Annotated in this window: 215 protein-coding genes and 1 tRNA gene (2 of these 216 running past the window's edge); 42 read left to right on the forward strand and 174 right to left on the reverse strand. The window is 46.4% G+C overall.

What is annotated here, in order from left to right; genetic code table 11:
- The 24 genes from spoIVB to spoIIIAA form a co-directional block, all read right to left on the reverse strand.
- On the reverse strand, nucleotides 1-69 hold the beginning of the coding sequence (gene spoIVB, locus AC1S8V_RS19355; protein WP_482070374.1) for a SpoIVB peptidase. 1,260 nt of this gene lie to the left of the window's left edge; the window shows 69 of its 1,329 coding nt (coding positions 1-69); it begins with the start codon at nucleotides 67-69; its stop codon lies beyond the left edge, outside the window.
- Nucleotides 70-189: 120 nt separating this feature from the next.
- Nucleotides 190-1,908, reverse strand: coding sequence for a DNA repair protein RecN (gene recN, locus AC1S8V_RS19360; RefSeq protein ID WP_482070375.1), 1,719 nt, complete (start codon nucleotides 1,906-1,908; stop codon nucleotides 190-192).
- A 239-nt stretch (nucleotides 1,909-2,147) separates the two neighbouring features.
- Nucleotides 2,148-2,597, reverse strand: a complete 450-nt coding sequence (gene ahrC / locus AC1S8V_RS19365) for a transcriptional regulator AhrC/ArgR (RefSeq protein ID WP_017687604.1) — start codon at nucleotides 2,595-2,597, stop codon at nucleotides 2,148-2,150.
- An 84-nt stretch (nucleotides 2,598-2,681) separates the two neighbouring features.
- Nucleotides 2,682-3,167 carry a hypothetical protein gene (locus AC1S8V_RS19370; protein ID WP_482070376.1) on the reverse strand — a complete coding sequence of 162 codons (486 nt, stop codon included), beginning with the start codon at nucleotides 3,165-3,167 and terminating at the stop codon, nucleotides 2,682-2,684.
- Nucleotides 3,168-3,251: 84 nt separating this feature from the next.
- Nucleotides 3,252-4,097, reverse strand: a complete 846-nt coding sequence (locus AC1S8V_RS19375; RefSeq protein ID WP_482070377.1) for a TlyA family RNA methyltransferase — start codon at nucleotides 4,095-4,097, stop codon at nucleotides 3,252-3,254.
- 22 nt (nucleotides 4,098-4,119) lie between these two features.
- Entirely contained in the window at nucleotides 4,120-6,027 is a 1,908-nt protein-coding gene (gene dxs, locus AC1S8V_RS19380; protein ID WP_482070378.1) for a 1-deoxy-D-xylulose-5-phosphate synthase, read from the reverse strand.
- Between the two features lie 260 nt (nucleotides 6,028-6,287).
- Nucleotides 6,288-7,193, reverse strand: coding sequence for a polyprenyl synthetase family protein (locus AC1S8V_RS19385; protein ID WP_482070379.1), 906 nt, complete (start codon nucleotides 7,191-7,193; stop codon nucleotides 6,288-6,290).
- The gene (xseB, locus tag AC1S8V_RS19390; protein ID WP_017687599.1) at nucleotides 7,186-7,443 is read right to left on the reverse strand and encodes an exodeoxyribonuclease VII small subunit; all 258 of its coding nucleotides are present in this window, start codon (nucleotides 7,441-7,443) and stop codon (nucleotides 7,186-7,188) included. The genes AC1S8V_RS19385 and xseB overlap by 8 nt, the downstream gene beginning before the upstream one ends.
- Nucleotides 7,433-8,797, reverse strand: a complete 1,365-nt coding sequence (gene xseA, locus AC1S8V_RS19395) for an exodeoxyribonuclease VII large subunit (protein WP_482070380.1) — start codon at nucleotides 8,795-8,797, stop codon at nucleotides 7,433-7,435. The genes xseB and xseA overlap by 11 nt, the downstream gene beginning before the upstream one ends.
- 9 nt (nucleotides 8,798-8,806) lie before the next feature.
- Complete coding sequence (gene folD, locus AC1S8V_RS19400; protein WP_482070381.1) at nucleotides 8,807-9,664, reverse strand: bifunctional methylenetetrahydrofolate dehydrogenase/methenyltetrahydrofolate cyclohydrolase FolD; 858 nt, start codon at nucleotides 9,662-9,664, stop codon at nucleotides 8,807-8,809.
- Nucleotides 9,665-9,708: 44 nt separating this feature from the next.
- A complete protein-coding gene (nusB, locus tag AC1S8V_RS19405) occupies nucleotides 9,709-10,164 on the reverse strand; it encodes a transcription antitermination factor NusB (RefSeq protein WP_215075908.1) in 456 nt (151 codons plus the stop codon).
- Between the two features lie 221 nt (nucleotides 10,165-10,385).
- Nucleotides 10,386-10,619, reverse strand: a complete 234-nt coding sequence (locus AC1S8V_RS19410; protein WP_105409209.1) for a DUF2273 domain-containing protein — start codon at nucleotides 10,617-10,619, stop codon at nucleotides 10,386-10,388.
- 14 nt (nucleotides 10,620-10,633) lie between these two features.
- Nucleotides 10,634-11,173, reverse strand: coding sequence for an alkaline shock response membrane anchor protein AmaP (gene amaP / locus AC1S8V_RS19415; protein ID WP_482070382.1), 540 nt, complete (start codon nucleotides 11,171-11,173; stop codon nucleotides 10,634-10,636).
- Nucleotides 11,174-11,319: 146 nt separating this feature from the next.
- Entirely contained in the window at nucleotides 11,320-11,730 is a 411-nt protein-coding gene (locus tag AC1S8V_RS19420; RefSeq protein WP_017687593.1) for an Asp23/Gls24 family envelope stress response protein, read from the reverse strand.
- Nucleotides 11,731-11,947: 217 nt separating this feature from the next.
- Nucleotides 11,948-13,291: an acetyl-CoA carboxylase biotin carboxylase subunit gene (accC, locus tag AC1S8V_RS19425; protein WP_482070383.1), complete on the reverse strand. Its 1,344-nt coding sequence runs from the start codon at nucleotides 13,289-13,291 to the stop codon at nucleotides 11,948-11,950.
- 55 nt (nucleotides 13,292-13,346) lie between these two features.
- A complete protein-coding gene (gene accB / locus AC1S8V_RS19430; RefSeq protein WP_076251231.1) occupies nucleotides 13,347-13,811 on the reverse strand; it encodes an acetyl-CoA carboxylase biotin carboxyl carrier protein in 465 nt (154 codons plus the stop codon).
- Between the two features lie 139 nt (nucleotides 13,812-13,950).
- Complete coding sequence (locus tag AC1S8V_RS19435; protein ID WP_482070384.1) at nucleotides 13,951-14,781, reverse strand: SpoIIIAH-like family protein; 831 nt, start codon at nucleotides 14,779-14,781, stop codon at nucleotides 13,951-13,953.
- A gap of 66 nt (nucleotides 14,782-14,847) precedes the next feature.
- Entirely contained in the window at nucleotides 14,848-15,486 is a 639-nt protein-coding gene (gene spoIIIAG / locus AC1S8V_RS19440) for a stage III sporulation protein AG (protein WP_482070385.1), read from the reverse strand.
- Between the two features lie 15 nt (nucleotides 15,487-15,501).
- A complete protein-coding gene (gene spoIIIAF, locus AC1S8V_RS19445) occupies nucleotides 15,502-16,332 on the reverse strand; it encodes a stage III sporulation protein AF (protein WP_482070386.1) in 831 nt (276 codons plus the stop codon).
- A 30-nt stretch (nucleotides 16,333-16,362) separates the two neighbouring features.
- Nucleotides 16,363-17,553 carry a stage III sporulation protein AE gene (spoIIIAE, locus tag AC1S8V_RS19450; RefSeq protein ID WP_482070387.1) on the reverse strand — a complete coding sequence of 397 codons (1,191 nt, stop codon included), beginning with the start codon at nucleotides 17,551-17,553 and terminating at the stop codon, nucleotides 16,363-16,365.
- Between the two features lie 20 nt (nucleotides 17,554-17,573).
- Entirely contained in the window at nucleotides 17,574-17,963 is a 390-nt protein-coding gene (gene spoIIIAD, locus AC1S8V_RS19455; RefSeq protein ID WP_017687586.1) for a stage III sporulation protein AD, read from the reverse strand.
- Nucleotides 17,964-17,995: 32 nt separating this feature from the next.
- On the reverse strand, nucleotides 17,996-18,199 hold the full coding sequence (gene spoIIIAC / locus AC1S8V_RS19460) for a stage III sporulation protein AC (protein ID WP_017687585.1): 204 nt from the start codon (nucleotides 18,197-18,199) through the stop codon (nucleotides 17,996-17,998).
- A 29-nt stretch (nucleotides 18,200-18,228) separates the two neighbouring features.
- Nucleotides 18,229-18,747 carry a stage III sporulation protein SpoIIIAB gene (gene spoIIIAB / locus AC1S8V_RS19465; RefSeq protein ID WP_145322639.1) on the reverse strand — a complete coding sequence of 173 codons (519 nt, stop codon included), beginning with the start codon at nucleotides 18,745-18,747 and terminating at the stop codon, nucleotides 18,229-18,231.
- Entirely contained in the window at nucleotides 18,740-19,744 is a 1,005-nt protein-coding gene (gene spoIIIAA, locus AC1S8V_RS19470; protein ID WP_482070388.1) for a stage III sporulation protein AA, read from the reverse strand. Before spoIIIAA ends, spoIIIAB begins: the two co-directional genes overlap by 8 nt.
- Before the next feature lie 262 nt (nucleotides 19,745-20,006).
- Here spoIIIAA and AC1S8V_RS19475 point away from each other — a divergent pair, with 262 nt between their 5' ends.
- Complete coding sequence (locus tag AC1S8V_RS19475) at nucleotides 20,007-20,756, forward strand: 2-phosphosulfolactate phosphatase (protein WP_482070389.1); 750 nt, start codon at nucleotides 20,007-20,009, stop codon at nucleotides 20,754-20,756.
- Nucleotides 20,757-20,842: 86 nt separating this feature from the next.
- Here the strand turns inward: AC1S8V_RS19475 and AC1S8V_RS19480 are convergent, their stop codons facing one another.
- From AC1S8V_RS19480 to AC1S8V_RS19500, 5 genes are all read right to left on the reverse strand, one after another.
- The gene (locus AC1S8V_RS19480) at nucleotides 20,843-22,096 is read right to left on the reverse strand and encodes an aspartate kinase (protein ID WP_482070390.1); all 1,254 of its coding nucleotides are present in this window, start codon (nucleotides 22,094-22,096) and stop codon (nucleotides 20,843-20,845) included.
- Nucleotides 22,097-22,286: 190 nt separating this feature from the next.
- Entirely contained in the window at nucleotides 22,287-22,844 is a 558-nt protein-coding gene (efp, locus tag AC1S8V_RS19485; protein WP_307534644.1) for an elongation factor P, read from the reverse strand.
- Nucleotides 22,845-23,135: 291 nt separating this feature from the next.
- Nucleotides 23,136-24,209 (reverse strand): M24 family metallopeptidase, encoded by a 1,074-nt coding sequence (locus AC1S8V_RS19490; RefSeq protein WP_482070391.1) that lies wholly within the window; start codon nucleotides 24,207-24,209, stop codon nucleotides 23,136-23,138.
- Between the two features lie 39 nt (nucleotides 24,210-24,248).
- Nucleotides 24,249-24,692 (reverse strand): type II 3-dehydroquinate dehydratase, encoded by a 444-nt coding sequence (gene aroQ, locus AC1S8V_RS19495; protein WP_145322649.1) that lies wholly within the window; start codon nucleotides 24,690-24,692, stop codon nucleotides 24,249-24,251.
- Nucleotides 24,693-24,768: 76 nt separating this feature from the next.
- Entirely contained in the window at nucleotides 24,769-25,347 is a 579-nt protein-coding gene (locus AC1S8V_RS19500; protein WP_458460359.1) for a YqhR family membrane protein, read from the reverse strand.
- A gap of 213 nt (nucleotides 25,348-25,560) precedes the next feature.
- On the opposite strand from AC1S8V_RS19500, the gene AC1S8V_RS19505 reads away from it, so the two are divergent.
- Nucleotides 25,561-26,553: a DUF1385 domain-containing protein gene (locus AC1S8V_RS19505; RefSeq protein WP_145322653.1), complete on the forward strand. Its 993-nt coding sequence runs from the start codon at nucleotides 25,561-25,563 to the stop codon at nucleotides 26,551-26,553.
- 5 nt (nucleotides 26,554-26,558) lie between these two features.
- Nucleotides 26,559-26,891: a hypothetical protein gene (locus AC1S8V_RS19510; protein WP_482070392.1), complete on the forward strand. Its 333-nt coding sequence runs from the start codon at nucleotides 26,559-26,561 to the stop codon at nucleotides 26,889-26,891.
- 67 nt (nucleotides 26,892-26,958) lie between these two features.
- Here the strand turns inward: AC1S8V_RS19510 and AC1S8V_RS19515 are convergent, their stop codons facing one another.
- The 3 genes from AC1S8V_RS19515 to mntR all read right to left on the reverse strand — a co-directional run bounded on the left by AC1S8V_RS19515 (nucleotide 26,959) and on the right by mntR (nucleotide 30,296).
- On the reverse strand, nucleotides 26,959-27,960 hold the full coding sequence (locus AC1S8V_RS19515; RefSeq protein ID WP_482070393.1) for a patatin-like phospholipase family protein: 1,002 nt from the start codon (nucleotides 27,958-27,960) through the stop codon (nucleotides 26,959-26,961).
- An 89-nt stretch (nucleotides 27,961-28,049) separates the two neighbouring features.
- The gene (locus AC1S8V_RS19520; RefSeq protein ID WP_482070394.1) at nucleotides 28,050-29,660 is read right to left on the reverse strand and encodes a family 10 glycosylhydrolase; all 1,611 of its coding nucleotides are present in this window, start codon (nucleotides 29,658-29,660) and stop codon (nucleotides 28,050-28,052) included.
- A gap of 207 nt (nucleotides 29,661-29,867) precedes the next feature.
- Nucleotides 29,868-30,296, reverse strand: coding sequence for a transcriptional regulator MntR (gene mntR, locus AC1S8V_RS19525; protein WP_482070395.1), 429 nt, complete (start codon nucleotides 30,294-30,296; stop codon nucleotides 29,868-29,870).
- Between the two features lie 191 nt (nucleotides 30,297-30,487).
- Between mntR and splB the strand changes: the two genes are divergently transcribed.
- Nucleotides 30,488-31,558 (forward strand): spore photoproduct lyase, encoded by a 1,071-nt coding sequence (gene splB / locus AC1S8V_RS19530; protein WP_482070396.1) that lies wholly within the window; start codon nucleotides 30,488-30,490, stop codon nucleotides 31,556-31,558.
- A gap of 140 nt (nucleotides 31,559-31,698) precedes the next feature.
- On the opposite strand, the gene AC1S8V_RS19535 is transcribed toward splB, so the two are convergent.
- From AC1S8V_RS19535 to adhE, 17 genes are all read right to left on the reverse strand, one after another.
- Nucleotides 31,699-32,412, reverse strand: coding sequence for a cytochrome c biogenesis CcdA family protein (locus AC1S8V_RS19535; protein WP_017687570.1), 714 nt, complete (start codon nucleotides 32,410-32,412; stop codon nucleotides 31,699-31,701).
- Between the two features lie 48 nt (nucleotides 32,413-32,460).
- Nucleotides 32,461-33,264 (reverse strand): metal ABC transporter permease, encoded by an 804-nt coding sequence (locus AC1S8V_RS19540; protein ID WP_017687569.1) that lies wholly within the window; start codon nucleotides 33,262-33,264, stop codon nucleotides 32,461-32,463.
- Between the two features lie 52 nt (nucleotides 33,265-33,316).
- Nucleotides 33,317-34,075 carry a metal ABC transporter ATP-binding protein gene (locus tag AC1S8V_RS19545; RefSeq protein WP_278294254.1) on the reverse strand — a complete coding sequence of 253 codons (759 nt, stop codon included), beginning with the start codon at nucleotides 34,073-34,075 and terminating at the stop codon, nucleotides 33,317-33,319.
- 99 nt (nucleotides 34,076-34,174) lie between these two features.
- Nucleotides 34,175-35,245, reverse strand: coding sequence for a metal ABC transporter solute-binding protein, Zn/Mn family (locus AC1S8V_RS19550; protein ID WP_482070397.1), 1,071 nt, complete (start codon nucleotides 35,243-35,245; stop codon nucleotides 34,175-34,177).
- Between the two features lie 348 nt (nucleotides 35,246-35,593).
- Nucleotides 35,594-37,618, reverse strand: a complete 2,025-nt coding sequence (gene metG / locus AC1S8V_RS19555) for a methionine--tRNA ligase (protein WP_482070398.1) — start codon at nucleotides 37,616-37,618, stop codon at nucleotides 35,594-35,596.
- Nucleotides 37,619-38,121: 503 nt separating this feature from the next.
- Nucleotides 38,122-38,373, reverse strand: coding sequence for a membrane protein insertion efficiency factor YidD (gene yidD / locus AC1S8V_RS19560; RefSeq protein WP_017687565.1), 252 nt, complete (start codon nucleotides 38,371-38,373; stop codon nucleotides 38,122-38,124).
- Between the two features lie 2 nt (nucleotides 38,374-38,375).
- Entirely contained in the window at nucleotides 38,376-38,840 is a 465-nt protein-coding gene (locus AC1S8V_RS19565; RefSeq protein WP_150364551.1) for a Fur family transcriptional regulator, read from the reverse strand.
- 339 nt (nucleotides 38,841-39,179) lie between these two features.
- Nucleotides 39,180-41,426 (reverse strand): stalk domain-containing protein, encoded by a 2,247-nt coding sequence (locus AC1S8V_RS19570; protein ID WP_482070399.1) that lies wholly within the window; start codon nucleotides 41,424-41,426, stop codon nucleotides 39,180-39,182.
- 275 nt (nucleotides 41,427-41,701) lie between these two features.
- Complete coding sequence (gene nagZ / locus AC1S8V_RS19575; RefSeq protein ID WP_482070400.1) at nucleotides 41,702-43,339, reverse strand: beta-N-acetylhexosaminidase; 1,638 nt, start codon at nucleotides 43,337-43,339, stop codon at nucleotides 41,702-41,704.
- A gap of 30 nt (nucleotides 43,340-43,369) precedes the next feature.
- A complete protein-coding gene (locus tag AC1S8V_RS19580; protein WP_482070401.1) occupies nucleotides 43,370-45,001 on the reverse strand; it encodes a response regulator transcription factor in 1,632 nt (543 codons plus the stop codon).
- Complete coding sequence (locus AC1S8V_RS19585; protein ID WP_482070402.1) at nucleotides 44,998-46,833, reverse strand: cache domain-containing sensor histidine kinase; 1,836 nt, start codon at nucleotides 46,831-46,833, stop codon at nucleotides 44,998-45,000. The genes AC1S8V_RS19580 and AC1S8V_RS19585 overlap by 4 nt, the downstream gene beginning before the upstream one ends.
- Before the next feature lie 32 nt (nucleotides 46,834-46,865).
- On the reverse strand, nucleotides 46,866-47,696 hold the full coding sequence (locus AC1S8V_RS19590; RefSeq protein ID WP_076250993.1) for a carbohydrate ABC transporter permease: 831 nt from the start codon (nucleotides 47,694-47,696) through the stop codon (nucleotides 46,866-46,868).
- Nucleotides 47,696-48,580 (reverse strand): carbohydrate ABC transporter permease, encoded by an 885-nt coding sequence (locus tag AC1S8V_RS19595; RefSeq protein WP_482070403.1) that lies wholly within the window; start codon nucleotides 48,578-48,580, stop codon nucleotides 47,696-47,698. Before AC1S8V_RS19595 ends, AC1S8V_RS19590 begins: the two co-directional genes overlap by 1 nt.
- 51 nt (nucleotides 48,581-48,631) lie before the next feature.
- Nucleotides 48,632-49,999, reverse strand: coding sequence for an ABC transporter substrate-binding protein (locus AC1S8V_RS19600; RefSeq protein WP_482070404.1), 1,368 nt, complete (start codon nucleotides 49,997-49,999; stop codon nucleotides 48,632-48,634).
- Between the two features lie 412 nt (nucleotides 50,000-50,411).
- Nucleotides 50,412-51,164 carry a pyruvate formate-lyase-activating protein gene (gene pflA, locus AC1S8V_RS19605; RefSeq protein WP_482070405.1) on the reverse strand — a complete coding sequence of 251 codons (753 nt, stop codon included), beginning with the start codon at nucleotides 51,162-51,164 and terminating at the stop codon, nucleotides 50,412-50,414.
- Between the two features lie 89 nt (nucleotides 51,165-51,253).
- On the reverse strand, nucleotides 51,254-53,512 hold the full coding sequence (pflB, locus tag AC1S8V_RS19610) for a formate C-acetyltransferase (protein ID WP_482070406.1): 2,259 nt from the start codon (nucleotides 53,510-53,512) through the stop codon (nucleotides 51,254-51,256).
- Nucleotides 53,513-54,305: 793 nt separating this feature from the next.
- Nucleotides 54,306-56,918 carry a bifunctional acetaldehyde-CoA/alcohol dehydrogenase gene (adhE, locus tag AC1S8V_RS19615; protein WP_482070407.1) on the reverse strand — a complete coding sequence of 871 codons (2,613 nt, stop codon included), beginning with the start codon at nucleotides 56,916-56,918 and terminating at the stop codon, nucleotides 54,306-54,308.
- A 429-nt stretch (nucleotides 56,919-57,347) separates the two neighbouring features.
- On the opposite strand from adhE, the gene AC1S8V_RS19620 reads away from it, so the two are divergent.
- On the forward strand, nucleotides 57,348-58,064 hold the full coding sequence (locus AC1S8V_RS19620) for a Crp/Fnr family transcriptional regulator (RefSeq protein ID WP_482070408.1): 717 nt from the start codon (nucleotides 57,348-57,350) through the stop codon (nucleotides 58,062-58,064).
- An 88-nt stretch (nucleotides 58,065-58,152) separates the two neighbouring features.
- On the opposite strand, the gene AC1S8V_RS19625 is transcribed toward AC1S8V_RS19620, so the two are convergent.
- The 6 genes from AC1S8V_RS19625 to AC1S8V_RS19650 form a co-directional block, all read right to left on the reverse strand.
- On the reverse strand, nucleotides 58,153-58,866 hold the full coding sequence (locus AC1S8V_RS19625; protein ID WP_482070409.1) for a hypothetical protein: 714 nt from the start codon (nucleotides 58,864-58,866) through the stop codon (nucleotides 58,153-58,155).
- Between the two features lie 196 nt (nucleotides 58,867-59,062).
- On the reverse strand, nucleotides 59,063-59,794 hold the full coding sequence (locus tag AC1S8V_RS19630; RefSeq protein ID WP_482070410.1) for a hypothetical protein: 732 nt from the start codon (nucleotides 59,792-59,794) through the stop codon (nucleotides 59,063-59,065).
- A gap of 194 nt (nucleotides 59,795-59,988) precedes the next feature.
- Entirely contained in the window at nucleotides 59,989-60,312 is a 324-nt protein-coding gene (locus AC1S8V_RS19635; protein WP_482070411.1) for a winged helix-turn-helix transcriptional regulator, read from the reverse strand.
- Nucleotides 60,313-60,697: 385 nt separating this feature from the next.
- Nucleotides 60,698-61,426 (reverse strand): ThuA domain-containing protein, encoded by a 729-nt coding sequence (locus AC1S8V_RS19640; protein WP_017687549.1) that lies wholly within the window; start codon nucleotides 61,424-61,426, stop codon nucleotides 60,698-60,700.
- Between the two features lie 24 nt (nucleotides 61,427-61,450).
- Nucleotides 61,451-62,419 carry a sugar phosphate isomerase/epimerase family protein gene (locus AC1S8V_RS19645; protein ID WP_036674961.1) on the reverse strand — a complete coding sequence of 323 codons (969 nt, stop codon included), beginning with the start codon at nucleotides 62,417-62,419 and terminating at the stop codon, nucleotides 61,451-61,453.
- Between the two features lie 201 nt (nucleotides 62,420-62,620).
- Nucleotides 62,621-63,733: a Gfo/Idh/MocA family protein gene (locus AC1S8V_RS19650; RefSeq protein WP_482070412.1), complete on the reverse strand. Its 1,113-nt coding sequence runs from the start codon at nucleotides 63,731-63,733 to the stop codon at nucleotides 62,621-62,623.
- A 190-nt stretch (nucleotides 63,734-63,923) separates the two neighbouring features.
- Between AC1S8V_RS19650 and AC1S8V_RS19655 the strand changes: the two genes are divergently transcribed.
- On the forward strand, nucleotides 63,924-64,742 hold the full coding sequence (locus AC1S8V_RS19655) for an AraC family transcriptional regulator (RefSeq protein WP_482070413.1): 819 nt from the start codon (nucleotides 63,924-63,926) through the stop codon (nucleotides 64,740-64,742).
- 26 nt (nucleotides 64,743-64,768) lie between these two features.
- On the opposite strand, the gene AC1S8V_RS19660 is transcribed toward AC1S8V_RS19655, so the two are convergent.
- The gene (locus AC1S8V_RS19660; RefSeq protein WP_482070414.1) at nucleotides 64,769-65,083 is read right to left on the reverse strand and encodes a hypothetical protein; all 315 of its coding nucleotides are present in this window, start codon (nucleotides 65,081-65,083) and stop codon (nucleotides 64,769-64,771) included.
- Between the two features lie 32 nt (nucleotides 65,084-65,115).
- Entirely contained in the window at nucleotides 65,116-66,054 is a 939-nt protein-coding gene (locus AC1S8V_RS19665) for a Gfo/Idh/MocA family protein (RefSeq protein ID WP_482070415.1), read from the reverse strand.
- A gap of 112 nt (nucleotides 66,055-66,166) precedes the next feature.
- Between AC1S8V_RS19665 and AC1S8V_RS19670 the strand changes: the two genes are divergently transcribed.
- Both AC1S8V_RS19670 and msrA read left to right on the forward strand, forming a co-directional pair.
- Nucleotides 66,167-66,865: a TVP38/TMEM64 family protein gene (locus tag AC1S8V_RS19670; RefSeq protein ID WP_482070416.1), complete on the forward strand. Its 699-nt coding sequence runs from the start codon at nucleotides 66,167-66,169 to the stop codon at nucleotides 66,863-66,865.
- A 183-nt stretch (nucleotides 66,866-67,048) separates the two neighbouring features.
- Nucleotides 67,049-68,011, forward strand: coding sequence for a peptide-methionine (S)-S-oxide reductase MsrA (msrA, locus tag AC1S8V_RS19675; protein WP_482070417.1), 963 nt, complete (start codon nucleotides 67,049-67,051; stop codon nucleotides 68,009-68,011).
- A 102-nt stretch (nucleotides 68,012-68,113) separates the two neighbouring features.
- Here msrA and AC1S8V_RS19680 read toward each other — a convergent pair whose 3' ends face one another.
- The 3 genes from AC1S8V_RS19680 to AC1S8V_RS19690 all read right to left on the reverse strand — a co-directional run bounded on the left by AC1S8V_RS19680 (nucleotide 68,114) and on the right by AC1S8V_RS19690 (nucleotide 70,974).
- Nucleotides 68,114-69,349: an MFS transporter gene (locus AC1S8V_RS19680; protein ID WP_482070418.1), complete on the reverse strand. Its 1,236-nt coding sequence runs from the start codon at nucleotides 69,347-69,349 to the stop codon at nucleotides 68,114-68,116.
- Between the two features lie 78 nt (nucleotides 69,350-69,427).
- Nucleotides 69,428-70,036 (reverse strand): TetR/AcrR family transcriptional regulator, encoded by a 609-nt coding sequence (locus AC1S8V_RS19685; RefSeq protein ID WP_482070419.1) that lies wholly within the window; start codon nucleotides 70,034-70,036, stop codon nucleotides 69,428-69,430.
- 137 nt (nucleotides 70,037-70,173) lie between these two features.
- Nucleotides 70,174-70,974 (reverse strand): lipid II flippase Amj family protein, encoded by an 801-nt coding sequence (locus AC1S8V_RS19690; RefSeq protein ID WP_482070420.1) that lies wholly within the window; start codon nucleotides 70,972-70,974, stop codon nucleotides 70,174-70,176.
- Nucleotides 70,975-71,364: 390 nt separating this feature from the next.
- Between AC1S8V_RS19690 and AC1S8V_RS19695 the strand changes: the two genes are divergently transcribed.
- Entirely contained in the window at nucleotides 71,365-71,835 is a 471-nt protein-coding gene (locus AC1S8V_RS19695; protein ID WP_482070421.1) for a DUF2188 domain-containing protein, read from the forward strand.
- 202 nt (nucleotides 71,836-72,037) lie between these two features.
- Here the strand turns inward: AC1S8V_RS19695 and AC1S8V_RS19700 are convergent, their stop codons facing one another.
- A complete protein-coding gene (locus AC1S8V_RS19700; protein ID WP_482070422.1) occupies nucleotides 72,038-72,772 on the reverse strand; it encodes a YitT family protein in 735 nt (244 codons plus the stop codon).
- 920 nt (nucleotides 72,773-73,692) lie between these two features.
- Here AC1S8V_RS19700 and AC1S8V_RS19705 point away from each other — a divergent pair.
- The 4 genes from AC1S8V_RS19705 (at nucleotide 73,693) to cysK (ending at nucleotide 77,151) form a co-directional block, all read left to right on the forward strand.
- Nucleotides 73,693-74,730: a nucleotide-binding protein gene (locus AC1S8V_RS19705; RefSeq protein ID WP_051447360.1), complete on the forward strand. Its 1,038-nt coding sequence runs from the start codon at nucleotides 73,693-73,695 to the stop codon at nucleotides 74,728-74,730.
- Complete coding sequence (locus AC1S8V_RS19710; RefSeq protein WP_017687536.1) at nucleotides 74,727-74,960, forward strand: hypothetical protein; 234 nt, start codon at nucleotides 74,727-74,729, stop codon at nucleotides 74,958-74,960. The genes AC1S8V_RS19705 and AC1S8V_RS19710 overlap by 4 nt, the downstream gene beginning before the upstream one ends.
- A 467-nt stretch (nucleotides 74,961-75,427) precedes the next feature.
- Nucleotides 75,428-75,811: a YhjD family protein gene (locus tag AC1S8V_RS19715; protein WP_482070423.1), complete on the forward strand. Its 384-nt coding sequence runs from the start codon at nucleotides 75,428-75,430 to the stop codon at nucleotides 75,809-75,811.
- 383 nt (nucleotides 75,812-76,194) lie between these two features.
- Nucleotides 76,195-77,151: a cysteine synthase A gene (gene cysK, locus AC1S8V_RS19720; RefSeq protein ID WP_482070424.1), complete on the forward strand. Its 957-nt coding sequence runs from the start codon at nucleotides 76,195-76,197 to the stop codon at nucleotides 77,149-77,151.
- A 192-nt stretch (nucleotides 77,152-77,343) separates the two neighbouring features.
- Here cysK and AC1S8V_RS19725 read toward each other — a convergent pair whose 3' ends face one another.
- Nucleotides 77,344-79,308: an ATP-dependent DNA helicase gene (locus AC1S8V_RS19725; protein ID WP_482070425.1), complete on the reverse strand. Its 1,965-nt coding sequence runs from the start codon at nucleotides 79,306-79,308 to the stop codon at nucleotides 77,344-77,346.
- A gap of 209 nt (nucleotides 79,309-79,517) precedes the next feature.
- Between AC1S8V_RS19725 and AC1S8V_RS19730 the strand changes: the two genes are divergently transcribed.
- Together AC1S8V_RS19730 and AC1S8V_RS19735 are read left to right on the forward strand one after the other, a co-directional pair.
- The gene (locus tag AC1S8V_RS19730; RefSeq protein ID WP_482070426.1) at nucleotides 79,518-81,110 is read left to right on the forward strand and encodes a catalase; all 1,593 of its coding nucleotides are present in this window, start codon (nucleotides 79,518-79,520) and stop codon (nucleotides 81,108-81,110) included.
- A gap of 657 nt (nucleotides 81,111-81,767) precedes the next feature.
- Nucleotides 81,768-83,147, forward strand: a complete 1,380-nt coding sequence (locus AC1S8V_RS19735; protein ID WP_482070427.1) for a right-handed parallel beta-helix repeat-containing protein — start codon at nucleotides 81,768-81,770, stop codon at nucleotides 83,145-83,147.
- Nucleotides 83,148-83,285: 138 nt separating this feature from the next.
- On the opposite strand, the gene AC1S8V_RS19740 is transcribed toward AC1S8V_RS19735, so the two are convergent.
- The 3 genes from AC1S8V_RS19740 to AC1S8V_RS19750 form a co-directional block, all read right to left on the reverse strand.
- The gene (locus AC1S8V_RS19740) at nucleotides 83,286-83,567 is read right to left on the reverse strand and encodes a DUF6809 family protein (protein WP_482070428.1); all 282 of its coding nucleotides are present in this window, start codon (nucleotides 83,565-83,567) and stop codon (nucleotides 83,286-83,288) included.
- Between the two features lie 188 nt (nucleotides 83,568-83,755).
- A complete protein-coding gene (locus AC1S8V_RS19745) occupies nucleotides 83,756-84,631 on the reverse strand; it encodes a hypothetical protein (protein WP_482070429.1) in 876 nt (291 codons plus the stop codon).
- A 4-nt stretch (nucleotides 84,632-84,635) separates the two neighbouring features.
- Nucleotides 84,636-87,194: an N-6 DNA methylase gene (locus AC1S8V_RS19750; RefSeq protein WP_482070430.1), complete on the reverse strand. Its 2,559-nt coding sequence runs from the start codon at nucleotides 87,192-87,194 to the stop codon at nucleotides 84,636-84,638.
- 643 nt (nucleotides 87,195-87,837) lie between these two features.
- Here AC1S8V_RS19750 and AC1S8V_RS19755 point away from each other — a divergent pair.
- Nucleotides 87,838-88,359, forward strand: a complete 522-nt coding sequence (locus tag AC1S8V_RS19755; protein ID WP_482070431.1) for a GNAT family N-acetyltransferase — start codon at nucleotides 87,838-87,840, stop codon at nucleotides 88,357-88,359.
- A gap of 315 nt (nucleotides 88,360-88,674) precedes the next feature.
- Here AC1S8V_RS19755 and AC1S8V_RS19760 read toward each other — a convergent pair whose 3' ends face one another.
- The 3 genes from AC1S8V_RS19760 to AC1S8V_RS19770 all read right to left on the reverse strand — a co-directional run bounded on the left by AC1S8V_RS19760 (nucleotide 88,675) and on the right by AC1S8V_RS19770 (nucleotide 90,968).
- Nucleotides 88,675-88,953, reverse strand: coding sequence for a hypothetical protein (locus tag AC1S8V_RS19760; protein WP_482070432.1), 279 nt, complete (start codon nucleotides 88,951-88,953; stop codon nucleotides 88,675-88,677).
- Nucleotides 88,954-89,425: 472 nt separating this feature from the next.
- Nucleotides 89,426-89,755 (reverse strand): hypothetical protein, encoded by a 330-nt coding sequence (locus tag AC1S8V_RS19765; RefSeq protein ID WP_482070433.1) that lies wholly within the window; start codon nucleotides 89,753-89,755, stop codon nucleotides 89,426-89,428.
- A 4-nt stretch (nucleotides 89,756-89,759) separates the two neighbouring features.
- Nucleotides 89,760-90,968 (reverse strand): WXG100 family type VII secretion target, encoded by a 1,209-nt coding sequence (locus AC1S8V_RS19770; RefSeq protein ID WP_482070434.1) that lies wholly within the window; start codon nucleotides 90,966-90,968, stop codon nucleotides 89,760-89,762.
- A 651-nt stretch (nucleotides 90,969-91,619) separates the two neighbouring features.
- Here AC1S8V_RS19770 and AC1S8V_RS19775 point away from each other — a divergent pair.
- On the forward strand, nucleotides 91,620-92,183 hold the full coding sequence (locus AC1S8V_RS19775; protein ID WP_482070435.1) for a DUF4879 domain-containing protein: 564 nt from the start codon (nucleotides 91,620-91,622) through the stop codon (nucleotides 92,181-92,183).
- A gap of 203 nt (nucleotides 92,184-92,386) precedes the next feature.
- Here the strand turns inward: AC1S8V_RS19775 and yaaA (AC1S8V_RS19780) are convergent, their stop codons facing one another.
- The 3 genes from yaaA (AC1S8V_RS19780) to AC1S8V_RS30510 form a co-directional block, all read right to left on the reverse strand.
- Nucleotides 92,387-93,139 (reverse strand): peroxide stress protein YaaA, encoded by a 753-nt coding sequence (yaaA, locus tag AC1S8V_RS19780; protein ID WP_482070436.1) that lies wholly within the window; start codon nucleotides 93,137-93,139, stop codon nucleotides 92,387-92,389.
- Nucleotides 93,140-93,354: 215 nt separating this feature from the next.
- Nucleotides 93,355-94,233, reverse strand: a complete 879-nt coding sequence (locus AC1S8V_RS19785) for a prohibitin family protein (protein WP_482070437.1) — start codon at nucleotides 94,231-94,233, stop codon at nucleotides 93,355-93,357.
- On the reverse strand, nucleotides 94,211-94,369 hold the full coding sequence (locus AC1S8V_RS30510) for a hypothetical protein (protein WP_488656668.1): 159 nt from the start codon (nucleotides 94,367-94,369) through the stop codon (nucleotides 94,211-94,213). Before AC1S8V_RS30510 ends, AC1S8V_RS19785 begins: the two co-directional genes overlap by 23 nt.
- A 314-nt stretch (nucleotides 94,370-94,683) precedes the next feature.
- Here AC1S8V_RS30510 and AC1S8V_RS19790 point away from each other — a divergent pair, with 314 nt between their 5' ends.
- Nucleotides 94,684-94,878, forward strand: coding sequence for a hypothetical protein (locus tag AC1S8V_RS19790; RefSeq protein ID WP_482070438.1), 195 nt, complete (start codon nucleotides 94,684-94,686; stop codon nucleotides 94,876-94,878).
- Nucleotides 94,879-95,039: 161 nt separating this feature from the next.
- Here the strand turns inward: AC1S8V_RS19790 and yaaA (AC1S8V_RS19795) are convergent, their stop codons facing one another.
- From yaaA (AC1S8V_RS19795) to AC1S8V_RS19805, 3 genes are all read right to left on the reverse strand, one after another.
- Nucleotides 95,040-95,348: a peroxide stress protein YaaA gene (yaaA, locus tag AC1S8V_RS19795; RefSeq protein WP_482070439.1), complete on the reverse strand. Its 309-nt coding sequence runs from the start codon at nucleotides 95,346-95,348 to the stop codon at nucleotides 95,040-95,042.
- 185 nt (nucleotides 95,349-95,533) lie between these two features.
- Nucleotides 95,534-95,893 (reverse strand): hypothetical protein, encoded by a 360-nt coding sequence (locus AC1S8V_RS19800; RefSeq protein WP_482070440.1) that lies wholly within the window; start codon nucleotides 95,891-95,893, stop codon nucleotides 95,534-95,536.
- A gap of 383 nt (nucleotides 95,894-96,276) precedes the next feature.
- On the reverse strand, nucleotides 96,277-96,951 hold the full coding sequence (locus AC1S8V_RS19805) for a hypothetical protein (protein WP_482070441.1): 675 nt from the start codon (nucleotides 96,949-96,951) through the stop codon (nucleotides 96,277-96,279).
- Between the two features lie 397 nt (nucleotides 96,952-97,348).
- Between AC1S8V_RS19805 and AC1S8V_RS19810 the strand changes: the two genes are divergently transcribed.
- Complete coding sequence (locus AC1S8V_RS19810; protein WP_482070442.1) at nucleotides 97,349-98,113, forward strand: hypothetical protein; 765 nt, start codon at nucleotides 97,349-97,351, stop codon at nucleotides 98,111-98,113.
- Nucleotides 98,114-98,343: 230 nt separating this feature from the next.
- Here AC1S8V_RS19810 and AC1S8V_RS19815 read toward each other — a convergent pair whose 3' ends face one another.
- The 8 genes from AC1S8V_RS19815 to AC1S8V_RS19850 all read right to left on the reverse strand — a co-directional run bounded on the left by AC1S8V_RS19815 (nucleotide 98,344) and on the right by AC1S8V_RS19850 (nucleotide 106,734).
- Complete coding sequence (locus tag AC1S8V_RS19815) at nucleotides 98,344-99,105, reverse strand: DUF2935 domain-containing protein (RefSeq protein WP_240662101.1); 762 nt, start codon at nucleotides 99,103-99,105, stop codon at nucleotides 98,344-98,346.
- 274 nt (nucleotides 99,106-99,379) lie between these two features.
- Nucleotides 99,380-99,613 carry a DUF1259 domain-containing protein gene (locus AC1S8V_RS19820; protein WP_482070443.1) on the reverse strand — a complete coding sequence of 78 codons (234 nt, stop codon included), beginning with the start codon at nucleotides 99,611-99,613 and terminating at the stop codon, nucleotides 99,380-99,382.
- A 179-nt stretch (nucleotides 99,614-99,792) separates the two neighbouring features.
- Nucleotides 99,793-100,419 (reverse strand): cell wall hydrolase, encoded by a 627-nt coding sequence (locus tag AC1S8V_RS19825; RefSeq protein WP_482074527.1) that lies wholly within the window; start codon nucleotides 100,417-100,419, stop codon nucleotides 99,793-99,795.
- A 532-nt stretch (nucleotides 100,420-100,951) separates the two neighbouring features.
- The gene (locus AC1S8V_RS19830; RefSeq protein ID WP_482070444.1) at nucleotides 100,952-102,169 is read right to left on the reverse strand and encodes an MFS transporter; all 1,218 of its coding nucleotides are present in this window, start codon (nucleotides 102,167-102,169) and stop codon (nucleotides 100,952-100,954) included.
- Nucleotides 102,170-102,283: 114 nt separating this feature from the next.
- The gene (locus AC1S8V_RS19835) at nucleotides 102,284-103,099 is read right to left on the reverse strand and encodes a carbohydrate ABC transporter permease (protein ID WP_036674932.1); all 816 of its coding nucleotides are present in this window, start codon (nucleotides 103,097-103,099) and stop codon (nucleotides 102,284-102,286) included.
- A 49-nt stretch (nucleotides 103,100-103,148) separates the two neighbouring features.
- On the reverse strand, nucleotides 103,149-104,021 hold the full coding sequence (locus AC1S8V_RS19840; RefSeq protein WP_482070445.1) for a carbohydrate ABC transporter permease: 873 nt from the start codon (nucleotides 104,019-104,021) through the stop codon (nucleotides 103,149-103,151).
- A gap of 3 nt (nucleotides 104,022-104,024) precedes the next feature.
- On the reverse strand, nucleotides 104,025-105,299 hold the full coding sequence (locus AC1S8V_RS19845) for an ABC transporter substrate-binding protein (protein ID WP_482070446.1): 1,275 nt from the start codon (nucleotides 105,297-105,299) through the stop codon (nucleotides 104,025-104,027).
- A 250-nt stretch (nucleotides 105,300-105,549) separates the two neighbouring features.
- A complete protein-coding gene (locus AC1S8V_RS19850) occupies nucleotides 105,550-106,734 on the reverse strand; it encodes an LLM class flavin-dependent oxidoreductase (protein ID WP_482074528.1) in 1,185 nt (394 codons plus the stop codon).
- Nucleotides 106,735-107,243: 509 nt separating this feature from the next.
- Between AC1S8V_RS19850 and AC1S8V_RS19855 the strand changes: the two genes are divergently transcribed.
- The gene (locus AC1S8V_RS19855; protein ID WP_482070447.1) at nucleotides 107,244-108,116 is read left to right on the forward strand and encodes a helix-turn-helix transcriptional regulator; all 873 of its coding nucleotides are present in this window, start codon (nucleotides 107,244-107,246) and stop codon (nucleotides 108,114-108,116) included.
- A gap of 334 nt (nucleotides 108,117-108,450) precedes the next feature.
- Here the strand turns inward: AC1S8V_RS19855 and AC1S8V_RS19860 are convergent, their stop codons facing one another.
- From AC1S8V_RS19860 to AC1S8V_RS19885, 6 genes are all read right to left on the reverse strand, one after another.
- Nucleotides 108,451-109,374, reverse strand: a complete 924-nt coding sequence (locus tag AC1S8V_RS19860; protein ID WP_482070448.1) for a hypothetical protein — start codon at nucleotides 109,372-109,374, stop codon at nucleotides 108,451-108,453.
- An 8-nt stretch (nucleotides 109,375-109,382) separates the two neighbouring features.
- Entirely contained in the window at nucleotides 109,383-110,750 is a 1,368-nt protein-coding gene (locus AC1S8V_RS19865) for a nucleotide sugar dehydrogenase (protein WP_482070449.1), read from the reverse strand.
- An 82-nt stretch (nucleotides 110,751-110,832) separates the two neighbouring features.
- On the reverse strand, nucleotides 110,833-111,636 hold the full coding sequence (locus tag AC1S8V_RS19870) for a response regulator transcription factor (RefSeq protein ID WP_482070450.1): 804 nt from the start codon (nucleotides 111,634-111,636) through the stop codon (nucleotides 110,833-110,835).
- 144 nt (nucleotides 111,637-111,780) lie between these two features.
- On the reverse strand, nucleotides 111,781-113,181 hold the full coding sequence (locus AC1S8V_RS19875) for a glycosyltransferase family 2 protein (protein ID WP_482070451.1): 1,401 nt from the start codon (nucleotides 113,179-113,181) through the stop codon (nucleotides 111,781-111,783).
- 22 nt (nucleotides 113,182-113,203) lie between these two features.
- Nucleotides 113,204-114,412 carry a HEAT repeat domain-containing protein gene (locus AC1S8V_RS19880; RefSeq protein ID WP_482070452.1) on the reverse strand — a complete coding sequence of 403 codons (1,209 nt, stop codon included), beginning with the start codon at nucleotides 114,410-114,412 and terminating at the stop codon, nucleotides 113,204-113,206.
- Between the two features lie 26 nt (nucleotides 114,413-114,438).
- Nucleotides 114,439-116,664, reverse strand: coding sequence for a hypothetical protein (locus AC1S8V_RS19885; RefSeq protein WP_482070453.1), 2,226 nt, complete (start codon nucleotides 116,662-116,664; stop codon nucleotides 114,439-114,441).
- Nucleotides 116,665-117,519: 855 nt separating this feature from the next.
- Here AC1S8V_RS19885 and AC1S8V_RS19890 point away from each other — a divergent pair.
- Entirely contained in the window at nucleotides 117,520-118,764 is a 1,245-nt protein-coding gene (locus tag AC1S8V_RS19890; protein WP_336763622.1) for a DNA polymerase IV, read from the forward strand.
- On the forward strand, nucleotides 118,761-119,102 hold the full coding sequence (locus AC1S8V_RS19895) for a YolD-like family protein (protein ID WP_482070454.1): 342 nt from the start codon (nucleotides 118,761-118,763) through the stop codon (nucleotides 119,100-119,102). Before AC1S8V_RS19890 ends, AC1S8V_RS19895 begins: the two co-directional genes overlap by 4 nt.
- Before the next feature lie 212 nt (nucleotides 119,103-119,314).
- Here the strand turns inward: AC1S8V_RS19895 and glsA are convergent, their stop codons facing one another.
- From glsA to AC1S8V_RS19925, 6 genes are all read right to left on the reverse strand, one after another.
- Nucleotides 119,315-120,256, reverse strand: coding sequence for a glutaminase A (gene glsA / locus AC1S8V_RS19900; protein ID WP_482070455.1), 942 nt, complete (start codon nucleotides 120,254-120,256; stop codon nucleotides 119,315-119,317).
- 57 nt (nucleotides 120,257-120,313) lie between these two features.
- Nucleotides 120,314-120,796 (reverse strand): GNAT family N-acetyltransferase, encoded by a 483-nt coding sequence (locus tag AC1S8V_RS19905; protein ID WP_482070456.1) that lies wholly within the window; start codon nucleotides 120,794-120,796, stop codon nucleotides 120,314-120,316.
- A 250-nt stretch (nucleotides 120,797-121,046) separates the two neighbouring features.
- Nucleotides 121,047-122,282 carry an L-lactate MFS transporter gene (locus AC1S8V_RS19910; protein ID WP_482074529.1) on the reverse strand — a complete coding sequence of 412 codons (1,236 nt, stop codon included), beginning with the start codon at nucleotides 122,280-122,282 and terminating at the stop codon, nucleotides 121,047-121,049.
- A 180-nt stretch (nucleotides 122,283-122,462) separates the two neighbouring features.
- The gene (locus AC1S8V_RS19915) at nucleotides 122,463-123,257 is read right to left on the reverse strand and encodes a LytR/AlgR family response regulator transcription factor (protein ID WP_482070457.1); all 795 of its coding nucleotides are present in this window, start codon (nucleotides 123,255-123,257) and stop codon (nucleotides 122,463-122,465) included.
- A 10-nt stretch (nucleotides 123,258-123,267) separates the two neighbouring features.
- Nucleotides 123,268-124,920 (reverse strand): LytS/YhcK type 5TM receptor domain-containing protein, encoded by a 1,653-nt coding sequence (locus tag AC1S8V_RS19920; protein ID WP_482074530.1) that lies wholly within the window; start codon nucleotides 124,918-124,920, stop codon nucleotides 123,268-123,270.
- 588 nt (nucleotides 124,921-125,508) lie between these two features.
- On the reverse strand, nucleotides 125,509-125,958 hold the full coding sequence (locus AC1S8V_RS19925; protein WP_482070458.1) for a hypothetical protein: 450 nt from the start codon (nucleotides 125,956-125,958) through the stop codon (nucleotides 125,509-125,511).
- Between the two features lie 24 nt (nucleotides 125,959-125,982).
- On the opposite strand from AC1S8V_RS19925, the gene AC1S8V_RS19930 reads away from it, so the two are divergent.
- Entirely contained in the window at nucleotides 125,983-127,227 is a 1,245-nt protein-coding gene (locus AC1S8V_RS19930) for a helix-turn-helix domain-containing protein (RefSeq protein WP_482070459.1), read from the forward strand.
- A 298-nt stretch (nucleotides 127,228-127,525) separates the two neighbouring features.
- On the opposite strand, the gene AC1S8V_RS19935 is transcribed toward AC1S8V_RS19930, so the two are convergent.
- The 4 genes from AC1S8V_RS19935 to AC1S8V_RS19950 form a co-directional block, all read right to left on the reverse strand.
- A complete protein-coding gene (locus AC1S8V_RS19935) occupies nucleotides 127,526-127,813 on the reverse strand; it encodes a stage VI sporulation protein F (protein ID WP_433745176.1) in 288 nt (95 codons plus the stop codon).
- Between the two features lie 114 nt (nucleotides 127,814-127,927).
- Nucleotides 127,928-129,973, reverse strand: a complete 2,046-nt coding sequence (gene recG / locus AC1S8V_RS19940; RefSeq protein WP_482070460.1) for an ATP-dependent DNA helicase RecG — start codon at nucleotides 129,971-129,973, stop codon at nucleotides 127,928-127,930.
- 10 nt (nucleotides 129,974-129,983) lie between these two features.
- Complete coding sequence (locus AC1S8V_RS19945) at nucleotides 129,984-130,847, reverse strand: DegV family protein (RefSeq protein ID WP_278299014.1); 864 nt, start codon at nucleotides 130,845-130,847, stop codon at nucleotides 129,984-129,986.
- A gap of 76 nt (nucleotides 130,848-130,923) precedes the next feature.
- Nucleotides 130,924-132,732, reverse strand: a complete 1,809-nt coding sequence (locus AC1S8V_RS19950) for a DAK2 domain-containing protein (RefSeq protein ID WP_482070461.1) — start codon at nucleotides 132,730-132,732, stop codon at nucleotides 130,924-130,926.
- 637 nt (nucleotides 132,733-133,369) lie between these two features.
- Between AC1S8V_RS19950 and rpmB the strand changes: the two genes are divergently transcribed.
- Entirely contained in the window at nucleotides 133,370-133,558 is a 189-nt protein-coding gene (gene rpmB, locus AC1S8V_RS19955) for a 50S ribosomal protein L28 (protein WP_017687459.1), read from the forward strand.
- Nucleotides 133,559-133,752: 194 nt separating this feature from the next.
- Here the strand turns inward: rpmB and spoVM are convergent, their stop codons facing one another.
- The 19 genes from spoVM to AC1S8V_RS20050 form a co-directional block, all read right to left on the reverse strand.
- Nucleotides 133,753-133,833: a stage V sporulation protein SpoVM gene (gene spoVM, locus AC1S8V_RS19960; protein ID WP_019424875.1), complete on the reverse strand. Its 81-nt coding sequence runs from the start codon at nucleotides 133,831-133,833 to the stop codon at nucleotides 133,753-133,755.
- 167 nt (nucleotides 133,834-134,000) lie between these two features.
- Nucleotides 134,001-134,252 carry a hypothetical protein gene (locus tag AC1S8V_RS19965; RefSeq protein WP_482070462.1) on the reverse strand — a complete coding sequence of 84 codons (252 nt, stop codon included), beginning with the start codon at nucleotides 134,250-134,252 and terminating at the stop codon, nucleotides 134,001-134,003.
- A 3-nt stretch (nucleotides 134,253-134,255) separates the two neighbouring features.
- A complete protein-coding gene (gene rpe / locus AC1S8V_RS19970) occupies nucleotides 134,256-134,915 on the reverse strand; it encodes a ribulose-phosphate 3-epimerase (RefSeq protein WP_145322824.1) in 660 nt (219 codons plus the stop codon).
- Nucleotide 134,916: 1 nt separating this feature from the next.
- Entirely contained in the window at nucleotides 134,917-135,825 is a 909-nt protein-coding gene (gene rsgA, locus AC1S8V_RS19975; protein ID WP_482070463.1) for a ribosome small subunit-dependent GTPase A, read from the reverse strand.
- Between the two features lie 61 nt (nucleotides 135,826-135,886).
- Nucleotides 135,887-138,097 (reverse strand): Stk1 family PASTA domain-containing Ser/Thr kinase, encoded by a 2,211-nt coding sequence (pknB, locus tag AC1S8V_RS19980; protein WP_482070464.1) that lies wholly within the window; start codon nucleotides 138,095-138,097, stop codon nucleotides 135,887-135,889.
- A complete protein-coding gene (locus AC1S8V_RS19985) occupies nucleotides 138,094-138,870 on the reverse strand; it encodes a Stp1/IreP family PP2C-type Ser/Thr phosphatase (protein WP_145322830.1) in 777 nt (258 codons plus the stop codon). Before AC1S8V_RS19985 ends, pknB begins: the two co-directional genes overlap by 4 nt.
- A gap of 7 nt (nucleotides 138,871-138,877) precedes the next feature.
- Nucleotides 138,878-139,918 (reverse strand): dual-specificity RNA methyltransferase RlmN, encoded by a 1,041-nt coding sequence (rlmN, locus tag AC1S8V_RS19990; protein WP_062836114.1) that lies wholly within the window; start codon nucleotides 139,916-139,918, stop codon nucleotides 138,878-138,880.
- A gap of 253 nt (nucleotides 139,919-140,171) precedes the next feature.
- The gene (rsmB, locus tag AC1S8V_RS19995) at nucleotides 140,172-141,674 is read right to left on the reverse strand and encodes a 16S rRNA (cytosine(967)-C(5))-methyltransferase RsmB (protein WP_482070465.1); all 1,503 of its coding nucleotides are present in this window, start codon (nucleotides 141,672-141,674) and stop codon (nucleotides 140,172-140,174) included.
- Entirely contained in the window at nucleotides 141,671-142,624 is a 954-nt protein-coding gene (fmt, locus tag AC1S8V_RS20000; protein WP_482070466.1) for a methionyl-tRNA formyltransferase, read from the reverse strand. Before fmt ends, rsmB begins: the two co-directional genes overlap by 4 nt.
- Before the next feature lie 12 nt (nucleotides 142,625-142,636).
- Entirely contained in the window at nucleotides 142,637-143,125 is a 489-nt protein-coding gene (gene def, locus AC1S8V_RS20005; RefSeq protein ID WP_145322836.1) for a peptide deformylase, read from the reverse strand.
- A gap of 117 nt (nucleotides 143,126-143,242) precedes the next feature.
- Nucleotides 143,243-145,792, reverse strand: coding sequence for a primosomal protein N' (priA, locus tag AC1S8V_RS20010; protein ID WP_482070467.1), 2,550 nt, complete (start codon nucleotides 145,790-145,792; stop codon nucleotides 143,243-143,245).
- A gap of 3 nt (nucleotides 145,793-145,795) precedes the next feature.
- The gene (gene coaBC, locus AC1S8V_RS20015) at nucleotides 145,796-147,031 is read right to left on the reverse strand and encodes a bifunctional phosphopantothenoylcysteine decarboxylase/phosphopantothenate--cysteine ligase CoaBC (protein ID WP_482070468.1); all 1,236 of its coding nucleotides are present in this window, start codon (nucleotides 147,029-147,031) and stop codon (nucleotides 145,796-145,798) included.
- Nucleotides 147,032-147,169: 138 nt separating this feature from the next.
- Complete coding sequence (rpoZ, locus tag AC1S8V_RS20020) at nucleotides 147,170-147,382, reverse strand: DNA-directed RNA polymerase subunit omega (RefSeq protein WP_036614619.1); 213 nt, start codon at nucleotides 147,380-147,382, stop codon at nucleotides 147,170-147,172.
- 157 nt (nucleotides 147,383-147,539) lie between these two features.
- Nucleotides 147,540-148,112, reverse strand: a complete 573-nt coding sequence (gene gmk, locus AC1S8V_RS20025) for a guanylate kinase (RefSeq protein ID WP_017687445.1) — start codon at nucleotides 148,110-148,112, stop codon at nucleotides 147,540-147,542.
- 13 nt (nucleotides 148,113-148,125) lie between these two features.
- Nucleotides 148,126-148,386 carry an extracellular matrix/biofilm regulator RemA gene (remA, locus tag AC1S8V_RS20030; protein ID WP_006209218.1) on the reverse strand — a complete coding sequence of 87 codons (261 nt, stop codon included), beginning with the start codon at nucleotides 148,384-148,386 and terminating at the stop codon, nucleotides 148,126-148,128.
- 51 nt (nucleotides 148,387-148,437) lie between these two features.
- Nucleotides 148,438-149,337, reverse strand: coding sequence for a YicC/YloC family endoribonuclease (locus AC1S8V_RS20035; RefSeq protein ID WP_336763573.1), 900 nt, complete (start codon nucleotides 149,335-149,337; stop codon nucleotides 148,438-148,440).
- 19 nt (nucleotides 149,338-149,356) lie between these two features.
- Entirely contained in the window at nucleotides 149,357-151,246 is a 1,890-nt protein-coding gene (locus tag AC1S8V_RS20040) for a bifunctional homocysteine S-methyltransferase/methylenetetrahydrofolate reductase (protein WP_482070469.1), read from the reverse strand.
- Between the two features lie 214 nt (nucleotides 151,247-151,460).
- The gene (dapF, locus tag AC1S8V_RS20045; RefSeq protein ID WP_482070470.1) at nucleotides 151,461-152,294 is read right to left on the reverse strand and encodes a diaminopimelate epimerase; all 834 of its coding nucleotides are present in this window, start codon (nucleotides 152,292-152,294) and stop codon (nucleotides 151,461-151,463) included.
- Between the two features lie 182 nt (nucleotides 152,295-152,476).
- The gene (locus AC1S8V_RS20050) at nucleotides 152,477-155,335 is read right to left on the reverse strand and encodes a calcium-translocating P-type ATPase, SERCA-type (RefSeq protein ID WP_482070471.1); all 2,859 of its coding nucleotides are present in this window, start codon (nucleotides 155,333-155,335) and stop codon (nucleotides 152,477-152,479) included.
- A gap of 358 nt (nucleotides 155,336-155,693) precedes the next feature.
- Between AC1S8V_RS20050 and AC1S8V_RS20055 the strand changes: the two genes are divergently transcribed.
- Both AC1S8V_RS20055 and AC1S8V_RS20060 read left to right on the forward strand, forming a co-directional pair.
- Entirely contained in the window at nucleotides 155,694-157,466 is a 1,773-nt protein-coding gene (locus tag AC1S8V_RS20055; RefSeq protein WP_482070472.1) for an Rqc2 family fibronectin-binding protein, read from the forward strand.
- Nucleotides 157,467-157,663: 197 nt separating this feature from the next.
- Nucleotides 157,664-158,110, forward strand: coding sequence for an N-acetyltransferase family protein (locus AC1S8V_RS20060; protein WP_482070473.1), 447 nt, complete (start codon nucleotides 157,664-157,666; stop codon nucleotides 158,108-158,110).
- A gap of 140 nt (nucleotides 158,111-158,250) precedes the next feature.
- Here the strand turns inward: AC1S8V_RS20060 and AC1S8V_RS20065 are convergent, their stop codons facing one another.
- The 8 genes from AC1S8V_RS20065 to AC1S8V_RS20100 all read right to left on the reverse strand — a co-directional run bounded on the left by AC1S8V_RS20065 (nucleotide 158,251) and on the right by AC1S8V_RS20100 (nucleotide 166,770).
- On the reverse strand, nucleotides 158,251-159,120 hold the full coding sequence (locus AC1S8V_RS20065; RefSeq protein ID WP_482070474.1) for a PHP domain-containing protein: 870 nt from the start codon (nucleotides 159,118-159,120) through the stop codon (nucleotides 158,251-158,253).
- Between the two features lie 69 nt (nucleotides 159,121-159,189).
- Nucleotides 159,190-160,113, reverse strand: a complete 924-nt coding sequence (locus AC1S8V_RS20070; protein ID WP_482070475.1) for a selenium metabolism-associated LysR family transcriptional regulator — start codon at nucleotides 160,111-160,113, stop codon at nucleotides 159,190-159,192.
- Nucleotides 160,114-160,246: 133 nt separating this feature from the next.
- Nucleotides 160,247-160,684, reverse strand: a complete 438-nt coding sequence (locus tag AC1S8V_RS20075) for a hypothetical protein (protein WP_017687436.1) — start codon at nucleotides 160,682-160,684, stop codon at nucleotides 160,247-160,249.
- 165 nt (nucleotides 160,685-160,849) lie between these two features.
- Complete coding sequence (locus AC1S8V_RS20080; RefSeq protein WP_095290540.1) at nucleotides 160,850-161,113, reverse strand: YlbG family protein; 264 nt, start codon at nucleotides 161,111-161,113, stop codon at nucleotides 160,850-160,852.
- Nucleotides 161,114-161,247: 134 nt separating this feature from the next.
- Nucleotides 161,248-161,685: a YlbF/YmcA family competence regulator gene (locus AC1S8V_RS20085; protein WP_036614642.1), complete on the reverse strand. Its 438-nt coding sequence runs from the start codon at nucleotides 161,683-161,685 to the stop codon at nucleotides 161,248-161,250.
- A 152-nt stretch (nucleotides 161,686-161,837) separates the two neighbouring features.
- On the reverse strand, nucleotides 161,838-163,556 hold the full coding sequence (locus AC1S8V_RS20090; protein ID WP_482070476.1) for a helicase-associated domain-containing protein: 1,719 nt from the start codon (nucleotides 163,554-163,556) through the stop codon (nucleotides 161,838-161,840).
- 40 nt (nucleotides 163,557-163,596) lie between these two features.
- A complete protein-coding gene (locus tag AC1S8V_RS20095) occupies nucleotides 163,597-165,291 on the reverse strand; it encodes a DNA repair helicase XPB (RefSeq protein WP_482070477.1) in 1,695 nt (564 codons plus the stop codon).
- Nucleotides 165,292-165,600: 309 nt separating this feature from the next.
- The gene (locus AC1S8V_RS20100; RefSeq protein WP_482070478.1) at nucleotides 165,601-166,770 is read right to left on the reverse strand and encodes a M20 family metallopeptidase; all 1,170 of its coding nucleotides are present in this window, start codon (nucleotides 166,768-166,770) and stop codon (nucleotides 165,601-165,603) included.
- A gap of 210 nt (nucleotides 166,771-166,980) precedes the next feature.
- Between AC1S8V_RS20100 and AC1S8V_RS20105 the strand changes: the two genes are divergently transcribed.
- Together AC1S8V_RS20105 and ftsW are read left to right on the forward strand one after the other, a co-directional pair.
- Nucleotides 166,981-167,328: a YugN family protein gene (locus AC1S8V_RS20105; RefSeq protein ID WP_062835371.1), complete on the forward strand. Its 348-nt coding sequence runs from the start codon at nucleotides 166,981-166,983 to the stop codon at nucleotides 167,326-167,328.
- 13 nt (nucleotides 167,329-167,341) lie between these two features.
- Nucleotides 167,342-168,631 carry a putative lipid II flippase FtsW gene (gene ftsW, locus AC1S8V_RS20110; RefSeq protein WP_482070479.1) on the forward strand — a complete coding sequence of 430 codons (1,290 nt, stop codon included), beginning with the start codon at nucleotides 167,342-167,344 and terminating at the stop codon, nucleotides 168,629-168,631.
- 174 nt (nucleotides 168,632-168,805) lie between these two features.
- On the opposite strand, the gene AC1S8V_RS20115 is transcribed toward ftsW, so the two are convergent.
- Complete coding sequence (locus AC1S8V_RS20115; protein ID WP_017687428.1) at nucleotides 168,806-169,168, reverse strand: Asp23/Gls24 family envelope stress response protein; 363 nt, start codon at nucleotides 169,166-169,168, stop codon at nucleotides 168,806-168,808.
- 183 nt (nucleotides 169,169-169,351) lie between these two features.
- Between AC1S8V_RS20115 and cax the strand changes: the two genes are divergently transcribed.
- The gene (gene cax / locus AC1S8V_RS20120) at nucleotides 169,352-170,422 is read left to right on the forward strand and encodes a calcium/proton exchanger (protein WP_482070480.1); all 1,071 of its coding nucleotides are present in this window, start codon (nucleotides 169,352-169,354) and stop codon (nucleotides 170,420-170,422) included.
- Nucleotides 170,423-170,608: 186 nt separating this feature from the next.
- Here the strand turns inward: cax and AC1S8V_RS20125 are convergent, their stop codons facing one another.
- The 5 genes from AC1S8V_RS20125 to AC1S8V_RS20145 all read right to left on the reverse strand — a co-directional run bounded on the left by AC1S8V_RS20125 (nucleotide 170,609) and on the right by AC1S8V_RS20145 (nucleotide 175,685).
- Nucleotides 170,609-170,902 (reverse strand): Fpa/YlaN family protein, encoded by a 294-nt coding sequence (locus tag AC1S8V_RS20125; RefSeq protein ID WP_017687426.1) that lies wholly within the window; start codon nucleotides 170,900-170,902, stop codon nucleotides 170,609-170,611.
- A gap of 225 nt (nucleotides 170,903-171,127) precedes the next feature.
- A complete protein-coding gene (locus AC1S8V_RS20130) occupies nucleotides 171,128-171,373 on the reverse strand; it encodes an HPr family phosphocarrier protein (RefSeq protein ID WP_482070481.1) in 246 nt (81 codons plus the stop codon).
- Between the two features lie 95 nt (nucleotides 171,374-171,468).
- Nucleotides 171,469-172,584, reverse strand: a complete 1,116-nt coding sequence (locus AC1S8V_RS20135) for an aminopeptidase (protein WP_482070482.1) — start codon at nucleotides 172,582-172,584, stop codon at nucleotides 171,469-171,471.
- Nucleotides 172,585-172,694: 110 nt separating this feature from the next.
- Nucleotides 172,695-173,591: a hypothetical protein gene (locus AC1S8V_RS20140; protein WP_482070483.1), complete on the reverse strand. Its 897-nt coding sequence runs from the start codon at nucleotides 173,589-173,591 to the stop codon at nucleotides 172,695-172,697.
- 102 nt (nucleotides 173,592-173,693) lie between these two features.
- Nucleotides 173,694-175,685 carry a sensor domain-containing diguanylate cyclase gene (locus AC1S8V_RS20145; protein WP_482070484.1) on the reverse strand — a complete coding sequence of 664 codons (1,992 nt, stop codon included), beginning with the start codon at nucleotides 175,683-175,685 and terminating at the stop codon, nucleotides 173,694-173,696.
- A gap of 465 nt (nucleotides 175,686-176,150) precedes the next feature.
- On the opposite strand from AC1S8V_RS20145, the gene rpsD reads away from it, so the two are divergent.
- From rpsD to AC1S8V_RS20160, 3 genes are all read left to right on the forward strand, one after another.
- Nucleotides 176,151-176,750: a 30S ribosomal protein S4 gene (gene rpsD / locus AC1S8V_RS20150; RefSeq protein ID WP_076211410.1), complete on the forward strand. Its 600-nt coding sequence runs from the start codon at nucleotides 176,151-176,153 to the stop codon at nucleotides 176,748-176,750.
- Nucleotides 176,751-176,940: 190 nt separating this feature from the next.
- Entirely contained in the window at nucleotides 176,941-179,046 is a 2,106-nt protein-coding gene (locus AC1S8V_RS20155; protein WP_482070485.1) for a methyl-accepting chemotaxis protein, read from the forward strand.
- A 229-nt stretch (nucleotides 179,047-179,275) separates the two neighbouring features.
- A complete protein-coding gene (locus tag AC1S8V_RS20160) occupies nucleotides 179,276-182,374 on the forward strand; it encodes a transglycosylase domain-containing protein (RefSeq protein WP_482070486.1) in 3,099 nt (1,032 codons plus the stop codon).
- A 70-nt stretch (nucleotides 182,375-182,444) separates the two neighbouring features.
- On the opposite strand, the gene acsA is transcribed toward AC1S8V_RS20160, so the two are convergent.
- The gene (acsA, locus tag AC1S8V_RS20165) at nucleotides 182,445-184,169 is read right to left on the reverse strand and encodes an acetate--CoA ligase (RefSeq protein WP_482070487.1); all 1,725 of its coding nucleotides are present in this window, start codon (nucleotides 184,167-184,169) and stop codon (nucleotides 182,445-182,447) included.
- A gap of 492 nt (nucleotides 184,170-184,661) precedes the next feature.
- On the opposite strand from acsA, the gene AC1S8V_RS20170 reads away from it, so the two are divergent.
- Nucleotides 184,662-185,294, forward strand: a complete 633-nt coding sequence (locus AC1S8V_RS20170) for a GNAT family N-acetyltransferase (RefSeq protein ID WP_458123286.1) — start codon at nucleotides 184,662-184,664, stop codon at nucleotides 185,292-185,294.
- 137 nt (nucleotides 185,295-185,431) lie between these two features.
- Here AC1S8V_RS20170 and AC1S8V_RS20175 read toward each other — a convergent pair whose 3' ends face one another.
- The 4 genes from AC1S8V_RS20175 to AC1S8V_RS20190 all read right to left on the reverse strand — a co-directional run bounded on the left by AC1S8V_RS20175 (nucleotide 185,432) and on the right by AC1S8V_RS20190 (nucleotide 188,235).
- Complete coding sequence (locus AC1S8V_RS20175) at nucleotides 185,432-186,127, reverse strand: 5'-methylthioadenosine/adenosylhomocysteine nucleosidase (protein WP_482070488.1); 696 nt, start codon at nucleotides 186,125-186,127, stop codon at nucleotides 185,432-185,434.
- A 118-nt stretch (nucleotides 186,128-186,245) separates the two neighbouring features.
- Nucleotides 186,246-187,259, reverse strand: coding sequence for a catabolite control protein A (ccpA, locus tag AC1S8V_RS20180; protein ID WP_062835383.1), 1,014 nt, complete (start codon nucleotides 187,257-187,259; stop codon nucleotides 186,246-186,248).
- 92 nt (nucleotides 187,260-187,351) lie between these two features.
- Complete coding sequence (ytxJ, locus tag AC1S8V_RS20185) at nucleotides 187,352-187,699, reverse strand: bacillithiol system redox-active protein YtxJ (RefSeq protein WP_482070489.1); 348 nt, start codon at nucleotides 187,697-187,699, stop codon at nucleotides 187,352-187,354.
- Between the two features lie 122 nt (nucleotides 187,700-187,821).
- Entirely contained in the window at nucleotides 187,822-188,235 is a 414-nt protein-coding gene (locus tag AC1S8V_RS20190; RefSeq protein ID WP_440390694.1) for a hypothetical protein, read from the reverse strand.
- 276 nt (nucleotides 188,236-188,511) lie between these two features.
- On the opposite strand from AC1S8V_RS20190, the gene AC1S8V_RS20195 reads away from it, so the two are divergent.
- On the forward strand, nucleotides 188,512-189,036 hold the full coding sequence (locus tag AC1S8V_RS20195; RefSeq protein ID WP_036674874.1) for a type 1 glutamine amidotransferase domain-containing protein: 525 nt from the start codon (nucleotides 188,512-188,514) through the stop codon (nucleotides 189,034-189,036).
- Nucleotides 189,037-189,157: 121 nt separating this feature from the next.
- Here AC1S8V_RS20195 and ptsP read toward each other — a convergent pair whose 3' ends face one another.
- The 4 genes from ptsP to aroA form a co-directional block, all read right to left on the reverse strand.
- Nucleotides 189,158-190,918 (reverse strand): phosphoenolpyruvate--protein phosphotransferase, encoded by a 1,761-nt coding sequence (gene ptsP, locus AC1S8V_RS20200; RefSeq protein WP_482070490.1) that lies wholly within the window; start codon nucleotides 190,916-190,918, stop codon nucleotides 189,158-189,160.
- The gene (locus tag AC1S8V_RS20205) at nucleotides 190,915-192,795 is read right to left on the reverse strand and encodes a glucose PTS transporter subunit IIA (RefSeq protein WP_482070491.1); all 1,881 of its coding nucleotides are present in this window, start codon (nucleotides 192,793-192,795) and stop codon (nucleotides 190,915-190,917) included. The genes ptsP and AC1S8V_RS20205 overlap by 4 nt, the downstream gene beginning before the upstream one ends.
- Nucleotides 192,796-192,990: 195 nt before the next feature.
- On the reverse strand, nucleotides 192,991-193,425 hold the full coding sequence (locus tag AC1S8V_RS20210; RefSeq protein WP_482070492.1) for a CoA-binding protein: 435 nt from the start codon (nucleotides 193,423-193,425) through the stop codon (nucleotides 192,991-192,993).
- A gap of 60 nt (nucleotides 193,426-193,485) precedes the next feature.
- Nucleotides 193,486-194,781 (reverse strand): 3-phosphoshikimate 1-carboxyvinyltransferase, encoded by a 1,296-nt coding sequence (gene aroA, locus AC1S8V_RS20215; RefSeq protein ID WP_482070493.1) that lies wholly within the window; start codon nucleotides 194,779-194,781, stop codon nucleotides 193,486-193,488.
- A gap of 106 nt (nucleotides 194,782-194,887) precedes the next feature.
- Between aroA and AC1S8V_RS20220 the strand changes: the two genes are divergently transcribed.
- Nucleotides 194,888-195,193 carry a rhodanese-like domain-containing protein gene (locus tag AC1S8V_RS20220; RefSeq protein WP_482070494.1) on the forward strand — a complete coding sequence of 102 codons (306 nt, stop codon included), beginning with the start codon at nucleotides 194,888-194,890 and terminating at the stop codon, nucleotides 195,191-195,193.
- Between the two features lie 124 nt (nucleotides 195,194-195,317).
- On the opposite strand, the gene AC1S8V_RS20225 is transcribed toward AC1S8V_RS20220, so the two are convergent.
- The 4 genes from AC1S8V_RS20225 to AC1S8V_RS20240 all read right to left on the reverse strand — a co-directional run bounded on the left by AC1S8V_RS20225 (nucleotide 195,318) and on the right by AC1S8V_RS20240 (nucleotide 199,926).
- Nucleotides 195,318-195,827: a shikimate kinase gene (locus AC1S8V_RS20225; protein ID WP_260871033.1), complete on the reverse strand. Its 510-nt coding sequence runs from the start codon at nucleotides 195,825-195,827 to the stop codon at nucleotides 195,318-195,320.
- 371 nt (nucleotides 195,828-196,198) lie between these two features.
- The gene (gene gndA, locus AC1S8V_RS20230) at nucleotides 196,199-197,608 is read right to left on the reverse strand and encodes an NADP-dependent phosphogluconate dehydrogenase (RefSeq protein ID WP_145322900.1); all 1,410 of its coding nucleotides are present in this window, start codon (nucleotides 197,606-197,608) and stop codon (nucleotides 196,199-196,201) included.
- A 173-nt stretch (nucleotides 197,609-197,781) separates the two neighbouring features.
- Nucleotides 197,782-198,381 carry a hypothetical protein gene (locus AC1S8V_RS20235; RefSeq protein WP_482070495.1) on the reverse strand — a complete coding sequence of 200 codons (600 nt, stop codon included), beginning with the start codon at nucleotides 198,379-198,381 and terminating at the stop codon, nucleotides 197,782-197,784.
- Nucleotides 198,382-198,633: 252 nt separating this feature from the next.
- A complete protein-coding gene (locus AC1S8V_RS20240; RefSeq protein WP_482070496.1) occupies nucleotides 198,634-199,926 on the reverse strand; it encodes an MFS transporter in 1,293 nt (430 codons plus the stop codon).
- Between the two features lie 177 nt (nucleotides 199,927-200,103).
- Here AC1S8V_RS20240 and AC1S8V_RS20245 point away from each other — a divergent pair, with 177 nt between their 5' ends.
- A complete protein-coding gene (locus AC1S8V_RS20245) occupies nucleotides 200,104-201,579 on the forward strand; it encodes an aminotransferase class I/II-fold pyridoxal phosphate-dependent enzyme (protein WP_347399959.1) in 1,476 nt (491 codons plus the stop codon).
- A 205-nt stretch (nucleotides 201,580-201,784) separates the two neighbouring features.
- On the opposite strand, the gene AC1S8V_RS20250 is transcribed toward AC1S8V_RS20245, so the two are convergent.
- The 11 genes from AC1S8V_RS20250 to AC1S8V_RS20300 all read right to left on the reverse strand — a co-directional run bounded on the left by AC1S8V_RS20250 (nucleotide 201,785) and on the right by AC1S8V_RS20300 (nucleotide 209,628).
- A complete protein-coding gene (locus tag AC1S8V_RS20250; protein ID WP_036614722.1) occupies nucleotides 201,785-202,102 on the reverse strand; it encodes a DUF1292 domain-containing protein in 318 nt (105 codons plus the stop codon).
- Nucleotides 202,103-202,201: 99 nt separating this feature from the next.
- A complete protein-coding gene (locus tag AC1S8V_RS20255; protein ID WP_278298976.1) occupies nucleotides 202,202-202,756 on the reverse strand; it encodes a stalk domain-containing protein in 555 nt (184 codons plus the stop codon).
- A 199-nt stretch (nucleotides 202,757-202,955) separates the two neighbouring features.
- Nucleotides 202,956-203,156: a hypothetical protein gene (locus AC1S8V_RS20260; RefSeq protein ID WP_482070497.1), complete on the reverse strand. Its 201-nt coding sequence runs from the start codon at nucleotides 203,154-203,156 to the stop codon at nucleotides 202,956-202,958.
- Between the two features lie 74 nt (nucleotides 203,157-203,230).
- Nucleotides 203,231-203,410: a hypothetical protein gene (locus AC1S8V_RS20265; RefSeq protein WP_145322913.1), complete on the reverse strand. Its 180-nt coding sequence runs from the start codon at nucleotides 203,408-203,410 to the stop codon at nucleotides 203,231-203,233.
- 98 nt (nucleotides 203,411-203,508) lie between these two features.
- A complete protein-coding gene (locus AC1S8V_RS20270; RefSeq protein ID WP_482070498.1) occupies nucleotides 203,509-204,072 on the reverse strand; it encodes a YdhK family protein in 564 nt (187 codons plus the stop codon).
- A gap of 193 nt (nucleotides 204,073-204,265) precedes the next feature.
- A complete protein-coding gene (locus AC1S8V_RS20275) occupies nucleotides 204,266-204,685 on the reverse strand; it encodes an organic hydroperoxide resistance protein (RefSeq protein WP_482070499.1) in 420 nt (139 codons plus the stop codon).
- A 252-nt stretch (nucleotides 204,686-204,937) separates the two neighbouring features.
- Complete coding sequence (locus AC1S8V_RS20280; protein WP_482070500.1) at nucleotides 204,938-205,624, reverse strand: hypothetical protein; 687 nt, start codon at nucleotides 205,622-205,624, stop codon at nucleotides 204,938-204,940.
- 2 nt (nucleotides 205,625-205,626) lie between these two features.
- Complete coding sequence (locus AC1S8V_RS20285; protein ID WP_482070501.1) at nucleotides 205,627-206,625, reverse strand: hypothetical protein; 999 nt, start codon at nucleotides 206,623-206,625, stop codon at nucleotides 205,627-205,629.
- On the reverse strand, nucleotides 206,612-206,884 hold the full coding sequence (locus AC1S8V_RS20290) for a hypothetical protein (RefSeq protein ID WP_482070502.1): 273 nt from the start codon (nucleotides 206,882-206,884) through the stop codon (nucleotides 206,612-206,614). The genes AC1S8V_RS20285 and AC1S8V_RS20290 overlap by 14 nt, the downstream gene beginning before the upstream one ends.
- 219 nt (nucleotides 206,885-207,103) lie before the next feature.
- Complete coding sequence (locus AC1S8V_RS20295) at nucleotides 207,104-209,317, reverse strand: M1 family metallopeptidase (protein ID WP_482070503.1); 2,214 nt, start codon at nucleotides 209,315-209,317, stop codon at nucleotides 207,104-207,106.
- Nucleotides 209,318-209,556: 239 nt separating this feature from the next.
- Nucleotides 209,557-209,628: transfer RNA gene (locus AC1S8V_RS20300), tRNA-Val, on the reverse strand.
- 204 nt (nucleotides 209,629-209,832) lie between these two features.
- On the opposite strand from AC1S8V_RS20300, the gene AC1S8V_RS20305 reads away from it, so the two are divergent.
- The 3 genes from AC1S8V_RS20305 to AC1S8V_RS20315 all read left to right on the forward strand — a co-directional run bounded on the left by AC1S8V_RS20305 (nucleotide 209,833) and on the right by AC1S8V_RS20315 (nucleotide 211,122).
- Entirely contained in the window at nucleotides 209,833-210,090 is a 258-nt protein-coding gene (locus tag AC1S8V_RS20305; protein WP_482070504.1) for a hypothetical protein, read from the forward strand.
- A 238-nt stretch (nucleotides 210,091-210,328) separates the two neighbouring features.
- Nucleotides 210,329-210,772 (forward strand): GNAT family N-acetyltransferase, encoded by a 444-nt coding sequence (locus AC1S8V_RS20310; RefSeq protein ID WP_237175710.1) that lies wholly within the window; start codon nucleotides 210,329-210,331, stop codon nucleotides 210,770-210,772.
- A gap of 113 nt (nucleotides 210,773-210,885) precedes the next feature.
- Complete coding sequence (locus tag AC1S8V_RS20315; protein ID WP_482070505.1) at nucleotides 210,886-211,122, forward strand: DUF3892 domain-containing protein; 237 nt, start codon at nucleotides 210,886-210,888, stop codon at nucleotides 211,120-211,122.
- Nucleotides 211,123-211,193: 71 nt separating this feature from the next.
- Here the strand turns inward: AC1S8V_RS20315 and AC1S8V_RS20320 are convergent, their stop codons facing one another.
- The 4 genes from AC1S8V_RS20320 to AC1S8V_RS20335 all read right to left on the reverse strand — a co-directional run bounded on the left by AC1S8V_RS20320 (nucleotide 211,194) and on the right by AC1S8V_RS20335 (nucleotide 212,569).
- A complete protein-coding gene (locus AC1S8V_RS20320; RefSeq protein ID WP_482070506.1) occupies nucleotides 211,194-211,475 on the reverse strand; it encodes a hypothetical protein in 282 nt (93 codons plus the stop codon).
- On the reverse strand, nucleotides 211,459-211,680 hold the full coding sequence (locus AC1S8V_RS20325; protein ID WP_017687387.1) for a hypothetical protein: 222 nt from the start codon (nucleotides 211,678-211,680) through the stop codon (nucleotides 211,459-211,461). Before AC1S8V_RS20325 ends, AC1S8V_RS20320 begins: the two co-directional genes overlap by 17 nt.
- Nucleotides 211,681-211,875: 195 nt before the next feature.
- Nucleotides 211,876-212,196 (reverse strand): DUF3889 domain-containing protein, encoded by a 321-nt coding sequence (locus tag AC1S8V_RS20330; RefSeq protein ID WP_482074531.1) that lies wholly within the window; start codon nucleotides 212,194-212,196, stop codon nucleotides 211,876-211,878.
- Between the two features lie 64 nt (nucleotides 212,197-212,260).
- The gene (locus AC1S8V_RS20335; protein WP_482070507.1) at nucleotides 212,261-212,569 is read right to left on the reverse strand and encodes a hypothetical protein; all 309 of its coding nucleotides are present in this window, start codon (nucleotides 212,567-212,569) and stop codon (nucleotides 212,261-212,263) included.
- Nucleotides 212,570-212,827: 258 nt separating this feature from the next.
- Between AC1S8V_RS20335 and AC1S8V_RS20340 the strand changes: the two genes are divergently transcribed.
- A complete protein-coding gene (locus tag AC1S8V_RS20340; protein WP_482070508.1) occupies nucleotides 212,828-213,730 on the forward strand; it encodes a manganese catalase family protein in 903 nt (300 codons plus the stop codon).
- Nucleotides 213,731-213,952: 222 nt separating this feature from the next.
- Here AC1S8V_RS20340 and AC1S8V_RS20345 read toward each other — a convergent pair whose 3' ends face one another.
- The 9 genes from AC1S8V_RS20345 to AC1S8V_RS20385 all read right to left on the reverse strand — a co-directional run bounded on the left by AC1S8V_RS20345 (nucleotide 213,953) and on the right by AC1S8V_RS20385 (nucleotide 222,301).
- On the reverse strand, nucleotides 213,953-214,246 hold the full coding sequence (locus AC1S8V_RS20345) for a DUF6809 family protein (RefSeq protein WP_482070509.1): 294 nt from the start codon (nucleotides 214,244-214,246) through the stop codon (nucleotides 213,953-213,955).
- Between the two features lie 139 nt (nucleotides 214,247-214,385).
- The gene (locus tag AC1S8V_RS20350) at nucleotides 214,386-214,565 is read right to left on the reverse strand and encodes a ribbon-helix-helix domain-containing protein (RefSeq protein WP_017687382.1); all 180 of its coding nucleotides are present in this window, start codon (nucleotides 214,563-214,565) and stop codon (nucleotides 214,386-214,388) included.
- A gap of 295 nt (nucleotides 214,566-214,860) precedes the next feature.
- Nucleotides 214,861-215,943, reverse strand: coding sequence for a DUF3626 domain-containing protein (locus tag AC1S8V_RS20355; RefSeq protein ID WP_482070510.1), 1,083 nt, complete (start codon nucleotides 215,941-215,943; stop codon nucleotides 214,861-214,863).
- Between the two features lie 184 nt (nucleotides 215,944-216,127).
- On the reverse strand, nucleotides 216,128-216,694 hold the full coding sequence (locus AC1S8V_RS20360; protein ID WP_482070511.1) for a DUF3221 domain-containing protein: 567 nt from the start codon (nucleotides 216,692-216,694) through the stop codon (nucleotides 216,128-216,130).
- A gap of 125 nt (nucleotides 216,695-216,819) precedes the next feature.
- Nucleotides 216,820-217,134: a hypothetical protein gene (locus AC1S8V_RS20365; protein WP_482070512.1), complete on the reverse strand. Its 315-nt coding sequence runs from the start codon at nucleotides 217,132-217,134 to the stop codon at nucleotides 216,820-216,822.
- A gap of 306 nt (nucleotides 217,135-217,440) precedes the next feature.
- Complete coding sequence (locus tag AC1S8V_RS20370; protein WP_482070513.1) at nucleotides 217,441-219,156, reverse strand: ABC transporter ATP-binding protein; 1,716 nt, start codon at nucleotides 219,154-219,156, stop codon at nucleotides 217,441-217,443.
- Nucleotides 219,157-219,200: 44 nt separating this feature from the next.
- Nucleotides 219,201-220,232, reverse strand: coding sequence for a FecCD family ABC transporter permease (locus AC1S8V_RS20375; protein ID WP_482070514.1), 1,032 nt, complete (start codon nucleotides 220,230-220,232; stop codon nucleotides 219,201-219,203).
- A 2-nt stretch (nucleotides 220,233-220,234) separates the two neighbouring features.
- Nucleotides 220,235-221,290, reverse strand: coding sequence for a FecCD family ABC transporter permease (locus tag AC1S8V_RS20380; protein ID WP_145322955.1), 1,056 nt, complete (start codon nucleotides 221,288-221,290; stop codon nucleotides 220,235-220,237).
- Between the two features lie 273 nt (nucleotides 221,291-221,563).
- A complete protein-coding gene (locus tag AC1S8V_RS20385) occupies nucleotides 221,564-222,301 on the reverse strand; it encodes a glycerophosphodiester phosphodiesterase (protein WP_482070515.1) in 738 nt (245 codons plus the stop codon).
- A 231-nt stretch (nucleotides 222,302-222,532) separates the two neighbouring features.
- On the opposite strand from AC1S8V_RS20385, the gene AC1S8V_RS20390 reads away from it, so the two are divergent.
- The gene (locus AC1S8V_RS20390) at nucleotides 222,533-222,799 is read left to right on the forward strand and encodes a hypothetical protein (RefSeq protein ID WP_482070516.1); all 267 of its coding nucleotides are present in this window, start codon (nucleotides 222,533-222,535) and stop codon (nucleotides 222,797-222,799) included.
- Between the two features lie 221 nt (nucleotides 222,800-223,020).
- On the opposite strand, the gene AC1S8V_RS20395 is transcribed toward AC1S8V_RS20390, so the two are convergent.
- The 5 genes from AC1S8V_RS20395 to AC1S8V_RS20415 all read right to left on the reverse strand — a co-directional run bounded on the left by AC1S8V_RS20395 (nucleotide 223,021) and on the right by AC1S8V_RS20415 (nucleotide 226,937).
- Nucleotides 223,021-223,149, reverse strand: a complete 129-nt coding sequence (locus AC1S8V_RS20395) for a YjcZ family sporulation protein (RefSeq protein ID WP_482070517.1) — start codon at nucleotides 223,147-223,149, stop codon at nucleotides 223,021-223,023.
- 120 nt (nucleotides 223,150-223,269) lie between these two features.
- Nucleotides 223,270-223,854 (reverse strand): LOG family protein, encoded by a 585-nt coding sequence (locus AC1S8V_RS20400; RefSeq protein WP_482070518.1) that lies wholly within the window; start codon nucleotides 223,852-223,854, stop codon nucleotides 223,270-223,272.
- A 421-nt stretch (nucleotides 223,855-224,275) separates the two neighbouring features.
- Nucleotides 224,276-224,695: a hypothetical protein gene (locus AC1S8V_RS20405; protein WP_017687369.1), complete on the reverse strand. Its 420-nt coding sequence runs from the start codon at nucleotides 224,693-224,695 to the stop codon at nucleotides 224,276-224,278.
- Between the two features lie 105 nt (nucleotides 224,696-224,800).
- Nucleotides 224,801-225,478 carry a uracil-DNA glycosylase gene (gene ung / locus AC1S8V_RS20410; RefSeq protein WP_482070519.1) on the reverse strand — a complete coding sequence of 226 codons (678 nt, stop codon included), beginning with the start codon at nucleotides 225,476-225,478 and terminating at the stop codon, nucleotides 224,801-224,803.
- Between the two features lie 238 nt (nucleotides 225,479-225,716).
- On the reverse strand, nucleotides 225,717-226,937 hold the full coding sequence (locus AC1S8V_RS20415) for a MalY/PatB family protein (protein ID WP_482070520.1): 1,221 nt from the start codon (nucleotides 226,935-226,937) through the stop codon (nucleotides 225,717-225,719).
- 251 nt (nucleotides 226,938-227,188) lie between these two features.
- Here AC1S8V_RS20415 and AC1S8V_RS20420 point away from each other — a divergent pair, with 251 nt between their 5' ends.
- Nucleotides 227,189-227,896, forward strand: a complete 708-nt coding sequence (locus AC1S8V_RS20420) for a helix-turn-helix domain-containing protein (protein ID WP_017687366.1) — start codon at nucleotides 227,189-227,191, stop codon at nucleotides 227,894-227,896.
- 144 nt (nucleotides 227,897-228,040) lie between these two features.
- Here AC1S8V_RS20420 and AC1S8V_RS20425 read toward each other — a convergent pair whose 3' ends face one another.
- Nucleotides 228,041-230,686, reverse strand: partial view of an insulinase family protein gene (locus AC1S8V_RS20425; protein ID WP_482070521.1) — the 3' portion only. It continues 276 nt past the right edge of the window; 2,646 of the gene's 2,922 nt are visible here — the last part of the coding sequence; the start codon falls outside the window, past its right edge; its stop codon occupies nucleotides 228,041-228,043.

Consider the following 230,686-nt stretch of genomic DNA (forward strand, 5'->3'; position numbering starts at 1 on the left):
CTGGCTAATCACACAAAGAAAGAAGGCAAATAAAAGACCTAGCAATTTCTTCCTGAGGGGGGAATTCAATGGCTGTCACACTCCCTTTGCTTCTTTCGCTTGACGAAAGGTGGTCGCCAATTGCGTACCTTTAAGATAACCTCGCCCCCAGGCTTTTATTACTGTCAATCATTACGCCAGCCGTCCGTTTCACCCTTTTTTGGCTTCCGCCAAATTCAGCATTTCCTGTGCGTGATGCAGCGTTTTTTCTGTAATTTCCACGCCGCCCAGCATACGTGCCAATTCCTTCACTCTGCCTTCGTCTGACAGCGATTCCACCTGTGTCATCGTCCGTCCATCGTAGACATGTTTTTCAATGAGATACTGATGATCTGCCATACAAGCCACTTGTGGTAAGTGAGTTATTGAGAAAACCTGACAGGTCGAAGACAAGCGGAAAAGTTTTTCCGCAATGGATTGAGCAGCTCTACCGCTAACTCCGGTATCAACTTCATCAAAAATCAACACAGGTATCCGATCATGACGTGCAAAAATACTCTTCATCGCCAGCATCATTCTCGACAGCTCGCCACCTGAAGCAATCTTGCCCAATGGTCGAAGTGGCTCACCGGGGTTCGGTGAGATGAGGAATTCTGCATTGTCCGCACCCTGACGATTCAGACGAATACGACGTCCATTCCATTCAATGCCCTTCGGATCTTCGAATGGTGAAATCTGAACACGCAGTGATGTTCGCTCCATCTGCAGATCCTTAAGCTCACTTTCCACCTGTGCAGCAAGTTCCTCAGCACATTGCTTGCGAACCTTGCTGAGTTCCTCGGCAGACTCCATCACAAGGTTGAGCATCTTGTCACGTTCCGCTCGCAATTTCTCCAGCCGTTCGTCCTTGTTCTCCAATTGATCGGTTTCATGGCTAATCTGATCATAATAACTCAGAATAAGTTCCACGCTGTCCCCGTATTTCCGTCTGAGGCCAGAAATCAGATTCAGCCTTTGCTCCACTTCTTCCAGCCTTGCCGGATTGAACTCAATCTTCTCCCGGTAATCCCTTAACTGGAATGTCGCATCTTCCAATTGATAAAATGCCGATTGCAGCTGCTCTACAATGGGTTGCAGTCCTTTGCTATCGTATCCGGAAATATCTTCAATTCTTGAAAGAGCAATACTTACAGCTTCAAGCCCGCGTTGACCACTGAGCAGATCATATGCACCAGCAACACTGTCCATCATTTTCTCACTATGGGATAGTTTGACCCGTTCTTCCCCGAGTAATTCATCCTCACCTCGTGTAAGGCTTGCCGCTGCGATCTCCTCAAGCTGAAAGCGATACATATCCAAGAGTTGATATGCTCGCTGACTGGACTCCTGAAGCGCACGCAGTTCTTTTTCCGCCGTGATAAACTTGCTGTAGCGCTCCTGATACTTCGCTTTGATCGGTCCGATGACTTCCGAGCCATAGGTGTCGAGAAGCCCCAGATGGCTCTCTGCACGCAGCAAACTCTGATGTTCATGTTGACCATGGATATTGATCAGCTTCTCGCCTACTTCCCGCAGCATGGTCAGATTGACCAATTGCCCATTAATGCGGGACGTACTCTTCCCCTGCGTATTCAACTCACGCCGAATGACCAAATGTTCTTCTGGCTCACAGTGAATACCCAGCTTCTCCAATGTCTGCCATACCGGATGACTCTGCTCCATCTCGAACAAGGCTTCCATCTCTGCCTTATCACATCCGTACCGGATCAGATCTGCTGAACTACGTCCACCAGCAATTAAGCCAAGTGCATCTATAATAATCGACTTCCCTGCACCGGTCTCCCCAGAGAGTACATGGAATCCGGGGTGGAATACAACATCCACTTCTTCCACCACAGCCAGATTGCGAATCGATAAAGTAACTAACATCTGCAAAAACACCTCCGGATGACTACCTCAGAAATTATGTTTTTGAACCGTTGATTCAAGAGGTTGTTCAAAAAGTCCGCTTTTGATTACGAAGGATGCCTGGTGGCATCATCAGCATCGAATATGGAATTTAGCCGAAATGTCCGTTGCTCACGTAGTTTTCCCTACGCTCCGCTACTCCATTTCTAGCTTCATCCCATCCTCTCGGTACTGAAAACCGATCTTTTTGAACACGCACTTTAAGCAATATAACCCATGATCCGCTCAATAACGGTCACACTGTTACCTTCAGTCCGGCAAATAATCAGGATGGTGTCATCTCCACAGATCGTGCCCATGACTTCATTCCACTCAATATTATCAAGTAAAGCAGCAATGGAATTGGCTGTTCCTGGCAAACATTTCATCACAACCAGGTTGTTCGTGTGATCAATGTGCAGGAAGTTGTCAACGAGTGCACGCTTCAGCTTCTGAATCGGATTATATCGTTGATCTGTCGGCAAAGAATACTTGTACCGTCCGTCATCCATCGGAATCTTGATTAACAGAAGTTCCTTGATATCCCGGGATACCGTCGCTTGAGTCACCTGAAAACCTGATTTGCGCAGTGCTTCAACCAGATCATCCTGGGTCTCAATTTCATTTTGACTAATGATTTCACGAATCTTGATGTGTCTTTGTCCTTTCATACATGCCTCCAGTTAAATGTATTGCAATAAAGCAGCAAATGTAATTCGCCGCAGATTTTGCCCTGCAATGTTCATTCTTTTATATTAGTCCAGATCATCCCCATCATACACATCTTCCTGATAGTCCATGAGCCTGATTAACTTAATATCGGAATCCTCGACGTCAACATACAGCAGCCCTTCACAGCCAGGATATAACAACAGATAATTGAGGAAGCGATCCCTTAGCGCAGGTCCGGTCATTTCAAGTGGCTGTCTGCGACGAGACGTTTTCACCAGGTATCTGAGATCCTCACGTTCTGCAACATAGTCAATGAATAATCTGCTGTAATAAACGGATTCATTGGCCTCAAAAGCCAGAGGGACTTTCATTTTGCCACTGATGACTTCGTAACCCTGTGCTTCAAGCAAATCCAATGCCGGGGAATCCTGAATTTTCACGTTCAGTTGCATTCCAGACAAGCTTACCGGCATCGGTCGGTTCACCCAATTACGTAAGCCGAAGAACAGCCACAAGATCAAACAGACAGCAAGTACACCTATAACGATTGTGTCATATTGACCATCCATTATCGCTCACCTCGAAGACATATTCGAGGTTCAGTAACGATTTCCCTTTACACCAATCACCTTTCCAGCGAAAAGAAACCCATCTTATGATGAGTTTCCCGTAAATGTATGCGCCGCTTCCTTCGCAACTTGCTCCGCAAGTGCATCAAGTGAAGCTGGATCGTTCTCTGGTTGTGTTGCCTCTGGTGCTTCCAGACGCCAATGAGCGAGAAATTCTATATTACCTTCTCCACCGGTTATCGGTGAAAAAGTTAAACTCTGCAGATGCAAACCAAGTTGACTCGCAAAATGAAGCATAGTCTGCAATACATCCTTGTGTACCTTCGTATCACGTACCACACCGGACTTGCCTACTTTTTCACGCCCTGCCTCAAATTGAGGTTTAATCAATGCAACGATATCTGCAGGTTGTTTCAAAAGAGCCAGAAGTGGCGGCAATATGATTCGCAGTGAAATGAACGACACATCAATGCTCGCAAAGTTCGGCACAGGTCCCGTCAGATCTTCAGGAGTCACATAGCGAAAGTTGGTTCGTTCCATAACAATAACCCGCTCATCATTACGTAAAGACCAATCAAGCTGATTATAACCCACATCAATGGCATATACGTGAGATGCACCATGCTGTAGAGCACAATCCGTAAAACCACCGGTGGATGAACCGATGTCGAGCATGACAAGTCCATTCATATCAAGGCCGAAATGACGGATCGCTTTTTCGAGCTTCAATCCGCCTCTGCCAACATAGGGATGGACCGAACCTTTAACTTTAAGCTCGGCTTCACGTGGAATTTTCATGCCGGCCTTTTCAATCGGCTCATTGTTGGCATACACCAGTCCAGCCATGATGGCAGCTTTTGCCTTTTCACGACTTTCATAATAGCCCTGCTCAACCAGCAGCACATCAATTCGTTCTTTCGGGAGTGACATGTCTTTCTCCTATCATGTAAATTTACGAAGGAAAACGTGTTTTTGGTATGCCGTAAGATGATTGAACAGCCATGTTACGCAGTTCAGCACATACATTTTCAACGGTAAGACCTACTTCCTCACGTTGTTCCTTGATACTGCCATGCTCGATGAAGCGATCCGGAATCCCCATCAGTTGTACATGTACATCATGCAACCCCTCTTCTGCGTAGAACTCCAGAACTGCACTACCCATGCTGCCTGCTTGAGAGGCTTCTTCAAGTACAATCATTTTGGTGCCTCGAACAGCCAGATCACGCAGCATCTGCTCGTCCAGAGGTTTGAGGAAACGAGCGTTGATTACGCCTGCTGTAATACCTTCCCGTTTCACCATCTCCGCTGCTTCTTCTGCAAGCTGCACCATCGATCCTGAAGCGATGACGGCATATCCTTCCGAGGGACGCAGTTGCTCCCATGTTCCAATCGGAATTGAAACAAGCACATCATCCAGAGGTACCCCCACCACATTGTTACGTGGATAACGGTAAGCAATCGGACCTTCATTATAATCAAGCGCCGTTTTCATCATATGACGCAATTCATTTTCGTCTTTTGGCATCATCAGAACGATATTTGGAATATGGCGCATGAACGCCACATCGTATACCCCTTGATGTGTTTCCCCATCCGGACCAACAAACCCGGCACGGTCAATGGCAAACATCACGTTGGCGTTATGACGGCAAATATCATGTACAATCTGATCATATGCACGTTGCATAAACGTGGAATACACGGCAAAGACCGGCTTCAAGCCTTCCATAGCCAGTGCAGCACACATGGTCGCCGCATGCTGTTCAGCGATCCCCACGTCAATCATGCGATCGGGAAATTCCTTACTAAATGGAATGAGACCTGATCCCGTAGGCATTGCCGGAGTTACAGCTACGACCCGCTTATCCTGCTTCGCAAGATCAATCAGCGTTTGACCAAACACTTCAGTGTACATCGGTTTTCCCACAGCTTTGAGCACTTGCCCGGATTCAATTTTGTACGGAGAAATTCCGTGCCACTTGTGTGAATCGGCTTCTGCTGGCTGATAGCCTTTTCCTTTGGTTGTCAGCACATGAACGAGCACTGGACCATCCACGTTATCCGCCTGTTTAAAGGTTTCGATCAATTTGGGAATATCATGCCCATCAATCGGCCCCAAATACGTGAAGCCCAGTTCTTCAAAAAGAACCCCTGGTACCATCATATATTTGACACTGTCTTTGATCCAGCTGGCCGATTTGGCCAAACGATCCCCAATAGCAGGGATTTTTTTAAGCATTCCCTCGACATCATCTTTTGCTTTCAGATAATGGCGATCCGAACGAATCTTGCTCAAATATTTATGCATGGCCCCAACGTTTGGAGCAATGGACATTTCATTATCATTCAGAATAACCATCAGTTTTCTCTGTTCATGACCAATATGATTGAGGGCCTCAAAAGCCATACCACCTGTAAGCGCTCCATCACCAATCATCGCGATGACTTGATTGTCCTCACCCTTCAGATCACGTGCAAGGGCCATCCCCATCGCTGCGGACAATGAAGTACTGCTGTGTCCAGCTTCCCATACATCATGTTCACTTTCGTTGCGTTTGACAAACCCGCACAGGCCGTTATGTTGACGCAATGTATCAAAGCGATCCATACGCCCTGTCAGGACTTTATGCACATAAGCCTGATGCCCTACATCGAAAATCATTTTGTCTGCTGGACTGTTATAGCAGTAATGCAGGGCTACCGTGAGCTCAACCACGCCTAAGTTGGGTGCGAGATGCCCACCTGTAACGGACAGTTTCTCAATCAGAAACTGCCGGATCTCTGCCGACAAAAGCGCAAGATCATCCTGAGACATCGACTTTAGATCACTGGGTTGTTTAATTTGTGGAAGCAGCACGAGAATCTCCCCGCTTTCCTAGATTGTTTAGTTATTGTTATAAATCGATATATACATTATGAATCAAATGACATTAAATCATTATAACATAAAAGAACAAGAATCATAATTTACTGCACTATACTCCCGATAACGAGCATTCTCGCCAGCAAGTTATTTTAGAATTCTTCTCCATATGTATTCCCGCAGCCACTCGGAAAAAGAACATTACCTTTATTACACTGTTATACAGGTTATGAAACAGCGTGCTCTTTCCGAATCTAATGGTCTCGACTCATCAGATAATCTGCAATTTCCAGCAATCTGGATGCATCAGGTAACTCGGCTCTTTCAAGTGCATCTTTTGCAGAGTGGGTTAGGGATCTCACCTCATCTACAGAAGCCTCCATGCCAATAAAATAAGGATACGTAACCTTCTGCTGATTCACATCACTTTGTGTTTGCTTGCCCATCTTTTGCTCGTCGCCCGTCAGGTCGAGAATATCATCCTGAATCTGGAACGCCAGCCCCAGATCACGGCCAAACACACGCAAGGCTTCCAATTGTCCTTCCGTTGCTCCACCGATTCGTGCTCCAGCAATGAGGGAGAAAACAATCAGATCACCCGTTTTGTGCAAATGAATATATTGGAGCTGTGCAAGATCGGTCATCCCTTGTTCGCCTTCCATATCGGCAACTTGGCCGCCGACCATGCCTCTTGCTCCAGCAAGTTCGGACATGTCCTCTACGATGGACAGCAATGCATCTGCCGCCACACCACTACGGCGTCCAGCTTGAACAATACTATAAAAAGCATGGGTTAACAGCGCATCACCTGCCAATATGGCTGTTGCTTCACCATATACCTTATGATTCGTTAATTTTCCCCTGCGGTAATCATCATTATCCATTGCAGGCAGGTCGTCGTGGATCAGCGAATAGGTGTGAACCATCTCCACGGCGCAGGCTACCGGCATAGCAGCTTTACGCTGTGCACCGAAGGCTTCCGCCGCAGCAACGACCAGAAGAGGACGAAGGCGTTTGCCTCCGGCCATAAGTGAATACTGCATCGCATCCTTCAGCGATTGAGGTACATCCCAATGATCGGGAAGCGTGTGTTTCAACGCTTCTGTCACCTCAGCTGTGACTTCCTCAAGGTATGCTTGAAACGAAGGACGATTACTCATGGACTTCACCGCTCTCATCATCAGCAGTTCCGAATGGCTTCTTGCGAAGCTCTCCATCTTCTTCTACGATCATCTCGATCTTGCGTTCCACTTGTTCCAGCTTCAGACCGCAAAGTTGCGAAAGTTTCATCCCGCGCTGAAACAGATCGATGGCTTGTTCCAACGGAACATCACCATGCTCAAGCTGACCTACGATGTCTTCCAATGCCGCCATTGCTTCTTCAAAATTCAATTCCGGTTCATTCGCCATGGGTATTGTCGTCCTCCTTCATTCCCCAAACCTGACAGTCCAGCTGTCCGTCTGTTAATTTAATCTTAATCGAATCTCCAGGTTGTACATCCTTCATCGACTTGATCAATCGCTGTTCCTGCTCGTCATAGACGAGGCTATATCCACGTGACATGACTTTAAGCGGGCTAAGCGCATCCAGATGTCGCACAGATGACTTCCACTGTTGCTGCTTCGATCTGGTTATGGATCTGATCGCAAGTTCCAGTTGTCTGCGTGCTGCCGCGTTTTCACGGCGTGCTGCATTGACCTGATCACGAGGATTGAACCGTTGCAGCGCGGCCCGAAGACGTTCCTGCTTCTCTCCCGTCCATCTCATACGTGTATCCACTGTTCTCAAAAGCCGTTGATGCATCATATCCAGACGTTCCGTGTGCTGCATCAAGGTACGTCTTGGATGAACAAGCACCGGCGAACGTTGTAATCTCGCGAGCCGTTCACGATTATGTACAGCACGCTGACGCAAGCTGTGCTGTAACTGGCGCTGACGTTGTCCGATCTGATCGAGTAACTCAGCTCGATTAGGTACAGCCAGTTCAGCAGCTGCTGTAGGTGTAGCCGCACGCAAATCGGCCGCAAAATCGGCAATGGTAAAGTCCGTTTCGTGTCCAACCGCGGAAATGACAGGAATATCCGAAGCGACAATCGCTCTTGCCACAATCTCCTCATTAAAGGCCCACAACTCCTCCAGTGAACCGCCTCCGCGTCCAACAATAAGTACATCCGCTTCTCCCATGCGGTTCAGGTTACCAATCGCTTTAACAATGGAAGGTGCTGCACCTTTGCCCTGGACCAGAACAGGATATAAAACGACTTTGGCAGAAGGGTATCTGCGCTGGAGTGTGATCATAATGTCCCGCACCGCCGCTCCCGTCGGTGAAGTTACAACCCCGATCGTCTGTGGGTAACGAGGGATCTCTCTTTTTCGCGAAGGTGAAAACAATCCTTCTTCCTCCAGCTTTTTCTTCAGCTGTTCGTAAGCCAGATACAGACTTCCAATTCCGTCCGGTTGCATATGGGTAGCATAGAATTGATACTGCCCATCCCTTTCATACACCGAAACATTACCACGGGCAATAACCCTTGCACCCTCCTTCGGTACAAAGGGTAATCGCTGGTTATGGGACGCAAACATAATTGACTTAATCCGGCTGTCCTTGTCCTTCAATGTAAAATACATGTGGCCGCTGGAATGATGTGTGAAATTCGAAATCTCCCCGCGTAACCAGACGTCCGACAGGACCTGATCCGATTCCAGTTTCATTCGAATGTATCGGTTCAGATCTTTGATGGAGTAGATCTTTTGATCTGCCACAGACAGAACCTAGGCCAATCCGTGAGCGCGTTTGGCAGCGATCAATGTATTCTGCATCAGCATCGTAATTGTCATTGGACCAACACCACCAGGAACGGGTGTAATTGGACCAGATACTTCTTTCACGCTCTCGAAATCAACGTCTCCTGCCAGTTTGCCATTCTCCAAACGGTTCATGCCAACATCGATAACAACAGCACCTGGTTTCACAAAATCAGCATCCACAAAATTGGCACGGCCGATAGCTACAACCAAAATATCCGCCTGACGTGTAATTTCTTTCATGTTGGCGGTACGGGAATGACACATCGTTACCGTCGCATTCTCACGTTGGAGCAACAGCGATACCGGTTTGCCGACAATGTTGCTTCTTCCGATGACTACCGCATGTTTACCGGACATTTCCAATCCAGTACGCTTAATCAGTTCGATTACACCCGCAGGGGTACATGGAAGCAGACTATCGTCTCCAATTACGAGATTACCCACATTAACTGGATGGAATCCGTCTACGTCTTTATCCACGGCAATTGCATCAATGACCGCTTTCTCTTCGATATGTTTCGGCAGTGGGAGTTGAACCAAAATTCCGTTAATGGATTGCTGATTGTTCAGCTTGTCCACCAGCGCGAGCAGATCTTCTTGGGATGTGTCTGCATCCAAGCGATGCACTTCGGAGTAGAAACCGAGGTCGTGACATGCTTTTTCTTTATTACGCACATATACTTGGGATGCCGGATCTTCACCGACGAGCACAACAGCCAGACCAGGTACTACCCCCTGTTCGCTAAGCTGTTTTACTTCTGCTGTCATGCTTGCGCGGATCTCTTGGGATACTTCTTTACCGTTAATAATAGATGCTGTCATTGTACTCTCTCCCTTATGTGAATATAAATTAAATAACAAGCGAACTAAGAAGACAATTTTGCTTTAATGGCGTCAACTTCCTGAATCATGCGTCCAAGTACACCATTGACGAACTTGCCGGATTCTTCTGTACCAAAATATTTGGACAGTTCAATTGCTTCATTGACCGATACCTTGGCCGGAATGTCATCACGGAACACCATTTCATACGTAGATAGTCGTAGAATCTGGCGATCTACACGTGACAGACGGCTGATCTGCCAACCTTTCAAATAATCCACGAGCAAACCGTCAATCGCTTCCTTATTGTTCCAGGCTCCCTGTACCATCTCAGTAACATAGGTACGCATTACATCTGCATCGCGGATGACCACTTCGGTTTCATTATCTTCAGCGGCTTCATTGATCAACATGTTCACAGCTTCCGCTGCACCTACCTCATTCATTTCCATCTGATACAGACTTTGTACTGCAATTTCCCTTGCCAAACGTCTTTTCATGTCCTGCCTCCTGCAGCGCTCCGTCTGGAGCGTCATCATGCTTATTTTAAAATCATGCAAACATCTCATCATATCCTGTATCGGAAAGATGGATGGCTTCCATGGTATTGTTATTGTTATCCCTTTTCACAAAAAAACCTGCAATACGTTTCCTCCAAAAAACGGGCAACCTAAACTACAGCTCTATTTTCGGAAGAAACATATTGCAGGGTTCAGGCAGGTCACTTAAACGGACGCCAGCGATCGCCAAGCCATTGTCTCCACTCCCTCCAGGGAATGGACGAACCCAGCTTCGAATCGCTTCGTCTGCCTAACGTATAACCGATGAACACCAAGAGTGCAAAGAACAACATATCCCAAAAACCGATCCATACATAAAGAAATCCAAAAAAGATGCCGCCGATGATTCCGGTAATTCGGCCTCTGTGACTATCCCAAATCTCTTTCCACAGCATCAGTGAAACTCACCTCATTCCACTCGACTCTTGTAGTTAGGCGACTGGGTTACATTAGCGATATACACCGTGACAAAAGAAACCGGGATGCCCGTAATCTCTTGTACATGATCATGTATCGCCTTTTGCAGATCAGAAGTCAGCGCAGGAATAGGTGTCTCGCCATCCACTACCGCACGGATCATAATCTCCAGTCCTGACTCAACCACGCGTATGCGTGCCTTGACATCACGTACTCCCCGGAAGCGGGAAGTTGCCTTCAAACAGAGATTCTCAATCGTCTCCATCGAAATCTGTACATCACCAAACTCAGTACGTTGATCCACAGACGGCAACGATGCACGCTCACGCCGAACCGAGATGTAGAAAAATCGCAAACTCAGGATAAACAAAATCGCTGCTGCAACAACCGACGCAACAATAACGTTTTGTTCCTGCTGATAATTCAATTCGTAAGGCAGCACACCGCTGATCAGAAGAATGACAGCTGCCGATATTGCTCCAACGCTTATGCTGTATATAAACAACAGAAGCCGATCCAGTATTTTAGCCACGAACTGCACAGCCTCCCTTGCTCACTAACATTACTTAACCTGTCCACTAGCAAAAATCAGATCGTCATCTAGCTTTCGCTATAATGAAGACCTGTCCAAGACGGGGATAACCCCCGGCAGAAGATGCCGGGGGAATCTGTCTTCTTTTATTTTACGCGCTGACTGTTCAGGTCGATCTCTTCCACTTTCTCGGTGCTCTTGAACTGAACGTCATGAATGTGCACATTCACTTCATTCACATTCAAGCCTGTCATGTTCTCGATGGAACGTTTCACGTTCTGTTGAATCTCTGTAGCCACTTGTGGCAGACGGTATCCGTACTCGATAATTACGGAAACATCAACTGCAGCTTCACGTTGGCCCACTTCAACTTTAACGCCTTTGGAAAGGTTTTTGCGACCAAGCAATTCAGCAAATCCGCCAGCGAATCCGCCGCTCATGCCTGCAACACCTTTCACTTCAAGCGTTGCCAATCCAGCAATCACTTCAATAACTTCAGGTGCGATCTGGATTTCACCGATATCCGTTCGTTCAAATTCAGTCGGTAGTGTACTCATAACTGTTCAACACACCTTTCGCGAGATAAGTTTGCGGCCATCCGTCAGGGCGCTGGACTCAGGTTAATCAACCTTCAGAACCCTTCCGGTCCGGCTTTACCGGAACTCCTGCAAACATCCGCGAGATGCGGGCTTATCCTTTGCAGGAGACATGCGCTCTTATTATTCATACTATATCATTTGGGCTACATTATGACAAACAAGCCCAATATACCTTTTAAATCTCGTTTTCCTCAAGAAATTTGATATCAAAGTCACCACGAATGAACGTCGGGTGCTCCAGCAATTTCTGATGGAAAGGAATGGTTGTCGATATGCCTTCAATCGCAAATTCCCCAAGCGCACGTTTCATCTTGGCAATCGCCTCTTCACGATTCGCTCCCCACACAATCAATTTTGCGATCATGGAGTCATAGAAAGGTGAAATGGTATAACCCGGATAAGCAGCACTATCTACACGAACGCCAGGTCCTCCCGGTGCAAGGTAGAATCCGATTTTGCCTGGTGATGGCATAAAGTTACGGTCCGGATCTTCTGCATTGATACGACATTCAATGGACCAGCCATTGATAACCACGTCTTCCTGACGGAATGAAAGTGGGTTGCCTTCAGCTACCGAGATCATCTCACGGATCAGATCCACGCCAGTAACCATCTCAGTTACCGGGTGCTCTACCTGAATACGCGTATTCATCTCCATGAAATAGAACTCGCCATTCGGGCTGAGCAAGAACTCCAATGTACCCGCTCCCGAGTAATCCACAGCAAGGGCTGCCCGCACCGCAGCTTCACCCATCAGTGTACGCACATCTTCGGAGAGAATCGGACACGGAGCTTCTTCTACCAATTTCTGGCGACGACGCTGAACCGAGCAATCACGCTCTCCCAAATGTGCTGCATTTCCGTGTTTATCGGCGATGATCTGAATTTCCACGTGTTTCATGCCTGTCAGGAATTTCTCCAGATATACACCTGCATTGCCAAATGCCTTTTGTGCTTCCTGCTGAGCAGCTGTAATCTGCTTAATCAGCGTTTCTTCATCTTCGGCAATACGAATTCCCTTACCACCGCCACCAGCAGTAGCTTTGATAATGATAGGATATCCGATATCTCTAGCAATCATGATGGCTTCATCCATATTTTCAACGAGGCCGTCTGATCCAGGAATAACAGGCACTCCTGCATCCTTCATCGTCTGTTTGGCAACAGCCTTGTCCCCCATTTTGGTAATGGCTTCAGGTGAAGGCCCGATGAATGTAATGTTGCAGGAACCACAGATTTCTGCAAAATCAGCATTCTCCGCCAAAAAACCATATCCAGGGTGGATTGCATCACATTCTGTGAGCGTAGCTACACTCATCAGGTTCGTGAAGTTCAGGTAACTGTCCTTGGCCAGTGTCGGTCCGATGCAGTAAGCCTCATCTGCAAGACGAACATGCAGAGAATCCTTATCCGCTTCCGAATAGACGGCTACCGTTGAGATGCCGATTTCGCGGCAGGCACGAATAATTCGTACCGCAATCTCTCCTCGGTTCGCAATCAGTATTTTTTGAAATTTCATTTCGTTTTGTCCTCCTTCGAAGCTCATGCGGTTAGCTGTTAACCAGCTATAACGGTTATTCCGGTTTCACCAGGAAAAGGGGCTGCCCATACTCGACCAGCTGTCCGTTCTCAACCAGCACTTCAACGATTTCTCCCTTGATGTCAGCATCAAGCTCGTTCATCAGCTTCATCGCTTCGATGATACATACCGTTGTTTTTTCAACAACTTTATCACCAGCGCTTACAAAAGGACCCGCTTCCGGCGAGGAAGCTCTGTAAAAAGTACCTACCATCGGAGATACAATTTTATGTAAATGACTTGTAGTATCGACCTGCGGTGCAGCTTCACTTACCACTGCTGCCGGCTGTACTTGCGGAGCAGCAATCATTTGCGGTTGCACAGCAGTTGCCTGAACATACTCCGTTTTGCCCGGTTTACGGATCGATAACCGTGATCCTTCATTTTCAATTTCCAACTCTTGAACGGAACTTTCATCTACCAGTTTGATCAGTTCTTTGATCTCACTCAATTTAAACATTTCCATTATTCACTCCTTCGGCATCATGCCAGTCTCACTAGGACGGTCATATGGCTTTATGTATTATATCATAATCGTTAAAAATGGAAAGAGCCCGAGAGTACAACCAGCTCCCGGGACTGTATTTCCATGATTTGGATTACTGTTCTGTAACGTATTGCACGCTGATTTTGTTTTGGGATACAGCCAATTCTTTCATGACCAGATCCACAATGGATACCGCCTGTTTTACGTCCAGTTTGTCACTGAGGACTACGACTTTATACTTGTCGGCATCTTCTTGAACGATCGCATTGGCGAACTGCTGGGAAAGTGTCTCCTCAATGCCTGTAATTTTGGCTTCTTTTTCTTCCAGTGTACGGAGTTGCTCCGTTGCTTTGGCATTCTCCTCTGGCGTTTTGCTCAGATCACCTGCCACGGTCATCAGTTCCTCATACTTGCGATTGTTGCTTTCCTCACGCTGCCACTGGTAGTTCTGGAACTGGCTGCTCGCAGATGCTGTCGTATTCTGCTCTTCCATTTCCTTGAGAACTTCCTCATCTGTCTTCGTTGCAGTGCCTCCTGCCTGACCGTCTGTCTCCGGTGTGGTTGCTGCCCCTTTATCCGTTTCTTTGTCGGTTTCTTTGCCTGCTTCACCCTTATTCTCGCCTGGTTCGACAGCAGGTGTTTTCTCTGTATTTCCAGTTTCTTTACCTTCTGTAGCCACCGGATCTTCAGCCGTGCCAGCTGCACTTGGATCACTTTCAACTTCGCCGCTATTCACCACTTCATTTACAACCAAACCTTCTGTAGGATCAAGAATGCCTGCCGTCTCTTTCGCTTCCCCTTGCTTGATTCCATCGACTTGCTGACTGTCAGCCACCGGTGCATTGACTGGACCAGAATCCTCAGTGAACAGGTAATACGCGGACAAAATGACCATCAGACTCAGCATGGAAACGAGCCATACCGTTTGACGTTTGTTATTCATTAGATCTTCCTCCTCAAATTGGCTTCAATCTTATGAGAATTGAATCTTGCGATTCATCACACCAGATTAGTCTTGTTTGCGCGGTACAACCGAGATCCGGTAGGCGGCCACATTCAGTCCTTTTTCCACAGCATCGGTTATCAGGTCCTTCACAACCTTGTTCTCTGCCCCCCTCGCAACCACAAGCACACCACGGATCTGCGGTTTGAGCTTTTTGGTCACTATCGGTGTCTGATCCCCTGATATTTCGTACGTAATAATCTCGCCATCGCGGGTATATTGCGTCATATGTCGCTTGCCCCCGTTAGCATCGGTTTCTTCGGTAAGTTGCTGAGAATCCTTCACGTTCCGCTGAACGACCAGTTCTTCTGTGGAATCCACGGTAACCATCACATCAACCGTTCCCACACCAACAATATTCTCCAGCACACCTTTGATTTTGTCTTCAAATGCAATTTCAATCGCCTGAAAAGGATTCTGTTCCGACGGATCACTCTGTATGGATGCCATGGATGTTGTCGGGTCCGGTGGTTCCCGACCGATATTTTCGGAATCAATTTTTTTGACATTGACGAAGGAATTGAACAGCATGATTCCCACCCCGATCAAACCCAGGATAATCAGCCAGCGGAAGGTTTGGCTCCGCCTTGCCCCACCCTCTCCGCCACCCATCCAGGTTTCCATCTTTTTGAACCATTGTTTCATCGGACACCCTCCTCCTCAGAGAACTTCAGCACTTTTCGGCTCTTTCACTTGGACTTTGTTCGCATCAACATCCCACTTTTCAGTCAACAATGTAATAATCTGCACCGCATGTTCGGACTTTGTGGATGTCTCACCTTGCTGCTTCGTCTCATCTGCCTGATCACGTATAACAGGATCGGAAGACGTTTCATTTCCATCACGCTGCCCTTTACTCACATCAATCTGTACATCAGGCACTTCAATCTGACCAATCTGGATGGGCTGCTGTATTGGAGATGATTCATCCTTCCGGGATTCTGTGTCTGTTCCGAATATGGGTTGTGTATTTGCAGCGACTTCTTGCTGCCTTACCTTCACTTCTCCTCCTGCATCCTCTCCTGCCATCTCGACCAACACACGCTGAATTACAGGCAGTTCGACAGATGAGGCAGCTTCCATCTCGGTTTCATATTTACTCATTGCCAGCTGTACCTCTACGGATCGAACTCTCGCTCCTGTTGTTTCTTCAATCTGGCCCTTCATGACATTAGCCAGTTCTTTCGCTGTCCATTGCAAGGATTGTTCCTGTTCGTTTGATTGCAGCCGCTTGCCCTGAGCCAAAATCTGTTCGAGTGTTGCATTCCCATCCGATGGAGCATCCATTGCCGACATTGCCCGTTTCAGTTCGCCAACCGGATCACTTTTGAGGAGCTTGGTTATGGGTGATAAAAGGGTCAGCAGGATGAGAAGGCTCAGCACAAGCTTGACATAACGTTCCATAGATCGATTGGGCAACAGCATATCCACAAAAGTCGCCAACAGAACGATCATAATCAATTCCTGGAGCCAGTTGCTCAGCCACCCCATCCTTTCCATCCCCTTTCTTGCCACATACATTCAGCGCATCATGACAGTCAGATTCCCTGCGGTCAGCAGGATGGTGATTGCCAGGAAAAACATCAACCCGACGGCTGCCAGTGCCGCAAATACGTATATCATGCTCTTGCCGATGGCCTGCAGGCATCCTACAATCGGGGTGTCTCCTAGCGGTTGCATAATGGCACCGGTAACGTTGTATATCAAGGCAAGAGCCAGGATCTTGAGTGCCGGAAAGGCACATAGAAACAGAATGATGATAACTCCAGTGAGTCCAATTGCATTTTTGACAAGTAAAGAAGCTGTAATTACCGTATCCGTCGCATCCGCAAATGTTCTGCCCACAACAGGCACAAAGTTGCCTGCGATGTATTTGGCGGCCTTCAAGCTGACTCCATCCGCTACGGAGCCCGATGCTCCCTGAACCGAAATTACGCCCAGAAACATCGTAAGCAGGATACCTAGCAGCGCCACACTAATATTGCGCAGGAGGTCTGCCAGATGCGTCAGCTTGTACTTGTCAGACAATGAACTGACGAGATGCAGAACAGCTGAGAAGAAGAGTAACGGGAATACTAGCATGTGAATCAATGTACTCACCAGATGGATCATGAAAATGATGAGTGGATGGGTCACGGAGACGGTGATGACGTTACCCATGGACGCGAGCAGTGTGAATAACAACGGAACCATCGCCATCATGAAGTTGATCATGCCGGTTATGGCATCCTTGGCGTATCCAATTGCCACACTGAAGCTATTGATCGCAATGATGATGATGACCATATAACAGATGGAATAGGCGATTTTGCTAATGTTACTTTTTTCAAAAGCGGTCTGAAGGGTCTCCAGAATCATGCTGAGTACGCTTAACATCACAATCGTGACCAGAAGCTTGCCATTATATAAAACTTCATGAAGCATGAAGGTTCCTATGGCTACAAACACCGATTTCAGGCTGAACCCTTCATTGCCGGGGATTAACATATCCATGAAGGAAGGGGTTTTCCCATCCGGGAAAAAACCACCGTATTGTTGCATCAGTTGATCCCAGTATTCCTCCACCTGATCCTTGGGAAGCTGATCGGCCTGCTGCTCCATCCACTCGCCGGAAGGCGAGCTTGCAGTAACCTGTCCCAGGATACCGAACAAAAAACAGAGGATCAGCACAACCGTAAGGCGCCACTGCGGCTTATGATGCATTGATTTCATATGAAGTCCGCACGCCCCTTCTACACCGGCATCAGCTTCATGACGGTTTCGATAATAATGCTGATGATCGGTATAGCAAGTACGAGGATCAATACCTTACCAGCCAGTTCGATCTTGGATGCAATGCTCTCCTGGCCTGCATCCCTGACAATCTGTGCGCCAAACTCAGCAATGTACGCTATGCCAATAATTTTCAGCACCGTTTTCAGATAAATACTTTCCATGCCTGAATTCTCGGCAAGCCGCTTCAACACTTCGATGACTGCACCGATCTTGCCAATCAACAACATGAAAATAACAATGCCGGTCGCGGCAGCAATCAGAAAGGCAAACATCGGTTTCTGTTCCTTAATGACCAGAATGAGTACTGTCGCGATGAGCGCCAAACCTACAACTTGGATAATTTCCACAGGTCACCACCATCCGGCTTCATGACCGTTTTTCATTGAAAAAGAAATATCGATTTGATCTCTTGTAGCAGGCTGTCCAGCATACGGACCACCATGAACAATACAACGACAAATCCGATTACGGTCACCCAGTGAGCCATATCTTCCTTTCCCATTTGTTTCAGTACCGTGTGAATCATGGCAATAATGATTCCGATACCCGCAATTTGAAAGATTGCGTTCACTTCTAGATTCATGACCTTGGCACCTCACTATCCCGGCTATTTCAGAAGATCAGAATGACGATTAACGCTCCGACAAGCATCCCGAGGCTTCGGCTCATTCGTTCATATTTCATTTGATCGGCCTGGGCACGGGATTCCTCATGCATTAGTTGTTGAATGGCTAACGATATATGTTTGGTCTGATCCTGACGGTCACTTGTGCCAAGGCTGAAGCTTAATTGCAGCATGACTTCCCGCTCGTCAGCCTTCATGGCCGATCTTCCCCACGCCAGATCCACGCCTGACTGAAGACTTTCCCGGGCAGTGAGTCCATGAGGAGGTTCCATCTGTGTGGCTGCATGAAGGAACAGCGTCTTTACAGGTTCTTTGGTCTGGGCTCCCATCTTGCCCATGGCATCGGGAAGGGGAGTGAGCCCATAGTTAATCTCCGTCATTAGTCGCTGGAGGGCTGCAATGAGTTCTCGCAATTGTCTCGGTCTTAATGCATACTGTCTGGCCTTGTAAAAGCCGGCGAGGGTGCTGGCTAACAGAATGATTACTGCACCAAGCATGTTAACCAAAGGCTTCACCTCCTGCCCCGGTCTGCTGCAACCCACGCATTTTGCCATCAGCCAGCCGAAATGTCATGCCCCGGCTCGTCCGTTGCAGCTGGACATAACGTTGAAACATCTGCTCCGTAATTAAGGTTCTGAGCGCGGGTCTGGCTGACAGCTCCGACAGTTCACGGCCATGAGCTGTCGCGATCACAGAGACTCCTGCATGCAGGGCTTCCATCACCGCCTCAGCATCCTCCGGACGACCGATTTCGTCCACAATCAGGACATCGGGCGACATGGAGCGAAGCATCATCATCATGCCCTCAGCCTTCGGACAACCGTCCATCACATCTGTTCGGGGACCTACGTCGAATCCAGGTACCCCTTTGTAACTACCAGCGATTTCGGACCTCTCATCCACAATGCCCACTTTCAGGCGCGGACGTATTCCCTGTACCAGTTCACTGCCCCCCGTAAGCTTTGTTCCGCTGCTAATTTGTCTTGCCAGATCTCGCAGCAACGTCGTTTTTCCTTGTTGAGGCGGTGAAAGGATCAACGTATGCAAGACCTGTCCGCTCTTCATATCGAGAAGATAAGGAAGGATACGGTCAGCCACTCCATGTACCTCACGTGCTACCCGAACGTTAAACCCGTTGATGTCACGCAGGTATTCGACACGTCCACCGCTTAGTACGGTTCGGCCAGCAAGTCCGATTCGATGTCCCCCAGGTATGGTGATGAACCCTTTGCGCAGTTCCTCTTCCAATGTATAAAGTGAATGGTTACTGATCAGGTCCAGCAGCCTGTGAGTCACCTCTTTCTGAGGAATATAAGCTTCATCAGGTTTTCCTGTCGGAACTCCTTGAGGTGTCAGGAAATGGTATGTGTTGCCTGCATTTATCTCCAGGGGTCTGCCTTCACGAATACGTACTTCCTCCACTTGTTCCAATAGAGCGGGTGGCATTCTTCCGAGAATGGTTCGGATCGGTTCCGGAAAAAGTTCCTTCCAGTTCACCTTCATGAGTAGGCTCCTCCAACCTTGAGATCATATGGTTCACGCTTCTGGCGCTTGTTCATATCTCAAGTTTATGCCTGTACATTTAATTTATGACGCTGAAATCTATCATTTCTTCAGAATACGGTTGAGAGTTGAAACCATAGATCAACCTGCTGCTCTAGGCACCCGTCTAGATGCGCATGCATATGGTAATTGCAGATAGGTAAGTTCCATTCCAGTTCAAATAGGACTACCGATCCCCAGATACAGAAAGGAGTTGTGGGGAGTGCGAGTTGATGTAGTAGGCAATGTGAATGAGTTACGCACCATTGATGTTGCAGGGCGTAGTGCGGTTGTCATTGATGTATTGTGTACGACCAGTACGATTGTTACAGCCCTGGCGTATGACGCTGCGGCTGTGATTGCTGTAGAGACGGTTCCACAAGCCAAACAAATGGAAATGAAAGATTGCATTCGGGGTGGGGAGCGTTTTGACAAAAAAATTACCGGATTCGAGGTGGGTAATTCCCCCTATGAATATATGACTGAAGGCGTTGCAGATAAAACCATCATATTAACTACAACCGATGGGACCCGGGCCTTGATCAAAGCTTCCAAGGCGAAACATGTACTCGCTGGATCATTACTCAATGTGCAGGCTGTCGCAGCAGTTCTATGTGAACTGCAAAGAGATGTATTGTTGCTATGTGCGGGGACACAAGATGAATTTGCACTGGAGGATGGTTTGTGTGCTGGATGTATTATCGAAGAGTTACACCGACAATCGTATTCTCCCATTCAATTGAACGATCTCGGTATAGTACTTCATCAGGCGGTTTCCCAATGTCGGGACAGCATCCCGGATATGATGAGAATATCGTCTGGCGGGCGAAGGCTTGAAAAGTTAGGCAGGGTTCATGATATTTCGTATTGCTCTCAATTAAACCTGCTGGATTGTGTTCCGGAGATGGGGGAGGGGAACCGTATGGCGCCTTATCGGGGGGTACGCGGGGAGAAGATATTCAAGTTACTGTGAGAATTGCTGTGAGAAAAACCAAAAGGTGTACTGCTGCCCGTTGGCAACAGTACACCTTTTTTATGTTTACAAGTTGTAGAAACGATTTATCTGCGATCTTGAGGTCCGCCAATAACGGCTTGCTCGGCAGTGTCGAGATCATATGCTGTATGCAATGCCTTAATGACGTCATGCAGCTTCTCTCCATCAATGACACAAGATACTTTGATCTCGGAAGTACTCACCATCTTGATGCTCACGCCTTCAGCAGAAATGACCTTGAACATCTTGGCAGCTACACCCGGGTGACTGACCATCCCAGCGCCAACAATGGAGATTTTAACGAGGTTCTCTTCAGATGTGACTTCACGGTAAGGCAAGCGGCTGTGAAGGCCTTCAATGACACGCAATGCGTTCTCACGATCAGATAGCGCAACAGAGAACGAGAAGTCCGCTTTGCCATCCATCACTCCGCTCTGAACGATAATGTCCACATCCAGCTGATTGGATGCAAGCGCACCAAATACTTCAGCCAGAACTCCTGGTACATCCGGCACACCCAGAATACTGATGCGAGCCACGTTTTTGTCATAGGCAATACCACTAACCACTACACCTTGTTCCATTGCTGCTTCCTCCTTCACAACCGTTCCTTCATTATGATTAAAGCTGGATCTTACAATCAAAGGCACACCGGAATGCTTCGCGTACTCTACTGCACGCGGATGCAGCACCGCTGCTCCCAAATTAGCGAGTTCCAGCATTTCGTCATACGATATTTCCTTCAGCTTGCGCGCAACCTTAACGATCCGCGGGTCCGTAGAATAGATTCCGTCTACATCCGTATAGATCTCGCACGCATCAGCCTTAATGGCTGCAGCCAGCGCTACAGCTGTTGTATCCGAACCACCACGACCCAGTGTTGTGATCTCGCCGTCTTCCGTCATGCCCTGGAAGCCTGCAACAATAACAATGTTGCCTTCAGCAAGCGCTGCAATCACACGGTCGGGATGAATATCATGAATACGTGCTTTTCCGTGAACCGGCTCTGTGCGGAATCCCGCTTGCCAGCCTGTAAACGATACTGCCTTGCGTCCAAGCGCTTGAATAGCCATCGATAACAAGGAGATCGAAATCTGTTCTCCTGTCGTTAAGAGCATATCCATCTCACGAGCAGGCAGATCGCTATTCAATTGTTTTGCCTGATCAATCAAATCATCTGTTGTATCCCCCATGGCCGAAACCACGACTACACACCGATGTCCTTCATCCGCTTTTTCTACAACACGTCCGGCTACACGCTTCATGCGCTCTGTATCTCCGACCGAGCTGCCCCCAAATTTCATGACGTACAATGACAAAGCAAATCCACTCCCTACCTTGTGCAGTATGCATAATTGATGTCCATCGTCATTATTCTCTACGAGAAATGACTTTAACCCAGTATATTACGAAAGCGACTGATAGGCTAATCTTTTTTCGAAAAAACCCTCTGCCAAAGGAATGGCAAAGGGTTGTTAATAACCTTTTTTAGCTTACAGGCTGTGAAAGTTACGCACGGGAAGAGTATTTACCTTCACGTGTATCGATCAGGAGAACGTCACCTTCGTTGATGAACAAAGGAACCTGTACGTTCAAACCTGTTTCCACTTTTGCATTTTTGGTAGCACCTTGTGCAGTGTTACCTTTAACGCTTGGCTCAGTCTCGATAACTTTCAACTCAACGCTTGTTGGCAAGTCGATTCCGAGAATTTCACCTTGGTAGCTAACGATCTTAACGATCATATTTTCTTTCAGGAAGTTCAATTCCCATTCCAGTTGATCACTAGTCAATGTGAACTGATCATATGTTTCATTATCCATGAACGTGTGCTCTGTACCACTTGCATACAGGTAGGATACGCCACGGTTTTCGATGATGGCACGACCAATGGTTTCGCCTGCACGGAATGTTTTTTCAACGGTGTTACCATTACGCAGGTTTTTCAATTTGGAACGTACGAAGGCAGCGCCTTTACCTGGTTTAACGTGTTGGAAATCAAGCACGGTATAGATATCGTTATCTACTTGCACGGTCAAGCCTGTTTTAAAATCGTTTACTGAAATCACAAAAAATCCCTCCTGATATGGTTGAAAAGTAGGTGATATAGGACGATGGGTTAATGTTATATGTAAAATGAGTCCAAGAAAGGCCACCTCGTTCACTTCGATTGCAGTACCATCCTCCGATCGCTGTTATCCCCAGATTTTTTTGATCCCATTATCAATGGGAAAATCCGGTGATAAAGGCGAATGCTTCGCTTCTTCAGATTGGTTCTGCACTCTCCGTTATGGTGAAATTTCTTATTTTCAATTTAAATAACACATTAAAAATCGTCTTATATCCCTGGTGGCTGTAATTTAGCCGATTACGGTGAACTTCTTGTCCGACTTCGTGAGAATATGAATACCCGTCTCGGTAATCACCACGTCATCCTCGATACGCACGCCGCCAAGCCCGTCAATATATATACCCGGTTCAACGGTAACAACCATACCCGGTTTCAATACATCGTCGCTAAGCTTGGACAAGCGAGGAGCTTCGTGAACTTCCATACCCAGACCGTGGCCTGTGCTGTGTCCGAATTGATCTCCATATCCGTGACCTGCAATGATATCACGAGCCAGTGCATCTGCTTCCCGTCCGGTCATACCCGGTTTCAGGTTCTCCAGCGTATGTAACTGAGCTTCCAGTACAATGTCATAAATTTTGCGCAGTTCAGGTACAGGTGTGCCTGTTGCAATGGTACGTGTCAGATCTGAACAGTATCCGTCCAAAAGTGCACCAAAGTCAAATGTAATTAACTCATTTTGACCGATGACCTTGCTGCTCGCTACACCGTGAGGCATAGCAGAACGTTCACCCGATGCTACAATCGTGTCGAACGAAGAGGACGTTGCTCCATGTTTACGCATGAAAAACTCCATCTCCAGATCCACTTCACGCTCCGTCATGCCTGGTTTTGCAAACTGCAAAACGTGGCTGAACGTGGCATCCGCCAGATCTGCTGCTCTCTGCATAACCGCAATCTCGTCTTGATCCTTGAACATGCGAAGTTGTTCCACAATCCCGGATACAGCCTTCAGTTCAATAGACTGCAGTGCTTCAGCATAAGCGGAGTGCGTGCCAAATGTAACACTATCCTGCTCGAAGCCCACTTCTTTGATATTCGCGGATGCCAGTAATTCGCGCACCGTATCCATCGGCTTGGCTCCATGCTCCACAACGGTAAATCCTTTGGCTTGCTGAGGCGCTTGTGACATATAACGGAAATCAGTCAGCAAATATGCATCCTGTTCCGTAATCAGCACATATCCCGCCGAGCCTGTAAAGCCCGTCATATAACGACGGTTAATCGGGTTTGTAATCAGCATTGCTGTGAGTTCACGCTCACGCATGGCTTCACGCAACTTATTTACTCGTTTGTTTTCCATCGGTAACCCTTCTTTCTCTCACATTCCCGGGTTCCCGGCTCAGGTTTGTTTGTCCAGATGACGCACAAGAGCCAGCAATCCCAGTTCATAGCTTACTTCGCCAAATCCGGCAATCTGCCCGATGGTTTCCGCTGCAATCACTGAATGATGTCTGAACGCTTCGCGTGCATGAATGTTGGATAGATGTACTTCCACTGTAGGGACTTTTACAGCATTGATTGCATCACGTATAGCATAGCTATAATGGGTAAATGCTCCGGCATTCAATATCAGTCCGTCTGCTTCACCTAATGCTGCATGAATGCGGTCAATGATGTCCCCTTCATGGTTCGATTGATAAAAAGCGATGGAGACGCCAAGTTCATCAGCCTGTCTGCGAATTTTGTCCTCAATATCCTTCAGACTAAGCGTTCCATAGATGCCCGGTTCACGTACACCAAGCATGTTCAGGTTCGGACCATTGATCACAATAATTCGTTTCATCGCTGCTCCACCCTCTCTGCAAATAACCATCTGCTATTTTAACACAGCCATTGCCGGATTGAGAAGCTTTTTTGCGCTATGCCCCCGCTTGCTCCGGCTCGCGTTTACGTTCATCCGTGTACTCCATAGCTACCGTGTAACCAATAAATAGCCCCCACAGCAAAAAGAAACAGAGTTCCGTGATGATCGAATCCCATGTTAAACCGTTCAAAGGCTTCATCATCCCCAGTTTCGGTCCTACCAGGACAAAGAGAATCAGCCACCAGACGATTCCATACACCATGCCGGGTAACGGCCCTTTCAGTTTTCTAATCGTGAATGTGTAGAGTAAGGAAGCCAAGATGGAAAAGACGATAAAAAACAGCCAGCCTGTCAAATGCCCTGCTGCGGTATATATATATTCATGTTTGAAAAAAGGCTCGGCCAGAAATCCTAAAGGTACAATCGTAAAATGCAGCAGATAGAATAGCCAATGTAGCCCTCCCCAGATAAAACCGGCAAAGAATCCAAGCTCTAATGCAAAGGAAAATGGCTTGGTATAGTAGTGCGCTTGACCTTGCCTCTGAGTAGGGCGCCTGCCCTTGTCTTTTTGCTGCCGCTCATTCGGTCGTTGACCTTCATCATGTGATGTATCTTCATGCTTACGCTCTGTCATCGATATTCTCCTTCATTCAGTTGATAATCCCGTACTATGCCTCGAATTTTCTGCCTGATTCTACGAGGTAGTATGTTCAAAACAGGACAATCTTAACAACATCCTTCAAGGTTTGACTCCCAAACTAGAAATTGCTCTTAAAATTCGATACAATAGGGTTATTAAACTGCCTTTGATCGCGAAGGCCTAGAACAGAATAGGAAGGTGAATAATTTGCCTCAACAATCCAAGCCTGTCAGCTATGGGGGGCAAGCTGTCATTGAAGGCGTAATGTTCGGTGGGAAACATGTCAACGTTACAGCTGTTCGCAGAAAAGACGGCGAAATTACGTATCTGGAAGTTCCCAAGCAAGACAAGTCCTGGGTCACGAAATTGCGGCGGATTCCTTTATTACGCGGAATTGTCAGCATTATAGATTCGAGTGTCAAAGGTAGCAGACATCTCAATTATTCTGCTGACGCCTATGCTGATGATGAACTGGAACCGGAAGAGAAAGCCAAGCAAAAAGAGAAAGAAGGTTCGGGCTGGAGCCTTAGCATGATCATTGGTGTGACTGCGGTAGCCATCCTTTCATTCCTTTTCGGTAAAGTTGTGCTTACATTGCTTCCTGTTGTTATCGAGAATTTTCTATTCAAAAATGCATTCGACAATCAATTTTTGCATAATTTACTGGAAGGCGGCATCAAGCTGATCCTGTTGCTCGCCTACTTGTGGTTAATCTCACAGACACCAATGATCAAACGTCTCTTCCAGTATCATGGAGCGGAACACAAAGTAATCAGCGCACATGAAGCTGGTGAAGAATTGACACCGGAGAACGTGCAAAAATACAGCCGACTGCACTACCGCTGCGGAAGCAGCTTTATTATGTTGACTGTCATTATTGGAGTGTTTCTGTACTCCCTGTTCACGTACGATAACCTCTGGGAACGGATGGGTCAGCGTCTGCTGTTGTTGCCTGTTGTATTGGGTATTTCTTTTGAGCTGTTAAAGCTTACGAACTCGGTACGTGATATTCCTGTACTGCGTTATCTCGGATACCCGGGATTATGGTTGCAATTGCTGACAACAAAAGAACCGACCAACGAACAGGTCGAAGTATCGATTGCTTCGTTTAACCGTATGCGTGAGTTGGATGCCAAGCTCGCCAATGTCTCCGCTAGATCAGAAGTACCTGTTGCAACACTCGATCCTGTGAAAGGGTGAATGATATGAACAAGCAGGCAATCTTATTTTGGACGTTCATCGCACTAGCTGCTGTTGGGGTTTTGACTTGGCTGGGGAGCGCCAGCCCATCCAGAATCATCATCCCTCTGGTCGTGTTCGGAGCTGTATTCCTGCTGTATAAGTATCCGCCTCGTCGCTGGGCACAAAAAAACAAATCACCAAAGATTAAGCCATCCGCACGAACCATGGCGAAAGTCAATGCACAGTCCAGTGCCAGAAAGAGCAGCGGCTCTTCGAAGAAACGCAAGGATTATCCTTTCCAAGTAATTCAAGGACAAAAAGGGAAAAGCGATGAAGATATACCGAAATTTCACTAAAAGGTACTGAACATGAACATACAAAAAAGCAGTTCTCCCAACATGCGGAGAATTGCTTTTTTCACGTTTATACAGGAATCAGAGGTGGAGCTTCTGCCTGTTTCTTGCGCAATTCTTTTCTTTGTTTGTCCAGTTGTTCATCATACATTTTCATATTCCATCCGTTGAAAAATTCGCTCCCTGCGGTAGCGCCTGATCGATATAAGGCTGTGCTGTCCTGTAACGATAAATGAAATTGCGTCGGTTTAATCCCAAGCGTTGGTATCTTCACTGTACGAAACCGGTTAATCTGTTCGATGTAGCGCTCATCATGTGCTGTGAGCATCGTCTCCACAAGGGCCTGAAGCATGCTTAGCGGTCCTTTAATCCGGGCAGGTTCCACTTCCGTCTTACCCACCATTTTAAATCCGACAACCGGAATCATGTCTCCCCCTCGTTCCGAACGATCACCATCGAAGAGCCACAGCGGAAAATTGCTAAGCAATCCACCATCCACTACATATACGAACTGATCTTGAAAAGGTAGGCCTTTGGAGAATACTGGCGATTTGCGTATGACTACCGGATCGAAAAAATATGGAATACTGCAACTCATACGTACCGCTTTCGCAACATCCAGCTTGGCAGGATCAATTCCGAACCGCCGAATATCATCTGGCAGCACCAGAATGGTCCCATTGGATATATCTGATGCCGTAATGAGCAGCTTGCCTTGCGGCAAGTCAGCAAAAGTGCGAATCCCTTTCTGCTCCAGCATCTTGCGAATCCATGATTCCAGCGCTTCTCCCGAATACAGTCCTTTCTTCAAGAATAGCCTTGCTGCGGGTCCGATCCATCGGGTATTAAATATGGGGGAACGACGCAGCAATGAAGCAAACGGTGTATTCTCAATAATGACTTTCATCTCTTCGGCCCGGTAACCCGCCGCTAGCAGAGCAGCTACAATGGAACCGGATGACGTGCCAGCCACTCGATTAAACTGAATGCCGCAGTCTTGAGCACCCTGCACAGCACCCGCAAGCGAAATTCCCTTGACGCCTCCACCTTCAAACACTGCGTTAATTAACACAACAAAACCCCCGTTCTCCAGGCAGCCACGTTTCTACTGCCACTCTATGAGAACAAGGGTTTGTCTTATCACTGTATTGTTAAAATGTTTTATAGACCATAGTAGGCTTTCAATTTGGCAATCAGGCCGAGAGGGTTCTTCGTCAGGTACTGTGAACTAAAGAAAATATCCCCTTTAACCGAAGCATACTTCTTGTTATAGTTCAGCTGATCGATGATCTCCTGTGATGTCTGCCAGCCAATCTCCGGCGTACCTAACTTATAAGGAGAGTGGCCGATATACAATTTCACATTCGTGTTAGCCACTTCATTCGCCCACCAGTCCACGACTTTGTCATATCGGGCTACGCTCAGTGTCATACTCCAATACACCTGAGGGGCAACATAGTCGATCCACTCCTGGTTAATCCATGTCCGCACATCTGCATTCATGCTGTCATACGCGGTTACTCCTGCTTTGGTATCAGAGCCGGTCAGATCAACGGATTTGTTACGCCATACACCAAATGGACTAATTCCATATTCAACGTTAGCTTTCACGCTGTGAATGCTCTGTCCGAGCTGCTTGACGAACTGATTGATATTGTCCCGACGCCATTCAGCACGGTCTTTGGTATTCAATTTGTTATAGGTTTTGAAGGCTGCATCATCATTAAAGGTCACATTGGATGGATAGAAATAATCATCCAGATGTACACCATCAATATCATACTGATTGACCACTTCCATGATCGTATCGATAATATGCTGTCTGGCTTCCGGGATACCCGGATTAATGTACATTTTGCCGGATGCATTCACAATCCAGTCGGGATGAAGCTTGGAGATGTGGTTTGCAGCCAAGTTCGATGTACTCGCTGAGTTCGTTGCTCTAAACGGATTGAACCAGGCGTGGAACTCCAGACCTCGTTTGTGTGCCTCCTCAACCATAAACGCGAGGGGATCATAGCCTGGATCTTTACCCTGTGTCCCTGTCAGCACACTGTTCCAAGGTACCAGACCTGAAGGATAGATGGCATCCCCGTTGGCTCTCACTTGGACAAATACGGCGTTAATGCCCATACCTTGTAGAGTATCAAGCTGTTTCGTGTATTCCTGCTTTTGCTTCTCTACATTTCCCTTGGCCCCGGATGAAGGCCAGTCTCCATTCACAGTGGAGATCCAGGCTCCCCGCATCTCTTCAGAAGCTGGTACAGTACCCGTGCCTCCAGGCTCTGCTGGGGTTGCCGGTGTTGGTTCAGGGGTTGGTACTGATTCATCTCCTGTGTACAGATCAATGGTCTGGGCTGCCTGATTCCAGTTCACTCGAATGCCAAGGTTCTCACTGACGAATCGAATGGGTACCATGACCCGACCTTGCTTTAATTCTACCGATGCATCCAGACCGACTACAGTGTTATCCACGGTTGCCTGCTGGCGTCCGCTCGTCATGGTGATGACCGAATCGGATTTCTGGATAGTTACGGTACGTGTAGCCTGAGACCATAGAACAGACGCACCCAGTCCTTCACTAATAACACGCAGAGGTACCATCGTTACATTTACTTTGGGCAGGATGTAAGGTGATACATCCGATTCCAAACGGTTGCCATCCAGAAAAATAGCGATTTCCTTCTGCCCAGCTGCTTGTGCTGTCATAACTGCTGTCTGTAATCCAAGTACAAAAATGAGCAGCAGCATCAATCCTTTACGAACGTTCATCAGTGCAATCCTCCAAAATCATTATAATTTGCGGTAAATTCTACTAGTTTAATAGACGCTCCTAACGGTTGTTTAGTTGCGAATATCACCAAATTATGGTGTGAATACACAAAAAAAATGCTTCCTGCCATTGAAACGGCAAGAAGCATCCTTTGATCACAGGATACGATTCATTGTATATCACCATGTTTATTCCACTGCTGAAACTTAAGACTCCGTATTACTCATGATGTCCTGAAGATTTTTGAGGTCACGTAACCGGCTCTCATCCTGACGGAAGTATTCAACCAAGGACTCAATGCAAGTAATGGAGTCCCAGCTCAGGTGATGTTCAATGCCTTCAACATCATTGTAGATATTTTCTTCCTGAACACCAATCGTTGTCAAAAATTGTTCAAGCAGATGATGGCGCTCCATCAAACGTTTGCCCATCTTTTTGCCTTTTGGCGTAAGCACCAGTCCGCGGTACTTCTCATAGATCAGGTACTCGTCTTTGTCCAGCTTTTGGATCATCTTCGTCACCGATGAAGGATGTACTTCCAGTCCTTCAGCTATATCAGACACACGAGCATAGCCCTTTTCATCAATTAATTTGTATATACGCTCCAAATAATCTTCCATACTGGGCGTTGGCATCTGCTTCCCTCTTTTCTCTCTGACCGGCCCTATTCGTGCCTGGTCCCTATCTTATAATGATACATGTTATCAATACGCATTGGCAAGTCCTGCACAATTCAGAGCGCACTGTTACACAAGTAATTGGCAGGCGTGACTTTTTACCGAACGAGGCAAACTAAGCTAAGTCCCGCATCGAAAGGAATGATTTCGTGAGTACAAGTGTAGCCTCACCGCCATCTCGTAAAGCAAAAGGTACTAAACCCTTTATTCCCGATTTGGTGTACTTTGAACCCGGCGCGCTGGAATATGATAAAGGCAAACGTATTATGGAGTGGGTCACATCCAAAAACATACCTTATCAGATGACCACATCGCATAACCGGATCACGAATTTGCCGGGTGAAACCGAACAAGAAAAGTACCGGATGGCGAAGCGTACTCTGGTCGTTGGTGTGCGCAAAACACTCAAGTTCGATCAGTCGAAACCTTCAGCGGAATATGCCATTCCCATCTCTACAGGCTGCATGGGGCACTGCCATTATTGTTATCTTCAAACTACTCTTGGTGCCAAACCTTATGTTCGTGTCTATGTTAATACCGAGGAGATCATTCAGGCTGCGAAAGGATACATCGAAGAACGCGCGCCTGAAATCACGCGATTTGAAGCCGCCTGTACTTCTGATCCCGTAGGACTGGAGCATATCACGGAGAATTTAAGTGACTTGATCCGTTTTATGGCGGAAGAAGAATATGGACGCTTGCGGTTCGTAACTAAATATCATCACGTTGATCCGTTGCTGAACATTAAGCATAACGGCCACACCCGTATCCGGTTTAGTGTCAATTCGGATTATGTCATCAAAAACTTTGAACCGGCTACCTCCAGATTTGCAGAACGCATTGAAGCTGCTGGCAAAATTGCACACGCCGGTTATCCTCTGGGTTTCATTATCGCTCCTATTATGTGGTATGAAGGTTGGGAAGAAGGATACTCGGAGCTGTTGCAGAAGCTGGCAGATACACTGCCAGAGGAAGCAACCACGGATCTTACGTTTGAGATGATCCAGCACCGTTTCACCAAAACGGCCAAAGCAACCATTGAGAAGCGTTATCCCAAGACCAAGCTCGAGATGGATATCGAGAAACGCAAGATGAAATGGGGCCGCTGGGGCCAGTACAAGTATGTGTATAAGGATGACCAGCAGGATGCGCTGCGGGAGTTCATTACGGAGCGGATTTTTGAACATTTTCCATTAGCCAATATTGATTACTTCACCTAAACGGAAAACAGCCCAAATCATATGCTGATATTAGTATTCCTGACAAACGATTAAAAAGCAGGTTACATGACCAGAATAACTCTGGTTTTATGCAGCCCGCTTTGCCATACTTTTTTTAAATTAAGATTCAGTTCATGCGCTTAAATAATCATCCAGTCTGGTGTAATCTGCTGCAACCAGATGGTAATCTTCGTCATCTGATCAGTAAAAAGTAATACGCCAAGGAACAACATCAATGCTCCTCCAACCTTCATCATGACATTGGAATACCGTAAGATCCAGCGTGTCGAACCGATGAAGAAAGCCAAAATAAAGAAAGGTATTGCAAACCCTGCAGTATAGCCTGTAATCAGCGCCAGCCATGTTGTGGGCTCACTCGCAGCCATCGCAATGATTGTTGCCAGAATGGGGCCAATACAGGGCGACCAGCCTGCTGAGAAACCGATGCCAAAAATAAAAGAGCCCAAATATCCTGCAGGTTTCCATTTCATATCCAACTTGCGTTCCTTCATCAGAAACTGCGGCTTGAACACACCAAGCAAAAACAATCCCATAAGCATAATCAGAATCGCAGACAATTGACGAATCAGTTCGCGGTTATCATTGAAAAATTGGCCAAACAATCCGGCACCCAGGCCAAGCGAATAAAATACAGCCGAGAAGCCTAAAATAAACGCCAGCGTGTGCGTCATGGTCTTAAAACGGACTTCTCGCTGATTGCGGTCATCCTTCAATTGCTGCACCGTCATACCTGTGATATAGGAAAGGTATGATGGATACAGCGGAAGACAACATGGTGATATAAATGAGACCAAACCTGCTACAAAAGCCATCCATACATTAACATCAGGCATGAAGCGGATGTCTCCCTTCCTTGGGCTCTCGTGCTTGCTCGTTCAGCGTCAGGCTCGGAACCCTTTTTTTCCAATCATCGTCAGAATCAGCATCATGATCAGCAATAATACGATCGTTGCTCCAGGTGCGAGGTTCCAGATGCCTGCTACGACCAGTCCAAGGACTACGGCAATTTCGCCGATAACCACGGACAGAATAATGGCGGATTTGAAACTTCGGGCCATTAATAGGCTGACCGCTACCGGAATGGTCAGTAGCGCTGATACCAGAAGCGCACCGACAATCTTAATTGCCGTGCTAATGACGAGTGCGGTCATCACAGTGATTAACATGTTCAGAATTCTCACAGGCAACCCTGTAACCGCCGCTGCATCTTCCTCAAAGCTAAGCAGGAAAAATTCCTTATGTAACAACGCCACCACGATCACCACGATCAGCGTAACCACACCTACCAGCTTCAGATCTGTAGCGTCTAATGTATATATACTGCCGAACAAATAACTCATGACATCTGCATTATATCCTTTGCCCAGCGTGAAGAACAATGAAGCAAGCGCCACGCCTCCGGACATGATAATGGCAATCGATAATTCGGCATAACTCTTGTACGCTTTGCGTAATTTCTCTATCGCAAATGAAGCAAGTACGGCAAATATCAAACCTACCGCAATGGGATATACTTCAATCAGGAATCCGAGTGCAACGCCGGCGATGGTCACATGAGACAAGGTGTCTCCGATCATGGATAACCGCCGTAACACCAGGAACAGTCCGATCAGCGGAGCGGTGATGCCAATTAACAATCCACCCGCCAGCGCACGCTGAAAAAAATCACTCATTAATATTTCCAAAACAAACACGACTCCTTCGGCCTTGCTCTAATCTAATGGGCCATAAACACGGCTAGCGTACCTGTGCAGTAGTATGTTGCAGATTGGTCTCGGCACAATCTTGCAACTCATGCGAATGACGGACATGGAAATTAATTTTGCCATTCGTTACCGCAGCTTCGGAACCCAGATAACTCTCCATCCGGTCCATATCATGAGACACCATCAGAAAAGTCATCCGGTGATGTTCATGCATATGCGTAATCAGTTCAAAGAAACTGGCTTGTGATTCAGCATCAATACCTACCGTTGGTTCATCCAAAATCAGCAGATCCGGGTGATTGATAAGCGCTCGTGCCAAAAATACACGCTGCTGCTGACCGCCGGACAACTGACCAATACGTTTGTTCGCCAGATCCTCGATCCGCATGACCTGCATTGCATCTGTACACTGTTGCTGACATTTGCGAGACATACGACGGAACATGTTTTTGTTATTGTACAAGCCGGACATGACCACTTCACGAACCGTCGCAGGGAACAACGGGTTAAATGCATTCTTTTGTGGCACATACCCGATTCGGTCCCAATCTTTGAACCTGCGGATCGATTGTCCAAATAGTTTGATATCTCCCTGCGCAGGAGGTAACAGTCCTACCAGCATGCGCAGCAATGTCGTTTTACCCGCCCCATTGGAACCGATAATCCCGACAAAGTCCCGCTCCTGGACCATAAAATCGAGATTCTCAATCACTCGCTGGTCCCCATAGGAAAATGATAGTTTCTCGATCTCTATAATTGGATCATGACATAATGGCATGATTTGCTGCATGGCAAAGCCGCCCTTCATTATATATAAGGATCTCATAGCGTCCTAAGAGCCTTCACCGCGAACGGTAAAGACTCTTATGTCTGAATCCTTCATTCTATCTTATTTTAATGCGATCAGCAGATTTTGCAAATTTTTCTCCATCAGGGTGAAATAATCATCCCCGTTTGTTGCTTGCTCTTTGGTCAATCCCTCAACCGGATTAAGGACCATAGTCTCCACGCCTGCTTCGCTTGCCAATGTTTTCGCCAATTTGTCAGATACCAGCTCTTCGAAGAAGATGTATTTGATACCTTCATCTTTAACGAGTTTCGCAAGCTTCACAATATCCTGTCCTGTCGGTTCAGCATCCGGGGAAAGTCCCATAATGGCATGTTGGGTTAATCCATAATCACGCGCAAGGTAGCCAAACGCTTGGTGCGAGACAACAATTTCATTGTTCGGTACCGTAGCCAGTTCATCTGTAAAACGCTGATCCAGCGTCTCAAGCTTCGTACGAAGCGCTTCATACCGTTGTTCGTAACCTGCTTTGTGATCAGGATCTGCTTCGACCAGACTATTTTTAATGTTTTCAGCCATGATCATGGCTGATTTCGGACTAACCCACGTATGTGGATCAGTATGATGATCAGCTACATCTTCACTGCCCGCCTCATCTGCGTGCTCGTCTGCGTGTTCATCTGCATGCTCGTCTTCATGCTCTTCGCCGTGACCATGCCCATCATCACCCTCAGTGGTTAACAGCTTAACGCCTTCACTGACGGCAACAGACTTCACCTGTGTATCACTGTTCAGCGACTTCAAGAAATTCGGTACCCATCCTTCCAGTCCAGCTCCATTATAGAAAAACAGCTGTGCCTTTGACGTATTGACAATATCCTGACTCTTCGGAGTCCAGTCATGTGGCTCTACTCCCGTTGGCAGCAGGTTAATGACATTGGCATCTTCTCCACCAATTGCAGCCGTAAAAGCATATACAGGATAAAATGTCGTCACGACGTTTACCTTACCTTCCACCATCTTGGCACTATCGGAACTATTCTGCCCACACGCAGATAATACCAGCAAAGTGAGAATAAGCAAACCCGTCCACAGTAACTTCATGTTGCCTCTTTTGCTCGTCTTCCCAGTCCGGTTAGCCTGAACTTGATGTTGCACTTTATAAAATGTCATTATGATTCACTCCGCATCTCTTAATCGTAAACATTACTGAAAGAATTATAGGTAACCTGAACCTACTTGTCAAGCTATCTCGTCCTATTCATTCTCTCCCGAAGTACGAAGTTCATAACAGTATATGCTTGTTCTCCTCCCTTAAGATGCGAATGATATCAACAAAAAAAGGGGCCCGAATTACATCGGGCCACCTTGTGTCATTTTTATGACAGGATTTGAATCAAATTCATAACTCAATAAACATTGATTTTTGTAACTAGATATAGACAAATTGAACCGTTTTGATCTATATCTAGCCTTGATTGAAGCAGCTAAAGGTATTATGAAATTGATTCATTTATATTCTTATTTCACTTGTGCGCCATTAGGCATGTTCTCTGGTACTGTAGCAAGTGTAAGCTGGTCACCATGGGACGCTGCAAGAATCATGCCCTGGGACAGTTCACCACGAAGTTTAACTGGTTTGAGGTTCGTTACACAGATGACTTTGCGTCCAACCATCTCTTCTGGCGAATAGAACTTTGCGATTCCCGATACAACCTGGCGCTGCTCATATCCCAGATCCAGCTGCAATTTCAGCAACTTATCTGCTTTTTTGACCGGTTCGCAGGCAATGACTTGCGCGACACGCAGTTCAACTTTGGCAAAATCGTCAATACCGATCTCTTCCGTGCCCTCAGGTGTAGTCACCGGTTCAACAACTGCCGGAGCTCCAGCTTCTGCTTGACTTGCTTCAGGCTGTGCCGCTTTTTGACCGCCAGTCATTGCTTCTGAGATATAAGCAATTTCCTGTTCAGAATCCAGGCGAGGGAAGATTGGGTCCCCTTTTTGCAAGGCATTTCCAGCTGGAACCAGACCCCATTGCTTGGCTGAATCCCAAGCCGTGAGTTCACCTTCCTGAATACCGAGCTGTGCCCAGATTTTATGAGGAGCACGTGTCAGAAACGGTTGCAACAGAATGGAAGCAATCCGCAAGCTTTCGATCAGGTGAGACATAACGGATGCCAATTCATCGCGTTTCGCTTCATCACGAGCCAGCGCCCAAGGCTGCGTCTCATCAATGTATTTGTTGGTGCGACTGACAAACTGGCTGATCGCCGTCAGTGCTACGGAAAACTGCAGGTTTTCCATCGCCTGTTCCACTTTTTCCACCGTAGCATGGCCTGCTTCTTCCAGCGAAGCATCAAATTCCGTTACATTCGAAGCAAACGCAGGGGCTTTGCCTTCAAAATATTTGTCTACCATCGCAACTGTACGGTTCAACAGGTTACCCAGATCGTTCGCGAGGTCGGAGTTGACACGTTCTACGAAGCTCTCCGGTGTAAACGTACCATCAGAACCAAATGGCACTTCACGCAGCAGGTAGTAACGCAATGCATCCAGACCGTAGCGGTCGATCAGGGTCACTGGATCAACGACATTGCCTTTTGATTTGGACATCTTGCCGTCCTTCATCAACAACCAGCCATGTGCGAAAACTTTCTTTGGCAAAGGCAGATCCAACGCCATTAACATGATTGGCCAGTAAATCGTATGGAAACGAACAATTTCTTTACCTACCAGATGTACATCCGCAGGCCAGAACTTGTTATACAGAGATGCATCGGATGAACCGTAGCCCAGAGCTGTAATATAGTTGGACAACGCATCAATCCACACGTAAACCACGTGTTTTGGATCGCCTTTAACTTTGACGCCCCATTCAAATGTAGTCCGCGATACGGCCAAATCTTCAAGACCTGGCTTGATGAAGTTGTTGATCATCTCGTTCTTACGGGATTCCGGCTGAATAAAGCCCGGGTTCTCTTCATAATATTTCAACAAACGATCTGCATATTTGCTCATACGGAAGAAGTATGATTCTTCTTTGACCAATTCAACCGGATGTCCGCTATCTGGGCTCTTGGCCGAGATAATCTCACCCTTCTCATTTTTCTCTACATCCACCAGTTGAGTCTCCGTGTAATACGTCTCATCGGGAATGCTGTACCAGCCTTCGTACTCACCTTTGTAGATATCTCCCTGTTTCAGCAAACGGTCAAAGATATCCTGAACAATGGTTTTGTGACGCTCTTCGGTTGTACGGATAAAGTCGTCATTGGAAATGTCCAACTTGTTCCACAGTTCCTTGATCCCCACAACGATATCGTCGATAAAAGCTTGCGGTGTCTGTCCTTTCTCTTGTGCCTTGCGCTCAATCTTCTGGCCATGTTCATCGGTTCCAGTCAGATAATGAGCATCGTAACCGCGTAGACGCTTGTAACGAACCATCGCATCTCCTGCCACCGTTGTATACGCATGCCCAATATGCAATTTGTCACTCGGATAATAAATCGGGGTTGTCAGATAAAATGTTTTTTGGTCAGCCATGAATGACTTCTCCTCCTTCAAATGTTCCTGCTTCATGTGATCCCTTCGTCCAAAACAACTAAAAAAGAACACAAAAAACTCCCGCCCCTATGGGACGAGAGTTGCTCTCACGTGTTACCACCCAAATTCCCCATGTTTTTCGCAAAACACAGGCTCTGTCGGTCCTTCGACCGCCCATTAACGCTGGATCACGCCTCAGCCTTACGACAGCAGCTCTGAAATCACTGTCTGCACGCTCGAAAGAGGTTCCTCCGGGACCATGTTCCATCCTCCTCCCAGACCGGTTCTCAGCTCATCCGGCTCTCTGCACTGGGGGTGTGTCTGTACTTATCCCTTCACTGGAAAATCATATAGAAGTTGTTCAAAAAGTAAAACCAGACTTTTTGAACCCGCATATATAGGAAAAATATACTGAAATGCGGCCCCCTTTGTCAAGTGGACAGCTTACTCAACTTCAATCCTGGCCTGCTTTCAGGCTACCCGAATACTTCCAACTATATCGGTTACTCCGATACCATCATAGACTTCTCCGCCTTCGGCGGTACCAGATCCACTCCACCTGGATGAAACGGGTGACATTTGGCAATGCGTTTTGCTGTTAGCAACGAGCCCTTGAGCGCACCGTGTACTTCAATCGCCTCCATGGCGTAAGCCGAACAGCTCGGATAGAACCGACAAGTTGGCGGCGTTAATGGAGAGATATAGTTGCGGTACACCCGAATGGGTGCCTGAGCAATTCTGCGCGATAACTTCATGGTCAGTGCTTCCCGTGAGCGTGTTGATGTCCGGACGCCGCTTTGGCCGGAGCATGCTCAGCACAGTCCTTGCAATATCCAAATACCTCGAACTTGTGATCTACAACCTGAAATTGCTCAGGCGCATCCGCAAGCTGCATCGGGCAAAAAACAATCGGATATGTCTTCTGACACTTCAGACAGATCATATGATGGTGATGATGATCTTCACTACAGTGTGCTTTGAATTTAACGCCATCTTCGAAGATGACCTGTTCCAGTACACCCAGTTCCTGCATCACCCGCAAATTCCGATATACTGTGTCAAAACTCAGTCCGCTGTAAGTCTTACCCATATATTCATAGACGTCCTTGGGTGTAAGATACCCGGGAGACTCGGCAAATAACCGGGCCAGTGTTTTCCGCTGATCGGTAATGCGAAGCCCCTGTGAGGACATGGTCGAAATAATCTGTTCTGTCGACAGCATGATCTAAAGCACCTCCTGTCATACGAGCATTTTGCATCATTCATAGAGCGACAGTTTATTCGGCAAAAGGGAAAACTTTTGCTTTCTTGTATACCTCTAATAATGCATCAATTTACGATTAGAGTCAACGAAGACACCGTGTTAGGTCATTCCAACAACACATAAAAAGGACTCCATACTCATGCATTGCCATTACGTTTAGCTTGGAGCTAATGACATTGCATTTGATGAAGTCCCTTCATGACGGTTCAGATGATCAATCGTTCGGGCGACTTTTGGGGTGAACGGGTATATATGATATAAGCTTTCACTCCAAACCGTCCGTGCATGTTCATGATATTACTTTTCAGCTGGAAGCGGCGTGAACAGCAGGTTAACAGGCAAGTTACTACCTGGTGCAGCCGAGAAGAGAATGATTACACTCTCGCCGTACGAACCTGTACGATACATAACGCTTTGCTCATTAGGTGCAGTTACAGATTTACCTGTGGAAATCTGAACGACCTGTCCATTCACAAGTGCCACACCTGAGTATCTGCCCCCACGAGGGTTGAATGAAATCAACGTGCGCGGAGCAACGTTATTCAATGTAATTTTGTACAATACACCGAAGTTACCTGCGTTGGAAGCTGCTGTGTACGCCATAGGATCCGTTCCTACAAGGTTTGGATCACTTGCATTATCTCCAAGTGGAAGACGTGCAGGCTTCGACCCTACTTCTTGATCATACGTAATAATCCGTGTTGCATTCGGGTATGTTCCGCGGTTGTGGACCCCATCACGATCCAGAACTGGCAGACTCGACAACACTTCCATCGGGTCCTTGTTTTCTTCGATCATGATAATGTTATAATCCAGTTCATAATCACTGAATACATCCGAATACAAGGAGATGACTTGTCCCTGTTTCATCGGAAGAACGCTCAGATCATTGAGAATCAGCTTGCTTTCTCCTGGCTGGATGTACACTTTCTTTTGTCCGGTTCCATTCTGTATGGACTGGAACCAACGGTCAATTGACAATTTCCCAGCTACCGTTGCAAAAGGAGACGGTCCTGCAAAGCCCATGTTTTGCTGCTCAATGGACGCCGTGTAGGCATTGTTGTTTGTGGCTACAACGTACATTTTCACGTTTTTGCCCGTGTTGTTCACATGGTGAATCATGAAGCGCGTCTGTCCGAAGGAAGATTCCTTGTAGACAATACCTTCCGTATTTACGGTTTCCGGGCTGTTACTGCGGATCAGCAGACTTGGTTCGTCATAATACGTGAAAGGAACTTTCTCCAATGCCGGTACTCCTCCACCGTCGAAGGTGAACTTCTCACCGACTGGAGTGAACAATTGGTTGAAGTCGGACAAACTGTATAGCGTTTCGCCCGTAACATTAATGGTCTTGGTATAGCTGTCGCTAGCACCATGTTTATCGGTAACTGTAATCGTTACGGTCTTCGGTCCTGGAACAAAGAATGCAAGTGCATTGTTTTCCCATTCTGTTTTTACAATCGCATTTTCATCATCTGTGCTTTGATCAATATAGGTGATTTTCTCACCCATTTTGTATTCTTCCTTATCTGTCGTAAACATCGCTACAGGTGGCAGATTCGGTCTTTCAACCTTAATCGTAACCGAATACGGATCACTCCATTGGCCACTTGAATCCTGGACCGCATAGGTTACCGTATATATACCTGGTTGGTCGAATGAATCCTGACGGCCAGTCCAACGCTCATCAACAATGCTGAGTCCCTTGGGTGAACTGGATCTGGTTGTGTAGGTTACCTGGTCTCCAGCAAAAACTTCTTTTTGTACCGTGAAGCTGGCTACCGGTTTGGTACTCAGATTCAATACAACCGTTTTGGCTGGCTGATTTACTTTATATGTGATGTTCAGGGCCTGTGTAATCGACGTCAGTGGCACCATGAACGTATTCTTTTGTTGATAAGCAGGACCCTTCATCGATCTGGATACACCATTAACGGTATAGATTGTGCTGTTTGTTTTGAAACGCAGCTCATCTTCCCCACTAATAATGATCGTTTCTTTGGTTGTGTTATCGTATTTAACATCATAGCCGACCCGATCTACCAGGGCACGGATGGCTACATAGGATACACCGTTTTTAACAGCCATTGGCTGTCCGGCAAGATATGTTTTGCCATCTTGCATCATTTTGTCGCTGTTCATATACAGCGTTAGGTCTCCGCCCCCGCCTCCAGCGACAGATGAATTCCCTGCAGACGGTTGCTCCACTTCTACTGGTGCAGGTGTTTCCTCAGCTGTACCTTCTTCGTCCTTAGGTTCCGTTACCGGCTCAACAGGAGTCACGTCTGTTCCTGTAGGAACATCTGTATCAGGATTCACTTCTTCAGTTGTTTCATTATTTGATGTTGGAGTGTCTGTTCCGGATTTCACTTCGGATTCCGCGATGGTTTGTTCTTTCTTCACAACCTCCACGGATTTAACTTTGGCTGTATTCACTGGTGTAGTATCGCTCTGATCAGCTGATTGTGCATTAGCAGGGATCACTGCAAACGCCTGAAAAACAGCAAAAGCGGTAAGTATGGACAATTTCTTCTTCAAATTCATTCTTTGTCTTTGGCTCCTTCTGCTCCCATTTTATAAATATCCCCCTCAAAAAGTCATATTATTAGACGCTTGGGACCGGGAAAAGTTGCTAAAAATTTAACAGGAGAATTGTAAACTCTTAATAGAAGGAAAATACTATGAAAATAATGATCTATCAATAATCTTTTTTAGCATCTACTCCCAAATTAACCCAATAGCAAATCCCAACAAAAAAATCTCTCCAGGAGATGGTCGATTAGCACCATGCCTTAGAGAGATAGAAAGACTGAATATGTCTAACGTAAACGGACAGGCAGACTTCCTGTTGGCTGTAGCCCACCGGTTAACACATGGGACAATGCCCGGACGACTGTAGGCGTATTTTCATAGGTACACACATAACTTCCGGGCATCGAAATTTCCAGCAGATCATATGGATTACGTAGAGCAATTACAATTAGCGAATGATTTTCACTAAGCTTTTCAACTAAATACCGTTGCCCTTTGGGAAGGTGACCTGCAGAGGTGTAAGTACATACGATGACCTGCTCAGCATCCGACACATCCTTCAATATCTGATCTGCTTCATCATATGATGGCTGAGTTGTTATTTTACGCTCACGAACTCTGCCTCGCAGCTGCGATAACGCCACGCCAAGGGAATCTGTATGGGACCATGGTTCATCCACTTCTGTCCGTTGCACAACCTCAGGCCAGATGACATACACGTCCTGCTCTGGATTCAGCGGCAGCAGACCATCATTATGAACGATGGTAATACTGCTTGAAGCAATCTTGAACAGCGTCGATTCGTTTGGATCACTAGGATCACTGGGTTCAGTGCAATCAACAGGTTCAACATCTGCTGCTTCGACCGTTTCACTCGCTTTCGGCGAAACAGGAGAATCATTCTGATGCCCGCAGCGCTTTCTTTTCCATGTAATAATGCGTTCCAACGCCTGATGAATAACCTCTTCCGATATTCGCCCTGTTCGAACTGCTTCGACGATTGCGTCCACTGAAGCAACCTGATCTTGCAAGGTATGACTCACCAGAATCAGATCTGCTCCTGCCTCCACAGCACGAATGGCAGCCTCAGCTACCCCATATGGCTTGGATATCGCATGCATTTCAAGACAGTCAGTAATAATAATGCCCTCAAAGCCCATTTCTTCGCGCAACAGCCCGGTTAACACTTTACGTGATAATGTTGCCGGAATAGGCTCCGTTTCAATCGCCGGAAAGATAACATGAGCCGTCATGATAGCATCGACTCCTGCCTCAATAGCTTGGCGGAACGGTAGCAATTCTATCTGTTCCAACCTTTTTCGATCATGAGGCACTGTGACCAAACCGAGGTGAGAATCTACCGTGGTATCACCATGCCCCGGAAAATGTTTCGCTGTTGCAGCTATGCCCTGTGATTGATAACCGGTAATAGCCGCTGCTCCATGCTCAGCTACCCTCTCGGCATTTTCACCATATGACCGTACGCCAATCACCGGGTTAAGAGCATTGTTATTCACGTCCACCACTGGCGCAAGGTTCATATCAATACCGATGCTTTTCAACTCACGACCCAGAATTCGGGCACATTCAAAGGTATATTCCGGATTACCTGTCGCACCTAGCGCCATGTTACCTGGCACTTGGGTCACTCCATCTTTGTCGATCCGTGCGACCATGCCACCTTCCTGATCCACCGAAATCATGAGTGGCAATTCCCCCACTTCAGCAGCAATACCTTGCAGTTCAGCGGACAGTCGCGTCAATTGATTTACACTTTCTACATTACGCCGGAAATAGATGACGCCCCCAACGTGATATTCACGGATCAAGCGAGTAATCTGTTCATCTGCGTGCTGACCGTGAAATCCACACATGAACAATTGGCCTACCTTTTGCTCCAACGTCAAATTATTCAATGGTTTCATGCAATCTCTCCCTCCGTTTCCCCTTGGAGACTACGAACCCAGCCGTTTGCTCTGCCTATACTCCGATGGTTTCATATGAAAGTGTTTATGAAACACTTTGGAGAAATAACGGCGCTCCTTGAATCCCGTTGCTTCTCCGATCGCTGTAATGCTCCATTCGGTTGTACTCAATAACAAGGCGGCATTTTCCATACGTCTCTGAGTCATATATTCAACAAAAGTTATCCCCATATGGGTTTTGAATAGCTGGCAAAAGTAACCCGGGCTGATTCCCAGCCAATCCGAGACTTCATCTATACCCAAGTCCTGTTGCAGTCTGGCGTTCATGTAATCACATGCAGATCGAATTAGTTCTGCTATTGGAGGACGCGGCTGAGTTTGTTTAGCCTGACAGGCATGGATAATGACCTCTGCAAGTTCAATCAGTTCTCTCATGGACACAGCCTCTTGCAGAGCATTCCAGAAATTCACTTCGTCCTGTTCGGCCACGACATTGACTTCGCGCAGTTCCCGAAGCATGTGTACAAGCATATAGCGAACATGGGTTTCATCCATGCTGCCTAATGATTGCTCAGCAATCCTCATTCGCTGTTTAAGCGTATCTATTACATCGAGTAATCCCTGCTTATTCCATTGCCGAATGAAGCGTGTGACAAGCTCCAGATCTTCTCTTGTTATCCATGTGCCCGCCTTTATGGAAGTCTCATTACCATATGATAAAGAAGATGAAGAGAATCCCGGTTTCAGCACGCTGTCTGCACTTTCCGGATGTGTCATTAGAATTCGTTGACAATGCTGATACCGAGCATGGATTTGCTGTTCCAGTTTCACGGATACATCATCCTGAACAACCCTTGCGCTTACGTTTGAATCCATGGACAATATCGCATTCAATTCAAACAAAAGCTGATGTGCCAATTCTTCTGACTGAAGTTTCCACTCACCCGATGCCTCGAGCAAGATGCACCACTCTCCTTTGCGGGGACGCAGAACCTCGCAGCCATTAGAGATTCTGTCCGTAACTTCCCTAAGCCTGGAACTCATCGCCTCATGCCATCTTTGGTGCTGGCTCTCGGACCAACCAATGGAATGCCGAAAATAACCGACTGCATCTACCAGCAGTAATGTATAGCCTACAGAAGGAAGCATGAATTGAGGCACAGAGACAGGATCAGAAATCTTCAACGGTGCTTCTCCTCGCAACAGGTCAATCAACTGTTTTTGTCTGATCCAACTTGCCATCTCCATATTTTGATATCGCTCCGACTCGTTCTCCTGACGTCTCTTCTGGATCTGCTCTGCAAGCTCACGCAGTTTAAGTTCCAGATTCAGATAATCAATTGGCTTGCATATGTATTCATGTACGTTATATCGGATAGCGGTCCGAGCATACTCAAACTGCTGGTATCCCGTCAGTAGAATAATTTCACACGTTTCACCCTGCTCTCGCAGCAATCGAATAAGTTCCAATCCATCCATCGACGGCATCCGAATATCGCATAAGATAATGTCTGGATGACTTTCAGTCACTTTATCCAGCGCTTCTGCACCACTTCTTGCTGTACCCGTTATTTCAATCCCCATCTCTTCCCAGGGTAGAATATAACTGAGATTCTCCAAAATCGGCAGCTCATCGTCAACCAGCAACGCAGTCAGATTCATCCGGCTTCCTCCTGCTCATATAATGGAATGATACATTGAATAACTGTGCCATACCCCGGTGCTGAACATATAAATATGCCATATCCGGCCCCATATTGAATACGAATGCGATCTGCCACACTTCTCAATCCCAACCCTCGGCGTTCCGTAATGGCGGACAATGATTCCCTTTCTTCAGTTAGCATATATTCCGGCGGGTCTGCTGCCATATACTCAAAGCGCGCGAGCATTTCCTGGGGAATACCGATCCCATTATCCTTCACACACAGCACCAGATGATCCCGCTCTTCATAGGCGCTTATCCGCAGCACACCTGGATATGTGATCCCTTCAAACCCATGTTGAATGCTATTTTCCACCAGTGGCTGAAGTGTGAGCTTAAGCACGATTGAGGTATATAGATCAGGTGGAATGTCAATTTCATACCTAAACAAATCACTGAACCTGTACTGTTGAATCTCCAGATAACTCTGCAAATGCCTTACCTCCTCACCCAGCGGAATCTCCTCCTGATCCTGAATGCTAATGCGAAGCATATTGCCAAGTCTGGTGACCATCTCGCTTACTTTGCGGCCCTCGCCACGTAGTGCCAACCCATTAATGGATTCCAGGGTATTGAACAGAAAATGGGGTTTGATCTGGGCTTGCAGTACACGTAGTTCCGCTTGAGCCTTCTGCTGTTGCTCGGCCCGAACACGACGGAATAATCCGCCAATACGGTCCAACAGTTCATTGAACCCCTGCGCAAGCAGCTGCATCTCGTCAAATCCTTTTCCTTCCACCCTCGCATTAAAATCTCCATCATCCACACGACGCATAAACCTTACAAGTACAGCAATGTTGCCCGTAATACGATTCATGAAAAAAAGATTAAAGATCATGGCGGCGAACAAGCATAACAGAATAATGATGACCGACCAACCTGCAAAGGCATTTGTTTCAGCAGATAAGGCTTCCCATGAAGTGACACTGACGAGACTCCAGTTATAATTCTTCAGGTGATATTGTGAGATAATGCTCTCCGTGCCGTCAAAGACCGTTCTGACGCTGTTAAAGCCGGGACCATAACCGCCGGATTTCGATCCCAAATTTTCCATGTTCTTACCATTGTAACGTCCGGAGGGGTCATAGACGATCAGTCCTTCCTCATTTATTAAAAGGAATGACGTATCCTGTGCTGAATCGCTGATTTGCAGATGGCGGAAGATTCGGTCAATCTCTCCTTTTTTGATCTGAACAACAAGCACGCCGATATTTTGAAAATAACTGAGTTCTTTGACCAGCCTGATCTGGGTGAAGACAGGTTCTACACCCGTTAATTCGGGATATTCCAAAGGTGCGAGCCATTTGGGCACGCCATTGAGTTGCTGAATTTCGTTGAATAAGGGATGCACTTTGAATTGCTGAAAAGGAAGGGCTTGAAAATTTTCTTTGGTGAAAATGGAGACAATCTGGTTGTTCTCGGAAGAACGCAAATCATATAAAAAGGCATAACTGATGAACGGATAATTATATAGAAGGGAACGGAAATTGCGCTGGCTGGCATTCAGGGATAACTGATTACCGGTTCCCAGATCCTGCTTGGTCGGATCTTTGGCGTTCAGCGCCATTTGAAAAACCGATGTCGCTATCCCGTTGTCGGTAACATTATTAATCTGCTGAAATACATTCTCGATATTGTAGCTAATGGCCTGAAGCGCATATTCGGCCTGTTGATTGTACTTTTTCTCAATCGTATGTGATGTGACCAGAAACATGCCAATGCCCAGCGCACACATCGGTACAATAATCAGCAGCAGAAATGCCAAGGCCAGCTTCATTCGCAAGTTCATATCCCGTTCTCCCTATCAACTGGTTCATGGTATTAACCTTTGACACCACCTGCAGTTACTCCTTCTATAATTTTCTCCTGGAGTATAGCGTAGATCACAAGTACAGGTACAACACTGTATACAATACCTGCCGACATCTGGGCATAGTTCATCTGATATTGATCCCGAAACTGGACCATGCCCACTGGCAGCGTACGCAATTTATCGGTGGATAAGAAATAGTTGGCGAGTAAAAATTCGTTCCAGTTGCCGAGGAAATTAACGATAAAAACGGTAACAATAGCCGGAACGGTAAGAGGTATCACTATTTTAGCAAAGATACCCGGGGCCCTCAAGCCGTCCATGACCGCCGCTTCCTCAATTTCTCCAGGCAGAGAACGCATAAAAGCCGCCAGTATAATAATTGTAAACGGGATCGCATTGGCCACATAGGGCACGATCAACGCCAGATGCGTATCCAATATGCCCATTTTGCGAACAAGCAGATAGATCGGCAGCATAAGTGCATTGTTGGGAATAAGCATACCCGCCAGAATCAGACTGTACAGAAACAGACTCCATCTCCGGTGTCTCATTCGGGTTACGGCAAAAGCAAACATGGCACCCAGCACAATCGTACACGCCGACGATAGAACCGAAATGTACAGGCTGTTCCAGAAATACGTGCCAATCTTGGCATTCACCCAGGCCTCCACGTAATTGTTAAACTCCCATGTTGTAGGCAGACCGAATGGATTCAAGGCGATTTCATTGTTATCCTGCTTAAATGAAGAGAAGATTACAAATAAAAAGGGAAACAAAATCGCGATTAAATACAACATTAACAACACATGAGGTATACTGCTTTTTAAGCTTTTTGCCATCAATATTCCACCTTCTCGCCCCGCCTCGCTACCAGCAGTTGATACACCGCAGTGAGCACAAGCGTCAGAGCAAAAATCAGCACTGCAATGGTATTGCCATAGCCATATTTGAAGTTGGTAATCGCGTATTTGATCATGTAAGTCGCCAGAACCTCAGTGGACCCAGCGGGCCCACCTTTGGTCATGACAATTACGATGTCGGCTGCTTTCATGGCACCTGCGATGGACAACATGATCACCACTGAAATGATCGGCCGGATCAGCGGCAACGTAATTCGCATTGCACGTTGTACCGCCGTTGCACCATCGATTGCGGCCGCTTCATCCAGATCACGGGGAATCGCCAGTATGGCCGCCAGCACCATGACAATGTAAAATCCCGTCCACTGCCAGGCATTGGTCACCAAAATGGACAACATGGCAAATCGGTTATCCGATAACCAGTAGATTGGATCGATGCCCAGCACATGAAGCATTTTGTTTAACAGTCCAATATTGGGCTCATAGATGAACCCCCATAAAATACCGATAACGGCTGTCGACATGATGGATGGTAAAAAAACAGCTGTTTTATACAGACCTTTTAGCCTTTTCACATTGGCAATCAGAAGCGAAAACAAGACGATCAGGGGTACTTGAATCAGTACCGAAAATCCGATAAAAAAGCCGTTATTCCGTGTGGAGATCCAAAACCGTTCATCGGTCAGTGCCTTCATATAGTTGGATAAGCCCACAAAACGTGGCTCAGCCGACACCCCATTCCAACTCGTCAGACTGTAATACAGGGAACTGCCAATAGGGTATAGAAAGAACATCACAAACAGGATTAGGGCTGGCATTACAAACAACGTATAGATTAACGGGCTGCGGAGTGAAGTATTCATGGTCAGCCTCCTTCAGTCACTTCAACGATCGCAGTTTCAACTTGAATTGGTCTATTCCACTGAGGCGTTTGCTTCCTCCTGCACTTTTTGCAGCTCTTCTGCCATTTTCTCTGGTGTGGTCTGCCCACCAATCAACTTCTGAATCTGCAGATTGCTGATCTCTGTCGTCACATCGGCCTGAACGAGTGCATCAAATGCCGGGAACGACGTCTTGGACGCATTAAGCACGGCCACAATTTCTTTCATCAGATCATCCGTGATACTATCGGTCAGCACTTTCTCATCCAGCCTCATGGCAGGCAATACCCCATCTTCCACAAGGCCACGGATCTGCATATCTTCATTGTAGAAATTTTTGATAAAAGCTTTCACTGCTTCCAGCTTCTGCGGATCGTCTGCCACGGATGCGGAGAAACCGTATCCATTGTTCACATCACGCATCAAAGACGTCTGATCGCCTGCTCCGTTCTCTACCGGAGGCATATTGAAGAATCCAACCTTGCCAATGAGTGATTCACCGCTCTGGCCTTCTTTGAATACAGATGATTTCCATGTTCCGTCATACATCAACACCGCTTCTCCGCTCGTAAATTGCGTGGTATATTCGGCATACTCGAAGCCCAGCTCGCCTTTTTTGAAGTAACCCTTATCGACCCATTCCTTATGCTTGGCAAAACCTTGCACAACACCCGGGTCGGTCCATTTCGCTTCACCTGTTGCAAACTTTGCGGTAATCTCCGGCCCGGCATATCGGGACCATAGATGATTGGTTAACATGAGCGGTACCCAGCCTGCCTTGGATGCAGAAGCAAGCGGCACTTTGCCATCGGCCTTGATCTCGGCGAGAATATGGTCCAGCTCAGCCATGGTGGTAGGGGCTTTCCATCCTTTTTGTTCAAAGTACTCTTTATTGTAGAAAAAACCTTCGCCCGAACCGCCAATCGGCAGTCCATATACTTGGCCTTCATACGTAAATGGTTCAAGAGATGTGAACTGGTCTTGTATGCCCAGCTGTTGCAAAATTGGAGTCAGATCAAGCAGCATGCCTTCCTTGGCATAGACTTTGGAATCCGGACTGCCGAACAGTTCAAATATATCCGGCGGGTTGCCTGCCGCCATCTCCCCGCGTAGCTTCTCCTTGCGATTCACATCGGATTCGACGCCATCCAGCGTAAAGGTCAGATTGGGTATCTCACCCTCAACTTTGTCCACAACATCCTGCAGAATGGCCAATCGTTTCTGTTTGTCAGCCCCCACCTGAGTGTGGCGGAGAAGCATCTCAACCGGTTCCTTACTTGTCTCTGCCGCAGGTGTATTGCCTGCGCCTTGCTGTGGCTCGTTACTTGAGCTTGCACATCCCGCCAAAGTCCATGAAGTGATAAGCAATAATGAAAGCAGTAATGTCATTCTTTTTTTCATCTGGTTGACCCTCCTCAAGATATTGAGCATTTGGCTTTACACTCTGATTATAAAAAGCCGGAGCTTACATCGTAAGGATGACAATTCATCAATGGAGGGATAAAATCCTTCACTGGACCAATAATCCACCTTGCCATATGTTGAGGAGAAACAAAAACAGTCCCTGCGAAGTAGGTTCGCAAGGACTGCTTTGGTTGGAATATAAGTTGAACTTAAAAATATTTACACTTGCCACTCCGATGACAGAACAACCTTCCGATCGCTGTTATCCCCAGATTATTTTTAATTCACTTTTACAAAGGTGAAAATCTGGGGATAAAGGCGAACGCTCCGCTTCTCCAGCTTATTTCTGTCCTCTACGTTCTCGTGTAAATAGTTAGTTCAAATTATAAGGTCCTGTATATAACGGTAGTTACTTACCTGAACAAGCCACGCCAGCCGTTTCCTGGCGACCTTGTTCGATCAGGCGATACGCCCGCTCCACTTCTTCTTCACTTGGCGAAGGAACACCATCCAGTGGATATACTTTGCCGAGCGCTTCCCATTTGTAGATCCCCATCTGATGGTATGGAAGAATTTCGAACTTCTCGACGCCATTTAATGTTCCAATAAACCGTCCGAGGTTCAACAGATCCTCTTCCTCGTTATGAATGCCAGGCACATACACGTGGCGTATCCACATTTTCCGTCCTTGCTCCGATAGCCATTTGGCTGTTTTCAACGTTCTCTCGTTGGATTTGCCTGTCAGCTTGATATGTTTCTCGTCATCCATATGCTTGAGGTCCAGCAGAACCAAGTCTGTATTATCCAGCAGATCGTGAATCCGCTCCGGTTCGTTAAACCCGTTGCTGTCCAGCGTCGTATGCAATCCCCAGCGAAGCTTCACTTCCTTGAAGATTTCGGCTACAAAGTGAGCTTGTAACGTTGGTTCTCCCCCAGATATCGTGAGCCCGCCTCCGGAGCTGCGGTAGTAGGATAGATACGGCTCAATTTCAGCCAGTACCTCCTCTAGCGTCATTTCTTTTCCGCCATCCAGCGCCCATGTATCAGGGTTGTGGCAATATTGACACTTGAGTAGACATCCTTGCATAAAAAGCACAAAGCGGATGCCTGGGCCGTCAACCGTCCCGAAAGTTTCGAGTGAATGAATATGTCCATTAACCATGCTGCCTCTTCCTTTCTGTATCCGCATCCGCTGTGCGTTTAATATGATTTGGAATGCCTTGCTCTAGCGGTCTCCTACTTGCAGTTCACTTACATGGAGCCATGGAACGTACGGTTGATTACATCCAACTGTTGTTCACGAGTCAGTTTAATGAAGTTAACAGCATATCCGGATACCCGAACAGTCAGTTGCGGATAGTTTTCCGGGTGATCCATCGCATCAATTAATTGCTGACGATCAAATACGTTAACGTTCAGGTGATGAGCGTTTTGACCGAAGTAACCATCCATCATCGCAGTCAGATTGGATTTACGTGTAGTCTCCTCTTTACCCAAAGCTTTTGGCACAATGGAGAAGGTATTGGAAATACCGTCAAGACTGTGTTCATAAGGCAATTTGGCTACAGAGCCAAGGGATGCCAGAGCACCTTTTTTGTCACGACCATGCATTGGGTTCGCACCTGGAGCAAATGGTTCACCTGCTTTACGACCATCCGGTGTAGTCCCTGTTTTCTTACCGTATACCACATTGGAAGTGATCGTCAGAACGGATTGTGTTGGGACTGCGTTACGGTAAGCTTTATGCTTGCGGATCATACCCATGAAGCTCTCGACCAGTTCAACAGCGATGCTGTCTACACTGTCTTCATTGTTACCGTAACAAGGGAAGTCTCCTTCGATTTCGAAATCAACAGCGATGCCTTGTTCGTTACGAATTGGTTTTACTTTGGCATATTTGATTGCACTCAGTGAATCTGCTGTAACCGACAGACCAGCGATACCACAAGCCATCGTACGTACAATGTCACGGTCATGCAATGCCATTTCGATGCGCTCATAGCTGTATTTATCGTGCATGTAGTGAATGACGTTGAGGGTGTTCATGTACAGCTTCGCCAGCCACTCCATCATTGGTTTGAAGCGTTTCATAACCTCATTGTAATCCAGTACTTCGCTAGTGATGGCAGGATACTCAGGTCCAACTTGTGCTCCGGATTTCTCGTCACGACCACCGTTGATCGCATACAGGAGAGCTTTAGCCAAATTGGCACGAGCGCCGAAGAATTGCATTTGTTTCCCGATCTTCATAGCCGATACACAGCAAGCAATACCGTAATCGTCACCGTAGATTGGACGCATCAGATCATCATTTTCATACTGAATTGAACTTGTTTCAATGGATACTTTACTGCAATAATCTTTGAAAGCTTCGGGAAGCTTCGTGGACCAGAGAACAGTCAAGTTCGGTTCTGGTGCAGGACCCAAGTTGTGCAGCGTATGCAGGAAACGGAAGCTGTTTTTGGTTACGCGTGTTTCACCATTCACTGACATACCGCCAATGGACTCGGTTACCCATGTTGGATCTCCACTGAACAGTTCGTTGTAGTCCGGTGTACGCAGGAATTTGACAATCCGCAGTTTCATGACGAAATGGTCAACCAATTCCTGAGCCTGTTCTTCGGACAGAATGCCTTCTTGCAGGTCACGCTCAATGTAGATATCCAGGAAAGAAGATACACGTCCCAGGGACATCGCAGCACCGTTCTGTTCTTTGATCGCAGCGAGATAACCGAAGTACAACCATTGGAACGCTTCTTTCGCTGTTGTCGCTGGCAAGGAAATATCGAATCCGTGCATATCGCCCAATTGCTTCAATTCTTGCAATGCACGAATCTGTTCAGACAATTCTTCCCGCAGACGAATGACATCTTCATCAATGACATCAACTTCGAGTGCATTCAGTTCACCTTTTTTGTTACGAATCAGGAAGTCTACCCCGTACAAAGCTACACGACGATAGTCACCGATGATCCGGCCACGGCCATAAGCATCTGGGAGACCTGTAATAATCCCTGCTTTACGCGCTGCACGCATGTCGGAAGTATAAGCATCGAATACACCTTGGTTATGTGTTTTGCGAATGTTCGTAAATATATCAATGACGCCTTGAGGCAATTCGAAGCCGTATGCTTCACATGCATCAATCATCATCCGGATTCCGCCTGTTGGTTGAATGGAACGTTTGAACGGAGCATCGGTCTGAACGCCGACAATCTGCTCTTTGGATTGATCCAGATAACCTGGTTGGTGAGAAATAATAGTACCTGGTGTGTTCACATCAACGTCAAGGACACCGCCGTTATCCCGTTCTTTTTTGGTCAGATCAGATACGATATCCCACAATTCTTTGGTATTCTGGGTTGCACCTGCGAGAAATGCTTCATCACCGTAATACGGAGACAAGTTGTGTGCCAGAAAATCATTCACATCTACGGATTTGGTCCATGTTCCTTTGGTAAAGTTTCTCCAGCCTGTTTGTTGTTTGACATCTTTTTCAATCACCGACATCTTAATCCCTCCACTAATTTGGATTTCTGGACACATAACATCTTGCTTCATTCGTAGCATTGTGTGCCCAGAGCCGCGATTAATGTGAATTGTTTCACATAAACCGGAACATGTTCTCTCTACTTGGGAACCGGAACCGCGGGATGAATGTTTTTCTTACATTTTCAGTATACGTCTTGGGGCTTTCATCATCTGTGATTTTTGTCACAAAGGCGGTGAACTAACTCACTCCACCTGCGCTGTGTCCCATTGAACCCTCTTTAGATTCACACTTAGCCACTGCGCGGGCAGAACAACTTCCGATCGCTGTTATCCCCGGATTTTTTCAATTTTATATTTCAAAAGGGTAAAATCCGGGGATAAAGGCGAACGCTCCGCTTCTTCAGTTTTTTCTGCCCTCTCCGTTATTGTGTGAACATCTGGTTCAAACAGCCACATCACGAATTCCGTGTAACCTCTTTAAGAACCCTTTGCTCCTCTATGCTCGGAGCAAACCAAATTTTAAAATACTCCTGAAAAACAGAGGCTTCGCTCTTCTGTTTTTCTGCCCTCTTCGGTATGGTGTGACCACCTGGCTCAAACAGCCATATCACGGATTCCGTGTAACCTCTCTAGAACCCTTTGGCTCCTCTAGGCTCGGAGCAAATCAAATCTTAGAATAAATCCTGAAAAACAGATGCTCGCTCTTCTGTTTTTCTGCCCTTTTCTTTTTTGTGTGAAAGACGGCAATCGGGGCTCCCCTCTCGGGGAACCCTGATCTTCTTGCCGTAAGGCACGCTTCATTCTAGATTTATTATTCAAACTTTCCGTAGAAAGCGTTGCGGTACACATCAGCCAGTTCAGTTACCAGCGGCAACTTCGGATTGGCGGTTGTGCATTGATCTTCGAAGGCACGGTCAGCCAGATAATCTACATGTGCTTCAAAGTCTTTTGCATCAAATCCGATTTCCTGGAACGATTCTTCAATACCCAGTGTTTTGTTCAGGTTACGAATCGCATTGATGAGACTGGTTACCCCTTCTTCTGTTGTACGTGCAGGCAATCCCAGAATCCGGGCAATTTCGGCATAACGCTCATCCGCTACAAAGTGCGAATATTTTGGGAACGCTGCGAATTTGGTCGGTTTTTTCGCGTTGTAACGAATGACGTGTGGCATCAGGATCGCATTGGTGCGTCCATGTGCTGTGTGATACTGACCGCCCCATTTATGCGCCAAGCTGTGGTTAATACCCAGGAACGCGTTGGCAAATGCCATACCGGCAATCGTGGAAGCATTATGCATTTTCTCACGTGCCAGTTTATCTCCTTGCAGTGCCGATTGCTCCAGGTATTGGAACACCAGTTGAATGGCTTTGATCGCAAGTCCATCCGTGTAATCATTTGCCATGACAGACACATAAGCTTCAATCGCATGAGTCAGTACATCCATACCTGTATCTGCAACCGCTGTTCTAGGCAGGGAGTATACGAACTCCGGATCAACAATCGCTACGTCTGGAGTCAGCTCATAGTCAGCCAATGGATATTTGGTGTTACCCTGTTCTTTGTCTGTAATAACCGCGAACGATGTAACTTCAGAACCTGTACCTGAAGTTGTCGGGATCGCTACGAATTTCGCTTTGATACCGAGACGTGGATATTTATAGATCCGTTTGCGGATATCCATGAATTTTTGTTTCAGGTTGTTAAAGTCTGTGTCTGGATATTCGTAGAACAACCACATGGCTTTGGCAGCATCCATCGGTGATCCCCCGCCGAGTGCGATAATGCAGTCCGGTTGGAAGCGGCGCATCATTTCAGTTCCGCGATCTACCGTTGTAGTCGATGGATCAGGCTCCACATCAGAGAATACTTCAATCGCTACCGGCATTTGGCGTTGACGCAGATAGTGCTCTACTTTTTCCACATAACCGAGTTTCACCATCATGGCATCCGTAATAATGGCTACGCGAGTGATGTCCGGCATTTTGGCAAGGTACTGTGTTGACCCTTTTTCGAAGTAAACTTTGTTCGGCACTTTGAACCATTGCATATTCACGGTACGACGAGCCACCCTTTTCACGTTAATTAAGTTCACAGCGGTTACGTTGGAAGAAGTCGAGTTACGTCCGTATGATCCGCAGCCCAGTGTCAGTGACGGCATGTTGGTGTTGTAGATGTCACCGATGGCGCCGTGTGTGGATGGTGAGTTCACGATAATCCGTCCGGTTTGCAGGCGATCTGCAAATTTGTTGATCACTTCTTCATTGTTCGAGTGAATAACCGAGGAGTGACCCATGCCGCCAAAAGCAACCACTTCGGCTGCACGCTCAATACCGTCTGCTGCGGTTTTCACTTTGTAACAAGCGAGTACCGGACTTAATTTCTCAGCGGACAACGGGAACTTTGTGCCCACTCCTTCAATTTCTGCTACAAGGATTTTGGTACCCGCTGGAACTTCGATACCGCACATTTTAGCGATAGTCACAGCAGACTGACCTACAATTGCCGGGTTTACTGCACATTTCTCTGCATTGATTGCGCCTGCAGTCAATTTCGCTGCCTCATCCTTGTTCACGAAGTAGCAACCATTTGCAATCATTTTCTTTTTCACTTGATCGAAGATCGGCTCTTCGATGATTACCGCTTGCTCGGAAGCACAGATCATGCCGTTATCGAACGACTTGGACAAGATCAGGTCTGTTACGGCCTGGTTGATATCTGCACTTTTTTCAATAAAGCAAGGTACGTTACCTGGTCCTACACCCAACGCCGGTTTACCACAGCTATATGCTGCACGTACCATGGCTGATCCGCCTGTTGCCAGAATGAGCGCCACATCCGGATGATTCATCAGCGCGTTGGTACGATCCATGGAAGGATCATCAATCCACTGAATACAATCTGCTGGTGCACCATGTTTCACAGCTGCTTCAAGCAAGATTTTAGCAGCTTCACGGCTACAGTTCTGTGCAGATGGATGGAAACCGAAGATAATCGGGTTACGCGTTTTAATGGAGATCAGCGCTTTGAACATCGTGGTGGACGTCGGGTTCGTTACAGGTGTAATCCCCATGATCGTGCCGACCGGCTCCGCAATTTTCTGGAAGCTTTCGTAATCATTATCTTCAATAACTCCTACTGTTTTTTCGTATTTGATGCTATTATAGACATATTCGGTTGCAAAAATGTTTTTGGTGATTTTATCCTCATACACACCACGGCCCGTTTCTTCAACAGCCATTTTGGCGAGCATCATGTGTTTATCCAGACCTGCCAGCGCCATGGCTTGCACAATGCGGTCAATCTGCTTCTGGTCCATCTTCATGAATGCTGCGTGTGCTTTGTTCGCTTTGTCGATCAATGTCTGAATATACTGACCTGCTGTCGGTTCTTTTGCTGGGGCGACCTCGTTCTTTACAGCCATCTCCCTCATCCTCCTAAAGGTTCGTATTAGTTTGTCTCTCTTCTTTACATTCACATCGTAACATGGGAAAAAGTATAATTATGTGATTTTTTTCACAAAGTATAACAAATTTAATTTAAGTTTTGTAGTGTCCTTCATACAACCATTTTCACTTCCTATTTAAATATAGGGCTGTACAATTCATCCTCTCCATCAAAAGTGAATTTAATCACAATGTTTGAAATTTCGTCATTTTTGCCCCCTTTCCTTCCCCCTCAAACGGCAAGATTAGGTATATACTGAACTTAAAAATTGAACCACCGCAATTTGTACCGTCCTTCCTCCCGGCCGAGATGACCCTGATCAGGACGGCAACGGTTTGCGGCGAACCTCGGAGGCTACTGCAAGCTACAGAAGGTCGTCCGATGGACACAAAGGGGAGATAGACTTATGAGAGAACTAACAACTGTACTGGAAAAACGCGGCAATACGAATTGTTTCTCGGAAGTGAATTTCAACCATCTGCTGGTTACAATGAAAGATAGAACTTATCCGGAAGGTACACATCTGTACTGGGAAGGAGACGTCTCTGACAAACTTTATTATATGAAACGGGGGCGTGCCCAGATCACCAAATCCACGGATGAAGGCAAGGAACTGATCATGTACATGTATCAATCCGGTGATATGATTGGCCAGGCCGATCCCTTCTTTGGCTCTAAACATAGCTTTTCAGCGGAAGTATTAGAGGACAGTGAGATCGGTGTACTGGAGCATAAAGACCTGGAGATGCTGATCTGCCAGCATTGTGACTTTGCGATAGACTTTATGAAATGGATGGGCATCCATCACCGGTTGACACAGACCAAGTTCCGGGACCTCATGTTATATGGCAAACCGGGTGCACTCTGCTCCACCCTCATTCGGTTGTCGAATTCGTATGGTGAGCCTCATGGAGAGCATGTCATTATTCACAAAAAAATTACCCACACGGACCTGTCCAACATGATTGGAGCCACTCGTGAAAGTGTAAACCGCATGTTAAGCGATCTGCGTAAGAAAGATGCGATTGAATATGACAATGGCATGATCGTCATCAAAGATCTGAAGATGCTGCAGGGGATCTGTCACTGTGAACTTTGCCCGAACGAGATCTGTCGTATTTAATGTTTGACTATGCTAATCGGATGTTGCTTATATATTTCAATGAAAAAAAGCCCAGTTCTCTAAATAGAGATTGGGCTTTTTTGTATGCTTAGGATGCATTGGTCAATTCAAGCTTTACCGCATCACGTGGATTCAATTTCATGTCCAAACCATTTTCCATTAATTCTTTGTCATTCACCATAATGACCCACCGCTCATTCATGCGGGGTGTGACATTCTCGACCGAAACGACGAATTTGTTATTCTCCGACATTCTTACAGTTCCGCTGGACTTCAACACATCGCGAACTGTGCACTCTTGAACGTAGACTCCGGCATATTGACGATTGAGGGTTGGCATAATATTTCCACCGCTAACATTGAGTAACGTTGTCTGATATGCAACGCCATCCCCCCCACTGTCAGCGGCTTTCACGTAAATGATGACTTCATCTTTGGCATGAAGCTCCATGTCCCAATCTTCCTGTTCAATATCCTTGCCATTTAATTTGACAGCCCAGCTCAGCGAAGAATCCAGAGAAACTTCACCGACGGATTGAATCCGTTTGCCATCTGCCGTAAAATCAACCAGTCCGCTATTGAGTAATGCTTTTTTGAGTGTCAAACCCTCACTAAAATCTCGCTTAATGGACTTCGTTGCATCAGGCAAAAACGTACTGCCATCTACAGCCACTGTGATCGTATTCACTGTTTCTGTCTCTTTGACAATTGGCTGCTCGGAAGGCTGTGTCTCACTACAACCAGCCAAAATCGCCAGTAGGAGCAAACATACACCTATGTAACCGGGGATTTTCTTCATCATGTAGGTAACACCACCCTGCGTAAAATCATTCACCCTGTTGTCCATAACCTCTATTATGGCACAACACTCAATAAAAAAAAGTGTCAAAGCCGTTACTTTTATGACGCGTACCTCCAGAGAGGGCTTGTACAGCAAAGAGAGCCTGCGTGCAGGCTCCCCAATCTTAATCATTTTTCTGTTCTCATTGGTTACCCTGTTACTGGACACAAGCCTGCATGTATGTCCGTCCTCCATCTCCATCTTTCAGATATGGATTGAGCCCGAAGAACTGCTCCTCAGATACATATACACCTGTCAGCAATCGCCCTTCAAGCAATCCGCCGTCCACCTGCACGCAGCAAGAAGGTGCATCTACATACTCCTGATAAAGCGGAATCTGACCATACTGTTGATGTACCTTGAATACCTTCCCTTGCTCATGCAAAGGCCGTTCTGAGAAATAGGTAGGCACGATATACCGGGCAATGACATCCAGTTCCTGAACGCTATAAAAGGGTTCATCACCAAGCCATGGTGCAAACATTCGAATCTTCTCATATTGAGACCAGACAACCGCCTGGATCAGCATTTCTGCCTGAACGAAACGACCTTCTCCCACATCCTGAACCAAACGCTTTCCGTGGATTGTTTCCTCCATCTGAGACATCGTCGAATCAGGTTGTCTCAATTCACATCCGATACACTTCCAGCCCCTGGACGTTTGAATCCATTTTTGCAGTACCGCCGGAGCTAATCTCGGACCATCGCTGTTCACAGAATGCGTATTCACTTCGGCAAGATCATCCTTAACCGAACGCGAATATGCTGTGCGCTTGAATAACTCTGCAGCTTTTTTGTAGATTAGATGGACCTGAATGGATGCGCTCTCAAGTTCTGCAATATCTTTCTTGCCGTAGCGTACTTCACGGGATAAGCTTTCTTCTCTCATGACAAGTGGGCCTCCTTCGCTCCGGCCGTCTGTGGCCATTTTCTATAGATTATACTACAACTCATGACAACATGTGCACAGCCCAAGAGAAAAACGCCGAATCACGTTATATCTAAGACAAAAACCCCTGATTTCCACAGAAATCAGGAGTCTATGTCATTCCTGCAACGAAAGTGGGTGATGTTGCTTATACGTTAGTCAACCCACTTCTCAGCCCAGTCCTGAATTTGATTCATGACAGGCTGGAGCGCTCTACCTTTATCCGTCAGTTCATATTCAATACGAACCGGCGTCTCGGGATAGACGTGACGTACCAGAATACCTTCACTTTCAAGATCCTTCATCCGTTCGGATAACATCTTGTCACTCATAGACGGAATCAGATTGGAGATATCCTTGAATCGCTTCGAACCACTCATCAACGTTTGAATAATTAAACCATTCCAGCGCTTGCCCAAAAAAGAAAACGCCGTCTCAAAACGCGGACACATCCGCAAGTCTTGACCTTCCACATTCATCACCTCTTTAGAGATCACTCAACTTACATTTTGTTAGTATATTTCATAATAACATATTTAAGCTTTAAAGAAAACGTCTGCCCCTAAAAAGTTTAAATTTTAGAAGCATAACATCCAAAATGGATCATACATCCCAGTATACATTACACGCTGCGTCGTAACCATGGGAAATATCGTATAACTTCCCCATAGTACTAGCTTACCCAAAAAGAACCCAACTGCCACAGTCATTATCGACTTGCAGAAGGGTTCCTTCGTATACATTATCAGTATAAGTTTAACTAAAGAATATTTTACACTAGCACTCCAACGTCAGAACAACTTTCCGATCGCTGTTATCCCCAGATTTTTTTGATTCCTTTCTAGGGATAAAGCAAATTATGAATTAAACCAGCACGCCACCAAATGGTCTTACAGGCTCGCTCTTGCCGAATTCCGGCTTAAAGCTGCGGGCAGGATATGCCCATTTCACTGCGTTACTGATCACTCTCAATATTTCCGGTTTGTAATAGGTCGGATACGTCTCATGACCTGGTCGGAAGTAAAAGATTTTACCTTCACCACGCCGGAACGTGCATCCGCTTCGGAATACTTCTCCACCCTGGAAGTTGCTCACAAACACCAGTTCATCCGGTACTGGAATATCGAAGAATTCGCCATACATCTCTTCTTTTTCCAATACAATCTTGCCTTCGATGCCATCCGCAATGGGATGGGATGGATTCACACACCATACAATTTCCTGTTCGTCAGCTACACGCCACTTCAGATCGCAGCTTGTTCCCATCAGCGCTTTGAATGGTTTGGAGAAATGACCTGAATGGAGCACAATCATTCCCATACCGTTCAGCACTCGCTGCGCGACCTTCTGTGAGATCTCATCGCTTACGCGATCATGTGCCATATGTCCCCACCATATAAGCACATCCGTGGAATTCAACACTTCATCACTTAATCCATGTTCAGGCTGATCCAGTGTAGCCGTACGAATAGCAAAGCCTTCGCCGCCAAGTCCGTCAGCCAGTGCTCGATGCAGACCATCCGGGTAGACTTCCCTTACTTCATCGTGAATTTTCTCATGGACAAATTCATTCCAAATGGTGACGTTGATCATATTCAATTTCCCCCTAGTGTAGCTCTAAACCCACCACATATCGCCCAGCGGCTCTTCAATCAATACTTGCTGGAGATTTTGTACGGCTTTAGAGAATCCTTCTTCAACCGACATCAGACCGTCTTCGTGTTCAATACTTACTACATAATCATATCCGACCAGACGCAAGGCACTCATAATATCTGCCCAAGTCTTGTTATCATGTCCATAACCGACCGAGCGGAACTGCCAAGCCCGATCCAGCATATTTGTATAATCTTGCATATCCGTTACACCGTGTTTGTTCACGTTTACCGGATCAATCGTTGTATCTTTGGCATGGAAGTGATGGATTGCTCCTTCACGTCCCAAGATGTGAATTGCCTGAACCGGATCAATACCTTGCCACCACATGTGACTTGGGTCGAGATTGGCTCCGATCACTTCACCTGCTGCTTCACGCAGTCTCAGCAAGGTTGCAGGTGTATGAACCGAGAATCCACCATGCAACTCCAATCCAACTTTTACGTTACGATCTGCTGCAAATTTACCCCACTCTGTCCAATACGGGATAACTTTGTTCTCCCACTGCCACTTCAGGATTTCCTGAAAGTCATTCGGCCATGGTGCAACAGGCCAGTTCGGATATTTCGCATCCTCATGGTCTCCTGGACAACCGGAGAATGTATTCACTACAGGTACTTCCAGCTTCTCAGCCAGTTCTACCGTTTTGACAAAATCATCGTGAAATCCTTTGGCAATATCCTTTTGCGGATGCAGCGGGTTACCGTGACAGCTAAGTGCACTGATCGTCAAACCGCGTGATTCCACTGCATTTTTAAAGTTTTTCAGTGCTGTAGGATTGCTTAACAATTCATCCGGCTTACAGTGTGCATTGCCTGGATGTCCGCCTGTTCCGATCTCTACCGCTTTTAATCCCTTGGATGCTACATAATCAAGAGCATCCTCCAATTTACGTCCTCCGAATAGTACCAAAAATACGCCGAGTTTCAAGTGCGATTCCTCCCTGGATTAGATATCGTATGATTGCTGAATTCATGAATATTGAACTGTATACAATTACCGTTCAGATCACATGCCTGTTTGATTAGTGTGGAAAATCGAGAGTGTTTCTATCCTGAAATTGAACGTAAGAATACTGGTTATTTTCCACCACTCGAAGAGCATCAAGCTTCAAACACTTGGTACTCCATTCTAGTGTGATTCCACGGTTTCAATCTCAGTTTGAACTGTGCGAGTTACTGCAAAAGAGTCATAGCTGCTCTCCAGATGTATGTGCTTGCCCTCAAGTGAAGAACGCTGGAATGAATGCATGGCTTCCAGTACGTGATAAGCAAGCTTGCCACTGGCTTTGTGTTCGCAGCCGGCACGAATGGATTCGACCATTTCCGTTACGCCGATGCCTCGTTCGTTTTGTCCACTTTCGAAGACTGGTTTGACCGTCTCCCAAGTGTCTTGACCGTATCTGCGAACCTTCACTTCCCCGTTAAAATAATTGGGGTCCGGTACACTAAGCGTACCTTCTGTACCATAGATTTCAATACGTGGCAGATCCGAAGCTCCGCGAATATCGAAACTGGTAATCATCGTTGCAATCGCACCTTCTGCAAAATCGATGGTTCCTGCCAAGTGGGTAGGCGTCTCTACTTGCAGCGATGTCCCTTCCTTCGGCCCAGAGCCAATCTTGCGATCCGCAATCTGTATTCCAGCCGAGGCGCTGATTCTGCGTATCGGTCCAAGCAGCGTGATCAGCGCGGTCAAGTAGTACGGTCCCATATCAAACATGGGTCCTCCGCCTGCGACATAAAAGAACTCCGGATTAGGATGCCAAGCTTCTGGTCCTCCGCCCATAAAGAATGAAGTCGCTGCAATCGGCTTGCCAATCAGTCCATCCTCAATGGCTTTCCGAGCAGTCTGAATTCCTGAGCCAAGGAAGGTGTCCGGTGCAGAACCAACATACAATCCCTTTTCCTCAGCCAGCTCAACAACCTTGCGACCATCCTCAAGCGAAATTGCCAGCGGCTTCTCGGCATACACATGTTTGCCTGCTTCGAGTGCAGCCAGATCGGTCATGGCATGACTGCCAGGAACCGTAAGGTTCAACACAAGTTCAATTTCGTTATTTTGCAGCAACTCATCTACATTGTAAACGTTTGCGATATTAAATTCATCTGCCCGTTCCTGAGCGCGTTCACGAATCAAATCCGCAACAGCCACGACTTCAATGATCGGGTTGTTTTTGAGGTTTTCCAGGTAGATGGCGCTGATGTTACCACACCCGATGATGCCTGCTTTCATTTTTTCCACTGTGACGTTCATCTCCTTACGCATGGTGAAAATCTGCGTTTGAATGGTTAAGATACATATGTTTAGTTAGATGTTTCCTGTTCCTTAAATCTAATACTATGGTATTCCGTTTCAGCTTCAATTAAAATGAATAATATGATTGAAACATGAACTATCTGGTCATAATTTTCAAATTGCAAGGAGTATGCCCATGCCGACAGATCATTCCTGCCAAGTTCTTACAGCAGGCTTTTCATTTCATCGTAAACCCTACGCTATGGTGCAGCCTGAAGGGGTGAAGAACTACCTGTTAAGACTGCAAACAGACGGACGTTGCCGTGCACGTATTGACGGGGACATGTCCCTGGTGGATGCGGGCGATCTGCTTCTTTTTGACCCTGACGAGCCCTATGAGCTGAGAATAGACAATGAAACCAATCCGATGGGAGAACGACTGGTGGAGAGTGGCGACTATCACATCTTCTTCAATGGTTCCTGGGTGGATGAGTGGTGGAAGCGTCACAAACGGCCAACCCGGATCAAAGTCGAACTGACGGAAAGCCTCCTGGTCCTGTTTCGACAGCTCGTGTTGGAGCAACGCCGCATCTCCAATCCTTATCCGGAAATTTCAAGTTATTACATGCGGATTTTATGTCTCGAAGTGGATCGTCTGCTCTCGGAGCATCCAACGATAACCAACACCAATTATGTCGCATATGAGATCAAGAACTATATTGAAGAAAACGCTTCCTCTTTGTTCAAGTTGGATGATGTGGCAACACATATTGGCATCAGTGTCTCACGGGGTGTTCATCTCTTCAAAGAAGCGTTTGGCAAAAGCATCATGCAATACACGCTTGACGTACGGCTGAACATGGCCAGGGAACGGATAATTTTCAGTCCAATGACCCTGGAGCAAGTGTCTGAGTCTTCCGGCTTTAACAACTATACCTATTTCCATCGGGTATTCCGTTCCCGGTTCGGCATGTCCCCGAAGGAATTCCGCGTCATTCACCGGGAACAGATGTAATCATATTTAGTATACGTAAGTTGAACTTATTTGCGCGCGGCTATGGCCTCGGATACAACCATCGCCAGATCTTCATTGCCAAACATGGACAACACGCCAATTACTGTATCATCCGGGATTTCACCGGCTTCCTCCTTGGATACAATCAGCTTCTGCACCTGCTGCAAACGCTCGTTGCTCTGCTGATTCGGGTAGGCTTGCCGGTACATCTCTTCCGGGTCCAATCCATGATTAACACACCACTGGGCAAATACGAGGATCATCATCTCTTCTTCCTGTTTATAGGTTTCGATGACAGCTTCCTCGATCTGTTTATTACGTTCCTTTTCATATTCATCCATGACGTGTATTCCTCCGTATGTGTATTCTGCAATTATTTGCGAATCAACTGTTCAGCCAGTTCATGACTGTCCATGACATGACTTGCACTGATCAGGCAATCATCAGGCGAGTCCAGACACGCCAGGAAATGATCGACGGCTCCGCTAAAACCTCTGCGTGCTAATACGGTATCCCAGCTCCCGAACGTTTCTTGGGTTTCCAGACTCCCCTGTTCCATGTAGCTGATCGTGTCCATGTTCACGACTTCAACAGATCGTCCACCACCATGCAATTCGATCTTCTCCAGATCTGCCCCAGCTTCACGCACCATATCGAATCGACCGCAGGCTTTTCGGCCCAGCTTGGCCGTTCCGGTCGCATGCAGCAGTCTGTCCAGATCATTCTTCCGAATCCATTGATGAAGCAACTCCACATTATGATCCGAGTACCACATCATCAGATCCAGCATATGGATGAGATCATCATAGATGGTTTCTGCCGCAGGACGATCCTGAATGCCTGTACGATGTTTGGTCACTGTCAGGGACTCAAAACCTTTTCCACCCTGCATCCACTCTTTCGCTTTTTGGTACATCGGAGCGAATCTGCGGTTGAAGCCTACCGCAAGCAACAGACCTTGCGCCTCGGCAAAAGCCGTCATCTCTTCCGACTCCCGAAGTGTATAGGATAACGGCTTGTCTACGTACACGGCTAATCCTTGTTCCAGACATTGCATGACAATGTCAAAGTGCGCTTCCGTTGCTGTATGTACAAACACCGCATCCAGATCCCAGGACAACAGTTCTTTCAGATCCGTTGTTCCCCGTTCTAATCGATATGCCTCCTGAATGGCTTTGACCGGCTCCGGAGATCGGTTCATAATGCCTACAATCTCCACGTTCGGATGAGCTGTTAACAGCGGCAAATATACTTTACGTGCAATATCGCCGAGGCCGATAATTGCAACTCGTTTACGTTGGGTTGTTTCCATGATGATCATTCCACCTTCAGTTCGGTTCTATATTTCCACGTCCTATAGTGTAACCCTTCGGACAGCAACTTGCCAGTGATTGCAGCAGACTTTGGCGAGAATTGTTCAGACAATGGGCGAACGTGGTAAACTTATGAGGAACAGCAGTACAGATCGGACACGACCAGACCTGCCTGATCTGAAAGGAGCGTTTGGAATTTTGCGAAAATGGTTATGGCTCCTGTTATATGTTTTACTTGCAGGAGTGACGTTTATTTACAGATATGAACTGCTGGCCTGGACCGATCTCCATCAGTCCATCCCGCTGTTACTCGCCATGGCAACATTGTTTGCTCTTGTGCCTGTAATTCCTTATAAGTTTGTCATCATCGCCTTTGGTTACAGTTACGGTACCACCACGGCAGCCTGGATATGCTGGCTTGGCACCACACTTGCAGCCATGCTCGTTTATGGCGGAGCAAGAACCATCTTCAGACATCAGGCGAGATCGTACCTCGAACGTATTCGGGGTCTGAACCGTTTTACCACATGGATGGAAGCACATCCGTTCATGGGTGTCATGTCGATGCGGCTGCTTCCGATCGTGCCTCAGATGGCCGTTAATATCTACGCAGGTATAACGTACACGCCATTCTGGGTCTTCATGGTTGCCACGGCCATTGGGAAAATACCAGCGATTTTTGTATTTGCCTATGCAGGTGCACAGGCTGAAACCTCCATCTGGCTGAGCCTGGGAATCCTTGCCGGATATCTGGTGTTCATGGCCATTGTATTGCTCTTATTTCGCTTTCGGTCACGCAACAAAGCCTGAATTCAGAATTCGCAAACCGTTCAGATTCAGCTTGTTTTCATTCCGGCTTGGTTGGCTTGCCAATTCAGGATATAATAGAAGAGCAAGCCTAATGCTTGTGTTAACAGGTTTCAATAAAAACGATAGATTGCTGGAGCTCGAACCCGAGCGCTAAATCTTCATCAGAAATGGAGTGACTATAGCATGGAACAACATTCAAGTGAGTTAGCAACTTTTGCAGGCGGATGCTTCTGGTGTATGGTATCCCCCTTTGAAGAACTGCCCGGTATTCATAAGATCGTATCGGGTTATACAGGTGGACATACCGAGAATCCAACATATGAAGAGGTCTGCTCAGAGACAACAGGACATGTAGAGGCTGTGCAGATTACGTTCGACCCTGCCATCTTCCCTTATAAGAAACTGGTTGAACTGTTCTGGCAGCAGATTGATCCTACGGATACAGGCGGGCAATTCCATGACCGCGGATCTTCCTATCAGACGGCCATCTTCTATCACAGCGAGGAACAGCGCCAGATTGCGGAAGCCTCCAAAGCGGAGCTGGGACAAAGCGGACGTTTTGACAAACCAATCTTCACACCCATTTTGCCAGCCAAACCGTTCTATGAAGCGGAAGAACATCACCAAAATTATCACCGGAAGAACCCTGCCCATTACAAACGCTACAGCAAAGGTTCTGGACGTGTAGATTTCATCGAACGCAACTGGACCGGTAACGTGGATAAAGACGGGCTGAAAGAGCGTTTGACGCCGCTTCAATATGAAGTTACGCAGAACAGCGCAACCGAGCCTGCATTCCATAACGAATTCTGGGATCACCACGGTGATGGTATCTATGTGGACATCGTATCTGGCGAGCCATTGTTCAGTTCTACCGACAAATACGACTCCGGCTGCGGCTGGCCGAGCTTCACACGTCCATTGCGTGACCACAACGTGAAGGAAAAAACCGATCTCAGCCATTTCATGATTCGTACCGAAGTGAGAAGTCGTGAGGGTGATTCCCATCTGGGTCACCTGTTCAACGATGGTCCTGCCGAAGCAGGTGGAATGCGTTATTGCATCAACTCTGCGGCACTTCGTTTTGTACCCAAAGAAGACTTGCAAAAAGAAGGATACGGTGAGTACACCGTTCTTTTCCAATAAGTTTTAATACAAATACAAAAAAGCAGTGGGATGATCCCGCTGCTTTTTTGTTGTACGTTCTTGTTTTAATAGACGAACTATTGTTGCACCAGAATGCATTGATTAGGTTTGGCTCGAAGAGATTTCCGAATTCAATTGACTGGCAGGAGCCGTCTGATCATTATGAAATTGAATTCTCATCGCTGGAACGATACCCAGGATCATCACCGTAACCGAAATGGCGTAGACGATAAAAATGGATGTGCTGTTCATTAGTACACCTGCCATGGAAGATCCAAGAAGCATGGTTCCTATGAATAAAGGTGTGATGGTGCCATTCACTCTCCCGATCAAGTGCTCATCAATCCGGGTGACCAAATACGTGGAGATGATGACGTTGATAAATGCCAAACTGATTGAACTCAAGAAGCTGATGACAAGAGTCAGCCAGAACCAACTGGATAACACTTCCCCCAGCGTGGTTACAGCCAGACACAGCACACCTACAAGCAGAGTTAAGGTCTGGTTCAACTTGGCACTTACAGCAGCCGCAATACCTCCTCCAATCAATAAACCTAATCCGGATGCTCCAGACAGGAACTGTAACGATGTTGCTTCAAGTCCCAGACGTTCAGTGATCAGAAATATTCCAAGTGGGCTGATGAGACCCGCAGAAAGCCCTATACAGATGAATACCAAACTAAGCATTCTTAAAGAGCGGGATTGCCCAACATATTGCCAGCCCTCCTTGATATCCGCCAGTAAAGAGGTGTCCGTTTCCCGCTGGGCGGAATCCTTCGGCAGAAATGTAAGTAAAACCGCAGAGATGAGGAACAGAATGAGTAATGCGTACATGGATGCCTGAATTCCCATTGCAGTGTATATAAACGTTCCGACGATCGGTCCGAGAATTAAAAACAAGGATTGACCACTCTGGGTAATAGCAATGGCAGATTGCAAATGTTCTCCTTTTACATTTCTCTTCACAATCTTTAGAGAGGATGGCTGAGAAAACTGGCTAACGATAGAGGATACAAACGTGGCAACGTATAGAATCTGCCAATAACCGGAAGATAAAACGGCAATAATCATGACAATAGACAACGCACTCAGAATATCCCCCAGTATCATCGTACGTTTGGGATTCCAGCGATCAGCAAGCGCACCGCCAATGATGGAGAAAACGAAAATCGGAGCATATTCAAGTACGGTAATCATCGAGACGGCTACTGGACTTCCCTGAGTACGTTCCATCACATAATAGAGGATTGCCATATTCCGGATCCATATCGCCAGATTTTGCAGCAGATCAGACCCTGTAACGATTAAAAAAGCATTGTTCCTGAACAATGTGTTCATTCTCCATCTCCTTTTAAACCGACTGTCCGGTTTATTAATATCCAAAAGAAAAACTGACGTTACATCAGCTTTTCATGGTTAATGTTGTTGAATGCCTGCTAGCAGACTGGCCATGCCTTTGTGGTAAATACGACGAATATCCGTCAGATCCTTCTCATAATAGAGTGTAGTCAATCCGCTAAACAGACCGTAGATAATGTGCATTACATCCTGTGGGTCATCCGGTTTTAACTCCCCGTCCTCCATGCCTTTAGCAATAATGGACTCATATGTCGCATATGGAATGCGGATCAGGGAAAGCATCTCATCGAGCATCTCCTGACTGACGACCTGACCCGAGACAAACTCGTTAATAGCGTGATTCAGCGGGTTAGCCAAATCATCCACATAATGATCAGCAAGTCCGTACAGTTTGTCTATGGCAGTCTTATACCCGGATTCTTTGTCCAGCCAAGCATCCATCCAATCTTCATTATTAAGCTTGATTAGATACATGAATAACTCTTCTTTGCTTTTGAAATGATAATAGATGCTGCCTTTACTCCGATTGTTAATCGTACATATGTCTTCCATGGAAGTTGCACTATACCCCTTTTGGGCAAACAGTTCCTTGGTATTACGCGCAATGTCTTTCTTAATCTGGGCAACATCTTTTCTTCGTTTGACTTCGATTGGAAAAACCTCCATAAAATAAACCGACTATTCGGTCTAATAGTATCACAGCTAAAATACTCCGTCAATTCAAATGTGCACAGGCACCCTCTTATTTGCTGCTTCAGAAGATGTACAAGAGAGTGCCTGGCTACAATTCAGGAAAGAAGTCGTCACATCATACTTACAATCCATCCGATCCAGTACGCAAATGGAATTAATAACAACTGTGCCAACAGAGTACCGAATAAACGGGATACGAGCATGCAACCATAAATCTGATTCATGCGATCCAAACGAATCTCGCCACGTAATGATCGGTCACTGAGCAGGGAAATTCTTGGATCAATCAGGATGGTCAGCAAAATAGTTGCTATTCCGTTAATTAACCCGGTCGATTGGGATGCAGCTACAGCCTGCCCTGGATAAAGGTACGCTGCGTACAAGCTGGACAGGACACCTGTGGTGTAGATTGCGGTTACCGCTACATTCAGCATCATCAACCGTCTTGGCATCCCATGCTGTACCAATCGTTTGGCCATCTTCCAGGATGGCGGGGTGATGTAATACGTTGCATTTCTAATCTTGCTTCGCTTCAGCATACCGCGAACCATCGTAGGGATGGAACCGGCTGCTTCAAAATGTACAACCATTCTTGATGAGAGCTTCACCATGGTTGGAAAACACAATATGGCTAATGCCGTTCCAATCGTTGCCGCACCCATTAACCAGTGTAGTTGCGCTGCAAAGTGTGGATTGGCTCCACGGGTTGCGGTGTCCACCAGATTACCTACCATTGGGCCCTGGGCCATATTCGAGGTTCGAGAAACCAGCAGCAAGATACCCGCCAAAGAAATGGCTAGCGCAATTCTGCGAGTGCGTAGCCCACCAAGGCGCAGCGCATATGACAAGCTGTCTGCAGCATGAATCAGCATGGTGAACAGCATAGGGATTGCCAGGCTAAGACTAAACATATGTATGTACTCCTTTATTTTCCTGATATTGAACTTATTTCTTTCATGGACAGCATTATACTCCTCTGGCTTGCAAAAGTATAGGAACGAGATCCTTCTGGATAAGTTGAAATAAAGAATATTTACACTGGACACTCCGATGACAGAACAACCTTCCGATCGCTGTTATCCCCAGATTTTTTGATTCCTTTTAGAAAGGGGTAAATCCGGGGATAAAGGCGAACACTTCGCTTCTTCAGGTTTTTTCTGTCCTCTCCGTTTCGTGTAAATGTTTATTTCAATTTATATAGATCATCGGTAAATGCACTTACGACCTCGGATGTTCATCGTTTATCTCTCCCCTCACAGGGTAATATACAACTAATCCACTATTGTACAGGAGGGGTTCACATGCCTTGGAACAAACAGGATTATCCGGTATCCATGAAGAACTTGGAACCACGTGTCAGACACAAAGCAATTGAAATCGCAAATGCTCTGCTCGATGATGGATATGAGGAAGGACGCTCGATTGCCATAGCGACAGCTAAGGCTGAAGAATGGGATGAAAATCATCCCGTGCCGGAAAGTTCGAAATCGGACTCCACATCTTCTTCCGATAATTCCAACCCTAAAAAGTCGTCTTCCACGGATCGTCGTCATTCTGAGCCCGTTTCTTCGTCCAAAAGTCATGACAACATCCATGTAGTACCTACCGACTCTGGCTGGGCGATCAAGGAAGAAGGAAAGTCTACCTATCTGTCCACCTTTGATACTAAGGCAGAAGCTGTGGATAAGGCCAAAAAACTCAGTAGCAAACAAAATATTCGAGCCATTATCCATAATCAGGATGGTCAGATCGCTTCTTCGATCAAGTCTTGAATGAATCGGATGACATCGGAAAATAGCTGTATTCACCGTGGGCTGTCATTCCACAGTTCAGCGAATAAATCACTATTACGTGAGCGAAAACAACAAAATCCCTTTTGCTGCTGAAGAGCAGTCAAAAGGGATTTTGTATGAACGTTAACGATCAAGACCTGAATATGATGCATACAGGTTATAGTTGTTCTGAAACGTATGGTCAATGGGATACCCCTCTAGCCACCGTAGTCCGTTGTGATACAGCAGCTGCGTTAACTGCCTTGGCTGCAGCCGATGGCATCGGCAATTTCACAGCTGAAGTCGTAGCCACGGTTCCGCGAGCCGGAACACTAACGACGTACGTGATGACTTTGCTGGCGATCCATACGGCCAGAATCGTATATAAAGTTTCTTTTACCGGAAGAAAGAATAGCGACAATCCCAATACAAAAGCATCACTGACAAAGAAAACGGTTCCCAGCTTCCATCCCTTCCAGCGGCTAACCAGTACGGCGAGAATATCGTCTCCGCCTGTCGCTCCGCCGAATCGAAGCACGATCCCCGCGCCTACCCCTGTCAATACACCGGATAGAACTGCCGGAATCCACAGATTTCCGTTAAACGACAATACCAGTGTGGAGTATCGTTCAAAGCCGTCATAGAATAGGGAAAATGCACCGACGCCAAGCAATGCCTGAATCATGAATTTCCAGCCTTTGAGGAACCAGGCCAGGATCATGACCGGAATGTCCAGTAACAACATACCGATGGCAGGTGATAAACCTGTTGCGTATTTTCCGAGCAGGGCCAGACCAACAAATCCGCCCTCCGATAAATGATTCTGAAAGTTAATGTGATAGTAGGCAAAAGCTAAAATAAATGTACCAAGCAGCATAATGGCGAATTTGATCGCCTCTGTTTTAACGTGTTGTAAGGTTAACGATGTTCTCTTCATTCAGGTTCCCTCGCAGTTTGTAGGTTGGTTTTTTAGACCGACCGTACCCTGCAAAAGGTAAGCCTGGAAGAAATCATCGTGTACGTCCTTCGAATATTCATTCCAATCCCCTCTTTCGCAGAGTCAGCCGTTTTTTTGAACCGGTTGGTGTACTCTACAAGGGGCGCTATGTGTATGAGAGATCGTAACGTTTCCAGATCGTCCTTGGGGAGATTGTCCTTCGGGAACTCATGGTATCCTGATCCTTTCTGTTCTGTTGTGGTTAGCTGTGCTTGGTTAAACGAATTGAAATATTACACTGTGCACAAAGTCGAACGTCTGATATCACACTTAACCCACTTCGATTGCAGTACCCTCTTTTGATCGCTGTTATCCACGAATTTTTCTGATCCCATATTTCAAATGGGAAAATTCGTTGATAAAGGCGAGCGCTTCGCTTCTACAGACGGGTTCTGCACTCTACGTTCCTGTGTGAATGTAAGTTCAGCATGATTTATAACATGTAATCGTTCATTCAGTTTAAACACCAAAGCTAACTTGCTTGTTCTTCTATTATATAACACCAACGTGACCGGGTCTAAACAGCAGACCCCTCAAAAATAGGCATAAAGCAGCCTTTGGACTGCTCCAGCAGTCATACGGCAACACCAGGATAAGCAATGCTTGCTAATGGTGCAACCTGCTCCTTTATTCTATGACCAAAGCTTCCAAAAATAACTGTCAGTCACCCAACTGTGACAAATTGGGGCCTTTTTTTATTTTCTTGCGCTTTTTAAAGGAATCATTTTCCTTTCATACATACACTATAGCAAACGTAATCGGCTTATTCTTTGTCCAGTTCAGACGTTTCCAGACTTACTCTGCTGTTTATGGTATAATATAACAATTGAATCCCACTACCGTTTAAGCGAGGCGGATTGATGAAAACGTTAAAGCCAAGAGTCTTTATTGGCTGCTCGCTGGAAGCGAAGCCGATTGCAGCCGCAGTACACGAAAACTTACGTTTTTCAGCCGAAGTTACCCCTTGGTATTCCGGGGTTTTTAATCCAAGCAGCTATACCATGGACGATCTGGAAGTAGAGGTCCGTACGACTGACTTTGCCATTTTTATTTTTCATCCGGATGATATATCCAAAATTCGCGGGAAGTACTACGCGTCGGTCCGGGATAATACAATGCTGGAAATGGGTCTGTTTATGGGTCGTCTGGGACGAAAACGTATTTTTTTCATTCTTCCTGAGGATATTACAGACATCAAGGACACAACCAAGGTCGAAGGATTGCGTATGCCCACAGATCTGCTGGGGTTAAATCCACTCGTATATGAAATCCGTTCTGACGGAAAGTGGGCACCAGCCGTGTCCGTGGCATGTTCCAAAATCGCAGACAGTATTGAGGAGCAAGGACGCTGGAGTGATCCAGAATTGGAGAACATCATTGAGAAGCATAAACGCACTGAGGGAGAAGCAAGGTTACAACTGCTTAAGTTGCTGCGGTTCTTTAGGGAATTGCTGCGTACCCGCAAAGCAGATGCCAAGATGCTGGAGCGAATGAGCGATGCCCTGCGTACTGCCTTTGTCTCTCATCCTCCATTCGCTGTACGTGGCACAGCCATATACCGTACAGATGACAGTGGTTATATTGAGCAATTATGTGGTAATGTTGGAGAACCGGGAAGAAAGTATGACTTGTCCGCTAACGACGACAAACAACCGGATGATCCCAAGCGCATCCTGGTGATTGATTCTTACCGGGAGAATAAAATCAAGATCAACCTGTATGATGATTACCTTGAGAAAGAGTATCTGCTATGCTATCCTGTAGCCAAGAGGTATGTAATCACCGTTCACATTATTGGACATATTGAAGCGGATGAGGCGGTATTTCAGCAGATTGACCTACAGAATCGTCAACTGTTCAACGCCATCAACGATTTGTTAGGAGGCGAACCGGAATGAAACCGGAAACGAAAAAAATAAGCAAGCGCTGGGGCAGCGAAAAAAAGGTACGCCTCAGTTCTGCGCCCGAATCATCACGACCGGTTCCGGAACCCAAGGAAGAAGATCGTTTCCACAAGCCGGCCGTACCGCTAACGACCATTGGGCCCTCCCTGAAGGGCAAGGAAAGACCGTATAAGGTCATCCTTGAAAAAGAGGCGTTCTACGAAAAACCTCAATATCTTGCTTAATTTCTGAACACATTATCAAACCTGCCGCTGAATCGGCAGTATTCCATAGGCCCCGCCGCCCAAGGCAGGGGCTTTTTTGTTGCTCATTTTTGCCAAAATAAAACTGCTTCTTCTCGTTGGCCTGGCGTTATCGTGTTAAGGCAAGACATCCTTGAATCATTATTGCACTTCATTGCTTTAATTCATTGCTTGTAATCACTTCTGTAGCAGACTGCACTGCATAAGGCTCATTTGGTTTATGCCCTTAGGTTTCCTGCAAAACCCATAAATTATACCTTATTTTGGAGCAGGCTTGTCCTTAAATCCTTAGCCTCATTCACGATCTGTATCTTTAGGAACATGCGTTAGAGCTTGCTTCCAATATTTCTCGGTTGTATTGTGTATCTCGATTACATATATTGATTATAATATAGGAACACATGTTCTGTAAATATAAAATTCCAATTAAAGGTTAAGGAAGTGAACATATGACATCCTCAACTTCCGCCCCATCCCCTGCAGATGAAGATCATCGTCTGATTAAAGGTCTGGTTGTGCGCACCCTATTGCTGGATGTACTTGAACGAGATATTCGAACTTTGGATACGCTGCTGCTTAAGATGCCCGAAGTCTACATTCTGTCGCTGACCCGCATTCAAAACAATGTGCTCAAGGAGATGTTGGTCCTTCGTAAACAGATGAGAACCCGTGGTGTCAAAGTACTGAAAGAGAAACGTGAGGCCGATGGTATCGAAACTCTGTATATGTGCAGGGGGTATTGGCAACGGTTCTATATGCTGTGGACGTTCGCACGAAACGAAGTCAAAAAAGAACTCAGTCGGCATCTGCAGATGGACCTGGCGCAGAGTTGATGCAACCCTGACAACATTGAACCTGGGCACACGCCCCCCTTCTATTGTTCATCTCAACCAGATGGATCTGATCAACCTGCTCACCAGCCAAGGTTACGCTTGAATCCACTACCAAACGTCACTACCACTAATTGTTGATGTTCATTACTGCTTCAAGTGTCAGCCTCAGAATATCCCCCCCAGCAAAACAAGTTGACCAAGGCAGGTTATGTTCATTAAGATGGAATTAGAGAATATCCAACCTTTCCAATAAGGAATGAATCGAATTCAATTCTTATAACAAAACAAGCCTACTTGCCATCAATGGCGAATAGACTGGTTAAGTGGACTTGATTTCAACCGGATATGCTCTCAACGTCTTATCAATCAAGGAGCTGTACTTCATGGATTTGAATACACATTCGACTAAGCTAACACCCGCACATAGAGGCATTGCCGCAGATGTGACCGAACTGATCGGCCAGACACCTGCCGTTAAACTGAACCGACTTACAGGCAGCGAATCCGCTGACGTATACGTCAAACTGGAATACTTCAACCCAAGTGGCAGTGTCAAAGACCGTGCCGCCTACAACCTGATCGTTCAGGCTGAACGGGCAGGACTGCTGACCCCCGGAGCAACCATTATCGAACCAACCAGCGGCAATACCGGCATCGGTCTGGCCATGAACGCCGCTGCCAAAGGATATAAAGCCATTCTGATCATGCCGGACAACATGTCCAAGGAACGCATCAATATCCTGAAAGCCTATGGTGCAGATGTCGTACTCACCCCCGCTGCCGAGCGGATGCCAGGTGCGATTCGCAAAGCGAAAGAGCTTCAGGCAGATATTCCGGGGAGTTTCATTCCACAGCAATTCGAGAATCAGGCGAATCCGGACATTCACCGGATCACCACGGCTCCCGAAATTATGCAGCAGATGGATGGCAAGCTGAACGCCTTCATCGCGACCGCGGGAACGGGCGGAACCATTACGGGCACCGGGGAAGAACTGCGCAAGCAGTTACCCGATATCCGCATCTATGCGGTGGAGCCAAAAGGTTCTCCGGTGCTGTCCGGTGGCGAGCCCGGACCACACAAGCTCGTCGGTACAAGTCCGGGGTTCATTCCGGACATTCTGAATACCGACGTGTGGGATGCCATCATCCAGGTGTCCGATGAGGACGCACTGGATACGATGCGGCAGCTTGCTGCCCGGGAAGGGCTGTTGCTCGGCCCTTCCTCTGGCGCTTCGGTGTGGGCCTCCCTTCGCATCGCGAAGGAACTGGGGCCGGGGCACCGGGTGCTCTGCATTGCGCCGGATACCGGGGAACGGTATCTGAGCATGGGTATTTTTTAACAAACAGGCACTAGGAATTCAACAAAACGAAACATGTAAAAGAACCAAAAAAGCCTGAACAACGCAAAAAGCCCTTGCTCCCCTAAGAATGTTAATCCGCAGAGAACAAGGACTTTATGAAGGTAAATATTACTTTTAACAAAATGTGAACACATTAAAGATGTATATTCACTCTATAACATTTAACAGTAATTAGTGTGTCAGGGTTGTCCATTCCACACCTTCGGGGAGCAGGGCCGCAATGCGGTCTTTGGCTTCCTTTTTCGTATACAGTGATTCATCAAGAATAACCGCAGAACCGGAATCCGTGCTTGTCCGAATCAGACGTCCGAGACCTTGCTTCACACGCAGAAGCATATACGGAAGGTCGATCTCTTCGTAAGGTGCTGCCGACGCACTTCGTTTCGCATTGAAGACAGGGTCCTGTGGTGGGTACGGAAGCGACCAGATCATGACATTGGATAATGACGGACCCGGAACGTCCAGTCCTTCCCACAGATTAACGGAGCACAGCACACTCTCCTCATCCTGCTGGAACGCCGCGATCAGATCACTAATCTCCCGGTCGCCCTCATACATAAAGCGCAAACCTTCTGCTTCAGGTACATGAACGATGTCCTGCTTGAACGCGCGTAGTTCTTCCATAGTACGGAACAGAATCAGCGCACGTCCTCCACTCTCCTGGAGCATGGACACCGCGTCCCGCATACGATTTTCGTTCTCCGGGTGACCCGGCACAGCTTCGTCTGTAATCTTCATCTTCATTTTGTCCGCATAATCATATGGGGAAGCCACCGAGAATGATACAAAATCATCAATGCCCAAGCTGTCCGCCACATAACGGAATGAACTGTCCACAGATAACGTGGCAGAGGAGAACACGATGGGAATACCTGTGTTGAACACACGCTCGTTCAGCATCTCCTTCACGGTACGCGGCATGATCGATAAGGTCGTCTCATCCTCGCTCTCTTCCGCCCAACAGATGTAACCATCTTCCTTGCGGAACAAGGCAAGCGCAGACTGAATCATATCGAGATGTTCTTCCACGACACGCATCTGGTAACCATCCAGTGAGAACAATCCGCTCTCAAATACCAATTCTTCGCCGATTGCATCCAGCACACTCGTCAGACGTTCAATCTCACGCAGCAGTGGCGGCTCTACCCGAACTTCTTTCCGTTCCGAACCAGGGATCGCCACCGTATACGTATCCAGCAACGCAAACAGTCGCTCACTGCTCTCAATCGCTTCATCCACACACTCCGCGAGGGATTCACGAATCTCTCCTTCTAACAGGCGAGTGACGAGTTCCTCAAAGATACGGTGTTTCAGCTTGTAGCTCAGTGCGTTCAGGGCTGCTTCTTCCAGCAAATGTCCTTCATCAAATACAACTGAGCTGTGGTCAGGCAGCAGGGGCAATTGTCCCTCGCGTTTGCGCGCATCATAGGTCCACACATGCTCCATGTAGTAATCATGGGAACAGATGATGATGTCTTTGGAACGACGGTAATGGTCACGCGACAGCGTCAGGCCGCAACGTTGTCTTTTGGGACAAACAAAACAATCCTGGAACGGGTCCCAGTTGATTTTGTTCCACTGACGATCGTTCAGATGTGGATACTGCTTGCGGTCACCATACGGATGGAAAGCCTGAAGTGTACCTGGCGTGTTCACGAAATCCGGCAGGCTCTCATGCACTTCTTCAATAACAGGCGCATCCTCATCCGCAAATCGCACCGCACTTAATTTGTTCAGGCAGACGTATTGGTCCGGTGACTTGCCCAGACGTGCGTCCACTTCCAAGTCCAGATGTGCAGCCAGCTTCGCAATATCTCCGCCGGGCTTCACGAGCTGTTCAATCAAAGACTCATCGGCACAGGCGATCACTGCCGGTTTGCCCGTATAACGTGCATAACAGACCGCGTAGAGCAGATAGACTAACGTCTTGCCTGTTCCGACACCGGCCTCCGCCATAATGGTCTTTTTATCTCCATAGGCCCGTTCGAGCTGGTACGCCATAAAAATCTGTTCATCCCGTACCTCGAAGCCGGACTCTGGCAAAATATCGTAAAAAACATCGGCAACCCATTCCCCGAGACGGGATACAAAAGGTTCAGCCGGATCATATGCAAAAGGATAACGTTGTGTAGACAATCCTGGGTCAGCCTCCATTCTTAGACAAAGCGGTCCAATTTCAATTTCCCGTTCAAAAAAGGCCGCTGGGCAAAAGTTAATTATCTCACGTCATGAGGCGGGTGACAAGCTTTTTTTGCTAGGTTATTTATGAGGTTCAATGTATAGAACCAATTTTCAGGGAAAATATATACAGGAATCCACTTTAAGGAAAGGCGGTGCTCTACTCCATGAATCATCAGTCTTCTCAACCTGAGCATTCTTCAGACAAGACAAGCGAGACATTAACGGATCGACAAGGTCATCCCATCACGGACAATCAGAATGTGCGGACCGTTGGCAGTCGGGGACCGACTACACTGGAGAATTATCACTTTCTCGAGAAGATCACTCACTTCGACCGCGAGCGCATTCCGGAACGGGTAGTGCATGCCCGTGGTGCTGGCGCTCATGGCGTATTTGAAGCGTATGGTACAGCCGGAGATGAACCGGTATCCAAGTACACACGTGCACGTCTTTTTCAGGAAAAAGGTAAACAAACGCCCGTGTTCGTTCGCTTCTCGACCGTTATTCACGGTGGGCATTCACCGGAGACCCTGCGGGACCCGCGCGGGTTTGCTGTAAAATTCTATACCGAAGATGGCAACTGGGATCTGGTGGGTAACAATCTGAAAATCTTTTTCATTCGCGACCCGCTCAAATTCCCGGATATGGTACATGCCTTCAAGCCCGACCCGCTAACCAACGCACAGGATATGGAGCGGTTTTTCGATTTTGTCTCGCTCAGTCCCGAAGCGACGCATATGGTGACATTCCTCTTCTCCCCTTGGGGCATTCCGGCGAATTATCGCCAGATGCAGGGGTCCGGTGTCAATACATACAAATGGGTGAACCAGGACGGCAAAGGCGTGCTCATCAAATACCACTGGGAACCGCTGACACAAGGCATACGCAACCTGATGCAAAAAGACGCCAGCGAGATTCAGGGCCTGAATTTCAACCATGCGACGTTGGATCTGTATCACGCGATTGAACAAGGAGATTACCCCGAATGGGAGCTGTGCGTTCAGGTCATGGAGGATGGCGAGCATCCGGAGCTGGACTTCGACCCGCTGGACCCGACCAAGCTATGGCCGCAGGAGCAGTTTCCTTTTCTACCTGTGGGTAAAATGACATTGAATCGTAATCCCGAGGATTATTTCAATGAAGTAGAGCAAGTGGCATTTGGCACTGGTGTATTGGTGGACGGGCTGGATTTCTCAGATGACAAGCTGCTTCAAGGACGCACCTTCTCTTATTCGGATACCCAGCGTCACCGGGTGGGTGCGAACTATCTGCAATTGCCTGTGAATGCGCCGAAGAACCGGGTGGCAACCAATCAGAGCGGCGGTCAGATGCAGTATCAGGTGGATCGTGCACCAGGTCAGAATCCGCATGTGAATTACGAACCTTCGTCGCTTGGTGGCTTAAAGGAAGCAGCCCCACGTGGCAAGGATCATGAACCACTGGTGGAAGGCCGACTTGTCCGCGAGAAGCTTGAGCGTACGAATGACTTCGGACAAGCGGGTGATACGTACCGGGCGTTCGAGGATTGGGAGCGGGATGAGCTGATCTGCAACATGGTCGAGGCTTTGGCGCAATGCAAACCGGATATCCGGGAGCGCATGATCTCTCATTTTACCCAAGCTGATGCCGATTACGGTCGGCGCGTCTCTGAAGGGCTGGCCTCAGTGCCAACCGATGATAGTACAACGGTGCAACCGAAGCATGAACCAAGCGTGGAGCAAGCGGAGAAACGCAGCCGTGAGACGGACGGTTATTAAGGTAGATGGACAGCGTTTGGATCGCTGAGCCAAGGCTCAGGTATAAATGCATGACAGTGTTTGGATCGATAAGTCCCGGCGTTTGGTTAATGGGGGACAGTTCTTGATTTGATGAGTCTTGCAATGAAGGACAGTTCTTAAATGCTCGGAGAACATCACATTGAACATCGCCCCAATAGCCTGGTTACCTCTGGCAGCCGCTATGGGGCTTTTCCATTTTTCGACGATTTCCCATCATTTCGTTGAATGGTAGGGATCATACTCCCTCATTGGATGCGTTTTGCTCATTTTTTGAATATGCCGAAGTTCATTTGGGTGGATTAGGGGTGAGTCTCGTGCCTTGGGGGTTGCAAAAGCGTGCTTCTCTACGTTCATTTCAGATGATTCATCGTTAAATCAGGTCTATCAGCCAATGTCAGGATTACATGTAACCTGTGAAATCACAGGTATTGGGAGCGACCACGCCTGACCTGCCTATATATAGATCCATCTGATCAAATGATTATTGATGATAACGTTTACAACATTTACCATGAATCTGAGCCATATGGATTGTATCAAGCCAGACGTGATCACTTATCCATTTTATTAACTGTCTGGCACACGGCTACCACTCACGCTTCATTCTATTCCCAATTAACCAAGGAGGTCTACGTAATGAAATTATTCCCATCCACATCTACTCATGTATCTGCACGATCTGCACGTTCTCTGAAGGAACGCTCCCTCAAATCCAAAATGGCCCATATCTGTCTGAGCGCCGCGTTCCCTCTATTATTGATTGGTGGTGGGTCGGTTAGTGCGGCGGAACTGATCGAGAGTAGCTTGCAAAATAATCCTTCAGAAGCCGCCGCTGCCTCAAGTGTGACACTTGCTGCGGGTGATCTCTATGTCGCGCCTAACGGCTCAGCCAGCAATCCGGGAACCCTCAACAGTCCAACGTCACTGGCTAACGCATTGACCCAGATCGCCCCAGGCAAAACCATCTATCTGCGCGGCGGCACCTATAACTTCTCCCAAACGATTACCATTGAACGTGGCAACAGCGGCACATCGAGCCAACGCAAAAACCTGGTGGCGTATGGATCGGAAAAACCGGTCTTTGATTTCTCGGCCCAAGCCTTCGCTTCCACCAATCGTGGGCTGCAAATGTTCGGAGACTACTGGTTCGTTAAAGGACTTGAGGTGAAGGGTGCAGGAGATAACGGCATCTTCATCGGGGGCAGCTACAACCGCCTGGAGCAGATCGAGGCCCATCACAACCGGGATACGGGTATTCAAATGGGACGTTATGCTTCCACAGCCGCCAAGAGTGAATGGCCTGCTTATAATGAAGTGATTCGTTCATACTCCCACAACAACTATGACCCGGATGACGGCGAGGATGCAGACGGTTTTGCAGCCAAACTGACCGTAGGCCCAGGCAATGTCTTCGACGGCTGTATCGCGGCCTACAACGTGGACGATGGCTGGGATCTGTATAGCAAAACGGACACAGGCGCCATCGGCGCGGTCACCATCCGCAACAGCATCGCCTACGCGAACGGTGCAACATCAGACGGCACCTCTACCTCCAACAGCGATGGCAACGGCTTCAAGCTCGGCGGTGAGAAAATTGCGGTAAATCATATCGTTGAGAACAACATTGCATTTAATAATAAAAAACACGGCTTCACCTACAACAGCAATCCCGGTTCGATCCAGATGAAAAATAACACCTCCTGGAACAACGGGCAAAGCAACTTTGCCTTTGATAAAGGCACTCACATCTTCACCAACAACCTGTCCTTCCAAGGCGGCGCCAGTGACAAAACAAGCGGAACCGACGTCAGCAGCACTAACGTCTGGTGGAAAAACAAAAAAAGCGAGAACGCCAAAGGCCTGCTCGCCAGCGCAGCCGACTTTGTCTCCCTCGTGCCTTCGGTAACGCGTAGCGCGGACGGAACGCCTGTCCTGGGCAATTTCCTCAAGCTTGCGGGTGGCAGTGATCTGATTGGCTCGGGTACGCCATCGGGTACGAATATTGGAGCGCGGTAGGTGGTAGGTAATATGATAAAAGAATAATTTAATAGCAAAGTCCCCTCTCCCATTCCAGCCTGATCGGTGGTAATGGAGGAGGGGATTTTTGAATTGCTTTGTATTGTCAGCTGGCTTATGAGGTAGATAGATAAATACTTATGTTTTGGCTAAAACCTCAATCATCAGTCTACCGCCTGTACGAAAACCTTGCTCAAACGCCGCTTCCACATACATGGATGTGGACTGTCCAATCAAGTCGATCAGTTGCTCCAAAGCATCGTATTCGTTCTCGGTAAGCTGTGTTTTGTAGTCCTGCATGAGATCTGATATCTGGCGATTGATCTCCTGATACTCTTCTTGCTCAGGATGAATCGACTCGTCCAAACGCAGGTTCCCATGAAACAAATCTTCGATCAGGTTTGACATGTTATCCTTCATGGTAAAGTCACCTCAGGAAGATTGTAACTCAAGGAATGTGGTGAGGCGCGGATTTAGCGGGAAATCCGCTAAGATCTAATTAGATTTCAAAAGAAAAAAAAGAATAAAAACTAATGTAGAAAACCAAAGTACAGTTTCAGGTCTAAATAACCTTCATTTTCAGCTGAGTAATTCATAAAATCAACCACTTATGTAAAAATTGTTTTAAACCATTTAATAAAATCAAATAGTGCGAATAAAGCATTTATAACGGTATACTGAGATGGCTTTAATGAAGAAGCTACACTAATATTTGTAGTATGTACACCATACTCACAAGAAACTTTATATGTAGATATTGCAATTTCACTAACATACTTTGGAAATTCAATGCCGTTCCTATATGAGTTATTTCGTAAATACCTATGCGAGCTCGTAAAAGATATTTCACCACGTTGGTTAAACGCATACTGATCAGGAAGATATGTTTTATTTAAAGCATTAATTTTAGACAGTATTTCTTCTTGTATATCACGTATCCTGCCTAAAGAATTCTTTATTGTTATTGAATCAGTTTTCTCCATATTTTTAACTAGTTGAACGAGTTCGGCCTTTCGAGATAAGGGCAATAGTTGTTTATCAAACACATCAAAAACGTCCTCATACTTTTTTATAATCTGAATTTCATCTAAATTTTCATGAATCTCTTTTATTAAAATAAACATTTCTTTTTCCGATTCGTTACCTTTCCTATAAACCTTCTCATTTTTTCTATACCGCTTAACATATTTATAACCTTCAACATCACCAGTTAATACAATTCTAGGCTTAGTATTATATTCTTTATCTAAAAAAGTAATTGCCGATGCCAAAAAATTTTCATCGTCAAATTTATCATTGAGATTGATTAGACCTTTAATATCTAGGATAATCGCAGTTAGACCACTGTGAATTTTTGGTAAAAATGTTTTCATTTCATCTAATGATCTAACATGATACATTTCAATTCCTTCATTCTTGGAAAATGATTGCAGAGATTTTGCATACTGTATATCGTCATCTACTAATAGTACATAAATCGGCATATTATTACTTCCCCATTCCCTTGAATTTAAATATAAACTTTACCCCTTGATCCGGATATCCTATTTCGAAATTCCCATTATGAGATGTGATTACTCTATTTAAATAAGCGCCTCCAAGTCCACTCCCTGTACTATCTGTACTCCTTCTTCCTGCTAAGATAAACTCCTCTTTACTCAATTCAAATTTTGAACCATTGTTGTAATACTCTATAATAATATCTTCATTTAATTTAATAACTTTGAATTCTATTCTATATCTTTCTATTCCCCCTTCGCTTTTAAAAGCATGTTCTTCGGCATTGTTAATTAACAAATGAATCATTTCTTTAAAACTTTGCTTATTTATATATAACTCAACTTCTTCTCCTGTTACCTCCAATAAATATGGTATTGGTTGATTCACCCCCCTATCTTTCTTTATTTCTTCTAAAAGTGATTTTATCTCGATATTTTCAAAATCCTTATCTTCTAAACTTAAGTTTATTGATTTTTGAGTATCTGAGAAAGTTTTCTCTATCAACTCCAATCTCTCTTTGGTAATATTAATAATATCTCCTATCTTAATCAATTCTGTTCTTTCTCTTAAGCCATTCCTAACTTCTGGAGAATTATTATGAAGCTGTGTCTCAGCTTCCGCATAAACGGAACTCTGTAAATTTTGCTCATACAGAAACCTTTCTAATTTTAGAATATCATGACCTACGACCGATACATGTTTACTAACATTGTGAATCAACATATTTACAACTTTATTCTCTGCTGCTATCCTTTCTTGTTCCAAGTTAATTAGTGTTTCTTCATACATTTTTTTGTATTTTTCTAATTCTCTTAACGGTTGCTCTTGATATTTAGTAATTTGATTTTGTTTTTCGTATTCAGGCTTAGGTATCACAACATCTAAAAGGTCTTTATAAGGAATTCTTTGTATAATTCCTCCTCTTTTAAATGCTTCAACTTGTCTTATTACGTTAGGATTATAAAAATTGAAGTATAGATCTTCTATTGAAAATGAATTTTGAAATTTTTCTTTAATAATCAAAGCTACACAATGATTGGTCAATACAACTTCATTATACTTCGTATACTGTGGATCAAATATTGTTGGCCTAAGATCTTTACCTTGAATACATAAAATTAATGCTTTCTGATTTAGGAGGTTTTTGTATTTTACAAATTCAATATTATAATCTGGACCTTCTCTACTGTTAAGATCTAAATACATCTCATCCAAATTTCTATTTAGATTACTGATTCTCACTACTGGAATCCCAGATTCCACTTCAAGGTTTCTATTGATATTCATAGGTTTAACAACTTCTACAATATCACACAATTTTTGTCCAGTTCTGTAATGTAACATTAACTTAACTTCATCGAATATTGGATCAAATGAATTAAATCTCAAATTAAAATTCCTTTTTGAAATTCTATCATAGTCAATTATTCTACTATTGTAACCTTCTTCATATTTTTCTATTGAGTAAGATATTTCATCATAATCTTTTTTATGAAATTCTATAACCTGAATTTTATTTTTTTTAAAGTACTCCTTTTTTTTGTTTATTATTAATATAGCGAAATTAACTGTATTTTTCCGAGATAAATTTCCAGAAAATTCAATTACTGTTTCGATTAAATCTTGATTAATTAGCTGCTCACGAATTTTTTTTTCTTTTGACTCACTAAAAAGAAAAGTGCTAGGAACAATAATATATGCCTGCCCTTGGGGAGTAAGTTGAGACAATACCAAACTAAGTAAGTAATCATAAGAAGTATATTCTGACCTCACCGACCTAGTTAAATGTAAATTTATTTTAGGTAACTGAGTGACAATCTTGTCATATTTTCGGATCGTCATATCGGATTTCATTAAGGAATCCTCATGTTTTAAAAAAAGTTTTTTAGTCCCAAATAGATCAAATTGAAGTCTACATATTTCAAGTGAAAGTGCATTAATATCTTGGCCTTCAATCATAACTTCATTTGGATTTGAATCTGATAATACTTTATAAAGAAGTCCACCAGCACCAATAAAAGGATCATAAATAATCTCTTTCTTACTAATTGTTATTATTTTTTGAATTATTGTCGAAAACATCTCTTCATTTTCGAATCCCGAAAAAAAAGTATTGTATTTTGTAGAAAACAATTTAGAGTTGAACTTATAGAATAATTCTGCTGCAACTTTTTGTGTGAAATATATATTATCAAATAAGTTAAAATCAATATTATAAATAAATTCGCGCAAAACTGAGCTACTATATCTGTTCGAAAAAAATATATCTCTAGATTCTTCAAAATTAATAATATGAACAATTCTATTCATGTATTCTTCTCTATCGCATCCCCCGCTTGAATACATTTCGTTAGTTCTTGATATTTCATACCAAGCCGAATTATCATCAAGCTGTGATTTAAGCTTATAATATACTATTTTTGCAATCATTATTAAACCGATATCATTTTTAAGAAAAAAATAGTCTCCTCGAAGTACCTCAAGCGAATAATAAAAACGATTCTCAATTAATTCCAGATAATCTTCATTAATTTTGTCGTTTTCCATTTATTTTCACCACTTTTCGTTTTATTACTACATCGCTAATGAAAGATTTATCTAACTGTCAACTTCGCTATACTCCTTACTCAATTTACATTTTTTAGACTGATAAAGACATGGAGCCTCTGCGGGCAAGAGTACTCGCGGAAGCCGCGAAGAATGAGAAGTTCGCGTTGCTGACACGCTTATCATTCCAGCATTTCTATATAAAATCGCAGTCTCTGTACCCCATTCGATCTAGCGAAGAAGCAACAGAGTTATTCACTAATTTCATTAAATGCCGTTGCTTAATCATCAAGTCTGAGACCCTCTAACATCATTCACGTAACATTGTCCTAACACTATAGTACTAGGTAATTATAGGAAAACACAAGAATAACGATTGGCAAGTATTTGTCTCGAACGTACATTTTAAAATCTCAAATGTACTAGGGCTTCGAATATCCATTAATCACTGATAATGTTAAATAACGAAATAGGAATGTTATACTTGCTTTACAGAAACTTAATTGCATTGAGTTCAATATTTTTCAACCTATTCAAAAAGAAAAAAGAGGAATTAGAACAAAATGAAATCGTCGTGCAGATTATAGTTTACAGAAATAGATTCGTAGTATCTTGCATTAAAGTTGATTGGAGGAAAAGATTCATGAATATAGTAATTAAGAAGTTAAAATACACAGATATTGAAAGCTTGTATGAATTCGAAATTGAAAACAGAACTTTTTTCGAAGAAATGATACCGTCTCGAGGAGATGATTATTACATACCTGAGGTTTTTAAAGTAAGGAATGCATCTCTGCTTGATGAACAAGTCAAAGGACTCTCCTTATTTTATTTAATAAAAGACGAAAATAACTCGATTCTTGGAAGAATAAATTTAGTTGATATTGATGATTCCGATAAAATAGGATTTCTCGGCTATAGAGTGGGACAAATCCACACTGGAAAAGGTGTTGCTAAAAAAGCATTAAAATTATTACTCAATACAATAGTTGATTTAGATATAAAAGAAGTTAAGGCAAAAACAACCACCAAAAATATAGCATCTCAAAAAGTTTTAGAGCAAAACGGATTCGAGCATATTGAAACTAGTGATAAAGAATTTGAAATGAATGGGCAAATGTTAAAATTCATTACTTATAAATGGACAAATAAATCATTATTCTAATCACCAATCGGACGCGGCTGTTTAAGCTGAAGATCATAAGCCAAATTCCTCGTTCAAGATACTGAGGGGTTAGGCTTTTTTGTCTTTTAAGGTTCCTTATATTTTGAATTTCGCGCTCTTGATGTTATTCCTTTGGAAAACTCATTGAGTATTGCAGATGAATTGGTTCTTACGCGCATTTAGTGAAACAAACTAGGTATATGTAATAGATCTATTAATTACTTTCTTGATATAGTAATAACCGTTGAATCGCACACGTTTTTCCGAATTCACTATACTGCAGTAACTTCTGAATAATGAAAAATTTCACTTTCATCAGAAAAATATTACAAATTTATTGTTGATACGCTCGATCTTTTGACCAAAAACGAAAACCTCAATATATTTTTCGTTTACCCACTCTAATGCTAATTCCGATTCTTCTTTCAAGATAACACCTCGCCGGCTTTTATACTGAAATTTCTCTTTTGCCCATAACAGTAGTATCTTTCCATATTCTAACGTCTCAATTTCACATGTACTGTCCTCTTCATCTTCTTCTACAAAGATATCTTCAAAAGTTGTAAAAGACTTGTCAGATTTTATTAAGTTCACATTCCCTCCACCCTCATATTAACGTTATTTTCCCTTTCAGTAATGCGATTAAGTTTCCGATTTCTTCCTGTATCGCGACGAAATCTCCAAATATATCCGATCCCAAAGAATTACTAATCAGATAACCATTCTTTAACGATGAATCGATGCCTAAGTCCACGATAACTTCGTTGAAATCTTCTTTATATTCAATGGTATACCTATATTTAATCATGTTCGTATCTCCAATCAGTTGTTTCCAAGTCATTTCTTAAAAAACGCAGAAGAACCAAGGGAACAAAAAACAGATCAATCATAGTGATCGACCTGTTCGATGTAACAGAGTAACATTAATTAGGGATGAACCCAAAGCCTTTTCCTGCGTACAACTCAATTGATGATGTCTTTATACAGAGCTTATGTTATTGATTGAATGATGGATTCACTCTGCCCTGGGTAGTCCCATCAAACTGTAACATGACGAATAACCTATCTATCCTATAAAAACAACAGCATCTTTGCGTTGAAATGCTAGGGGCAATTTATTTTGAAGAATTGTTATTCTTTCAAACATTTTATCCCTTTTTTCCTCAGTTAAGTTTTTTACCGCCCAATCTTTGATTTGAATTAGTTCCTCAATAATTGACGGTATATCTTCCTCCTCTACATCAACACCTGATGAAAACAGGTCTGTCCATTGTAACCCCAGTGCTTCAATCGCAGGTTGCCAACATTCTTTAAAAAACGATTCTGTAGCAATGGGAACAAAGAAACTCTGTTCAAAATCATTTTGCGGCTCATATATTACAGCACTGATTGACATGCACTTATTCACCTCCAAAAGTAGCACTAAATTTGTAGTCAGGAAACTCTTCTTTTAGTTTATTAATGCTTTTGTTAACAGCTTGCCTCAATTTAGGTGTATCACCGTCTAGTCTAAAAACAAACTCTTTAATGCCTTTTATTTCTTGAAGTGCCGGTATTTCCTGCGACCCATTCACAGTTGTTCTTGTCGATGTGGCGTTCTCTAGAGCGAAAATCCGATTTCGCGTTTTGGTAAGTATTTGTTTGTCCGCGAATTCTTGCGGTGTTTGTGCAGGTAGTCCTGTTTTAGGATTAACTTTATTAAGACCTTGAGCAGACTTATCTTCATAGAAGACGCCTTTTTTCAAGTCAATTTCATCAAATTCACCAAGAGATTCTCCCCTTTTATTAATAATCTCAACCTCTTTTGCACTCTTAACCCCTGAAACATCACCCGTCCCCTTAATCTTACTACCTTTCCTAGCCTCAGCCGCTTCCAAATTCTTTTTAATCTTCGCCACAGCTGGATGAGAAGAAGGCAAGCGAAACGGACCTTTGCCACCCGGCATACTCCCGCGAACCATCTGAAATGCCATAAATAGCTGGCTGAACTTCAGAGAAGTCAACATCATCTGAGCATACTTATCGGATACAGGCTCGCCTGTGAAGGGATGAATTCCATTTTCAAAGGCTTTGATCTGCATCGCATAAATATCTTCCCCTGGCGCTTCAGCATTCGTAGCTTGCATCCGATTGATATCCAAATGCCCCTGATCCTTCTTATACGCCTGCAGAGCTGCCTGATCCGTAACACCATTCTCGTTCACAGGCATCCACATCAGCTTCCCATACACATTGACTTGTGCCATCCGATAGCCCTTATCATCCAAACCCGCATCATTTCCCAAGGTCTTCATCATTGCTCCCGCACCTACAGTGCCAACAGCATTGCCAAGACTCACTTTTTCAGCATCGACATTCTCAAATCGCGTGGCAATATCCTTCAGTTCCTTAGAGATGTTCACCATACTTTCCAGCGCCTTCTGCAATACAGGACGTGACCGTGCAAACTCATCATAAAAACGCTCCTGCGTCACACCCAGCCACATCTGCTGAAGGAACATGATCTGTCTTGTGAGATCCTCCCGTATATGCTCCAATTGTTGTCTCGCCTGATCCACTTGATTCGATACGTGATGTAACTGTTCAGGGGTAACTTTAATGGTATTCATCCATTTTCACCGCTCATCTAAGATATGATAGGACTATGTTAGCAGAAGTTTAATGGCAATTACATCCGGCTAACCTCCTGATTTCACTGCATGAATCCACGCTCAGAATGATTTATATCCGTCCTTCAGCCCCATAAGATCTCTCTGCATGTGTATACATGTTCCTGAGGGTTGTCCTTCAATTTGATGACTACAGGATACTGCGGCATTTTACTGCGATTAACAGCAGACTTTAACAATTCATAGCATTAATGAATAAACTTGACTTGTGCCGATGATTAGGTGTACTATATGTTTGTATAAATGGAATATATTACAATTTAAATATTTATTTTGGAATCTTATATTTTCAAGATGTGTGTCAGGACCTACCATAGCTAAGATATCAATGCGTATAAATGAGTTTTACATTTTGTCTGCAACACATAATCATTGGCAGGCATTCATTTTACATATACATTCCTACTTCATAGAGTTTTCTAGCCTGTAGAGTTCTACCTCCTTAATTTCTTTTTCAGTAAAGAAAAAAGGGGAAGAACCATCTTTAAAAGAGAGGAGGGCCAGAGGCTTTAAGCTGCAAGCAGGTCTATTTGTCGAACCGCATGTTTTTGTAAAAGAATACCCATAACAAGAAAGGTGGAATTTATTGCTATGAGAAAATTGATTAGTTTAGCTCTTATTCTTGTTCTAGTGCTTTCATTTAATGTAGCTGTCTATGCAGACGGTGATGTGACTCAAGCCAAACCTATGACAAAGGAAGAAATTATTAATTCCAAAGAATTCCGTGAAGCTGTGAAAGCGGCTAAGGCTGAATTTGAAGCGAAGAAGGCTGATAATGCGGGTGGCCCAGTTCTGTTTGCGCCTGCTCCGAAAGTATCTCACATTAATGTATACGGTGTCGTATCTCCTAATGGCGGTCAAGAAATTTACGGCTTCAATAACAACCCGCTCTCCACGACCAATGATCACGGTGGGGCTTGGATTCAGTGTATTACTTTCCAGATCGGTTATGACAGCAGTCACTACGGCACACTCGCCGGCAATACAATGACAAACAACTGGTCTGAAGCTATTGATTTGGACGGTGATCGTGTCGTAGATGCTTGGGCCCATTCTTGGGTTTATGAAGCGCCTAGTACAGGGGGACAATTTGTAGGTACGGTCTATTCCATTAATATTCCAACACAGTGGACCGCTTGGATTAATGTCCGTTAACAGGAAGGATGTAATATGAATATTGGAGGAATTGGCTATCCTGGTTCTATCATGAGGAATACGGGAAGTAAGCCCAAAAGCTCATCAGCTTTGGACATGGATTTGATTCTTGATCAGGCGCAGGGATATACATCCCCTGCGTCTTTTCTCATTGTTACATTAAAGGGCGCGACTTTGTATAGGAACCCAAGTTGTATAGTAGGCTAGTGTCCCTCTGCTTGTATGAAAACAAACGTACTCTCGTCGGATCGTTCTTCTGAAAAAGCGAAGTTCAACCGATCAAAGTTTCTTACATCCCTCACATCTGTAATCTTATGCTCTGCCATATAACGTACCATTTCACCTCTGGCCATTTTAGCCCAGGTTGCCTTTTCAACAAGCTTCCCATTGACCATTTGTCCGAATACACAAGTAATGAACCGGGTTTCCTCATTCAGAAAAGGCAGAATATTTTTGCTATACTCTTTGGAAGCTAGATTTAGGATGTAGTTGCTTTCTGATTGAAGCTGATCTGCGAGTTTGCTACCCCAGAATTGATAGAGCGTTTTGAAGCCCGGACCTTGCAACTTGCCCTGCATCTCCAACCGATAAGGTGTAACCCCATCCAAAGGCCGCAACATGCCATAAAAACCGGATAATATGCGTAAATGCTGCTGAAGATACGCCAGTTCCTCATTTTGAAAAACACCCGGAGCCATATATTGATACTGAATGCCCTCATAGGCATATATTGCTGGTGTCAGATTTGCTTTTATATTCATATTCTGAATCCGCTCCACGTTCTGTTCGGCGATTGCATCGTTACACTTCCACATCGTTTTGAGTTCGTCATAGGATAACTCTTGAAGCAGACTCAATAGCTGTTCTGACTCATTAATAAACTGCGGCATCTGCGCAATAGCCATAAGATCGGTATCAATCTTCATCTTTTTAGCTGGTGATATGATAATTCTCATCGTGCTGATCCATCCTTAATCTACCGTTGTTTTTGTCGTTATCCATTGTACAGGATTGGACAGGCGAATCCAATGCCAAGGCTTAACTAAATCCCTCATGGTACCTTTGAAGAGACTCAAAAATGAACAAGTCAGCCCACGATTGGACCGGCTTGTTCATTAGAATCAACACATTAATTTAGTGAGAAAGCAAGGCGTGCATTTCAAACCGCTAATTAGGGAGATACGCTCCCCGCGCTGCTATTTTGCTCTGTTTTTGTAGTCGGCAATTGAATCATTGGCGTATTTGATCCACTTACATACGGAAGTGCCCCATCCCATTTCTTGATGGTCTCATATTGAACAAGTTGGCTTGATAAGGATTGTTGAAGTTCTTTATTTGCTTTAGCTTGACCTTCTGCTTCGATCAATAGTTTGTCTGCATTACCTTGTGCTTCCACACGCTTACGATCTGCTTCTTTCTTGGCGATCTCAAGTTCAGTCGTTTTACGTTCCAGTTCTTGAGAAGCTTCAACACGCTTATCGATTGCTTCCTGAGTCTTAGCGTCAGGTTGAGGAACACCTACAGTAACGTTTGATACAATAAAACCTAACTCTTTAACGTCATCAGAAAAACGTTGTTGGACGTCCACTCCTGCTTCGGATGACTTTTCACCATACACATCAATGACTGTAAACTTGGAGATACCTTTACGAGCTGCGTCACGGAAACGTGTTTTGAGATATGTATCCTCAATTTCTTGAATGCTAATTGGCCCAAATGTATTGAATATAGAAGATACTTTACTTGGTTCTACTTGGTAGTTGTAGGCAAAATCGATTGTGATATTTTTCCCGTCAGAAGTAGCAATCTGAATATCTCTGTATTCCACCGTTTGAATTCGGATAGGATATTTCGTCACTTTATCAAACGCTCCAACGAGTTTCCACCCTTGACTCAGTGTACTGTCTTTTACGCCTCCATTTGGTGAATAAACGACCCCAACATATCCATTAGGAATTCGTGTTAAAAAGAAGGTCACCAGTACCACTCCCATAATAATAACTAATGCAACCGCAGTAGCCCCTACTTTAAACGTCTTTGAATTTTTCATCACCATTCTCCTCTTGTTTGAATTTATTGTATTTCTTCAACACTCTACTACCTATTTTATTGAATAGCGGGAACATTAATGACCATAGAATAAACGCCAGGATAAAGATTAAAATGATTCCCCCAATAAACGGCATATTTGTCCTCCTCTCTATGGATGTAACCGAGCAAAAACCTCATCTGGGTGAAGGTATCCACATAGTTAATTTAAATCTCATCTACGCTTAATCGCATCCCATGCGAAACCCTCGTAGCCAAATTCAACTTCGCAAACTGCTGTAGCTCCATCTACATCTGTTTAAATGTAACTTCTCCGTTCATCCAAATCTATAATTAATAATTTATATCCTCCTTTATATATACTTTGTAAATTCGATTCGGTTTCAATGATATCCAGCGCCGCTTCTTGTAGCCCTAGAATTTCTACATCGAAAAGGATATGCGGTCCGTCTTGTTTACCGCTTGTGAGCATCCCAAAAACGAACCACTATTAGGTAAAGTAGCGAAGAAAATGGTGAGTGAGGGACGTCCAGTACTCGGTGATTCCTATCCAGAAAGTGGCGTACGTGTGGCCGATGCTGCCCTACTGTCACAAAAAAAAAGAGCCATCACATTGTTTGATGGCTTTTTCGAATACGTAACCTAAACGAACCAATATTTAATTAATTCGAAAATTATATCACAGGTTACTTCTTATGAGTTAAAATCTGTAAATTACTTCCCCTCTGGTTGTATGAAACAAATGTGTTCTCATCCGATCGATCCTCTGAAAAACCAAAGTTAAGCCGATCAAATCCTCTGATGTCCTTACATCTGTAATCTGATGCTCTGCATATAACGTACCATTTCACCTCTGGCCATCTTGATCCAAGTTGCCTTTTCAATGACCTTCCCCTCGACCATTTGTCCGAATACACATGTAATGAACTTAACCTCCTCGGTTAGAAAAGGAGTAATATTTTTGCTATATTCTTTGGGAGCCAAATTCAGAATGCAGTTGCTTTCCGATTGAAGCTGATTGGCCAATTTGTTACCCCAGAACTGATAGAGGGACTTGAATCCCGGACCTTGCAGCTCGCCCTGCATCTCCAACCGATAAGGGGTAACCCCTTCCAAAGGTTAGATACGTTCTTAAACCTTCTTCAGTTCCTTCATATCCTTATTATAGGAGCCGTACCATGCAAAAGAAACGACAACCACGAATGACATTACTACATATGAGGTTTTTAGGAACTTCATATCTGCTCCATCTCACTTTAGCCTTTGTTTTGTATTATTAATATCCTCACCTATTAATACCATTATTTAGTAACAATTACCTTTTCCGAGTTTCCTCCCCAATCAATCTCAACTATAAATTCATTCTCCTCCAAAAATGGGGACATCCCTTCAGCTTTTCCTCTGATTACAGTATTAAAAGGAACTTCTCCTTTAGAATGAATATTTTCGCTCATAAATTTGTAATTAACTTTTTTTATTAATGAAGGATTATCTCCTAAGTACCTAATTTCATATTCATAACTTGCTACAGAATTATTACTTTGAACTGTACATGAGACACTCCAATTCTCACTCTCCCCTGTGTATGAAGTGACTTTGTTTGAACAAGCGGATGCTATCAATAGAAGAAGAAAAAGCAAAAAAAACGATGCTCTTTTCATGCAAATTTCTCCTTTATAATTAAATTATGGTAATATACTAGTTTATTATATAAAAGATCCGAATAAAATACATCTAAGGAAATGAAGAAATTTATGAATTTCAAGTTAAACCATCTTCAAGTTCCTTTATATCATTCTTATAGGAGCCATACCATGTGACAGAAGCTATGACTATTAATGTAATTAGAATCAATAATCCCTTTAGAAACTTCATCTCTATTCACCCTGACGTTATTCTATATCTACGAAAAAGACCCCGATCTCGCTCAAGTTAAAAATGAAGTTCTCACCTGTTCACCAGACCTGATCTACGTGTTGTAAAACCGCTTATGAATCGTTCTCAGAGGAACTGTCTCACTGTTATGACAATCTGCCAAAGCGATTTATAACATTCCGTTCAAGCCACCGAATAACCGCCCTAGAACATCAAAATATATTATGATGAAAGACAATATTATAGATATTGGTAGTATAATCAAAAATTTAAGCCTGCTCGTAGGAACAATAAATAATAAAACAATGACCATGATTAGATATATTCCCATAAGTATTGGGATCAAATAGTAATGAGTATGCTCGGGCAAGTAAGCGTCGCGCAATTGATACCCTTCGGACAGTAGAGCTGTGGTTGGAAGGGACAAAACTAAACTAGGTACAAATCCATTGCCACGTGCATACCACATCACATAAGCACACACCGGAGATATCACTGCACACATCCCCCAAAAAACAATCTCTCTCATTGGAACGAAATGTAGGAAAAACACTGTGTATAGATAATAAACGGTTAGCAGCGATACAAAAAAGGAGAATACCTTAACTGCTGCTAGTTTAGGAGAATAACTAAAAACCGATATGAGTGTTGCAACAAAAATCCAAATACCTAGACGCCCACCGATATCGTCAAATATGGGGTTAATCCCCTGAGCATCCACAAGCTTTGCCGCTAAACCTAAAATCACCCCGATCGTTATCGCACTTACAATTGAAAGGACATTTTGTTTTGAAGCTGATTGGTTTTCAACTCTAATCTGACTTAACTCATTATGTATTCCCACTTCAATCCTCCAACTTCCATAATTCCTATATTCTAACACAACCGATCCGGCCTGTAGAATCTGTTTGATCTGTTCCTCAGATAAATTTCATTGATATTCGTCTAAAACGGTTCTATGTATCCACTTTATCCGACCCTGGTCCTTACGGAACAAAAACTCTTTCTTTATCGCCTGGGTCCTTATATCTAAATCACTTCATCCACTCGTCAATCTTCTATTACCTGAAGTTAGGTCGTTATTCTCATTATCTCAATGCACCATTTTGCTATGATTATTATTACTTTGACCGTAAATCTATTCCACCAATACCATATCAGGTCATATTATTTTCAGATAACAACCAGGTGGGATTGATGTTCTTATTTAATTATTTTAGAGAGAAAGGGTGTCCCTTCCCATGTTTATTGTTCAATTACTACTCGCTATCGCACTTCTGGGCAGCTCAGGCAGCTCAAATTATGCCACTTCTACACAACTAGAAATCAACCAATCACAGCCTATGGATGCTTCTCCTGAACAAGTCATGGAAACTGGTGTAGAACCTTTCCGATCCGAACGCAACTATAATGGATGGGAGCCAGAACTCGATGAATTCGAGCAGGCCGCCAGCAATCTTCAGAACAAGTTATTTGATAGTGCTGTATCACCGATCCTATCCAAACCTGGCGATACAGGGACTTTCGATTACGGCGGACATCTGAAATTGCTAAAGTCTGTACCTCTGGATGCACGTTTTGAACGTGGGCCACTAACCATTCATGTTGTTCATGCTCAATTATTAGAGGCCAGCGATATTCCTGAGGATTCACAGAAAAACATTTCCATTCTGAATCGAGAAGATATCGGTTCTAAGATCACTTATATCAATATCCTCTACACTGTGGAAAATACAACCGATCAAAATATCGGTTTTTACGGCTTAAACTCCGTTCATCCAAACACGGGCAAACCGATCTCCGCAGATCGCAATTTTATGAGAAAATCATATGTCTATAATCAATATGATGGCATAGTCATTGATAATACGAGTTATGGTTTGGTATATACCGATGACCCGAATGAGCTGGAATCCATTGAACTTGTGTTCAATAAAATCTATGACTACGACACTGGAAAAACCATTGTAGAGCCCACTTCGTTGAACATTCCTTTTAACTTTTAAGAGTAGTGCCCACCCACGTCTCAGCCCTTTTTTAAATAAGTAATATTCAGCAGTTTCGCTCAAATAAACAAACCCCCGGCAACGCTTCTGCTTTCAGCAGCGTACAGCCGGAGGTTCATGATTATATTCACCTTTTTCTATGGTTTAAATACTATCACGGTAAAACCATCATGTGGTGTTTAACTTAGGGTCAGATGACTATCACTTTATGGCCTGCCATCCACTGTATATTAATGCATGATTTCTTTCTTGTTTACCTTCATGCCAGACAATGACTGATCAAACATGTCAAGAACAAATAAGAATCGTTCGGCTTCACGAAAAACGTGGTCTGCTAATAAGGGGTGAATGATGCTTTTGATTCGACACTCCTCAATTAAGTCGCGCGCAGTCTTCTTAAAGTCTCGTAACGATTGAACTGAAACGCGGTTTTCATCAACAAATTGACTTAGTAAGGGATGGGTTTGCGATTGTGGACGCATGGAACTTAAATCGATGGCTTGGAACATCAGCGTATCAAAATCTTGACTAAATTCCCTTGCTTGTTCCACTAATTTTCGCTCGGATGGATCAAGAAGATGACCTATAAATTTCGCATGGTCTGCCATGATTTTGAGGAAAAATACATTTTCATCGATAATCGCATCAGGTAATGGCTCAAGTCTCCCGCTATTGAGTTCCTCTAACCGATTCCTAAAGTAATTGGCTTCTCGGCTAACATGATCTACAAGCAAAGGGAAATTGGTTCCCCCTGGAAGTTGACACCGTAGTATAAGCCCAAGCACTTTTCTTTTAAATGCCCATATGTGTGCAGCCGCATTGTGAACTTCTGAATTAAACTGTCTAATGGTTTGCGGATCCGTATCTGCTTGAAAAGAATGTGATCTTCTTTCGATATCCTCAAAGATTGCATGGAATTGATTAGCCTCATTAATTAACTGCGTATCTTCACACCTAAATCCTAGTCGAAGAAAAAAGGAATGTTCTTTCATAATGCGTGACCAAAAACGTATTTCGTCTAATGATTTGACAACAAAAGGATCCGACAAACCTTATCCCACCTTTCGGCACATTTAATAAGTAGACCAAAACATGCCTTGATAGCAGAGTATATGGGGATGCCATGTTTCAATATGCTACCGGAAAATAAAAATCATGATTAATAAGGTGAATTTAAATACTTTTAACAATTGCCTTCTGAGTCAGGAAAATTTTCAAGTATAGTTCATAAACCCGCCTCCAAATAATTCTTTAAAATGACGACATTTATGATTTGTGCAGGGATTGGATTTCGATTTCTAGTATGACTGTTTCCCCCAAGTTTAGAGTACGCCCACGGGAGTCACGAGACTCTACAGATAATGCAAATGGTAATGTTAAAGGGGATCTGCTGCGCCAACCTAGAATCTTAACATTTAAATTCCGTAAAGTTTGAACAACGCAAGCTGGTTTATTTGTCGCTACCTGTCCGCCAATAATCTTAGCTAAACGTGCACACAAAGCTTACATGGCTCATCACCAAAACATGCAACGCCACGTCAAGCACTTTCTGCAAAGCAGACTTCTTAACGTTTCAGCTGTCAAACTAACAAACCCCCGGCAACACGTCTGCATTCAGCAGCGCATAGCCGGGGGTTATTTAATATTTACAATTATTTTTCTTAATTCCTCTACCTAACTTAACGTGTAAAATCATGCTGCCCAATGGTCAGCAACGTCGGCCTGCTCTTGCTCCACACCGAAGTGGCAATCTTCGGATTGTAATAATACAGTGCTCCGTTCGTTGGATCAGCGCCATTCAATGCCTGACGCGCTGCGCGATAAGAGGTCTGGGTCGGCTTTTGATTAAATTGCCCATCGTCTATCGCAGTGAACTGACCTTTCTGGAAAATGACCTTGGAGATCGATGATGGGAATTCACTCGAATGTACCCGATTCAAGACAACCGCTCCTACAGCGACCTGACCTTCAAAAGATTCCCCGCGCGCTTCACCATGGATCAGCTTCGCCAACTGGCGTAGCGTTTCGCCCTCGGCTTTGGCCTTTTTGTTCAGCCTGTTCAGCGTCGCTGGACCTGCAACGCCGTCTGCACTCAGTCCCTGTGCCTGTTGGAACTTGCGTACAGCGCCTTTGGTAATCGAACCGTAATATCCGGTCAATCCGGCGTCAAAGTACCCCAGATCGCTTAATTGCTCCTGCAATTGCAGCACATGTTCGCTGCGAACGCCCTGTTCCAGCTTCTGTGCTCCCGCAGAAGGAGCTGCAACGGTCAATCCCAGCGTCATCGCGCAGGCACCGAGAAGCATGCTGACCCGCCCTGCTCTTTTGCCAGGCGTTTTCCCCTTCCCATGAGTGACTTTCCGACTGACAGTGATAGGCTCCATGTTGTCAGCAAACGTTAACAGATTTAGCCCCTCATTCGTGCTATCGACTTTAGTCCATTCATCTGTTCTGTTCATATTACTAGTTGCCCCCATCTCTTTCATCTCACTCACGCTATCTAGTTCACTTATCATATTCTTTTCATTCATTTCATTCGTTTGATCCATTCCAATATTGTTCTTCATCATTCCATTAACCTCCACTTTTCTGAATCCAGATCCCACTTCTTTCCCCTGAATCCTCACGGCTCTACATCCCGAGTGTCATTATAGGATATAGAAAAATTGAAGTCTATCGGACCGATGACGCAGTGGAAAAATGACGCTGAACATAGCAAAAAGAGGCATGAGCCCATGGTCATACCCCTTCTTGTATCAACCTTATACCGCTTGTCCAACCTACCATTTTCGTAGGCAGGCAGACCCGTACAAAAGTTGCGTTTGAATTTATTGACAATTACTCCTCCAGCTCCTGACCCTTCGTTTCCCGGCCCCAGAACAACACGGCGGCTGCACCAATGAGGATGGTCACGAAGAAAATCGTGAAAATCAGACTAATCGCCACTTCACGCTGAACCAGCATGCCGACCATGAATGGTGCAATTACACCTCCGATCCGGCCTACCGATGTGGCAAGACCGACACCTGTCGAACGAACGGAAGTCGGATATAATTCCGGGCTGTAGGCGTACAGACCACCCCAGGCTCCCAGATTGAAGAAGGAAAGACATATCCCTGCGGTCAAGATTGTAGCTTCCGTTGTTGCCAGTCCGAACGCAATCGCACTGAATGCGGTCAAGGTAAGATACACAACCAGTACGAACTTGCGACCGTAACGTTCAATGAAGTACGCCGCGGTGAAGTAACCTGGCAGCTGTGCGATGGTCATGATCAGCACGTATTGGAAGCTCTTGACCAGTGTGAAGCCTTTCGCCATAACGACCGAAGGCAGCCACAGGAACATGCCATAATAGGAGAAAATGACGGTGAACCACAAAATCCAGAGCATCAACGTTGTCCGGCGATGTGGTGCTGACCAGACGGTAGCCACTTTCTCACGGAACGTGATTTTATGAAGCTTGGTATGATTCTTGTACCGCGGCGGGTCCTGAATGGCACGACGCAGATACAGTGCGTAGAACGCCGGAAGCGCACCAATGGCAAAGGCAATTCTCCATCCGTACTCCGGGATGACAAAGTTGGCAATGAGTGCGGACACAATCCAGCCCCCTGCCCAGAAACTTTCCAATAATACAACGGCACGTCCCCGTTCCGCTGTAGGCATTGACTCCGATACCAGTGTGGATGCCACGGGCAACTCTCCGCCAAGTCCGATACCCGCAACCAGACGTAGTGCGCACAATACGGCAAATCCGGTCGCAAGTGCAGATAGACCGCTTGCAATCGTAAAGATTAACAAGGTCCACATCAGAATGGCCTTCCGTCCAAAACGGTCCGCAAGTGCACCTGCAAGCAAAGCACCTAATGCCATACCGATCGAGTTAATACTCGTAAGCACGCCGACTTGTCCGGGACTGAGACTCCATTCCTTGGCAAGTGCAGCCACGATAAAGGAGATCATACCGACTTCCATCGCATCAAACAGCCAGCTCATGCCGGCACTGAACAGCAGCTTGCGCTGCTTGGGATTCCGCAATACTTCCAGTTTGCTCATCACTTATAGCTCCCTTGATCTCTATGTAGTCATTCTGATACTAAATCATTATTATGCAGAATGATCCAGAAATCAATGCACAATACGCTTTTCTTTCCCGATCTCTGCGATAGCTCACCCCTTGAGTGAACCCGCTGTCAGACCTGCAACAAAGTAACGCTGGAGCAGCAGGAACAGCGCGATCATCGGAATGGCCGTTACCAGCACACCCGTAAGCATCATCGGATAGTTCGTCACATATTCCCCGCGGAACTGCATGAGCGCGAGAGGTAGAGTGAGCTTGGACTTACTGCTAAGCATCAGCATCGGAATAAGCAAATCATTCCATACCATGACGAGCAGGAACGTAGCCGTTGCCGCCAGCGAAGGTGCAGCCAGTGGTAGTGCAATCCGGGTATAGAGCCTCCATTCACTTGCTCCATCCATACTGCCCGCTTCCAAAATCTCCGAATTGAGCATGCGCATGAAACCTGTCAGCATAAATACAGAGACAGGCATCAGCATCGCGGCGGATACGACGATCAGGCCTGTCAGACTGTCCGACCATCCCAGGGTACGCGTAAGGGAATAGATCGGTAGCATACTCACCTGGGAAGGAACGATCAGACCGGCTACGAACAAAGCAAACACGATTTTGCCTACGCTGCCACCCCAGCGGACAATGGCATAAGCAATCATGCTGCTCAGCAATAACTCAATTGCAACCGTACCGAGCGTCACAACAAGACTGTTCCCGAAATATTGCCACATCGGCTGATTGCGGAACATGCCAGTGATGTTATCCCACGTAAACGGGTCCGGCCAGCTGAACGGACTGGTGAAGAAGTTGCTGCTTGTTTTGAACGAAGATACAAATACAAAGTACAGCGGGACCAGAATCAGTAGCGCGTACACCAATAGGATCAGACGATTGAACCATTTTAAAAACATGTGAACTCCCTTCTGCCTCGGTTGCAGGATGAATAATCCAACATCAACCTCAATAGCTTACCCGGTCAGCGCGTAGTGCCTTGAACTGCAATAACGTCAGCAACGCGAGCAACACCAGGAAGATCATGGAACCGGCAGAAGCCAGACCAAATGAATAGCTGCCAAAGGCGGTATGATAGATATATGTTGTCAAAATTTCAGTTGCATAGTTCGGGCCTCCGTCCGTCATGGTGAAAATGAGGTCAAATGCCTTGAACGACTGAATGGTCGTATAAGCCACAACAATCGTTGCCGAAGGTGCCAACAGCGGCCAGGTCACGGTACGGAATACCTGCCATTTGCTGCCGCCGTCCATACGAGCCGCTTCATACAGTTCTGCCGGAATGCCTTGCAGACCTGCAATGAATACAATCATCATCTGCCCAGCATGGGCCCAGACTTGTACCGCAGCAATGGAATAGATGGCGATCTTGGGATCACCAATCCAGTTACGGGCGATGCTGCTCATCCCCGCTTCATTCAGTCCATAGTTGATCAATCCAATGGATGGATCATACATGAATGCCCAGATCAGTCCGACCGATACAGAGGACAGAATCGCAGGCAGGAAATACAATGCCCGAAGCGCAATGCGTGTCTTGGTATTACGTACCAGGAGCAGCGCCAAGACAAGTGATATAAAGGTTTGTGCAATAACAACGGTTAACATGAACTCCACGTTATTGCCAAAAGCTTTGCGGAATACGATGCTGCTGAGACTGTCCTTGTAATTATCCAGCCCTACAAATGCATACGACGGGGATACCCCATCCCAGTCCGTAAAGGAATAGAACAGCCCCGTCAATGTAGGAAATACGAACAATCCAACGTACAGCAGCAACCCGGGGATCAGAAACAGGGATAGCTGAAGACGGTTTTTCATCGTTTATTTCCCGATATGCTGATCAATGATCGCTTGTGCCTGCTGTGCTGCTTCTTCTGGAGAAGTACCGCTCAGCACGGCCTGAATGGAGTTGGTTACGGCTTTTTGATTGTCTCCGTTCAGGATGGTGAACCGTGGCTGGAACACGGTCTTTTTGCTCGCCCATTCTCCGGCTACCTGAAGCTCAGTCGTATCATACTTCACATCATTCACCGTTACATTCTGTCCCGTCTGGTTGGCGTAGTCACTCGCTACATCCGGATTGCTCAAGAATTCGAGGAACTTCTTCGCTTCTTCCGGATGTTTCGACTTGCTGTTCACCGCGAGCATGAATGTGGTGGTGTGCACCCCTTCATACTTCGCTTGATCTGCACTTACCGTAATTGGTGCAAGCAGTTTTTGCTCCAGATTTGGATTCTGCTGCTTGTTCTGAGCCAATTGATATGATCCACTCGCCAGCATTGCTGCTTTCTCTTGAATAAACAGTGCGCCAGCCGCAGGGTCTTTCGTACCCAGTGCATCCTGCTGGAAGTAACCTTTATCGTTCAGTTCCTTGATTTGAGTCAACGTTTTCACCCAAAACTCATCCGTTAGTTTAGCTTCGCCAGCTTCTACTTTGGTAAAAATGTCGTCACTCGGTGCATTGTTCATCACCATCGTATTCATGAATTGCCCTGGACCAATGTCCGCTCCGGCGAAGGCAATCGGAATGATGCCATTGTCTTTCAGCTTCTGGCAAAGGGCTAGGAAGCCTTCCCAATCTGTTGGTGGCGTCAAGCCGTATTGTTCAAACATTTTCACATTATAGATTGGATCGTTATATACGAGTTGGTACGGAATTGCATATTGTTTGCCATCGTGCTGTCCTGCTTCAATCAGCTTCGAATTGTAGGCAGACAGGAACGATGATCCGGTCAGATCCGTGAACAAGCCAGCTTTGGTGAAGGCTTCGAATTGTGCACCCGGGAAGGAAGCAAATACATCTCCTACCGAACCATCACTGATTTTGGATTGAACGGTGGACTGGTATTGATCGGAGGGCAGTGTCTGCATCTCCACGTTAATATTCGGGTTTGCTGTCTCAAATGCGTCAATGCTCTTGTTCAGTGCTTCCACATCTTCTCCACGCCAGTGCATGAAGCTAATCGTAACTTTGCCTGAACCCGAGGAGCTGTTCTCCCCAGATGACGCGTTATCCCCACCGCCGCAAGCTGACAGCAGGATGGACATCACCAGCATACTGACGAGCGGCAGGATCAATTTTTTATTTTTTTTCATGAAAGACGACCTCCTGAGGATGATTAATGTAAGTTGCACGAAAGTTTTTACACTGGGCACTCCGAGTGCAGTACCATCTTCCGATCGCTGTTATCCCCGATTTTTTTTGAATCATTTCTTTCAATGGTTAAAATCCGGGGATAGCGTATGCTTCCGATGTAGCTTTCTTCCAGAAAGCTTTCAGGCGAGCGCTCCGCTTCTTCAGATCGGTTCTGCCCTCTCCGTTAAAGTGTAAAAAAAGTTAACTTACTTAATTGGTAATAACTGAGTGCTGCTTCTGTCTTGTTTTCCATTTCTCTCGAATGATGGGCATCACGGTCCGTCCGAAGATTTCTGCCTCTTCCAGATGCGGGTAACCGGACAGAATGAAGGTCGTAACGCCGAGATCTCCATATTCCATCAAACGCTCGGCGACCTGTTCGGCTGTACCTACAATAAGGATCGCACCGCCAGAACGCACAACAGACAAGCCTGTCCACAGGTTAGGACCTACGACAAACTGCTGCTTCTCGGACAGTTCCCGTAACTCGTTCTGTCTGCGTTGGTTGGTTGCATCCGTCTCGGCAAAAGCGGCTTTGGCTTTCTCAATCGCTTCTGGTGGTACTTTGCTAATAATCTCCCAAGCTGCTGCCCATGCTTCTTCCTCAGTATCCCGAATGAGTACCTGAGCACGCATGCCGTAACGCAATTGACGATCTTGTCCGGTTTCCTTTTTCACCTGCTGACGGATGACCTCAATCTCTTCAATCTGCTCCTGAATCCAGTCATGGGGCTCGCCCCACATCAGGAACGTATCCGCATGTTCAACAGCAACCTTCTTCGCTATCGGAGAACTTCCTCCCAGATAAAATGGTGGATGCGGATTTTGCACCGTCTCCGGCATTCCTACCGGTCCTTTGAAGTTGTAATACTGGCCGCTGAATTCAGGATTGGGATCACTGGGTGCACCTGCGCCAGATTTTGAACCACTTCCGGCAAACTCCGTCAGATTCAGTCCCGTCGATTGGGTCCATGAACGCTTCATGACTTCCATATACTCGCTCGCCCGCACATACCGTTCATCATGCGCATGTGCCAGTGGATCGCCAAGTTCCTCCAGATCTCGAACAGAACTGCCTGTCACCACATTGATCATGGCGCGACCACCAGAGAGCTGATCCAGTGCCGCTCCCATGCGTGCAGCGAGTACGGGTGTAACCAAGCCCGGGCGAATGGCGACAAGGGGACGCAATGTCTTCGTGTGACTCATCACAGCCGAGCCGACCACCCATGCGTCCAGACAGGCCCCCCCTGTCGGAATCAGTACAAATTCGAATCCTGCCTTTTCCGCCGTCTGTGCCACATCGACCAGATAATCCAGACTCGGCTCCCGCTCCGGGGCAACCCCTACATACTTACCATCCCCTGCTGTAGGCAAAAACCATCCAAACTTCATTTCTTCCTGTTCGCTCACAAAAGTCAATCCCTTCTATGAATAAATAAAGTCTCATGTTAAAAATAAGATCACTGTTCTGCAACTTGGCCGTTCCGGTTACGAATCGTTCTTCCGATCACTGTTATCTCCAGATTTTTTGATTCCCTTTTCTAAGGGAAAATCCGGAGATAAAGGTGAACACTACGTTTCTTCAGAATCGATTTCGTCCCCTCCACTACGTTTGCACTGGTTGAATTTATTTTTAAAGTGTGCCTAATTTCTAACTCATTTTCAAAGTAAGCATCCAAATGCCGATTAATTAACTTGGTTTAATAGGTATGGACATCATAACAATTGATTTGTCTGTGATCAATGTCATTTCGCGACAATTTCATTTTGTCATTTTGTGGTCTTTTCTCAGATTTAGGTCTTCGTGATCTTGAATATGTATAAAACCCACCTGTATAATAGGTTTAAGTGAACCTTTTAGAATGTACAAACGATACTTATATAACAAAGAGGTGTTCCTGATGACCGAGAGTATGAAGGAGGACCACCATGAGTTTTTGGAACTTATTTTCTTCACTCCATCTGAATTCGAGAAAGCTGGTGGCGCCTGGCCGATTCGCATCGGCCGTAATATAGCCAAGAACAACTATCATATTGGCCCGCGTACCACACCTTATCATTATTTGCTATTTGTGCTGGAGGGGGAAGGTACATTTATCCAGAACGGACAGCGTCATTCCCTTCGGACCCGGGATGCGTTCTGTCTGTTTCCACATGTAACTCATGAGTACTGGACTGATCCGGAGCACATGTTGCAAAAAATATTTATAGCATTTGACGGTGCATATGCAGCCGAACTGTTATCCCGAATTGGACTTACCCCGGACTCCCCGCACCGTTCAGGTGTACTGACACCGGAAACCGCAAGTGCCATGCGCGCGTTCATGGAGGATGTTCGCAAACCGCAGGACGGAGCAAGTGATCTGGGACGACTCACCCGGTTTTTGAGTCTCTTTGACCGGATAGCCCATTCCCCCGCAACCAAAGGATTGCAACCGGATTCAGCCACCCCTTGGCTTCAGAAAGGCAAAGATTACATGGACATTCATTTTGCAGGCGGCATCTCCGTGGAAGGTGTGTCCGCTCATGCTGGTGTGGATCGAACCCATTTTGCCAAACAGTTTCGCAAAGCCTATGGTGTCTCCCCTGTGCAATATATCCAGCAGCTGAAAATGAATCAGGCCAAGCGCCTGCTCGTGCAGACGCCGCTAAGTTTAACTGAAGTGGCTCATTCCGTAGGTTACCCCGACTTGTTCTCCTTCTCCAAAGCATTCAAAAAGCAAGTCGGATTGCCGCCCAATCGCTATCGCACAGCGGAGAGCACTAAAGAGTGAGGGAGCGACCTTTACAAAATCCATTACTATATAAATTGAACTAAACATTTACACGAGAACGTAGAGGACAGAAATAACCTGAAGAAGCGGAGCTAAAAGCTTTCTGAAAGAAAGCTGCATCGGAAGCATGGACTGCGCCTTTATCACCAGATTTCCCCCTTTGTAAAGCCGAATATAAAAAATCTGGGGATAACAGCAATCAGAAGGTTGTTCTGTCATCAGAGTGGCAAGTGTAAAAAAAGGCAAGCCCCATCTACCCGGAGCTTGCCTTCTTTCTATATTATAGTCTTGACGCACGTACCCGAAACCAGGAACTTTTTTCGTTGGCCTAACACTATTCCTTCTCCTCATCCTTGCGCGCAAGCGGAATACCGTTCTCCTTCGCATACCAGGCTTCATAATGATGCACAGCCACACCTGCAAAAGAAGAATGAGAGGAACCCAGATCGAACACCTTCGCCATCTCTTCATTCATATTGCTAACCGGTTTACGGAAAAAGGTCAGGTGATCACCCTCGTGTGTATCCGCGAGCTCCGCTCCAATCCAGACTTTCTTGCCGAGCTCATCCGCTTCGTCCAGTTCTTCCTTGGACAGATCATACATCTGCTGCCCACTGTCCCGGTAGGCCATAATCGCCACCGCATCGAAGTGGGAGATCACCCAGCGACTGAATGTACCATCCCCTTCAGCCGACTGACGGGCATCAAGCCAGAACGGAATGGCCGCGCTCATGTACAGTCCAGCATCCTCGCCAGCTTTCGTCCAGGCCTCCATGTTGTTCTGCCACTCTGCAATGACACTGCTCTCCTCATTCTCCCAGCGCTTCAGCTGATAAGGCTCCACGTCCAGTTGAATGCCTTCAAATCGTTCATTTTTGGAAGAAGCTGCATTGTATGCTCGTACTCGCTCGATAAAAGCAAGTCCTTCATCCCGCTTCTCCTCATAGGCCCAGTCTGCATGACCGTTAAGTCCATGCACTTCAATCTCTGCCTGTCGGGCAGCCGCAATGAATTGGCGGTATGTTGCGTCAGGCACCTCATCCTGGATTTGCAGGAAAATGGTATCCACACCCTGTTCTTTGGAAAAGGCGATAATCTCCGGCGTCTGCTCTGCAATAATGGACGCGTCCCACAGCCAGGTCGCTTTGTGTTCCTCCGCCTTGAACCATTTGAACATCCAGGACAGAAGCAGCAGGCACAGCACCACAGCCAGAATAGCCCATTTCGCCATACCCACCAGCTTGCCCCGTTGCCTCATATATTTCCTCAGACGAGCAACGCTTCACTTGGCTCAAGCACAGGATGCTGTACCGAGTGACCAATCTTGTAGATGTGCGGATGTGTGTACGTTTTGAACGCATTACGTGTATCCAGAATCGGTACACCCATCTCGGCAATATCAAAGTAAGGCAAATCGCTGTGGTTGGTGATCAGCACGATGCAATCGTACTTTTTGAACTGCTCCAAGTTGAACACTTCGCTATATACGGTCTCCCCATGCTTGTCCAGGAACGATTCAGCATGTGGATCATAATAGCTGACATTGGCTCCACCTTCCTTGAACAGTTCATAGACTTCCAGTCCTGGAGATTCACGCAAATCAGCAATATTTGGCTTGTACGACATACCGAGCAGCAGAATGTTGGATTTACGTACCGATTTCGCGTACTCATTCAGAATGGTTGAAGTTTTGTTCAATACATAATATGGCATGTTGTCATTGGTGGATTGCGCCAGCTCAATGAATTTGCTGTAGAAACGGAAGCCTTTTGCCTTCCATGACAGGTACATCGGATCCAGCGGGATGCAGTGTCCACCGATGCCTGGGCCTGGATAGAATGGCATAAAACCAAATGGTTTCGTCGCCGCCGCGTCAATAACTTCCCAGATATCAATGCCCATGCGGTCACACATCATCGCCATTTCATTCACAAAGGCAATGTTAACACTGCGGAATGTGTTCTCGAGCAGTTTGGACATCTCAGCCACTTTCGGCGAAGATACCGGAACAACGGTTTCTACATATTTGCTATACAGTGCTGTTCCGAGCTTCAAGCAGGCTTCAGTCGTGCCCCCGATCACTTTCGGAGTATTAAATGTCGTGAAACGTCCGTTCGACGGGTCCACACGTTCAGGCGAGAAGCAGAGGAAATAGTCTTTACCTGCTTCATGTCCGATCTTGTCCAGCTTCTGCTGGATCAGTTCTTCGGTAGTACCCGGATAAGTGGTGCTCTCCAGCGTAATCAGCATGCCTGGTTTCATATGCAGTTTGATCTGATCCACAACGGTCTCGATGTAAGACGTATCCGGGTCCTGATTCTCACTAAGCGGTGTCGGTACGCAGATACTGAGTGCGTCGATCACGCGCAGCATACTGTAATCCGTCGTTGGCTGGAAACGACCGCTTTGCATTACTTTTTTCAACTCATCGGACGAAATATCGTGAATATAGGAATCACCTTGATAGATACTTTCTACTTTGGACGCATCCAGATCAATTCCGATTACCGTAAAACCTTGATTGACCATTTCCACGGCAAGTGGAAGTCCTACGTAACCGAGCCCGACGACGCCGAGTACAGCTTCTTTATTTTCAATCGCATTTAGTAATGTGTGGAATTGTTGATTCTCCATGATATTCCCTCCGGACAATGTATTTGGTGGTGCTTAAAATCCATGTAAATAGATGGTTGTCTGTGTTTCTCTTTTTTATCTTCTAATGCAGGCAGCGTCTGATTCGGGCATCCAGCTCTACAGGCGAGAACGGTTTGGTCATGTAATCATCCACGCCACTGCGGAAACATTGACTAATCGTCTGCTCGACACGTTGTTCGGTCAACACGACAATTTTGGGTGGCTGCTCCATCTCCAGGTTCTGAATATGATGGATGAACGGCAGACCGTCGATGCCATACAGATTCAGCTCCGTGAGCACCAGGTCTGGTGTAACCTTCTCGATTAACTCCAGTGCAGCCAGTCCATCGACAGCTTCATAGGTTTCATATCCCTGCATCTTCAACCGCAATTGCAGGAATTCGCGTACCGTAGGATCATTGTCCACAATCAAAATTCGTTCCGGCTCGTCCGCCGTATTGTCCAGCGTGTAGATATGAATCTCCGACGAATCTACGAGCTTCGAGGACTCAGCCATATGCTGAATAGTTGCCTTCGAAGGGCGCTCCCCCTCCGGGAAACTGGCCAGTGTAATCTGTGGATCGGCACCGGGGACAGTCTCTTGCAGCTCATGTTTGATCCGAAGCCCTTCATAGTGAACCTCATCCAGTGACAACCCTGGCAGCAGGACAGCAATCGCCTGGGTCGCCCCATCCGTCCACACCTGGAAAGCAGACTTGCTCGTCTGCTCCAGATGTGTCCTGACCTGCTGCTCAGGTTGAGTGTTTCCTGCACAATGGATGAACATTAAGCCGCATGATCCGGCACCCGTTTCCTTCAATCCCTGTTCTACACTTCGGTACACATCAACGGCAGCCTCACGCTGCAATGTCGCCGTATTTGGCATGGTCTTTTCCACCCTTCTCCTCGATTATCTATATAAGTTCAACTAATTGATATTTACACTGACACTTCGATGACAGAACAACCTTTCGATCACTGTTATCGTGTAAATGTTTAGTTGGACATATAATTGCTTTGATCTCTGTACTCAAGCGGCTTCGCTTGTTTTCTTCTCATCCTCGGACCAGCTTTGGCGTGTCATGGCACCCCATGAGTTGTTGTTTTGCATGAACTGCACATGTCCCTGTAATCTCCACAGTACGCCCAGCTGGTGGTAGCCGACGAATTTCAGCGCGGAGTAGACCAGCATTTTGATCAGATCGGAGAGCTTGTTGTAACGTTTGAAAGCAATCTCCTCCAGGACAAGTGCGCCTACACTCAGCAGATAACCACTCACGAAGTTCAACAGTCCGAACAGAAGCAGGATCGGCCACTGGGTCATATCCAGAAGGACATATCCAGCGAGAGCCAGAAGTCCGGTAATCCGGAAATATGGGTTGAGCGCTTCAAAAAGGACGTTATATGGCATGGTCACCATACCCATAACCTTATATTTTGGATTGAACAACATGCCGCGATTCTCAATCATGTTCTTCAGATTCCCACGGCCCCAGCGCTTGCGCTGACTGGACAAAATTCGGTAGGAATCCGGTGCCTGTGTCCAACATACGGCCTCAGGACAGAAGGCAACGCGGTACTTCAATTTGTTTTCCAGCATGTAACGGTGAAGCTTAATGATGATGTTCATGTCTTCCCCAGGATAACCATCCCGATATCCACCTACGGCGATCACAGCGTCCTTACGGAACATACCGAAGGCACCGGAGACAATGATTAGACCGTTCATGTGACTCCAGCCAATCCGTCCGCCCAGGAAGGCTTTGAGATATTCAATCGACTGGAACATGGGCCAGATCTTGCGTGGCAGTGATACATCTTGCACTGCCCCGTTTTCAATTTTGCAGCCATTGGCGATCCTTACATCTCCACCGATGGCTACCGTCTCTTCCGGATTCTCCATATACATGCGTGCCATGCGGATCAGAGCATCCTTCTCCAGCAACGAATCAGCATCGATGGAAGAGATCAGCGGATAATGGGACAGGTTGATCCCGGCATTGAGGGAATCCGCCTTCCCGCCGTTTTCCTTATCAATGACATACAGATCCGGAAATTCCGGATTGTGGTATATCCCGCGGATGGTCTGGCAGGGAATCTTGCCCCGGATCATCGTATCCGGTACGGGTTGCAGCCGATATTCTTCCAGCAGCACTTTCAATGTGCTGTCGCTGGAGCCATCATTCACGACGATAACTTCATACGTTGGATAGTTCAGCGTCATCAGACAGTTCACATTCTCAATAATCGTCAATTCCTCGTTGTAAGCGGGCACCAGCAAGGATACCGAGGGCACCAGCTCCGAGCCTGACAATGTATTGTATCTGGAATAATGCGACCGCCGGAAGATCGTCCAGATGTTACGGAATGATAAGGCCAAAATGGAAAAATAGAGCGTATTGACAAAAACAACATAATATATTGCGACCATGCCGTAGATTAGTAACAGATCCCTAAGCAGTGTAATCCCCTCCTACCGCAGCCACCGTTGTGCGTTTCTTGTTGGTTCGGTTCTCTCGTACAGGGCCAAAATACCGGTCGTACAGCAGTCTTTTTTTGTTATGCGCAATCATCTGCTCCAGCGCCTTGTGGTCGGCTCCCGATTGCTGCATGGTGCTCTCGATCTGCTGCATCGCAATTTCGCGTTCAGCACCTGTACCATGCACAGCAGCCTGACATAAGGCTTCGAATCCCAGTTCACCCAGCTTGCCCAGGCTCTCCGCACTGTTATAGCGAACTCCCCAATCCTCATCACGCAGTGCTTTGCGCAGCAATGGAATACTGCCTGCCGCACGCTTCGAACCGAGCGCTTGAACCACTTCGGCGCGAACTTCCGGGTCGGTATCCTGCATCAGCTTCCGAATCGTCTCATCCTGAAGTGCCGGACTTGCGCTAAGATACAGCTTCACGGCTTCGGCCCGAACACCCTGATGTTCTGCGCCAACCAGTCTGTCGAGTGCAGGCATGACTTCCGGTACAGCCTGTCCCCACATGGCGACGAGTCCTACTTTCACAAAGTCAGGGTTGCGGTCTTCCAGCAATTCGATCAGAAGCCTGCTCGTATCCAGACTTGTTTCAAGCAAAATGTCTGCGACCAGATGATGAATCGATTTTCCTTTGGTTAACAACAGCTCCAGCATGTCTTTCAATTCACCCTGACGGGTCGTGCTTCTCGCAATCGAACGTCCGATCATAAACGCCATTGGGCCAGGCTTCTCTTCCTTAAGCAATTCCATCAAGCCCGGAACCGCTTCTGGACAACGCATGCCGCCCAAGCGATAAGCTGCATCGATCTGACGACCGTAACTCAGTCGACCCAGTTCTTTCAGATCATGCTTTACAAACCCGGCTTCGCGGCAGAGTGCAATCAATTTGTCGCGATACTCCCCCTTGAACTGGTCGATCCATTCAATAAATTTGCTCTGGATGACCTGGCGTTCCAGTGGAGCCAGTTTGCCTGGCGGCAACCTCAGCGGACGATTCTCCGTTAACGCCGTTTGCAGGTACGTGAAGTAATCCCGCTGTTTTAGTTTATAAAATTCGGTCTTGCGCCGTTTGCCATTGTAGGACATTTTCATGGCAAACAGTAGGATTACACCCACAGTGACAAGCGCTGTACAGATGTATACAAATAGATAGGCCCAAGCCAAACTCAGAAACATGTGAAAAGGTCCTCCTTTATGCTCATTTATTCGGTCTGAAAACTAGGAATTTGTTCATAACGTTTCTTCATTTCCTCGTAACTCAGCTTCAGTCGTTCACTGTAGTTCACCTGTTCCCATGGCTGCCAGCTGTACACAGACAATGTCTTCAAATCCAGTGTCTTCTGTTCACCACCAGGCCAGGATATGTTGCCGGTAGACCGTTCCATTAACCAGGGAACCAGCGCTATGCCTTCCGTTGTGACGGTTTCGAACTCTCGTCCACCTGGGAGCGGTCCATATTTAATGACTTGAAGTGAACTCGGGTCACCGAATCCAAGCAGCATCCAGGGAATACGCATCTCCACCTGATTGCCGTTATACTGCCATAAGGTTAACGAATCCGTATCGGGCTGACCGGGAGCCGTAGTTCCCCGCTTCAATGTCCCAACCTTTTCATTCATGAACGGATGGGCAGATCGGGTATCCGGCGGTGTCATCCTCAGGCTGACCGCCAGATTCCATGGATGGAACGGATCTGCGGAATCAGTCTGCTGATCTGGCAGCATGTCGTATCCATCCTTGCCGTACAGACGCTGATTAAAGTCATAATCCTTGGCGATCTCCACCTGTGATTCCTCATCCTGTCCCAGTGTAATCACTGTCTCAAGACCATCACTGAGCGTCCGGCCCGGGAGTAACTTATCAGGCTGACTGCCTCCTGCAAGTGTATCTGTTCCAATCCGCAGCACCGTCTGATCCGGGTCAAAAGGCTGATCCAGGGTTAGCCCAATATACAGATAGGCTTCATCATGGGTCATCTTCATTTCTTGAATGCCGTCCACTTGGCCCTGCCAGGTGGTGACTTCTTCATCCTTCAGATCATCCCAGTCATCCAGTGATCCGTCGATGGTCAACTGTTCCTGTTTACCGGGGTCCATGGCAAGCAGACCAAACATTTTCTCGTTCGTCAGCACGTTCAGCCAGTATGCCCGGCGATCAGCCGGGATTTCCAGTGGCATCGTGTTCCATGTTTTTTTGAACCATTCATCCTGCCACATGAACACAATCGCTCCCGAGTATCCTTCATCATAGATATCCTGCGTCAGTGACGCGTCAATATCTCCCTGCTCTACCTCGTTATGTCCACCCTGATTCCGTCCTCCCATACCCAGATGGGAAATACCCAGAGAAGAGGGTACGCCATACTCTGTAATCATTACAGGCATATCGGAAAACTCGGCTTTTAGCTTGCGCAGATAACTTTTGTACGTGTTGTACTCACCGTTCTCATCCTTGATGGTTTGGAGCGTTTTATCGATATGGAACAAATCCGGGTAATACGGGTACACATGGTAGGCTGCAAAATAACCTCCCTGCCACGCCTCCGGCTGAATATGTCGGGCATCCACACTGACGAGATCCTCTTCATACAGCGGTTCGCCGGGATGATCCAGCACATCAGTGGTTACCCAGTTGGTGAAGGTCATCGGATGCTCCCATCCATACTTCTTCTCCAGAACCGCCGTATGATCCAGCAGTTCTGCCAGCCAGTTCTCGAACGGCGACGCTTCTGGACTCGCGGAGAAATGAACTCCTTTGTACTGTGGCACGTCCGAATGCTTCGCATTGGTGTTGTCTACCATCGCCGGGTCCCATTCCGTACCCACATGCCAGGCCATCAGATATTTTCCTGCATTCGTCGTGTATTTGCCGCTGGACTCTCCCTGCCTGGCAGGAATGTCTGCATCGCCATAGACAGCAGATACTGCCTTTTCAATCTCCTGCTTGAACGTCTGCTCAATATGGGCCGCATAGGCATCCTGCTTCTCAATCAACTCTTCTTCAGGTGACCATATGCCCTGTATAAAATATAATGGTTGCTCCCGGCCACGGTTATATTCGACCAATGCGGAGTAAAAAATCGGCTCGTGAACCGTGTATACCCGGATTACATTGGCTCCCAGATCCTCGATCTGCTGGAACCACCGCAAGTAATCCTCTTTGGTCAGCGGGAATTCTCCCGGGTAATGCCCCGGTGAAGTTGCGCCCAGGTTGACACCTTTGACGAACATCTCCCTCCACGTTCCATCCGGCCCGTATTCCATGAACCGGTCTCCATCGGTCTTGAATTTCATCTCCGTGCCGCTCTCCGCTGTGTACGTAACGAGCTTGGGTTGCATATAGTGCCATCCGGCAAATATTCCACCGGTCACCACCACCGCTCCTGTCAACACCGTTAATAACCAGCGTCTTCGTCTTTGTCTGCTCATGTCTTTAGATTGCTCACCTCTCTAATATCATCCGGCTTCAACATCGAATGATCCAACATGAAGTTTACGAATCATTCCGCTTCGGATGTCCGCTTGGTAGAGATGTCAGCGGTGTAGTTCTCACTATAGCGCTAAGACTCTCCGTTTGTAACTAGGCTGATGGAAGCAAACATGAAATGGAACATTCTGCCCATAATTCGTAAAAAAGTCCATCAACTACCACTCGGAAGCCGCTCGGATACGTCTGATTCCCAAACACTAATATCTGCGGGAATCGCATGGATTCGATGCCTGCTGATCTTGCACTTCTGGAACCTTTATTGTTATGTGCAACGCGGGTCCAGGCAAGGTTTGCCGTTTGAACACATACCCCATTAAACGCGAGTCATATTTTAAAGTTGCGGACTATTTTACAGTATTAACCATAAAGATTACATAATTGATACTATAGTCCGATAACGCATCAGCGATATTCCGCGTCACATCAAGCTTTTCTGAAAAATGCAGAAAATCAAAAAAGGACGTCAGTCCCCCTCTATAGGACTGTCCCCATTTATAACCCTTTTACAAAAAGCTGAATGAACTCCCGGTCATCACCCAGAGGTCACGGATCTCTCACATTAAATGTAAAAAAGCACATCTTATTTCCTAATTTCTGCCTCTAATATAGCTAATCCATAATTGTGTCCAATTTGCAAAATAATTCCGGTTGCCGCATTTTGAATTGTCAGATATGCTTATAAAACAGGAACACTTGTTCCATACTGTAAATAAACTGTTAAATATCGATGTGCAAATGAAGATAATTGATGTTTAACAGAAGAGCACAGCATCACGGATAAGGAGAGAAGTCTTATGCCCCGCCAAGACAGACGTGTCATCATGCTGGCCGACTGCCAGTCATTCTATGCCAGTGTGGAGAAGTCTGCACACCCCGAATACAAGGATCGCCCCCTCGTTGTCGCGGGAGATCCGGCGCGCCGTTCGGGTATTATTCTTGCGGCCTGTCCACTCGCCAAGTCCTATGGAATCACAACAGCAGAACGACTGGGTGAAGCGCTCGCCAAATGTCCGGATGTTGTGGTCGTTCGCCCCCGGATGGCCGAATACATTCGAGTATCCCTTCATATTACGCGCATCCTTCAGTCTTACACCGATCTGGTGGAACCCTATAGTATTGACGAACAGTTTCTCGATGTCACCGGAAGCCTGGATCTGTTTGGCAGTCCCGAGACGATTGCGCGCAGCATTCAATCCAGGGTGATGGATGAGACCGGTGTGTACATTCGGATCGGCATCAGTGATACCAAGGTCGTTAGCAAGATGGCCTGTGACCTGTATGCCAAAAAAGTCCCTGGAGGTATCTGCACGCTGCCTCGCAAAGATCTGCCTTCAACCATCTGGGAAAAGCCTGTGCGAGACATGTTCATGGTCGGTTCCCGCATGGCGCAGCATCTCTACAAGATGGGCATTCACACCATCGGTGATCTGGCCCAGACTCCGCTGTCCCGGCTTAGAGAACGTTGGGGTGTGAATGGCGAAGTACTGTGGCGTATCGCCCGCGGTATCGATGATTCTCCAGTCAAACCCGGGACATATGCTCATCAGCAGCAGGGTATTGGACATCAGATGACGCTGCCCCGGGACTATGACTCCTGGGAAGATATCAAGGTGGTACTACTCGAACTGGCGGAACTCGTCAGTCGACGTTCTCGGGACAAATCACTCATGGGCCATGTGGTCTCTGTTGGCTGTCGTGGGCAGGATTATGATCGGCCAACCGGTTTCTCACGTCAGATGAAGGTAAATGAACCCACCAACATTACGGATGAAGTATACGATGCGGCAGCAGCCCTGTTCCTGCGCCATTGGGACGGATTACCCATCCGCCGCATCAGCGTGTCATTGACCGGACTAGTGCCTGATTCCGAAGTGCAGCTGTCCTGGTTCGATGACCGCGAACGCAAAAGAGAACTGGAACGTGCCACAGATGATATCAAGCGCAGGTACGGAGATACTGCCATTATGCGGGCATCCTCCCTCTGCTCGTCCGCGCAGGCACAGGAACGTTCTCATAAAATTGGAGGTCATTATAAATGAGTAAAAAATTACAGCAAAACGGTATCTTCGAGTCCTCACGCATGATGCTCCCCGAACACCGGGAAGCCTATATTCTTCATCAGGAACAACTTGCTCCTCGTACCCGCCCATCTCTGGATGCCCAGGCCGCGGAAGAAATGTCCCGTTTGCTCAGCAACTCGATGATGCTTGGAGATCTGGTCACCATTGCCGTGTTTCACGAACATGACGATATCCGTTACACCGGGCAGGTGCTTCGGCTGGACCGTCCTGCCCGTACCCTCCGATTGCTGATGGAAGGTGGGTCCCGGGATATTCAGATGAACCTCATTACAGATGTGGCCCTAGCCAATGAATGAAGGGGCATATACCCACCCCGATGTTGTGGATATCCCATGATAGATGCAGCATTACCGTTACCATGCAGGACTGTCTTCCTACACTTCCTGGTGAATACCAAAAGTAGCCGACGAGACATATCCAGACCATTCACTTCGTTCTAAAGAAGCAAAATATCAGATACGTGATTCATCGGCTACATATAAGGGTATAGCTTTTTTCAGAAAACTTTTTAGAAAAAGCTCCAGTCGAACTCCTTGGACAGACGCTCGAGCAGATGCACGCCGGCAATACTGTTGCCTTTGCGATTCAGAGCGGGGCCAACAAGACCAATGCCGAATTGTCCCGGTACAAGGGTCAAAATCCCTCCGGATACACCACTCTTGGCGGGCAAGCCGACCTCGATGGCAAATTCGCCTGATGCATTATACATTCCACAGGTGGTCATAAAGGTTTTGGCAATCTGAACATAACGACGAGGGATGAGTTCTTCTCCCGTAATTGGATCTGTTCCATCGTAGGCCAGAACGAGTGACATTCGCGCCAGATCTGCACAGGTGACTTCAATGGAGCAATGACGGAAATACACGGCAAGTACATCTTCCACGTCATCCTTGATCACACCATTATGTTTCAGAAAATAACCAAGTGAACGGTTCAGGTGACCGCTCTCCGATTCGGACTGGAATACCTCTTCGTTATAACCCAGCTGATCATTATTCGCCAGTTTGCGGAAAAACTCCAGAATGCGGCGTGACTTCTCTTCCTTGCAGTCACCTCCAATTAGGGAGGAGACTGTAATCGCACCCGCATTGATCAAGGGATTGAACGGGATTCCGGGTTCAACCAATTCAAGCTTGATCATCGAATCGTAATCGTCGCCCGTGGGTTCTTTTCCTACATTAAAGAAGACCGCTTCTTCCCCATGATCCATCAGGGCCAGAATAAGGGTAAATACTTTGGAGATACTTTGCATCGTAAATGGGACACCGCAATCCCCTGCCGACACATGGTTGCCTTCGGCGTCCATGATATGTATACCAAGCTCATCCTGAGAAGCTTTGACAAGCTCCGGAATATAAGAAGCCACCTTACCCTGCCCGGTGTGCAGACGACTGGTCTCCAGCCACTCCGGCAGTAATGCATTCAGACGTTCCATGGTTGAATTGCTCATATGTCATCTCCTCCACATCTCTATATGTGCATCTGATTACCCTTCAGAACAGTTCCTTTACCGCTTCATTTGAAGATTTAACTCCAAAATCTCACCGGGAAGACCATCGTAATCACCTGTCCAGGTGGATACAAAGTTCTGTCTGGTTAAGATCTGGCGGGAAGCAGCATTAGACGGATCAATAACTGCATAGAGTACTCCGATCCCTGCGGCTTGTGCCTGGATAATCAACCGTGACGCTATGGATGTGCCTTGGCCTTTTCCCCAATGTTCAGGCAGGATCATGTAACCTATCTCAGCCCTGGTTGGGTCCTCCTGATCCGGAATCAATTTGGCATACGCCACACCGGCACCATCTTCACTAGATACCCGGTAATGTCCGCAAGTGGAACGCTCGTTAAAATCCAGCATGGACTCGAATTGCGTTCTCGCCTCTTGCTCCGGTAGTGCACGTTCTGTAATCTGTTTCATTACTTCCATATTGGAAACCAACGCATAATAATCATCAAAATCAGGTTGTGTGTATTTAATGAACTTCATGATATGCCTCCTCTGGGGTACATAACTTGGTCTTAGTCTTGTTGAATTCACCTAGAGTATAACAGAAGCGAATGATGGAATGCACACAAGGCACTACGCTCGCTGGCAGCCGGATAGTCTGATAGACCAACAGGCCGGTAATCTGGCAACAGTAGATACCAAAAAGCGGCCTCGTCTGGAGACCGCTGTGTTTTAATTTACTTTTTAAGATGAAGAAATATCCTCAGTTTCGTACTTCCAGTGCATGTTGTTAGCTTGCTCGTGATGAAGGGTTAAGGTTCATCTGTTTTTCACGTTGATGTGCACGACGACCTTGACCTGGAGGGGTAATGATCAGTGCGAGCAACAGCGAGACAGCGCAGAGTACAGCAATCACGATGAAGGTTAGATGGAATCCACCCAGCAGGGCGCTGATGAATGATCCAGCCAAAGCACCAAATCCAAATCCCTGATAGATCACACCATAGTTTTTGCTCTGATTTTTCAGTCCGAAGTAATCGGCCACAATCGCTGGGAATACCGTAATGTTACCGCCGAAGCAGAATGCAACGGCCGCCACACAGGCAAAGAAGATCCCGAAGGTCAGTGGAACCAGACTAAGTGTCATTACAGCTACGGCTGTAACAAGCAGCGCACCAGCGATGACCTTCATTCGTCCTACTTTATCCGACAGCGCACCAAGAATAATACGTCCTGCCGTGTTAAAGATCGCAACCATGGCTACTGCGTTCGCAGCTGTAGCTACATCAAGTCCTGCAAGCTGTACACCGATATCTTTGACAATACCGATCAGATACAGGCCGCTCATACACGCCGTGAAGAAAATAACGAACAGCATGTACGCTTCTTTTGTACGCAGCATCTCTTTCACCGTATAGTCATGACGGGCTACGACTTGTTTCGAACCTTCCTTACTTGCCGGAGCCTGTTCACGAACAATGGCTTCACGGATCAGGAATGATCCCGCAACAACCAGAACCAGAACGATAATACCCCAGTACATAAATGCCTGAGCAGGACCAACGGCACCAATTAATGCCGTGTTCACATATTTGAACAATAGACTCCCGGTACCAAAAGCTCCGACCGAGATCCCCGAGATCAGGCCTTTACGCTCCGGGAACCATTTGATCAGATTGGACAACGACGTAATGTACGCCGTACCATCTGCAAAACCAACGACAAATCCAGCCAAAATGTACAGCATTGTTAACGAAGTGACTTGGGAACTCAGAATAAGACCCAGCCCAAGCACAACCCCGGCTACACGAATCAGGCGCTGAAGACCCCAACGTTCCTGCAACCGACCTGCAAACAATGTGGCAAATGCCAAAGCAAAACTGGTAATTGAAAAAGTTATCGCGACCGAGCTGACGTCCCATCCGAAACGATCAGACAGCGGTTGATTAAATAAACTCCAGGTATAGATGGTTCCAAGACCCATTTGTACAATGATAGTCCCCAAAACAATAAGCCAGCGGTTCATTTTTGCAGGTGCAAATGTTGATTCAGGTGTTGATGAAACGGATGAAATTGATGCTTTCATCGTGATCTCCCCTTTGCCGATGTCATATACATGAATGCGTTCACAAGCCAATCATACATGAAAGGGGATTCATTACACCGTTTTGAGCATGAGTTGCATCAGATGCGGAATGAACTGCTTCTAGATGCGCATGAGTTGCCTGAATTCTTTGACCTTCCCACGGCTCACGGGTACTTCAGCCTCCAGATCGCGCAGGCGAAGCAGATACGTATTGTTGAACCAAGGCACTATCTCACGGATTTGCGACAGATTTACAACGTATGAACGGTGGCAGCGAAAGAACGTATCCTGTGGCAGACGGCTGTGAAAATCCGATATGCTCACTGGCATGGTGAACTCACCATTTTTGGTATATACCTTCGTCACTTTCTCTTGCGCTTCCGCATAGTAGATGTCTACCATATCCGTAACAATAATATTGTCATTCCGCAGCAGATTAATTCTACTGTCCGTATGGGAATTCGTATCTCGTAACAGTTCCCCCTGCGCAGCAGATCCGTCCACCGTAGGGGCTGGTCCATCCTCAACACGTTGCTCTACCGGCGCATGATCACGTTTGAATGCGAGCTCCAGCTTATGGAGCATCGCAGCGATTCGCTTCTCGTCATAAGGCTTCAGAATATAATCAAATGCCTCCAACTCAAAGGCTTCTGCTGCATGTTCCTTATACGCCGTAGTAAATACAATATAGGGTTTAATCGCAAACTTCCCAATATGATGGGCCAGCATCATGCCGTCCAGCGAGGGAATATTGATATCGAGAAAAATGACATCCACTTCTTGTTCCTGCAAAAATTTCAGTACATCCAGCCCGTCTTCGAGGCGGTCAATCACTTCAATCTGACTATGTTCTTGAATTAAATAATTCAATTCCTCACTTGCCAGAATCTCGTCTTCCACAATAAGAGCTCTCATTGATCCATCATCACCTTGTTACGACATCTCCTTTGGGTACATCAAATAAAATATCGGTTCCTTGTTCCAGCCTTGTAATGGTTACACCTTGTCCGTAAATAAGCTTGACCCGGCGATGCACATTATACAGCCCGATCTGGTTACCAGGCATACGGTCGTGGTAGACCCGTTCTATAATGTCTGCTCCAATGCCTGCTCCTGTATCGCTGACACTGATTCGCACAAACTCCGGATAATCCTGTACCCGAATTCGAACAGTGCCAGGTCCCTTAACCTTGAGAATGCCATGAATAATTGCATTTTCGACGAGTGGCTGGATGACAAGACTTGGAATATGCACCGCAACTTCATCAATCTCATAGATCACGTTAAGTCGGCTGCCGAAGCGAGCTTTCTCAATCTCTACATAATTACGGACCTGCTCCAGTTCCTTATGAATATCAATTAACTCATCCGACAGCTCCAGATTGTAGCGCATGTACCCGGATAGATTCACAATCAGCTCCCGTGCACGATCCGGTTTGGTTCGGATGGACGAAGCAATCGCATTCAGCGCATTAAACAGAAAATGAGGATGAATGGTCGTCTGTAATGCACGCAGTTCTGCTTTGTTGGCAGCAGCCTTGATCTCTTCTACCCGCGATACCTCCATCTGGGTTGAGATGATCTGTGACAGACCTACAGCCATCGTTTGCAATGGATACGTAATTTTATACGCTTTGCGATAATAGATTTTGAGCGCACCTGTAATGTCTCCTCGTTCTTTGAGCGGAATGATTAACAGCGAGTGAATATCCGGTGTTTTTTCATCAATCACATCATTACTAATCGTAATCTCCCCGCTGGATATCGTCTTTTTGGTCATCTCACTAATAATCTCATTACCAATATGATAGCGTTCCTCCCCAAATCCTACATAAGCCAGTACATTCCGGGTATCCGTAATTGCAACCGCATCAGCCTGAATATCCTCCTGAATAATCCGGCAGATTTTGCGCAGAGAATCCTCATCAATCGAACGGAAATACGGCAAGGTTTTGTTTGCAATCTCCAGCGCAAGCTTCGCCTGACGAGCCGCAATCATCTCCTTTTCCCCTTCCACACTCTGCACTAGGAGCACAATCAGCCCAATATTGACTTCACCCAGAATCATAGGCAGCGCAATCTTCGACACAATATCAGCACCCAGTGGATCGGGATAGGAAAATAGCAGGATCAATAACATCGTGAGCGCTTCACAGATCATTCCGGCACCAATACCGATGATCCATCGCTTGGGCTTGGGCGTATACTTATGTATATATCCGGAGACCAGACCTGCAAGGATACTCGTGATCAGACACGGTATGGCTGTGACTCCATCCATATCAATTAAATACCGATGCACCCCAGAGACAATACCCGTAATAATACCCACAGGCGCTCCAAACAAAATACCACCCGATAACACGGCGATGATCCGCACATTCACCAATGAACCTTCAACATTAATGCCCGTATATGTCCCGAAGATGGCAAAAGCACAGAATAACAAGGTAACAGCAATAGACTCCTGCGACCTTAATTTCCCCTTTTGCAGAATCTGCCTAAATCTCGGCACCCTCGACAGAAAGAATAAAAATATAATCAACAGCGCCGCCCGTTCAAATAAACCCAGCAGCATCGTAAACATTTCCAACCGTACTTCCTCCACATCTGTCTGATATAAATGCATACCGCCTCAGCTACGCTCTTGACGAACCATGACATCGATCCCTACTGCTCGTATGCTCGTATGCTCGTATGCTCGTATGCTCGTATGCTCGTATGCTCGTATGCTCGTATGCTCGTATGCTCGTATGCAACAGTTTACCGCTCCCCCCAGAGGAAAGCAAAGTCCATCCTGTGAAAATGCATCAACAATACTGTACCATGCATATGATAGTTCATCCCTTAACTTCTATGAAAATCTGCGATTCCAGAAAAACCTATGTTACAATTAGTTGTCATGTTATTCCAATTATTCAGTGAAATTAATACAGAAAGGTGTTCATGCATGCTTGCAATTCTACTCTTAGGTTTAATTCTGCTTTTTAGTCTAATATGCCTTACCATATATGGTGTCTCCAAAAGAAGCCAAAATCCCGATCACTCATCGGCGATTGTCCTGCGAATAATCTTAAGCATTTCAACCCTGGCACTCATCGTTCAAGTCTACATACTTAAAGGAAACCCGTATAACAACATTTTAATTTTAGTATTCATTGCTTCGTTAATAGCCACCCGTTCTTCTAAGGATACAAACAACAAAGAGAGATGTTAGAAACAATAGGCCATGGCTGGCTCTATACTGTAATCCTGCAACTAATCCAAAAAGGCCAACCAGACGTTCCTGGTTGACCTCAAGTCTAAAATTTATGAAGAATCGCCTGATAAAATAACTTGGTGTGCAGCTCCAAGCATGACAATAACTGTTGACCAAATTGCTGCCATAAGGGGAGTACGTTTTGTCGTCCGGGTCGTAGAGCTCCCAGAAAGTGTCCGCTCCGTCCTTTAACATACCGCCCCAATACCTTCGGATCTGCTCCAGTGCCTTCTCCTCTTCCCCGCACATAATCAATGCATCGACATAATGATGAACCATGTACGGCGTGGTCATGCCAATAGCTTCTCCGTTACTCGTTAACCGATCAAGTAATTGCCGGGCCGCTGGAGCATCCATGATCTCAGCCAGAACCATCCACACTTGCGATGCCCAGGATACCTGTCTTTTTTCACCACTGACGAAAAAGCCCTGCAGCGGGAAGTCGTTCTAAGAGAAGTGGAAACGGAGCAGATGAAAAGGGATGCCGACATGCAAGCCTTCCTGAATTATGTGCTGGCTCCCCATTCATCCATCAAAACACCTGTGTTCCGCTCTGCGGAATTTGCCGCCATCATGGCATCTGACCAGTTCATTTTAATGACGATTTATGGTCCTCAACCGCTTTCCGAACAGCAACTGCCTACCTTCTCGAACGGCCTGTACATTCCTCATCCACAAACGGATCAGCTACTGTTTTTCCTGATGCATGATCTGGGTTGCACAAGCCCCCTGGATTTGCAGAAAATGGCGACACAAACAGCGAGTATGATTTTGTCCAAATCCGAAACTACGGATTGTTGTGTGGGAATCAGCTTGCCGCATACAGGCATTGGTGGGGTCCGAGAAGCTCACCATCAAACGATCCTTGCGCTGGACGAACGAGCCATTACCGATTTCGGCAAATGTTACGTATTTTCACAGGAGCAAATTCCTTTACTTCAACTGAAGTGGGCTCGAATGTATGAACTGTTATTTTTTATAGAGAGCGGGAATGTGCCGAAGGTGGAAGAGCTCATCACCGATTTCTTTGCCTTCTACATCCGCCAGCCTGACGCCTTGCTTGTCCACCTGAAAGAGCAGTGCAGAGACATTATTACGGAAACCAAACGGCTACTGAGTAACTATATCCAGAACGGAGGTAACAGTAGTGCCTCTTCCAGCTTGGAGGCCGTCCTGAACGTCTCGTTCGATATGGAGTGCATTAGGCATTACATGGTAAAGGTACTGACGGGAACAGCCCTTCTGCTTAAGGAAGACAACCCCTACGCATCAGATCAAGTGATCGACAACGTCAGGACATATATCGATAATCACTATACCAAGGATTTAACGCTGGAATGGGTATCGTCCCTGTTCTACCTGAACCCGAGTTACCTCAGTCATTTATTTAAAGAAAAGACATCCGAGAACTTCACTGATTACGTAAACCGACTACGGATCAGGCAAGCCAAGCAGCTCTTAACGAGCACAGACGATAAAATCTACCGGGTTGCCAAACAGCTGGGTTACGCCAATCCAAAATATTTTTTTCGGGTGTTTAAAAAATTGACCGGTTGGACCCCAGAGGAATACCGAAAGCAACACAAACCCTTCACCGCAAACAACAAGGAACCAGGCCATGCATGATGGCCCAGTTCCTTGTTTTCGTGTGGTGCTTAGCTGACAGGCTTCTCCTTGGCACCCCTTCCTAAATTACCACACAACTTGAATCTAATTTGGGTTTTTAAAATGAATAAAAGTTACACAACAACGGAGAGGACAGAAATAACCTAAAGAAGCGAAGCGTGCGCCTTTATCACCGGATTTTACCCTTGGAAAGGGTCAATCAGAAAATCCGGGGATAACAGCGCTCGGAAGGTTATTCTGTCATCGTAGTGCCCTCGTGTAAACGAATGTTTTTTCCACCCAACATTACATCGAATCCCTACCTAAACATCCCCCACAGCTTTATCAGATGAAACGTATTGTTCGGATCAATCTTCTGTGCGAGTACAAAAGCAACGAACTGCTCCTCCTGCGCAGGAGAGAAATGCTCATTCATAATGACTGCCGAAGACTTGACCAACCTTCTGACCTTGGCCTTATCCTGCAAATCAGACTTGGTCACGCCATCAATCAACTTTTTGATACGCTCTTTGACAGCAGGATTTTTCATCTTTAATTTGATCCGCTCCACCAGCTGCGGGCTAATTCCATATTGTTGGTAACCCAAAACGTATAGCACCTCCCAAAGAATAAACTCACTTCTTATTCATATGTCGGGAGGACTTGTACACTTGTCTTTTTTTACAAAGGTAATGAGAAAAAACAGTCGCCATGGACTACTTTAGTCAATCAGATCGCCCTTGAATACTTGCTGTTGCTGTAGAAAATCACGCAGAGGTGTGTAGTCCACAGACGTCCAGAAATTCACTTCCGCAATCAACTGGGATACATCATCCCTGGCCTGTTCCAGTACAGCAAAATCAGCAACCATATCGGCAAGACGGAACTCGGGTAACCCGCTCTGCTTCGTACCAAAGAAATCCCCCGGACCCCGGAGATCCAGATCCCGACGAGATACCTCGAATCCATCCTCCGTTTCGGTCATGACTTTCATGCGCTCCTGTCCAACCTCCGTTTTGGGATCAGCAATGAGTACACAATAGGACGCATGGGCCCCACGCCCAACCCGACCACGCAGCTGATGCAGCTGGGACAGCCCGAAGCGGTCCGCATCCATAATGACCATCAACGTTGCATTTGGCACATCGACCCCAACCTCTACAACGGTAGTCGAGACGAGCAGCTGAATATCATTGCTGTAGAAGTCACGCATCATCTCTTCTTTCTCCGCGGCCGTCATCCGGCCATGCAGCAGACCTACACGATATTTCGGAAAGTTCTGCTGCATCTGTACATGCAGATCAATGGCATTCTGCACATCCAGCTTCTCCGACTCTTCAATGAGTGGACAGATCAGATAGGCCTGACGCCCCTGATCCACTTCTCTGGAGATAAACCCGAGCACGCGCTCCATCATGTCATGTTTGACCCAATACGTAGAGATGGGAATCCGTCCCTTTGGACGTTCCGAGATCGTGGATACTTCAATATCCCCAAAAGCTGTAATCGCCAGTGTCCGTGGAATTGGCGTAGCCGTCATCGTTAATACATCCGGATTATATCCTTTACGTCGTAAAACGCTGCGCTGATTCACACCGAAGCGATGCTGCTCGTCCGTCACCACAAGACCCAGATCACGGAAGAAGACATCTTCCTGAATCAGGGCGTGTGTCCCCACCACGATATCAATCATGCCCATTTGCAACGATGCGATCAGATCTTTACGCTTACGCCCATTTACACTGCCCGTTAACAGCCCTACGGTTACCCCAAACGGTTCAAACAGCTTTTGCAGTGAACGCATATGCTGCTCCGCCAGAATCTCCGTAGGCACCATCAGAGCCCCCTGAAAACCGGATCGAACCGTTGTATATAGGGCAATCGCCGCAATCACCGTTTTACCCGATCCTACATCACCCTGCAATAACCGATTCATTGCATAGGGTGAACGCATATCATGCAGAATTTCAAGCTCCACCTTTTTCTGAGCATCTGTCAGTTCAAAAGGTAAGCTGCGTACAAACTCACGAATCGTCGTATTATCCGTAGTATGTACCACGCCATCCATGCGATTTCGGTTGAGCGCACGATACGCCTGCATTTTCAACTGGAACAGAAACAGTTCTTCATACACCATCCGCTGTCTGGCCTGTTGACCTTCCCGGTTATCTTGTGGACGATGAATTCCCGCAATCGCCTGCTTGCGTGGCATCAGACTATATTTTTTCATCAACGATTGGGGCAGAATCTCGGGAATCATATCTCCGAATTGGATTAATCCCTGATGGATCGTTTTGCGCATCCATTGTTGCGTGAGCTTGCCGGTTACCGAGTATACAGGTTGCAGTGTGCCTGAACGTCCATCGCCTTTATCCGGGAACTCCGAGTCGGTGACCGTCATCTGCATGCGCTTTTGTTCCCATTTTCCTGTGATCACAATCTCCCGATTGGGCGTAAGCTGTTCTTTGAGGAAATGGCGATTGAACCAGGTTGCTGTAATCATCCATTCTTCCGTCATGATCTTACAGGTGAGACGGGACTTTTTGCCGTATCGTTGTAATACAGGAATGCCCATCACCTGTCCCTGGACCGTAATCTTGTCCCCATCCTTCACTTCACTAAGTGAACGCAGACGGTAATCCTCATAACGGAACGGATAATATTCCAGCAGGTCTTTAACAGTAGAGATGCCAAAGGCGTGAAGCTCTCCCTCTTTGAGAGCACTCACGCCGTTAATTTGCTTAACTGATATTTCTTCCAATTTCATGTCTAATCCCTCATTCCGGAACAGGCCACATAAAGATCGCAATGACACCAGGTCCAACATGACTGCCTATTACGGCTCCAATATTGGTATAGATCACTTCATTCAGTGTAAAATGACCCCGCAGCTGCTCTGCACAAGCGATCGCTGATCCCGGGTCTGCGGTATGACCTACCGCCAGGTTAACCCGTTTGCCTGCAAGATCCTTCTGGAACAGCTCAATAATGCGTGCCATTGCTTTTTTATGACCTCTGACTTTCTCAACTGCGTAGATCACGCCTTCTTCATCAATAGACAGGATCGGCTTAATGTTAAGCAACGTTCCCAAGATGGCTGAAGCTTTGCCAATCCGGCCGCCCTTTTGCAGATACTCCAGAGTATCTACAAGAAAGAACAACTTGCGAGATTGTTGCATCCCTTCAATAGCGGCAGCGATTTCGACTGCTGACTTGCCCTGTTCGGCAAGTTCAGCAGCCTGTACCACCATCAGACCGTATCCATAAGATGCTGACTTCGAATCCAGCACGGTGATGTCACCCTCACGCTCCAGCAAAGACTTGCCGAGCATGGCCGATTGATAGGTACCACTCATACCGGATGACAGGTGGATTGACACAATCGGGCGTTCCGGATTCTCATCCAGTAGTGCTTGATACACATTCATGAAATCGGTTGGAGATGGCTGTGAAGTTGTAGGCAACACAGATACCTTCTTCAATTTTTCATAGAACTGTTCTGAAGTCAGATCAACGCCGTCTGCATAGGTTTCTTCCCCGAACAGAACACGAAGTGGAACAATGTGAATCCCGTATTTGCGGATGAGTTCTTCGGGAATATCTGCCGTACTGTCCGTTACAATCGCAACCTTGTGGCTCATGACTCTCCTCCTCTTCGCTAAAGTGCTATAAGTGCATGTTCAAAAAGTCAACTAGAGACTTTTTGAACAACCTTTATTAGGACTCTACGGAGAACAAATAATAATACACAGGCTGTCCTCCAAGATGTACCTCTACCTCAGCATCAGGATACTGTTCTTCAAGCCATGCAGCGAGGGCAGCGGTAACCTCAGGGTCAGCTTCGTCCCCTTCAAGGATCGTGACCACTTCATCTCCACTCTCCATCATCTGCTTGAGCAGACCTTCACATGCTTGAAGCATGGTTTCATCCGTCGCTACAATTTTGGAGTTATGAATACCAATATAGTGTCCTGCCTTGATATCCAATTCATCATATTGCGTATCGCGAACCGCATGAGTCACTTGACCGGACTGCACCCGGCTAATTGCCTCGAGCATCTGGTCACGGTTCGTTTCCGCAGACTCATCTTCCTGGAAAGCAAAAGCAGCCGCCATCCCCTGTGGAATGGTCTTGCTTGGAATAACCGTAATCCGGCGCTCATCTTCAAGCAATTCACGAGCCTGCTCGGCAGCCAGTACAATGTTAGAATTGTTCGGGAGTATAAATACCTGCTCCGCAGCAATTGAACGAACGGCTTTCACAAAATCCTCAGTACTTGGATTCATCGTCTGTCCACCGGACAGAACGACATCGACGCCAAGACTTTGGAAGATCTCTGCAATACCGTCACCGGAGGATACCGCAATAAAACCGTACGGTGCCATCTCATCTGCAGGAAGGACAGCCTCTTCCATACTGCGTGCTGCCTCAGGTGGAATCTCTGCAAACAATTCAGGTGATGGAGCACTGTCCATGCCTGCCGTCAGCAGATCCCGGTGCTGTTCACGCATATTGAGAATATGAATCTGTGTAATTTCACCATATTGTAGCGCCAGGTTTAATACATCGCCCGGTGTCTTGGAATGGACATGAACTTTGATTACTTCATCATCGGCAATGATGATAATTGAATCCCCATTAACTGACAACGCTTTCCGGAATGCCTCATCATCGAATGCCACTCCTGCGTTCTCTCCAAGCTCCCGATTAATGAAGAATTCCATATCATACAGGAATTCAATATCTTCCGTTTCCAATCTCGCCTGAGCAGACAACGGCATCTCCGGTGCAATTACCTGCTGTGCAGGCTTCTTGACAACCACTTCTGCCGGTGCAGCTGGTTTCAAAGCAGATGCTGCCACGGCTGGAGTCGATTCTTTCTTCAAGGAAGTACGGTTTCCTCCGTCACTTTGCAGCAACACTTCCATAAAGCCCTCGTAGATATATACAAGCCCCTGACCACCTGAATCCACAACACCAACCTGTTTCAGTACAGGCAGTAATTCCGGAGTCATTGCCAGTGCTTCTTTTGCTTTTAACAAAACTTCATTCATTAATTCAGTAATATCATTCGTCCGTCTTGCGTAGTAGTTGGCATGTTTGGCCGCTTCCTTGGCTACGGTAAGAATGGTCCCTTCAACGGGCTTTACGACAGCTTTGTATGCTGCGTCAACACCGTTCTGCAGGGCTGCTGCAAATTGGAGCGTATTCAGTTCCTCATAGGGAGCAGCTGAACGACTAAATCCACGGAACAATTGGGATAAAATAACTCCTGAATTCCCCCGTGCACCCATAAGCAATCCTTTTGATAAAATACCGGCAGCTTCGCCGATGGAGGCAGAACTTTTTCTTTTAATCTCTGCAACTCCTGCACTCATTGTCAAATTCATGTTCGTTCCCGTGTCACCATCCGGCACAGGGAAAACATTCAGGGAATTGACGTGCTCTGCATGCTGTCCAAGTTGTTCCGCTCCGGCAAGTACCATTGCGGTGAAATCTGTTCCATTTAAAGAACGTATACTCAAGTGAGAATTCCCCTTCCTAGCTTGATACACGAACACCTTGCACCAAGATGTGTCTGGTCTGTTCATGCGCTAACGCGGACTGCGTTATTCTTCGTCCATACCTTGTCCGGCACAGGCATACAATACAACATGTCAGCCGGATTAACGGTCTGGGCGGCCGGACTACCAATATCCTGCACTCTCTGCACCCCTAACTTCGGGGCATACGGATATGCACCGGTATCAAGAGCCGGCATGAATGCCGCATGGAGACTGGTGCCAATGATGGAATGCCGCAGCTCACAGCGTTGCCAAAAAGCAGACCACCGACCTCTAAGTACGGTTTATTCTCCGACTTTCTCGCGGCAACAGCCTGTTCACCACTGTATTATGGACTATTCAACATTGTACTATATTAGACAAGAGAAATAAATAAAGTTTTTGGATCAGTTGACGAAGCTTTTTTGATTATGATATTATATTTAAGTATTGTTTTATGCAGGTTAAGTAATGGAAATGATCCGGTTATGCCGGTTTGAACAACGCCATTAGCTACTGAAGCCTGATCTTGATGGATCAGGAAGAACAATTTAGTCCTTATGGAATGACTTTTCGTTTCTGAAGGCAACTGGTTATTTTAGGATAGGAGGTGTAATCTATGTCTCGCAAATGTTATGTGACAGGTAAGAAACCGGGCACCGGTAACCACGTATCCCACGCTAACAACCGTAACCGTCGTACTTGGGGCGTAAACGTTCAGAAGGTCCGCATTCTCGTTGACGGCAAACCAAAACGTGTATACGTAAGCACCCGTGCACTGAAAGCCGGTAAAGTGACTCGCGTATAATCACGCAAAGCTACTATAAATCGGGTAAGCAAAAAGCACCTTGTTCCTTGCAGGTGCTTTTTTGGTATTCAAAAAAAGGATTCTTGAATACGCTCATTAACATGTGAATGGCCGCCGCATGGCGCTTCGCAGGTACGAATTCCAGATAAGCCTGAGCCAAAGCGGCGGTATTCCCTGTTACCTTATCAATCGGGTCAGTTCTTTTGAAACGTATTAAGAATCGCCTTTACAAACCCTCCCAAAAACTTCGGCAGTTTGAATGTGTAAAATTTCATAATTCACCCTCCCCATCATGCTCATGCGTCCGCCGTATCCTATGCTCCAGGTCTTCTTTACCTCAAACACGACAAAAAAGGCTACATGAGAAACCTGCTCATGTAACCATATTTATGCGGAACCTTCGATCCCTATTCCACAATGACAAGCCCGAAGATCAGGTCATTTACGTTTCGGAAGGAATATATTGATAGACAGCGATCATGAAAACACTCAGTACATAATACAGTATGCTGAATATGACAAAAGTAACCCGATGTCCCGTTCGATCAAATTTGCGGAAATACATAATAACAACGCCCACCCCGATCAATGACGTAATGGCATTATACGGGGATTGAATAACCGCAAACAAAGCAAGCACAAGTCCCGTCGCAAGACTCGCAGCCATCGTCCACAGCGTTTCCTTAAGGGTCATAGATTAGCCCTCGTAGCTACGGCGAATTTCAGTAATCGCAGCAGCACGATCCTCACGGCCAAATACAGCACTTCCGGCAACGAGTACATCTGCTCCAGCTTCCACCACAAGCGGGGCTGTGTCGGCAGCAATCCCGCCGTCTACTTCGATATGTACATCATGGCGTCCCTTTTCATTCAACCAGGTACGAATCTGCTTGATTTTGTTCATGGTACCCGAGATAAATGCCTGTCCGCCAAAACCAGGATTTACTGTCATGACCAGAACCATGTCAACATCATCAAGAACTTCCAGAATGGCACTAGCTGGCGTTCCCGGATTAAGGGCAACCCCTGCCTTCACTCCCTGCTCCTTGATCAGATGAATAACCCGGTGCAGATGCACACAAGCCTCAGCATGAACGGTGATTACTGCTGCACCCGCTTTGGCAAATTCCTCAACATAACGCTCCGGATTCTCAATCATCAAATGTACATCGAGCGGCAAGCTTGTATGTGGAGCGATCGCCTTCACAATCGCAGGTCCAAGCGTAATATTAGGGACGAAATGACCGTCCATAACGTCAACATGAATCCAGTCTCCTCCTGCAGCTTGGGCTTCTGCTACTTCCGCACCAAGTCGGGCAAAATCAGCTGATAATATCGATGGGGCAATTTTAATCATGTTAATACCTCCGCTTCTTATCTTTCATTTCGGTCAGGAACAGCACATAGTGCTGATATCGGCTTTCGGAGATTAGACCTTCCTCCTTGGCCGCAAGCACACGACAGCCTGGTTCATGTGTATGGGTACAGCCTCGGAACTTGCACTGATCTGCAAACTGGGCAAATTCCCGGAAACAAGTAGAGAGTTCCTCCACACCGATCTCCAGGAAGTCCAGTTGGCTGAATCCCGGCGTATCTGCGACGAACCCGCCATTATCCAGGGGTATAAGTTCCACGTGTCTGGTGGTATGTTTCCCTCGTCCGAGACGCATGCTGATCGCATTTGTCTCCAGCGTCAGGCCCGGCATCAATGCATTTAACATCGAAGACTTGCCTACACCCGATTGTCCGGAGAATACGCTGATCTTACCAGCCAGACGGTCTCTGAGCAATTCACTGCCTTCACCGGTACGTGAACTTGTCGAGATTACTTCGTAACCCACCTGTTCATACAATGCCTTCACTTCAGCAATGGTATCTTTGGCTGGATCTGCCAAATCCAGTTTGGTCAACACAATGAGTGCATCCAGCCCCGCCTGCTCGATGTGAACAAGGAACTTGTCCAACAGATTCAGGTTCATATCCGGTTCCTTCACAGAGAACACGAGAACAGCCAAACTTACATTGGCTACAGGAGGACGGATAAGTTCCGTCTCACGCTTCCGAATTTCATCTACCGTTCCTTCTCCGTTCTCAGTCAACATGTAGCTGACGCGATCACCTACAAGCGGTGATGTTCCCCGCTTTCTGAAGATACCTCTGGCTCTGCATTGAACGGCGGAACCTTCAACCGAAGGAGCCCCGTTGTCTTCCACTGGCATGACATAATAGTAACCGCTTAGCGCTTTAACGATGATACCTTCTGGCATAGCTCCGTCGCCCTCCTTTAGATGGTGGTACATTTACTCCAGACGCCAGCATAAGCCGCCCTTATGGACGGCTTGATGCGTTAACGACTTCCGTTTTCTTTTCTTTTCCTTTGCCATGACCTTTATCGTTATTCATGGCAGAGGTATCTTCCTCTTCACCGTCACCCTCACCATCTGCCGGTGTAGACTCAGGCTCACCCTCCTGGTTCGGGTCAACACTGCCTTCTTCACCACTACCTACACCCGGATCAGGCTCATTCTCTGGCGGTGGTTGTGTGCTTTGTTCCGGGTCAATGGAAGGTACACTCACTGTTCCGTTTTTGGCTTCACTGTAGGAGACAAGATACGTGTCCAGGAACTGTCCATCTCGATACACGGACACAGCCCCATTTTCATTTGGAGCGAGCACAAGGGGAATAGTCAGCGTCTGGGTTGAATTGACGGTGCGAGTTCCCCATTCCTGATTCTTGCCGCGTGCATCTTCATACGTGATACGGATTTTACTGTTTTTGCCCTCTTCTTTGGGTGATACATTAATATCAAAAGGGTATTGCAGCGCTTCAGGTGGATAACCTGTACTGATAAAGATCGTAATCTTATCACCAGGACTCACCTCTGTGCCCGCTTCCACAGGCCATTGCTGCGTCACTTTGCCCTTTTCTATCGTATAACTTGGTTCTTCCTGCACCTGAGCAAGTTCCAGTCCAGCAGATTTAAGCTTTTCTTCAGCTTCACTGCGGGTATGGTTTTTCAGATCAGGCATTTTGACCGTCTCAGTACCTTTACTTATGATTAACTCAATCTGAACTATAGCAGGATCGAATTCCTCATTGACGCCAGGTGTCTGGGAAATTACAGTACCTGAAGCCACATCATTGGAGAAATCATCTTTCCGCTGAATCTGATCTTCCTTAATACCAAGCTTAGTCAATTTCTTGACAGCCTCATCATAAGTCTCTTGTTTGACATCAATCATCTTCACCAGTTCTTTTTCTGCACCAACACTGATCTGGACCTCGGAACCTTCTTTGACGACATCGCCTTCTTTTCTGCTCTGGTCAAAGACAATACCGGGTTCGACATCTTCCTGGTAGAGACGGATGACCTCATCACTGACGACGAGTCCCTTCTCCTCGAGCATTTCCCGAGCCTTTTCTTCCGTCTGGGTGATCACGTTAGGTACGGTAACTTCAGGTACAACCAGCATACCCTTGACATACCATACAACGCCCACCATGGCGATTAGAATAAGAACAGTCAAAGAAATGAGCAATGTTGGCTTCTTCCAGTTCTTAGCTTTCGATTTACCCTTGCCTGCTTCATCGTCAGACTCCATCACAGGCACTGCACCCGTCGATGTGACTCCGCGCGGTTCAGGCTTGATGGCTGGCATAACGCGAGTCTGGTCTATATCATCCTCATCCGGAAAATCAATCTTCGTTTCATTGCGTCTCTCCGGCATCAGGCAAGTTTCCAGATCGGTCTGCATTTCTTTGGCTGACTGATAACGTTCCTGCGGATTTTTGCGCATCGATTTCAGAATGACATTTTCCACACTTTGCGGAATCAATGGATTGAATTTGCGTGGTTCATCGAACTCTTCCTGCAAATGCTTCAACGCCACACTGATTGGACTTTCCCCCAAAAACGGAAGTTGCCCAGTCAGCATTTGGTACAGTACGATCCCAAGAGAATATAAGTCCGATTTTTCGCCAGTAACGATGCCTTTGGCATGCTCCGGTGAGAAGTAATGTACAGAACCGACTACGGAACCTGTCTGCGTAATCGTTGTAGATGTAACGGCACGAGCGATCCCGAAATCCGTTACTTTCACACGGCCATTCCGGCCAATTAATATATTATGGGGTTTGATATCCCGATGAATGATTTGATTATGATGTGCATGATCGAGCGCATCTGCGATCTGGGAAGCAATTCTCACCGACTCGTCCACCTGCAGAGGCGCACGTTCTTTAATGATTTCATTCAGGTTTTTGCCTTCCACATACTCCATGACAATATAATGAACGTCATCTTCCTGTCCCACGTCATAAATACTGACTACATTGGGATGAGAAAGTGAGGCTGCCGATTGTGCTTCCCTGCGGAAACGGCGAATAAACTCTTCGTCATGCACAAATTGCTGTCTAAGGACTTTGATCGCTACATTCCGGTTCAGCAGAAGATCCTGGGCTTTGTACACGAGAGCCATGCCGCCACCCCCGACTCGCTCAATCACTTCATATCGTCCGCCTAGCTGGTGCCCAATCATGACTCACACCCCGTTTCCGTATCCACGGAACCTTCCTTCTGCAACTCGAACAATGCAACCGTGATGTTATCGTCTCCACCAGCAAGTAAAGCCAACTGAAGCAGTCGGTCTGCACGATCTTCCAATGCCAGTTCCTGATTGCCGGCAACCTGAATAATCTGCTCATTGCTAACCAGGTTACTGAGACCGTCACTGCACAGGAGAAGAACTTCGCCTTCCTCCAGCTTAACGGTATCCAGATCCACCTTCACTTCGGCATCTGTTCCAAGCGCACGAGTCAGCACGTTGCGACGTGGATGATGAGACACATCCTCTTTACTGATCTGGCCGTTTTTGAACAATTCATTCACCAGTGTATGGTCCTCGGTCAGCTGGATCACAGCTTTGTTCGCAATTTTGTAAGCTCTGCTATCACCGATGTGTCCAATAACACCTTCCGTATCGTTCAATAACGCTGCAACCACCGTTGTTCCCATGTTGTGGTACTTGTCATCTGTAGATGCCGTGCGGAATATGACTTCGTTGGCATGCAAAATAGCGTCGCTGAGAGCTGCAGACAGAGACGCATGCGACAGACCTGGTTCCAGCGTTCCCAGATCGTGCACCAACGTCTCCACTGCCAAGCGGCTTGCCGTATCCCCTGCAAGATGTCCACCCATGCCATCGGCAACAATACCCAGAATATATCCTGTATCGAGATTACGAATCCAGGCTGAATCTTCATTCACCGAACGCACCCGTCCGATATGGCTCACATGAACTGTTTTGATCAAAACGTTCTCACCTCAACTCCATATGCTTTGCACGAAGCTGACCGCAAGCGGCAGCAATATCATGTCCCTGTTCACGACGAATGGTTACATTAACACCCTGTTCCGAGAGAATCTTCTGAAAATTGAAAATATCGCTTCTCGATGTTCTTACATACTTGCGTTCAGGAACATGGTTAACCGGAATCAGATTCACGTGGCACAACATGTTCTTAAGCACGCTTGCCAGTTCTGCTGCATGCTCTGGCTGGTCGTTCACCCCACCAATGAGTGCATATTCAAACGTAATTCTCCGACCTGTTTTGGCCAGATAATAACGAAGGGACTCCATCACATCTTCAAAAGGAAAACGACGGTTAACCGGCATCAATTTCGAACGCAGTGCATCATTGGGTGCATGGATCGAAATGGCGAGGTTAATCTGTGTATCTTCATCTGCAAACTTGTAGATGTTCGGAACAATTCCGCTCGTTGAAACCGTGATGTGACGCTGACCAATGTTCAGTCCTTTTTCATGAATCATAATGCGCAAGAAAGTCATCGTTGCTTCATAATTTTCGAACGGTTCACCCGAACCCATGATCACGATGCTGCTGACACGCTCGCCGCGTTCATCAAGAATTTTCTGAGCCTGCACAACCTGGGCAACAATCTCCCCAGCCGTAAGGTTACGCTTGAGTCCACCCAATGTGGACGCACAGAACGTACAACCAATACGACATCCAACCTGTGTGGTTACACAGATACTGTTTCCGTAGTTATGCTTCATGATTACTGTCTCAATGGCATGATCGTCATGAAGACCAAAGAGGAATTTAACGGTTCCATCCTTGGATTCAAACTTTGTAATTTCCTTAAGCGTTACAAATTCAAATTGCTCTGTCAGTTTTTCACGCAATGGCTTGGACAGATTCGTCATTTCACTGAAATCATTCACGCGTTTTACATAAATCCAGTCAAATATTTGACCACCGCGAAACGCCGGCTCCCCGTTCTCAACAGCCCATTGCTGCAGTTCTTCCAGGGAATAATCATATATAAAAGGTTTCATTTTGTTGTCAACACCTATTCCTTCTTTTCTTTTCGTTGGCTTCCTTCATTTCGTTTCATTCGTCCTATTCTATCACAAAGACCACTTTACATCCATGTATACCCTTGATATCAGTACTTCATGCATTATAACACCTCAATGCGACCATCGCACCCTGCCATCACTTTTCTCTGACCATAATCTTCAAGTCACATCACAAAGAAATCCGCCGAAGTTCCCCTCGGCGGTCATCCTTCCGTGCTCTATTAAACTGTTATTCCGCTGTTTTTGTCAACCGTGCGATGAAAAATCCGTCGCTGTGAGCGTATTGTGGCAAAATCTGAACGCCACCATTGACGACCTTCAAGTTCACTGTCTCCGCTTCGGACCAGACGGACGTTTCCGCTGGACGATATTCCGGATGTCGGTTCAAGAAGTCTGCAACCATAACCTCATTCTCGGCAGGTTCAATGGTACACGTACTGTAAACCAGAATCCCGCCTGGTTTTAACAACGGCGCAACCCGATCAAGCAGTTCACGTTGCAGGTTGGAGATATCTTCAATATCTTTCGCGGTTTTGGTCCATTTCACATCCGGTTTGCGGCGAATAACACCCAGACCGGAACATGGTGCATCCAGCAAAATGCGGTCAAACGACGCTTCCGGGTACCGCTCGTTCAGATCAAGAGCATCTCCAGTTACAGCATCGATACAGCTCAGACCGAGACGCTCCGCCTGATCCAGGATCAGCTGGCGCTTGTGAGCATGTACATCGTTCGCTACAATACGACCGCGATCGTGCATTTTCTCAGCCATGTGAGCTGTTTTACCCCCTGGCGCTGCGCAGCAATCCAATACGAGTTGGTCTTCTTCCGGCGCAACTGCTTCAGCGACGAGCATGGAACTTTCGTCCTGTACAGAGAACAATCCATCCCGATACCAGGACGTTAGAGCCATGTTTCCGCCACTACGTACAAGAATACCATCTGAACTCAGGCGAGAAGCTTCAACAACTGCACCTGTGCTGCTCATTTCATGCATCAGTTTCTCCCGTGTGGTCATCGTAGTGTTGACCCGAACACTCACCGCTGGCGGCTCATTATTCGCACGACAGATGGCTTCCGCGGTCTCCTCGCCGTACTGGGCAATCCAGCGTTCAACCATCCATAACGGGTGAGAATGCTCCAGTGAAATACGCTCGGCAACGGGCAGATGTTCTGGAATACGAAGTTCATCCCGATTGCGGATCATATTACGCAGCACACCATTCACCATGCCCGAGATTCCCTGATGGCCCAGTTTCTTCGCCAGATTGACCGCTTCGCTCACCACGGCATGCTCCGGAATACGATCCAGGTATATCATCTGATATACGCTGATTCGCAGCAGGCTACGAACCCAAGGTTGCAGTTTGGATACTCCTTTGGCGACGTAACGTTCCAGATAATAATCAAGTGTATTCAATCTGGCGATTGTTCCATACACCAATTCGGTAGCTAGTCCTGCATCCGCGGGGCTTAAATCCGCCTCTTTCAGACGACGGTTCAACTCCAGATTACTGTATGCCCCATCTTGCTCAACAGCACTGAGAACCTTCACTGCCAAGGCACGAGCAGAAGTTTTCGGTTTCTGGGAGCGAGATGTACCATTTGCAGACGCATTTCCAGCACCACCCGATTTACCCGAATTCGGACGGCGGTTTCCTTCGCGCCCGGATGCATTTCCTGGGGCTTTATGACCTTTTCCCGACGAACGACCCGGTGTGTTACCGCTCATCGCAGCACCATTCCAGGTTTCAGTGTACCGCCACGGGCAAAGTCAACGGCTTGCATCACCTTTTTACCTGCAGGTTGCACTTCAGTCAACCAGAGAGACCCATTGCCTGTGCAAACTTCAATACCTGCCTTGTTCAACTGCAGTACCGTTCCCGGCTCTGCTTGTCCAGCATCCGAAGAAGTTGCCAGATCCACCTGATCGGGGTTAGCCGCAGCCCAGATTTTGAAGACTTGATCATCCCACATCGTAAAAGCACCCGAGAACGGCACCAGACCACGGATTTGATTGAACAATTCGCGTGATGTACGACTCCAGTCCATCTTCTCGTCTTCCCGAGTCAGATTGCGAGCATACGAAGCCTCGGCATCATCCTGAGGGACAGCCGTTGTTTCCCCTGCGATCAATCGTGGCATTTCAGCCTGAAGCAGTTTAGAACCAGCCTCACTTAATTTATCAAACATCGATCCTGATGTATCTTCATCCGTAATCGGCAGTTCCACACGCGAGATCATATCTCCGGTATCCAGGCCTTCAGCCATATACATCAATGTGACTCCTGTCACGGATTCTCCGTTAATAATGGACCGTTGGATCGGGGCTCCTCCGCGATATTTCGGTAAAAGAGAGCCATGCACGTTCACACAACCACGAACAGGCATATCCAGCACGGCTTTGGGCAGAATCTGTCCAAAGGCCGCGGTCACGATCAGATCCGGCTTCCATTCAGCCAAGCGGGCTACCGCTTCCGGATCACGCAATTTAACAGGTTGAAACACCGGCAGACCGTGGCGTTCTGCCGCGGCCTTAACCGGTGTTGGCGTAAGTACTTTTTTGCGTCCCTGTGGTTTATCAGGCTGAGTCACCACACCCACCACGTGGTATCCCTCTGCAATCAGCATATCGAGAGAAGGAACTGCAAATTCAGGTGTTCCCATAAAAACAATATTCAAATCGATCACTCCTTAATTACGACGCGGTCCCGTTTGATCGGCTGCAATTTCGTACACTTTCTCGGCGATATCCGTAAAGAGTACGCCATCCAGATGATCAATCTCATGCTGGAATGCACGGGACAGCAAGCCACTACCCGTAATAATCAACTCTTTGCCTTCACGATCCAGACCTTTGACCGTAACGGTCTCAAAACGGCGAACGTCACCATTAATTCCAGGGATACTCAGACAACCTTCCGGTCCGAATTGCTCTCCCTCACTTGCAATGATCTCCGGGTTAATCATCTTGATCAGCCCTTGCTCATCACCTGCGTCAATTACGATCAGACGTTTCAAAATGCCGACCTGTGGTGCCGCAAGACCCACACCTTCCGCATCGTACATGGTGTCAGCCATATCATCCAGCAATTTTTGTACGTTTGGTGTAATTTTGGTTACTTCTTTGGCTCTCTTGTGGAGCACCTCATCTGGTTCTTGAACGATAATGCGAATCGACATGTTGTAAGCACCTTCCTAATCCTCATCATAATTTCAGGACGATATCTGTATTTTTGGGGTATTCATTTTTAATCTATGTTTATACCGCTTGTTTACATCCGCATTGCTGCAAAATGCTTACATTAACATTTGCGGGTCTACATCCAGACTAATGAGTAGTTTTTGCGCCTGAACATCCTCATCCATGCGCCGGGCTGTTGACAGAGCAAGTCCTATGGCGTCTACATCCCCCCGCCATTTTATCATACATTGGAATCTGTATCTATTCTTGATCCGTGGAATCGGGGACGCTACCGGCCCCAGCACATCAAAGGCATCATTGCTGAAACGATCCAGACTGCCCAGCCATCCGGCTGCGTTAGCCTTCTCCTTTAGGATTCGCGTGTAGTTCTCGGCAAGGCGTATCAATACCGGAAGCTGCTCATGTGAAAAGGTCACCAGAATCAGGCGACAGTAAGGTGGATATTGCAAATTGCGACGGTGCAATAGTTCCTCACGTACAAACGACACATAGTCATGCTGACTCGCATGCCCAATGGAGTAATGCTCCGGCGTATAGGACTGGACAAACACTTCACCAGGCAATTGGTGCCGACCGGCTCGGCCAGCTACCTGTGTTAGCAGTTGAAACGTTTTTTCGGCAGCACGAAAATCAGGTAAATTCAGTGCTGAATCCGCTGTTATGACCCCAACCAGGGTTACATCTGGGAAATCAAGTCCCTTCGCAACCATCTGGGTGCCCAGCAATACGTCCGCCTTTTTCTCACGAAACTGTTTCAGCAGCTTCTCGTGAGCCCCTTTTTCGGTTGTCGTATCCACATCCATCCGAATGACCCGAATACCCGGAAAGAGCTTCGCAAGCTCTTCCTCGACCCGTTGTGTACCTGTACCAAAGTATCGAATATGCTCACTTCCACAATCCGGACACACTTCAGGAGCCGCTTCCGCATATCCGCAGTAATGACAACGGAGATTATTGGAGCGCTGATGGTACGTCAATGAAATATCACATTCGGGACAGCCTGCCACATATCCACAACTTCGGCACATGACAAAGGTCGAATACCCACGGCGATTTAGCAGAAGCACCGTCTGTTCACCACGTTCCAAACGCTCCTCCAGCCCTTTATGCAAAGCCCTGCTGAACATGGAGCGGTTGCCATCCTTTAACTCTTCACGCATGTCAACGATTCGCACTTCAGGCAACTTGTTCCCCAGTGCCCGAGTTGGCATCTCCAGCAAGAGTGGTGCAAAATCGTCGTTACTTTGCGAGCGTGCAGCATAATAACTTTCCAGTGAAGGTGTCGCTGAACCCAGAACGACCACGGCCTGGTGCTGCTGTGCTCTTTTTACCGCTACATCCCGGGCATGATATTTCGGTGTTTCCTCCTGTTTGTAGGAAGTCTCGTGTTCTTCATCCATAATGATCAGTCCAAGCCGACTGAACGGAGCAAATACGGCTGAACGTGCCCCAATCGCAACCTTCACCTGGCCCTCACGGATCTTGCGCCATTCATCATAACGTTCACCGCCAGACAAACGACTGTGCATGACCGCAACTTGGTCGCCGAACCGCCCTTTAAAGCGCTCTACCATCTGTGGTGTCAATGCAATCTCGGGCACCAGTACGATGGCCTGCCGATCCTGTTCAATGCATTGTTGAATGGTTTGAAGATAGACTTCCGTCTTGCCACTACCCGTGACACCATGTAGCAAAAATACCCCGTGGCGCTGTTCCTGCAATCGGCCATTGATACTGTCATAGACATGTTTTTGCTCATCGGTCAGAACCAGTGGTTCAGTCGCTTTGAACTTCCTGCCCTGATAAGGGTCACGAAAGACCTCAACGTCCTCGGTGACGATCAATCCCTTTTCCTCAAGCCCCTTAATCGTTGCGGCTGATACCTGCAGTGTAGATAACACTTCTTTCATCGGCATGGGCAGCAGCTCTTTCATTTCCAGCAAAAAAGCCAGAATCTCCTTCTGCCGCTGTGCTTTCGCCGGGAATGAAGCAAGTGCTTCCTGAGCAGCAGCAATATCTACAGCCAGATCAACGGACTTCATCGTTTTTTTATTCAACTTGTCCTTGATGGCCTGACTCTCCAGCAGCACGCCACCAAGCAATAGTTTCTTGATTAGTGCAGCATGATTGGGATATTTTCGACTCAGTTGTTGCAGCGGTACCTGACCCCTACTTTTGACAAAACGGATGATATCCTGCTGCACTTTCTCATTCGTAGACTCTTCTCCCCAAACAAATAACACCTCATCATCCGGCTGTGCACCTGCCATCTGTCCGTCCAGTGCATCTCCCAGCGAGATGTATCGCTCTGCTTTCCCTTTCAATGCCGTCGGCACCATCACCTGCAATGACAAAATCCGGTTACTGGCATAACGTCCACTCATCCATTCGGCCAACTCAACCAAATCCTTTGATAATGGGGGAACAATGTCCAGCAATTCCTGGATCTGTTTTAGCCTGAATGTTTCCTCCCCGGTACGCGGCACAAGATCAATCACGAATCCCTGCACCGTCCGATGACCAAAAGGTACACCCACCCGGCTGCCAATCTCGATCCATTCCCTCATCGATTCAGGTACCAGGTAATCAAATGGCCGGTCTGTTTCCTTCACGGGAACATCGACAATGACCTTGGCAATCTCCATATCCTAATTCCTCCCGGCAATGCGCTCCGCCGCAATCTGGAGCAACCGATGGGCCACATTGTCCTTGGCCATCACTTGAAGCTCCTCCACCAAACCTTCCCGGTCATAGATATGTACCGCGTTGGTGTCTGTTCCAAATCCTGCACCCGTGCGGGTTACGTCATTGGCTACGATCAGATCACAATTTTTCCGTTCCAATTTCTCACGTGCATACATCTCAACCGACTGAGTCTCCGCAGCAAAACCAATCAAAAACTGATGGGTTTTCTGTTTGCCCAGCGTTTCAAGAATATCTATATTTTTAACAAGTTCGAGCGACAGCGTGTCGCCTTTCTTCTTGATCTTCTCGGTGTAAACTTCCTTTAGGCGATAATCGGCAACAGCCGCCGCTTTAACCACGATATCAGCATCATCCCACTCGCGTGTTACGGCTTCATACATATCCTGTGCTGACTGTACAGGGATCAACTCGACGTTCTCCGGTGGCTTGGCTTGCGTATTGCCCATAACCAATTTCACATCTGCCCCCAGATCACGTGCAGCTGCGGCGATCGCAAATCCCATTTTGCCAGACGAATCGTTCGTAATGTAGCGTACTGGGTCAATGCGCTCAATCGTACCTCCAGCCGTAACGACAACCTTCTTGCCTTGTAACAATGAAGCTTGTCCCTGACGAATTCGGTCTGCAGATTCACGCTGTTCAAAGAAACGTTCTACCACATCCACAATGGTCTCCGGTTCTTCCAGACGCCCCTTGCCTACATATCCACACGCAAGCAGACCTTCACCTGGCTCAATCATCATGGCACCCCGTTCAACAAGCAGGTTCATATTATGCTGTACAGCCGGATGATCATACATATGTACATTCATCGCTGGGGCAATCATGACAGGGGCTGTCGTGGCAAGAAGAGTCGTTGAGAGCATATCATCTGCCATGCCATGCGCCATCTTGGCAATCACATTGGCTGTAGCCGGGGCAACCAGAACAAGATCAGCCAAATCAGCCAGATGAATATGGGATACAACTGTTGGCTCACGTTCATCAAATGTATCGGTATATACGGTGTTTCGGGTCAACGTTTGCAGCGTTAATTCGGTAATAAACTGTGTAGCGGAAGCTGTCATAATCACATGAACATCCGCTCCCTTTTGCACCAGTCTGCTGCATAATGTTGCCGCTTTGTAAGCGGCTATGCCGCCTGTCACACCAAGCACGATTTTTTTACCGTTCAACATGTTTATTTCCCCCGATATTTATACGACGTCTAATGAAGATTCCGTTAAAATATGCTTATTCGTAAAAAAATAACAACCTCGCGGTTGTCAATTAATCCGGCTTACGCCTTATGCAGTTGAAGAGCAGCCGCAGGCGGCTTACTCTTCTTCTTCGTCCTGTCCTTTGATGACAACGAGCAGGTCTCCATAGATTTCTTCCAGTGCAACGCCAACTTGTTTATGGGATCTCGCACCTCTTAAATCCGTTTTTTCACCTTCACGTAGCTGTCTAGCCCGGCGGGAAGCAGCAACAACAAGGGAATACTTGCTGTCGACTTTGTTCATCATTTCATCAATAGAAGGATACAGCATATTAACAAACACCTCTTCACATTAGTATAATCGCAAGTTGCCGCCTGACAGAACTGATGTGGCATGTCTTCACATTCGGGCATTCCGAGAAGGACTGCTTCAATACATGATATGACAACTGCCCCACTTATATCGCATTCTGCAGCGGCAAAAGGGATTATTTATTGATCTTACAATGTTCGGCGATTATGATGCTTTCTATTCTCTTGCACGCCAAATCAATTTCATCATTAACAACAGCATAATCATACTGCTCCAGCAGACTGATCTCATCAACCGCTACGGACATCCGGTGATCAATGGTCGCTTGGCTTTCGGTACCACGGCCCTGAATACGATCTTTCAGCTCGTCCAATGAAGGAGGAAGCAGGAAAACAAAGATCCCTTCCGGGAATTTCTCTTTCACTTTTAACGCGCCTTGAACCTCAATCTCCAGAATGATGTCGCGGCCTTCGTTAATCGTTTTCTCCACAAAATCACGCGGTGTTCCGTAATAATTACCAACATACTCCGCATGTTCCAACAATTGATCTTCAGCAATCATGTTCTGGAACTCTTCATGACTTCTGAAGAAATAGTTCACACCATGTTCTTCACCCAGACGAGGCTGACGGGTTGTCGCCGATACAGAATAGATCAATTCCGGCACCCGTTTGCGCAAAGCGCTGCATACAGTACCCTTCCCGACCCCAGATGGGCCGGACAACACTACCAGTAATCCCTTAGACATATTACACTCCATTTTATTCGTCGTTATCATCATCTTTCGAAGAAAGACGATGGGCGACCGTCTCAGGCTGAACTGCAGACAAAATGACATGATCGCTATCCGTAATAATTACGGCACGAGTACGTCTTCCGTACGTTGCATCAATCAGCATGTGACGATCTCTTGCCTCTTGTATAATTCTCTTGATCGGCGCCGATTCCGGACTCACGATGGATATAATCCGGTTCGCCGATACGATGTTACCGAATCCAATGTTAATGAGTTTGATTGCCATAATCAGGTTCTTCCCCCTATACATGCGACTCTTATGCCGAAATTTGGCCGTTCATTCGATATTCGCCGCTTGCTCACGAATCTTCTCCAGCTCCGCCTTCATCTCGACAACACGATTCACCAGAGCCAAATGGTTGGCTTTTGATCCAATCGTATTAACTTCCCGATTCATCTCTTGAATTAGAAAGTCCAACTTACGCCCTACCGGCTCATCACTCTTCAGCAGTTCCCTGCTCTGTCCAAAGTGACTGAGTAGACGTGTAAGCTCCTCTTCTATGTTAGAACGATCGGCAAACATTGCAATTTCCATACCCAATTTATGCTCATCAAAAGGGAAAGAGCCTTCTTCCTGCATTTCCGTAAGCCTCTGCCTTAGCTTGTTGCGGTAATCACTTACCACAGTCGGAGCAAGATCAAGCATCTCGGTATGCAGCGACTCCAGACGGGTAATCCGCCGTTCCAGATCACTGGCCAGATGAAGACCCTCGCGAGCGCGCATCTGCTCAAGGCTGGACAAAGCCTCTTTCAATCCTTCCTGCAGCACTCGCTCCCATTCGTCCTTCTGCTCTTCCGGAATGGAACTTGTCCCATCCGAATGAACCATGACGTCCGGCAGCCCAAGCATATCCACAATACTTGGTTTGCCCTGCATTCCATACTGAGTCTCCAGTTGCTCTGCAGCCTGCAGATAGGCCCTGACCGTCTGTTCATTCAGAACAGCGGGAAGAGCCTGGTCTTCCTCTTTTTCTTTCATTACATAAACATCAATCCGCCCACGTTTCAAACGACCCTGTACGATCTTCCTCAAACCGTCTTCATAATACGTCCACTCTCTTGGCAGACGCATCATCACTTCGCAATAACGATGATTAACAGATTTGATCTCTAATTGTACCTTATAGCCGCCAAAATGAAAGGCGGATTGACCGTATCCGGTCATACTGAATGACATCGGCATCACATCCGTTTTACTATTGTAATTGATTATTAGGGTTGAAACAAGTAGGACATTGATGCTCCGACTTCTCCCATACATATTGAGTCAGTTCGGCCGTCATGCCATAGAACATAAACGGTGTCATGAGATAGATGCCTTTGAAATGGACTGTTGCTACATCCAGCAGTTCTTTGGCAATTTTTACACCCATCGCACGGCCTTCTTCCCCTTCCAGACCCGCCATCCGGGAACGCACTTCATCCGAGAGCTGAATCCCCGGAACCTCGTTGTGCAGATACTCTGCATTCCGTCCACTCGCCAGCGGCATTACACCTACAAAAATGGGCACATCCAGATGTTTGGTCGCTTCGTGCATTGCTACAATCAACTCAGGGTCATAGATCGGTTGTGTCATGATGTAATCTGCGCCAGAGGCAATTTTCTTCTCCAGACGTTGTACAGCTTTATCCAAATATTTCACATTGGGATTAAATGCCGCTCCGATGACAAAACCGGCTTTCTGCTTCAGCGGTTTACCTGAGAAAGCCACTCCATCGTTCAACTGCTTGATCATGCGTATGATTTCAAAAGAAGTCAGATCATATACTGAGCTTGAACCCGGCAGATCACCAAATCTTGCAGGATCTCCTGTTACAGCCAGTACATGATTAATCCCCAAAGCATCAAAACCCATCATGTGTGACTGTGTTCCAATCAGATTCCGGTCACGGCAGGCAATATGCACCAGTGGACGGAGGCCCGTGCGATCCTGAACGAGGTGACCCAGCGCCATGTTGCTCATTCGTGTAACCGCTAAAGAATTATCGGCCAGTGTCAGGGCATCCGCTCCTGCTGCTTTCAGTGTCTCGGCACCTTTCATGAACTTGGCAATGTCCAAATCACGCGGCGGGTCAAGTTCAACAATGACCGTATGACGCTGCTTGACCAGATCAACGATTGTAGGCTGTCCTCCACGTCCAGAACGCTCATCCACATGTTCATGCAACACAATACGCGCTTTGGATTCTGACGGATCGGGCTCCAAAATAGGCGAAGGTACATAGTCAGCGAGCGCCTCTTTCATTGCGGTAATATGATCAGGTGTCGTTCCACAGCAACCGCCGATAATCCGAGCACCCAGTTCAGCAAATTGCACTGCCGTCTGACCAAAGTACTCCGGAGTCGCACCATAACGGAACTGACCATCTACATAATCTGCTGCGCCCGCATTCGGATAGACAGACATTGGGATACCAATACGTCCGGAGACGGTTTCCATGGCACGCATAATTCCGTTTGGACCTGAGCGACAGTTAAAACCAATTACGTCCGCGCCCTGCTCCCGCATAATCCGGAATGCTTCAGGCATTGTATATCCGTCCAGTGTGTGTCCTACATCCTCTACCGCGAACTGTCCAATCACGGGCAGATCACTTAGCTTGCGCGCTTGCAAAAGGGCAATATCCATTTCCTCGATATCATAGAAGGTCTCAAGCAGAATGCCATCCACGCCTTCATCGAGCAGAGCGAAGATCTGTTGTTGATAGAAGCGTTTCAGTTCACTTGTGGACACGTTTGTCCGCTTGCCGCCACGAATAGAGCCTACTGCACCAAGAACATAACCGTTAGCTCCAGCCACCTCTTTGGCAATACGAACACCGGTACGGTTCACATCCTCCACCTTGGACTCCAAACCGAACTTGGACAACTTGTCATAATTGGCAGAGTACGTATTCGTTTCAAATATTTCCGTACCTGCGTCCCGATAACGGCGATGTACTTCCGCCACCACTTCAGGTGAAATCAAGTTTAACTCTTCATATGAAATCCCTACCGGGAATCCCATTTGGTACAGAAACGTTCCCATGGCCCCATCTCCAATGAGAACTCGTTCCTGCATAACTTTGCGCAAATCCGCCTTCATCCCTTTTCCCCCTGCCTAGCTGTGATCATTTTCATACTAATGTAACACAAAAAACGCTAACAAACGAAGAAAAACACAGGTTTTTGATGAGTATCCAGCTCATATGGACTTTCTTGCTATACAGCCCCCAATATGTCTCTGTACAGGAGACACGACCTGTCCTTTTTGACAAAAAAGAGGCCCGCAGGCCTCTTGTGTTACACCATTCACTTGATTATGAAGTAACTCCCTTGAAAACAACTTCAGCAGGTCCAGTCATGTACACATGATTGTCAGCTTCATTCCACTCAATGTGGAGATCCCCACCCTTGAGGCTGATGATGGCTGTACGATCTGTATGTCCATTCAGGACAGAGGATACCAGTGTCGCGCAAGCTCCGGTTCCACAAGCAAGTGTTGGACCCGCTCCGCGTTCCCATACACGCATGTCCACATATCCACGGTCACGAACTGTGGCGAATTCCACATTGATTTTTTTCGGAAACATCGGATGCACTTCAAGAAGTGGGCCCCAAGTTGTGAGGTCAAAATTTACAGCGTCATCTACATAGATAACCGCATGCGGGTTACCCATGGATACGGCAGTGAATTTGAACGCATGTCCATTTGCTTCAATGTAGTGATCAACCACTGGGTTGGCATCCACCGTTGTAGGCACTTGAAGACCGTTTAGGATCGGCTCACCCATGTCGACACGTACCGTTTCCACTTTACCATCACGAATGTTGAGACTCACAGGTTGTACCCCTGCACCAATCGTTTCAATGGTGATCTGCTCCTGGTTCACGTGACCATGATCGTATACATATTTGGACACACAGCGAATGGCATTACCGCATTGCTCTGCTTCCGAACCGTCCGAATTCATGATGCGCATCTGAAAGTCCGCCTTCTCCGAAGGCAGTATATAAACCAGGCCATCCGCACCGATGCCGAAGAAACGGTTACACCATTTCACAGCCAATTCTGCAGCATCTGCCGGAAGCTCCTTTTCACCAAATACAACGATAAAATCATTACCAAGTCCATGCATTTTCGTAAATTCCATAACCTTGCCCACTCCTTTTGGCAGTCTGCTGCCAAAGCTATATTCTTGCTCTTCTACAGGATTACCATAGAAATTCATATTCAACATTTACACAAAAAAGCTATCCTGCAAAATGCCAAAGCTGCCGCTTCGAATCATTTTGAGGATAGCATAACGAAATAGGTAAGGAAAAGGTATTGATTTTATGCTGAAAACTTTGTACTTTTCGGTACGAAGCGGCCAGAACCACCCATGCGGCGGCGGTTACGACGACCACCCCAGACGCTGCCTGCGCCCATAAGGAACGTCGGAATGCCCGCAGCAACGATACAGATCGCCCATTCACGCAAACCCAGCGGTACGGTTTTGAAAATCGGTTGCAACAGTTCAACGTACATCACAACCAGCATCAGTACAACCGATGAAATCACGGCAAGAACCAGATATTTGTTCTGTAGCGGATTCCGGTGGAAGATCGACCGCGAACTGCGGCAGTCAAAGACATGAATAAGCTGCGCCAAAACGAGTGTAGCAAAAGCCACAGATTGTGCCTTGATCAGTTGGCCCGGATTATCCGGTGCAGCCTGAAGGGTAAGCCAGAACGCTCCGAGTGTACATAATCCAATCAATACACCCCGACTGACGATTTTCCAACCCAGTCTACGGGCAAAAATGTTTTCCTTGGCGCCACGGGGTTTGTGTTCCATCAAATCTTTTTCCGGCTGATCTACCCCAAGCGCCATTGCAGGCAAACCATCCGTCACCAGGTTAACCCACAGAATCTGAATAGGCACGAGTGGCAGTGGCAAGCCCATCATCATCGCAAAGAACATTGTTAGAATCTCGCCCACGTTCGATGCCAGCAAATAACGGATAAACTTGCGAATGTTCTCATAGATATTACGGCCTTCTTCAATGGCAGCCACAATGGTTGAGAAGTTATCATCACTCAGAATGAGTGCCGAAGCTTCCTTCGTCACATCTGTGCCTGTAATGCCCATCGCTATGCCGATATCAGCCGCCTTGATCGCCGGAGCATCATTTACCCCATCCCCCGTCATGGCGACGACATGCCCTTTGCGTTGCAACGATTTTACGATGCGAAGCTTATGTTCTGGAGATACCCTTGAGAACACGTAGATGCCCTCTACCTGTTTATCCAGTTGATCGTCTGTCATGCCTGCCAGTTGTTGACCACTTAACGAAGCGCCTCCACGTGGAAGAATACCCAGCTGATGAGCAATGGCTTCTGCCGTTGTTCCATGATCACCTGTGATCATGACGGTACGAATACCCGCTTTGCGGCATGTGGCAATCGCATCTCGCACTTCACGACGCGGCGGATCAATCATACCTGCAAGTCCCACGAATACAAGCTGACTTTCGGCGGCATGTTCGTCTGCCACTTTTTCCTCCGGCCGTACTTCACGGTAGGCCATTCCGAGGACACGCAGTGCGGCTCCGGCCATGCTCTCGTTGGCTGCCATCACTTTCTGTCGCAGTGTTCCAGTGAAAGGCACGACCTTGCCTTCCCACAAAATATAACTGCAGTGTCCGATCAATACATCGGGTGCACCTTTGGTATAGATCATTCGGCCCCCCTGGTGATGAACCAGGACCGACATGCGTTTTCGCTCCGAATCAAACGGAAACTCCTGCTCGCGAGCATACAACTCTTTGAGGCCAGCAGGGGGAAGCCCCATTTTGGAGGACAGTGTGACGAGTGCCCCCTCCGTCGGATCGCCCTTCAGCTCCCAGAATACATTGTCTCGCTTGACCGTTTCTTCTTGGAGATCACCTTTTTTCGTGTTTTTCTTACTTCCCTTTTTGGTATCCTTGCCCTTTTTCTTGTTCCCTAACTCGTTTGCAACACTCTCAACAATACTGGCATTGTTGCAAAGCGCGCTAATCTGGAGCATTCTGCGCAGGGACTGGTCACTCTTCAATTCCACCATTCGACCGTTCTCCAGCATCTGCCCTTCAGGTGCATAACCATCCCCGGTAACCTTGATGCTGCGTCCCTCCAGCCACACATCCGTTACCGTCATCTTGTTCTGAGTGAGCGTACCTGTCTTATCCGAACAGATTACGGATGCACAACCAAGGGTTTCGACGGAAGGCAATTTGCGTACAATGGCTTTTCGTTTGATCATCCGCTGCACGCCAAGGGCAAGTGCAATGGTTACAATGGCCGGCAGACCCTCCGGTATGGCAGCCACCGCGAGGCTGACCCCTGCCAGAAACATGCCAACGGCTGGTTGTCCGTGCAATATCCCTGCGACGACAACCATAATGGTTAATCCCAACGCAACAAAAATCAGAATTTTGCCCAGTTGTTCCAGCCTGTGCTGTAGCGGTGTTTCCTGCTCCTCCGTATTCTGGATCAGATCGGCAATTTTGCCCATCTCCGTCTCCATCCCCGTACGAATGACCACACCTTTGGCTGTGCCACGAGTGACCATGGTACCCATAAAACCAATATTCTTCTGATCGCCAAGTGGAACATCCTCGTCGGCAATCGGAAGGCAATGTTTGCTTACGGGGACCGATTCCCCGGTAAGTGCCGACTCCTCGACATCCAGACTGTTCGTTTGCAGCCAGCGTACATCAGCGGGTATGCGGTCGCCACTCTCTACCATGACAATATCACCAGGTACGAGTTGTTTGGCGGCAAGATGTACTTCCTTGCCTGATCGAAGCACTTTGGCGAGAGGTGCGGACAACTGTTTCAATGCACGTAGAGATCGTTCTGCCCGGAATTCCTGTACAAACCCCAGAATCGCATTCAGTACGATAATGGCCACAATCGTTACCGCATCCAGATACTCACCCAGCAAGCCGGATACCAACGTTGCTCCCATCAACACCAGCACCATAAAATCTTTGAACTGATTCAAGAGCAATGTAATCGGAGAAATACGTTTCCCCTCGCTCAGCTCATTCGAACCGACAGCTTTCCTCTTTTCTGCTGCAGCTTCATCCGTCAATCCTTCCTGCGGGCTGACGCCAAGAGTGTTGCGAAGCTCTTCATCACTTAGTTGATGCCACTTGGTATGTTCCATGCTTCAAGGTTCCCTCCCAGTCTGTATTTCATCTGCTAAATAAGCTCACATGCTTCACCGGCGTGCTGGTCGACAGGCTGCACACTATGCCGGACAAACTACCTGCTCTATATGTATTCGGACAGGTCTGTGATTAGCACCCGCAAGGTGAATCCTTTCCCTGATGGACAGAATAGGCTAGAATAAAAGTCTGCGATGTTCTGCGCAGTACCGATTCCAGCGTTCAACAGGCAAGCAACGAAGAATCTGCAGCCAGTCCTGATTTTTTTACATAACCTGGTTGCTCATTTCAGTTATATAGATGAAGCATTTGGCATGATACAATGCAGATGCTCGATAGAGAGAGGAAGTGGAAAAAATGGCATTGGACGGCATCGTAACACGGGCCATTGTTCATGAACTGCAAGGCTGCATTGGTGGACGCATCAGCAAAATCCATCAACCGAATGGCCATGACGTAGTTCTCACCCTGCGTGCTCAGCGCGGTAATAGTAAATTGCTTGTTTCGGCAAGCCCAACCTATCCCCGTTTGCATTTTACGGAAAAGACATTCCTTAACCCTACGGAAGCACCCATGTTCTGCATGCTGCTCCGCAAGCACTGTGAAGGTGCCATCATTGAGGAGATCCGTCAGATTGGCATGGAACGTATTATCCACATCAATGTGCGCCAGCGCGACGAACTGGGGGATGTTTCGGTTAAACGGATCATCATTGAATTGATGGGGCGTCACAGTAACATTATTTTGCTTGATCCCGTTACAGGAACGATTCTGGATGGCATTCATCATGTGACTCCGTCCATCAGCAGCTATCGGGTAATTATGCCCGGATTCGCCTATACCGCCCCACCCGAGCAACATAAAAGTAATCCGCTCGAAGTGAGCCGTACAGTATTCGAGGACAGCTATCATGCCGCTGAAGAAGAGGCATCACGCTGGCTTGTGAACTCCTTTAGCGGTCTTAGCCCGTTAATTGCGGGAGAGATTGCTGCCCGTGGGATTGCTGCTGAAGGCACAGTGAACACTCAGGCTGTGGTTGAGGGTGAGAGCCGAGTTGAGGCTGGTGCACTCTGGAACGCTTTTGAAGCTGTGATGGGACCTGTCAGAGATCATATCTACACGCCTGTAACTGGATTGAACGCCAAAGGCAAAATGATTTTCTCGGCCGTTCATCTTCAGAGCATTCAGGATTTGGAGAAAACCTATGACACGATGAGCAAGTGCATGGAAGATTATTACGGAGACAAGGCTGAACGGGACACGGTTAAACAGAGAGTAAGTGATCTGCTCCGTTTTCTGCAGAATGAGCGAAGCAAAAACATCAAAAAGCTGGATAACCTGAACAAGGATCTGCTGGAAGCGGACGATGCAGACAAGTTCAGACTATGGGGTGAGTTGCTGTTCGCCTCTCTGCATCAGGTCCACAAAGGAGACAAGAGCGTGGAGCTTGTGAACTTCTATGATGAAGACCAAGCCAACATTACCATTCAGCTTGATCCGCTGCTCACACCGTCTGACAACGCACAACGTTATTTCAAGCGTTATAACAAATACAAGAACAGTCTGGCTGTCATTCATGAGCAGCTTGGCAAAACCAAAGACGAGATTGACTATCTCGATAACCTGTTGCAGCAGCTGTCCATTGCATCGATGAACGATATTGAGGAAATACGGGATGAGCTTGTGCAACAGGGATACCTTCGTGACCGTAACAAAAAGGGTAAAAAGAAGAAGAAAAGCGACCGTCCGACCGTACACCAGTTCACCTCCTCCGAGGGGATTGATATTCTTGTGGGCAAAAACAACCTGCAAAATGAGTATGTGACCAACCGTCTCGCTTCTTCCAACGACACCTGGTTGCACACCAAAGACATTCCAGGTTCACATGTGGTCATTCGCAGTACGGACTTTGGTGAAGCTACATTGGAAGAAGCGGCACAGCTTGCTGCCTATTTCAGCCAAGCCAAGGAATCCAGCAGTGTGCCTGTGGATTACACGTTTATCCGTCATGTACGCAAACCAAGTGGTGCAAAGCCTGGTTTTGTCATCTATGATCATCAGAAGACCTTGTTTGTCACGCCAAATGATGAATTGATCAAGAGTCTGCCATCCACGATTAAAAATGGTTAAGACTATATAGATGTAACAGTAGCAATAGAAGTAAGAATCCCCTGACCATCAACGGTTCAGGGGATTTTTGTGGCTGCATTATTTGTTTGAATGATATGTGAAGCTCAGTTTATTTATCATCATCATTGAATATTAATTCATTTATATGTATAATAATTCAATGATCACGAATAAAATTATAGTTAAGGAAGTGTACCATGACCCTACATATCAGAGAAACACAACCTGATGATCTGAAACCACTGACTGCATTGATGCATGACTATGTCGTGGGATTCTACAACAACCCCTGGCCTGGTGATCAATCCATCCAGCTTTTGATCAACAACCTGCTTAATCAGCAGATCGGTGCTCAATTCGTGGCAGTAAAGGACGGAAAGCTTATCGGATTTTCCACCTTGTTCTTTACCTACAGCACGATGAAAGCAGAGCGTGTAGCCATTATGAATGACCTTTTTGTTACGGAAATGTTCAGAGAAGGTGAAGCGGAAGCCCAATTATTTGCACACTGCCAGCAATATACGCGTGAACATGGATGTGCTTATATGTCATGGATCACAGCTGTAACCAATGAGCGGGCACAGCAATTATTCGAACGTCTCGGGGCTACACGTGGCGCTTGGGTAAACTATTCGATCACATAGACTCGTTTTAACAAAAAAAGGACATGAATACATGCAGGTTTAGCCTACTATGTTTCCATGTCCTATACTCCCTCGACCTTAAAACGTACCTCAATAAGAAAAAAAATCTCATAGTCAGATAGAGCGTTACCACATCTCGCTTATAGGCCCTTTTGCTGTGAGGCAACTGCCTTCAGCCTTTCCAACACATCAATCGTTACCGTCTTGCTACCGAGATCTCCGTGGAAAACAACACCTTGTCGTTCACCATGGTAATCCGATCCACCTGTTTCAATAAGATCATATTCCCTAGCCATCTCAGCATACCTGCGTTCCTCTTCCGGGCCATGGTCCGAATGAAATACTTCGATACCATCCGGACGGGAGTCTGCGATAATTCGACGTACCAATTCATCATCATTATAGAGACCCGGATGGGCAATCACAGCAGCTCCACCCGCGACTCTGATCCACTCGCACGCATCCTTCGGCGCAACTCGGGGTACAGATACGAAGCCAGGCTTGCCTTCAGCAAGATATTGATCGAATGCATCCCGCATGTCGACAGCATATCCCTTCTTTACCAACACGTCAGCCATATGAGGTCTGCCGATACTCTCATCCGGCTCTAGTGGCCTTCCCAGCTCATCCAGTACTTCCTGCCAGCTTATATCAAGCCCAAGTTCCTGGAGCTTGCCAATAATCAGATGATTGCGCTCATCTCGCGCTTCTCTTAATCCGCGCAACCGTTGCAGGAATTGCTCATCCTCCGTATTCACGTAATAGCCCAGCACATGAATATCTTTGCCGCCAGCCCGAGTGCTGATCTCAACACCCGCTACCACATCAATATCGTACTCTTTCCCCGCTCGCTGCGCTTCTGCTACACCGGCCACTGTATCATGGTCCGTTAGGGCAACCGCAGCTAGTCCTTTTTGCTTGGCAAGCTTCACATTATCAGCCGGTGGCTGCATTCCATCGGAGGCCTGACTATGAGTATGAAGATCACAGCGTCCTTGGCGTTGATCCATGCACAACAGCTCCTTTCTTTTAAAAGTGGATTGTGATTAAATCTTATCTATTATTGATATTGCCTGCTATTATGCCTTTCCTGTCTTGTGTTCGGGCTTATGTTGCTCCTGTTGACGCAGATAGTTCAGGAAAGCGACAGCTGACAGGGGCAACAAGGACGATTTTAGATGGATGGCATAGAACTGCCGTTTGAATTCAAGTCCACGGATATCCACAATATGAACGAGTCCCAGAGCCAGCTCATGCTGCACAGAAGAGGGGGATAACATCGTAATCCCTACTCCTGCCTCCACAGCCGATTTTACCGCTCCTGTACTGCCAAGTTCCATTACTACATTCATGTCCTGTGGATCAATATTTTTCTTTTGCAATTGATCTTCCATCACCTGACGGGTACCCGAACCCTTCTCACGCAGCACAAAGGGATAATTCATTACATCTTCAAGATTCACTTTGCTACGCTTAGCCAGATCATGCCCGGCAGGTACAATCAGTTTCAGCTCGTCCTGCATGACAGGCTCTACAATCATGTCCGGGTGGTGCACTGGCGCTTCAATCAGTCCAAAATTAAGTTGGTGCTTCAATATATCATCCATAATTTGCGTTGTATTCATCACTTTCATGACGATGGAAATATCGGGATATTGAAGTGCAAACGGTCCGAGCATGCGTGGGAGTACATATTCTCCGATCGTTAAACTGGCTCCAAGCTGGAGTCGGCCTTGTAACATCTGGGTAAACGCCGACATCGCTTCATCCGTCTGTCTGACCAGCTCTACGCTCCGTTTCGCATGGGGCAATAAAGTCCGGCCCGCCTCGGATAATTCTATTTTTTTGGTGGAACGATGTAGTAACTTGGTCCCAAAATAATCCTCCAATGATTGAATCTGCATCGTTACTGCCGGTTGAGTCATATGTAATGCTTGTGCAGCAGCCGAGAAGCTGCCCTTCTCTGCTACCGTATAAAAAATATGCAATTGGTGAAAATTCATATCTTCGCCCCTCTTCGATTACACTCTCTACATTGTAGCCGATTTCCCGCTTGGCAACAAAAAAAGCATGCAGCTTGTCTGCATGCGATGATACTTGAATCTATGATTTCAACATATTTTAAATCTTCTCAACTTACTTATGCTTGCGACTATTTTTGACCAACGTCATTCTTCTTGAATGTCTTAACCACGAATAATATGACTTCAGGTCCCTTAACTCAATGGTCTCCGACATACGTCCCAGAAACGTAACTACAATCATTTTGTGCAGCGGGTTGCCCGCAATATCATATTCTCCTTCAAGTTCGGAAAATTCGGCGACTACCACCAGATCCTCATCAATCAGGTAGACGTCCTGTTCATTACGGTAGTATGGTGTTATACGGTCCTGCTTCAGACACTCCCACAACCACGCCGCAATATGGTCATCATCACTACGTGCAGGCTCAATACGGTCTGCATACCGCATCTTGGCATGATGGGTAATGACGATGTCGGCCACTTTCTTGTCTCCAAGAGCCACGAAAAACGGCTCGTAGGTGCTCCAACGTTGCATCACCTTATCACGCATGGGAATCACTCTCCACCAGATAGGACTTTCTATCTATTTATTACCAAATATATTACAACATTAGTCCCGCAACCTCAAGGCGTAAGTTTAACTTTTTTTCACAAAAGTCCATTTGTGCATAATTCAAGAAAAGAGCGACCCCAAAGGGTCCCTCCAGTTTCTCGTCTATATTCCGTAAAAGCTCGTTTTGTCCATGGTTTTGCTGGCATACTCGGTTTTGATCTCATTACGATACGAGCGTTCGATCTTGCGCACATAGGAAAGTCGCTTCACATTTTTCATCGTATCTTCTGCCCGTTCTGCATTAACATACATGACCACATAATGCATACGGCGGGAGATATAATGCACGGTGCCATATTTTTCGAGATTACGGGCAGCCTTCAAATCGCTGACCCAAATAATGAATCCTGTCCTTTCCGCAAACATCATCGTTCCCCGCCCTTCTATAATGGAGACCGGCGCCTAGGATGATTGTTGCTCGGTCACTTGAACCGAGAAAACATTCATCCCTAAAGGTCCGGTCTGTCATGAGTCTGAATTGAGTACTCTATCCTGATTACTTAACTGCAACCACACTTGCCGCCACTACCACAGCCGCCCTTCGGATTCGGATCATTGCTCGGTACCTTAATGGTTGTTGACACTGCGAATGCAATGGTCTCTGACATCTGGAATAACATATCATCCAGGGACTTCTCTGCCTGTTTGAAGCGGATTACCGCCTCGAAATTTTCTAACTCCTGTTCCAGCGCCTTCACCTGGTCTTTCGCTGCATGGTAATCCGGGTGAAAATGACCAAAACGCTGTGTTTCTTCAAACAATTCCTTCTTGGCATTCAGCTTCCGAATCCCCATCTGAATCTCAGGGGTAGTCTCGACTTGCTGCTTCCAATATAAATAATCCGATACTTCGGCAGATTGGTTAATCATGTCACCCAGTTCATATGCGCCCGTTAACACTTGGGCCATATCGACCGTGTTCATTTCCGCTACGCTCATGAAATATTCATCCTATCTATATATAAAGTTCTACTTAACGTAGACTACCTCATCATAGCATATCCATGAATAGTTAAGAAGAGTTTTTCCTGCAATTAGAAATAAGGGAAACTCGAAAATTCGTCTTTCAACCTGATACTCACCTCGAATAGTCAGGTTATAACATCATCTGGCAGGATAAGACGCATTGTATCCCACTCTGACGGGGAGAATGTACGCCATTCCGTTTCTGATGCATGTTCACTTGAATCCAGCATGCACCAACCGCTTAAAGTCCATTGTTCATGCCCCTCTACCTGATGTGGAATAAGGTATTGCGTACGATTTTCCTGTTGTATCCCCAGCTTGGTCTGCCACTCAATGGCTTTGGCAGCAATCTGTCGGGCGGTTGAACTATGATATCGACGCCACTCCCTGTACCAGGTCTCCGGTATCTCCTCAAACCCTAATAGAGAGGACTTCTTCTCAATTTCAGAATGATCACGCTCCAACCCATGCAGAAATGCAGGAACATCAACCAGACCTAGATTATCGGGTGTGTAGAAAGAAGAATATACACCGCTCAACACATCTTTTTCTAATAACTTCGGATCATATGCAGAGCCTGTACTTGCCTCCATTACCTCCATACTTCTGTCTACAGTCAACGGTGCAGCATCCGTCTCCTTTCCCCAATCTGCTAACGCAATACGTACATTCTCTGGTATGCCTGTCAGAGCATATTGATCCAGAAACTCTATCACTTCATGTAATTCATACCCTCTGGCTATGGCCGAAATGAATCGTTCTCTTGTCATGCGGTAGATGGACATTCGATCACGCGTCACCCGTTCTGCGCATTGCTCCAGCATCCAGATCACATCAGGTCTTGCTTCCGGTGGCACCAACATTTCAAAATCAGGTTGCATGTAAAATCCACACGGCTCCGTCTCACTTACCATCTCTCGTTCTGGAATTAAAAGGCTCTGCGGTTCGATCAGCCAACGGAATGTTAGCCCTCCCGACTGATCTTCTCCTACTTCACCATAACCCCAGCCAGCCAGTGCACAAAGCCAGCCCCTGACCCGTGGTGTCAATTCCGAATTCTCTATATGGCACCATATATTTTTTTCTGGAGCAAGCACTGCCAATTGATAACGGAAATGCTGCAACGTGGGTTCAGCTTCTCCGTATCTTTCCATACACGCTTGATATATTTCCCGATGCATCTGTCTCCACGAGAGCTTCAACCATTTTTGTAATCGATGTTCTACAATCTGAATTCGGCCATCTGACTTCTGAACGAGATTCAGACTGAGCAGTAGATCGAGAAGGATAGCTACGTGGGTCGGATACAAATCCGAATGTTCATATTGGATGCCCAAACCATCAAAGTCTGTCGAAGATAACACCGTGATCACACTTAATTTTTGAACACTTTTCTTATGTATCGTACCTTTACCTGTCAAAGGAAGTCCTTCTCTTCCGATCCAAGCGATCAGATGAAGTAGTTCTGCAGCAATATCCGGCTTCCCCTCCTGTAGCACATGAGCAAGCTTTGTATTCTGTTCAACGGTTAAGCCCACCCTTTGCGCGTAAGCAATCGTCAAGGTCTCCATCAGCGAAGCAGGAATATAGAATAATCGCTCCCCCCAACTCTTATGAACAGATTCAATCCATCTTTGCTGCCGAAGGTTGGTGAATGAAGATTTGGCTTCTGCGACACTTAGTCCTTCGATGGCCCACTGTTCTCGCGGCAGGAGGGAGGAAAAAGGCTGAGCGGCATGTTTGTGAAAAATTGCACCAAGCACTTTTTGCTCCACCAAAGTAAGCTTTGACCATGAATCAAGATTCAGTACCACAGGCTCATCTATTGGTTCAAATGAAGACATATCCTACTAGCCCCTCCTCTTTTCGTCGAGTACGATTGAACTATTCAGTTTCATGAACGATGGCATATTCATATCCCTGCTCCACCAAGAACATCTGACGGTTTAATGCAAAATCCTGTTCCTTGCTATCCTCTGATACCAGCGCATAGAAGTAAGCTTTGTTTTCTCCTGCTTTCGGTCTCAGAATTCGTCCCAACCGCTGTGCTTCTTCCTGCCGTGAACCGAAACTCCCGGATATTTCAAGTGCAACCGCAGCATCTGGCAGATCCACAGCAAAATTGGCAACCTTGGATACAACAATCGTTTTAATCTCTCCACGCCGAAATGCGGCAAACCATTTGATTCGCTCTTGCTGTGACATTGTCCCCGAGATCAGAGGTGCTTCAATTTCCCGGGCAATCAACTCTAGCTGATCCAGATATTGTCCAATTACAAGTGCAGGTAAATCCCGATGACGTTCCAGCAAACGCTTGACTACACGTACCTTCGCCGGATTCTCAGCAGCCAATCGAAATTGGTGCTTAACCTCGGCTTGCAGATAATTCGATCTTAGTTCCGGGGAAAATGGGATACGTATCTCCTGACATTGTACATCAGCAATCCACCCTTGCTGCTCCAGTTGTTTCCACGGCATATCATAAAGCTTCGGACCAATCAGCGAGAATACATCCTGTTCACAGCCATCCTCTCGAACCAACGTGGCCGTTAATCCCAGTCTTCGCGTAGCTTGAATATCTGCAGTTGCACGAAACACCGGCGCTGGCAGCAAATGCACTTCATCATAAATGATCAGCCCCCATTGTCGCTCACTAAGCAATTTGATGTGGGTAAAATCAGCATCCTTTGATTTCCGATGTGTAAGAATCTGATATGTAGCTACAGTCACAGGTTTCACCTGTTTTTTCTGACCTGAATACTCACCAATCTGTTCGCTGGTAATCGTTGTTTTGTCTTGAATTTCCTGAATCCACTGTCTCACAGACGTTGTATTGGACGTCAAAATAAGGCATTCACATTGAAGCCGCTCCAGAACGGCCATGCCAATGACCGTTTTGCCTGCCCCGCAAGGAAGTACGAGTAAGCCACTTCCTCCCATGCCCTCACTGCCTTCGAATGCATCCACGGCCTCTCTCTGGTAAGAACGCAGCGCAAATCGCTCTGAGTGGTCCGCTGGATCATTGGTTCGCCATTCGAATGAAAGCTTGGTTCCTTCCCGATACCCCACGTAATCAAGTACGGGGTAACCCAATCGTGTTAATTCCCTTTTCAATAACCCTCGCTGTTCTCCAGAAAGCATAAGCTCATGTGCGTCTGTGCGTTCCATACGAAAGGCAGCTATCGTTTTCAATCCACTTAACTCATCCAGCAACCGTTCATCCTCACTGTAAAGGCGCATTCTGGCGCGATCTGCTTCGGAATGCAGCTTTAATTTGCCATACTGATCCATGATCCTGCAAACATCCTGTATGAGGGCAGCAGGCACGTTCCAACGGGATACCAACTCCAGACTTGCGATGACCTGATCTGCATTCCATCCCAGTGCCGCCGCATTCCAGAGCGACAACGGAGTGATTCGATAGGTATGAAACGTCGCCGGTGTCTTGACCAGTTCTGAATACATCCCAAGCTGCTCTCTTGCTCTGTCGAATCCGGGGTGGCCGACTTCCAGCAAAACTGTAAAATCCCGCTGAACGATACAAGCATCCGTTCTTTCCGTATATTCTGTTCCTTCCATTCGAACCTCCTCCTATCACAAAAAAGTCCAGTTCCGGCAACTTCCGAAAATGAACCACTTTAAGTGCACGTTCAAAAAGTCTAGTTTTCAGTACCGAGAAGATGGAATGAAGCTAGAAATGGAGTAGCGGAGCGTAGGAAACCTACGTGAGCAACGGACATTTCGGCTGAATTTCAACTTCGATGCTGATGATGCCGCCAGGCATGATTCGTAATCAAAAGTGGACTTTTTGAACAACCTCTAAAAAATCCACAAAAAAACATCCTGCCCATACCTCGGTATGAACAGGATGCCCAACTGGCTATAAAGTCATTCGGCTGCGTAACCCTTAGCCATGGCGATAAACAATCTCACGGCTGTCTGCATCGCGTCTTCATCAAAATCAAACATCGGATGATGATGCGGATAGATCGCATTTTTTTCCGGGTTGCCTGCTCCAACAAACATAAAGCACCCTGGAACCTTTTGCAGATAATACGCGAAGTCTTCCGCTGGCATCAGCATCGGGGATGCTTGTACTCGCTCTGCCCCAAATAATTCTGTAGCTTCCCTGAAGAAACGTGCTGTCTCCTGTTCATCATTCACCACAGGCGGATATCCCATAATATATTTCACTTGCGTCTCAGCCCCATAAGCTGCCCCTGTCTGGGCTACCATCGTAAGCACACGCTCTTTCATCCCGTTTCGGGTCTCTTCATCAAACGTTCTTACCGTACCGCTCATTTTGCATTGCTCTGCAATTACATTCTGAGCCGAGCCCGCCTGCATTGTACCAATGGTCAGCACCGCGGGTTGCAATGGATCAACCGAACGACTGACAACGGTCTGAAGCTGCATCACAAGCGCAGAACCCGCGATAAGACTATCTATCGTGGATTGTGGCATCCCGCCATGTCCACCTTTGCCTTTGATCTCAATGTAAAAATCGTCAGCCGCCGCCATCATCGGTCCTGCTTTACTGGCAACAACACCTACAGGCAGCGGGGTCCACAGATGAATCCCGTATATAACATCCACACCTTCAAGCGCACCATCCGCAATGACCTGAACTGCGCCGCCCGGAAGCAGTTCTTCTGCTGGCTGGAACAAAAAACGAATCTCGCCTTGGATCTCCTGCTTGTGACGGCTGAAATACAACGCCGTACCGAGCAAGATGGAGATATGACCATCGTGGCCGCATGCATGCATCGCTCCTGCTTGTTGTGAGGCATACTCGATATTCTTCTCATCTTGAATGGGCAGTGCGTCCATATCAGCTCGCAGCATGACGACAGAACCCGGCTTGTCCCCACGAATGGTACCGATGACCCCGTGACCACCAACATGACGCCTCACTTCAACGCCAAAGCTCTCCAACATATCCGCTACAAAAGAGGATGTCTTCTCCTCATGAAAGGAAACCTCAGGATTGCGATGAAGGTGACGCCGCCATTCCACCATGTGGATCTGCAGATCTTCCCACCATATATTATTAGTCATGTCTCTCCACCCTTTCAATCTTGAACGGGACTTGGATCAAGCCCGAACCTTCCTCTTCAAACCTATTGCTGTATATTGTAGCAGAATTGGAAGAAAACCGATACGAAACACCTCTGCAAAGCTTGCACGGGAAGGGGAAACATACTATCATGAACTAGAGAAATGCACGAGAAATTACACTCGGAAGCTTATGAGGAGGATCAAACGCTTATGATTTTTGAGAATACAGGCTTGGATGGCTTGAAGAGCGACTTGGCATACCTGGATGAGAGCGCCGAGAAAGTCGGATTTGTCCGGTGGCAATGGGAATATTACCGTGCTACATATGACTACAAAATTGAAGATGAACAAACCAAATCAGAATACTTTGTACGCATTAATACCCGCGCAGTGGAAGGCAAATTGGAAAAACCGGATACCGTTCTTGCAGTAGAAGCCGTTTATCTTGGCAAAGCCACCTTCCCTCACGGTCTGGATTATGACTCTTCCGTTCCGCAGCCAGTCGTGAAGCTGGCAGCCGAAAAATTACAGCAGCTTAAAGAACTGCTGGAAGCATAGGCTGGGCCAAACCATGAAACAACAAACGGCCCAAACGAAAACGAAGAGAGGCACGCCGGATTTTCAACTGCTAATCCTCACTTTATTGTTGGTGGGCTTCGGACTGGTGATGGTATTCAGCTCCAGTTCCAGCATTGCAATCGCAAGCGAAAAATTTAACAATGATGCCCTTTACTTCACGAAAAAACAACTTATGTGGGCGATTATCGGTCTATTTGGCATGTTTTTTGCCATGAATATCCGCTTCAACAAGTACAAAAAACTCTATGCACCATTTTTTCTGTTCACCACGGTACTGCTTTTACTTGTTTTAATCATAGGTAAAGTACTGAACGGAGCCAAAAGCTGGATTCACATTTTTGGTTTCAGTCTTCAGCCTGCAGAGCTCGCAAAAATTGCCATCATTCTATACCTCTCTGCACTGATCACCAAAAAAGGTGAAGGCTTCAGGGTTTTCAAGACAGGGTATTTTCCCGTCCTGTTTATCGTTGGATTCATCGCAGGACTGATCATGCTGCAACCGGACTTCGGTACCACCTTCATTCTCGTGTCCACCTGTGGTCTCTTGATCTATGCCGGTGGAGCCAGTATGAAACATATTATGGGTTCAGTCCTTCTGGTTGCACTGGGCGGAGCACTGGCATTTGGAGCAAATGCCCTGTTCTCCTCTATATCTCCTTCAGACCCAACTACTGCTACCGCAGTAGTCACTGCGGAGCAGAACTACAAAATTGGGCGTATCCAGGCTTATCTCAATCCATTATCCGATATTAATGGCGGAAGTCTTAACCTCTATCGCTCCCTTGTTGCCATTGGTGATGGCGGCATGACCGGTTCCGGGATTGGACAAGGTACGATGAAGCTGCACTATTTGCCCAATGCATATAATGACTTTATTTTCTCCGTAATCGGGGAAGAACTCGGATTCCTCGGAAGCACCTTATTCCTTCTGGTTTATCTGTACTTCATCTGGCGAGGAATTATTGTCTCACTGCGTTGCCCTGATCCATTCGGAACATTGGTTGGCATAGGCATCATGGGACTGATCGCGATTCAGGCATTTATCAACATCGGTGGTGTAACTCAGACCATTCCGGTGACGGGGGTCACGCTTCCGTTTATCAGTTATGGGGGTACCTCACTTTTTGTGATGATGGTTGCCATGGGTATTCTGCTCAGCATCTCGCGTACCAACAATCTGGACGTGATCAAGGAAGAGAAAACCAAGTCCGTGACTGTACAGACACAGACTCGCACCTCTCCTGCTCTTCGTTCACGGGAATCCATCCGTCGGATTCGGTAAACGGGACGGTTCCTACAGAAACGGAGCTTGAGCCATTTAATTGAAAAGCAACACAGAAAAGGCTGTGCACCCGATTGGATGCACAGCCTTTTTGTGTGTACTGAGTATACTCTGTCTATCAAGATGAAGAACAAGGCCAATATGCCTCTGTACTCCATTGCGGATTGCGAAATTTTACAGATCGTCGCCTTTGAAAGATACGCCTTCTACCTTTACATTGACTTCAACCACGCGTAATCCGGTCATGGTCTCTACCGCTTCTCTTACATTCTGCTGAAGCATACGGGAAACTTCATGAATCGGGGTTTCGTACAGGACGATGATGCGCAGGTCAATGGCTGCTTCCAGCTGGCCAACCTCAACGCTCACGCCTTTCTGTACGTTTTTACCGCTGAGTCGCTTCGCCCAGCCCTCTGACAATCCTCCAGACATTGCGGCAATTCCGGGCGTTTCCATTGCAGCCATTCCGGCAATTTTCGCAACCACGTCATCGGCAATCCGGATGTTTCCGCTCTCCAGTTGAAGTTGTTCTGCCATGCCACATCCTCCTTCACTTCGTTACTCGTATTTTAAATCCTTTCCACCCCAAAAAGCAAATTAAACTCAAAAAGATGCGTTTACAACCTACCACCATTTGGTTATATTGAAATATGAAAATAATCTCATAAGCGTTTTACATTGCAATTCAAAACAAAATATTTTATAACCGAGGTGTTTGTTGTGAGAAACCGGATTTCATCCATTTTGCTGATTGCTTTCTTTGCACTCAGTGCCATCGCCCACTACATGAAATGGGATTCGATTCTACAGTTCGTGATATCAGCCATTTCGGTTATTTTTGTGGCCGGTTTTTTAGGTAAAGCCACCGAAAATGTGGCCCACTACGCCGGACAGCGGCTAGGTGGATTCTTGAATGCGACTTTCGGCAATGCCGCCGAATTAATCATCGCCATTTTCCTCGTCAAAGAGGGACTGTTCGACATGGTCAAAGCAAGTCTGACAGGCTCCATCATCGGAAACCTGCTGTTAGTGCTTGGGTTAAGTATTTTTGCCGGAGGACTCAAGTTCAAAATCCAGAATTATAATGTATCACTTGCAGGCCTGAATGGTTCCCTGATGATTGTTGCCATCATTGCCCTGTTTATTCCAGCAGTCTTTCTCAATACACATTCCATTACGCAGAAAGACACGAATACACTCAGTCTCATCGTGGCCGGGTTGCTCATTCTCGCTTATATCGCCTGGTTAATATTCTCCATGGTGACGCACAAAAACTACCTCGCAGACGTCACTGAGGATCGCGATGAAGAGCTACCGCATGAGCATGCTCCAGCATGGTCCAAGAAAAAATCCATTCTGTATCTGGTGCTCGCAACGGTCATGGTTGCCTTCGTCAGTGAATGGCTTGTGGGCACGCTCGAAGTATTCACTTCGGAATTTGGACTTAGCGAACTGTTTGTTGGTGCATTCCTTGTCGCCATCATCGGTAATGCAGCGGAACACAGTGCAGCCATCATGCTTGCCATGAAAAATAAAATTGGAGCCGCTGTCGAGATTGCGGTCGGCAGCAGCTTGCAGATCGCGCTCTTCGTTGCTCCTGTGCTGATTTTTGTCAGCTACTTCACAGGCAGAACCATGGATATTGTCTTTACAACGATTGAACTGGTCGCCATTGGCGTATCCGTATTTATTGCGAAGTCGATTACCCAAGATGGTTCAACGAATTGGTACGAAGGTTTACTCCTGCTCGTGGTATATATCATACTCGGTGTATCCTTCTTCCTGGTCTAACCCGTCCATCACCAAGCCATTTATAAAATAAACAAGCCACAAGAGGCAGCCCGAATATACATTTGGAGCTGTCTCTTTGCTTCTATACGCCTTCCGGCTGGCTTGCATCCCCATCACGTTCAGACGTACAAAAAAAGCATGCATAAACGCCTGCATGCCTTCTATTCTGACCCGCGCGATTGCAGGCTATTGCTCATTCTTTTTGTTCAAGGCTTCATATAGAATTGCCAAATTCCGCTCAAGCGCGCTAACCAGCTGCTTACCTGCACCTTCTGGAAGGAGCCCTGCACGAACAGCAAAATCAACTTCCTTGGAGAACCCATACATCTGTGTATCCAATACTTCCTCATAGAGAGGGCAGTAGCGGGTAGCCAGATTCTCCATCTGTACTTCAATAAGCTTCTGTATTTTATCTGCATCTTCTTGTAGAAGACTGATCGCTTTCAAATTCAGCTGGTCCTGCAGATCAGATGAAGTCATGCATTTTTCCCCCCTATGTCCCAAAAATCGCGTAAAGACGTTCTACCTCTAATATTAGACGAAATGAAGAGCTAATACAAGAACCTGACCAAAATAACCACACAAAGTGAAGCCCTCTGTTATCGCCTAATCCCCCTGTTCAAGAGACGTCCAGATGATCATCCGGTTCATCCAACGCCAAAAAACACCCCTGCCAAAAATGGCAAAGGTGCTCCTTGAGAGCTTTTACTCAGATGCGATGCCTACGTTCAGTCCATGCTTGGCAAACACTTCTGACATGGCTGCTTTCGCTTCAACTGCATCTGGACCATGAACATGCAGTTCATAGCTGTGTGTGCTGATCAGCGTTGTAAACAATCCGAGAATGCTTTTCACATCGATATACTTGTTCTCCGAATGAAGCACGATTGAAGAAGTAAACTTGCCTGCTGTTTGAGCAATTTCTACTACAGCCGCGTTATTACTCGACATAGGAATCCCTCCGTCTTTTTACTTTGGTATCTTCTATTAATTACCACTACATGATACCGTGAATCCGCTTTCCTAGCAACAGCAAAATACTGCTCCTACTTCAAACGGTCCGGATTGAGGCATTCCAGCTCAGGAATTACAAAGATACCGTCTTTACGAATCAACACATCATCAAAATAAATCTCTCCGCCGCCATAATCCGGACGCTGGATCAACACCAGATCCCAGTGGATGGACGAGCGATTGCCATTGTCCGTTTCTTCATAAGCCTGACCCGGCGTAAAGTGCAAGCTGCCTGCGATTTTCTCATCGAACAGAATATCTTTCATTGGGTGCAGGATATGCGGGTTGAATCCAATCGCGAATTCACCGATATGGCGAGCCCCCTCATCCGAATTCAGGATTTCATTCAAACGCTGTGAATCGTTGCTTGTTGCTTCAACGATCTTGCCATCCTTGAACGCGAACTTGATATTTTCAAAAGTCACTCCATTGTACAGGGTTGGCGTGTTATAACTAATTGTTCCGTTCACGGAGTTGCGTACAGGGGCACTGTACACTTCGCCATCCGGAATATTTTTTTGGCCAGAACATTTCTCTGCACCGATATCTTTAACGGAGAAGCTCAGATCTGTCCCTGGTCCCGTGATACGAACTTTGTCCGTCCGTTTCATCAGGTTAGCCAGCGAGTCCTGTGCTTTGTCCATTTTGGCATAATCCAGGTTACATACGTCGAAGTAGAAATCTTCAAAAGCTTCAGTACTCGTATTCGCGAGCTGTGCCATACTTGCGTTAGGGTAACGAAGTACAACCCATTTCGTATGTTTGACACGCTGTTCACTATGTACCGGGTGGGAGTACAAGGAATTGTACATTTTCATTTTTTCTTCCGGCACATCGGACAGATCATTCACATTTTCTCCCGCACGAATGCCGATATAACAATCCATCTGTTTCATACGGTTCAGATCCATCTCTGCCCACGTTTTCATCATTTCTTCTGTCGCATTTTTCAGCATAGCGCGCTGTACGGTCTTATCCGTCAACTGCACAAAGACGTTACCGCCTTTTTTGCCTACTTCTTCAATGATCGCGTTAATCAGATCACGTTCCGATCCAATCATCTCAACCAATACATTTTCGCCAGGCTGTACATCTACAGAATAGCCCACCAGGCTTGCTGCAAGCTTTTGAATTCTAGGGTCTTTCATCTCGGTAAAATCCTCCTGTCATCTGCCACACTTGAATTGAACAACGGTAAATTACGATACTATTGTAGCACGCGAACAACCATCCCGTCAGCAGGCAGTCCCTCACTTCGTTATTGATATGACTTGAAGTTTACATCCGTGACAAGGGCTTCTTTATTGCTTTTGTGGTTATTGTCCGTGTAACTCACCTGACTTTCAGAGGATAAGCGAAGAGGCAGACTGCTCTTCCGATCGACTGTGAGATGGTATACCGTCTGCACGCTCGCTTGTTTCATCATCTGTTGCATCGTTGTTTCACCCTGTTCCCATACTTTCTCCAGATCCTTCTCAAGCTTCTCCTTACGCGCTCCTTTCACCGTAGCTGCCTTATGCATATATTCTGACCGAATGGCGTTCATCTCGTCGTTTAGCTGGGCTACCGCCCATGCTTTGGCATCTTCCGGCGCAAGTTCAATCCGTAATGTTCTGGTTCGACGACCGGACCCATACTCGGATTGAATCGTTTTATTTAACCCATCAATCTTCTCCAATTGAGCGATTGGATTAAAGCGGGAAAGAGAACCACGCAGCGGTTCATGCTGCGCTGACAGTGCCATCCATTGCCCATGTTTCCGCTCGAAAGAGGCGCTAAACCCACTGGGCTGTCCGTTATTATTTACAGCAGTCGTATGAATGCCTGTGCCCGCAGCGGTTACCTCTCCAGGCAATCGGGTCTGCAGGGTAAGACGATCATGATTTTCCAGCTTACCTTCAAATTTGAACTGATTCTCGAACAGTCCACTGTTCTCCCGTCGCAGTCCTGCTTCTCCTTCAAAACTTAACGTTTCTTTACCAGCTATTCCGGATAAAGCCAGGGAAAAAACTTCTTCAGGCGTTCGATCACGCTGGATTAATCCACAACCCGGAACGCCAATAATCACGATAATCACGAGTAACCATAACGTACGTACCGACCGGCGGTTAAGCATGTTCATGTCCATCTTCACCTTTCCGTCAACTTTCTCCATAGATTGCCCTGCCCGTATTTGCTTATACTTCTTTCTATAAACGACTTGATCTCCAATACATAAAAAAAGAGAGAACGACTCCGCAATTGGAATAGTTCTCTCTTAACGTGTTACTCCCTGTTCTTCTACAACGATTCTGTTCCGACCGCCATTCTTGGCGCTGTACAAAGCCATGTCAGCCCGATAAAACAAGGACTCCACACTAACCTTCTCATCCATCCAATTCCACTCGGCGATGCCACTGGATACCGTGACAAGAGGTCTGGTTTCCTCTGCGACTCTCCTTCGAATCACTTCCGCGTATTCTAACGCCTGGTGGACACTTATCTGCGGCATATAGATGGCCAGTTCTTCTCCACCCCATCTGGCGCAGATGTCTTCAGGGCGAACAGAACTGGTAACTATTTCACTTACTTGCTTCAGCACTTGATCTCCCGTCTGGTGTCCGAATGTATCATTGACCTGCTTGAACTGATCAATGTCCACTACAATGAGGGAACCACAGAATTCATGAGCCTGGCGCTCGTGAATTACGCTATCCAGGTAATGCCTGATGTACAATCCAGTCAACATATCGAGATTAGCCAAACGCCGAACCTCGGCATGTAGCGTAGCATTCGACAGGGCAAGCCCGATATGAATGGACAGCATCTGCAAGAGCCGATAATTATCATATGAAAAATATTGCTCTCTACTGTGTCCCAACAGAATGGCACCCTTCACTTCACCATTGACTCTGATCGGTGATGCAATCAGTGACATGGATCCGGTATCTTCCATGAAAAAGGAGGACACTTTATCATATTGCGCATAATTGGATATAATAAGTGGTTCCTCTGTTCGATACAGCAAGCCTGCGATACCGTAGTCTACAGAACATGATTGGTGTAAAACATCTTTCACGTTAGATGACATAACTTCAAAGTCATTCGTACTATCATTGAGTTGAAGAATGCAGCACGTTTCAGCCTGAAATATTTCCTTTAACTCTTGCTCGGATAATTGATAAATCTCCGAAAGATGCAGGCTTTTATTCAAGCGCTGGGTAAGATCATTAATTAAACGAAGTTCCTGAATCAACATATTGGATTGTTCGTGCAACTTGGCGTTTTCAAATGCCGTGCCTGCAGTGTCTACCATCATCGTAATCAATTGCAGATCTGATTCTTCCATGATCTCCTCATTCATTTCGATATGGAACACACCGTATATGCCTTGTTTTCCTTTCAGAGGAAGACCCACCTCTATGATGCGATTCTCTCCAACATCTGAGCGAGAAATGATCAGCTTGCCTTCCATAAACGAACGCACACATATATCTTCCCCTCGTTCATGTACCAGCAACGGTTTAATCCGTGGATTAAAGTTGCTCTGATCCTGAGACATATAGAGTTTGATATACGTAGCTGGGTACAAATAGTCCATACTGTCAAATACTTCATCCAATATGGCGTCGACATCCATTTTGTCATGCATTCGCTGAACAATCTGAAAGAGGATAGACCTCCGGTGTTCTTCACGTGCTGTTTGTTCATGAGCATGTAACAGGTCCGTCATAAATATGTATTCAAATCTTCGGTAAAAGCAGGTGCGGTAATGCAATGCCTCAGATCGAACCACAGCTTCAGACGTTTCATATCGATTGGTTTCATAGATTACAGCAGTGAATACGGCAAACATATCTTTGTTCGTTCTAGAGAATAAAGGATGTGTTATTAGAAGATATTCTCCGCGTTCGCTTGTTCCTCTGAAGGACAGGACCTGTCTTTTATCGATACATTCCAATACAAGGCTGCGCATATCCACACCCGAATCAACTTCGCGATTGCTGTCGTACCCTATACAATTACCATCCGTGTTCCATACGCTGTAAAATGTTGATGTCCTGGTCCGTCCTGAATCTACTTTGGAGTTCCAGTCACGGTAAGCCTGCTCTAGCAAGCTGCCCAAATATGAAAAATCAAAAGGTGTGATATCCATTTTTTGCATCCACAACACATGCTCTTCATGAGGATGAGGAGCGGCAAAAGATGCGGAATCGCCCGAACTTCGTGAATTCAAGCTGGCAGGTAAACTTCTTAGATGTTCTAACATGTCAGGCGCTCCTTTGCACCGTTTTTGCATCCATCAGGATGCATTAATCTGCAGACGTTATCGCAAACCTGCAAATCCGTTGCGATAACCTTGTTACATAAAGATGATTTAAAGTTAAGATACAATCTATTTTACTCTGTTTACAGCTTTTTTGCATCCATATTTCAGAAAATTGTCCCATTATTTTAGGCCCAATGACCTATCGACAAATTTAGACGTTTTTTTGCTTTTATTCTACGCTTGACTTTGGTTCTCTTAAACTGTAATATAAATTGTTGATGAAGACTACTAATGGGTCTTTAAATTTGGGCATTACCGGTTGTGTCACCCTCATTCTTTTTGTTGCTTTCAGGACAGCGGCTGAACTTTCCTGATCGTTCTATGCGAGGCCAAGCCCGCATCAACAAATTGGAGCGCAAACAGAGCCCTAATATGAACTTTAACTAAAAAGGAGCTACTTTAAACATGGCACGTTACACTGGTCCTAAATTTAAATTGAGCCGTCGCCTCGGCATTTCCCTGAGCGGAACAGGCAAAGAATTGAAACGTCCTTTCCCTCCAGGTCAGCACGGAGCTAACCAACGCAGAAAAATGAGCAACTACGGTATGCAATTGCAAGAAAAACAAAAATTGCGCCACATGTACGGTTTGGGCGAGAAGCAATTCCGCACACTGTTCTCTAAAGCTCAAAAAATGCAAGGCATTGCCGGTGAGAACTTCATGTTCTTGCTTGAGTGCCGCCTTGACAACCTCGTTTACCGTCTTGGGTTTGCTAACTCCCGCGCTGGAGCGCGTCAGTTGGTAGCACACGGTCACGTAACTGTAAACGGCAAAAAAGTCGATATCGCTTCTTACCAAGTAAGCACTGGCGATGTAATCGGCTTGCGTGAGAAGAGCCGCGCTCTTTCTTCCATTAAAGAAGCTTTGGAAGGCCGTTCGCATCTTCCAGCATACGTTGAATACAACGAAGCAGCTGTAGAAGGTAAATTCATCCGCTTGCCTGAGCGTGCTGAATTGTCCCAAGACATCGATGAAAAACAAATCGTCGAGTTCTACAACCGTTAATCGTTGCAATCACATTAAAGATTCAATCCAAACAGCTGTCGAGATTTTCTCGGCAGCTGTTTTTCTATGCTTTTTTTTCTATTTATCTTCATTATAGGACCTCAAATAACGATATAAAATATAGACTCCCTTCAGGAGAAGCACACATCCATATATACATCACAAGAATGACATCGAGGGGGATTAAAACATGCATTTTTTTCGCAATCGCAAGCTCGCTGTTAAGCTTGGACTTTTACTCGGGATCGTATTACTCTGCTGTATTGGAGCCCTGATTGCATTTAACACGAAATCCATTTACGACAAAAGCCTGCAGTATGGTGAAAGCGTTGCTGGACAGGCTGCAAACCGGGCTACGAATGAGTTTATGACTGACATTAATCAGGTCAAAAACACATTGGACACCATGAGTACCACGTTATTGGATGCCGCTCAGAACGGGTCTCTCAACCGGGAGGAAGTCGTTAGACTCCTTGAACAATATCTAGAAAAGGATGAGAAAGTTTTTGGCTTTTATACGGGCTGGGAACCTGATGCCTTTGATGGAAATGATGCGGATCACGTGAATAAAAATGAATATGATGATTCTACCGGCCGTTTCATCCCCTACGTCATACGGGACGGCAACTCCCTGCATTTTGAGCCTCTGACTACCTATGAGGGAAGCAGTGAAACCAGTACGTATTATCAACAGCCAAAGAAAACCAAATCCATCTATTGGTCCGAGCCAGTTACCTATACGGTTGGTGGAAAAGAAACACTGCTCGTTTCGATTGTCCTCCCTCTATTAGATAAAAACAAAAATTTTCTCGGCATTGTTGGTGCCGACTTTACCATTGATCGTTTTCAGCAAAATATAACATCACTTAATCCGGATCAGGGTTATGCCATGCTTATTACTAGCGAAGGACAGATTGCTGCACACGGATCCAAACCGGAACTGACTAATGAAGGAGCTGTAATTCCATCTGATATGAAGACGGTCATTCAGCGTATACAGTCTGGCGAGTCTCAGTTTTACGCTACTGACCCTGATGTAGGGGAAGAACTGTTTATTGCCGAGCCTGCCAGGTTACAAGGAACAGATTCAAAATGGTACCTTGTATCGGCGCTACCAAAGAGCCATATCCTTCAACCCTTCTATGACAGCTTGAACTGGTCCATACTGATTGCCGCACTGGCTGTGCTTCTGCTTGCAAGTGTGGTTACCTACACCATCATCTCCATCGTTAGACAGTTGAATCAAGTTAATATCATCGCTGGACAGCTAGCTGGCGGGGATCTGACACAAAAGTTACCTGTACGATCCAAAGATGAATTTGGCGTCATGGCGGGTCATATGAATCAGATGATGGATACACTGCGACATACCATATCGGTTATATCCGAACATGCTCTATCTGTGGGCTCCACCTCTCAACAGTTGACCGCAGGTGCCGAAGAAACAGGTAAAGCCGCCGAACTGATTGCATTAACAGGAGTCGAAGTTGCAGATAAAGCAGGTAAACAGGTGCAGGAGCTGCAAGAGTCCTCCCGTTCCATGAATGAAATATCTACAGGGATCGGAAGAATTGCAAAGGCCGCCTCAGATGTATCGGATTCATCGCGAGCTGTGGCTGAGCGAACAACTGTCGGAACCGATAAGATTCAGTCCGCCATGCGTATGGTTGATAGTGCCACCTCTTCTGTGCAGACGTCCATGACCGCACTGGAGAATTTCCGTCAACGTTCTGAAGAGATTGGCCATATTACAGGCATGATCACGGAAGTTAGCCGTCAAACCAATCTCCTTGCCCTTAACGCTTCCATTGAAGCATCACGAGCAGGTGAACACGGGCGCGGGTTTGGTGTTGTTGCTTCCGAGATTCGTAATCTGGCTGAACAATCCAGAATATCAGCAGCGCAGATTGCAGCGTTGATTCATAGCGTTCAGCAAGAGGTCCTTTCTCTCGTTGAAAATATGGAACAGGGGAATGCCGAGGTGAGCCATATAGCGGAAGTCATTAATGAGAGTGGTGAACTATTCCTCTCCATTTCATCACAGATTACAGATGTTAATGAGCAGATTGAGCATGTCTCAGCCATTGCGCAGCAGATGTCAGCTGGATCACAGCAGGTTGATGCCACGTTAGTGCAACTCAAAACCATTGGTCATGAGACAGCAGATCATGCAACTCGTGTTGCCTCTGCCTCTGAAGAACAACTCGCATCCATGGAAGAGATTACGGCGGCATCCGCCTCTCTGGCTAATCTTACCCAGGAACTATTAGAACTGATTCAACGCTTCAAAACCTGATATAGAAGACCTCCAATACGACACATCATTCAGGCCACCCTATGCACCTCAGCATGGAGGTGGCCTGCTTATTTTGGCTTACAACTCATGAAATGTGCTTCAATATCGCATGATATATAGCATAATGCATGGCAGAATGGCAAATTTCGACCATTACTTGTATTTCTCGGGCATGCAAACCCGCCTTTTTATGCTATAATAAGTGCTGTTAAAAGGAGGAAGACACTGAATGGTTGATGTTAATAAGAAAAAGCCCGATGAACAGCCTGTACGCAAACGCAGCTTTGCCCGCAGACTGGGAAGTTTCGTCAAATGGATGGTTGTCCTTGGATTTATGGGGGCACTATTTGCAGGCGGTGCTTTGATGGGATACGTCAGTTCCATTGTGAAAGACGAGCCTGTCCGTTCAAGGGCCCTGATTGAACAAAAAGTCAGCGAAAACTCCATCACAGGCTTTGCTTACTTTGCCGACGGCAGTCCGATCGGTCAATTACGTACGGAAGAAGACAGGCGTCCGGTCACTACAGACCAGATCCCACAAAAGGTTATTGATGCTGTCATTTCGATTGAAGACAATCATTTTTACGAACATAAAGGTGTAGACATGAGCGGAACCCTACGTGCCGTGAAACAGAAAGTGCTGAAAGAATCAGTACAAACCGGCGGTAGCACACTGACTCAGCAATTGGCGCGTCGTGTGTTTTTGAATCTGGATCGCACGGAAGATCGGAAAGTGAAAGAAATTTTGCTCTCACTCCGACTCGAACGTTTCCTGACCAAAGACGAGATCATGACAGCCTATCTGAACAAAGTTCCTTTTGGTAATGGTTCCAGCGGTTACAACGTTTACGGAATCAAAGCGGCCGCCAAAGGATTGTTCAATATTAACGATCTAGAAAAAATCAACATCGCACAAGCTGCTTATCTTGCTGGATTGCCGCAGCTACCCTCCTCTTACTCTGCCTTTAACGGTAAAGGTGATTTTGTAGAGGAGAATTTTGACCGTGCAATCAATCGTCAACAACTGGTATTACGCCGTATGCTTGAACTGGGCAAAATCAATCAATCCCAGTACGATGAAGCACTTGCTTTTGATATCAAAAGCTCACTCGCTCCCAAGACCGTCAAGGCTTACAACACTTATCCATATCTTATGATGGAAACGGAACGACAAGCTGCACAGATTTTGATGAAACAATTGAATTCCGATACAGCTGAATCCACAGACAAAGGTACGGATGCAGACACACCTCAGAAGGAAAGCAGTGCATTATTAGAGGAAGCTCAGACGCAACTGCGTACAGGCGGATATCGCATCTACACGACCATCAACAAAAGTATCTACAAAACGATGCGTACCATTGCCGAAGATGACAGCAATTTCTCAGCAGATGATCCTGTCAAAGGAAAAGAACAAACTGCTGCCATGCTGATTAATCACAAAACGGGTGCCATTCTAGGCATGATTGAGGGACGGGATTTCCAGGATGAACAGATGAACTACGCAACGCAGATGGTGCGTCAGCCAGGTTCAACGATGAAACCTATTGCAGCTTATCTGCCAGCTTTGGATGAAGGTCTTGTCCAACCTGCTTCTATTATTGATGACTCACCGATCATCCTCAAAAATGGTCCAAGCGGCTATCACATTGCCAAGAATGCCAACAACCGGTATCAGGGACTTGTCACTGCCCGAAGAGCACTGAATTATTCTCTTAATATACCGGCTCTGAAGTTGTTTAATGAAGAAGTAGGAATCGAGAAGGCTTGGACCTTCTCTAAGAAACTGGGGATTACCACCATTCAGAAGGAAGACTATCAGGCTCAGACAGGTGTTCTCGGAGGTCTCCAATACGGTGTAACCGTTGAAGAACTGACCAGTGCCTATGGTGCCATCGCCAATAATGGTGTGTATAACGATTCTTACATGATTAGCAAAATTGTAGATTCCAAGGGAAACATCGTCTATAAACACGATACTGAACCTGTGCAAGCCTTCTCGGAGCAGACAGCATACCTGATGACCGATATGCTGCGGACCGTTATTACGGAAGGTACGGCAGATAAAGTACGTGAAAATTACAAATATGCCAAGAGTGTGCCGATCGTAGGTAAAACGGGTTCCACTCAAAACTATGCGGATGTCTGGTTTGAAGGCTACACACCAGATGTCACACTTGGCGTGTGGGTTGGATACAAACAGCCAGTGAATACGCTGGAAAGCAAATCACAGAGAAAACGTGCGCAGCAACTGTGGTCGAAAATCCTGAATGAAGTGATTGATACGCAAAAAGATCTGTTCGTCACGGATTCATTCAAAAAACCATCTGGCATCGAAACACGCACGGTATCGGCTTACAGCGGCAAGTTGCCAACATCCATGACGGACAAATTTGTTACGGATATTTTCAACAGCAAGTTTGTTCCGAAGGATCGCGATGACGGTGTCGCCAAAGCCAAGTACATCACTTACAATGGTGTAAACTATATTCCGCGTGACGGAACCCCTTCGGACATGTTGAAGGAAAAAACAGTAATCAAGCGTAAAAAACCAATCTCGGATCTCATCAAAGAATTGCAAAATGCATTCTCACGTATGAGTCGACATGAGTCACTTGCTTATTACCTTCCTGAAGATGCTGATGCAGACATGCCGACACAGATTGATCCAAGAACAGATAATGGCAAAGCTCCTGATGCACCAGGTAACGTACGAATCTCAACCTCGGGTGACAGAGCTGTCATTACATTCAATGCAACACCTGAAAATGATGTCGTGGGGTATCGTCTGTACCGTTCTGTAAACGGTGGAGGATTCCAGAACCAGGGTCAGGTTGTCCTGACAGGTGAATCCAGATCATTCTCTGCATATGCAGCGCAAGGCGGCAACTTCGCCTTCTATGTAACGGCAGTGGATGTTGCAGGCAGAGAGTCTGCTCCTAGCGCTACAGTAAATAGTGCTGTAAGTGTAGCTCCTCCTGTGAAAGAAGAGATTAATGAGCCGATTGAAGTTCCAGGTACAGTTATTACTCCGGGAGAAACGCAGAACGATAATACGACAACGACATCCCCAGGCACACCTGGTCAAGTCAGCGTATCTGCCCTCACTCAAGGACTGCGCATTCAATGGGCGTCCAGTCCAAACGCTGATAGTTATGCTGTATATTACAGTGAAACAGGCTCGGCTCCTTACACCAAAATTGGAACGACAGCAGGAAATACCATGGATTATGGAGTACCCGCATCTACCAGTGGATGGTTCAAGGTATCTGCCAGCAACAGTGCCGGTGAATCCGAACCTTCTGCAGCCGTACATTTTCAACCCTGATTCAACATAGCGATCCAAAACAAGCCGCATCCTCAGACCTTATCTGAGGGTGCGGCTTGTTTTTTGCTCACTAATCTTCAATGGTGGATAGATCTCCTGCTGGCAGATCAAGCTCCCAGGCTTTCAGTACACGACGCATGATCTTGCCGGAACGTGTCTTGGGCAGTTTATCCTTAAACTCAATCTCACGCGGAGCAGCGTGGGCAGACAGGCCCTCTTTGACAAAACGATAGATTTCTTCTTTCAGTTCCGGTGTCGCCTCATATCCTTCACGAAGCGCTACAAAGGCCTTGATGATCTCCCCACGTGTCACATCCGGCTTGCCGATTACACCCGCCTCCGCTACCGCAGGATGCTCCAGGAGCTTACTCTCCACCTCAAAGGGCCCGATTCGTTCTCCTGACGAATTAATCACATCATCAATCCGTCCCTGGAACCAGAAATACCCTTCCTCATCCATATAAGCAGAGTCCCCGGATACATACCAGCCCGTAAGCCTGAAATACTCCTCGTATTTCGCGGGGTTATTCCAGATCTTCGCCATCATCGATGGCCAAGGTGTGCGTATGGCCAGATTGCCCATACTGTATGGCGGCAATTCCTGCCCGTGATCATCAATAATAGCTGCCTCAATTCCAGGCAATGGACGTCCCATGGAGCCGGGCTTGATCGGCATTCCGGGATAGTTACAGATCAACTGTGCGCCTGTTTCGGTCATCCACCATGTATCATGAATTCGCTGACCATAGGCTTTCCATCCCCAACGAACGACCTCCGGATTGAGCGGTTCACCAACAGACATTACGTGGCGCAGACTGCTCAGATCATGCTGGGCAATGGTCTCTTCCCCCGCTCCCATCAGCATACGGAAGGCCGTTGGTGCACTGTACCAGATGGTGACTTTGTTCTTCTGGATGGTATTGTACCAATCTTGGGGACTGAAACGACCGCCACGTATCACATTGGTTACTCCATTGAGCCAAGGGGCAAAGATCCCATAAGAGGTACCTGTCACCCAACCAGGGTCAGCTGTGCACCAGTACACGTCATCCTCACGTAAATCCAGCACAACCTTACCTGTATAATAGTGTTGAATCATGGCATTCTGAACATGGTACACCCCTTTGGGTTTACCCGTAGAACCTGAGGTATAGTGAATAAGTAAACCATCCTCACGGTTCAGCCACTCCACTTCCATCTCATCGGAAGCGGCAGACATCTCTGCATCAAAATCAATGAGTCCTTCTTCCGTCTGTGCGCCGCCACCCACAATAAATATATGTTTGAGTTCGGGTAATTCGGAACGTTTGATTCGCCCCAACAATTCCGGAGTCGTGACGAGTGCTACAGCCCCGCTATCCTCCAACCGATCCTTCACTGCCGTTTCCATAAACGCTTCGAACAAAGGTCCCGCGATGGCTCCAGCCTTCAATATACCCAGAAGACTAAAATACAGCTCCGGACTGCGTGGCATAAAAATAAACACACGCTCCCCTTTGGCTATGCCATATTTGCGGAGAACATTCCCGAACCGACTCGACTGTTCACTCAGATCAGCAAAAGTATAGGCCTCTTCGCGCGAAGCATCGCTATACAATAAAGCGGTTCTTCCGCCCCTTCCTTCCAGGACATGACGGTCAATCGCTTCATGCGCCATATTCACTTTTCCGCTGGCGTGCCACGTAAAGTGCCTTTCCACCGATTCCCAATCGAACCGGCTTCTCGCCTCCGTGTAATCGCCCAGGTTAGATTCGGACACAACCGTTTGCAGCATCTCACCATGTGCTTGACTCATGCTTGCCAGCCTCCTTCAACTCGACATTTCGATTCCCGTTGTGGGTTAATTCTCATTGCCTTTGTGTTGACTGAACTTCCAGTTAGCGCTTACATTAGTAGAGAGAACATCTCATCATGTACTTGCTCGGCCAAACAGATGTTATCCATACTGCGTTGAATTGTGAACATTTTTTGTCTACGCAATTATAGCAAATCTTTTCAATCGTCGTCTATGGCTTTTCAATTTTTTGGGTTTTTGCTATAAATACGTGTTCAAAAAGATCGGTTTTCAGTACCAAGAAGATGGGATGAAGCTAGAAATGGAGCAGCGGAGCGTAGGGATAACTACGTGAGCAACTACAATGTTTCCTCAGGAAACATACTTCGTAAGCCTCCCGCTTATTTCGGCTGAATTCCATATTCGATGCTGATGATGCCACTAGGCATCCTTCGTAATCAAAAGCGTTCTTTTTGAACAACCTCAATAAGTAGGGGGAGAGGAGCATGAACCATGGAACATATCAAGGAACATCACATGCGTTCCATCTTCAAGTCCGGCCATCGAATTACGATTGAAGGCCCCATGCAGGCCAAGGAGATAACCAATTTTGCCTTTCATTCCGATCTGGATGCCTTTCGGCGCCCAGCCGAGCAGCAGGAAGCATTGGCCGAGATTGCAGCATTGCCAGAAGGACGAATCATCATCGCACACGAAAATGAAACGATTATCGGCTACGTAACTTTTCACTATGCGGATGAATGCGAACGCTGGTCCGAGGGCAACATGACTGATTTGATTGAGCTTGGGGCAATCGAGGTTGCGGACGACTACCGCTCGCTTGGCGTTGGACGTGAAATGTTGCTTACAGCGTTGGATGATAAACACATGGAGAATTATATTATTTTCACCACAGAGTATTATTGGCATTGGGATCTGAAGGGTAGCGGACTAAACGTATGGGATTATCGTAAAATGATGGAGAGGCTGATGCAGACGATCGATATGACCTGGTATGCAACGGATGATCCCGAAATCTGTTCACACCCGGCGAACTGTTTGATGGTGCGAATCGGAAGTCAGGTGCCCATAACATCGGAAGAACAGTTTGATCGTGTTCGCTTCCGCCATCGGTTCATGTATTGATGATTCAAGGAACTTTTTGAAAACCAATATACATAAAAAACCGCTTCTCGCAGCGTTGCTCCATACTTCCTGGAACAGCTGACCGATGGGCGGTTTTTCGTTCAAAACGGATTGCATCACAGTCCATGCCTATACCGTTACATATTTTCGAGCATGTGCTCCACAATGCGGTGTGAACGTTGCGAAGATTCCACGGTGAATTCAGCAAAGTTAACATGTGCCGAACCATCCGCTTTATCTGACATACCACGCAGGACAACAAATGGTACACGATTCATGTAACAGACCTGAGCAACTGCAGCCCCTTCCATCTCCGCACATGCACCGTCCATTTCAGTATATAACATGTTAACCGTATCTTTATTTGCGATAAATTGGTCTCCCGATAACACCTTACCGATCAGATAATTGGCTCCCTGCGCTTTACACGCTTCTTCAGCCAGTGTAATAAGCGAAGCCTCGGCAGGGAATGCAGATGTCTCCTGGTAAGGAATAACCCCGCGTTCAAACCCCAGTGGCGTTACATCCATGTCGTGCTGTACACATACGGACGAAATAACCATATCTCCAATGTTCAGCTCCGGGTTAACCGCACCCGCAACACCTGTGAAGATAATACGGTCAACCTGAAACCGATCAATCAAGATCTGCGTTGTAACTGCTGCGTTTACTTTACCTACACCGGATTTACACACGACAATTTGCTTGCCCAGCCACTCGCCCGCAACGTAAGTAATCCCGGTTTGTTTGACCGTCTCAAGCTGCTTCATACCTGCCAGCAAAAGCTCTACTTCCTCGTCCATTGCTCCGATAATACCGATCGTTTCACGCATCTTCGGATACCCCCTGTTTTCATTTTAATCTCATTCAGCACAAAAGCTCCGTCTCCGGAGCTTTCGCATATCCATTATGTAGAGAGAATAGCTTCTCCCTTTCTATATAACATCCCGATTAAACTACATCTGCGTGACTTACTGACAAACGAAGAATCGTTTCATGCGGCAAAATAACCCGTGGGTTCTCTACATTTTCCTTCTTCATCAGCTTCGTCAGCAAACGCATCGCTACTGCGCCAAGATCGTACATCGGCTGAGCCACTGTCGTCAACTGAGGACGCACCATGGAAGCCATACGAATGTTATCCACACTAATAATGGAGAAATCATCCGGTACTTTCAGGCCTTCATCCTGAATGCTGTGAATGGCACCAATCGCCATTTCATCTGTTGCAGCAAAGATTGCCGAAGGTTTTTTCTTCAGTCCGAGGAAATATTTCATCGCTTCCACACCGGATTCATAACGATAGTTACCGATACGAACCAGATCCTCCTGGTATTCCATGCCTGCTGCTTCCAATGCTTTCTTGTAACCTTGGAAACGCGCATAACCATTCGCAGGATCTTGCAGTGTACCACTGATCATCGCGATTTCCTTGTGTCCATGACGAATCAGGGTGTTTACCGCGTCAAACGCAGCTGCCTCATGGTCAATATCCACCGAAGGGAATGTTCCCTTCTCATCACTTGTTGCACAAAGTACGATCGGCACAGCCGCAGACTGGAACGCCTGAATGTGTTCGTCCGTTACTGTTCCGCCCATGAAGAGCAGTCCGTCTACTTGCTTTTCGAGCAAAGTGTTAATAACACGAATTTCTTTTTCTTTCTTCTTATCTGCATTACACAAAATAATATTGTAGTGATACATATTCGCAATATCTTCAATTCCGCGGGCAATCTCCGCGAAGGTTGAGTTCGAAATATCCGGAATAACGACCCCGACCGTGGTTGTCTTCTTACTCGCCAGACCTCTGGCTACCGCATTCGGACGATATCCCAACCGTTCGATGGCTTCATACACTTTTTTCCGCGTTTGCGGTTTGACATTTGGGTTATTATTAACTACCCGTGATACCGTTGCCATAGACACTCCAGCTTCACGTGCCACATCATAAATGGTTACCGTCACAGTACTTCTCTCCATTACCAGTAAATTTTCATACCATTTTCATTAAGATTTATATTACGACAAATTTTTGCATTAATCAATTAAAACAGGCTTTAGGACTCACTCAAAACATTCGTAAGTGTGGTGTTAGTAATATCTGAATGGGAAGTATGCCATACAGGAATTCCCTTTTTGATCAGGATCGCCTGTGGAGATTCGTGCTTAACACCCAGCTTGTCTGCTGCTTCATTGGATACCGGGCGATCTTCCACGACATAAATGATGCCATATTTCACTTGTTCATTGGGATTGTTATGCAAATAATCGTTCATCTCCTGATAAGCATTCGAGCTGATCGGGCAGCGTGTGCTGTGCTTAAACAGAAGCAAGGGTTGATCCTTGGTAGCCTCCACCGCGGAGTTTAGCTGTTCAATACTTGTCATTTTAGTCATGTCAGCCATTAGATATACATCCCCCTTTACCAGGAATACCGCTATGTTGAGCGTTTTCACTCTTCGATATCTTAACAAAAAGTGCGCGAAAAAGCCAATTTTCATGAAAACAAGCATTTTACACGTCAAAATTAGACAGCATTTGAGAAGTACTCCTGCCACACAAATCCGGATAATTGACTTAACCTGCGCTCCGTGGTCTCAATCCAGGCTGCATCACCAGACTTCGTTGCGTAACCCATAATGTCCAGCAGCAGATTGATACGCTCCTCTACCGCTTGCTGCATTCGATATTCCATCTCCCGATCGGTCGCATCCGGCCAGGCCAGCAGTTGCTCATGAAACAGGTCTGCCAGTTCATTACGTTCACCAAAAGATACGTCTTGCTTCACGGGTTGTTCACCCAATGTGCTTATGCATTCTGTTAAGTCCGGCTTGACCGGTGGAAGCACTTCGTATGATACACAGTCTGTACACGCAAATACGGGTACGTTTCGAATCTCCACTTTTTTGGCGTATACTACTGTTCTTAATTCCAACTCCATTACATGCCCACATCTGCACGACTTGCGCACAACCATCACCTCATTCGTTCTATAACTCTATATAAGTACCATTCGACCTATTTCGGCTCAAATCCTGCTGCAAACGAAAGGTTGCACAAATTACCACTCCCTCCAGATGAAGGTTGTCGAATGCAGGCAGTCACTGACTTGTAATCGCTTCCTCCAAACTGACCATGCACTTCCATGAAGTCCCTTGGTGAATCTGTTACAATTAAAGACGCAACAGACCTAATCACCGCAAAAGGAGAGATGGACATGAGATTAACCGGTAAAAAAGTCATCGCTCTGGTCGATGAAGAATTCGAGGATTTAGAATTGTGGTACCCTGTGCATCGTGTTCGTGAAGAAGGTGCAGAAGTACATCTTGCTGGAGAGAAAAAAGGAAAAACCTATATTGGCAAATATGGCGTGCCTGCTGAAGCGGAATACAGTTTCGATGAACTCGACAGTTCAGATTACGATGGCATTCTCGTGCCAGGCGGCTGGGCGCCAGACAAGCTGCGTCGTTATCCCAAAGTTCTGGAGCTTGTGAAGGAAATGAATGCCGACCGGAAACCGATTGGACAGATCTGTCATGCGGGCTGGGTGCTGATTTCTGCCAAAATTCTGGACGGGGTTACGGTAACCTCTACACCAGGCATTCGGGATGACATGGAAAATGCAGGTGCCATCTGGAAAGATGAAGCGGTTGTTGTCGATGGACATATCATCTCAGCACGTCGTCCGCCCGACCTTCCACCTTATGGTAAGGCATTCTGTGATGCACTCGCTGACAAGTAAAAATAACCCCATTGTGCTCTCATGCACAGTGGGGTTATTTTGCTAACACAAGTTTACCGATAAATAATTATCACAAATGTAAATATATTAACTTAAAGGTATTTATATCCAATTATCCAATTCACGATGCATTCGATCCACTCTGTTCGTCTGAATTTCCCGTAGAGTCATTAAAAACCTGCAGACGTTCCTCAATATCACCGCTGGTCCGTAGGGCGAAGCACTTACGAGCTTCTTCCTTGGCTGCTGATGCCGTTGTATTCAACACTCTGTGCTTCACACGCAACAGGGATTGTGTAGACATACTCAAATGGCGAATGCCAAGCTCCAACCAAAGCGGAATGGCACGTTCGTCCCCAGCCATCTCCCCGCACACACTCACATCAATGCCGGCTGTGTGAGCCGCATCTGCTGTGGCACGAAGCATCCGCAGAACAGCCGGATGATAAGGATGATACATATGGGCAATCTGTTCGTTCATTCGATCTACTGCCAGTACATACTGAACCAGATCATTCGTACCGATACTGAAGAAGTCCGCTTCCTCAGCGAGCAGATCTGCAATCATCACTGCTGCTGGAACTTCAATCATGATCCCCACCTGAATGTGAGGATCGTATGACAGTCCCCGCTCGTCCAGATCGGACATCGCCTCACGAAGAATCTCATTGGCCTGCTGAAGCTCTTCCACCGAAGAGATCATCGGATACATAATTTTGACATTACCAGCAGCACTGGCACGCAGAATGGCTGTAAGCTGTGTTTTGAACAGATCCTTGCGGTCCAGACTAATCCGAATTGCACGGTATCCCAGAAACGGATTGTCTTCCTCTGGAAGCTCAAAATAATCAAGCTGCTTGTCACCACCAATATCCAGTGTACGAATGACAACGGATTGGCCTGCTGTTTTCTCTGCCACAAGGCGGTATACCTCATATTGTTCTTGCTCTCCCGGAAATGTAGCCCGGTCCATATACAGGAACTCTGTCCGGAACAAGCCTACACCCTTGGCTCCATGTTTCAAAGCCATGTCCAGTTCCTTCACGGAACTGATATTGGAAGCAAGATGTAATACAGCTCCGTCTTTGGTTACAGCATCCACCGTTGCAAGCACCTGAAGTTGTTCCTTTTTCTTCAACTGTTTGCTGCGAAGCATCGTATAGCGGTCTATCGTCTTGCGGTCCGGATCGGTAAATACCAAACCATTGTCACCATCTACCACAAGCATATCACCTGTCTCTACCGGCATGCCAAGACTCGCTTCCAGACCGGAAACGAGAGGAATGCCAAGTGCACGAGCCATAATTGCTGAATGTGATGTTTTCCCGCCAATCAAGGTTACAATGCCCAGCACATGAGTGGGATTAAGATGTGCCAGTTGAGAGGGCGACAGCTCTTTCGCAACAAGTACATAAGGCTGGGTATCCGAAGGAAGTGTAATCTCCGGTGCGCCGAGCAAATGCTTGAGCAGACGGTTACCCACATCCTTGATGTCAATAGCCCGCTCCTTCATATATTCATCTTCCAGCAGGTCAAACATCGTAACAAAGTGGTCAATGGCTTCTTTGACCGCCACTTCTGCAGCCTTGTACTGACGCTCGATAATGCCGCGGATTTCGTTCATGAATACCGGATCTTCGAGGATGGCCAGATGTGCATCAAAAATACTGGACTCCTCGGGACCAACGACTTCCTTGAACTCATTTTTGATATATTCGATCTCATCCTTTGATGTCCGTATGCCCTCATACAGCCGTTCGAACTCCTGGGCGAGATCTACCGAATCCATCTTCTGATCCGGCAGATCCCATTCCCAACTGGGCAGGACAAATGCTTTGCCGATGGCTATGCCTGCAGCTCCGTTGATGCCTTGTATCTTCATTCTACCCCTCCAACGTTCCTGTCATAGAGCACCACGGACATAACGGATGCCTGACCTTTCTTTACTTGCTTAAATGGAGCAAAACTCCATGATTTTACACGATCCGGATTCGTAATTACCATGGGTGTTGTCAGTGACGCCGCTTGCTCGCGAAGTACCGCCAGATCAAACTTAATCAACAATTGCCCTGGCTCCACCGTATCGCCCTCCTGAACAAAAGCTTCAAAATGACCTTTCAACTGAGATGTATCGATGCCGATATGCAGCAACACCTCAAGCCCTTCACGGGTGGAAATCCCCAGGGCGTGCATGGTCGGGTACAGATGCATAATCGTTCCATACACAGGTGATACCAGCTCTCCACGTTCCGGGACAAAGGCTACCCCATCCCCGACAAGCTTGGCTGCAAAGATCTGATCTGGAACCTCTTCAATCGGTAGCATCTTCCCCTGAACGGGAGCACAGAACAGAACCTGTTGCAGATCTCTTTCGAGCAGTTTCGCGATTTCTTCCCGGATCAATTCCGAGTAGGTACCGAATACCACCTGTACGTTACCGCCGCCCAGCTTGATCAGTCCGGCGGACCCCATACTCTTCATGGCCGCCGTGTCGATCAGGCGGTCATCATGCACAGTCAGGCGAAGGCGTGTAATACAGGCCTCAACCTGTACAATATTTCCTTTTCCACCCAATGCTTCGAGAATCAAAGGGGCCTGATAAGGAATGTTCCCTACCCAATCTTCCAGCATCGATCCCTCTTCACGTCCCGGTGTTGGAATCTTGAATGTACGAATCGCCCATCGGAACAGGAAGTAGTAAACCAGCCCATATAGTATGCCAATCGGAATGAGCTTCCAAGCATTCTCCGATAGATGGAAATTGAGTATGTAATCAATAATACCTGCGGAGTAAGAAAATCCATGCCGGATATCGAGCCAGTAACTAATCCACATGGCAACGCCGGACATCACTGCATGCACGATGAACAGATAAGGTGCCGCGAACAAAAAAGCAAACTCAATCTGTTCCGATACTCCAGTTAGAAAACAAACGAGTGCCGATGTCAGAAAAGTTTTCTTGATTTTCGGTTTCAGATCTTCTCTGGCTTCCTGAATAATAGCAAAGGCTATTGCCGGAATGGCAAACATCATGATGGGAAACAAACCTGCCATAAAGAATCCTGCTGTTGGATCACCTGCAAAAAATCGGGGCAAATCCCCTTGCACAATGTTACCATCAGGCGTTTCAAACGTCCCTAACTGGAACCAAAACACATTGTTAAGCAGGTGATGAAGCCCGAAAGCGACCAGCACCCTGTATAACACCCCGTAAATGAACAGTCCAAAACCCCCGAGACTGTATTCCCAAGTGGCAATGCCGTTCAATCCATGCTGCAGGATCGGAGCAAGCCATAACATAAAACAAGAGAACAGTGCCGAGCAGAGTCCAACAATGAGTAAAACAAACCTCGAACCCCCGAAAAATTGTAAAATTTCAGGTAATTTAATACTTTTGAACCGATTATGCATTCCCCCGGCAAGCGCGCCGAGTATGATTCCAATTAAGGAAGCGGGCTGAACGGTGCCGTCGCTGAAGTTGCGGGTCACCTGATCATATATCACGATACCAGCCAGCGCAGCGAGTCCCGCTTGTCCGGCCTGGTTGGAGAGTCCCAGTGCTACACCGACAGCGAACAAATACGGTAAGAAATAAAAAATACCGTGTCCGGCCACGGTAGACACTTCACCGACAACATCCAATCCCCAGGCGTCCCAAGGCAGACTGCCAACACTGAGCAAAATTGCAGCGGCGGGCAGGACCATTGTAGGCAGCATTACCGCTCGTCCGAGCTGCTGCAAGGATCCGAGCCAATTCATGGCGACCTCTCCTTTCTATCCTAGATGGTAAGCTTTACGCAACGTTTTGTCAAAGCAAAACAGTAACCAATTGGTAATTAATACGGCAAAATAGCATAGAAAAAATCCCGTCAACTTCAAGTTAACGGGATTCATCCTATATACATTCAATTGGGTGCGATCAGGAGATCATCCGATCACAGGTGAACGGGCTTCTCAGCCGCGTCCACCGCCGCGCAGAACGATGGAATCCTCTACCTTGATGCAACGATTCGTTACCGCTGTCATGCCGTTCTCCGCAGCAATCTGGACCGCTTCATCACTATGGATGCCAAGCTGCAGCCACAGTACATTCGCTTTGATGGCAGCAGCGTCACGAGCCACATCCGCACAAAACTCCTCGCGGCGAAACACGTTAACAATGTCTACCGGCTCTGGAATATCCGCAAGCGTGGCATATACCGTCTCTCCGAGAATTTCCCCCTGTACCTGTGGGTTAACCGGGATGATGCGATAGCCTCTGCTCTGCATGGCTTCTGCTACCATATAGGACGTACGATCCGATTTGTCTGATAAGCCGACGACTGCGATGTTGCCTGCATTGCGCAAAAGTTGTCCAATTTCTTCACGAGTAGGGTTGTTAAATTCCATGTTCAAGCACCATCCTTTTCTGATTAAAGTGCGTGTTCAAAAGACAGGTTTTCAGTTGTTTTACTCTTTTACCCATTGAACCGAGGCGCCAAGCGCCTGCAAATGATCGAAATATTGCGGATAAGACTTGGCTACATGGTGTGCATCCCGAATACGAAGCGGCTCCTTGGAACGCAGACCAACGACTGTAAGCGCCATAATTACGCGATGATCGTAATGAGCGTTAATCTCAACGCCGCCTTCGACGCCTTCCGGACGTCCATGTACGATAATCTCAGCTTGACGCTCTTCCACGTTCGCTCCTGCCTTCCGCAGTTCGTTCAAATAATCAGTGATTCGGTCACATTCCTTGTAACGCAGGTTCTCTACATTATAGAACCGTGACGTGCCTTCCGCAAACACAGCTGCGGCTACCATAGCCAAAACGGCGTCCGTCGCAGCATCCCCGTCGAATTCGATCGCTTTCAATCTGCCATTGCCTTGAACGTGTACGACATCGTTCTCATGTGTCAGCGGTACTTCCATCATGCGCAGAACGTCAACGATAGCACGTTCACCTTGTTTGCTCTGCTCCATCAAACGCAAAATCTTCACATCAGACTGTGTAACCGCTGCTGCGGCAAGAACCGCTGCCGAGCCCGGATAGTCTCCTTGAACCGTGTAGGTCGTTGGCTGGTAAGCCTGTCCACCTGGTACACGGAAGGACATGTAATCATCACTTGCATGGATAACGATGCCTGCCTGCTCCAGCACTTCCAGGGTCTGTCCGATCACGACCTTGGATTTCAGGTCATTCAGCACTTCAATGGTGCTGTCTTCTCCAAGCAAAGGCGTAACAAACAACAATGCGCTCAGATATTGGGAGCTGACGGAGCCGGATACACGAATATGTCCACCCTTGGCGTTACCGCCTTTGATTGTAATCGGCAAGCGCCCCTGTTCGTGCTGCACTTCTACACCCAGTTGACCCAGTGCATCGATCAGGTCATCATGCGGCCGTTTGCCGAGCGAATCCGGGTACGTATTCACAAAGGTAACTTCAGGACAGAGCGCCGTAACGCCCATCAGAAAACGAAGTACAGCACCCGCATTCCCTACATTCAATTCACGCACATCACGAGGATGACTGCCGAAACCCTGGATCACAATCTTGCTGTCGTCCTCTTCAAGCACTGCCCCAAGATCGCGAATACATCTGCGCATGGCGTCACTGTCTTCACTGTGTGCCGGGAAATGAATGGTACTTGTGCCTTCTGCCAACGCAGCAGCCAGCAAATAGCGGGTAGTATAGTTTTTGGAGGACAGAGCTCCGATTTCCCCGTTCAGGGTAGGGGTTGGTTTAACAATAACGTCCATGGATGAAATTCTCCTTCATTGATTATATTGTCGCCAAATTGACATTCCGTACATCGCTTGGGTATCATTATAGGCGTTAAGTCCATACAGAAAAGAGGACCTGAATATGACACAAATAGCTGAAATTGAAACGTCTGAGCTGCGCCGCCGTTTACAGGCGGGAGAGAAGCTGCAGATGATAGACGTCCGCGAGGACGATGAAGTCGCGCAAGGCATGATCGAAGGAGCCAAGCATATCCCGCTTGGACAGATTCCAGACCGACTGTCTGAGATTGATAAGACAGGCGAGATTGTCATCATCTGTCGTAGCGGTTACCGCAGTGAACGTGCCTGTGAATATCTGCAGCAACTCGGATATGAAGGCTGTACGAACATGATCGGCGGCATGCTTCAATGGCAACAGGAAGACTAGAAAGAATCGGAGCTAAGACACTATAAACTCGTGACTCTACTCCACTCCGGCAAACGGGCCAATATGGCCCGTTTTCTTATATCTGCTACCCTCTATCAAGCAACAAACTTCGATGATAACAAGCTTAGACGCGGTAATGCGCTAAAATTAAACGAGTCACTTCACCAGCGGATAACTCGGTTGTATCCACCGTATAATGCGCGAACCGGTATGCATCTTTTCGTTCTTCCATAATCGTCTGAATGCGTTCCTCTGCATTGCCTGCGAGAAGCGGGCGATTGTCACAACCGCTAACACGCTCTACAATCACTGCCGGATCAGCAGTCAGGGCAACAACCCAACCATTCTTCGACATCACGTCACAATTATCCGAACGAAGCACCACGCCACCTCCGGTCGCTATGACCTGTGACTTTTTCTCCAGTACCGAGCACAACATGCGACTCTCGGCATCACGGAAATACGTCTCGCCCTTGCCAGTGAACAGTTCTGGAATCGTACAGCCTTCCTCTTTCTCCACCGCGGCGTCCACATCAATCAATCGGTAACCAAGCTCGCGTGCAAGCATGTCAGCGACGGTTGATTTGCCGGTTCCCATCATGCCGATGAGAATAATATTGTTAGACTTGCTCAAGGTGTACACTCCTTTAATTCAAGCAATTCGTGAGCACTTTTGTCCTATCATAACACAGCCCCGCGGACTGGGAAAGACCATCACCCTTACCGACTTCCTTTCGAACATCCATGAATACTTTCAAGGCAGATCAAGTAACTTCCGCATCTTAAGGACGCCAGATCATACTGAAGTACTTTTGAGCCCCAAGATCTCTCCATCAGTAACCAACCAGCAACCTAACGAACTCCAATGAGCTTATTCACGAAAAAAAGAGGCCTGGCGTTAACCGGCAATAACCGGAACGCCAAGCCTCTTTCGAGCCTCTCAACAGGTCAAAGCTCCTGCTTAAGGGCGCTTTAGCCAAATCTCATCGACTCGTATATGTGGTACTACTCCATCCAGTTGTGGTGGAAGCTGCCTTCTTTGTCTACACGTTTGAACGTGTGAGCGCCGAAGTAGTCACGTTGAGCCTGCAGCAAGTTTGCGGGCAAACGCTCCGTACGGTAGCTGTCGTAGTAAGACAGTGCGCTGGAGAAGCCAGGTACCGGAACACCTTGTTTTACAGCCGCCGCTACAACTTCACGCCAAGCGCCTTGATAAGACTCAACGATGTTTTGGAAGTAAGGATCCAAGAGCAGGTTTTTCAGTGCTGCGTCTTTATCATAAGCTTCCTTGATGTTTTGCAGGAACTGTGAACGGATGATGCAGCCGCCACGGAAGATCATGGCAATGTTGCCATATTTCAGATCCCAGCCATACTCGTCGGAAGCTGCACGCATTTGTGCAAACCCTTGTGCGTAGGATACGATTTTACTTGCGAAGAGGGCTTTACGCACGCTCTCGATGAACGCTTTTTTGTCGCCGGAGAACGCTTCCGTCGCTGGTCCACTCAGGATTTTGCTAGCTGCTACACGCTCGTCCTTCATCGCAGACAAGAACCGGGAGAATACGGATTCTGTAATCATGGACAATGGTACGCCGAGATCCAGCGCGCTTTGGCTTGTCCATTTACCTGTTCCTTTTTGTCCAGCAGCGTCCAGAATGACGTCAACCATTGGTTTGCCGGTTTCCGGATCGTATTTGGAGAAGATATCTGCCGTGATTTCGATCAGGTAGCTATCCAGCTCTCCTTGGTTCCATTCCGTAAAGATCGCATGAAGCTCTTCAACGGAAACGTTCAATACGGATTTGAGCAAGTGGTACGCTTCACCAATCAACTGCATGTCTCCGTACTCGATACCGTTATGCACCATTTTCACATAGTGTCCGGCACCGTCTGGTCCAATATATGTACAACATGGATCGTCACCGACTTTGGCCGAGATCGCCGTCAGGATCGGTTCAACCAGTTTATAAGCACTTTCCTGTCCACCTGGCATGATGGAAGGGCCTTTCAGTGCGCCTTCTTCACCACCGGATACACCTGTACCGATAAAGCGAATGCCTTTGTCTTCCAACTCTTTGCTGCGACGTTGCGTGTCAGGGAAGTATGCGTTCCCTCCATCAATGATGATGTCGCCCTCATCCAGGTGAGGAAGCAGTTGTTCAATGGTAGCGTCGGTCGCTTTGCCGGCTTGTACCATGATCAAAATTTTGCGCGGGGATTCCAGGGATGCTACGAACTCTTCAATGGAGAATGAGCCTGTCAGGTTTTTACCCTCAGCTTCTTTCAGAAGATCATTGGTTTTCTCCGGGGAACGGTTATATACCGATACCGAGAAACCTCTGCTTTCAATGTTAAGGGCCAAATTTTTGCCCATGACAGCCAGGCCAATTACGCCGATTTGTTGTTTTGTCATCTGGTCCTCCATCCTTTGCTCCAATTAATTTTATTGAAATAAATTCTCAACAATACTCCCATTTTAACGGTTTTATGTATAGAAGTGAACCCCGTGGCACAGTTACCCAACGAGAAAACACCCCAATCTGCTGAGGTGTTCATCGTATTTTCATAAATACGGCCTTGTCTTGATCAACCTTCCAGCATTAACAAATGTCCAGACAGCTGTTTTAAGACCTCACGGCAAGCATTTGCTTTTTCGACATTATCCATCTGCATGGCCGTGTACAGGCGCTCCAGTTCATCGTCCACTTCCATGCGCAACAACATGAGCCTTTCCTCGCCTTCACGCGAGAGGAACATTTCTTCCATCTCTTCCGCCGTTGGCGCAGGTTCCTTTTGAAATATCACACGCTGTTTGAACCCTGAAACTTCCACGAGCCGAATCACTTCACCGAATAAAATGTTCTCCACGGTCATCTGCTGATCCTTGAATCGCTTCACAACCGCATGCCCACGTGTATCTCCAATCAGCTTTTCCAGCCACTCTGCCAGCTTGGCGTCCTTGATAATGTAATCGCCTGTCATCTTATAGTTCCCACTGCGTGTCTGTTGAAAACGGAGCTTTACCAGCTTGCGGCCAGTACGGACAGACAGGATAAAAAAGGATTCGTCCTCGCTCCAATATAGTGAATACCCCTCACGAATAAGGTCTTTGATCAAATTTTGGATATGCCGACGGTTGAACCGCAGCTCCAGATTGCAATATTCAACTTCATAACTCTTATTCACGGCACTCCCTCCATCTGTACCGGAATTGCTCCGGCCCTCGTCTTCAATCGCTTCTACTCAATCGGCTTACCCTATTTTATACTTCATTTTATGTAAGGGTACTTGGTTATTTGACTATTTTTCACCGAAAGGGCCGCAGGATTGCAGCTTTCCGCAGGAGCATAGGGGCAAGCCCCTGATATCCATGATATAAAGGACGCGAAAAAGGGAGCTCCACAACCAAGAAGGTTGGTGGAACTCCCTTTCTTTTGCTTATTTGGCTGGAGCGGTGCGAAACGGATTGCGGGATAATACAAAGTGCACGACCGCAAGTCCTGCCATGACGATGGCACTTCCGATGAATGGGGCCGGATGGCTAACGTGGTCCCACAGCAGTCCGGATACAATGGGGCCTACAACCATGCCTGACCCCTGCAATGTAAGGAAGAAGCCCCAGATCGCTCCCCGCTCCCCTTTGGGAATCAGCGTAGCTACAAAAGCATTCCAGGCAGGCAAAATCATGGCATAACTGATTCCTACCAGCATGACAACACCAAACACCACCGGAATGGATGTTATCGAGGAGAATGCGAACAGACTCGCTGCCGCCATCAAAAAACCAACGTTCAGGAACGGTTTCGTGCCAAACCTGTCTACCATCTTACCTACAGGCAGTAAGGCAATAACGGTTATTCCACCACCTGCAATCAGCAACAAACTGTAAAGGTTCGGTGAGATGTGCAGGTCTGTGCGTGTATATAGCGTAATTACCGGACTGAGCAGCCCGATGACAAACGACTGCATAAACAAGGCAGGATACACCAGTGGATTGACATTAAGCGTACTGCGCACCCGTTGCAGTGTGCCCTTCACACTCTTTTGCAGCCGGATGAACGGCGTGAGCAGATTCGGTTTGGCTGGATATTTCACATCTCTATTCTTCGCCACTTGCTCGGCATGCTCGCCTTCAACAGTGACACGTCCGGGAAGAATCATGGCCACCAGAATAACGAGAATGGCACACCCCATCAATACAAGAAAAATGGTGCGATAATCATGATGCGTGCGCTCCAGCAGCCAGTTCATGCCCACTGGTCCAAGCCCTGTACCGCCCAGAGCAGCCATCTCCAGCGCCCCCATTGCTGTACCATTCTTGTTCTGTGGGCCTGACATCGCAGTCACCCCTGTCATGGCGCAAGGCCAGAGCGGTGACGTACCAATGCCAAGGATCAGACAGGCCATAGCCAGTCCGAATGCACTTTTAAGAAAAAGGATCATAATAACAGCGATTAAGGTACAGATTAGGGCTGTGACCATCGTTGCACGAAACCCGATCCGTTCTGCTGCCCAGCCGGAGGGCGCCCGGAACAGATTATCTCCCAGATATTGAAGAGCAAATGCCACACCGATGACGCCTGCAGACAGACCGAGAATATTGTCCATATACACGGGCAGAACAGCTACCAACAGGGCCCCTTTGATAATTTCAACTAGAAAAAGTGTCAGCCACATCGCGATGAAAAACGGAGAGCGCAAGATTTTGGCTGGTTTTGTGTCGGTTTGCATTCTTTTTCCCCTTTCGGCGTTCATTTGCCAATCCCCTATCCATAGTGTAACCCTGAGGAATGTGCCCAAATCTCGGCAATTTAAAAATTTGTCGATTATACTGCTTGCATTCGGTTCTTAATTTGCTATACTCATCTTTGTTTACCAATTTTATTACGAAGGGTTGTGACAGCACTGATGAATCACCACCGTACGCCGCTGTTTACCGCTTTAAAAAATCATGCGGCACTCAATCCGGTACAGTTTCATATTCCGGGCCATAAAAAAGGATTGGGAGCGGATACCGAATTCCGTGAATTTATTGGCGATAATGCCTTCTCCATAGATTTGATTAACATCGCACCGTTGGATGACTTGCATCAGCCAACCGGTGTCATTCAGGAAGCACAGATTTTGGCAGCAGATGCCTTCGGAGCCGATTATACCTATTTTAGTGTACAAGGCACAAGCAGTGCCATCATGACCATGATTCTGTCTGTATGCTCACCGGGTGACAAAATTATTGTGCCCCGTAATGTGCATAAATCAGTTCTTTCCGCCATTATTTTCTCAGGCGCGAAACCCGTATTTGTCTCTCCTTCACAAGATGCCAATCTGGGCATTGACCATGGAGTGACCACACAGTCTATCCGTCGCGCACTTGAGCGTCATCCGGATGCGAAGGCATTGCTCGTGATTAACCCGACCTATTACGGTGTGGTAACAGATCTGAAAGAGATTGTTGAGCTAGCACATAGCTATCAAGTCCCTGTGCTTGTTGATGAAGCACATGGCGTACTCATTCATTTCCATGAAGATCTGCCGTTGTCAGCGATGGCAGCAGGTGCCGATATGGCTGCAACCAGTGTTCACAAGCTTGGTGGCTCCATGACGCAGAGCTCCGTACTCAACCTGAACACGAAGAACGGGTTCGTGAATCCACAGCGTGTACAGACGATCCTGAGCCTTCTCACTTCAACATCAACTTCATATATTTTGCTCGCTTCACTCGACACATCCAGACGTAATCTGGCACTCCACGGTCGTGAAATTGCACAGAAGGCGATTGAATTGGCTGAGTTCGCCAGACGTTCGATTAACGACATGGATGGACTGTATTGCTTCGGCAAAGAGCTGCTGGGTACAGAAGCTACCTTTAACTATGATCCCACCAAAGTAACGATCCATGTCCGCCATCTAGGCATTACAGGATATGAGACAGAGAACTGGCTGCGTGAACATTACAACATCGAGGTCGAACTTAGTGATATGTACAATATTCTGTGTCTCATCACGCCAGGAGATACGGATGACAGCGTGGACATCTTGCTGAACGCTTTGCAGGATCTCTCCCGTACCTATTATCAAGTGAACCCGGCCCATGAACTGGTGGTTAAAGTTCCGGATATTCCACAGTTGATGCTGACTCCACGGGATGCATTCTATGGTGATACCGAAGTGATTCCATTCAAGGAATCTGCAGGACGTATTATTTCGGAATTCATCTATGTCTATCCGCCAGGAATTCCAATCCTGTTACCGGGTGAGGTTATTACCCAAGAGAACATCGATTATATCATCGACCATGTCGAAGTTGGATTACCCGTCAAAGGGCCCGAAGATCGCAGCGTAACTAACGTTAAAGTGATCGTGGAAGCTGATGCCATTTTCTAACACAACTCCATCACCCTGTGAATGGAATGAACTTGAAGGACCAAGCCTCAGACTTGGTCCTTTTTTATTTTATGAGACAAGTTGTTTGCATTTTTCCGTCTATTTTTCTTTCAATACAGTCTAGATAATGCTCACATACCTCTTGAAAACAAACAAAAGGCCCCTTGAAATCAAGGAGCCTTCATGTTATGTTCCAAAAGATTGACTATTCTTGTGATGCAACGAGTTCGTTGTAAGCCGCTTCAACGCGGTTCCACTCTTCTTCGTCTTCAATATTGTAGAGCACCATTTCCTCGTCTTCTTCTTCCATACGCAGGATGATGCCGTCAGCTTCAGGATTGTTACGTTCCAGCAGGAGCGCATAAACATGCTTCTCCACGTCAAACGTCTCCACCAAAACCATTTCCACGTCTTGGCCGTTCTCGTCTGTTAATGTGAGAAGGACTTCTTCATGCTCGTGGTCGTGGTCGTGGTCTTGCCCGCATCCGCAGCCATCGCCGTGTTCATGTGTGTGATCGCTCATTGAAATACCTCGCTTTATAAATAGAAATTGTGTAACCTTGCATATCGTAACATGTTCATTGAGTCAGGTCAATTTAAAAGGGGTAGCGTTACTTTCGCTTCAATCATTCAGCGCTGTAATGATTTTCTCCGCTACCAGGACGTAGTTGCTGTTTGCATTTTCTTTAATATGAAAACCGACTTGGTACTTGCCAGCACGACTGAAATCGTACGTAAAATCATATGTGCGGAACCAGAAGTTATCCTTCTGCGTTGTAAGCTCCTGTGACTGGATATCCTTGACCTGACCGCTCGGGTTAGTGATTGTTACTTTCACGGCAGCTACATCTGCTGTTAAACTGTCCACTTGTGAAAATACATTGAATTTCAGTTTACCCACGTTAACGTTGCCAAATACAGTATCTCCTTTAAAGAGAAAAATATGTACATTCGGTTTGATCACCGTTACTCTCTTGTTACTGCTATCCCATTTGACGACGCCTCCGGCTTCCCTTACAGGTACATAGGTCGTTCCATCAATGAGATAACCTCCGTCAGCTGCTTCCTTGCCGTTAATGAGAACTCGAATCTTCTCGTTCACCGAATCCGCAAACAATAAAGACCCGCCGAGCAAGGAGAATACCGTGACACAAAGCAATATTCGTTTCCATTTCATCCCGTCAATATTCCCTCCCCTGCTGCTAGCTGTTGTACATGTATACTGCAGATTCATCCACAAAGTTGCGCTGTTTTTCATCATTTTTCATTTTTTATCCAACATTTTTTCCACCCCTTGGAATACTCAAAAAGAGGCAATCCTCATTAAAGGATGCCTCTGTCCTATTATTGTTATATATACGGAATTACATGCAGAGTTACGAAGAAGTATGGCGGGTCAGTATACAGGGAACACCTTTGCCTACAGCCCCTTCGGTTCTCATCCGCACAGCGTACTCCATTCCTCGTGTACATGGTGTCTTACATCTCTCGCATACATCCGAAGTGACCAACTTCATGGACACACGAATTTTGTCACTCTTCAGCGCGGGAGCTTTCTTTCCTTTTGCCTTTGCCATCCCGGATTCCCCATTTCCCCAAGTGCTTACTGATGTAATGCATCATATGGGGATTCGCCCGGTTGTGTGTCTATTTAGAATACGTATTTAAATAATAAGAAAATGACCAGGAGAATGCCTCCGAGAATGAGCCAATTGCTAATTTCATACCAGATGCTCTTCCCTCCGGACAGGTACTTCTGTTCATCTTCCTGATGACGCTGACGGTGGGTATCAGTCTCAGAGCCATGGGGTGGTTTGCTAAAATCCATCATAAGTACATTCCCCTTTCAGCATCTTTGTTTAATCCTAATACCATTATAACCCATAATTGAGTGTGGAATTGATTTTTTCTGTAACGGAATCCTATCATCTATTGTGCAGACAACTCATCTTCGGTGACCCACTTATGATTCTTCACCGGGTCGCCACCCGTTGTTGGTGTGTAATCCACCATGTACACCGTCGTCTGTTCGGCTGAATCAATTATAGCTGTAGCCCCTTCCATACCAGGCATGTGATCAGCGTTTAGCTCAACCTCTGTTCCGATTGCATAGGGTTGATCTGCGTGATCTTTGATTTCCTCCTGAATCACCCATTGGTGATTCTTCACCGGCTCTCCACCCGTTGTTGGTGTATACGTGACAGCATAAGCGGTCGTTTCATAAGCTCCAACAATCGTAGCTTCTGCCCCCTTCATTCCGGGCATGTGTTCAGCATTCATCATAACCTGGCTGCCTACAGGATATGTAGGATTAGACTTATCCTTGATTCCTGATGGCAGCTCTCCAGAATCAGAATGGTGCATTTCTGTTTGACTCTGGCTACCACCCGCACTGTCAGCGTCACTTTTCTGTTCTGTGCTTGTGCCACATCCACTTATCATTAGACTTGTTGTGATCAATAGGGTCAGCATCATCATGGTATACTTTTTCATATTGCATCCTCCTTTAAGTTTTGAATCTTTATATCTATAATATACCCCAACGGGGTATATTTCAACCATAATGGCTCCTTCGTTACTTGATTGAAAAAATAAAAAACACCTTCACATTTACCTCTCTTGTAAAGGGGCAGCTTTGTAAAGGTGTCTTTTGAGTTTTAAATATACGTTTTATAGGACTTTATAATTACGCCAATTCCACGTTAACTTTGACGTTACCTTTGATCCCTTTGGAGTACGGGCAGTAGTCGTGAGCAAGTTTCACAAATTTATGCGCTGTTTCCTCATCCAGTCCCTCGATCTTCACCTCAAGCTCAACTTCCAACTTCACGCCATTATCTGTAGGGTCAGTAACCAGCGCTACCGTTGCAGATACCGTACTTCTCTCAATAGTGACATTGTGTTTCTTCAATTGAAACTCCAACGCGGAGTTAAAACAAGCACTATATCCCGCTGCAAACAGTTGCTCCGGATTCGTAGCCGTTGTTACTTTGCCTCCAAGCTCGGGGGGTGCAGCAACATCCAACATAAACACGTTATCTGGGGATTGTACAATTCCTTGACGTCCGCCTGTATTGATTACTGTAGTTTCATATAATGTTTTCATGTGAAAGACTCCTCTTCGAATTTAATTTTATTGGTTAAACATGATTTCTTGTTTTTTGTTTTGCTAACAATTTGATTTTACACAATTTAATTGTGTTTGTAAATCATTATTTAAAAAAACTAAAAAGAAGCCGCTTACAGAGCGACTTCTACATATACCTTTTATCGTCAACACTGATCGTACACGATTATCCTTACGAACAGTCTCTATCGAAGACAGGACTATTGAAAATTGTTCTCTTCGTTATTCCAATCAGTTACTCCAGATATCAACCTTCACCTGTGCACATTTGAAATACTTGACCTCGGCCTTACTTGTGGTCAGTTTCAACAGACATTGCAGTTCTCCATGTTGGAACAACCCACCGCTAAGGTCAGCAGCAACACCTCCATACTGATCATCCGCACCAAGCCACACGGAAGGTCTTTCGAACCCAGCCGAGAACTGCAACCCGGTGCAGAGCAGCACTGTCAGGTTCTTTCGGTTCTGTGCCTCATCTCCCGCCACACCCTGCGTGGTGAAGAACACCATATTTTGCTTAAAATCCGTGTACGTTCCGTCTGCTTTATAGGCACGGACCATACCATACTTCTGATTGACGTTCTGAAAAAAGGTGATTCCTGCTTTGCTATCCTTTGATTTAATACCGACCTGAACCGAGATACCAATATTCCCGTTCAATTGCAGCGCTTCAACAGTGACCGCAATAGCGGTTACTTTCGAGCTGTCAATCAGATGTTTCATTTTCAACTCTGCCGTGCCTCCTGCCGTTGCCGGTGTTGTAACTGTTACGGTTCCTCTGTCGGGCAAAGGCTCAAACGTAGGGGTACCTACCACCTCCACCCAATCCGGTAACGTTCCGTAAAGAAAATCGGCCACAAGCTGTTTGTGGACCTTTCCAAAGGGCACGATCTGACCGGCTGCATCACGTATAACCATCTCTACACCCCCACCGAATAGGCTACACCGATATTATCATCGGTATTGTAATACACGTACACTACACCGTCCATAACGGATACCATCAAGGATTGCATATTCGTCGTCTCCCAACTCAATGCCGGAAAATATATATCTGAAGGTTTTTCCAGCAGTTGACGAAAGTCTGGGCTGATCTTGGCAATGGCAGGCCGAGCTACAGTCGTAACCCCACCGGAAGCATAAGCCGATAACATACCCAGCCACCACATGCTCCCTTTGTACATAAATACACCAGCATTGGGTCTCGAAATGTTTTCTCCCGCTGTTAAAGTTGCATCATTACCACCCATTAATGGTCTTGGATCAGCTAACCAGTTACGTCCGTCATGAGAATACCAAATACATTTACGGCCAAAGTCACCACCGCCCATCACCGAGAAACCGATCCATTTGCCGCCATTTCTGAAGCACGAGAAGTATCCGGTATGACCATCACCTGGGAAACCGGGAGGTTTGTCCAGAATCAGACCCACTCTTGTCCAGTTAATCATATCTACAGAGGTCGCAAGTGCCGTCGATTGATTGATCCCAAGTCCGTTTTGTTGATAATACATGAAGAACAATTGTTCTTCATCGTTCCAGATCACAAATGGAGTTTCCGTTGAATTCCCAACCACGGTATCGAGGTACACCTGTCCGTGTTTGGTCCATGGTCCTGTCGGACTGTTGGAATAAGCAAGTCCAATTCCACCGATACGATTATGATTGGTAGAATACGTAGCATAATAATCTGCTTTTGCATCAGGAATAAGCCCCTTCACCTTGATCGCCCGAAACCAATAGATCGATTGAAGACCTGCCATTGCAGCGGTATACATAGGATTGTCCATTTTTTTATCAAATTGAGGCGTGTACATCCGTCTGGATTCTGCATCGCAATAATCGTAAGGCGCAATAGCCCTGTTTGCCTTCATCGCTGCATCGAGTGCTGCCTGAGCAATATTTTCAGTCATAGACATGGGAACTCAACTCCTTGGTAAGCAGGGTATTACCATTTACCGGTCGCGTATATAAAACATCCGAAGTGTCCTTAAATAGGATTAAAAAATCAACAACATTACCCTCATTCACAGCTGGCTCCTGAGTAACACGAATGATAGGGCGAATTCTAGCACTATATGAATACGCTTTCATTTTGTTCATTCCTTTACTTCCTTTACAGTTGTAATCAGCAACTGTCCCTTTCATTGGTACGCCCGGATAATGTTGATCCTTCATATTAATCCCTCCTATTGTTTACTCCCGATAAGTATATTCATGAAGTTGCCTTTCTGTTAAAGCATTATGCCCATCTTGCAGCCTATTATTCTAAGTCTGGTTTGCATACTACCAACGGTTTGCTTATGTTAAACATGACTAAACAGGCTAACCAATAAGAATTGGCTAACCTGTTTGAACGAAGAAACTGCACTATAGATGTTTTCTTAAACCAATGACTTATTCCACCGCAAAAAGTGAAGATAAGGGATTCGCCACTTTTTTATCGGATTTCTCTTTGCCTTGGTTATCCAATACATAGTACTGGTAAAAATCGTTAGTGAATCCGATAGACTCCTGCATTTTCTGTTTAAAAGATTCAAATGCCGCATCACTCAGATGATCCTCATTCCAGAAATAGTGAAGCATCAATCGATTCTGGTTATAGGGATGTTTGGTTACGTATGCGCCAGCGACGAGAGGTTGATTCATCGTATTCTTCCAAGGAAACCCCGTCTGTTTCGCCCGGTCGATTATGTTGAATTTTAAAGCCTGTACCAGTCCGTTTGACTTTGCATTGCCAATGACAATAAGGTTGCTGTTGCCGATCTCTTTTTTCATCTTTTGCTTCAGTTCACGACGATCCCTAACCACATCATACTTCACACCGCTCATATCCAAAAATGAGGTCAGCTGACTCACGATTGCTTCCTGCTGCTTGTCTGCTATCTTGCTTACCCGATCACTGAGCACAATGGTTAAACGCTCACCTTGAAGAACTTTATCCATCATGCGGTTCATGACTTCAAAAGGTAAATCCGGAATCAGTTTCATGACTGTCTGATACTGTAATTGAAAAACGTCATGGAAATAGGCGGTTCGCTCTTCCATCGATAGCTGGTATTCAGGCTTCAACACAAAATTAGGTTTATATAGTGCTGTCTCCATTTCCATACGCTGTTCTTTTCCGAGCACATCTTCGATGGTATGAAGAAGTCCATCAATCGTCGCATTTTGGTACACATATCGCTTGAAATATTCTTTCATAAAGTGATCAAACTTCTCTTCACCGACGGAGCGGTAAAGCTGGTATATCGCTTGTCGTCCTTTTTGATAGAAGACCAAACTAGCCAAGTCCTCTACTTCATCATTCGTTGACGCAATCGCCACCTCTACGGATGAATCATCAAATTGTAAGGATCTAAAACCATTAAGCTTGTCTCCGTGTTTCTCGGCAAAATAGACCATCGAAAAATCTGCAATTCCTTCATCCAGGAAGGATTCTGTCTCCGAATTATTACCGATCAATGCATGGAACCACTGATGTGCTATTTCATGAACAAATGTTGTATCTTCTTCTGGAACAGCACCGTCATGAATCTGTCCCATCTGAATGAGCCTCGCATACTCCACAGCAACGCCTTGTACATACGTCTCGACAATTCGGAACTCCGGATAGGGATACTTGCCATATTTCTCACTATAAAAATCGATGACCTTGAATGCCTGATTAATGTACCGCTCAACTATCTCTTTCTTGGATGGACCATCGTTGTAATAATAGTATTCCACCGTCAGACCGTTACGGGTAGCGCGCTCCACTTGAAGATTAGGACTTGCAAAGAAAACAAACTCTCTCGTATTCTCGGCTACAGCAGACACAATCTTACGTCCATGTTCTGTACTGTCACGAGTGGTGATCATACCCGGCATGGCTACCTGATATTCATCAGGAACATTTAATTGAACCTCAAAATCCGATGAGGTGTAATAATCGCTCTCAAATGTTCGACTATACGGTGCCTTGTTCCACTGATGCTTAACCTCGTCGTATACAGACATCACCGGGAACCAGTGTGCACCATTGATCATGTCCTTGTAATAGGAAACTCGCTGTGAGCCATAGGGTATATTCAGATGAAATTCCAGTTGGAATATTACGGATTCGCCTGGTTGAACGGGCTCTTTCAACTGCACGGTCAAGACTTGGTTTTCCTTATGGAAATCCAGCGATTGGCTATCTGCGGTTACAGCCTGAATATCGATGCCTCCAAGGAAATCTTCCGGTTTCTTATCCGGATTATTGGTGCTGATCATTTCATTATCTTGTTGAAACATGGTCGCCTGTGTAGACTTGGAGAGGTTCGCATCAGCATAGGTATGAAGGACCAGCTGCTGGAGTGTATCCTTGCTTGTGTTGCGATACGTAACCTTCTCGCTCCCCTGGATCGTCATGTCCTTCTCATTCAGCCGAGCCTGGATCTGGTATTGAATCGGGGTCTGCTCCAAGAAGTCTTTCTGTGTGTTATCTATCTTCGTAGATACAGGTGCTGGGACTGCTTCCGCGGCAACAAGCCCCATGTTGGCAAGTGGGCTTGTTGCCAGTATTAAGGCCAGTGTACCCGCCATCCCTACTCTCACTAATTTTGACGTGAATGGACTTGAATAATTCATAAATTCTCTCCTTTTCATGTTCTATATTGACCTCAGAACCAAGTATAGAAGACGAACCTTACGCTGAATTTATGTTTTATTTAAGTTTTGTTTAAAAAAGAGGAAGAGAAATTGTGCCACTAAAATTTATTATCAACAAAAACCACCTACACATATTATTGGAGGTAGCCATATTACTACAAAAAAACAACCCCTCTTGAGATATAATTCTCAAAAGAAGTTGCCTTTAATTTTCCATATAGGACGAGTGGGGATCGAACCCACGACCCTTACCCTGTCAAGATAATGCTCTCCCGCTGAGCTATCGCCCTGTAATAATTAAGATGTATCAATCGCGCTCATACTACTATACTTAGCTGAGCTAACAGATCATGATATATAATTGTTTCCCAATCAAGTAACAGTATCATATCAAGTAACCGTGTTCATTGTCAATGATTTATTTAGTTATAATTAACCCGAAATGGTGCACAATAAAGGAAAGATTACCATTTCTACAACGAGGTGAATTCCCTATGAGAAACATAACAAAACGGTCAAAATCCAATAAACATACATTTACCAAATGCTTCTTCCCCTTCGCTGGGCTTGTGATTCTCATTACAACCGTTACTGGTTGCGGCTTGGAGAGGGATGAACATACAGTTCAATTCCAACAATTACAACAGCCCAATGAAAATGGTGAATCTCTGCCCGTCTGGCTGGACGTATACTCCAAATCTGTGATTCAGGATGTATATTCTCCGCGAGGAAGCAGTGAAGTCTTGCCGTGAAGCTTAACAGGTGAATTACTCATCTTCATCCCACTTGCGTGAGTATGCTTTCTTGGTCACGTAATACAACAGAGCAATCATTCCCGCCGACATAAGCAATGTAATTACCATGATGCCTGCCATGCCCATCACTAGCCCCTCCTCTCCCAATATGTTCCAGACTCCACTATACAGGAAAAACATTTTTTTGTATAATTCAGTCTGATATGTCGCGCAAGAGCAGAAAGAAGGAATGGAATTGGCAGCTGAGATTAGTTATGTATCGACAGAAGAACAACTGGAGCAAGCCCTGGGAATTCGACATCACGTTTTTGTGATTGAGCAACAGGTGCCTGCCGAGATTGAGATCGATCAATACGATGTCATCAGTCCGGATGTGCATCATGTATTGTTAAGTACGGATGGGCAAGCTGTAGCCACAGGACGTTTGATCTACTACAGCAAGGATACTGCCAAAATGCAGCGGATCGCGGTGCTTGAGTCTCATCGTTCATTCGGTTATGGACGTGTGCTTCTGTTGGCCATGGAGGAACGGGCACGTGAACTCGGCTTATCCTATTCTGTACTGGATGCTCAATGTCAGGCACAGAAATTCTATGAAAAACTGGGCTATGAAGTGATTTCGGAAGAACCTTTTTATGATGCAGATATTCTGCATGTTCGTATGAAAAAGAGCTTGTAAAACCTCGACGTTGGCAGGTCTTTATCAGCATATGGTGCATACTTCCGAGGAATTCGGATAGGCTAATCAGGTAAACAGATTCCTATCTCGTCATATAAGGAGAGTGTGACATCATGGATCAAACGACACGCGAGAGTTTCACAGCCGTACAGAAAAATGGCGACGGTGACCTGACAGCATTTCAGACTTCAGCAGGACGTGTACTGGATTACCAGCAGGCACTTGCAGAAGTAAAGGCTGGCGCTATTGCCGGCGTGAATGTATTTAAAGGCAAGGATGGAGAAATGTACATTCGCGGCGATGCCGACGGCAACCCAACCAACAACCTGGACCAACTTCCCCATTTCTAAAATAGATGTACACGGTACATGTGACACAGTAAGCGCCGATCCGGTTATCCGGGTTGGCGTTTCTTATTTCATTAGTAGTCCGTAAAATATTTTACGGAGTCCCCGGAAGGCTGGTTTTTGCGAATTGGCTGTTGTACCTGTTCCCATGCCTGCAAAATCTGTATACCTTCGAGAGTAGAACGGTTCTCCCACGCGATGTGCCCGGTGCGTTCAAGCTCCAGCAATGACTCATGAATGTAAGCTCTGCTTCGTCCCGTCTTGTTCTCCAATTCATCCATACGCGGTAATCGGCGCCGTTGTCCTGCATAGTTCACCATAATTCGCAAAATCTTGCGTTCAAAGTCGTTCAGCATACTTTACCTCCCCATTCAAATCGGTAACAGGACGCCATGCCAGAATACCTTGTTCCAGAAATGTTCGGGGTGAGCCTTCTTTTCCTGCTGATGCTCTAATCATTCCGCCACGTACACTGTTAATTCGAATCTGTCGCTGCGTAATCTGCCCTGCACGATCCATGTAGACAAGCTCCACCATCTGGCCAATATATTTCCCTAGCATAATCATCCCTCCGATAAGAACATTTGTTTGTATTTCATATTATATGCGAACATAAGTTCTTTATTCAATAGTAAAAAAAGGATTTTATAAAATAAAAAAACCAGACTTTCACCTTAGAGATTAAGGCAGTCTGGTTCAACCCATAGTGCTGCTGATATGAAAACATGACTTGTAATGACCAAGTTCAGTAACGGATCAGTGTCGATCCGATTCCGAAAATTGTACTTTCTTTAATTGCTGTGTTGATGGATTAAAATCAACATTCACATAGACTGCGAATTGCTTACCATCCTTAGCACGAACCCATAGCTTGAACTGTTCCCGGGATTGATCCGCGGTTAGAGAGATGCGACCGATATGCTTATAGTCCAAAATATCCACATTATACTTGGTCTGTGTTTCTTTGACCGCAATAATTCCCCACTTCGCATAATCAGGGACCCCGCCTCCAGTAGCCGAGGCTGTGGTAAATCCTGCCAAACTTAGAACCACCGTCATTAGTGTAACGATGAGCATTTTCAAGTTGCACTCACTCCTTGGGCAATAGGTTTCCTGTTATCCTGCCCGTCCGGGTTATATTTTACACGAATAAACGAAAGATCCAGGCCAGTGGTCGTAAGGAAAAGGGAACGACATGGACAAGCCGATCAAACGAATCAGGAGGCCCTGTCTGGAAGCTAATACCCCAGTCACCTGAAAAAAAGTGTTGTTGTATCTGCGGCTCCGGAGGACGTTCCAACCCATATTTCTTTTCAAGTAGCTGCCTCGTTTCCTCATCCACCTGAACCTCGTTCGTAACAACGTATGCTGTGACAGGCTCGCTGCTTATGTACATCAGAATCATTAGAAACATCACAATCCGAACTATTTTTATCCAATGCTTGTTCATCTCTTACTCCTTTATGGATTCATGACTTTCTTGTAACTTGAAGACCCATTTGAATGTCTGATTATACATAAAATCCATCGAATTGGAAATAACAAATGGAAGAAGAGATGAGGCATCTGATATGTAATACTTAAGTCCCATTTGGTTGATTTTATGTTTAAAAAAGGGGATAACCGTGTAATGAGCCATGACAGAATGACTTCACGATCTGAATACTTACGTGATCTGTAACACCACATTCGAGGAGGTTATCCCTATATGTTCAAACGCTTGGATGAAATCCTGATTGAGATTCCTAATGTCGAAAAGCCAGATCCGAATGCAGCAGCAGCCATACAAGAATTGCTCGGTGGCAAATTCGGAGAAATGTCAACGTTGAACAACTACCTCTATCAATCGTTTAATTTTCGCTCCAAAGAAAAGTTGAAGCCCTTCTATGACCTCGTCATGAGTATCACGGCCGAAGAATTGGGTCATGTTGAACTCGTGTCTCATGGCATTAACAAATGCCTCAGAGGTTCAACCGAGTACAATGAACCCGACGATACACCGCTAGGTTCCGTGAAAGACGCTCGTCTGTCGTATCACTATCTGGCAGGTGCTCAAGGCGCAATGCCTTTCGACTCTATGGGTAATCCATGGACGGGAGCAAACGTCTTCAACAGTGGCAACCTGGTCGAGGATCTGCTGCATAACTTCTTCCTAGAATGTGGCGCTCGTACCCATAAAATGAAAGTATATGAGATGACGGATCACCCGGCAGCCCGGGAAGTGGTTGGTTTCCTGCTGGTACGTGGCGGCGTGCATGTCGTCGCATATGCGAAAGCACTTGAGATTGCAACTGGCGTAAATGTGACCAAGCTGGTTCCTATTCCTTCACTGAACAACAAAGCCTTCAACGAGGCTCGCAAATATGAAGAAAAAGGGGTACACACCAAACTGTACACCTATAGTGATAAAGATTTCAACACGATCGGCCAGATCTGGAAAGGAACTCACCCCGAAGATGGACAACCTCTTGAAGTTATCCAAGGGATACCTGAAGGATTCCCGATTCCAGAAGCTCCTGCGGTCGAGGAAGAATTCGCACCAGGTATATCGCAAGAAGACTTTAAGGAAATTGCACGTCGCCTAAAAATGGCGGGAAATATAGCGGATTAAGGAACAATTTGTTTAACAGGTTCTTTCCCTATATATAAATTGTTAACTCTATGTTTAAGTGAAGCCCTCGAACCCTGTTGCTGAATGCAGAGAGGATTGGAGGGCTTTATTATAATGAATTTATGATACAATTTTATGATGCAAAATAAGTATGTTGTATGCCGTCATTTTCTGAGAATTTAGCTGTAAAAGTAAACCGGATCTCTGCTCACATCGTTAAACTTAGTTAAACTCCAACACCGATTCCTCCCGCTGACTCATGACTTCAATTAGCATGTTGGCACCCAGACGAAAACCTTGTGCAAACGCTGCTTCCGTATGCATGCCCTCACATCTGCCACACAAGTCAAATAACTGTTCAAGCTCAAGAAATTCATTCTCGCTCAAACGATTCTTCCATTGCTCTGTCAGAGCTGCAATCTGCCGCCCTAACGCTTGGTATTCAGGATGTGTCGGCATCATCACCTCATCCGGTCGAAGTCGTCCATTATATAATGCTTCTAATATCGAATTCATGTGCATCCTCCTGTATATCAATTCGCACCTTACTTGAATGAACGTTCTACACATGGTAGGATATTTATGCAGTCGCTCATTCAAGTGATTGCGGTATAGGAAGCAGCGTGTTCTTCGTGGGACTAGCGCTGCTTCCTTTTTATTTTTGGAGCTCGTCGTAAATCTTCTCAATCCCTTTGCGAACGATGTCTGATCGATTCGTATTCAGCTTCTCAGCCGAAATATCGAGCTTGTTCATAATTTCCTCATCAACACGTATTTCAATCGTTCTGCTTTTGGGTTTGTCAGATTTAGGCCGCCCCATCTTTTTGGCGGACATTGCTTCACCTCTTTTTTTGTCCTGACAATAATATATTATTGTCAGGACAAAAAGTCAATTTATTTGTAAAACATACGTTCGTTTTTGTCACAACAGATTCATAGATAAATCTATAGTCAGTAATCCGTTTGAATGATAAAAAAACCTTGAACGGCTAGGCACTCAAGGTCGTTAGAATACTATTATTGAGTAACAATTTAAAATTCAGGAGATACGCAAACAAGTAGGAAAAAGAATTTGGTGTTTTAGCATTTTTATCACTACATATTCAATATTTTTAATTTCGAAAATGTTTTCACTCTTCCATTGGCTTTCCATATCTCACTAAGACATGCCAGAGTAATTTTAACTCTTGTAGAACTTCTTTGTAGGTTCCTCGATCGCTCCAATGGCTTGGGTTTCGTTTCAAGTCCATAGCTGCAGAACCAATGATATTTGCATCAATCAAATCACTTTTTGCAATTCTCTTGGCTAGTGAAGGCATCGAAGGACCTCGAAAATCCATAGGAACGTCATCAACTAATAGTGTAAAGCCCATGTGCCAGTGGAGATCAATTGAATACTTTAAACATGTCTGCTCTAAGATTCTTCCTGTATGGGTGCCTTTAAATGATGGGTCGGCAACAAGCATCTTTACATCTTTTTCAAGGGAAATGTCACCATGAACCTGAGCTTCGATATAATGGTCCAGATTTCGGTTTTGCTCTTGGTTTGATGGATTTTGGAATGGTTTCTCAAGATTGACGTGCATATGGTCAATTAACTTTTGAACCGTTAGATTTCTTTCACCAATGGCAAAATTACTATAGAATACATCCCTCATGAGAGCAGCCAAAATGAGGTCAAATTCCTCATACGTTCCCTTTTCCTCAGGTTCTTGATGAGAATCCAAATATGTATACGTGCAACGTTGAGAGACCTCAGTGGATAAAAGGAAATAACATGATCCAAAACGCGGAGCAGGTCCATCGGGATGTAACATGACATTGAGTGCCCCATACTTGGGACGTTCGCTATTGGTTGAGCCATTTATTTGGTACGCTCCGCCAAACATTTTATTCTCCCAATCACGTTCACCGCCTGAAAATGCGGATACACTTCCATTCGATAAAAAAGTTTCAAATTGACTTTTATAAACTCCCTGCTCAAGTAGTGCTTCAGCCACGCTTTTCATATTCGGATCTAATCGATCTGGGTGAAAGTGTAAAGCGATACTTGCATGAGATTTTAGTTTAGTGATAGCATCTTCAAATGTATTAAGCTTGATGTTGGACATACGAAGAATTTTCCTAATGGTTTGCTCCGCCTCATTTATTCGGCTTCTTGCATAATTGGTTACATGCTCTTGAGCTAATTGCTGAGACCTTGATAATTCCATGGCAGAAGAGTCCTTTCCCTTTTTTTAAAATCATAATACATGATGGACAGTGAGGGAACTTACAGATGGAGTAGTTAAACTAACGAAGGCTGGATAGCCGAATATATTGGCTCAGTTCCGTCTTCCCATACTTTTACATAAAGTGCATCCACCAAGAAAAGGAGATCTCCTGACGGTTCAAAAATCATTTAACTTGTTCCTCGTCCTTCACGGTCACATGAACGACTTGCCCTTCATTTGCTGTCTTCGCATCTCGCATCTGAATGGTCCATGTCTCTGTATCTGCATCAAACCGGGTGTCCTCTATGACGGGAATATGCATGTTCTCTGCATCAAGTGAACGTAGTCCGCTACGAATCGCATCCGCATCCGTCATGTGCGCACCATCCGGTGCCACTGGACAAGATACCGCTATCTTATCTGCTCTGGCCTGCCCAGGATAGGGCTGATTTTCCGGGCCTCCATCCGTCCAGATCTCAACACGGGAGCCGATCTGCGGATCAGGCGCATTGGAGAACCATTTTGCCGGATAATACCGACTGTTTCCTCCATTGGAACTGTAATCTTGAAATGCGGGATCAACAACAAGAATGGAATCTTCTTTGCGTTCAACCACATAACCAGTGAATCCATCTTCACTTGGTGCATTTGCTTGAGTCTGGACGGAGTTGCATTCAATATGTCCTGAACATCCCGTAAGGCATACGATCAGGATTGAGAGCAATATGAGGACTCGACGAAGATTGGTCATATGTAAATCCCCCTTTAATAACACCTCTTTCTAAATTTAACGTTCCATATCAGGTTATTGTTGCGAATTCAGCCTTTAGCTCACGCTTAACTTCCTGACGGGCCCAGCACCATCAACCCAAATACTCATTTCTTTATATCCCTTTTGTACACGTACCTTCCCCAGATCACCAATGTTGCGCATAACAAGACAGCACAGTAGGCCCACACAAACAGCATGGCAAGCCCTAACCCAATGTTAGCATCCAGGCGTTCATCCACGATCTCTGTGTACAATGCAAAACCTAGTGGTACAGCGCCCACCAAGAAGAGTCCGATTAACCATCCACCCCAGCGTCTGAAGCTTGCACCCCCTCCAGTACTGGAGAGCTTACGAATCCCTTGAAGCAAGAGTAGTAGAATCAAAATGAATATCAGGCAGGTGATGAGAATTTTCAGCATGTTTTTCGCCTCCTACGTGGATTAATCCATTTGTGTCAAAGCATTCCCTCTATATCACGTTCCGTTCCACAGGAAGGATATGCGAGAGATCTCATCATGATGAACATATCATAAAATTGTAAATGTAAGCTTGATTATATTTACCCCGTTTACTGCTCGATGATCTTCCTGTGACGGTAAGGCAGTACCTCAGACTCACACCCTTAATCATGAAAAAGAAAAAAACGCCACCGCCCTGACTCCTTCCAAGTCAAGAACGATGGCGTTACTTCTCGTATTAACATTGTTACATCTACATCGAACAGATTACGCGCCAAACTGCGCATAGTGAAGGCGGCTGTACACCCCACCTGCTGCGAGTAATTCTTCATGACGTCCCTGCTCCGTAATGCCTTGTTCGGCAACGACAATAATGCGGTCTGCATTTTTGATCGTAGCCAGCCTGTGGGCGATAACCAGGGTGGTCCGGCCCTCGGACAATTCCGCAAGGGATTGCTGAATTGCTGCTTCCGTTTCTGTATCCAGCGCGGATGTAGCTTCGTCCAGGATCAGAATTGGCGGGTTTTTCAGGAACATACGGGCAATGGACAAACGCTGTTTCTGTCCACCGGACAGCTTCACGCCGCGTTCACCAATTAACGTATCCAGCCCTTCCGGCATGGACTGAATCAAAGGTTCCATCTGTGCACGTCTGGCAGCCATCCAGATTTCTTCTTCGGATGCATCCAGCTTGCCGTAGGCAATATTCTCGCGAATGGTTCCATCGAAGAGGAATACATCCTGTTGTACAATACCGATCTGACTGCGCAAGGAGTCCAGCGTCATGTCCTGTATCTCCTGACCATCAATCGTGATGCGACCTTCCAGCACATCATAGAATCGTGGCAGCAGACTGCACAGCGTTGTTTTCCCTGCACCCGATGGACCGACGAGGGCCACGGTTTCCCCTGCATGTACATTTAGATCGATACCTTTGAGCACAGGCTCCTGATCCGAATAACCAAAGGTCACTTGCTCATAACGAATATCTCCACGCAAATGGGATACCGATACGGCCCCTGGACGATCTTCTACATCCGGTTCCATATCAAGTAGCTCCGTATACCGTTTGAAGCCTGCAATCCCTTTCGGATACGTCTCAATAACCGAGTTGATCTTCTGGATCGGTGTCAAGAACACATTGGACAACATAATAAATGCAATGAACTGACCGTAGGTCATACTGCCTTGAATGACAAACCATGTTCCGCATACCAGGACAAAGAGAGACACCAGCTTCATCAGCATATAACTGACTGAGGAGTTCCAGGCCATGATTTTGTATGCGATCAGCTTGGTCTGACGGAAGCGACCGTTGTTCACAGCGAATTGTGCTTTTTCATGCTCTTCATTGGCAAAAGCCTGAACAACACGGATACCTGTGATATTGTTCTCTACACGAGCGTTGAAGTCCGCAATATCTCCGAACATTCGGCTGAATGCCTTGGACATTTTGCTACCAAAGTAGAGAGACAGATAAATAATCAGCGGCACGATGATAAAGGTTAACACCGCCAGATTGCCGTTAATGCTCATCATGATGCTGAATGCACCAATCAGCGTCATAACCGCAATAAATACGTCCTCTGGACCATGATGGGCAATCTCACCGATATCCATTAGATCGTTAGTCATGCGGGACACCAGGTGTCCTGTTTTTGTATTATCGAAGAAACGGAACGATAACTTCTGCACATGATTAAACAGACTTTTACGCATATCCGTTTCGATGTTAATGCCCAGCTTGTGTCCCCAATAGGTGACCACGAAGTTCAGGAATGAATTCAGGAAGTAGATGCCCAGCAATGCCAGACACGCCCATAGAATCCAGTCCCAGCGGCCGCCTGGCAGCAGATCATCGACTACCCGGTTGACCGCCAGTGGAAATGCCAGCTCCAGCAGGGCGACCAGAATCGCACAGCTAAAGTCAAGAATAAAGAGCTTTTTGTAAGGCCTATAATAGGCAAAGAAACGGCGAAGCATGGACTGAAGTCCTCCTTATGCAACCACACAATAATGATTACGTTCTATTTCGTCTTGCTTAAGAGATACAGGAAGTATGGCGCACCAATAATGGCAACCAGAATCCCCGCAGGTATCTCCGAAGGCTGTAGGATGACACGGCCCAGCGTATCTGCAACCAGCACGAGCAATGAACCGATCAGCGCAGATGCGGGTAACAGGAACTGATGTTTTGGACCCACCAGACGACGCGCCAAATGCGGTCCGATCAGACCGACAAAACCGATACCACCGCTCACAGATACACATGAGCCCGCAAGCCCTACGGCAGCCGCAAGCAGAATCAACCGCTCACGCTCAACCGGAGTCCCGAGTCCACTTGCAGTCTGGTCCCCCAGATTCAATACGTTCAATACACGTGCCTTATACAGCACTAACGGAATAAGAATGAGGAGAAACGGCAGCAATGCCGTTACGAATTTCCAGTTCGACCCCCAGATGCTGCCTGCCATCCAGGTAGCTACGAATTGGTACTTTTCCGGACTAAGCCGCAATGTAAGCACGATCATAGCCGAGCTGATCCCTGCTGCTACCCCGATCCCGGTAAGTAACATACGCGTAGGCATGATGCCCTCTCCTTTTTTGTAGGAGAGCACATAGATCAGAAATGCAGCAAAACCCGAACCGATCAGGGCCAGAATGGGCAACAGAAATACCGGCGCTGCTGCGGTTGTCGGGAAAAAGGAAACGAAAAGCATGACAACCAGTCCAGCACCTGCATTAATCCCGAGGATACCCGGATCTGCCAGCGCATTCCGAGATACCCCCTGCAAAATACAACCAGATAATGCGAGTCCCGCACCGACCATTACCGAAATCACAATACGCGGCAGACGGAATTCAAACAGGATTAATTCCTGTTTTGCCGTGCCTCCGCCAAACAGGGTACGCATCACCTCAAGCGGCGAAAGCTTGGTAAAACCTGTGTTCATACTCACCACAAAAGCCGTAATAATTAATAGGGCAAGCACAATGAGGACTATCGCACTCTTGGCTCTCTTTTTGCGCTCTGCTCCAACTATTGTTGAGGATTCCATCGTTACAGAGTCCTCCTTTCTTTACGCGCCAGATACAGGAAGAATGGCACCCCAATGAGGGCAACCAATGCGCCAATTGGCGTCTCGTACGGCGGGTTAATCATACGTGCAGCCAGATCCGCAAATACAAGCAACAGACTGCCCATTACTGCGGAACATGGAATAATCCAACGATAATCCACTCCAACCAACTTTCGCGTAAGGTGGGGGATAATGAGTCCAACAAAACCAACCGCACCCACGACGGACACGGCCGTACCTGCGAGTATTAGTACAACAATCAGGCCTATGAGCTTAATCAGACCCGTACGTTGGCCTAAGCCAACGGCAATATCTTCTCCGAGGCTAAGCAAAGTAATGGAACGGGAGATGAGAAGACCTGCGATCAGTGCCGCGAGTACCCACGGGAACATAACCTCCAATTGAGACCACTTTGTTCCGGCTACACCGCCAGCTGTCCAGAAAGCCAGATCTTGTCCAATTCTGAAATACAATGCAATCCCTTCACTGAGTGCAGACAACATGGCTGATACAGCCGCACCTGCAAGGACAAGGCGTAGAGGTGTAAGACCCGATTTGGAAGCTGCACCAAAACCATACACCAACAGGACCCCAAGCCCTGCTCCAATGAATGAATACATAATGATGTACATAAATGGCAAGCCCGGGAAAAAGGCAAAACAGATCGCAAGCGCAAATCCAGCGCCCGCATTCAGCCCAAGCAGTCCGGAATCGGCCAGTGGGTTACGGGTCATACCTTGCATGATCGCACCAGCTACAGCGAAGCAGGCACCTACCATTGCTCCGCCAAGAATACGTGGCAACCGAATCTCCCATATGATCTGATGCGGAGTCAGCTCAGGATTGAAGTCGAAGATAGCCTTCCAGACTACACCAAGCTTAATATCGGCAGCGCCAAAAGAAATGGATAAAGCCATACCCAGAGCGAGTAATAAAATTCCCCCTGTAAGAATAAGTGTGGCTGCCCACGGACGAGTGTGAATCTTCGCTGTGGGTGATTCCGGATTATGATTTGCTGGTGAAGCTTTTGAACTCATACGCGCCCACCCTCGTTATGAGTAGAGCTGCTCAAACCTATGTACATAACAATCACCTCTCTATAAATACCGAACTTTAATGATATTGATTCTCATTCCCATAGATCATTGTAAGTGAATCCACGGTCTCTGGCAATGGACAAATGGGACATGTTTATTGCATATATGAAGATTTGCACACAAATTTGCACGAAAAAAGGCTGCGCGGAGCCGAAAAGCTCGAACGCAGCCTAGTCATTGCATATGTAGAACACATGTAAAACACAGACTTGATTAGTGGGCATGTACCGTAATTAAGGATGCCAGGACATCAGGAACATCGGTAATGATTCCTTGTACACCCATGTCAATCATGGCCTGCATCTCGGCGGGATCATTCACCGTAAATGGATAGGTTACAACGCCATGTGCCAGTGCTGCAGCAATATCTTCGTGTGTAACTGCCAGCTTGTAGGGATGAAGACCAGAAGCTTCAAGTTTAGCAGCATAGTCATAGGGACGATACAACTTTTCCATATATAAAAGCGCTGTACGAATCTCCGGGGCAAGACGCTTACATCTCACCAGTGAAGCATGATTGAAACTGGACAGGACGACCTGTTGCTCCAGCTTCCAGTCCCGGATCGCCTGTATAATCTTCTCTTCCATTCCCTTGTAACTCACAATACCATTTTTCAATTCCAGATTCAGCAGGGTGCCTTTCCCCTGTACCAGCTTGAATAACTCCTCCAGAGAAGGAATACGTTCCCCGGCAAAATCGGCATGAAACCATGACCCGGCATCCCGTGTGCGCAATTCATCATAAGTTGTATCCTTAACCCAACCTTCTGCACCCGCAGTTCGGCTTAACGTCTCATCATGAATTAGTACCAATCTGCCATCACTCGTCATCTGCACATCGGTTTCAATCCCTGTCGCTCCAAGTTCCAGACTTCGTTCAAAAGCACTCATCGTATTCTCGGGGCATACGGCAGATGCACCACGATGGGCAATAATCTCCATGTTCCTCATTCCAGCGCCTCCTGCGTTCAACATTAACTCTATGATCCTCACTATAAACACCGTTTGTTAGACCTGTATTAACAGAGCGTTTAATTACATGACTCCTTCGCTACTAGTAGCTGTATAGTTGAATATCCAACGGGCTGGGGATTCACTCATTTTTGCGAACTCAATCTGGAAATCGACATAACATAGTATGAACGATGGAAGCACTGCACTCCGTTATAAGGAGGTTGACTATTGAACTCCTCAAAGAAAAAATCGATACCTATGCGCCCTCGCACATCCCAATTACAGTCGGCTTCCAGGCATTCCAGAGCATCTGTCCATATCAAAAACAAATCCGGCAAGACGGCTAATCAGCGTTCCTTTAACTCCAGTTCACCCAACACACTGGATCAGCTGGCTATTGTTGCAGCTATACTTTCCTTAATTGCGGCCGCCATCGGGCTATATATCGCCTGGAAATCGTTAAGTAATCCGGATCAAACGGCTGTTGTGGTGTAAGCTGCTTGATAAGCAGCGATTAACTCAGGAGGCTCTCTCCTGCTTCTGACGATATTATTCAGGGGCAGGTTTTTGCTTTTTCAATCGCTTAACGTATGCTGAAAACGTCAAAAAACCGTTCCCCTGAAACGCCAGCATATACCGGCGTCTCTTTGGAAAGGTCATTTTCTTATTCGGCGCTGCCTCTGCAGCGCGATCCCCATCCCGGGATGTTGACCGAATTACAGAACGAATGTGCGAGAGATGATAACCAACAGTATGAACAACACCAGAATTGCGCCTGTCGATGTCCATGCTCCACCACTGAAGCCTCCGCCGGATCCGTAACCTGTGCCTTTGAGTTCGCTCATGAGTGACACTCCCCTCTTCATGAAAGTACACTATAGACTATGTCCAATAGCGCGACTTGCTTGGGCAGATCGAAAATTCTCCTCAGAAGCGATTGGTTACAGCTCCCTATTCTTGTACACTCACTGTCCGTTCAGCTGTGACCACTTCTGGGTTAACTCTGCCGGAATATAGGACGACATCTGGTTGAGCAGTTCAGCTGGATCAGATTCCAGACTCCACAGACTCAGATGTGACGTGTTGGAGAAGCCTTCCTGTACACTATGTTCTACCATCTTCATCAGCGGTCCATAATATCCATTGACATTCAATAAGCCCACAGGCTTGCGATGAATGCCGATCTGTGCCCAGCACAGTACCTCAAATAGTTCTTCAAATGTACCCATGCCTCCGGGAAGTGCAATGAATCCATCGGATAATTCCGCCATTGTAGCCTTCCGTTCATGCATGGTTCCCACTTCAATCAGTTGTGTGAGCCCTCCATGAACAACCTCGCCCCGGAACAATCCGGTAGGCATAACCCCGATTACTTCTCCCCCTTGCTCAAGAGCAGCATCGGCTACTGCACCCATTAAGCCCATGCAAGAACCACCATAGACCAGTGCATACCCGCGATCGGCAATCTGTTTGCCCAGTTGAACAGCCTTCTCTGTATAATCGGGGTGATTTCCCGGATTGGAGCCTGCAAAAACAGCTATACGTTTCAATGGATTTCACTCCTTCTCATGATCTTTTTAGATTGAACTAAAGAATATTTACACTTGCCACTTCGATGACAGAACAACCTTCCGATCGCTGTTATCCCCAGATTTTTTGATTCAATTTTACAAAGGTGAATATCTTGGGATAAAGGCGAACGCTCCACTTCTTCAGGTTATTTCTGCCCTCTACGTTCTCGTGTAAATGTTTAGTTCAATTTATCTATTTTAATAGTATACAACATGAATGTTATGGGTATGTACAACAGGTTAACAGAACCAATGGACAAAAAAAACCCGACCGTTTGCAGCCGGCCGGGCTCCCATTTCAATACACATCAATTTAGAAGGGGTTGTTATACCTAATATACAGACCGAACATTAAATCCGTATGATCTTTGCATGAAATGAATATTAAATCTTCTTGTATCTAACGTATCCCACGGCGTGAACGAACGACAAACATATGTTTGTCTTTACGAAGAACCCGACCATCTGCAAGTTCAACCTGATCCTCGTCATGACGCAGAATTGTCGTGGATAACGCTACAATTTTGGCCCGGCGCCAGATCATAACCTGTGATTTGAAATAGATGGCATTTTCGAACTGAATCGCCTTTTTCATCACATATCCAACCTTGTGCACTTCAGAACGTGCTTTCTTTAAGGGAAGACTCTCTTCGGGAAGAGGTCTGATCATTGCAATATTGTCAAACGATACCTTGATCCGTTTCGGTCCGATCCGTACACATTCCGCTTCTTCATCCCACTCGACCAGCGTTCCCTTCAATGGCTCCCGTATGCCTGTTGCACGATATACCGCTACTTTTCGTCCTATCCAATGTCGCAATGTCCTCACCTCCATCTGTCTATATAAGTTGACTACAGATTATTTACACAGACACTACGATGACAGAATAACCTTCCAATCGCTGTTATTGTGTAAATGATTAGTTCAACTTATATCGTTTTCCGGTATCGTCCAATCGATCGGTTCAATACCTTTGGAGGTCAAGAAGTCATTGGCTTTGGAAAAGGGACGACTGCCGAGGAATCCACGATGCGCAGCTAGCGGACTCGGATGTGTAGACTCCAGTACCAGGTGCTTGTCCCTGTTAATAAAAGCACCTTTCTTCTGGGCATGACTGCCCCATAGCATATATACCATCGGCTCTGAACGTTCATTCAGCGCGCGGATTACAGCATCCGTAAACGTCTGCCAGCCCAGTGCCTGATGCGAGTTCGGCTGACCTTCACGGACCGTCAGAACGGCATTTAATAGCAGGACTCCCTGCTGCGCCCAATGGACCAAAGATCCATGATTCGGAATGGGCAGGTCCAGATCCGCCTGAAGTTCCTTGTATATATTTTTCAGAGAAGGCGGTACGCGTACCCCCGGTCTAACCGAAAAGCTCAATCCGTGAGCCTGACCCGCTCCGTGATAAGGGTCCTGACCAATAATAACAGCCTTAACCTGATGATACGGAGTCAGCTTCAGTGCGGAGAACAGGTCTTCTTTGGGCGGAAAGACTGTCTGCGTTTTATACTCGGCGGCGAGGGTGTAACGAATCTTGTTAAAATATTCGGCTTCCGTTTCTTCCTGAAGCACCTTGTCCCAGTCGTTTCCAAACATATGTATAGACTCCTTCCCCTGATGAATGCAGATTCGTGCAGCCCAACTACAGGCTCTTCATTCTGAGAGCCGCATGTCATGCAACTCATAGACTATCCACCATTTTAACATAACCGGGGACAGCAGACCAGAATGGAACATCAGGGTATACGTTACCTCAAAATAAACCTTGTTCTTGCTATATTCATTACACTCATCAGAAAAAGTCACCTCGCTGTTGCGTGATGACTTGATGAATCTACACTTGAACGGTTACCTCTTCGACTACATTCACGAGCACACTGCTGATTCTCCGTAATCCTTCCTGAAGGACAGAACGGGGACAAGCCAGATTCAATCGAATACAACCCTCTCCATTCGCTACAAACATATGACCATCTTCGAGCAACACCCCCGCTTGCTCAGCGAAGAATAAAGGTAGACTTATATGCTCGGGAGCATATGCCGAGATATCAATCCAGGCCAGATATGTGGCTTCTGGAATATGAAAGACGGCCAGCGGCAGATGTTTCTTCACATACTGTTCTACGTAGGCAAAATTGGCATCGAGATAACATTTCAATTCTGTCAGCCATTCATCACCCGTTTCGTAAGCCGCCTGAGTGGCAGCGATGCTCAGCGGGTTTTCGAAACCATAATGGCGTGCCTGCCAGATGCCTCGAAGTGCCTTATTCGGAATGATGACATTGGAGAACATCAGACCCGCCATGTTGAATGTTTTGCTCGGGGACATGCATGTAATGATTCGATCCGTATCCGGGAACAGCTTTGCGAGTGGCGTATGTCTTTTGCCTGTCCGCAGCAGATCACAGTGAATTTCATCCGAAATAATCCACACATTGTTCCTAAGACAGATCTCACCCACACGCTGTAACTCTTCCGTTGTCCAGACGCGTCCAGACGGATTATGGGGGTTGCAGAAAATACATACCCTTACCTTCTCATCCTTGGCCTTGGCTTCAAAATCCTCAAAATCAATCGAGTAACGCCCCTGCTCGTTGATCATATCCGAACATACCAGTTCAAGATTGTTATGCTCCGCAGCTGACTTGAAGAAACCATAGGATGGGGTCACGATTAGTACTTTCTCATCCGATTGACAGATATATTCCACCAGTTCATACAAAGCGGGGATGATCCCGTTCGAGGTCTCCAAATGCTCCTTTGGGAAGGACCAGTCGTAGTATCTCTTCATCCAATTCGAAACAGCTTCATAGTATGCCGGATCAAATACCTGAGAATAACCCATGATTCTACGGTCCAGACGTCCCTTAACTGCATCCAGAATCTCGGGAGGTGTGGCAAATTCCATATCTGCAATCCACATGCGAATAAATTCTTCATCTTTGAATGGAAAAGTCATGTCCTCTGTGGCGTTAAAAATATATTGACGGAAACCATCCGTATTCATGGCATTTGTTCCTGTGCGATCAATAATCTCATCAAAGTCATATTTCATAGCTTCTGCTCCTCTATCTGCTTTACTTTTTCATTGTCGTTTCATGTCGTATTACATCTATTATTTCATGACGCAGGAATTGCATCAAATGTAATACAATCTATTCTGACGAAACAAATGAAGTTTATTGTTTCTTCAAAATAGGTATTTCCGTGAAAAAGTGATATATTTCTCATATAACATCATTTTTATGAATGACTTTCATCATTTTCACGTACTCTCAAGAAACATTGGCATAAGGAGAACCGGTTATGAACAATATCAATCAGGAAGTTGGCAAGAAAATACGAAACTTTCGGAAGTGGCGGGGGCTGACCATTCAACAGCTGGCGGATCAGATCTTCAAGAGTAAGGGCACGCTATCCAAATATGAAAGCGGAGATATTACACTTGATCTGGTCACGTTACACCATATTGCGAACGCACTCAACATTCAGGTGGAGCAACTCTTGTACCAAGAACCTAGACACGCTTCTCCCCTGATGAATGCGGTCCCGTCCAGCTTTTTCAAGAACTCCACCCGTTTCTATTCCTACTTCTATGACGGGCGTAACAACAGTCTCATTCGTTGTGTCATTGATATGATGGCTCAGTCGGATGCCAACCGTTATCGCACCGTAATGTATATGAATGTGAAGGATTTTGAGAACTACCAGGAGTGCGAGAATATGTATTGGGGCCACACCGAGCATTATGATACACTCACCACGCTGATTTTGAAAAATCAGGCTACGCCGCTGGAGAACCTATATATTAATATTCTGGCGTCTTTTCAGGAATCGGAGAAAAAATGGGGACTGATGGCTGGTGTCTCCTTCAGACCTTTCATGCCTATCGCGCTCAAAATGTTATTCTCCAGAACCCCGCTGCCCGAGAATCAGGAGTTATATAATGAATTAAAAATCTCAAAGGAAGATCTGCGGACCCTGAAAATATACAACATGCTCGCCGTCACGTGAACAATGCAGCGTGTCACACATTCTCATATGGGATGGAGACAGTCCCTCCCCATTAGAAAAGGCACTTCTATAGCTGTTGAAACCAGCTCATAAAAGTGCCTTTCGCTTTGACGCCTATTCGATCGGGGAATAAGCGACTAACGCTTAGTTTTTAATTAAATCCAGCGTCTCGTCAAACATTTGCTTCTGTTCCTCAATCTTGTTCTCATTACCGATCACGCAGCGCTGTTGCTGTTCAAGTATGGCCGATAAGAGCTCAGCAAAACCGATAATGTCGCTTTCCTTCGTGCTTAACACTTCGTCACGTTCCTGTTGCAGGTCCGCTTCAGTCACATTCGACAGATAACACTCCAGCGAGAACGCCCCTTCGCCATAAGGTGTTCTCGGCGTATCGAGATCCTGAATCGCACCAATGATATAACGCGTCATCTCCCGCTCGTCTGCCCGGAAATCGGTCAAATATTGCGGTATTTCTTCATATACTTTGTACGTTTTATCCAGGTTCGGATCACGATACGATGCAACGTAGCTGTCTCCGTTTCGTCTGAAGCCTGACATACAGCCATAGGCCCCGCCTTTGGCGCGGATATTGGTCCACAAGTAATCCAAGGACAGAATTCCCTGCAAGACCCGTAGTGAACCGGTGTATTGATATCCTTTGTCGATATAATTGCCCGTTTGCACCACGTACTGCACCTCTGAAGGGGAACGGAATCCTTCCTTATGAGTTGCAGGTGAGAACGTAAACTCTTCCTTGGCAACCTCATGTGTGAACAGCTTCGCTTTCAGATCGGACACCTGTTGCTCCAGTCCTTCATATCCCTGCTCATCGGCAGTGTAACTAACAAGCAAGTTCTCCGGTCTGAAAATATACCCCGTCAACTCTTGCAGACTGGAAGATAACTCTTCTTTTCTAGCCTCAAAGTTCGCCTGAAGATCCTCAAGCCACTGGTAAAAGGCAATGCCACTTACAGCTTCTCTGAAATCCGCAACCGCTGAATGTTTGGACGAAGACCGGCCAATTCCCGCAGAGTGTCCGCTATTGATCAGATTACGCTGCAGATTGCCCTTCATCTGTGAGATGATCTCGTACAATCGCTTCGAATTATCGAATCGGGACGTGAACACGATCTCTTTGATCATGTCAAAGGCAAATCCAAGCTTGTCATATAACACTTTTGCGTTGAACTCATAGGTAGCCTTGAATTCATTGTGCTTATGCGCGTTGGCATAAGATCCAATCCCGCTATGAATACCGCCTGAATGGATATGGATTTCATTGGACAGTTCATTGAACGAGTAGTTTTGAGTGTCCACGTAACCCAGTACATTCTTGAGCAATCCTGCATACGGCAGGAGATGACGTGGCACTTCTTTGATATCGAACAGCAGTCTCAGATAACCAATTCCGTTGGTGTAGAGGTTATGATGAAGAATGGTTGTGCCGTCGACCTGGTTCACCGTTTGATGCAACGTAGAGGCCTTCGATTCAATATCTTCAATCGATAACGTCGGAATGACCTGCTGCTGCTCTTTGGTTGAAGGTGTATTCTGATACTCGGCGAGTGCCTCCGTTTTCTGAATTAACGTCTGAACTTCTTCCTCGCTAAGACCGGCCTGAATGGTTTTCAGACGTGCTTTCAGCGATTCTTCTTTGCGTGAATTCAGCCCCTTATCCGGGGTAAGCGCCACAAAGGAAGTATGTGTGTTTTGCAATATATACTTCTCGATCAATTGCTCGAAGTAACCTTCGTTCATTTTCGTCCGCAGTTCAGCAAATACGTCATTGGCTTCCAAATGGGTGAATGGTGCTTCCTCATCGTACAGCCAGCTTTGCAGGGAAGAGAATCCGTAGATCAGGCCCTTCGGCATTCTGCCATAGTCCGCTTCTCTATGATTGAACTCATACGAGTTAATTCCAGCAAGCAACGCTTTAGGATCAAAGCCTTCTTTCACCACACGCTCAAGCACTTCTTTGACCGTTCCCAGGAAATCCTCTTTGCTCGCCAGGTTACTCTTCTTCAGTCCAACGGTGAATACAGGCTGATACAGGCTGTCATCATACGAACCGTAGACATCCTTGGCAATGCCCTTATCCAGCAACGCCTGCTTCAATACCGCACCCGGAGCGTTCAGAAGGGCGTATAGCAAAATTTGAAACGAAATGTTCAGTTCCTTATCCAGACTTGTGCCGATCACCGCATTGTAGGTCAAGAAGCTGTTATCCACTTCCGATTCCGTACTCCCCGCAGAGTAAGTCTTGACCGTATCCACCCGCTCTGCAAAGGCAGGTTGAAGTTGAATGGCCGAATCAATCTCGATTCGATCATATGCACTCAGATAGTTCTCATCGAGCCATTGCAGCTTCTCTTCCATATCCATATCCCCGTAGAGATAGATGTAACTGTTGGAAGGATGATAGTATCTCGTGTGGAAATCCAGCAGCCCCTGATACGTTAGATCCAGAATAGCTTCCGGGAATCCGCCAGACTCGGAGGAGTATGTGGTATCCGGGAAAAGGGAGTTCAACACTTCTCTGCGCACCATTCGTTCCGGCGAAGAAAAGGCACCCTTCATCTCGTTATATACAACTCCGTTGTAGGTTAATTCATCATCTGCAGAGGCCAGATTGTAGTTCCAGCCTTCCTGCAAAAATATCTTTTCATTCTCATAAATATTTGTATTCAATACCGCATCCAGGTAAATATCCATCAGGTTATGGAAGTCATGATCATTACGACTTGCGATCGGATAGATCGTCTTATCGGGATACGTCATGGCGTTAAGGAA

The sequence above is a fragment of the Paenibacillus sp. B46(2026) genome, assembly GCF_056786355.1.

Coding starts and splice junctions, on each gene's coding strand:
- recN (WP_482070375.1), bottom strand. CDS start 1,908: ATGTTAGTTACTTTATCGATTCGCAATCTGGCTGTGGTGGAAGAAGTG.
- ahrC (WP_017687604.1), bottom strand. CDS start 2,597: ATGAAAGGACAAAGACACATCAAGATTCGTGAAATCATTAGTCAAAAT.
- AC1S8V_RS19370 (WP_482070376.1), bottom strand. CDS start 3,167: ATGGATGGTCAATATGACACAATCGTTATAGGTGTACTTGCTGTCTGT.
- AC1S8V_RS19375 (WP_482070377.1), bottom strand. CDS start 4,097: ATGTCACTCCCGAAAGAACGAATTGATGTGCTGCTGGTTGAGCAGGGC.
- AC1S8V_RS19385 (WP_482070379.1), bottom strand. CDS start 7,193: ATGAGTAATCGTCCTTCGTTTCAAGCATACCTTGAGGAAGTCACAGCT.
- xseB (WP_017687599.1), bottom strand. CDS start 7,443: ATGGCGAATGAACCGGAATTGAATTTTGAAGAAGCAATGGCGGCATTG.
- folD (WP_482070381.1), bottom strand. CDS start 9,664: ATGACAGCATCTATTATTAACGGTAAAGAAGTATCCCAAGAGATCCGC.
- nusB (WP_215075908.1), bottom strand. CDS start 10,164: ATGAAAAGACGTTTGGCAAGGGAAATTGCAGTACAAAGTCTGTATCAG.
- AC1S8V_RS19410 (WP_105409209.1), bottom strand. CDS start 10,619: ATGCTGTGGAAAGAGATTTGGGATAGTCACAGAGGCCGAATTACCGGA.
- AC1S8V_RS19420 (WP_017687593.1), bottom strand. CDS start 11,730: ATGAGTACACTACCGACTGAATTTGAACGAACGGATATCGGTGAAATC.
- accC (WP_482070383.1), bottom strand. CDS start 13,291: ATGAAATTTCAAAAAATACTGATTGCGAACCGAGGAGAGATTGCGGTA.
- accB (WP_076251231.1), bottom strand. CDS start 13,811: ATGTTTAAATTGAGTGAGATCAAAGAACTGATCAAACTGGTAGATGAA.
- AC1S8V_RS19435 (WP_482070384.1), bottom strand. CDS start 14,781: ATGAATAACAAACGTCAAACGGTATGGCTCGTTTCCATGCTGAGTCTG.
- spoIIIAG (WP_482070385.1), bottom strand. CDS start 15,486: ATGAAACAATGGTTCAAAAAGATGGAAACCTGGATGGGTGGCGGAGAG.
- spoIIIAF (WP_482070386.1), bottom strand. CDS start 16,332: ATGGGGTGGCTGAGCAACTGGCTCCAGGAATTGATTATGATCGTTCTG.
- spoIIIAE (WP_482070387.1), bottom strand. CDS start 17,553: ATGAAATCAATGCATCATAAGCCGCAGTGGCGCCTTACGGTTGTGCTG.
- spoIIIAC (WP_017687585.1), bottom strand. CDS start 18,199: ATGAATCTAGAAGTGAACGCAATCTTTCAAATTGCGGGTATCGGAATC.
- spoIIIAA (WP_482070388.1), bottom strand. CDS start 19,744: ATGAAGGTGAACTGGAAGGAACTTTTTCCGGAACCGATCCGAACCATT.
- AC1S8V_RS19490 (WP_482070391.1), bottom strand. CDS start 24,209: ATGGAAAACAAACGAGTAAATAAGTTGCGTGAAGCCATGCGTGAGCGT.
- aroQ (WP_145322649.1), bottom strand. CDS start 24,692: ATGAAACGAATTATTGTGATCAATGGTCCGAACCTGAACATGCTTGGT.
- AC1S8V_RS19500 (WP_458460359.1), bottom strand. CDS start 25,347: ATGACAGAGCGTAAGCATGAAGATACATCACATGATGAAGGTCAACGA.
- AC1S8V_RS19510 (WP_482070392.1), top strand. CDS start 26,559: ATGAACAAGCAGGCAATCTTATTTTGGACGTTCATCGCACTAGCTGCT.
- AC1S8V_RS19520 (WP_482070394.1), bottom strand. CDS start 29,660: ATGAACGTTCGTAAAGGATTGATGCTGCTGCTCATTTTTGTACTTGGA.
- mntR (WP_482070395.1), bottom strand. CDS start 30,296: ATGCCAACGCCCAGTATGGAAGATTATTTGGAGCGTATATACAAATTA.
- AC1S8V_RS19535 (WP_017687570.1), bottom strand. CDS start 32,412: ATGCCTGATGTTAATGTATGGATGGCTTTTGTAGCAGGTTTGGTCTCA.
- AC1S8V_RS19545 (WP_278294254.1), bottom strand. CDS start 34,075: ATGCAGCAAATCATGCCATTATGTCATGATCCAATTATAGAGATCGAG.
- AC1S8V_RS19550 (WP_482070397.1), bottom strand. CDS start 35,245: ATGACATTTTATAAAGTGCAACATCAAGTTCAGGCTAACCGGACTGGG.
- metG (WP_482070398.1), bottom strand. CDS start 37,618: ATGGCTGACCAAAAAACATTTTATCTGACAACCCCGATTTATTATCCG.
- yidD (WP_017687565.1), bottom strand. CDS start 38,373: ATGAAGTTATCGCGCAGAATTGCTCAGGCACCCATTCGGGTGTACCGC.
- AC1S8V_RS19565 (WP_150364551.1), bottom strand. CDS start 38,840: ATGCTGTCGACAGAACAGATTATTTCGACCATGTCCTCACAGGGGCTT.
- AC1S8V_RS19570 (WP_482070399.1), bottom strand. CDS start 41,426: ATGAATTTGAAGAAGAAATTGTCCATACTTACCGCTTTTGCTGTTTTT.
- nagZ (WP_482070400.1), bottom strand. CDS start 43,339: ATGAAACCATTGAATAATTTGACGTTGGAGCAAAAGGTAGGCCAATTG.
- AC1S8V_RS19580 (WP_482070401.1), bottom strand. CDS start 45,001: ATGAATCTGACTGCGTTGCTGGTTGACGATGAGCTGCCGATTTTGGAG.
- AC1S8V_RS19585 (WP_482070402.1), bottom strand. CDS start 46,833: ATGAACTTGCGAATGAAGCTGGCCTTGGCATTTCTGCTGCTGATTATT.
- AC1S8V_RS19590 (WP_076250993.1), bottom strand. CDS start 47,696: ATGGCAAAAAGCTTAAAAAGCAGTATACCTCATGTGTTGTTAATGTTG.
- AC1S8V_RS19595 (WP_482070403.1), bottom strand. CDS start 48,580: ATGAATACTTCACTCCGCAGCCCGTTAATCTATACGTTGTTTGTAATG.
- AC1S8V_RS19600 (WP_482070404.1), bottom strand. CDS start 49,999: ATGAAAAAAAGAATGACATTACTGCTTTCATTATTGCTTATCACTTCA.
- pflA (WP_482070405.1), bottom strand. CDS start 51,164: ATGGTTAATGGACATATTCATTCACTCGAAACTTTCGGGACGGTTGAC.
- pflB (WP_482070406.1), bottom strand. CDS start 53,512: ATGTCGGTGATTGAAAAAGATGTCAAACAACAAACAGGCTGGAGAAAC.
- adhE (WP_482070407.1), bottom strand. CDS start 56,918: ATGGCTGTAAAGAACGAGGTCGCCCCAGCAAAAGAACCGACAGCAGGT.
- AC1S8V_RS19620 (WP_482070408.1), top strand. CDS start 57,348: ATGAGAGAACTAACAACTGTACTGGAAAAACGCGGCAATACGAATTGT.
- AC1S8V_RS19625 (WP_482070409.1), bottom strand. CDS start 58,866: ATGATGAAGAAAATCCCCGGTTACATAGGTGTATGTTTGCTCCTACTG.
- AC1S8V_RS19630 (WP_482070410.1), bottom strand. CDS start 59,794: ATGAGAGAAGAAAGCTTATCCCGTGAAGTACGCTACGGCAAGAAAGAT.
- AC1S8V_RS19635 (WP_482070411.1), bottom strand. CDS start 60,312: ATGAATGTGGAAGGTCAAGACTTGCGGATGTGTCCGCGTTTTGAGACG.
- AC1S8V_RS19640 (WP_017687549.1), bottom strand. CDS start 61,426: ATGATCAACGTCACCATTTGGAATGAATTTGTCCATGAGAAAATTCAC.
- AC1S8V_RS19655 (WP_482070413.1), top strand. CDS start 63,924: ATGCCGACAGATCATTCCTGCCAAGTTCTTACAGCAGGCTTTTCATTT.
- AC1S8V_RS19660 (WP_482070414.1), bottom strand. CDS start 65,083: ATGGATGAATATGAAAAGGAACGTAATAAACAGATCGAGGAAGCTGTC.
- AC1S8V_RS19665 (WP_482070415.1), bottom strand. CDS start 66,054: ATGGAAACAACCCAACGTAAACGAGTTGCAATTATCGGCCTCGGCGAT.
- AC1S8V_RS19670 (WP_482070416.1), top strand. CDS start 66,167: ATGGGCGAACGTGGTAAACTTATGAGGAACAGCAGTACAGATCGGACA.
- msrA (WP_482070417.1), top strand. CDS start 67,049: ATGGAACAACATTCAAGTGAGTTAGCAACTTTTGCAGGCGGATGCTTC.
- AC1S8V_RS19680 (WP_482070418.1), bottom strand. CDS start 69,349: ATGAACACATTGTTCAGGAACAATGCTTTTTTAATCGTTACAGGGTCT.
- AC1S8V_RS19685 (WP_482070419.1), bottom strand. CDS start 70,036: ATGGAGGTTTTTCCAATCGAAGTCAAACGAAGAAAAGATGTTGCCCAG.
- AC1S8V_RS19690 (WP_482070420.1), bottom strand. CDS start 70,974: ATGTTTAGTCTTAGCCTGGCAATCCCTATGCTGTTCACCATGCTGATT.
- AC1S8V_RS19695 (WP_482070421.1), top strand. CDS start 71,365: ATGCCTTGGAACAAACAGGATTATCCGGTATCCATGAAGAACTTGGAA.
- AC1S8V_RS19700 (WP_482070422.1), bottom strand. CDS start 72,772: ATGAAGAGAACATCGTTAACCTTACAACACGTTAAAACAGAGGCGATC.
- AC1S8V_RS19705 (WP_051447360.1), top strand. CDS start 73,693: ATGAAAACGTTAAAGCCAAGAGTCTTTATTGGCTGCTCGCTGGAAGCG.
- AC1S8V_RS19710 (WP_017687536.1), top strand. CDS start 74,727: ATGAAACCGGAAACGAAAAAAATAAGCAAGCGCTGGGGCAGCGAAAAA.
- AC1S8V_RS19715 (WP_482070423.1), top strand. CDS start 75,428: ATGACATCCTCAACTTCCGCCCCATCCCCTGCAGATGAAGATCATCGT.
- cysK (WP_482070424.1), top strand. CDS start 76,195: ATGGATTTGAATACACATTCGACTAAGCTAACACCCGCACATAGAGGC.
- AC1S8V_RS19730 (WP_482070426.1), top strand. CDS start 79,518: ATGAATCATCAGTCTTCTCAACCTGAGCATTCTTCAGACAAGACAAGC.
- AC1S8V_RS19735 (WP_482070427.1), top strand. CDS start 81,768: ATGAAATTATTCCCATCCACATCTACTCATGTATCTGCACGATCTGCA.
- AC1S8V_RS19740 (WP_482070428.1), bottom strand. CDS start 83,567: ATGAAGGATAACATGTCAAACCTGATCGAAGATTTGTTTCATGGGAAC.
- AC1S8V_RS19745 (WP_482070429.1), bottom strand. CDS start 84,631: ATGCCGATTTATGTACTATTAGTAGATGACGATATACAGTATGCAAAA.
- AC1S8V_RS19750 (WP_482070430.1), bottom strand. CDS start 87,194: ATGGAAAACGACAAAATTAATGAAGATTATCTGGAATTAATTGAGAAT.
- AC1S8V_RS19755 (WP_482070431.1), top strand. CDS start 87,838: ATGAATATAGTAATTAAGAAGTTAAAATACACAGATATTGAAAGCTTG.
- AC1S8V_RS19765 (WP_482070433.1), bottom strand. CDS start 89,755: ATGTCAATCAGTGCTGTAATATATGAGCCGCAAAATGATTTTGAACAG.
- AC1S8V_RS19770 (WP_482070434.1), bottom strand. CDS start 90,968: ATGAATACCATTAAAGTTACCCCTGAACAGTTACATCACGTATCGAAT.
- AC1S8V_RS19775 (WP_482070435.1), top strand. CDS start 91,620: ATGAGAAAATTGATTAGTTTAGCTCTTATTCTTGTTCTAGTGCTTTCA.
- yaaA (WP_482070436.1), bottom strand. CDS start 93,139: ATGAGAATTATCATATCACCAGCTAAAAAGATGAAGATTGATACCGAT.
- AC1S8V_RS19785 (WP_482070437.1), bottom strand. CDS start 94,233: ATGAAAAATTCAAAGACGTTTAAAGTAGGGGCTACTGCGGTTGCATTA.
- AC1S8V_RS30510 (WP_488656668.1), bottom strand. CDS start 94,369: ATGCCGTTTATTGGGGGAATCATTTTAATCTTTATCCTGGCGTTTATT.
- AC1S8V_RS19800 (WP_482070440.1), bottom strand. CDS start 95,893: ATGAAAAGAGCATCGTTTTTTTTGCTTTTTCTTCTTCTATTGATAGCA.
- AC1S8V_RS19810 (WP_482070442.1), top strand. CDS start 97,349: ATGTTTATTGTTCAATTACTACTCGCTATCGCACTTCTGGGCAGCTCA.
- AC1S8V_RS19815 (WP_240662101.1), bottom strand. CDS start 99,105: ATGAAAGAACATTCCTTTTTTCTTCGACTAGGATTTAGGTGTGAAGAT.
- AC1S8V_RS19825 (WP_482074527.1), bottom strand. CDS start 100,419: ATGCTTCTCGGTGCCTGCGCGATGACGCTGGGATTGACCGTTGCAGCT.
- AC1S8V_RS19830 (WP_482070444.1), bottom strand. CDS start 102,169: ATGAGCAAACTGGAAGTATTGCGGAATCCCAAGCAGCGCAAGCTGCTG.
- AC1S8V_RS19835 (WP_036674932.1), bottom strand. CDS start 103,099: ATGTTTTTAAAATGGTTCAATCGTCTGATCCTATTGGTGTACGCGCTA.
- AC1S8V_RS19840 (WP_482070445.1), bottom strand. CDS start 104,021: ATGAAAAACCGTCTTCAGCTATCCCTGTTTCTGATCCCCGGGTTGCTG.
- AC1S8V_RS19845 (WP_482070446.1), bottom strand. CDS start 105,299: ATGAAAAAAAATAAAAAATTGATCCTGCCGCTCGTCAGTATGCTGGTG.
- AC1S8V_RS19850 (WP_482074528.1), bottom strand. CDS start 106,734: ATGAAGTTTGGATGGTTTTTGCCTACAGCAGGGGATGGTAAGTATGTA.
- AC1S8V_RS19855 (WP_482070447.1), top strand. CDS start 107,244: ATGACCGAGAGTATGAAGGAGGACCACCATGAGTTTTTGGAACTTATT.
- AC1S8V_RS19860 (WP_482070448.1), bottom strand. CDS start 109,374: ATGAGGCAACGGGGCAAGCTGGTGGGTATGGCGAAATGGGCTATTCTG.
- AC1S8V_RS19865 (WP_482070449.1), bottom strand. CDS start 110,750: ATGGAGAATCAACAATTCCACACATTACTAAATGCGATTGAAAATAAA.
- AC1S8V_RS19870 (WP_482070450.1), bottom strand. CDS start 111,636: ATGCCAAATACGGCGACATTGCAGCGTGAGGCTGCCGTTGATGTGTAC.
- AC1S8V_RS19875 (WP_482070451.1), bottom strand. CDS start 113,181: ATGGTCGCAATATATTATGTTGTTTTTGTCAATACGCTCTATTTTTCC.
- AC1S8V_RS19880 (WP_482070452.1), bottom strand. CDS start 114,412: ATGTTTCTGAGTTTGGCTTGGGCCTATCTATTTGTATACATCTGTACA.
- AC1S8V_RS19885 (WP_482070453.1), bottom strand. CDS start 116,664: ATGAGCAGACAAAGACGAAGACGCTGGTTATTAACGGTGTTGACAGGA.
- AC1S8V_RS19890 (WP_336763622.1), top strand. CDS start 117,520: ATGCCCCGCCAAGACAGACGTGTCATCATGCTGGCCGACTGCCAGTCA.
- AC1S8V_RS19895 (WP_482070454.1), top strand. CDS start 118,761: ATGAGTAAAAAATTACAGCAAAACGGTATCTTCGAGTCCTCACGCATG.
- glsA (WP_482070455.1), bottom strand. CDS start 120,256: ATGAGCAATTCAACCATGGAACGTCTGAATGCATTACTGCCGGAGTGG.
- AC1S8V_RS19905 (WP_482070456.1), bottom strand. CDS start 120,796: ATGAAGTTCATTAAATACACACAACCTGATTTTGATGATTATTATGCG.
- AC1S8V_RS19910 (WP_482074529.1), bottom strand. CDS start 122,282: ATGAACCGCTGGCTTATTGTTTTGGGGACTATCATTGTACAAATGGGT.
- AC1S8V_RS19915 (WP_482070457.1), bottom strand. CDS start 123,257: ATGAGAGCTCTTATTGTGGAAGACGAGATTCTGGCAAGTGAGGAATTG.
- AC1S8V_RS19920 (WP_482074530.1), bottom strand. CDS start 124,920: ATGCTGCTGGGTTTATTTGAACGGGCGGCGCTGTTGATTATATTTTTA.
- AC1S8V_RS19925 (WP_482070458.1), bottom strand. CDS start 125,958: ATGGATGCTCCAGCGGCCCGGCAATTACTTGATCGGTTAACGAGTAAC.
- recG (WP_482070460.1), bottom strand. CDS start 129,973: ATGAAATTGGAAGAAATATCAGTTAAGCAAATTAACGGCGTGAGTGCT.
- AC1S8V_RS19945 (WP_278299014.1), bottom strand. CDS start 130,847: ATGAGCCACAAGGTTGCGATTGTAACGGACAGTACGGCAGATATTCCC.
- rpmB (WP_017687459.1), top strand. CDS start 133,370: ATGTCTCGCAAATGTTATGTGACAGGTAAGAAACCGGGCACCGGTAAC.
- spoVM (WP_019424875.1), bottom strand. CDS start 133,833: ATGAAATTTTACACATTCAAACTGCCGAAGTTTTTGGGAGGGTTTGTA.
- AC1S8V_RS19965 (WP_482070462.1), bottom strand. CDS start 134,252: ATGACCCTTAAGGAAACGCTGTGGACGATGGCTGCGAGTCTTGCGACG.
- rpe (WP_145322824.1), bottom strand. CDS start 134,915: ATGATTAAAATTGCCCCATCGATATTATCAGCTGATTTTGCCCGACTT.
- rsgA (WP_482070463.1), bottom strand. CDS start 135,825: ATGCCAGAAGGTATCATCGTTAAAGCGCTAAGCGGTTACTATTATGTC.
- pknB (WP_482070464.1), bottom strand. CDS start 138,097: ATGATTGGGCACCAGCTAGGCGGACGATATGAAGTGATTGAGCGAGTC.
- rlmN (WP_062836114.1), bottom strand. CDS start 139,918: ATGAAACCTTTTATATATGATTATTCCCTGGAAGAACTGCAGCAATGG.
- rsmB (WP_482070465.1), bottom strand. CDS start 141,674: ATGAGCGGTAACACACCGGGTCGTTCGTCGGGAAAAGGTCATAAAGCC.
- def (WP_145322836.1), bottom strand. CDS start 143,125: ATGTCGATTCGCATTATCGTTCAAGAACCAGATGAGGTGCTCCACAAG.
- priA (WP_482070467.1), bottom strand. CDS start 145,792: ATGGAGATTGCCAAGGTCATTGTCGATGTTCCCGTGAAGGAAACAGAC.
- coaBC (WP_482070468.1), bottom strand. CDS start 147,031: ATGTTGAACGGTAAAAAAATCGTGCTTGGTGTGACAGGCGGCATAGCC.
- rpoZ (WP_036614619.1), bottom strand. CDS start 147,382: ATGCTGTATCCTTCTATTGATGAAATGATGAACAAAGTCGACAGCAAG.
- gmk (WP_017687445.1), bottom strand. CDS start 148,112: ATGTCTAAGGGATTACTGGTAGTGTTGTCCGGCCCATCTGGGGTCGGG.
- remA (WP_006209218.1), bottom strand. CDS start 148,386: ATGGCAATCAAACTCATTAACATTGGATTCGGTAACATCGTATCGGCG.
- AC1S8V_RS20035 (WP_336763573.1), bottom strand. CDS start 149,337: ATGTCATTCAGTATGACCGGATACGGTCAATCCGCCTTTCATTTTGGC.
- AC1S8V_RS20040 (WP_482070469.1), bottom strand. CDS start 151,246: ATGAAGGCGGATTTGCGCAAAGTTATGCAGGAACGAGTTCTCATTGGA.
- dapF (WP_482070470.1), bottom strand. CDS start 152,294: ATGGAATTTACGAAAATGCATGGACTTGGTAATGATTTTATCGTTGTA.
- AC1S8V_RS20050 (WP_482070471.1), bottom strand. CDS start 155,335: ATGGAACATACCAAGTGGCATCAACTAAGTGATGAAGAGCTTCGCAAC.
- AC1S8V_RS20055 (WP_482070472.1), top strand. CDS start 155,694: ATGGCATTGGACGGCATCGTAACACGGGCCATTGTTCATGAACTGCAA.
- AC1S8V_RS20060 (WP_482070473.1), top strand. CDS start 157,664: ATGACCCTACATATCAGAGAAACACAACCTGATGATCTGAAACCACTG.
- AC1S8V_RS20065 (WP_482070474.1), bottom strand. CDS start 159,120: ATGGATCAACGCCAAGGACGCTGTGATCTTCATACTCATAGTCAGGCC.
- AC1S8V_RS20070 (WP_482070475.1), bottom strand. CDS start 160,113: ATGAATTTTCACCAATTGCATATTTTTTATACGGTAGCAGAGAAGGGC.
- AC1S8V_RS20075 (WP_017687436.1), bottom strand. CDS start 160,684: ATGCGTGATAAGGTGATGCAACGTTGGAGCACCTACGAGCCGTTTTTC.
- AC1S8V_RS20080 (WP_095290540.1), bottom strand. CDS start 161,113: ATGTTTGCGGAAAGGACAGGATTCATTATTTGGGTCAGCGATTTGAAG.
- AC1S8V_RS20085 (WP_036614642.1), bottom strand. CDS start 161,685: ATGAGCGTAGCGGAAATGAACACGGTCGATATGGCCCAAGTGTTAACG.
- AC1S8V_RS20090 (WP_482070476.1), bottom strand. CDS start 163,556: ATGTCTTCATTTGAACCAATAGATGAGCCTGTGGTACTGAATCTTGAT.
- AC1S8V_RS20095 (WP_482070477.1), bottom strand. CDS start 165,291: ATGGAAGGAACAGAATATACGGAAAGAACGGATGCTTGTATCGTTCAG.
- AC1S8V_RS20100 (WP_482070478.1), bottom strand. CDS start 166,770: ATGACTAATAATATATGGTGGGAAGATCTGCAGATCCACATGGTGGAA.
- AC1S8V_RS20105 (WP_062835371.1), top strand. CDS start 166,981: ATGATTTTTGAGAATACAGGCTTGGATGGCTTGAAGAGCGACTTGGCA.
- ftsW (WP_482070479.1), top strand. CDS start 167,342: ATGAAACAACAAACGGCCCAAACGAAAACGAAGAGAGGCACGCCGGAT.
- AC1S8V_RS20115 (WP_017687428.1), bottom strand. CDS start 169,168: ATGGCAGAACAACTTCAACTGGAGAGCGGAAACATCCGGATTGCCGAT.
- AC1S8V_RS20125 (WP_017687426.1), bottom strand. CDS start 170,902: ATGACTTCATCTGATCTGCAGGACCAGCTGAATTTGAAAGCGATCAGT.
- AC1S8V_RS20130 (WP_482070481.1), bottom strand. CDS start 171,373: ATGTCGAGTAATAACGCGGCTGTAGTAGAAATTGCTCAAACAGCAGGC.
- AC1S8V_RS20135 (WP_482070482.1), bottom strand. CDS start 172,584: ATGAAAGACCCTAGAATTCAAAAGCTTGCAGCAAGCCTGGTGGGCTAT.
- AC1S8V_RS20140 (WP_482070483.1), bottom strand. CDS start 173,591: ATGGAGAAAGTTGACGGAAAGGTGAAGATGGACATGAACATGCTTAAC.
- AC1S8V_RS20145 (WP_482070484.1), bottom strand. CDS start 175,685: ATGTTAGAACATCTAAGAAGTTTACCTGCCAGCTTGAATTCACGAAGT.
- rpsD (WP_076211410.1), top strand. CDS start 176,151: ATGGCACGTTACACTGGTCCTAAATTTAAATTGAGCCGTCGCCTCGGC.
- AC1S8V_RS20155 (WP_482070485.1), top strand. CDS start 176,941: ATGCATTTTTTTCGCAATCGCAAGCTCGCTGTTAAGCTTGGACTTTTA.
- AC1S8V_RS20160 (WP_482070486.1), top strand. CDS start 179,276: ATGGTTGATGTTAATAAGAAAAAGCCCGATGAACAGCCTGTACGCAAA.
- acsA (WP_482070487.1), bottom strand. CDS start 184,169: ATGAGTCAAGCACATGGTGAGATGCTGCAAACGGTTGTGTCCGAATCT.
- AC1S8V_RS20170 (WP_458123286.1), top strand. CDS start 184,662: ATGGAACATATCAAGGAACATCACATGCGTTCCATCTTCAAGTCCGGC.
- AC1S8V_RS20175 (WP_482070488.1), bottom strand. CDS start 186,127: ATGCGTGAAACGATCGGTATTATCGGAGCAATGGACGAGGAAGTAGAG.
- ytxJ (WP_482070489.1), bottom strand. CDS start 187,699: ATGGCTGACATGACTAAAATGACAAGTATTGAACAGCTAAACTCCGCG.
- AC1S8V_RS20190 (WP_440390694.1), bottom strand. CDS start 188,235: ATGGAGTTGGAATTAAGAACAGTAGTATACGCCAAAAAAGTGGAGATT.
- AC1S8V_RS20195 (WP_036674874.1), top strand. CDS start 188,512: ATGAGATTAACCGGTAAAAAAGTCATCGCTCTGGTCGATGAAGAATTC.
- ptsP (WP_482070490.1), bottom strand. CDS start 190,918: ATGAAGATACAAGGCATCAACGGAGCTGCAGGCATAGCCATCGGCAAA.
- AC1S8V_RS20205 (WP_482070491.1), bottom strand. CDS start 192,795: ATGAATTGGCTCGGATCCTTGCAGCAGCTCGGACGAGCGGTAATGCTG.
- AC1S8V_RS20210 (WP_482070492.1), bottom strand. CDS start 193,425: ATGGAATTTAACAACCCTACTCGTGAAGAAATTGGACAACTTTTGCGC.
- aroA (WP_482070493.1), bottom strand. CDS start 194,781: ATGGACGTTATTGTTAAACCAACCCCTACCCTGAACGGGGAAATCGGA.
- AC1S8V_RS20220 (WP_482070494.1), top strand. CDS start 194,888: ATGACACAAATAGCTGAAATTGAAACGTCTGAGCTGCGCCGCCGTTTA.
- gndA (WP_145322900.1), bottom strand. CDS start 197,608: ATGACAAAACAACAAATCGGCGTAATTGGCCTGGCTGTCATGGGCAAA.
- AC1S8V_RS20240 (WP_482070496.1), bottom strand. CDS start 199,926: ATGCAAACCGACACAAAACCAGCCAAAATCTTGCGCTCTCCGTTTTTC.
- AC1S8V_RS20245 (WP_347399959.1), top strand. CDS start 200,104: ATGAATCACCACCGTACGCCGCTGTTTACCGCTTTAAAAAATCATGCG.
- AC1S8V_RS20250 (WP_036614722.1), bottom strand. CDS start 202,102: ATGAGCGATCACACACATGAACACGGCGATGGCTGCGGATGCGGGCAA.
- AC1S8V_RS20255 (WP_278298976.1), bottom strand. CDS start 202,756: ATGAAATGGAAACGAATATTGCTTTGTGTCACGGTATTCTCCTTGCTC.
- AC1S8V_RS20260 (WP_482070497.1), bottom strand. CDS start 203,156: ATGGCAAAGGCAAAAGGAAAGAAAGCTCCCGCGCTGAAGAGTGACAAA.
- AC1S8V_RS20265 (WP_145322913.1), bottom strand. CDS start 203,410: ATGATGGATTTTAGCAAACCACCCCATGGCTCTGAGACTGATACCCAC.
- AC1S8V_RS20270 (WP_482070498.1), bottom strand. CDS start 204,072: ATGAAAAAGTATACCATGATGATGCTGACCCTATTGATCACAACAAGT.
- AC1S8V_RS20275 (WP_482070499.1), bottom strand. CDS start 204,685: ATGAAAACATTATATGAAACTACAGTAATCAATACAGGCGGACGTCAA.
- AC1S8V_RS20280 (WP_482070500.1), bottom strand. CDS start 205,624: ATGGTTATACGTGATGCAGCCGGTCAGATCGTGCCCTTTGGAAAGGTC.
- AC1S8V_RS20285 (WP_482070501.1), bottom strand. CDS start 206,625: ATGTCTATGACTGAAAATATTGCTCAGGCAGCACTCGATGCAGCGATG.
- AC1S8V_RS20290 (WP_482070502.1), bottom strand. CDS start 206,884: ATGAAGGATCAACATTATCCGGGCGTACCAATGAAAGGGACAGTTGCT.
- AC1S8V_RS20295 (WP_482070503.1), bottom strand. CDS start 209,317: ATGAATTATTCAAGTCCATTCACGTCAAAATTAGTGAGAGTAGGGATG.
- AC1S8V_RS20305 (WP_482070504.1), top strand. CDS start 209,833: ATGAGAAACATAACAAAACGGTCAAAATCCAATAAACATACATTTACC.
- AC1S8V_RS20315 (WP_482070505.1), top strand. CDS start 210,886: ATGGATCAAACGACACGCGAGAGTTTCACAGCCGTACAGAAAAATGGC.
- AC1S8V_RS20320 (WP_482070506.1), bottom strand. CDS start 211,475: ATGCTGAACGACTTTGAACGCAAGATTTTGCGAATTATGGTGAACTAT.
- AC1S8V_RS20325 (WP_017687387.1), bottom strand. CDS start 211,680: ATGCTAGGGAAATATATTGGCCAGATGGTGGAGCTTGTCTACATGGAT.
- AC1S8V_RS20330 (WP_482074531.1), bottom strand. CDS start 212,196: ATGCTCATCGTTACACTAATGACGGTGGTTCTAAGTTTGGCAGGATTT.
- AC1S8V_RS20335 (WP_482070507.1), bottom strand. CDS start 212,569: ATGAACAAGCATTGGATAAAAATAGTTCGGATTGTGATGTTTCTAATG.
- AC1S8V_RS20340 (WP_482070508.1), top strand. CDS start 212,828: ATGTTCAAACGCTTGGATGAAATCCTGATTGAGATTCCTAATGTCGAA.
- AC1S8V_RS20345 (WP_482070509.1), bottom strand. CDS start 214,246: ATGAATTCGATATTAGAAGCATTATATAATGGACGACTTCGACCGGAT.
- AC1S8V_RS20350 (WP_017687382.1), bottom strand. CDS start 214,565: ATGTCCGCCAAAAAGATGGGGCGGCCTAAATCTGACAAACCCAAAAGC.
- AC1S8V_RS20355 (WP_482070510.1), bottom strand. CDS start 215,943: ATGGAATTATCAAGGTCTCAGCAATTAGCTCAAGAGCATGTAACCAAT.
- AC1S8V_RS20360 (WP_482070511.1), bottom strand. CDS start 216,694: ATGACCAATCTTCGTCGAGTCCTCATATTGCTCTCAATCCTGATCGTA.
- AC1S8V_RS20365 (WP_482070512.1), bottom strand. CDS start 217,134: ATGCTGAAAATTCTCATCACCTGCCTGATATTCATTTTGATTCTACTA.
- AC1S8V_RS20370 (WP_482070513.1), bottom strand. CDS start 219,156: ATGCTTCGCCGTTTCTTTGCCTATTATAGGCCTTACAAAAAGCTCTTT.
- AC1S8V_RS20375 (WP_482070514.1), bottom strand. CDS start 220,232: ATGGAATCCTCAACAATAGTTGGAGCAGAGCGCAAAAAGAGAGCCAAG.
- AC1S8V_RS20380 (WP_145322955.1), bottom strand. CDS start 221,290: ATGAGTTCAAAAGCTTCACCAGCAAATCATAATCCGGAATCACCCACA.
- AC1S8V_RS20385 (WP_482070515.1), bottom strand. CDS start 222,301: ATGAGGAACATGGAGATTATTGCCCATCGTGGTGCATCTGCCGTATGC.
- AC1S8V_RS20395 (WP_482070517.1), bottom strand. CDS start 223,149: ATGAGCGAACTCAAAGGCACAGGTTACGGATCCGGCGGAGGCTTCAGT.
- ung (WP_482070519.1), bottom strand. CDS start 225,478: ATGTTTGGAAACGACTGGGACAAGGTGCTTCAGGAAGAAACGGAAGCC.
- AC1S8V_RS20415 (WP_482070520.1), bottom strand. CDS start 226,937: ATGAAATATGACTTTGATGAGATTATTGATCGCACAGGAACAAATGCC.
- AC1S8V_RS20420 (WP_017687366.1), top strand. CDS start 227,189: ATGAACAATATCAATCAGGAAGTTGGCAAGAAAATACGAAACTTTCGG.